Source organism: Pectobacterium atrosepticum (genome assembly GCA_019056595.1).
Taxonomy (GTDB): domain Bacteria; phylum Pseudomonadota; class Gammaproteobacteria; order Enterobacterales; family Enterobacteriaceae; genus Pectobacterium; species Pectobacterium atrosepticum.
In genome coordinates, this window is sequence record CP036163.1 from 3,863,992 (window position 1) to 4,094,677 (window position 230,686).

A 230,686-nucleotide genomic window follows, 5' to 3' on the forward strand; every position below is an offset into this window, starting at 1 on the left:
TACGGTCGAGGATGCCATACAGGACAGCTTTGACGAGCTGGATGAAAACCCCTGGATTGCGCAGTTCTTTTGTCAGGATGAGAACAATGTCGATACCTATATCGACCGCCTGCGGAACTATGTTAAGCCACATGCCCAGGGTACACCGTTTTCGGAAGCCTGGCTGAAAGAGACTGAGCGACACTTACGGGGGATTGCCCGTTCTGAAGGGCTGTTTACTGACACCAAAATTACAGGCCAGCCTTGGCGTGGTCAGCAGCGTCGTACGCGCATGGTGGTATACCGCTGGATTGGTAAAAACAACAGAGACCCGATGCCGCCGATCGCTATGCTCAATCAGGTCTGTGAACGTGTGACCAGCGCATTGTCGGGTGCTGGTGTAATGTGTGAGCGACAGAATGGCCATCAGGTGCATGGCTGGTTGCTGCGTCATTTTAATCCCTCACCGGAATGGGTGGATAAAGACACGTTATATCGTCAGGCAGCCTATTTTGACCGACGCGATACACCTGATGGCACCATGCCGGTACTCAATGATTTTACGGAAACGCTATGGTTCAATCCGCCACGTTCGGACGTGGAGAACGGCGTATGGTGGTTTGATAATCAGGCGCATTGTGCGTTGCCGGTCGAGAAATTACGGCGTCCGCCAAAACCCGGAGCGATTACAGGGGAAATGCTCCGGGGAGAAAAGATCAATGCGTTAATGGATCTCTTTCCGGAAGGTACCACCCTGTGTATGACTATAGTGGTACAGCCGCAAGATAAACTGGAAGCTGATTTTACCCGGCTATCGAAGAACGCAGTAGGCGAGAACACCGAGTCTGGACGTGTTCGCCAGGATGTTAAAACCGTCAAAGAGTACCTGGGAAATCGGCACAAGTTGTACCGTGCCGGACTGACATTTTTGTTGCGTGCCGATGATGTGGAAACGCTCAATCATAAACGGGTTGAACTGACGACGGTGTTGCTAGGTGCTGGCTTGCAGCCAGTGCGGCCGGAGTATGACGTTGCACCACTGAACACCTATTTGCGGGCATTACCTATGTGTTTTAACCCAGAGACGGATAAGAAACACTGGTATACCCGGCTAACGTGGGTACAGCATCTGGCTGGGTTATTGCCTGTAACGGGCCGAGAAACCGGTACGGGTAATCCCGGGATCAGCTTTTTCAATCGCGGGGGCGACGTATTTTCATTCGATCCGTTGAATAAAGGCGATCGCAGCCAAAATGCACATAAGCTGATATTTGGACCGACCGGTGCCGGGAAGTCGGCAACGATGTGCGCGATGTTATCGCAGGTGATGGCTATCCACAGACCCCGACTGTTTATTGCTGAAGCCGGCAACTCATTTGGGCTGTTGGCCGATTACTTTGAAAGTCTGGGGCTGACGGTGAATCAGGTCAGTATCAAACCGGATAGTGGATTGAGTCTTCCGTTGTTTGGTGATGCTTATCAGTTATTGAACAGTGATGTTCCTCTGGCCATTGATGCAGATGCACTGCCTGAGTTGGATGCGGACAGCGAAGAGCCAGGCGATGAGAAGGAGGGTAATAAAGAAAAACAAAAACGAGATATTTTGGGGGAAATGGAGATTTCAGCCCGCATGATGATTACTGGCGGGGATACGAAAGAAGAAGCTGAGCTGAAGCGCGCCGATAGGGCGATGATCCGTGAAGCCTTAATTATGGCGGCTAAAGCTGCCTATGCGGCTTCAGAACAAATGCTACCTTCTCATTTGCAATGTGCATTACTCAATATTTCCATGGATACCGAACGTAATGAACAGCGTCGGACTAAAGCCGCAGAGATGGCCGAATCGTTAAGCATGTTCACACAAGAGGGGAGTTTTGAAGCGGAACTGTTTAACCGTGAGGGGCAGCTCTGGCCAGAGGCTGATGTGACGCTGATTGACCTGGGCTATTTTGCGCGTGAAGGGTATGAAGCGCAGATGGCGCTGACGATGGTGTCACTGACTAACACCGTTAACAATATTGCTGAACGCGATCAATACAAGAAGCGAGACATCGTGTTTGCCATCGATGAGGCGCACATTGCAACAGTGAATCCGCTGCTGGCCCCCTATATGACCAAGATCGTCAAAATGTGGCGAAAGCTGGGTGCCTGGCTCTGGCTGGCAACGCAGAACCTGGAGGACTTCCCTGACGCTGCCGGCAAAATGCTTAACATGGCTGAATGGTGGCTCTGTTTGGTTATGCCGAAGAAAGAGGTCGATGATATCAGCCGCTTCAAATCCCTGACCGATGAACAGAAATCGGTGTTGATGTCGGCCAGCAAGCTGGATAAATGCTACACCGAGGGCGTTGTATTATCGAAGAACGTGCAGGCATTGTTTCGTGCCGTTCCCCCCAGTTTGTATTTGGCGCTCGGTATGACAGAAAAAGAAGAAAAAGTGGAACGACGTCGTTTGATGAATGAATTCCATTGTTCGGAGCTGGAAGCGGCAATGCGGGTCGCCACAGCATTAGATAACGCCCGTGGTTTGGTTGAGCAGGAGAAAGTTGCAGTATGATGACATTGAAATACCCTACGCCGACTATCCAAACGGAGAGTGGCCATTTTCCCATGCTTTTTAGTCTTAAACCGCAAGGCGAGGCGGGGATTTCCCTGAAAAACGATAGCGAACTGCAACAACTACGTGATGCTATTCGCCAACGTTTACCCACGCAGTGCAATGTAACGTGCCATCCTCATAGGGTTGGCACCCGAAGTGCGGTAGCGCTGCATTTTGATGGTGGGCATGGTATCGGTCCCTGCGTTGATATCCTGATCTCTGTTGCCGGCACAACGAGTTGGCCAGAGATTGATGATTACGATCATCCCCGTTGGTACATTTCTGTTCCGGATGCTGTTGATGTAGTTTATTTGGTTCTGTATCTGAAAGAGATAGCTGCAGGCAGTATCGACGCTATCAGCGCTGATGTTTTACGTTCGTATGATGAGTCAAATCAATAGCAAAATTACATAGTGGATTGACAAAGATTAGGGGCAACACCGCAGAGGTTAATAACAAGCAAACTAGGGTGCCAGCAATGTGCTGGCACTATAGATTTCAGTTACGTTTTGCTTTGTTCATTCATTGCGAGTAAGAAAAATGCGACAACAAAGCTGGTGTAATACCAAATTGTTTTTAGTGGAACAATCGATTCAAGCGTCCCGTTAGAAAAAACACCAACAAAACCAAAAGTCAGAAATGCTAGCACTGCCAATGGTATTACAGAATTGTGTATATACACCTGAGCATATATTAATCCCAGATATAGAATCATACTGAAGAATGAGGCGGCTAAAATTTTACCAAAAAAAATAAAGAAAAACTTTATGTACTTTAATTTATCCGAGTCTTCAAGGGAAATGCTCAATACATAGACATCAAGATCCAGTGAAAAGTTTGTTTGATAAATATAACAAGCACATATTAATGGTAATACGATTATTTTACATAAATCTTTTAGGTTATTAATATCAGATATTTTTGGTAATACGTCCATTTTCCCCTCTAGTTAGCCTGCAAATAGGCATAATGACAATTTTATTTTCTTTTTCCCAAAAAGAGTTTATCGCTGTTTATCTGACCATGCTACTGCATGCTGATGGTTGTTGATCAACCCACAGACAAGGAGTATGGCTATGTGCAGCAAAATAGCCGTTTTTCTTTTTTTACTCTCACCTGCGCCATTACTGGCCAATCCCGTTGTTTATACCGACCAGCAACATCCTCCTACCAATCTTACCCCCGAGACTCAGATAGTCTGGCTGGATGCTCCGGAACGGTTGCAGCGTTCCGTGTTTGGCGAGTTTCCCGCATCGATGGAACAAGCGACAGTACAAGCTCAGGTTGTTATGCGCTCCCCGAAGTGGCAACAGCATGAGAATGACCTGCAAACGGCCTATCGTGGTGTGGTGCATGCATGGGAAATTGGCGTGCGCAAATATCCTGCTGTTGTTTTTGACGATCGCGACGTGGTGTACGGTACTGCTGATGTTGCCATGGCTATCGCATATAAAATGCAAGAAGGGGGTAGCCATGAGTAAATGGCGAACCCGACTCCGTCCACTTGCTGTTGGCATTATGCTTACGACGGCATGTGAGCCTGCCGCTATTGCTGCCGTTAATACCGCGCAGATTGTTGCCAGCGCTATTTCGCCTGGATGTATCAGTTGGCGTGTCAGTGGCATTTGTTACTGGCTGTTCTGCACGAATTTCGGTTGCACCATACGAACGTCCGTCAAGGTGTCCCACTTTATTCCCGATGCGGTCGTGTCCACATATATGGCTCCAGGAGGTAACCCCTGGTCAGAAATGTCTCCAGTAAGCCAAGGTGCGGGAGGGTTGGAAAGTACGATTACCAGTGGATTAACTGGAGTTACTGCCGGTGGTGGTAACGCAGCAGACATTAAGGATCCTGGACGAAGAAAATCCAACATCAAATTTAAGTATGCGGATGCGATAGGTCACCCAGCCTCGACACTTATCGGTGGACAAATTCCCGGTTATTCCTGCGACAGTGTCGCCACACCGCTCATGCCGTATTTTCTGAGCACGCTAGATTCTCTCGCCTGGCGAACGGGAATTCCTGAATCACTGTATCCAGAGGCACTCATTCCCGGCCAGCGTGAAGTCGGTAGCATGGCATCAGGAAATATGTGGGGGAATGTTTATCCCCGCTCTGGATTTATCCAGCATACCGATGACGATAAAGCGTCAGCCGTAGTCGCCCAGCGCGTGGCGGACATTATTACGCGTTCTGGCCAACTGCACGTCTATCAGCCCCTGACAGGCTCCCGCCGTGATGGGTACTGGCCCCCCGAACCTGTCGTGGAAAACACCAACAATCACAAGTGGCAGCGTTTGTCTCCACAGCTAACGTCCTCATGCGCCGTATTCCCTGATGGTGACCACATGTCAGCTGAAAATGGCAATGCAGCCTATGCCCTTTGGCAGCCCTACAGTTGCTGCCAACGTCGTGGTCAGCGGTTGTTATCTGCCACTAATTTTTAAGGAATAACGATGAACATGAAATTTTTCGTGTTGGCTATTGGTCTGCAATGGGTTACGCCGTGCGTTCTGGCCGATCAGTTCAACGTCAATTTACCCCAGGCGAACAGCGGAGCGCTGGGGTATGGGGCTGATGTCAGTGGTGCTGTGTCAGATAAACTCTTTTATACGCTCGGTGGCGGTTCTGTGATTTCGCAGCCGGCAACGCGTATCAGTATGCAGAAGCTGGGTGTTGATCTCGGTTGGAGTTCTGATTTGCAGTGTGGCAATTTTGACCTGAAAACGACGGTCGGCAATCAGTTGAATGGCGTGACATCCGGATACAAAAACCTGATGGGGGAAGTCATTCAGGGGGCGACCGGTGCGGTCTCCAGTTTACCTGGTGCCATTATTCAACGAGCGAGCCCGGGACTCTATGACATGCTGACTAACGGTGTTCTCCAGGCAAATGTCGCATTTGATAAGGCCATGTTTAACTGCCAAAACATGACTAAACGGATGATGGATTTTTCGGATTCCAGCAAATGGACGCAATCCGCACAGGCAGATGAATACAAGCAACTGGTTAATAGCGGAAAAGCGGACGCCATTCAAACGGATAACGACTCCCAAAAACTGACTGGCAATAACGGCCAAAATTGGATTGGTGGTCAGCGACGTGGCGGTAAAGGGCAGCCAGCTATTCGCCCAACACACGATTTGGCCGCAGCCGGTTATAACATGATGAATAGCCAGCCGGCGTTGAGTACATCTTCCGTCAGTACCAGCAATTGCACTGGCTCAGTCTGTCAGAAATTCCCTAACTCGGAGGAAGCCGCAAAAGCTGTCGTCCAGGTGCTTGGCGATCGCTCGATGCGGACGTGTAAGGTTGCCACTGACTGCACCAGTGGGGATGAAGGCCAACAACCCGGAACTACTCAGGCGGGAACCGGGTTTGCCCCCATGTTGGAAGAGGCAACGAAAGCCAATCTTGAACAACTGGTGAAAATGGTTAATGGGGCAGAGAAACCTACCGCGGCGAACCTGGGCAAATTGAAAGCTGGGAGCCTGACTATCACCAGTGGTGTTATCCGGGCATTACAACGTGATCCAGATAACGCTGCATTGACTGGTCGGTTGGCCAGCGAACTGGCGATGGCGGATACGGTCGAGACGGCCTTACTGATGCGACGCATGCTGATGACCGGAATGTCTGAGCCAAATGCTGCCGCTCAGGAGGCTGCGGTTGATGAGGGAACTCGTCGTATTGAATCGCTCGATCGGGAAATTAATGCGCTAAAGAATGAGATGGAACTCAAACGCGAGCTGGCACGTAACTCGGTACTGACCATCATTGAGCGGGAAAATAGCCGCGTAGAAACCAATCCGCAGAAGCAAATCCAGGACAACACGGATATGCGCGTCAATCAGATGACTACCCCTGTTCAGGGTAAATAATTATGCCTGAATCTAAAAAGATACAGTCTCAGCCTGTTTTTAAACGGCTACGACAGGCAACCAGAGTGTTGCTACTCCTGTTGCCACTTGGCGTTGGATCTATGCTTATTGCGTTTCTGATAGCGAATATCGGTGTGTCATATCCAGATGAATTCTTAGCCCTTCGTAGTTGGATGCAGCGAACGAGCATTGGCTGGTTGGTCTGGCGGTTGATGCTGTATAGCGTACTGGGATGGGGGTTCTGGAAAATCTGGCATGCCCCTAGATGTAAGCCGGAATATAAAGCCCCGCTGAGACGGATGGCCATCGTGAGTGTGATGTTTTTACTGGCGTGTGAATACGCTATGTATATCGACACAGGAATGACGCGATGACCACAAACAGCTATTTCGAGTATTTTCTGACGCTACTGGGTTGGGTCATTAATAATGGCCTGTGGAACATCCTGATTGGTACCGGACTATTTGCTGCACCTTTGGCCTTTAAAATAGTTGGTATTTGGATGAAGGTCCGAGAAGAAGGAGAGGACGAAGGAAACAAAGGAATGCTATCGCTACCCCGCATCGAAAACGCACTGTACGGTGGGTTCTTTGTGATGTTGGCCTGCTGCGTTCCGTTGATTAATTTGAGCCTGAGTACCATGCAGTACGATACGTCTCGAGCGAAAACGTGTGGAACCTGGACACCATTGTCTCCGGATGAAAGTGGGTATTCGAGCGTAGTGTCCAGCCTTAATGATCAGACTGCTGCGGTACCCTTTTGGTGGGCCGTTGTACACCGCCTGTCAAAAGGGGTAACACAGGCTGCCGTCGCGACCATTCCTTGTCGCCCGGATTTGCGCCAGGTTCGTTTTGAGGTGCAGAGAACCAATATCAGCAATCCGGCGTTGGCTGAAGAGCTTCAGGACTTTACCAACGACTGTTATGCGCTCGCGTTATATACGTGGAAACAGCAAGATCAGGGAGCCACAACGGATAAGGATGTGCTGAAGGACATTGAATGGTTAGGCAGTTCAACGTTTCGTTCCCGTTATTATGGTGAACTGAACTCAAAAATGCCGCGGTCAAATTTTCCCTGGAGCGATGCCAGGGACAGTGGGCGGCCGAATACGGGGCGGGGGGGGTATCCTACATGTAATGAATGGTGGTCCACAGCGGATACCGGTTTGCAGGATAGGGTAGTCAATCAAGCTGACCCAGGCATGTGGCTGCGTCTTTCTGCCGCACTGAAAATGATGGGGAAAAGCACGGCTGACTACAAAGAAGCAGTGATCAGGCGACTGGTGAGTCCTCAGAGCCTAAATATCTCTCAGGGAGGGCAGGTTTATGCGGGCTACGGAGGTAATGCGGACTTCACCACGATGAATACCGTCAATCGGTTTGGTGCTATTGCCGGCGGCGCGTTGGGAAGCCTGGGAGCATTTCCGGCATTTGATGCGATGCGCCAGGCGCTACCAATGGTTCAGGCTATTTTATTGATGGCTATCTACGTCATGTTGCCGCTGATCCTTGCGTTTGGTGTCTATGAATTCAAGGTCGTGATTACCCTAACGTTCGTGATATTCGCGCTGAATTTCCTGACGTTCTGGTGGGAACTGGCTCGGTGGCTCGACAGTTGGCTACTTGAAGCACTGTACAGCTCGGATACCCACAGCAGATTTAATCTGGCAGGGTTTCAAAACACCTCTGACGACCTGGTCATGACTTTTGTGATGGGAACAATGTTCATTGTTCTGCCGGCAGTATGGGTAGGATCATTATCGTGGGCAGGGCGGGATATCGGGGCTGCGTTATCCAACGCAATAGGTAGTGGAGTAAAAGATGCTAGAGTTTCAGCAAGTAGTGCTGGTGATGCTGCTAGTGGGGCAATAAAACAAGCGGCTACAAATAGGTTATCAAAATAAGTATTGCAGATTAAATAGCCTTAACAGGCTATTTAATCATCGCTGTCTCTGTAGTATTTGTTTGGATTCTCTTTATAGCTACCGCATTCGTGCGAGTCGTAAGAGTCATAGCTGCCTGATTGATAATTGGTGACGTAAACTGGTGTTCCGTCTCCTAACCCTTTTTTAGGGCTAATCAAGAAAACAGCCCAAAGTAAAAGGAACATACCACCAAGAATAAATCCACCAAACAGAATAGCGGCAATGGATAAGGTTAAAAATGCAGTAACAGGAATATGACCAAGCCACTTCGGCATATTATGACGACCAGCGGCAGCTACACACGTTGCATCCCACTGTTTCAGTCTGTTCTTTGTGCTTTTCCAGATACCTGCCGCCTTGATTCCACGCTGATAGGCTTGGTTCTTTGCTGTGCTTTGCATCTGAATATCCTTCTCAATGGAACATCTCATGGTTACATTTTAGTCTAGTAAAGGGCGCAAATCCATCAAATTAAAAGGGATTACACACCGTTTCGCTAGAGAAATCTGCCGCTACAAGACCGAATTTAAATGAATCTATTTTTCATATGCCCAATATGTTCGCCAGTGTGATTTCGACATCAGCCATGACCTGAGGTGACACCGTATCAATATATTTCGCGCTTCTTGCCTGAAAATCAAGAGAGTTCAGTTGGTGGCAAAGAATCACTCCAGTCACTTTGCCTTTCTCTGTATCACCACCGCCGATATAAACGACGATGTTTTTTTCGCGCAAGGACCCTGCGCCTGATGTTATCGCGGCACAGGCTGTAACGCCGGTTTCTTTGTTCACGGTATCAACCGATATTACGAGGAAGTAATGCGGCCCAGCAATCTCTCTACCAGCAATTGGATCTGGATTGACTAACCAAATTTCACCTCTTTTTGGCATCCGAGCCATCAAAAAATCTCCTGTCCTGCAGGCTTCAGTTGCTGAAATGGCTGTGTTGCTTCCCTTAAGATCCTGATATCCCGAGTACTTAAATCAGACACCAGTTCTTCAGGAGACATCCTGCGTTTGCGTGGCTTTACTGTCTGCGGCATGATTTTCAGTGCACCATTATCCTGGACAAGAACTACGTCTTCGCCTTCTTTCCAGTTCATCGCGAGGGCGATTTCTTTAGGAATAGTTACGATGATGGCCCTGCCCTGCTTACGCAGACGGGCGCTTTTGCCTATCGATTTTTCAACTGTAATATTCATTACACTCTCCATTGGTGCAACCGTGATAACACCAATATAGCGCAGAAAATGCTCTACCGAAAGCCCGAATAGAGAGTCAGGTGGATATCTTACATCTGTAGAAGATGGGCATGTAGGTTACATATCACACTGATAATCCGGTGTGGCATCAGGCAGAATCAGCAGGCTACCTCTATCTATCGTGCTAAATTAAGTTTTGCGATCGAATGAATGGTCAGTAAGATCCATGTGTTATGTACAACCATCACTAAAACACACCGGATTATCAGTATGGCAAATGAGCGAGTAACGGAAGGGTTGGTACGAGATACGTTAAGGGGGCTTGGTTACTATGGAGCAGACAACGGGATCAGCATTGAAGAGCAAAAGTCTGAAATATCCAGAGTTAAAACTTTGTTATCTAAAGCAAGTAAAAATGCAAAAGGGAACGCAGGATACCCTGAATTTATTATTTCTAACCTGAAAGATACGGCATTTCTCATTGTCTTCGAGTGTAAACATGATGTGAGAAAGCACGAAAGCCAGACTGGAAATAAACCTGTTGAATTCGCTGTAGATGGTGTCTTGCACTATGCCAAACATCTGGCAAAGGACTACACCGTTGTTGCTGTCGCCGTCAGTGGTGAAACAGCCAGCTCGATGAAAATCTCCAGCTTCTTGGTTCCTGCAGGAACGACAGAAACGAAAATTCTTACCAATGAATCAGGTGCTCCAGTGATGGAGCTGCTTCCGTTTGATGATTATTACCGATTGGCTTCTTTTGACCCCGATGTTGCGAAAAAACGCCATGCTGATCTGCTTGCCTTCTCCCGTGAGCTTCATGAACTCATATGGGCTAAAGCTAAAGTTTCCGAAGAAGATAAGCCTTTGTTGGTCAGTGGAACGTTAATCGCACTAATGAATGTCACGTTCATGAAGACATTTGACAGCCTGCCTGCAGGGGAGTTGCAAGATGCCTGGTTGGGGGCGATTAAAAAAGAACTGGATAAGGCAGAGATCCCCCAGGCGAAAAAAGACACGATGTTGCAGCCGTACACCTCTATAGCAGTACACCCCAATCTGGGTCGTCCTGACAGTAGAACGGCAAAAGAGCATCCTGGAGGCGTGTTTAAAGAGATTATTCGGAGAATTTGTGAAAATGTCTGGCCGTATATCAACATTTATCATGATTTTGATGTTGTTGGCCAGTTTTATGGCGAGTTCTTAAAGTACACCGCTGGTGATAAAAAAGCACTCGGTATCGTACTGACACCTGGGCATATCTCAGAATTGTTCTCTTTGCTGGCAAATGTCGGGCCTGAGTCGCGGGTCCTGGATATATGTGCCGGCACGGGCGGTTTTCTGATTTCAGCCATGCAACACATGCTTAAAAAGGCGGTGACAGAAGCGCAACGCCAGGATATTCGTCGTAATAGACTGATAGGAATAGAAAACAGTCCAAAAATGTTTGCTCTGGCTGCTTCCAATATGATCCTCCGTGGTGATGGCAAAGCCAACCTGCACCAGGCCAGTTGTTTTGATGATGCGATAATTCGCTCAGTAAAAGGCATGAAGCCTAATGTTGGAATGCTAAACCCACCTTATGCGCAATCGAAAAGTGATGCGGAACTCCATGAGCTGTATTTTGTGAAGCAGATGCTGAATTGCCTTCAGCCTGGCTCTATCGGTATTGCTATTGTTCCAATGTCTTGTGCCATTTCTCCTAATCCGGTAAGAGAAGAATTACTGAAACATCATACCCTCGATGCCGTAATGTCGATGCCGCCAGAATTGTTTAATTCAGTGGGAGTTGTTACTTGCATTATGGTGTGGATTGCAGGCCAGCCTCATGAATATTCAGATCGGAAAACCTGGTTTGGCTATTGGCGAGATGATGGCTTTGTTAAAACCAAACATAAAGGGCGAATTGATATTAATCATCGTTGGCCTGATATTCGTGACCGTTGGGTTGCAATGTATCGTAATCGTGAAATACACCCTGGCGAAAGTGCAACATATAAAGTGTCATCAACTGATGAATGGTGTGCTGAAGCTTATATCGAAACAGATTATACCCTTTTGACTAAAGAAATATTTGAGCAAGATATTAAAAGATTTTTGCTTTTTAATTTAATGCTTGATGTGCAAGGTAGTCCTGAGATTGGTCGGGGAGACGATGATGAAGCTTGATGAATTATTTCATGTCCGTAACGGTATTGTTAGCTCTGGGCTAAATATACAGTCAGGGCCTTTCTTTGGATCAATACCCTATTTGCGCCCTGCCAATACCCAGCAACGCACAATCTCCGGATGGATATCAAAATCGGATGTTGAAGGAAAAAATATTTATCCTGAGGGGAGTTTGTTTGTTTCAACTAATGGTGAGGGGAGTCATACATATTCTTATGTATCTTCATTCGAGTTTGCATGTAATAGTGATGTTTCAATACTTATACCTAAAATAGATATGGGTCTTAGAGATAAAATATTCTATGCACGATGCATAACAATGAATCGCTACCTGTTTTCATATGGAAGGAAGCCTAAAGGAAAACGGTTGAAAGAAATTGAAATTCCTAATGCAGTACCAGATTGGGTGAAAGATATAAATACGAATGAAACCTTAAGTGTTTTAGATGATTTTAAAAATAACACTGAGTTTCCCTTTAATGAAAAGTCAGAGAGAAAATTGGATTTTGTTCCTGTTAATAGTTTATTTGATGTGCGTTATGGACATTCTCTTGAGTTAAATAGACTTGATTTATTGAGTCGACGTGATGGTGGTATTCCATTTGTATCGAGGAAGATGGGGGGGAATGGTATATCCTCTTACGTGGCACCAATTGACTCTATACCGCCTGCACCTGCAGGAGAATTAACATGCGCTTTAAGTGGTAATGGTGTGTTATCTACCTTTTATCAGGAAACCCCATTTTATACGGGTTTTCATGTGGCTTGTCTTCGGCCGCTATTTGAAATGTCTCGCGAGGAGTTATTATATTATTGTTCATGTATATGGCAAAATCGCAATAAATTTAGTTATGGACGGCAGGCTAACCGAACACTTAAAGATCTATTAGTGCCATCACGGGACTCAGTTCCTCACTGGGTTTACGGGGCATTATCTCGGATAACTGAACAGGTTATAAGTAGTTCAGCTCGTTAAATTGTATTAAGAGCATTATTAATATGTTATCCACATATCCACGGACAAATAAGCCAGTGAGTCAGCGCCCACCAAAGGCGCTGGCGAACGGGAGCGGTCGGCGAGTGTCGAGCCGACTTTGTCGGTGGATATGTGGGTAACTATTTGACGATCCCGAATTGCGTTGTTAATATCGATTTCGCTGTACCATCGTCCACTCGGACGATCACCAATGATCTTTCAGTCTGTGAGGATCGCCTTCGGGTGACTGAATCACTTTTCCAGAGCCTGTAAGGAAAAGGGCGTGATTAAGAAGCGCGGTAAATCTGCCATCCTTTGAGAGCAGATGTCACCAGGTAGTTTAAACGCCGCTACGAGCGTGGTGATGAAGGTTCCGCTTATACACTCAAATACTGGCTCGTCTTATCGAGAGCAGATCGATAGCTTCAGCAACAATTTGATGTTGTTCGGAGTTTTCTGTTTTACGCACAATTCAAGATACGAATACGTCTAGAGCGACGTCCGACCTTTGCACGCACGTATAAGGCCATTTGGTACATTTGGCCGCTTACGGGAGTCGCAATGAAAGGCCGAAGCTGCGCGGCGTCACTTGTGTATGAGCAACGCGAATACCAAGTGACGCGCGCAGCGCGTATACGGTCAGAGCTTACGCACTGCCCGATAGACGATTCTTCTACCATCTGACCAACACGTAGTAACGGTTTTAATACGTATAAAGACGTTTTACTAGCCGTTTAATGGTCGTTCATTTAACAAACAGTCCGAATGTATGAAAGACATCATCATGAAGACATTTCTATTAGATAGAGGAGGTAATCAGCACGACATCGATGGCGACGTCAGCAACAACTGGCGTGTGGAGGTAGACTGACGAAAGTCAGCCCGGCGTAAGCCGCGAATGGGTAACACCCAGGGTGCCTTGCAACAATTCAACATTTCGCCCCCGATGCACAGATGTCTGCTGAGACGCAGGATGCGCAAAATTAAACCGTGTCGTCGGGGATGAAGTGCCTATTTTAGCTCTCTTTCAAAAGGGAGTCGGTGAGTTATGTATTCCGTTCACACGGACGGAATACATAACTCACTTCATTGGATCTGGAGGACTCATATGGCTAAGTTAAATAAGAATCTTGTGACGTTAGCGCGGGACGGTAGTGGCAGTTTTAAAACACTCAATGACCGTATGAAAATAGCCGATCGTTTTGCGGAAAGGTTAAAACGCTTGAATGTGCAGATTAGGGATGCAAAGAATATTAAGCCTCGTCATATTGAAATGTATATCAGAAGCCGTCAGGAAGAGAAAATTTCAATCAGGACATTGCAAAATGAAATGTCAGCAATACGATCCATTTTGCGTGCAGCGGGTAAGACCATTATGGCCAAACCAGAGCATGAGAGTTTGAGTAATAGAGCGTTAGGAATCTTTGGTGCAAGTCGTGACGGTTCAAAGGTTGCTATTCCAGACAGTATATATCAAAGCATTTTAGAAAAAGTAAGTGCGGCCGATAAAGGCGCAGGTGCAGCAATGGAATTATCCCGTCTTCTTGGTTTACGGACTGAGGAAACCATTCAGTCAGTTAAATCCCTTAAAACATGGCAGAAGGCGTTGCAAAATGGTGATGAGAAAGTTCGCATTGTTTTTGGTACTAAAGGAGGGCGGCCAAGAGATACCACCATTATTGAAAGGGACAGGTTAATCAGTGCAGTGAATAATGCAATACATGTTGCGAGCGAAAATAACGGTCGATTGATTAATCGTCCTGCTTTGCATTTAGCAATTGAACAGTATCGTAATATCGTTAGGGATGCAGGGCTTGTCGGAAAATATGCACCTCATAGCCTTAGGTATGCCTATACCCAAGATGCAACAAAGCTACATCTTAAAAATGGATTTAGTAAAGAAGAGGCTGACGCATTAGTCTCTATGGATTTAGGTCACGGTGATGGGCGAGGCCGTTATGTTGCTCGTGTTTATAATAAAGTTGATCCCTCGCAGTGATAAAGGATCAAGATGGTTGTTTGACCATTTCATTGTAAATCGCTGAAGCAACCAATCTTCCTTGTTCTGTTAACGCATATGACAATTTCAATCCTTCATCTCTGTATTGTTCAAAAAAACCATTTTTATGTAGAGTATGGCAGGACGTTCTTAAGTGATTTGAGTATAATGATGTACTGCGGCTTTTATTTATCATTGAGAATAGCGCAGTCACGGTTACAAAATGTTGATGACCTTTTTTTTGTTCAATTGCATACAGTAGAAATAAGACATCACGTTGGTTTTTTGAAATACGCATACTACCTCCCTCTTGTTCGTATCGGATACGATTAAATATTCTTCTTGCAAACGGTTCAATGTTTTATTCGTATCTGATACGAATAATTTAATGATGCAGAGATAGCTGAGAATATATTGAATTTAATTCCATCTTTGAGTATGTTGAAAAGGCTAACTTGTCGTCTCTGACGACCACCAATGATCTTTCAGTCTGTGAGGATCGCCTTCGGGTGACTGAATCACTTTTCCAAAGCCTGCAAGGAAAAGGGCGTGATTAAGAAGCGCGGTAAATCTGCCATCCTTTGAGAGCAGATGTCACCAGGTAGTTTGAACGCCGCTACGAGCGTGGTGATGAAGGTTCCGCTTAACTACCAATCAATCCCTCCGGGAAGCTACTTCCCGATGGCAGGGATGTGGTTTTCCAAATATTTTATTTTGGAGCAACCACTATGAACTCTTCTACTGCATATCGTGACGGATACTGGGCAGGTCAATTGTTGCTTTCACTGAAGAAAAAAGTGAAGACACGGCAGCATGTTTACAAGACCTACAGCTCCCTTCAGCTTTTACTCATCTGGACTAGTGTTGTCGCCGTTTGCTGCTTTTTGTATCTGAGCCGACTTGGTGGTTTCCAACATAAGCCTCAGCAAGATGAACCGATGGGTACCATCGTCGAACCTGTTACGGTTTCGACAGAACAGGTGTATCCGAAAGACTCTTTCTAAAACTTTAAGCAGGCAACCCAACGGGAAAATATCTTCCCGCCTGGGTGAGATGTTCTCCCGTTTCTATCAGGAGAACATCATGCAAATGGTCTTACGTCGTACGATTAATTTCACTGAACGTCTGTCTGTGTTGCTGAAGAAAAACACTCAGCAGTGCAATGACGGATTTATCGGCGAATGGATACCGAATCGCTCCGGGCATATGAACTTCCGGGCGCGAGTTTCTCGAAGTAATTCCGGATGGAGTTATCAGGTAGAAAGTCGTACCGGTTGGTTAGGCTCAAAATCTTACCGATTTGACGCTCATACTTGTCCCGATAATTCGTTTCCACAACGTCGCCAGGCAATCAAGGCTGCACAATTGTTAGCAAAACAGTTAGCAACGCTGCGTTATCGCTTCCAGTGACGTAACTCATACCCACACGGGGATTTATCCCCATGTGGAGATAAATCCCTTTTCGTTTTGAACCGAAAAAAGGATTTATCGATGCATGATTTCAATACGAAACCTTTCGTCTCGCGCTTGGCTAGTCTTCGGAGGGACGACGAATTTCTACAGCGTTCCACAACAGACCTCATCAGGATTGTCTCTGACATTGAATCTGTACTGATGGAAGCGACTGCGCTCATGCGTCTTGGTATCGATACGATTGACTGGGATGATTTGGCGCTGATGACACTTAACCAAAAAAAGATAGCGTGGGTTGCACGGCAGGTCGGTGAAATTATTGGCCTGAATCTGTTGCCTCCGGTGTTTATCGAAAAATACCTCACAGAGGTTCTCAATCCCAGTCTTTCTGTTGATGCCATTTTCTGGCAGCGCTATTTCAATAAGGGGCTGAAAGATGCAGCGAAAGTGCATGAGAGCCCGAACGCCAGTATCTGGCTGATTGATTACTACCTTTACGCGCTCAGTTTAGATATTGAACGCAACTGGTATGACGGCCGGACGTTCTACTGACTGGCCGCCATATCGTTACTCAAACTATGCGGGATTTATCCCGTTGGGGATAAATCCTTTTTCAAATTGAAGAGAGGATTTATCCGTTATGAATACTTTACTTAATCGTCTTGCTCGTAATCGTCATTCTGTCGTTGACCTGCTGTGTGTGATTTCTGACATAGAGGGAAAATTGATGGAGATTGATGCATTCGAGACACTTCGAATCAACTGCTCACCTGATGATGATGGTTTTACAGACAATGATTATCAGATTTTCGAAATCGCGCACTGTCTTGGCGAAACCTTTGGACTGAATTTTATCCCTGAGAATTACAGTCATTATTTTAATGATGTGATCTTATTAGGGAAAAAAATTGGTCAGGGATTTTGGGACAAACCCTTTCAGAATGGTGTTCTGGAAGGTAAGCATTCCTGCCGGGAATTCTCTTCTTGCCCGGAGGAATGCGGCGATTTTGATAGCTACATTAAGTGGCTCAGTCGAGTCCATTGAAATTGAATGCAACTGATGCATTTAAGGTTTGATGCATTGATAGCCTGTTTTACGTCAATTATCGACCTACGATAATTTTATCTTTCCCCCAGTGGCAATGCTTTCCGCCACCAGGGGGAAAGCATTCGCCCGTAAAAGGTCTTTTATGAGCGAATTAACCCCCCCCTCACGCGAGCGTTTATACCGAGCGTGAAGCACGAGTCATCAATATGGCATTGGCGCTTCTTGAACGTAAGGTCAGAAAACGGGAAGCCATGACGTCTCCTGAGGACGTTAAAGCGTACTTGCGTTTCAAGCTGGAGCATATTGAACGAGAAGTTTTTGTCGCGATGTTCCTGAATAATCAAAATCGATTAATTGCCTGTGAATTCCTTTTCGCCGGAACAATTAACAGTGTTGAGGTTCATCCACATGAGGTTGTCCGACGTGCCGTTCTATTGAATGCGGCTGCGGTCATTTTTGCCCATAACCATCCGTCGGGGAATGCTGAACCCAGCAATGCCGATCGACAAATCACCGAGAAACTGACTAACGCACTCTCTCTGATTGAAGTGCGGGTACTGGATCACATCATTGTTGGCCACGGCGAAATCGTATCATTTGCCGAACGTGGCTGGTTATAACCACATAAACACTTTCGTTTAATCAGATGTTACCCCATGGGGAGAGTCTTCTCCCGCTACGGGATGACTCTCCCTTTTTTCATTACTAAAAAGGAGAGTTCATGTCTCACATTGATATCACTCAAGAGGCTCTCGTTCCGAGCGCTTCGTTTACACCAGAGCAGGAAGACGCGTTGTGTCAGTTGATACGTCGGGAATGTTTTCGGCGCGATCGCAATGCACTACTGAAACTGCTCGGTTATCTCACGCTGCTGAAAGTCGCCGGTTCCCTGGTGCTTCTAGCGCTGGTCCTGCTACTTCGCGGGTTAATCCATTGAAAGGATCGGTTATGCCAATGATTTTACACATACTAATTGTTCTGTTTACAGGGCTGTGGTTCATCGTGCGCTGGACGAGCAAATTGTCTGCGCGAGCGCTTGTCTGGCTTTATCAGACCTGGCGTCAGCGTTCGGAGCCGATGGAGTCGTCCGCTCATCGAATAATTTATACCGGGAAATGGCTGCTTGCTGACGATCACCAGTGTTGTGGCCGAGCCATCGTACTGCAACACCGGCACCGCTATAAGCCTGGTGTCGAACTGCTGTATTTCGGCGAGGAGACAGCTCAACCGTTTTACGGTGAACGGTACATGGATAGCGAAGACGACGCGGTTGATTCCGCATTGGCCATGCACCAGAAGCTGTTACGGAATGTGCGTCAACGTCCAAAATCTGAGCGAATACCCGCTATCGTGACGATTTCGTCAGCGGCTCAGAATGATGAAGCCGCATGATGGATAGACTGCAATCCTCTCCGGCCGTTGCGATTGATGACAGCGCCTGGACAAGACTCGTTGCGTTTACGCCCGAGCCTGCGTGCGAGACAGAGCGATTGTATCGTCTGATTCGTCATGCATTGAAAGCATTGGCTTCAAGTACACGTTCAGAAGTAACGACAGGTATTTTTTGTTTACCCAGTGACGGGGATAGAACGACACCCTTATGGCAGCAGTTTCATTTGCGCCATGAGAATGATGTTATTCATATCAGCCTGACAAACTAACACAGCATCTTATTAACCCTGACGGGGACACCCGCAGGGGTGGACTCGTCTTTTTTTCGGAGTCCATACCATGAGTTTACTGACCACTAATGAACACCACGAGTCGGCCCAGGCGACACAGGGAGCAATGAAGTCGCTGACGCGAGAGCCAGGTGTCATTGAGCGCACGCGCAGTCATTTTTATAGCTGGTTACAGGCTGAGTTTGACCGTCATTACAACACGATACGTGACGGCGGTTATCGCCGATTTCTTGAGGATCAACATCCGACGGAGCTGGAGCGTTTTGATGCAGCCTGTGAAGCGCTGCGGCGTGAAGAGTTCGGCCGTTTTGCAGAGCTTCAGACGTTGGGGCTATTTTTGCATACGCAAGTCGCAGATAAAGAGGCGCTGTTTCGCCGCCGGCGTAACCAGTTCCTGATGGCCATGTCAGCAACGGGGATAATTACATCCTCTGTCATCTGGGCCTATCTTCATCACGAGCAGTTTGTGCAGTTGTGCCATCAGGCGGTTATTGCGGGTCACGCGATCCTGCAACTGTTCACCACTGTACTCTGATTTTTGATTTTCCCTGAGGGAGCCATCCCTCAGGGGATGGTCCCGATTTTTTGATGGAGACCACATGAAAACTTTCACATTGAAGGATGCCGGTGACATCTGCCGGCTGTTAACAGAACGTTTGATGCAAAGCGTTAAGGCTGGGACGACGCCATGGCGACAAAGCCTCATTCGTCACGGCATACCGGTACATGCATTAAGCGGACAGTTATTCACTGGTATTAACGTTTTATTGCTCTGGCAATCAGCGTTACAAAACGGTTTGATATCAAACCGTTGGCTGACCGGCGATGATCTGCGTTCTCTGGGCGGCAGGATAACGCCTGGACAGCGTCCGACAACTATCGTCAGGTACAAGCCGTCACTTTCGCTGTTTCGGGTTATCAATATCGAACAGTGTGACGGGTTACCAACGGAGCTGCGAGCAGGGTGGCCATGGCCTCCGACACCTGTCCCAGGTATGGAGCGGATAGAGAAATGGCAACGCGCATCTCAGGTCCCAGTACTGTATCGAGGACAACGTCCGGCGGTTTATCTCTCTGAAAGTGACCGTATCGAATTATCTGATAGCGATCAGGGTAATCTGGATAGCCTAACGGCGTTGCTCGTCAGTGCTACTGGACATCCAACTCGACTGGGGCGCCGTTGTTTTACGCGGAGTGATGTTCCAGAACTGGATGAATACCTGCAAGAGAATCTTGTTGCTGATGTGGGGCGTGCATTTCTTGCCGCACTGGCAGGGATACCTCTTGCTGGTACGCCGATGTGGAATGGTGAGTTGGGTTCAGACCCGTGGATACTGTTTAAATCTGCTTCTGAGGCAGGCAAGGCGGTTGACTGGCTGGAAAAACAGCGGTTGGGCACATTGCCGTTCGATGACGTTCAGCATTGGCAAAGACTGGCAGCACATCTGTTAACCACTCACTATGGCCAGCAGTTGGATGACACGACGTTAGTGTGTGACAGCGTGGTGAATCAGCACTTGCGCTACAACATTTCACCGAGTAATGCGGTAAATGCGCTGGCACGGATTTATGACTGGCCTCGGTGTGATATGCCGACGGCATTGTTCACGCCAGAGTTGAATAGTGTTGCTGATGCATTGGCGCGTTTCTCACTGAATCCCGGAAGTCTGGCTGTTCATCGTGTCGGCAGCGACATCGATGATAGCGGCGTAGTTCTGGAGGCTCCGGAGCTTGGCACGTTGTTGCTACCGCCACCGTCTGCTGAATCGGTCGATGAGGTTGCAGCTAACGATGAGGAAGAAGGAGGTGACCCGGATGATCCGGGAAATCTCGCCGCGCTCCCCTGGGTCAGAAACCAGGGACGTCCCAATCCACATCGGGCAACGTTTATCCGCCAGTTTCAGGAAATTGCACCGTATGAGAACCGTTGGACGGTCTTCAGCGATTTTATTCACATGTCGGCAGCGGCGTTACATAACCGGTGCCATTTTGTGCAGGAAATCGAAGATGATTACATGCGGCGAATAAAACGTTACAAGAAAGCCGATCAGAACCGTTTCCCTTTACTGTTCAACACGCTAGTTGAGGGAATGGAATTCAGTGCTTCGGATTTTCTTGGTTCTGTATTCATGGAACTCGAGCTTGGCGATCAGCGCCGGGGGCAGTATTTCACGCCGTATTCCGTTGGCTACATGATGGCGAAAATGCAACTGGCTGATGGTCTGCCTGCACTAACCAGTGGGGAACGGGATTTCATTACTGTTTCAGACCCCGCGTGCGGAGCTGGCGGCCTGGTTGTTGCGATGGCACAAGCCATGCTGGAAGCAGGCCTTAATCCACAGAAACAGATGATGGCCGTTTGTGTCGATATCGATCCCGTTGCGGCAATGATGGCGTATGTGCAACTGGCGTTATGTGGCATCCCTGCCATGGTGATTGTCGGGAACAGCCTGAGCATGACGTTCAGTCAGACCTGGCGTACGCCTTTCTGGATGATGTTTGGCTGGGAACGTAAATGGACCCGTGAACAAGAGCGAAAAGCTCAACAGAAAGTAGCCTGACATAACAATTTAACCCTAACCGGGCGTTTCTCCCGGAAGGGGAAGCGCCCTTACTTTATTTGTAAGGAGCATCATGCTGACAGAGCAGTTTATTCAACAGACATACCTGAAACACATGAACCTCTTCCTGCATCAGGATGAGTGGCAGGCGGATATCAGTAACGATCTGCAGGACTACATGAATACGGATATCGTGTTTCATAGCCAGCGATTGTTACCTGTTATGCAGTTTATGCTCGATCAGATCCCCGGCAATCGGCAGCTACGGGCTCGTTGTCAACTGAGTGAGCGAATCTTGACACTGTGGATTTTGGGGCTGGATGCGTTGGCCACAGCCAGTGGCAATACACGATTGTTGCCGAGGTCCTCTCCGGAGAGCAGCGGCAGGGTTGACTGTTTATTACCAGGCGATCCGTCGGCATTACTGGATTTGTCGGATGCCGACTTTATCCAACTGACGGCACAAGGCGAGCGGCATACTGATGATGTCATCCCTCGTACCCAACTGGCGCAAACGATGCAGCACTGGTCACGGTTTGAATCCTGGTTGAGTCGCGCGTTGGCGCAGACGGGAGAGCACTGTGTAGCGCAGTTGGCTGCATTGCAGCGGCATTGTGACGTTGATGAACGGGTTGTCCGGCGTTTTGACACGGATTTTGGGTTTATCACTGTGAACCTGGGGCCGGTTAATCCAGAGAGCGTGAGTGCGACAGACCCGGTTGAGTTCGTCAAACGGGTTTGCCGCCGCGAGATATACCCTGTTGCGCTGGAGAGCCGGATTCACTATCACAATGGTGCCATCATCGGTCGTTTTTCCGTTCAGAAAGATGTCGCGAACGTGAATCAGCTGACCGCGGCAGACTACGGTGACGTTGTGCGGCAGGCGATAGTCTGGCTGCGTGACGAACGACGACGTCTGAAGCTCGATAACTATTCACCGACGCCAGCATTGCGTCTGGTTGCCTGACTGATTACTTAACTTTTTACCCGGCAGGGGAACGCCCTGTCGGGCCTCCTGCCATCACTATTTTGACAGGAGTACATAATGTGCATTATTCATGAATACATTCAGCAGGCGTATCAGCGGACATTAGGTTACGCACCAGATTATGACGAAATATGCTGGCAGTTGGATGATGACGCCGGCATGACTTACGTTAATACGCAAACGTTGTTTGAAAACGAGCAGCTGACGGCCGTGATGGAAACCATGTTGGATCGTCTTGATACCGATGACGTTAAGCGTGAGCGAAGTCGGAAAGTATTAAGGCTATGGATAAACGCAACCAACTGGCTGGCTAATGGTAACGAGATAGAACATGGGTATTTGTATCTTCCCCGGGTTCACCCGCAAATCAGCGGTCGTACCGACCAGCTGCTGCGTGCTGACATCATGCAGCTCTACGAACTGGATGAAGCTGCGTTTCGTGAAGCGTCCGGCCAGAGTGACAATTCGCCAGAGGCGTTCGTTACCCTTGCGCAGTTCCGGCAGAGTGAACGTTATTGGTTCCGCTTCATGGATCACCTAGAACGGTCATTACGGGATGTTTCTCATCAATGTGCAGAAACGCTGACGCAGTTTGTCAGTAATTGCACGTTCGAAGAGCGTCAAATACGCTGCTGGCGTGGTAGTGCCGGTGAAATACGCCTGTATATGTCTCAACAGTCTATTGATGACGTGGATATCATGGAGTTTGAGGATGATTTTTTGACCCAGCATGTCGATGCGATAGCTGCAGGAATTTATATACCAGTGACCTTCCGCGTCGATATTCATTATCGCAATGGTGCTGTAATGAAGAGTTTTACGGGGGATACGGAGGTCAATGATCCTGAACGCCCGAATACATCGGATTATTATGAGGTTATGGTCGATGCAATTGGGTGGATTAGGGAGGAGTCAGAACACGTTGTATCGTTGGTGAACACTACCAGTCTGTCTATATCATCGTTAAATAAACTGGCGGCTTAACAACAGAAGGCTCTCCTCTCGGGGAGCCTTCTGTTTATATTTTTGTAACTGATGCAATTATATTATTGCTTTTTATTAAAGTTTCCCAGAGTATATTTTCACTATTTATCGCCCATACTATTTCAAATAGACAATCGCTTCATTATCTTAAGTGAAAATTTCAGTATAAGTGCGTATTCTGCGCAAATTATTTACTGTTTCCCGTGGTCTGTGGGAAGTCGCTCTGTTTCTTGAGTCTGTCGGTGGTGATTTTGTCATGCACTCAGCCATCGACAACCACAACTAGTCGATAACGTTTAGCTGTTCGCAGGCCAGCAGTCTGTTCTGCTGGAATTTCTCAAAAAAACCTATATTGCACTGCTCTTGAAACCGACGATCGGCAGAGCTTGATTAACATATTCCAGTGCCGTTGAGCGCATTCAACTGTCAGCCTGTCCTGGACACAAAGAAAATTGCGTTCATTACGGCACGATTATTAACACGTTTACGTTGCTTACCCAGCGAGGGATGATTTTTTTGTTCCATGATAAGAACCGCGATTTTTTCCCAGAGCTACCAATTACTGCCCGCAATATCCCCCTCCTCAGAAATAATCATTATTTATTAATGATTATTTCTTTTGGGATAGGTTATTAGTCATTCAATGACTGTTTGCAGTCGTGAGTTTCTCTTCATGAGAAACGCTTGAGCCGAGTTTCGGAGCGGTTGCATTGATCAGTACCGCTGCATTGCCGAATATACCTCCGTTTAATAACTCTTGGTGCGCATAAGGTATTTCATCAAAATGAAAGACTTTGTTCATGGTTGGGATGATCTTTCTTTGATTAACAAGATTAAGAAACTCATTACATTCACGGATATTGGCATAGTGAGAACCTTGTATTCTTTTCTGATGCATCCATAAATGGCGCACGTCAAAGTCACAATTATAACCAGAGGTCCCCCCCACTGTGACTACCATACCTGAGTGATCGCAGATTTGTAGTGATGTAGGGAAAGTATCTTGTCCTGAGTGCTCAATGACCAGTTTGGGCAGTTCTTTTTTTCCTAAGGCCTTAAAGAAGTCGCGTCTGAAATTGGCGAATGCTCTGGACCATGACGTGTGTTCATCGGAAGTCACATCGGGAAGTCGGCCGAAATGTGAGTATTTTTTCCTGACGATATATCCTACGGCCCCCAGTTTGCGAACATATTCTCCTTTCTCTTCACTTGACACAACCGCGACGGGGAGCCCGCCGAGGGCTTTCACAATTTGTACCGATAATGAACCCAATCCTCCAGCTGCTCCCCATATGAGAACGGCATCGCCTGGTTTGACGTTATTTGGTGCCCAATGAGTGAGTTGTTTGTAGGCTGTGGGTCCATTGAGCATCAGGGTCGCGCTCTCTTCCCAGGTCAGAAAGTCAGGTTTGGGAAAGCATTGATAGTCTTCAACGATTGTAAATTCTGCAAATGATCCGTAATTCCTTTCATAACCATAGATTTCCTGACTGCGGGTAAACATCGGATCGTTCGAAAGGCGTGATTCAAGCGAGGTAGCGTCATATACCGAGCAGGAAACCACCACGGCATCACCGATGCTGACGTTACTAACATTATGACCAACAGAATAAACAATACCTGCCGCTTCTGAACCACCAATATGAAACGGCTCAGCATCTTTATTTCTTTTACGGCGCGCTGAGATAACATCGACAGGTTTTCCTAATGCGGCCCAGACATTATTATAATTCAGTCCTGCCGCCATCACTTTAATAAGAACCTGATTAGGTAATAATTTCGGAATGCTGACAGTTTCCTGTTGAATTGCAGTAATAGGATCGCCATAACGCTCTGGGCGAATCAGATAAGCTTTCATCTCTTTAGGAACAGAATAATTTGTCGTCATGTTGAACTCCTTGTCGAAACGAATAAATCTATCAATCTGTTTTATATCAGATCGTGTTGGTGGCATTGCTCATCCGTGGAACGCCATGACTGGCGTTCCAATAACACGTATAAATGAAAATAGTTCTGCTACGCTTTAATTAGTGATTTTCATTGTGTTGCCTCAGTGGTTTTACTCTTTAGTACAATGCCGGTTCCTGTTGCGCAAATACCACCTCTTGCGCTGATTAGCGTGGCAGAAATAAAAGCGACATTATTGTTTTTATTATCAACGCGCGCCTCGACTCGACATGGTTTTTTACGTATCACACGTAAAATTTTGACAGAAAGTTCAACCACACCTGCGGGCTCACGACCCAGAGCGTTAAATCCACATAGGCCTATTGCTGACTCCAGAGCTGTGCTGATCACTGCACCGTTAATACCGAGAGATGTGAGTACACCAAAGCCTCCCTGATGGCAGGGGTTGTCGTCATTTATTTCCATAACAATGGCATCGTCATTTATTTCAATAATGTTAAACCCCAAGGCTTTAAATAAAGCCGAGTTATTGAAAAGAGAAGCCAGGTCATTTTCAGTCATAACTATTCTCCTGCATCAAGATTCTCGCGACAGCTGATTTTTTTTCATCACGCCAATATATTGATTATTCATTTTTAATATATTCAGTTTTTCGATTTTTTCTTGCGGAATCGCTCCTCTTTCTGATCGGTTTTTTTTCTGTTTCACCAAGTAAATCAGATAAGTTTTTTGCCGTATGAGCGACATATTCTGTCAGCAGTTCAAAATGGCTCCCCGGCGTGATGATGCTTTTCACCAAATTTGGCCATTCATTCGCCCAACGTTCCGGTTGAGCGGACGCTGGATAATCTTTGGCCTGAAGCAGCAGCGTTGGTGTTTTCAAGTGAGAGGGTGTCCACTGCCGGCCGAATAATTCGAGATACCAGGCCATCGCCATGACTGAGGTGTCCTCATCCGACCAGAATTCGCCTTTGGCTGCAAACCATGTGCGCAGTACATCGCCCATTGTGGCTTCATTCATGGCTGATGGCGGAAAGCTGTCGATTAATACCACAGCTTTAGGTTGTCGGCCGCGAGCCTCCAACTGGTGAGCTGCGGCATGTGCGACGAGCCCGCCAGTTGAGAAGCCTACCAGCGTAAAATCGCGCCCCGATGTGCCTCTCTCTATTGCCGTTGCCAGCGCCGCCGCCGCCGCGTAGTCTGTGCCAGGCAAGGGCTCGCCATGATATCCCGGCAACGGCACGGTCAGTATGCTGTACCGATCGCTCAAGGCTGAACTTAAGCGCTGATAGGTTAAATTTGCTGCGGCGGGAATGAATGAGTTGAGGCAAACCAGCAGCGGTTTCTCCTGATCGTTACGTAGCCACACTGTCTCTGGCGCGTGCTGTTCGTGCTGTCGGTGCGAGAAATGTTCGCGTAGGCGCGCCGCGCCGGCCAGTACGCTAAGTCCTTCCTGCGTCATGTTTTGTTGCACAGCTTGCCGTAGCAGGTGGTAGAACCTGTCGGCGTCTTTTTTTATATCAATGTGTGCCTCTGCTGCGGTAGCGTGCTTTTCCCCTGTCAGAATATTCAGTAAGAATTGCGCCAGCGCTTGCGGCGTCGAATGGTCAAAAATTGCCGTGGCGGGAATGCGGACACCAAATGTTTGTGATAATCGGCTTCCCATTTCCACCGAGGTAAGAGAGTCGAATCCCAGTGTAATGAATTCCACATCGCTTCTTATGGACTCCGGATCGGGATGACTCAATACTTCACCCGCGTATTGAATGATCACGTTAAGCAGATAAGGCAACCGCTCTTTTTCCGGCATGTTTGCGATCTGTGGCGATGCACTGACGCTGTTTCTTGCTGCTGTGCGAACAGGGAGTACCTCCGCCAATAGCGGGGTGTCGCCTTGCTCGCGTAGCGCTTCCAGATTTAAACGCGCAGGTATCAGCAGCGGCGGATGGTTCACTACTTGTGCACCGACAACGGTATCCAGGTAGGCCAGGCCTTGTGGGCGAGAAAGCGGGATTTGGCCTGTTGCGATAATATGTTGTATATCGTCGTCACCAAGTTGCTCCCCCATTTCCGAGCGTTCGGCCCACATACCCCAGGCCATTGCGGTCGCAGGAAGACCCTGATGTCGCCGATGGTACGCTAGTGCATCCAAAAAGGCGTTGGCGGCGGCGTAATTTCCCTGTCCTTTTTGCGCAAGAATGCTGACCGCGGAAGAATAGAGAATGAATGCTGCAAGATCGTGATGCTGCGTGAGCTGATGCAGATTCCAGGCGGAAACGGCTTTAGACTGTAAAACGTTATCTATCTGCTCTGCACTCATTGTTTTCAGCGTCGCCGTATCCACACTTCCTGCTGTGTGAATGACGGCGGTGAGCGGATGTGCCGTCGGTATGGTATCAAGCAGTGAGGCCACTGCTGCCACGTTGGCGATATCACAGGCGACAATCGTCGCCTGTGCGCCAAGCTCGGCGAGGTCTTTTAATAACGCATTGGCGCCTGGCGCGTCCTTACCGCGTCTGCTGGCAAGAAGCACGTGACGAACACCGTGATGCTCCACCAGATGTTTCGCGATAACTTTGCCCAGTGCGCCCGTACCGCCGGTGATGAGTACGGTGCCGTCAGGGTTAAGGTTACGGCTCGGGTTTTCCGGCTGGTCGGCGTGGTTGTAATCGGTAAGGTCGCCATTGCCGGCGGCTTTTACCAGTCGCGGGGTGAGTATTTTACCCTCGCGTAACGCCAGTTGAGGCTCATGGGACAGCGTGTTAATCGCGGTATGAATAGAAGACAATGCTGTGTTTTCTACCTCATTGATATCAAGCAGGTAGAACCGTCCCGGATATTCAAGCTGTGCGGTGCGCACTAATCCCCACAGTGGGGACTGGGCGAGATTCGGGACATTCTCTCCATCATTGGTAGCTATTGCGCCTTGCGTCACGATAAGAAGGGGGACATCTGCGGTACGTGGCTCGTCGATCCACGTTTGCAGCGCATTGAGTACGCAGTGTGTCGGGTTATGATCGATAAACTCAGGGGTATCGTCACCATCCGGCGCGATGAAGACGGCGATCTCATCTGGCTGCGGTGAGAACGTCGCCAGCGCTTGATGCATGTCGTCATACGTGCAGGAAGCATAGTGCTCCTTGATGAGTCTAGATAAACGCTCCCGTAACCTGTTTTGCGGAACAATCCAGTGAATTTTCGGCTTCGTGGTGGATGAGTCTGGCGCAATCTCACGCCATGCCAGACGGTAAAACGGCGGACGTGACGGGGCAAGGCGCGGTGAGTTTGACGATTTCAGCACTATGGAGTCGATGATTGCGGCTGCTCGACCGGTATCATCCGCGAGTCGTAACGCATATTCGCTGTAGCCTGATGTCGATGGCTCAGTGGTTTTTCGCACCAGATGGCCTCGCAGACGCTGTGCACCCCTGATGTATTGCCGTATCCCGCTAAGGGAGAAAAGTAAACGGGGCTGAATGTTTTCTTCGCCTGGTTTCAGTTGCTCCAGTAATGCTGCTTGCATTCCCGCGTCTAGCAGGGTCGGGTGCAGAATGAAATCCTCTCCCAGTTCCGCATGACTCTCTGGCGACGTGGCTTCGATATACAGCCCGTCTTCGTGCTCCCACACATTAATGAGCCTTTGAAACGCGTTACCTAGAATCACACCCTGAGCAGCGAGGTGTTCATAAATCGGGGTAAAATCAACGGGTTTGGCGTCGGCGGGCGGCCAGTTGTCATTATGGAAATCCGGCCACTCCGGTGATAACTTTTCGTCTGGTACAAGACGGCAAGTGGCATAGCGTTTCCAGGGTGCCATCTGATACTCACGCGGTTCTGGATCGCCAGGCTGATGAAAATAGGCTTCCACCGTTCTACCGCCATCCGCTTCTGGCGGGCTGACATGGAGTTGGATGGACGTGGGAATACACTCATTCAGAGGCAAAATCGCGTGCAGGAAGAGATCGTCAAGACGCTGGCAGCCAACCTGCTCCCCGATAGAAAGTATCATCTCTGCGGTCATCGTCCCCGCGCCTGCGGGGATGTCGGCGACCCGGTGCTCCAGTATCCAAGGCTGTCTGGCTGCGTCTAATTGTCCGGTAAAAATCCAGCTTTGCTGCGCGGCGTTGTCTATGCCGGCGTGTAAAAAAGGATGTTTAACTGCAAAAAAGCCACCGTCTAACGTTGGTCGCACTGGTGGCGCTTGCAACCAATAGCGACGGTGCTGGAAGGGATAGGTAGGCAGCGGTACGATCGGTGTCTGAACGAGCAGTTTCCTCCAGTCCAGCGGTTGCCCTTGTGTGTACAGTCTGGCCAGAGCGGCAAAGAAGGGGCGCAATTCATCCCGTCCTTTACGCAAGGGAGCAATCCACGCTGCGCTGGGAACGCCGCTGGATTCGCCGACTATACTTGCCCGACCCAAAGCCGTCAGTACGCCGTCAGGGCCGACTTCCAACGCGACAACGATATTGTGTGCCTCAAGCCATTGGATAGCAGCATCGAATCGCACCGCACTGCGGGCCTGATTTGCCCAATATTCAACGGAACAGGCTTGTTCATTGGTCAGCTGTTGACCGGTCACTGTTGAAACAATTGGAATAGCGGGAGCCTGCAACGATAGCGTTGACAGAGTACGGCGTAAGGTATCAACGATGCCGTCAATATGGGGCGAGTGAAAGGCGTGGCTGGTTCTTAAGCGATGCGTACGGTAACCGCGCGCGTGCCACTGTTCAGCAAGACTCAGCACTTTGTCGGTGTCGCCGGATATCACTACAGAAGACGGCGAATTAATCGCGGCGATCGCAATGCATTCTTTATATTTTTGCAACGACGGCAAAATCTCCGCCTCACTGGCTTCAATAGCAACCATCGCGCCATCGGCAGTGATGGACTCCATCAGTCGTCCACGCGTTGCAACGAATGTCGCGGCATCGGCCAGATTGAATACGCCGGCGATATGGGCGGCGGCGATCTCGCCAATGGAGTGACCGATCAGTACATCGGGCTGCACGCCGAGATGCATGACAGTTCGGCACAGAGCGACTTCGAACGCGAATAACGCCGCCTGGGTAAAATCAGTACGATCCAGCAGTAGGGCGTCGGCACTGTCCTGTTCGGCGAATATGACGGTTTTAAGTGGTTGCGACAGCAGCGGATCGAGATGCTGGCAGATGTCGTCGAACGTGTGAGCGAAAACCGGAGATTGATGGTATAGCCCTTGTCCCATCGTCGGCCACTGTGCACCTTGCCCCGTAAAAAGGAAGGCGACGTTGCCTGACGGAGAACGGACGCCTTGAATGATGCCGGGAGCGTAGCGATTGGCGGCCAGTGCCTCCAGGGCGATGAGCGCATTGTTACTGTCTTCTGCGGTAATCACGGCACGATAGTTAAAATGGGTGCGGGTGGTGGCTAGCGAAAAGGCGATGTCGGGCATCGAGCTGGCATTCTGAGTCAACCATGTGTGCAACTGTTTGGCCTGAGCACACAGCCCGTCTGGTGAGGCCGCAGCCAACGGTAGCGCGATGCCAGGCACGGGGAAAGTCCTTGCCGGTGCGGCTTCTTGCACCGGAGGTGAAATTGACGGAGCCTCTTCGAGAATAAGGTGAGCGTTGGTGCCAGAAAAGCCAAATGATGATACCGCCGCGCGTTTGGGACGCCCGGTATCAGGCCAGTTACGTGCCGTGTTGAGTAATTTAATGTTGCCGCGTGACCAGTCTATTTTGCCGGACGGCGTCTCGGCATGTAGCGTTTTGGGCAAGCGCCCGTGCCTGAGAGCCATCACCATCTTGATGACGCTGGCGACGCCAGCGGCAAGTTGGGTATGGCCGATATTGGATTTTAGTGAGCCAAGCCATAGCGGTTGATCGTCAGACCGATGTTTGCCATAGGTGTTGAGCAGTGCATGTGCTTCAATGGGGTCGCCAAGCGTGGTGCCGGTGCCGTGCGCTTCTACGACATCAATATCGGAAAAGGTCAGCTCCGCATTATTCAGCGCCTGACGGATGACCTGTTCCTGCGCAGGGCCGTTTGGCGCAGTCAGCCCGTTGCTGGCACCATCCTGATTAATTGCGCTCCCTCTAATCACGGCGAGTACGCTGTGACCAGCTCGTAATGCGTCGGAGAGTTTCTCCAGCAAAATAAGCCCAACGCCTTCAGAAAACCCCGTTCCGTCGGCATGGTCAGAAAAGGCTTTACATCTTCCGTCTGCGGCAAGACCGCTTTGACGGGTGAACTCGGCAAAGACCTCTGGAGAGGCCATAATCGTTGCTCCGCCTGCGATAGCAAGCGAACACTCGCCGCTCTTCAGTGAGCGAATGGCTTGATGGATCGCAGTGAGAGACGCAGAGCAGGCTGTATCTACCGTGATAGCCGGACCGTTAAGTCCCAATGCGTAAGCGATGCGCCCGGAACTGATGCTGCTCAGGCTGCCTTGTAAGCGATAACCGTCGGCGGCGGGGTTGCGCCGCTCGATATCGCTGAGATAGCCGTTGTGCGTGGATCCAATAAAGACGCCGGTCTGACTGTTTTTTAGCGTGGCGGGAACGATACCAGCACGCTCCAGAATTTCCCAACTCACCTCCAGCAGTAAGCGTTGCTGAGGATCCATCGCCAATGCCTCACGATCGGATATCTTAAAGAAGCCAGCGTCGAAGCCTGCTGCATCCTCCAGAAACCCGCCTTTCCAGGCCTTGGCGACGGCGCTGAGTGCCGGGTTTTGTTCAAAGAGCGTCTTCACGTTCCATCCCCGATCTGCAGGGAAGGGGCCGATAGCGTCCTCGTCAGTGGACAACTGTTGCCAAAGCTGTTCGGGAGAATGAATGCCTCCGGGTAAACGACAGCCCATTGAAATAATGGCGATAGGTTCATGCGCCGCCTGCGTCAAATCCTGATTACGCTGTTTCAACTGTTCGTTCAGCAACAAGCTGTGGCGTAACGCTTCGACCAGACGCGGATCGGTGGTTCCGTCGCCCGCGGCGGTATTTTTCGCGGCGTGACTATCTTTTGGATGCGTCATAGCATTTTCTCCTTGTCAGACAGGGCCATCGACACCAGCTCTTCCAGACTTGCGGACTCAATATCGGTAACCTGAGGCTTTTTCGACGCGTCCTCCACGGGGGCGATGCCGTTTGCTATCTGAAGTAATTTATCCAGCAAGCCGGCATCGCGTAGGCTGGCAAGCGGAATGCCGGCAATACGCTCGAGTAAGTGCGATTCATCCTCTTCCGTCATCACTGCGTTGATCGTCGCATCCTGCCCCACGAACAGTTCCGCATCGAGATATTCCGCTAGCGCGACAGGGGTCGGGTAGTCATACGTCAGGGTTGCCGGTAGACGCAGGCCGGAAACTGCCGCCAGACGGTTGCGTAACTCCAGCGCCATGAGCGAGTCGATACCGCTCTCTTTAAATGGCTGTTCGGGCGCAAGAAGCGAACCGTTATCAAGGCCAAGTATGCTCGCGATGTTATCGGTGATGGCGGCCTGTAACTGTTTTAGTCGAGCACTGGGTTCCAGCGTGGATAGCGATTTTCGTAGGTCGGGCATCTTTTCTCCGTCTGATGACGACCTACGCATGATTACGGGACCCGCCAACCGTTCAAATAACGGATGAAGGCGCCCTGACTGTGCATTTTTACGCAACATCTGCGGGTTCAACGGCGCTGCGGTATACACCGCGTAAGGTAATGCCAGCGATGCGTCGATCATCGCATTCCCATGTTCTGGTGTGATAGGCGCCAGACCCGTTCGCGCGATCCGCGCGTTGTCGGTATCGCTGAGCCGGCTCGATAGCCCAGTGACCGGCTGCCACCAGCCCCAGGCAAGGGACGTGGCACTCAAACCCTGCTGGCGGCGATTATGTGCCAGTGCGTCCAGCGCGTTGTTCGCAGCAGAGTAGTTGCCTTGCCCCGGACTACCTAGCGTTCCCGCGCTGGATGAGTAGAGAACGAAAGCCGCGAGATCATGTGTGCGGGTTTTATGGTGCAAATGCCAAACTGCGTCGATTTTGGGTGAAAATACTGTATCGAGGCTTTCCGCTGTCAGGTTGGCGATGGTGGCGTCGGCCAGTACGCCAGCGGTATGGAACACGCCGGTTAGCGGATGTGTGGCTGGAATCGCTGCGAGTAGTTTATCCAACGCCTGAGGGTCGGTGGTATCGCAGGCGACGATCTTAACTGTAGCCCCTGCGCTTTCCAGTTCTGCTTGCAATTGTGCCGCGCCATCGGCGCGTGAGCCGCGACGGCTGGCCAATACCAAGTTTTTGCTCTGATGTGACGTCACCAGATGCCGTGCGAGCAGCCCGGCCAGCGTCCCCGTTCCCCCGGTAATTAACACCGTACCGTCGGGATTGAGTTTCTGGGGAAACGTCAACACCACTTTGCCGGTATGACGGCCTTGTTGCATCAACCGGAATGCGGATATCGCTTCTCTGATATCAAAGGCGGTAATCGGCAAGGGGGCTAGTGACCCCGCGCGCATTAACGATAACAGCGTGGTAATCATCTCCGTGGTCAGTTCAGGATCCTTGTCCGGTCGATCAAGGTAGTGATAAATCAGATCCGTAGGGAAATCCTCGCGAATATCGGTTTTACCCAGTTCGACAAAGCGTCCCCCTGAAGCCATTAGCGACATAGAGGCATCGATAAATTCTCCGGTAAGCGAGTTGAGCACCACATCAATCCCTTTATCACTCAGTAACGGACGGAATTGTCCGGTGAACTTAAGTTCGCGTGAACTGGCGATGTGATCGTCGGCGATACCGAGCTGGCGCAGGACCGGCCATTTATCTGGATGTGCGGTGGCAAACACTTCCGCCCCCAGGTGGTGCGCCAATTGAATAGCGGCTTGGCCGACACCCCCTGCCGCCGCGTGAATCAGCACGCGTTCGCCCTGGCGCAGCGCAGCGAGTTGCGTCAACGCGTAGTAGGCGGTAAGAAAGGCGATTGGGATACCAGCGGCTTGCGCGAAAGTCCAGTCATCAGGAAGACGAAAAGTTGTCGCCCGGTTGGCGATTACCGTTGGTCCAAAAGCGCCTTCAGTCAGGACTATCACCCTATCGCCAATGTTAAAGTCTTTAACATCCGTCCCGACTTCGGTGATGACGCCGGCGGCCTCTGTCCCGAATTCATGCTGCGGCGCGATTAATCCTAGCGCACACACGACATCATAAAAATTAATGCCCGCGGCTCGCACGCTGAGCCGAATCTGTTCCTTACCTAGCGGTGCGCCGGCTTCAGGAGCAGGTTTCAGCACGAGATTGTCGAGATTTCCGGCGTCCGAAATATCCAGACGCCACAGAGCGCTATCGGACGGTGGGGTTAGCAGTCCGGTTTTCACTGTTCTGGTCAGATGCGGAATGAGCAGTTGCCCCTGACGCAGTGCCAATTGTGGACGATCGCTAGCCAGCGCTGTGCTGAGTAATGCGGTATCAATGAGAGGACGATCGGTATCAAGCAGAACGATGCGGCCTGGGTTCTCGTTCTGTGCTGAGTGGAGTAATGCCCATGCGCTGCTCTGTGCGACATCTAGCCGTTCATGTGAACCGTGTTCTGTCGCATGGTGTGTGATCACCAGCAGCGTGGTGTTGGCCATGCTTTCATCGGCCAGCCAGGGTTGCAGATGGTTGATAACCTGTTCGCACAGCGCACGAGTGGAGAGAGGCACATCGTCAGTCTGCGCCGGATTGTTACTTGGCAACGGCCAAACGAGTACCGTTGGTGCAGTGGATGACGCCAGTGCCGCGTTTAATGCCGACAATGAATCATAGCGGTCGGCGATGTTTAGCGGACTGGCGTCGGCTGGTTCGGTATCAAGTAACGCCCAACTGGCGGTTGAAGGAACGTCTTTTGCTTTAGATGCGCTGGGCAGAGGGCTCCAGGTCGTGCGCAGAAGGTCATACTCCGGCTGGATGCGTAACTGATTGCGCAGATTATCCCGTGTGGTTTCCCGTAAGCTGAGCGTTTCAATGGCAACTACCGTTTCGCCCGTCTCATCAGTAGCAATCAGGCTGATATTCTCTGGCGTTTTCAAATGCAAACGTGCGCGTAACTGGCGTGGTTGTTTGTCAGCTATCGTCACACCGCTCAACGCGAACGGGAGTCGCAGCGTTGTCGCATCCTCGTTTTCGCTATCGGGTAGCGCGATGGTATGCAGTACGGTATCGAGCAGCGCAGGGTGCAGAAGATGTCCGCTCGTCGAAAGCTCTTCAGGTAAGCTTGCTTCAGCATACAGGCTATCGCCATTGCTCCAGGCTGCGCTAAGCCCTTTGAAGGCTGCTCCATATTCATATCCAGCAGCGGAGAGCCGTTGATGAAGTTGGGCGAGATCCAGCGGTTCACTGCCGACCGGCGGCCAGTCCGCGTTGTCGAATGGACGTTGTTCCTGTCTTGAGGCGTCGCGCTGTAATAACGCGTTGGCGTACAGTGTCCACTCTGGGGGGTCGATCTCCTCGTCGCTATGGCGCCGGGCGTGGATAGTAACGGTACGTTGCCCTCGGTCGTCAGGCCGTCCGACTCTGAGTTGCAGATCCAACTCCCCTTGTTCAGGCAGCACCAGAGGCGTTTGTATAACTAATTCCTCGATTGTTGGGTAGTCCGTCAGTAACGCGGCATAGCGAACCATATCCAGATAAGCTGTTCCAGGAACTAGAGCAACACCGGTGGCCGCGTGATCGGCGAGCCAGGGCTGGCTGGCTAGCCCGATACGTCCTGTTAGTAGCACTCCTTCGTCGTCTGGAAGGTCGATGATTGCGCTGAGTAATGCATGCTCCGTTGGTCTTTGTCCGACAGTGGCGACATTGCTGACGGCGGGGGGCGTCAGCCAGTAATGACGATGCTCGAAAGGATAGGTTGGGATGTCCACGAGGCTAGCGGTAGGATGAAGCGCACGCCAGTTGAGGTTATGCCCGTTGACGTACAACTGTGCCATTGCCTGCGTCAGGCACTCAACGGCGGGTTTGTTGCGCTGCATCGAACCGACGATCGTTGCCGTGCTGTCTGTCGTTTCTTCGAGCGCCGGCAGCAGCACGGCGTGCGGGCTGCACTCCAGAAAGGTTACTTTACCCGTTTTGCTCAATGCCGATATCGTGTCGAAAAAACGTACCGGGCAGCATAGGTTGTCACACCAGTATTTGGCGTTGAGGGTTGTGCCATCAAGAGGCGTATCGGGCGTGTGGCCGTCCACGGTGCTGTAAAAAGGAATGCGCGTGGCGCTAGGTTTTAAACCGGAAAATAGCTCCATCAGAATAGGGCGTAACGTATCGAGCTGCGGAGAATGGCCTGCGACATCCACCGCAATGCGTTTGGCGCGGATTCGCTCTTTTTTACAGCGACGGAGCAGCGCCTCGATTGATTTGGCATCGCCTGAAACCACGGTTGATGACGGGCTGTTGAAAACCGCGAGGGTAATTTCCCCATCATCTGGAGTGAGGAGGGCGCGAGTCTGTTCTTCGGAAAGGCCAAGTGTAGCCATGGCGCCGTGTCCTGACTGGCTGAGCATAAGTCTTGAGCGTAACGCCACGATCCTGATCGCATCTTGTAGCGACAAGGCACCTGCGATATAGGCGGCAGCGATTTCGCCCTGAGAGTGCCCCACGACGGCGTGCGGCGCAAATCCGAAAGATTGCCAGAGGCGAGCCAGTGCGGTCATCACCGCGAAAAGCGCTGGCTGCACGACGTCAACGCGGTCCAAAGGCGGAGTGTCTGGGCTGCCACGCAGCACGTCAATCAGTGACCAATCGACATACGCGCGCAGCGCGTCATCAACCTCGTCGATAGCCTGCCGGTAAACGGAAAAAGCGTTATACAGCTCCATTCCCATTTCAGGCCACTGCGACCCTTGGCCTGGGAAGATGAATAACAGTTTTCCTGATTCGCCGACGGTTGAGGCACCGACAGTTAGCGTCGGGTGATCCTGCCCATTTTCAAGCGATTGTAGCCCTTTTAACAGCGCTTCTTTTGATTGGCCTCTGACGGCGGCGCGGAAGGGGAATTGACTACGTGAGATACCGAGTGAGTACCCCACATTAATGGGATCAATGGCTTGTTGGTTAGTCAGATACTCCCGTAGTTGCGCAGCTTTTTTACGCAGCGCAGTATCGGTTTTTGCGGCAATTGGCCAGAGCATCTCCTGTGGCACAGTGACAGCCTCGGTCTGCATGTGGCCATTCGACATCGATACTGGAGGTTGTTCCACGATAAGGTGACTATTGGTGCCAGAGACGCCGAATGAAGAGATTGCCGCACGATAGGGCCGATCGCCGACCTGCGGCCAAGGGCGCGAAGCTGAGAGTAGCTGTATCGCGCCGCTTGACCAGTCGACTTCGTGAGAAGGTTCGGTAATGTGCAGACTGCGCGGCAACATATTGTGGCGGAAAGCCATCAGCATCTTGATCAGCCCGGCAGCACCGGCGGCAGCTTGCGTGTGTCCGATGTTGGATTTGATTGACCCCAGAAGCAACGGCTGTTCGGCTGAGCGATGCCGGCCATAGGTTGCCATCAGCGCATTCGCTTCGATTGGATCGCCAAGACGAGTACCGGTGCCGTGCGCTTCTACCACATCGACATCCTGAGGCGTCAGACCTGCGTTGGCCAGCGCGTGGCGAATCACCTGTTGTTGTGCGGAGCCATTGGGCGCGGTCAGTCCGTTAGAGGCGCCATCCTGATTGACTGCGCTGCCGCGGATGACGCCCAGAACCGTATGCCCGTTGGCCTGTGCCTGAGACAGCGGCTCGAGTAATAGCATGCCGATACCTTCCGAGAGCCCTACGCCGTCCGCTGACGCAGAAAAGGCTTTGCAACGCCCATCGGGCGCGAGCACGCGCTGTTGAGAGAAATCGATAAGTACGCCGGGTGTTGGCATAATCGTGATACCGCCCGCTAATGCAAGTTTACAGTCATTGCTGCGTAGCGCTTCACAGGCTGTATGGATAGCCACTAACGAGGAGGAGCAGGCGGTGTCAATTGTGACCGCGGGTCCATGCAGGCCAAGGCTATAAGCTACCCTGCCGGAGGCGACGCAAGTGGCGGTTCCCATATAACCGTAGCCTGAAACGTCTTCTGAGGCATGCTGAATCTGGGACCCATACTCTGTCGCCATGATGCCAGCGTATATTCCTGTATTGGAACCATATAAGCTCGACGGCTCGATGCCTGCTCGTTCAATGGCTTCCCACGAGACTTCAAGCAGAAGTCGTTGTTGAGGTTCCAGTGTCAGGGCTTCACGTGGTGAGATGCCGAAAAATCCGGCGTCAAACTGCGGTGCGTCATATAAAAATCCGCTGGTGCGGGTGGATATTTTACCTAGTCGGCCCGGTTCCGGATCATACAGCTTGGTGATATCCCATCCACGATCCGACGGGTAATCACCGATTGCGTCTCGCTCATTAACGAGTAAATCCCATAGTGCTTCTGGACTGTTCACGCTGCCGGGATAACGGCACGCCATACCGATGATGGCAATAGGTTCATCGTGGCTATGTGTCTCCAGTGTCTCCTGTTCGTCATCGGGTGATGAGAGTCCAAGCGCTTGTCTCAGGTATTCGCTTAATGCACGTGGTGTTGGGTGGTCGTAAACTAGTGTGGAGGGGAGTTCTATCCCTGTGGCGACTGAGAGTCCACGTGAGAACTCGACAACAGTCAATGAGGTAAATCCAATATCACGAAACGCCTGCATGTCCGATGAAAAGGTTTCGCCCAGTAGCGCTCTGATTTCTCGTGATACGAGTCCTAGCAGAATGTCGTATTGTTCCGATGGGCTACGATCTTGCAGCGCTAGCCCATCGATATCGTCGTCTAGCGCTGTATTAAATGAATTAGCGGAAAGCGAAGAGGGTTCATCGGCCATGGCAGCTGTTTCGTTGGCGTATGTTAGCGCAGTGCGATAGTGCTCCGCTTGCTCAGGAAGAAGTTGATTGAATACGCTTGCCCAATCAACCGATGCGCCGTTGATAAACGCGTGAGTCAACGATTGAAGGAAACTCTCCCGATCGCTTTTCCGGCGATCGAGCGTGGAGATGGCTGCACCTTTAACGCCAGCTTCGCGCAGATGTTCTTCTATGATGGAGGTCAGAACGGGGTGTGGGCTGACTTCAATAAAAAGACGATGCCCGTCGTTGATCAATGCTCGGATGCTGTTTTCGAACAAAACAGGCTCCCGCAGGATACGATACCAGTAGTCCGGCTGAAAATCTTCGGCACTGTAGCGCGCACCGGAGACGGAAGAATAATATGCCGCATGTGCTGAAGATAGAATATTGCGCGGCGCGTGAGCTATCACCTCGGCTTTCAGTATGTCCACCTGAGGGGAGTGCCCTGCAACCTCACCTCCGGGCACTTTCCAGGCCCAAAATCCCGCTTTAGTTAATTTGTTGAGTAGGGCGTCGGTGTCTGCTGTGCCGCCACTTAATGTAACGCTTTTATTGCTGTTGATAGCGGCAATAGCAAGCCTACCATCCCACTCTTTGAGTAACGGCGTAACATCTTCAACGGAGGCTGCGACCGATACCATCGCACCTTGTCCTTCAATGTTTGAGAGTTCTTTTCCCCACAGTGTCACCAAGTTGGTGGCGTCCTCTTGGCTTAAATAGCCAGAGGAATAGGCTGCCGACGCTTCGCCTACAGAATGCCCGACCACGGCTGCTTCACGGATGCCAAAAGCTCTCCATGCATCCGCGAGCGCGGAGGATATCGTGAACTGTATTGGTTGGATTTGTTTCAGACCTGAGAAAGGCTCACCCGCCGCCAGAGAATCTGCTGGGTTCCAGTTCAGGCTGTCCTGAAATATCGCGCCGTTTTTACCCGCGCTTTGACGATATGCGGGCAGTGCGTTGAGTAATTCTGAAGTCATTCCTGGCCACAGTGGTCCCTGCCCTGAAAAAACTAGCACCGGTTTTTCCCCCGCCGCCGCATTCCCTGTTAAAACGTTGCGCGCTGCGCGGCCCTGCGCGAGTGACGTCAGCCCTTTGATCAACCCGGCTTTATCTGCCGCGAAGATGGCGCTACGAATTTCCGCATGCGGAACGGCGAATTGATGCAGACAAAACGTCGCTAATTCAGTGTCTGATAGGAGTTCGATCTTGGTTCGCCAATGTTCGGCTACGCTGGCGAGCGCCGATTCTGATTCGCCAGAGAGTATAAGTGGCAGGTTTAAGGCATCCATACGTGAACTCCTGTTATTTGGTAGCGACGTTTTGACGAGCGGTTTTTCTCCACCCTATGTCTGAAGATGAATACAGCGTGATAATCTTCGGCTGCTCACTGCGAAGCAGAATTTTTCCGAGCTGGCGTCGAATCTCCCCTTCGCTCAGTGAGCTGTCTTGACAATAGACATCCAGTGTGAATTCCACGCCGCTGGTCTCGGCGGCGTTATGTACCCAGGCTTCCGCATGAGAAACTCCCGTAATGGTTTCGGCTATTTCACTGACCGATTTCAAACACACCTTTTCGCCGCGGCTCATGACATAGGTTGGGTTGCGCTGTTTAAAGAAAAGATAGCCGTCCTCATCAATGGTGAAACGATCGCCGGTATGGATGATGCGACGCTCCCCATTACGTGGCGTATCAATACCTTCATCCAGATTGCGGATTCGTCGAATCATGCCGGTATAGGTTTCAACGATGAGTTCGCCATCCTTGTCGTCAGGGTTGTCCTTGCGCAGGTAAACGTTAACTTCAGGGAAAGGCTTACCGACGGACGCATATTTATCGGGCGATGCGTGATGTGCCGCCAGTGTTGCAACACGCGGTCCAGCCTGAGTCAAACCATAGGTGAGATACAGTTCGATTCCGGGATTCCGGGATAGAATCGCTTCAACTGAACTGGCGGAGAGAGCGTCTCCGCCGATGGTCAGACGTCGTAGCGGAGCAGGAAGCTGTTCGGAACCGGATTGCAGCCAGGCATTAATCATTGTCGGCGTAATGGATGACTGGGTGATTTGATAGGTTTCAATCGTTCGCTCGTAGTTGCCTGGTGTGAAGGGGGGGCCGGCAATAATAGCCGTATTCCCTAGCGCAAAAGAGGAGAGTAGTTGTGCTACGAAAGCATAGGAGTAGTACATCGGTAGATTGATCAATATCCGATCTTCCGCGCGCTGTTCAACGGCTTGCGCATGATTACGTGCATTACGAAATAAATCGTTGATATGAAATAAGCAGCCGCTGAAGATACCGGACGTTCCTGATGTGAGAAGAATGACCTCGCCCGGCTGATAGCTGTGCTCACTGGATATCTCTACGCGAATCAACTGACCTGATTGCGGCAGAGGCTGCGCAGGTTGCGCTTGCACCAGCCCAGAGGGAAGGTGTAATGCGATCAGGTTCCTGGCACCAATTACCTGTGCGATACGATAAATACGAGACGCTGGCGCAGAGGACGGCAGCAGAACGGGAACCGCGCCAATGGTCAACAGCGCAAAAATGATTACGGCGAATTGCACACTATTCGGGATTGCCACCATTACGGGATTGCCGGGTTCAATCCCTTGTTCACGAAGATGTTTTACCAGATCGACGAAAATCAACGATGGCGCATCATGTGGATTGGCATCGACCTGAATGAGCCCATCCAGAAAGTGCTGGGCGGAGCTGGGCGTGATTGTGGGTTGGGACGTCATTGATGTTCCCCTCCGCTCTGAGTGACGACAATACTGCGAATGTGGTGGCCTGATTCGTCGACACGATGATCGGTAATAATGACGTGAGTTGCCGAACCCTCATCCAGCCAGAGTTGCGCTAATGCTGTGGCATAGGGCTGCATGTTGTCCGGTGGCATACTCCATACGATGCTCGGACCACTAAATCGTAGAAATTGCGATGGAAGTCCGATGATCATCCCAGGACAGGCACCGGAAAAACGCAGTGGTGAAAGGTGTCCTGAGGAAAGTGTTTGTGAAATGTCGTGTATGGTCTTGAGAGTACATTGGTCGCTAATGGCGATATGCCCTACAGAAGAGCAGGTCGATGTGATGACATCTCGGTGCTCGTTGATAGCCTGCTCAACGGCTTCAAGAACAAGCCATGACAAAGGGTCTGCATAAAGTGAGGCTTTTTGTGCGGGTTTGTACGTATATAAATCAGGCGTACTTGCCATCCCATGACCCACGATGTTGAGTGCTTTCAGGGTTAATGTTTCGACGTTTGTCATCGTGCTGCGCTCCCTGCACTTTGGAAAACCAGACAGGTGTTAAATCCACCAAATCCAAGCGTTATGCTCAGCCCAGCTGTTGCCGTGCAGGGCATGTTTTTTTGATTGGCGATAGGTAAATCGGAGGGGGTAATGGGATCGTACAATCCATGAATTGGAGGAAGCCTTTGTGTTTTTAATGCCTGCAGCACTGCAATAGCTTCAATGGCTCCCGTTGCGCCAAGTGTATGCCCAAATGCTCCTTTTGTTGCGAATAACGTCGGCGGGTGTGGTAAGGGGGAAAAAAACGCTGAATAAGCTTTTGCCTCTACACTGTCGTTAACCTGTGTTCCTGTACCATGAGCGTTTATAATGGAAATATCTTCCGGTTTTAAGCCTGCGCTATTTAGCGCTCGTTCTACGGTAAGTATCACATTTTGCCCTGATAAATCGGGCGAAACTGCACTGGCGGCGTCGTTTGCGGAGCCTGCTCCTGCGAGGATTCCATAAGGTTTAGCACCGCGACGTCTAGCATGCCTTTCGGATTCTAGTATCAGAAATGCAGCGCCTTCACCGAGTACAGTACCATTGTGACTGATATCGAACGCACGTAAACCATCGGTAGACATTGTGCCTAGCCGTGAATGGCTGAGCCGTTTCCCCAGAGTCAGTACATCGGCTCCCCCGCATACACATATTTCAGTAAGGCCCGCCTTGATAAAGCTCAGCCCCGTTAAAATTGCATCGGAGCCAGCTGAACAGGCTGTACTTACCGTGATAGGGGACTTAACACAGCCGACTGCTTTGACTGCTTGTGTTGACCATTCTGATAACGAGAAAGTATCGGGTGAGTCTAAATGATGGCCATAGCTGGTTCCTAAAACTGCGAGAATATCTGGGTCATCCGCAGGAATAGAAGCATCCTCAAGCGCTTTGCGTAAGGTTTTTACCGTTAATACATGTTGACGTCTTGCCCCTTCCCATTCTAAAGGGATATCTGGTATGGGGGCCGCAAGGTTACTGCGTAGCGATAATGTGGATTCTAGGTCGGTTATACCGGAGATACCCTCTAGCAGGTATTGCCAGACCGTAGGTATTTCATCTCCTAGTGCTGTAGACCAGGCCATACCTGTAACCCAAACAGGAGAGTGATGATTTACCATAATTGTTCTCCTAGTGTGGATATATTTTCGCGCACTAGCGAGCCTTTTAGCATTCCGACCGTTTGACCTGCGACTTCTGCTTTACAGGAAAACGTCAGGAATTTATCTCGCAAGCTTTCGCAGTTGAGGTTAAAAATAATTTGATCTCCGGGTACAACCACTCGTGTAAAACGAGATTTTATTGAGCCGACTAGTGTTATTTCATCGTCAGCTAACGGTGATGTTGAAAGCTGAAATAAAATAATTGCCGATTGTGATATGGCTTGCACCATATGGCTCGCCGGAAAAATAGCTCGTTCGGGAAAATGGCCTGCGATGGCATCTGTCTGACCCGAAACAGCCATAAGTGTTTTAATATATTTTTCTGGCTCGTAATCAAGAACACGATCAAGATATACCATTGGATGCCGGTGTCTTAGCCATCCTTTAAGCTCCGTAAACCCCATTACTCGTGGTTGACGATTATCTTTGTCTTGGGATGGAATACTCATTGGTTTTCTCCCTGCTTATTTGATTCTAGGATTAATTCTGAAGTCAATTTTGTGAGCGTTTGAATTGAGTCGAAATATTGAGGAGTAAAGTATTCATCTTCAATTTTGATGTTAAAGGCATACTCACACTGGGCTCGTAGTTCACTGAACCCTAAGGAATCTAGACCAAGGCCATCACGCATATTGATATCTGTCTCAATTTCTGAACGAGGGATGCCAATAAATAGATCGTCGATTAGAATTCCGATAATGGTGTTTTCTATGTTTTTCAAGGTAATGATTCCTTTAGGTTAATAAGTGTTTTTAATGCATTAGATGTCATTCGTGTTATCTATTCATGGTTTGCGAATAGATTTCATGAATTCTTTGGTGTTTACTGTTTTATTCTAACGTCAAAAATTATTTCCGCCTGACTCTTTAATGAATGGTATTCATTTGATAGTTTCCTACGGCTGATTTTTCCCGTGGTGTTGACAGGTATTTCTTGAATGAAAATGTATTCGGATGGATGTTTGTAATGAGCAAGGTTATTGGATAAGTAGGATGCTATTGTTTCTGCATTAAGTGAGTGGTTTTTTTGGGGTTGAATTAATGCAATAATACGTTCGCCAGCGAAGTTATCTGGGACGCTAAACACTACTGAGGCGGCGATGTCTTCGTGTTGAATAAGAGTATGCTCAATTTCTATTGGGTATACTGGATAGCCCTCTATTTTTATTTGGTCTTTTTCTCTCCCGAGAAAAATTAAGTTTCTATTCTTTTCCTGTCGAACAAGGTCACCGGTAGCGAGCCATCGATCAGAGGGAAATAGCTCAATGTCATGCCCATTCCAAATTCCTATGGTTTTCGCCGGAGAGCGAATAAAAAGTTCCCCATTACTTGATTGAGTATTCTTTATTTTAATTTCTACGCCAGGTAGGGGCCAACCAATAGATGGTTCGTTGATAGCATAGATATCGTGATGATATATTACTGGCCCCCCTAGTTCTGTTTGACCATAAGAGCTTTGAAGATGAGAACCAAAACACTCAAAAAATTTCTGGCTTAATTCTGTTGCGCAGGAATCACCGCCAGCGACACAAACTGTTTCACTAAGATCGAGTGAGTTGTTGTTATTCTCTTCTTTTTTTATGATTTTATGAAAGTTTGAAGGTGTTCCTGCAATCCATGCTGGCTTTATTTCTTTTAATGTTTCTGTAATGTTTTCTATGTCGACTTCTGAAAGTAATAGTACTGAATAGCCTTTGTGAAGAGCTGCAAAAGTAATAAGTATACTCCATGGGCTAATGAGATCGACTAAGCTAAGAATAGCTGGCTTATCACCATCTGATTTGTGGAGTTTGGGATTTATTGTTGCTTTTGTTAAATTTATAGCATCAGTTAGTGTTTTTTGTGAATAAACAATTCCTTTGGGGTGTCCTGTCGTTCCTGATGTGTAAAATATAGATGCGATTTCGTCTGTGTAAGTATTATCTTCTGAATCATCATAAGATTGTGAGATGATTTCTTCCCAATTATGTGTATTATTTTCTTTATCTTTTATTTTTAGATCTATAACCCATATTTTTTCTATCGTTGTGCATGATTCAACTTCTTGTTTTGTTTCATAAAATCTTTTTTTGTCACCAATGTATGCACAGGATGAGCTATGTTGAATTAAATCTTTCACTTCTTTAGCAGACAGTTTTAGGCTGAGAGGGACAAAGATAGCTCCAATTTTTAGGCAGGCATAATATGTAGCTATAAGTTCAAAGCAGTTTCCCATGTGGATAGAAATTCGGTCTCCTTTTTTTATATTTGCATTCTTCAATCCTGTGGCTATTCGCTGGATTAAAAGAAGTAAATTATAAAAAGATATATTGTGATTCATTGATTTTACTGCTGTCTCCTTTGAATGCAAAAGAGCATGCTTTCTAAATGATGAAAAGGCATTCATAGTTGCTCCCATTTTTCCATCTAAAACTTAATAAAAGTAAGCTAAGTAACTAGGCTTCGAGGTTTGTAGATTAATATTTACTTTTGGTTATATATGATGTTTTTCAGTTTAAAAATGGGAAAATAGTTATTGTTACTATTCTTTTTTTTCATGATTTATTTTATGTGATTTTGAGATTATTCTCATGGTTAATGATTTTGAAGTAAGAGATAGCTAGTGTGCGTTTATTGGGATTTTTTCGCATCATGGAGATGAATAAATGGACTGGACTAATATTCCCCCTCTTTACGCATTAAAGGCTTTTGAATCAGCAGCCAAGCATCAATCTTTCACTTTGGCTGCGAGTGAGTTATTTATTTCACAAAGTGCAATTAGTAAACATATCAATACCATAGAGATTTTTTTTGGCAGGAAGCTTTTCTATCGTAAAGGGCCAAAGGTTTTTTTAACTAAAGAAGGTGAGTCTTTTGCTGGTGATCTTCGCCATGCATTCGAAATACTAAGTAAAGCATGTGAAAATATTCACCGTGCTGGAATTGTATTAACTATAAGCAGTCCATACACGTTTTCTATACGCCAGTTCATTCCTGTTTTAAGAAAATATAAAAATCAAGATGGCTTCCCAATAGTCACTGTCGAAACTATAAATGATGACTATTCCCACTCTATTGTCAATTTAAAAAATCATGATGCAACAGTAAAATATGGAGATGGCAAGTTTTCTGATGAATGGAATTGTACTTTGCTTTCACCTGAGTGTTTAATTGTAGTGGTGTCTCCAAAATTGTTACATCTCTTTGAAAAAGATAATAGAATTCTAATTGATCTCGTTTATGTTAAATCAAGAGAATTAGATTGGTTTTCTTGGTGTGAAGAGTCACGTTTGAAAGAACGGTTTCAAGTTATTAATAAGTATGAGTTTGAGTCGATGGATTCAGCTATTAATGCAGTGATAAAAGGATTGGGGGTAGCGGTTGTTGATATTGGAATGGTTTGTGATGAATTAATGGATGGCGTTTTGTTAACACCATTTAAATTTTCTTTTTATTCTGGGAGAGGATATTATTTTTTGAGGGGCGGTGATGATGATAATTACTTGTCCTCCTTGCTAGAGTGTGTGAGATTGGATTTATCTGGTAGGGGTTTAGCAGAGTTGTGTTTTAATGATAAATGCGATATGGGTAATTGTAGATTGGCAGCGACGAAAAAAATTACTAAGTAGCTTCGCATTATAGCGCTACACTTTCCGGGAGTGGCACTGCACCCATCAGCGCTGCTCTCACACGATGAGAAGTGAAAAACTAATGTGATAAATTATTCATTAATCTATGGCGGTTATTTTATTGAAATGGGTTTTTAACGAATTTTAATTATATTAAATTTGAGTGTTTTTTATAATGTTTTTTTAGTTTTTAGTTTGGTTTTTTCTTAAAAGTGACGTGATTGAGGTAAGTGCTATTTACTATGGACAACGTGGTTATCTGATCAAAGTTAAAAAATAATTTGTTGTTTGTTATGTTTTTTTGAATGCGGTCAGCAGTGAAATTTTTGAGCTCTGAAAATTTCCAAAATGAAGAATTGGTTTTTAATGGCGATAGATCTCCCTTTCTTGCACTGTACGGACATGAATTTTCACCATGGGGTACAGACATGGCTTACTCGGATACGCCAGAGCAATCCGCAGTTATCAACTGGAAAGGGCGACATCTGGTCGTTAATGCTTTTGCTGGCACTGGTAAAACGACAACGCTGGTTCGCTACGCGCAGGCCAATCCTGACCGAAGGATGCTCTACCTTGCGTATAATCGTGCAGTTCGTGATGATGCGGAGCGCAAGTTTCCATTCAATGTTGAGTGTAAGACCTCTCATCAACTGGCCTGGATGAAATTTGGTAAGCATCTAAAGCCAAGATTAACGCCTAATTTGCGTATTACTGATGTTGCACGTAAGTTGAATACCCGCCACTGGCCGCTGGTCAGAATGGCGTTGGCTGCGCTGAACCATTTCCTGTGCAGTGCTTCCCCGGCACTCAGTTATGAGCATCTTCCGGATGAGAACAATCGCGAAGGATTGGATGCTGGAAATATATTGGGCGCGGCTCAGTTCCTGTGGAATGAAATGAGTCGCATCGATTCGACGTTTCCTGTAACGCATGATACCTATCTGAAATTATTCCAGTTGTCAGTGCCCGATTTATCAAAACGTTGGGACACGATCCTGTTTGATGAAGCTCAAGATGCCAATCCTGTCATCAGTTCGCTGGTACTTACTCAAAATTGTAATGTCGTCCTGGTTGGCGATCGCCATCAGCAGATTTACCGTTTTCGTGGGGCCGATAACGCGCTGAATGCGCCAGTACTGGAAGGCGCTGACCGTTTGTGGCTGACGCAGAGCTTTCGATTTGGTTCGGCTGTTGCCGAAATGGCGAATGTTTTGCTGGCACGCCAGGAAGAAACACACCCAGTGATTGGCAATGGCGGTGATGACGATGTAATTGATCGACTGCCTGCAGACGTTTCGCGTTACACGATCCTCAGCCGTACGGTTGCCGGTGTCATCGGTGCAGCTCTCTATGAGAGCATGAAAGAGAAAATAGTGTACTGGGTCGGTGGGATTGAAGGCTATAAAACGGAAGAGCTGGAAGACTTGTACTGGTTTTCAGTCGATATGCCTGAACGGATGCGTACACCACGTCTTAGTCGTGAATACCGGGATTTTGAAGAGTATAAATCTATGACCAAGGCAACCGGCGATGTTGAAATGAACCAGGCTATCGGCTTGCTGGATAAATATTTCCCGCTCCCGCAAAAACTACAGGTCTTGCGTAGTCAGGCGACGACGAATGAAAAAGATGCCGATGTCGTGGTATCGACCGCGCATCGCAGCAAGGGACTGGAATGGGACACGGTGATGCTAAACGACGACTTCTCGGATATTACCGACCCGTTGTTATCTGAAGCAGCCAGGACGGATGAAACTAACTTGCTGTATGTGGCCACAACCCGGGCTCGGAAACTTTTGGTTCGAAATGAATTATTGAAGCTGCTTTGTGAACAGGAAGAGTCTGACGATATTGCAGAGGATCAATTTACTGACTCGAACTTAATCTGATACGGGTGTTACTTGTGAACCAACCAGATTTGACAGTCAACTCAGTGCCAGAAGCGGAAGTTAGTAGAGAGCCCAACATGTTACTGATATGATCATAAAATAGATAAAAGAGGTAACGCATGGGTACTGACACAATAATTACGCTGTTTAGATACAAGCGCTGGATAGATATTGAAACTCTACAAGCGATTAAAAGAATTGATGCGTCTGCTAATGCAGAAAAACGCCATCTGACGCTCAGATTGATGAACCACATACATGTGGTTGATATGATATTCAGAGCTAACATTACCGGTCAGAAGCATTCCTACACTGCACTGAACACGCCAGAAACCCCCTCTGCTGACGAGCTTCTAATAACGATGACTGAATGTACAGACTGGTATATTCAACATGTCAATTCTATGCCCCCCGTTGGCCTTGCTGAAACAATTAAATTCCAATTTGTCGATGGTGGATCTGGTGAGATGAAGGCAATCGATATGCTCAATCATGTGCTGTTTCACGGAACATATCATCGCGGCGCTGTAGGTTGGCTACTTTCAGAAAGTAGTGTAACTCCACCCAAGGACGTACTGACCGTTTTTCTAAGAGATCATAACCACAAGTAAACGAGTGACAGGGTCATGTAAATTTAAAATCCCACTGGCGCCTTAAGCAAAAACTTGAGTGAATAAATGAATGTCAAGGAAGGTCAGTTTCTCGCTCTTAGCAGACTATGTCTCTACAAGACGCTGCTATATCGAGCAACGGTTAACCCCTAGATCAGTTTTCAACCGTTGGGGTGGATCAGTTTTTCACCGTTCGTAACACCAAATAATTTTTAAAATGCAAAAAGAGTTTCCTCTTGCCTCGGGTCTATGAGCCGCTCAAGACTGTGCCGCTTACTGGCCGGAGGCAATCATGTTCAACCGAATAAAAAATTTTATTGTTGGGACGGATAATGTTCCCCGAAGTGAAGCCATTTCGCCTGAACCAGCCTGCCCACTTGGATATTATCTCCCCCTTTCTGTTGATGCGTTGATTTCGCTTCCAAAGCGGCAGACTTTTCTCCAGCAGCTCAACGATAATCATGCGTTGCCGGCGGCATTCTATCGGCAGTGTTACCTGACGCCGCTGTTTTCATTACTCAGCCGTGTTCAGAACCTACCTGCCTCGAACGAGGGAAACTGGGCATATGCTGGCGCATTTGGTGATTTGACCGTGCAGTTCACTGCCTATGCCGTCAGGTTGGCCAAGGGGAGAACGTTACCGCCAGGGATCCCGCCAGAAGAACAAGCCGCTCAGGGGTTACTCTGGAATGCAGTCGTGTTCTGGTCGGCCTTGTTTTATCACTTGCCCTTGCTTTGTGAGTGGGAAGGAGAGCTGGATGGTGGGGAATGCTGGATGCCGGGCTTTACTATTCCGGGGAAGCCATTTCGCTTTCGACCTTGTATAGATAAATTGCCCCCATCCTATGCGCAAGGGCGGGTATCACTGCTGGCCGGTCAGTTATTGCCATTATCGGTATTACCCTGGTTATCGACTATTCCTGATGCATTCGATTGCCTGGCCCAGCGTATGCAGGGGAGACCCGCAACGATCGCACTGATTGATGAGTTGTTATTGTCGGCTGCAGAGAAATGTGGCGCGCCATCGTTAACGGGTATGTTGCTACCGGCGCAGCTGGCGGCGGAAAGCGTTGAGGCTGTGATTTTGCCACCGGAACCTTTAGTTGCTTCAGCGCTAACATCAGCGCTGCCTGATAGCAATTCATCAGTAGCTGCTAACGGTAACATATCATCTCCGAGTCCAGACCCTGAGCTCGTGCTACAAAAACACGAGCCATTACTCCAGCCTGAGCTTGTTTCGGTGCTGGATTCAGCAGTACCAACTGGCTCGGTCTCAATTGTTGAAAAACAGTCAGTCACTGAGTTGGTCCCGGAATCTACTCAAAATGATACTCAAGCGCTTCTGAACCTTTTTTCCGGTATGGCAGAAGCACTTGTGCCTGACGTTGAAACGGCACTCGATATAGATATCCCTGTTCCAGATGAAATAAACAACCACAAGGAGAGTGAAAAGACGCCGTTGAATGAACTGAAAGCACCCGCTATTTTTTCTCCAGAAAATAGCGATAACATTCGAGAGGCGAATAATAAAGGCGCGGTATTTCTGGAGTGGTTATCAGCAGGTTTAATTGAAGGGAAAATAACGATAAATGAAGAGGGCGCTCGTGCTCACATTGTTGCCGGGTTCGTCTTCTTGTGTGTTCCTGAAATATTTTATCAGTTTCAGAAGGAGGCTGGAAATAAGGGGAAGCGCAACGCATTACAGTCATCTTTTGAGCGACTGGGGGTTCATCGTGTTGCTGATGGCAAGCGTTTCCTGCAGGCCAGAATATACAGCACCCCATCCGGTACGGGGACGTATCAAAACATTAACGGTTATCTGGTTAAAGCGTCATCACTTTACCGGGGAAATCGTATTCCTGACGAGAGCGCATTGTTGATCTTGCCTTGACGTATGGCAATCTGATTAGCGGGCTAATGTTTAGTCTGCACACAGCAAAGATGCATTTTGTGCTTTTTATTAGAAAGGAATTTATATGTCAGATAAGTCAATGACCTGGGACGAAATCGTTGATGAGTATTTTTTCTCACATAATTTACGTGAGGCGACAGAAATCAGCTATCGGAAAGTCGTGAGCGGGTTTAGTCGATTTATGGGAGAGACCGTTTCCCCTGCCCAAATAACACACCGGGATGTGTTGAAATGGCGTCGAAATCTATTAAAAGAACGTAATCTATCTACGCATACGTGGAATAACAAAGTGGCCCATATGCGGGCAATATTTAATTTTTCGATAGAGCGAAATTTAATCGATCAGGACAAAAATCCCTTTAACGATGCAGTTGTTCAAAAAGAGCGAAAAAAGAAGAAGACGTTAACACGTGAACAACTGACAGCCATTTATCTCCTCATGCAGCGAATAGAAACTGAAGAGCCTCATGCTATCTGGGGGCTGAGATGCGCACTTTATCCTGCCTGGTACTGGCTTACTGTACTCGATGCCCTTCGCTACACAGGAATGCGACAGAATCAATTGCTGCATATTCGTCTGCAGGATATCAATCTGGATGAAGGATACATTGAGCTACGTCTGGAGGGGAGTAAAACGCATCGTGAATGGCGTGTTCCTGCTGTTCGCCAGTTACGTGCAAGGCTCGCATCGCTAATAGCGCGAGCAAAGCTGGCTGGTGCTGAGCCCTCTGATATCTTGTTCGATGTTACCCGTTTTATGAAGTCTCGTCGGCATAAAGACGAATATCAGTACGATGAAGCGAGAGCACAGCAAGCCATCCGATCTTTTTTCAACCGATTGTCGCGGGATTGTGGATTTCTGGTATCAGCCCATCGCTTTCGGCATACGTTGGCAACGGAATTGATGAAAGCGCCGGAGCGTAATCTGCTGCTGGTTAAGGATTTGCTAGGGCATCGAAATGTGAGCACAACGATGGAATATGTCGAACTGAACATGGAAATCGTGGGACGGACACTGGAAAAAGAGCTGGCGTTACATACGGATATTTATGCGCAACCCGTTTTACATGACTTGACAGTAATGTAATTCACTGTAACCATACACGGGAACGAGAAAAGGGAATCTGCGCTAACAGATTCCCTATCTTGAGGATTTCAGTTCCTATTTACAGTGCAGCTATCTCTCCACTGGAAACGATTTTATGACCGAACCCTGTATTAACCGCCCGTTAAGCTTCTCATTCTTAACCAGCGTGCTTTGATGCAAGTGGTGCCCGGACTCGGAATCGAACCAAGGACACGAGGATTTTCAATCCTCTGCTCTACCGACTGAGCTATCCGGGCAACGGGGCGCATTAAACCGTATTGACCGCGTGGCGTCAACGGGTTTCTGTCACAAAGCGGAGAGCCTGCGCTATTTTCAGGCAATTATATTATTTGCTAGCCGATTCCTGGCGATCCTTTCAGCACGCTTATACCCGTCATACTTCAAGTTACATGTGCGTTGGCTGCGTTTAGTCACCCGAATCACTTACCTTAGTAAGCTCATCGGGACTCCTTTCCTTGCCGCGTTATTCGGCCTTATGGCCTCACCCCTATGGGGTCAGCGCAAGCGCTGTTCAAAACGAATACGTTTTGTCCTGAAACTCGAATTATTTAGGGTATAGCGCGGTAATGCTTCTTCCCGTATACGTGCTGCATGTTTCGTTGCACTTTTTACCACGTTGAACGCGGGCTGCATTGTTGAATTTGATGAAGAATAATGCCACTATTGCGCGGTTTTTAACGTCTCGTTCACCTGAACGCCCCTTTAAGCGTAGTTAGCGTATAGCTAAAAGAGGATCGCCGATATGTCAGATTCATTGCTCATGGTGCAGAACACTCGCGCCAGCTCGTTGATGACGTCACTGCGTGTCTCTTCTTGTCACCGCTGCGCGGTTTACTTTTCTTCCCGTCGATTATCCTCTTTCACCATGCGGTGAGGCGTTCGTTCGCTCGCTGTTAGGCATGAGTAAAAATAGAGTGCGGCTCTGCTTTTACTGATGTCTATCGGATGGTGCTGGCTCCAGTTTTTCCATTCTTAGCCTACAGTTTACCTGTAGGGATCATACGCTTGTCGTTATTGATTGGCATTGTGATTGGTCGGGATTGTTATCCCTGAACGGTGTCTTCTAGGCACGTACATTTACCCTTAACCGTTTGGGTTTGGTTACATGAAACAGTTAAAAATTGCGGCGAATGCAGCGGTTGCCACCCGTTTAATCACAACGCGCGAGATTGTCGCGTTGAGTCAGACTGACTTCACTGATGTGGCGGCGGTCGTGGTTTCTATTGAGGAAGCCCGTAGCGGTATTCTGTCGATATTGCAGCACACCGGTTTTAGTATTCCGGCGTTTGTCGAAGAGCCTGATGAAGATAAAGAGTCAGATGTTCTGCCTGCGGGCAGCGAATGGCTGATTCTTGATGATGAAGGTGAGCACGCGAGCGTGCTGGAACGTGCGGCTAAAGCCTATCAAGATGCGTTGCTGCCGCCGTTTTTCGATACGCTGACCAAGTACGTCAAAATGAAGAACACGACGTTTGCCTGCCCAGGGCATCAGGGCGGTCAGTTCTTCCGTAAGCATCCGGCAGGGCGTCAGTTTTTTGAGTTTTACGGTGAGAACGTTTTTCGTTCGGACATCTGTAACGCCGACGTCAAACTGGGCGATTTGCTGATCCATGAAGGGGCGGCGAAGAAGGCACAGAAGCACGCTGCGCGGGTGTTTAACGCCGATAAGACCTATTTCGTGTTAAACGGCACGTCCTCTGCGAACAAAGTCGTGACAAACGCGCTGTTAGCGCGTGGCGATCTGGTGCTGTTTGACCGTAACAACCATAAATCCAACCATCACGGTGCGCTGGTTCAGGCGGGGGCGACGCCTGTCTATCTGGAAACCGTGCGCAATCCGTTTGGCTTTATTGGCGGCGTTGATGCGCACTGCTTTGACGAAACCTATCTGCGCAAGCTGATTGCGGAAGTCGCGCCGGAACGTGCTAACGAGCCACGCCCGTTCCGTCTAGCTGTCATCCAGCTTGGCACCTATGACGGCACCATTTATAACGCCCGTCAGGTTGTCGATAGCATCGGGCACCTGTGTGACTACATTTTGTTTGACTCGGCCTGGGTCGGCTACGAGCAGTTCATTCCGATGATGGAGCAGTGCTCGCCGCTGTTGCTGGATCTGAATGAGAACGATCCGGGCATCTTTGTCACCCAGTCGGTGCATAAGCAGCAGGCGGGCTTCTCCCAGACCTCTCAGATCCACAAAAAAGATACGCATATCAAAGGGCAGCGTCGTTTTTGCAACCATAAGCAGCTGAATAACGCCTTTATGCTGCATGCGTCGACGAGCCCGTTTTACCCGCTGTTCGCCGCGTTGGATGTTAATGCCAAAATGCACGAAGGAGCCAGCGGGCGTCGTATGTGGATGGACTGCGTGAAGCTGGGCATTGAGGCTCGTAAGCAACTGCTGACGCGCTGTTCGCTCATCAAACCGTTCGTCCCCGTTACGGTGGGCGGTGCGCTCTGGGAGGATCACGATACGGAGACGATCGCGCAGGACGTGCGTTTCTTTAACTTTGAGCCGGGCGAGAAATGGCATGCGTTCGAAGGGTACGCAGAGGATCAGTATTTTATCGATCCTTGCAAATTACTGCTGACTACGCCGGGTATTGATGCGATTAGTGGTGATTACACCGAATTTGGTATTCCGGCGACGATCCTTGCTAACTATCTGCGCGAGCACGGCATCATCCCTGAAAAATGCGACATGAACTCGATCCTGTTCCTGTTAACGCCAGCGGAAGACACGGCAAAAATGCAGGAGCTGGTTAATGCGCTGGTTCATTTTGAAACGCTGATCGCTCGTGATGCGCCGCTGAGCGAAGTGCTGCCTAGCCTGTATCAGAAATACAAAGAGCGCTACCGTGGTTACCGTCTGCGTCGGCTGTGTCAGGAAATGCATGATTTTTATGCCCAGCATAATGTGAAAGATCTGCAAAAAGCGATGTTCCGCAAAACCGAATTCCCGTCAGTGGCGATGTTGCCGCAGGATGCCAATAGGGAATTTGTGCGCGGGAATATCGAGCTGGTTCCCATCGTTGAAGCTGAAGGACGTATCGCGGCGGAAGGTGCATTGCCATACCCGCCGGGCGTGCTGTGTGTGGTACCGGGGGAAGCCTGGGGCGGAGCGGTACAGCGCTATTTTCTGGCGTTGGAAGATGGGATTAACCTGCTGCCCGGTTTTTCACCGGAATTGCAGGGGGTTTACAGCGTTGCGGAAGAAGATGGCCGCAAACGGCTGTACGGCTACGTGGTAGAAAAGTAACGATATCTCTCTTCAACTCAGAAACTCAGGCTCGGAAACGAACCTGAGTTTTTCTTTCTTAATATGGGCCAATATCCGTGTGCGTTGGCCCTTGAAAATGGATGGCGTTGATATGACAACTGCGCGGCTGGGTAAGGACAAAGCGCATCGTTTCCCATATCGAGCGGGCATTCAGCAAATGCTCGCCCATTTTCTCCCCGCTAGCGGGATAGTCATCAAAGCCGGTAACCTCAAAATCTGGCGGGTAAAATCCCGTCACGCGAATGTTTTCCTGCGCGACATGATGTGCAAGATTCTGGCTAAAACCGCTCAAGCCGTGCTTGGCGGCGAAGAACGCGGGGTGGGCGATAGAGTCGTGGAACTGCGGGACGCCGCAGACGGAAATCATAGCTAGAATATCGGCACTTTGTGAACGGCGTAAGCTCGGCAATAGCGTTTTGGTGAGCAGGATAGAGCCAGTCAGGCCGGAGTTGATGGTGCTGACGATATCCGTATCGGTATCTTCTTCGCCCAATGCGCCTTCTAGCCATTGTGCGGCGCTTAGCACGAGAATATCGACGGGCGTGCTGTCTTCCAGCAACTGTACGGAAAAATCTCTGACTGAATCAGGATTGGCAATATCGCACTGATAGGCGCGAGCCGTGCCGCCCTCCCGCTGAATGATGCCCACGCTGGCCTGCGCATCGGCCTGTTTGCGAGCGCAAAGATCGACCTTCACCCTTCGCGAGCCAGCCAGACTGATACCGCTTGTCCAAAGTCGCGGCCACCACCAGTGACAATCGCGCGTTTACCTTTCAGCATCATGTGTTCCCTCAACACCTATTTTCTGTTCCTGCGCATCCGACAATGTGGCGGGATGCCGCATCAATACGTTCGTTAGGTTTTCGGCGAATCAGCCTGCGCGGCGTCTTCTTCCGCCTGCCGTAGAATGGCTTTGGCGACCCACTGCGTGACATCCTGAATGCCGTCTTCCTCCAGATTCCAGATATCTTTCAGCACCAGAAAAACTTCGGAACCATAAATGAGTGATAAGGCATAAATCACTCGCTGTTGCGCGTCTGGCGAGATTTTTCCTTCCAGCGGTTCGGTGGCAATCTTGAGCAGGCGTTTACGATTGCCGCGTGTCAGCGTATCGGTATGAAGACGATTAGAACGGCGGTCGGCCCATTGCTGGAGTGAAAGATGCAGGGCGGCACGCAGCGCACCTTCATGTTCCAGCATCCTTGGGTAAGCAAAACGCAGCAGTTCGGCAACGCGTTCTCTGGCGTCCGGTTGTGTCGGATGCCACGCGAGGATCGGGCCAAGGCTTTCGCCAACAACGGCTGAAACTAACGCACTTTGCGTTGGAAAATAGCGGTAGGCCGTCGCACGTGAAAGCTGAGCCGCAGCGGCAATATCGGTAATGGAAGGAAATATGCCTTGATCGAACATATTCATGGCGGTATCAATCAATAAACGACGAGTTTTCGCCCGCGTTGATGTCAGTTTTTCATCCTGTTCAATCACATAGACCTCATTGAATTTTTCTGGCCGGAAGCTATCAGGCAGTACGGCGTTATAGCCTGAACTATAGCAAATTGAGTGATTCTTGTGCCACGTCAAGCTTTCTTACTGGTAGTGTGTTGCCATACATAACATTTTGAGACTTTTGTCTCATTTGGGTATTTAATGATTTGTCTTTCTGATACTCAAGTCTCAATATGGCGACAAATTAATCTTATCTGTTTTTGGCTTCTTATAATTATCATTTATATCAATCTGTTAATTGTTTCGCTAACGGTGGGAGGGATACCAAGTGGGAAGTGAAGTTGGCAGCGTTTATATTGCGAGTACAGCGGATACTAAAGGGAAAGAGCAGATTTATGTCCGCGATCTTATTGCCGCAACGGGCTTGAAAACGGTCATGGTCGATCTTTCAACGCACTCACGAATGTCGGATATAACAGATATCAGCGCAGAAACGGTGGCATCTTACCACCCACAGGGCGCATCGGCGGTATTTTGCCACGACAGAGGACAGGCAATTAGCGCTATGGCCGTTGCATTCGAGCATTTCATGCTGTCGCGCGATGATATTGCCGGGGTGCTTGGTCTTGGCGGTTCCGGCGGTACGGCGCTGATCACTCCCGCCATGCAGGCTCTACCGATTGGTATGCCCAAGCTGATGGTCTCGACGATGGCCTCCGGCGACATTTCCGGCTACATCGGTGCCAGCGATATCTGCATGATGTATTCCGTTACCGATGTGGCGGGTCTGAATCGTATTTCCCGTCAGGTTCTCGGCAACGCCGCCCACCAGATCGCCGGAGCCGTGAAGTTTCATATTCAGGAACATCATGAAGATAAGCCCGCGATTGGCCTGACGATGTTCGGTGTCACGACGCCCTGTATTCAGGAAGCCAGTAAATTGCTGGAAGCGGAGTTTGACTGTCTGGTCTTTCACGCGACGGGCAGCGGCGGCAAAGCGATGGAAAAGCTGGTGGACAGCCATTTGCTCACCGGTGTGCTCGATCTCACCACGACTGAAGTGTGCGATTTACTGTTTGATGGCGTACTGGCCTGTGGGCCGGAACGGTTTGATGCAATAGCCAAAACTCAGGTGCCTTACGTGGTGTCCTGTGGTGCGCTGGACATGGTGAATTTTGGTGCTCCCGCCAGCGTGCCGGAGAAATACGCGCATCGTCTGTTCTACAACCACAACGCACAGGTCACCCTGATGCGTACCACGATAGATGAAAATATCGCGATGGCGCGCTGGATTGGAGAGAAGCTTAACCGCTGTGAAGGCGAGGTGCGCTTCCTGATTCCGGAAGGTGGCTTCTCCGTACTGGATGCGCCGGATCAAGCATTCTGGCACCCAGAAGCGCGTGACGCGTTTATCAGGACACTGGAGAGCGTCGTCCAGCAAACGGCAAGACGACAGATTATTCGTCTGCCTTTCCATATTAACGATCCTTTATTTGCCCACGCGGCTGTCGATGCGTTCTGGGCGTTATTGAAGTAAAAAGGGAGAAAGCATGATGTCAGGCATAAACCGTCAGGAACTGCTGGCAAAATTCCGCGCAATGATCGCACGCCGTGAACCGATTATCGGTGGTGGTGCCGGAACGGGGCTTTCCGCAAAATGTGAAGAAGCGGGCGGCATCGACCTGATCGTGATCTACAACTCCGGGCGCTATCGCATGGCGGGGAGGGGGTCGCTGGCTGGCCTGTTGGCTTACGGCAACGCGAATGAGATCGTCGTGGATATGGCGAAAGAAGTGCTTCCTGTTGTGAAGCACACGCCAGTGTTGGCGGGAGTAAACGGTACCGATCCTTTCTGTCAGTTTGATAAGTTTCTGGATGACCTGAAAGCGTTGGGCTTCTCTGGCGTACAGAATTTCCCAACCGTCGGCCTGATTGACGGTAATTTCCGTGCCAATCTGGAAGAAACTGGTATGGGATATGCGCTGGAAGTAGACATGATTCGTCTGGCGCACGAAAAAGACATGCTGACCACGCCTTATGTGTTCAACGCAGAAGATGCGGTCGCGATGACGAAAGCGGGCGCGGATATTATTGTGCCGCACATGGGGTTAACGACTGGCGGTAACATTGGGGCAGAAACCGCGCTTAATCTGGCGGATTGTGTTCCATTGATTAACCACTGGGCGGATGCGGCGAAGGCCGTGCGTAAGGATGTGATTGTACTGTGTCACGGCGGACCGATTTCAACGCCGCAGGATGCACAGTTCATTATGGATCACTGCCCGCAGTGCGATGGTTTTTACGGTGCCAGCTCCATGGAGCGGTTGCCGACAGAAATAGCGTTAACGGCTACTACACAGCAATTCAAAAAAATTAAGCGTTAATAGATTTTTTTGGCTCTATACCCGCCGATGTCCTAACGCAGGAAGAAAGGCGAGTAAATTTCGTGCCAATATCAGGGAAGGCGGCCAGCTTATGCTGGCCGTATTTTTTTGTGCATTAAGAAGAGGTACTAAATAGCGTTTTAGGTCGCATCGGTAAGAAAGTCATTGTTATAAATACTGTTTTTCACAGTGCAGAAACTTCGGAGAAATAGGTATGACATGGCGTATCACAATAGGATTACTGATGAATTTACTACTCAGCTTTGCTGTTATGGCGGATGCCGGTATTGGGTTTCAACAAATAACGCTGGCCGATGAGGCCAATAGTCGGTCGTTGGACGTCGCCGTATTTTATCCGACGTCGTCGTCACAACAGACGGCGATAATGGGTGAAAATGTTGTTTTTCCCGGTATCGCAGTGAGCAAAAGCGCTGTGCCTGAATCCGGTGAACATCCTTTGGTTGTGGTTTCACATGGTTACGGCGGGAATTGGCTAAATCAACTTTGGCTGGCGCAGGCGCTGGTTAAACAAGGTTATATCGTCGCCGCCCCCAATCATCCGGGAACGACTACCAAAGATATGCGAACGGAGAATGCTCAGGCGTTGTGGCAACGGCCTAATGACATCAGCCGAGTCATTACAGCATTACTTGCCACGCCAGAAAAGACAGGGCGAGTTGACGAGAAGCGGATTGCTGCTCTGGGTCACTCGCTAGGGGGATGGACGGTGCTTGAGCTTGCTGGTGGGCGTTTCAGCACGGATCAATTTGAGCGCGACTGTCTGACGCATGTCGGGCTAGCGTCCTGCAAAGCCTATGAAAAAATGCAGATCGCAAAAAGTGCCTCATCGCGTGCGCAGCTTGATAAGTCATTAGCTGATCCGCGGATCAGCGCAGTGGTATCGCTGGATATGGGACTGGCGCGAGGGTTTACCGCAGAGAGTCTGGCAGCAATAAACATTCCTGTATTGATCTTCGCGGCAGGGTATCCGAGTGAGGAACTGCCTGCCGACTTGGAATCTCACGATTTGGCGCGGAAGCTGTCACCTGCGCATTCAGCCTATAAGGAAATTGCTGACGCAACGCACTTTAGCTTTATGCAGCTTTGTAAGCCGGGTGCCGTTGAGATTATCAACGCTGAGAACCCAGGAGACGGCATGATTTGTCTCGACGGTGGTGAACGTTCGCGTGAGCAGATTCATCAGGAAGTGGAAAAGGATATCAGCGATTTTCTTCAGGCGGCGTGGCGGAAGCCGTAGCCTGTTCCCGAAGTGGGTACTGACTACGCCAGACGCTGGGGCTCATGCCCGTTAGCCGCAAAAACTCGCGGTTGAAGTTTGATTTAGTCTGAAACCCGCTCTCCAGCATGATATCCGTGATGCGTGCATCTGTTTGGCTGAGGAGGCGCTTAGCCTCCTCGATTCGATATTCGTTGATCACCTGCGAGAAATTACGGCCGTGAACGCGGTTGATGGTTTCGGACAGGCGTCTGAGTGGGATTCCCATGCGTCTGCTCAGGCGCTGAAGCGTCATGCTCGGATCGGTATACAACGCATGAGTACGAATGAAATCATCTAACGTTTTTGCTAGTTGGTGTTCATCATCGGTTGCGGGTGGCGCTTCCGGCTTTTGGTCATGTGTAACGATAAGCTCAGTCTGCGAGCGTGCAGAATGCGTGACGATAAGCATGGCCAGGATCGCCAACATGACAATGTGGAATACGGTAATGATGGTTGCCGCGTGGCTACCGTTGTTGAAGGCGATATCCAGTGCAATCACTAGATCGATAGCGCCGGAGATAAGGACATACGATCCTGCGATAAACGGTGCGCTCTTCCACATGGAGGAGGACGTTCGAGGATGGCGAGCGGTGTATACCAGCGAGACGCCATAACCGAAGTAAACACTCACCAGCGTGATATCGATGAGCGGAATAGTCGTTCTACTTTGGATTACGCCTGCACCAAGGGTGAATAAAGGCGGTAACAGATGAAGGAAGGTCGCTTGCTGTCTGCGGGGTAAGGCATCTGGCGCGTTCTTGCTGTAGGGGAAAAGGCAAAGCCATAGCAGCGACGGAATTGACGCGGCAATCGCGGGCTGGATGAACGCAGGGAAAGCCATATTGCTGCCCCAGCGCAACGCCACCAATGTCAGGGCAATACAGCTCACCCCGATGAATATCGCCTCTACTTTGCTATTACGTCTTTTTGTTTTGTTGTTATGAATATTTATATTGCTTTTCATATGCAGAAACTGGATACGAAAAAACAAAATAACCAGCAGAAGTGCAGTGATGAACGGTAAGGGAATCGTAGTCATGTCATTCGTCTGGTGAAGCCGCGCTGCCGGAGTAAAACCGGTAGCGCGGCGTTCTGTGGAACCCATGAATTAGCGGCGATAATTTTTCTGCGCCGTGTTCACTTTGTTCAGGTAGCGACGTGATTCACCAGAAGGGTGTTTCGTCGTCAGCGTTTGGTAGACATCGCCCGGCGACATGTTGTTAATAATGCCTACGGCGCGATCCCGATCGCTGGAGAAGACACGCAACACGCTGCCTGCGCCACCGTTATACGCGGTGATGACGGCGTAGCGTTTCGACGTCGGGTTTTCAATACCGGCTAGATAGCTGTTCTTCAGAATCGACAGATAGGCTGTACCCGCGTCGATATTTTGTTCTGGATCGAACAGATAGCTGCGGCTTGGCTGCCCCCATTTCCCTTTCATCTTGAAGACATCACGCCCTGCGCTGTGCTGCACTACCTGCATCAGACCCAACGCATCGGAACGGCTGACGGCGTAAGGGTTGAAGCTGGATTCTGTCTGCATAATTGCCAAAATCAGCGACTCTTCAATACCGTAACGTTCAGAGGCTTTGCGCACCAGCGGCAGGTATTTGTGTGCACGTTTGTCCAGATGGTTAGGGACGAGCTGGATCGTGACCGACCAGATAACATGCAGGCCGGAAGTACGTTTTTGCAGACGGTTTTGGAGCAGGTAATCCGCGAAGCTGGCGGCACGCCCTTCCCAGCGGATCGCTTGTCCGGTGTTATCCAGCACCTGTCCATACAGCAGCGGTTCGCGGCTGATTTGAATATCGTTAGCGTCGGAATACAGGTCGGTGTTACTCGCGTCATCACCCATCAACAGGGTAGTGATAATCGCCTGACGCAGGCTGGCGACGGAGTTGGTCGCCGAAAGGGTTTCGATAGTGATCGAACCGGCATCAAAGTTGATGTGGCTACGCGTCTGATATTGATCGGTGTATTTGACGTAGTCTTTCGGACCAGCGATCAGAACCTCATTAATCCCCCAGATATTTTCGATGTTGTTGGCAAATTGCCCCATCAAAATATCGAAGGCGTTGGTATCTTTGAGAAACTCTTCGTTGTCGGTATTCCCTTTGTTTCCCGAACAGGAAACCAGCAGTGGTGCAATCACCAGCAGAGCTAACATTTTCTTCATATAACAAGCCGTGTCGGAATAGGGACGTAAGCGGGCCCGAAAGCCCGCAATCTCAATGGCTCGGAGGCGTATAGCCTTCGATGTGAACGTCCTTCCCTTCAAACAGGAACTTGATCATTTCCTGTTCCAGCAGCTTACGGTCGTCAACGTTCATCATGCTGAGTTTTTTCTCGTTGATCAGCATAGTTTGCTTGGTTTGCCACTGCGCCCAGGCTTCTTTAGAAATTTCGTTATAGATGCGCTTGCCCAGATCGCCGGGGTAGAGCTGGAAATCCTGCCCTTCAGCGTCGCGTTGTAAAACGGTACAAAAAATCGTTCTGCTCATGCTTCTTCCTCATCAATTGCGCAGGCATTCAAAAGTGTTGACTGTGGGTGAGCCAGTTCCCTCAGCAGGCGTTCTACCGGGGTGGCCAGTCCGACAGATGGCGGCTGCGCTAAGTTATACCAGAGACCTGCACCGTCATCCATGCAGGACCTGTTTTGTGAGCGATCGGTCTGCGATACGTTCAACCAGAGTGGAACGATATCCAGATGAAAATGGCTAAATGTGTGGCGGAACGCGACAAGCTGCTGCAATCCATCAGGATTCAGACCACGTTGCTGCATCCAGAGTTCCAATTCCTGACGTTCGCTGAACTGTGGGAAGCAAAATAACCCGCCCCACAGACCCACGGGAGGGCGCTGTTGTAGCCAGACCTGAGAACCTTGTTGCATCAGCAGGAACCAGCCGGTTTTCTCCGGCAGCGTTTGCTTCGGCTTCTTACCGGGGTATTGTGCCCAACTGTGGTTAGCGTAGGCGACGCAGCCCGTGCTTAGCGGACACAGCTCGCACTTGGGGCGGCTGCGGGTGCAAACCATCGCGCCGAGATCCATCATCGCCTGATTAAACTGGCTGACGCCTTCGGCGGGTGTCACATCCTCACTCCGTGCCCACAGCTTCTTTTCGACCTCTTTCTTGCCCGGCCAGCCGTCAACGGCGTAGCAGCGTGCCAGCACGCGCTTCACGTTGCCATCGAGAATCGGGTAATGCTGGCCGAGAGAGAGCGACAAAACTGCGCCTGCGGTGGAACGCCCGATGCCCGGTAACGCGGCGACTTCATCAAAGGTAGTGGGGAATTTGCCGCCATGACGTGAAACGATGGCCTGTGCCGCTTTGTGTAGATTGCGCGCACGGGCGTAGTAGCCCAGCCCAGTCCACAAGTGGAGGACTTCATCCAGCGGTGCTGCCGCCAGTGTGTTGACGTTGGGAAAGCGTTCCATAAAGCGTTGGAAATAGGGGATAACCGTGGTGACCTGCGTTTGTTGCAACATCACTTCGGATAGCCATACTTTATAGGGGGTTTTCTCAAGCTGCCACGGCAGGGTTTTGCGGCCATAGCGTTGATACCAGTCCAGCACCTGATGGGCGAACTGTTGCGCTTGCATCATAAAATGGAGTCACTATCCGACAGGTAAAAAGTTTGATAGCGATTCCAGCACAGAGTGAATGTGCTGTAAACCGGAACTTTCCGAGGCTGTGGGCTTGCTAAACCACGGTATCCTTGCATAATGCGCGTTTCGTTAACGAAATCGGACACCAAGTAAGCACTCTTTATGATTAACAACGTCATTTCACCGGAATTTGATGAAAACGGGCGCCCGATGCGCCGTATTCGCAGTTTTGTCCGCCGTCAGGGGCGTTTGACCAATGGGCAACAACTGGCGCTGGATAACTACTGGCCGGTGATGGGCGTGGAATATCAGACCGAGCCGGTGGATTTTAACGCGCTATTTGGGCGCGAGGCACCCGTGGTGCTGGAAATTGGTTTTGGGATGGGCGCATCGTTGGTAACGATGGCGGCACAGCATCCCGAGCAGAATTTCCTCGGTATCGAAGTTCATCTGCCGGGGGTGGGGGCATGTCTCGCTTCCGCACAAGATGTGGAAATCAGTAATCTGCGCGTGATGTGTCACGATGCGCTCGAAGTATTGGTGAAAATGATCCCCGATAGTTCACTGTCCATGGTTCAACTCTTCTTTCCCGACCCGTGGCATAAAGTCCGGCATAATAAACGCCGTATCGTGCAGGTGCCGTTCGTTGAGTTAGTGCAGAGTAAGTTGAAAGTTGGCGGTGTGTTCCATATGGCAACCGATTGGGAACCTTATGCGCGACACATGCTCAAAGTGATGACGTATGTCGCTGGATACCGTAATCTTTCCGATAATAATGAGTACGTTGTGCGGCCGGAGTCCCGTCCGCTGACGAAATTTGAAGCACGCGGCCAGCGTTTGGGGCATGGCGTGTGGGATCTGATGTTTGAGAGGATAAAATAAAATGGCACAAGCTCGTAGCCGTCGTTTGCGTAAAAAACTTCACATTGATGAGTTTCAGGAATTAGGTTTTTCGGTCAGCTTCCGCTTTCCAGAAGGCACTAACGTGGAAGATATCGATCAACTGATGGATAAATTCGTCGACGACGTCATTGAACCACAAGGGCTGGCATTTGAAGGCAGTGGTTATTTGCTCTGGGAAGGTTTGGTCTGTCTGCAAAAAATTGGCCACTGCACCGAAGATCATCGCCAACTGGTTAGCCGCTGGTTGGAAGAGCAGAAACTGACGGACGTGAAAGTCAGCAATCTGTTCGATATCTGGTGGGATCTGCCAGAAAACCTGCTGTAATCCTTGGTTTTATCAAGGAATGCCTGAGCTGATTCTGGCTCAGGCGTTATCCGCTTCATCAAAGGGCACATTGCCGCTTTCTCGCCACTGCCGTTGTTTTCTTCAGGAGAAAATATGTCGCGTAAAATGACCTTGGGTTTGTTGATGTTGCTGTCCTGGCAAGCGCAGGCGGCTTACCAGTGCAACGTGAATCCGCAGGACGACATTATTATCAGTCCGCAGCACGTACAGGTCGTGGGTGCCAGCGGCAATTTACAGCTTTCTCCGCAGGGCGATATTGTCCGTAATGGTACGCCATTGACCCTTAACGCCGAACAGCGCCAAAAATCCAAAGCCTATCAGGCTGATATACGCCAGCAACTGCCGTGGATCGACCAGGGTGCGCAGCAGCATCTTGAAAAAGCGCGAGTCGCACTGGATAAAGTGATCGTGCAGGAGCTTGGCAGCGACAGCAATGTGCGCAATCGCCTGACTACGCTGGATAAACAGCTCAAACAGCAGATGAACCGTATTATCGAACACCGCAGTGATGGCCTGACGTTCCACCATCAGGCGATTAAGCAGGTTGAGCAAGATGGCAAGCAGATCGTGCAGCAAAGCATGGGCGGCGTCTTGCAGGACAGCCTGAACGAGATGGGCGTAAAACAGATGTCCAGCGGCGGCAACCCGCTGCAGGCGATGATGGGCAACCTCGGCGGTTTGCAGAAGGCGATTCAGGCCGAGTGGAATAATCAGGAACTGGAGTTCCAACGCTTCGGCAATGACGTATGCGGTCGCGTCACGTCATTGGAAGACCAGCGCAAGAACCTGTTGCAGTCGCTGAAGTAGATTGAAGTAGCTTAATGAAACGGGCTGATGCCCGTTTTTTGATCGTCCCCTTCCCAATTTTCCGCATTTTTCTTTTCGGCATAACGTTTCATCACCCGCATCTGGATGCCTCATGACATTCATCCATAGAGTATTCATCGATTGTTACTTTCAGGCGTTATGACTATTTGTTTTGATACCGTAGAGTGACCATCACATTTGTGTTTAAAGGGACGTTGCTCATGCTATCGGTGTGGAAAAACAATGTGTTGAAAAAAAAGGAAATGCGTATCACGGGGAAATCGCGTCAGGCTGGCGTAAAATATGGCCGTGATAGCGTTTGCTACCGTGTGCTCACGATGTGGTTATTGCTTGGTTTTCCGATAACGCTGTGGGCCGCAGAGGATTTTCGCACGGCGGAGTATGAACGTAATGGTGCCGCACTGGATTCGATCAACGCGGCAGAAGCTTACGGTCTCGGCTTTTCGGGGAAGGGCGTTGGTGTTGCGGTCATTGATGCTAACGGCGAACTGGGCGGCGATGAATTTACCGGGCGGGTAGATTCGGGCGCGGGGTGGATCTCATCACCGTGGGATGGTGCGTTTCATGGCTACGCGGTTGCGGGTGTCATTGGCGCGGCGAAGAACGATAACGGCATCCATGGCATCGCCTATCAGGCGAACCTGTTGCCGTTAGGAACCACATTTTCATCGCAGACATTGGTGAATGCCCAGCTTAACGTGCTCGACCGTCCAGATATTAAGATCGTCAATAATAGCTGGGGATACAGAATATTTAACGATACGGTGCAGACATTTAGCGTCGATCGTCAGATTGAATTACTGGACGGCATCATCAACAACAACATGGTGATTGGTGCGGAGATGGCAAGGCAAGGGCAGTTAACAGTTTTTGCTGCGGGGAACGAAGGACATCTAACACCGTCGATTATCTCTGGGTTGCCAACGCTACTCGATGCCTATGGCATTGAGAATACGATAGCCAATAACTGGCTCAATGTTGTGGCTTACGATCCTTCTCAACGTCCTTCCAGCGCGGCGTTTATTGCATCATTCAGTAACTTGGGGCTTGGATCGTCGGCTTATACGCTGCTTGCGCCGGGCGTGAATATTGTGTCTACCACGGACGCCAATAATACTGACACATTCAGCGGCACGTCATTTGCGACACCCTACGTTTCGGGTGTCGCTGCGCTGGCTGCTGAAGCCTTTCCGTATCTGAACGGTAAGCAGTTAGCGGATATTCTGCTATCCACTGCCACGCCGCTCTCTGGCGAGAATACCCCGCGAGCGGTGTTGCTCATTCGTAAGAATTACGACGATCGCCAGAACTATCTCAATAGCGAGCTCGATGTTTACGCGACGGGCAATGCCGTTACGTTCAACGATGAGGAAATGACCGCCTTTCTTGCTCGGGTCAGGGAAGATGCTTTCTTCGACAATCTCACGGATGAACAGATCCGCAGCGCGATCCGCGCCCGCGCCAACGCGCAAAATATCAATGTGCTCACGACGGATGATTACCAATCGCTATTTGGTCAGGGGATCGTTAACGCCTATAAAGCGGTGCAGGGACCGGGTGTATTAAACGCGCAGCGGCTAAGTAATAGCGATCTCAGTAGTGGAATATTCAACGGTAACTACGCGATCTACGGGGTTGATACACAAGGGTATTCCAGTACCTGGAGCAATGATATCGCACAGGTGAAAAATACGACCAGTGGAAGCTCCCTGTATCAACTGGATGTCGGCTTACGCAAGCAGGGCGCAGGGGCGCTCTATCTGACGGGGAGTAATACCTATCTCGGGCCGACGATTGTAGAAGGCGGCAGTATCGTGGTGGGTAAGGTTGCGCAGGGGAGTGGCAGTCTGGCGGGGGATGTCTGGGTGCAATCTTCAGCCACGCTGGGCGGACATGGCAAAATTGCAGGCACTGTCACGCTTGAGAACGGTTCAACGCTTTCACCCGGTGCATCCGTTGGCACATTAACGGTCGGTAATGTGGTTTTTCATTCAGGCAGCATTTATCACTATGAGATTGATGCGCAGGGTAATGCTGATGGTCTGAATGTCACTCAGGATGCGGCGCTGGCGGGAACCGTGGTACTGAATGCCTCTTCGCAATCGCTGGGCGATCGTTTTACCCTATTGAATGTCGGCGGTACCCTGAGTGGCAACTTTGATGGATTGATTTCTAACTCAACCCAGCCTTTCCTGCAGGATACGCTGAGCTATGGCAACAAACAGGCTTATCTGGATGTGGTGCGTAATAATCGGGCCTTTAATGATGTTGCTATAAGCCGTAATCAGCGAGCCGTCGCGCAGACGATCGAGAGCCAAAGAGGTGGGGCGGTTTTCTCTGCTATTGCTAATAGCCGAAGTGAGGATACCGCGCGAGCGGCGTTCGATAACCTCGGCGGTGAGATCTATGCCGCCTCGCGCGCCGCATTGCTCCAGCGTAGCCGCTATGTGCGAGACGAGATCAACGGCGCACTGCACGATGAAAATGCACAATCGCTGTGGCTGAGTACGTGGGCTAACAATGGTCAATTCGATGAAACTGCCGAATCCTCACGCGTAAATCACAACGGCTATGGCTTCTTAATCGGTAACGGCAGCCCAATTGGCGAAAGCAGTACGCTTGGTGTTGTCGTCGGCGCAGAGAAAAGCAAGATCAAAACCGATGCGCGTGCCGCCAGTACCGATGTGACCGCCTATCACGCAGGCAGTTATTGGGGAACGACCTATAGCGGAATAGCATGGCGATCCGGTCTGGTCTACAGCTATCTGGATATGGACACTGAACGCGATATTCAGGTGCCTGGGCTCATCAGCCGCACTCAGGCGGATTATCATGCGCACCTTGTTCAGGGATTCGCGGAGGGAAGCCATCGATTCGCGTTTAATGACAGCCTGAGCGTTGAACCTTATGGCAATCTCTCGTATGCCTGGCTCGATCTTGCGGGTGGGCAGGAACACGGAAGCGCTGCTGCACTGCGCTGGGAACGTCAGGGTAGTGGTGCGGGATATTCAATGCTGGGTTTACGCAGTGAGGCGCGCTGGTCTTCTCATTCGCCTGTCAGGCTCTATGCCGATGCCGGCTATCAGCGACGTTTGACGCCGGAGCGTACCCAAACGCGACTGAGTTTTACGCAGGGTGGCGAGGCTTATACGATTCGTTCTGCGACTGACGATCGCGATGCGCTGCTATTACGGACGGGCATCATATTGGCGATGAAGCCGAATGCGACGCTGGTGTTGGGTTACCAAGGCGTAGTGAGCGATAAAATGAGTGAAAACAGCGCCAAAATGCAGTTTGGACTCACATTTTGACGTAAGTCGGTAATCCCACACGGCGGATGAAAGGCCGTGTGGGATTATGTATTACGGTGCTGGGAACGTGAAACGGCGGTGGATGGCTTCCAGTTCATCAAGAATCTCGCCGTCCAGCATCAGGTTCTGGCTGTCGAGGTTGATTTGCAACTGCTCCAATGTGGTTGCACCCAGCAGCGTGCTGGCGACGAACGGCTGCTGACGTACAAACGCTAATGCCATCTGTGCCGGATTCAGACCGTGCTTTTGTGCCAGCGCGACATACTCGGCAACGGCTGCCTGAGCCTGCGGGCCAGTATAGCGGGTGAAGCGGCTAAATAGCGTGTTGCGGGCATCAGCGGGTTTCGCGCCATTGAGGTATTTACCCGTCAGCGTACCGAACGCCAGTGATGAATAGGCGAGCAGTTCCACGCCTTCATGTTGGCTGATTTCCGCTAAGCCGACTTCAAAACTGCGGTTCAGCAGGCTGTAGGGGTTTTGAATCGAGACGATATGTGGCAGATCGTGTTTTTCCGCCAGATGCAGATAGCGCATCACGCCCCACGGGGTTTCGTTAGAGACGCCGACGTAGCGAATTTTACCGGCACGCACCTGTTCATTCAGTGCTTCTAACGTTTCTAGCAGCGTCACTACCGATTTGTCGTCGGTATATTGCGGTTTGTCATCAGTATATTGATAGTTCAGCTTGCCAAAGCAGTTGGTCTGGCGCTGTGGCCAATGCAACTGATAGAGATCGATATAGTCAGTGTTCAGGCGTTGCAGGCTGGCATCCAGTGCTGCGCGGATGTTTTTCCTGTCCAGTGCCTGTTGAGGGCGGATGCTGTGATCGCTTCCGCGCACAGGGCCGGAGACTTTACTCGCCACAATCAATTTTTCGCGTCCGCCACGGGATTTCAGCCAGGAACCTATATAGCTTTCGGTTAACCCCTGTGTTTCTGGGCGAGGAGGAACGGCGTACATTTCTGCTGTGTCAATCAGGTTAACACCTGCGGCAATGGCGTGATCTAACTGGGCATGGGCGTCTGCTTCGCTGTTTTGTTCGCCAAAGGTCATCGTACCAAGACCCAGCACGCTCACTTCTAAAGAACTATGGGGAATACGGTGATATTGCATTGCCAGCTTCCTTATGTCTGAAAATAGCAGGCGTATTTCCCGTCATCTCCGCATGATTTGCTGCGATTCCAATGAGTTTGGGAAGACACACCTGAATTCGACTATAACGAAGCCGTGACGAGTGGGGAAGTCTCTTCTGTTACCCCTCTGCAGGATTTTGCCGAGGAGTGTCGCCCGATGAGAGAAATATCGGGCTAAAGTTGAGGTTAGCGCTGCACGATCTGAGAGACTTGGTCGCTGTTGATTTGTTTCTGATTACCTTGCTCATCGGTATAGCTAAGTAACCCAGTATCTTTATCTAACATGGGCTTCCCCTGTGTCAGGAGCATTTGCCCCTCTTTTGTCGCCATCACATAGTTACTGGAACAGCCCACAAGGGTGAATAATAACGCCAGTGTTACCGCCATTTTCATCATATTAACCTGTTAATAAATGCAAAATCTAAAGTGAGTCTAGCAAATGGTCGCGGGGGATAACGTAGGAATAATGGAAAAAATGCGTATAGAGGGAATTAATTTTGTGTAATCAGGCGGCAGGTTGCCGCCTGATGATGACGTCTTTATCGCGAAAGCGCGTTATGCCGCGATCAGTGCGCTGTTTTATCTTTCTTACTGCGTAACAGGTTCAGTGCCTCGACGGACATCGAGAAGAACATGGCGAAGTAGATATAGCCTTTCGGTACGTGAACGTCGAAGCTTTCCAAAATCAGAGTGAACCCGACAAGGATCAGGAATGACAAGGCCAGCATTTTGACGGACGGATGGCGTTCGACAAACTCGCCGATAGGGCGTGCGGAGAACATCATCACGAGAACGGCGATAATCACAGCGGCCATCATAATAAACAAATGGTCAGACAGGCCGACTGCGGTAATCACCGAATCCAGGCTGAAGATAATATCTAACATCATGATCTGCACGATCGCGCCGAAGAAAGAGTACGTCTTGGAGGTATGATCTTCTGAACCGCCTTCGACAGTTTCATGAATTTCCATGCTGGACTTCCAGATAAGGAAGAGCCCTCCGAAGAACAGAATCAGATCGCGAGTGGAAATTTCATTGCCTACCACGGTAAACAGCGGGTCGGTCAGACGCATTACCCAGGCGATAGACGCGAGCAGCCCCAAACGCATGAACATCGCACCCATCAGACCGATGCGGCGAGCTTTGTTTTGTTGGGCTTTAGGTAGTTTGGCGACAACCAGAGACAGGAAAATAATGTTATCGATCCCAAGAACGATTTCCAGAATAGTCAGCGTTCCCAATGCTAACCATGCGTTCGGATCAACAATCCAATCAAACATTGTATCAATACACCTTAAACGAAACGTAAACGACATTATACTCTGCCAGTTCGGTGCGTAGGCAAGCGAAAGTGTCGCTCCCCTTCATCTTTCGTTTTACGACCGTATACTGGCGCCCCTTTTTGCTCCAGGTCGGCGTCAGACTTTTCTCTGGTAGCATTCTATTGCCGCAAAACTGCGACGTATCAGACCAGTGTATGATGAAGCACTGTACGGATGAAGTAGGGTGCTAATAGAACATAGCGCTAATGAAACATGATGATAATGACATTCAGTTGCTGAGCTGCATAAAGTGGCGGGCCAGTAGCGGAGCGGTAAAGGTTTTTTTCAGGTAGAACCCTCGTGGTAAGGTCAAAATAGGTTGACCAAACTCGCCAATGGCCTCTGTTAATGCTCGACTGTTTGCCGCTTTGGGGCGTAATTGCAGTACTTCGCCATGACGGGCGGTGATGCTTTCTACTCGGCCAAGCACAATCAGGTCCATCAACTCTTCCCAGTCACAGCGTAGCTGTTCCTCTTCTTCGTCATTGGGGCTCCAGATCAGCGGCGTGCCAATACGGCGTTCTCCCAGCGGAATGTGACGCGAACCTTCCACCGGAATCCACAGTACCCGTGCGAGCTTGTGCCGTACGTGGCTGCTTTCCCACGTTACACCACTGTTGCCTGTTAACGGTGCGACGCAGACGAAGGTGGTTTCAAGCGGTTTACCCTGTTCATCAATAGGGATGGTTTTTAGCTCGACACCAATTTCAGGGAAATCCTGCTCGGGTTTGCTGCCTGCGCTCGCACCTAGAAAACGTTCCAGCAAGATGCCAATCCAGCCTTTATCGCGTTTCAGGTTAGCGGGAAGAGGCAGGAGAGCGATGTCCGCTAATTCCGCAAGATTATAGCCTGCGAGGGACTGTGCTCGTTGCAGCAAGGCTTGTTCATTTTGCGGTGCGATCGTGTGGATCGAGGGTGAATTCATAGGGTATCGCCTGATATTTTTCCGCTCAAAAAAAATACAGTAAATGGAAAATACAAATACATAGCCTGCAAGGTTGTGGAGAGAAACAATAATAGCATGATTCGTAGCGTTTTTTTTCAGTGTGACGGCGATCACTGAACGCAGTTTTGCAAACTGTGCACGTATAGCCACCGACAATGAACAGGATCTTACACTAGGTTATCCACAGATTTCTTGGATAACCCACATAAACATGAATTACTGGTTCCATTTACAGCCTTGACTCCCAGCCTTTTTGCTGTGTTTGCCTATTTATTGCCTGAGTTTGAGACATTACCTGTGGATAAAATCGGCATAGTGCGATCTTTCGCCAATCTTGCATTGTATGCCATTTGAACAAAAAATAAGGGTTAGCTATTTCAATTAAAATGGTTTGTAACATCATGAATAAAGATAACTATTTTTTAATTGTTGGTGTTTTTTTTTCTTTGTGAAAAATGAGTTTTACTCACTTCTTCATGGGTTCTGCACAAAGATGTCCACAGAAAAAGTGAATAAACTGCGAGTTCTGGTCTTCACATGTTTATAACTTTGATCTTATCTGTGGGTTATCTTACTTTTATTAGTGTCACATGCTTTCTAAGCAGTGGTTTACCGCCTGACGGGAGTGTGAAACAATCGGGCTATCTTTGCATTGATGTTTATTGAGGTAGTCCGGTGATCGATGATGATGGCTACCGCCCAAACGTTGGTATTGTAATTTGTAATCGGCAGGGGCAGGTGATGTGGGCCCGGCGCTATGGTCAGCACTCATGGCAATTTCCGCAGGGGGGAATTAACCCCGGTGAAAGTCCCGAGCAAGCGATGTACCGCGAACTGTTTGAAGAAGTCGGGTTAAGAAAAAAGGATGTGCGTGTGTTGGCATCTACCCGTAACTGGTTACGCTATAAATTACCAAAGCGTTTGGTGCGTTGGGATACAAAACCGGTCTGTATCGGCCAAAAGCAGAAATGGTTTTTGCTACAGTTGATGTGTAATGAGTCGGATATCAATATGCAGAGCAGCGGCACGCCGGAATTTGATGGCTGGCGCTGGGTGAGTTACTGGTATCCGGTACGTCAGGTCGTCTCTTTTAAGCGAGATGTTTATCGTCGCGTGATGAAGGAATTTATCAGCCCGGTGATCCTGCTTCAGGAGAGTGTTGCGGCTCGGGTGGCGACGCCACCCAGTCCTCGGCGAAAAAGAGGGTAATTCAGACACATTATGCTCACGCGCTTGCGAGAAATTGTCGAAAATGTTGCGGCAACGGCCCGCCTTAGTGATGCGCTGGACATTCTGGTCAATGAGACCTGTCAGGCTATGGACACGGAAGTCTGTTCCATTTATCTGGCCGATCACGATCGTCAATGCTATTACCTGATGGCGACGCGCGGGTTGAAAAAGCCGCGCGGGCGCACGGTTACGCTGGCGTTTGGGCAAGGCATTGTCGGGCTGGTTGGGCAACGTGCTGAGCCCATCAATCTGGCCGACGCTCGTACGCACCCCAGCTTCAAATATATCCCCGCGGTCAAAGAGCAACATTTTCGTTCTTTTCTCGGTGTTCCCATTATTTACCGTCGCCACCTGCTGGGTGTGCTGGTGGTTCAACAGCGTGAACATCGTCAGTTTGATAAAAACGAAGAGTCGTTCATGGTGACGCTGGCTACGCAGATGGCCGCTATTCTTTCCCTTTCGCAGATAAAAACGCTCTTTGGCCAATACCGCCAGACGCGCGTTAAAGCGCTAGTCGCAGCACCCGGTGTGGCGATTGCCCCTGGCTGGCAGGATTGTACCCAACCTTCTCTGGAACAGGTTTTCCCCGCATCCAGTTTGGATAGTGAGCGCGAGCGTTCCCGTTTAACGCAGGCGTTAGAAGAGGCGACGGCGGAATTCCGTCGCTTCAGCAAGCGGTTTAGCGCCAGCGCGCAGAAAGAAAGCGCGGCGATTTTCGATTTGTATTCGCACTTGCTGAATGATGCGCGCCTCAAACGTGAACTGTTTCAGGAAGTAGATGCGGGCAACGCCGCCGAGTGGGCTGTAAAGCTGGTTATCGAGCGTTTTGCGGCGCAGTTCACCAATTTGCAGGACACCTATTTACGCGAGCGCGCAGGCGATCTGCGTGCGTTAGGGCAACGCCTGCTCTTTCATCTCGACGATAACGCGCAAATCATGGGGCAATGGCCTGAACGCTTTATTCTCGTTGCGGATGAATTAACGGCTACGCTGCTCGCGGAACTGCCGCCGGAGCGGTTGGCGGGCGTCGTTGTCTATGACGGTGCTGCCAATTCACATGCGGCGATTCTGGTTCGTGCCATGGGCATTCCTACGCTGGTTGGCGCGGACATTCAGCCTGAGCTGCTGCATCAGCGACAGTTGATCATTGACGGCTATCGCGGTGAGTTGCTGGTCGATCCTGAACCGGTGCTGGTGCAGGAATACCAGCGTCTGCTGACGGAAGAAAACGAGCTAACTCGTCTGGCCGAAGGCGAGATGGAGCAGCCTGCCGTGCTGAAAAGCGGTGAGCGCATTCAGGTCATGTTGAATGCGGGATTAAGCGCCGATCATGAAAAACGCTTTATCAATCAGGTTGATGGTGTTGGACTGTACCGCACGGAAATCCCTTTTATGTTGCAAAGCGGGTTTCCGTCCGAAGATGAGCAGATGGCACAATACCAAAGCATGTTGGATCTTTATCCTACGCGCCCCGTGATGCTGCGTACGCTGGATATTGGTGCGGACAAGCCGCTGCCTTATCTGCCTATCAGCGAGGAGAATCCTTGCCTTGGCTGGCGTGGCATTCGTATTACCCTCGATCAGCCTGAAATTTTTCTGATTCAGGTGCGCGCCATGCTGCGTGCTAACGCGCATATCGGTAATCTCAATATTCTGTTGCCAATGATCAGCAGCCTGGATGAAATCAGTGAAGCGCGTCGCCTGATCGATCAGGCCGCAGGCGAGGTAGAAGAATTACTGGGCTTCCCGCAGCCCAAGCCGCGGATTGGGATCATGATCGAAGTGCCATCGATGCTGTTTCTGCTCCCTCAACTGGCTTCCCGCATCGATTTTGTTTCGGTTGGCACCAACGATCTGACGCAGTATCTGCTGGCGGTAGATCGTAACAACGCTCACGTAGCATCGCTTTATGACAGCCTTCATCCTTCGATGTTACAAGCGCTGAATATGATTGCTGTCGAGTGTGAACGACATAACATTCCGCTTTCCGTGTGCGGTGAAATGGCCGGGGAAGCGCTTGGCGCACTGCTGTTGACCGGACTGGGTTATCGCTCTCTCAGCATGAACGGGCGCAGCGTTGCGCGAATTAAATATTTGCTGCGCCAAATTACGCTGGCTGAGTCGCAGGCATTGGTGAAGCAATTACTGAGCGCACAGAGTGCGACGGAAGTTCGACAGTGGGCGGCGATTTTCATGGAAGAGCATGGACTGGGCGGCTTGATTCGCGGCGGGCGCTAATGCGTAACGCAGCCAACGCACAGGCAACTTGAAGCATAACGAGTATAAATGTTTTACAGAACTTTTCCCCACAGCGAGCAATGAGCACGGGCGCGTATGCTATGATTCGCCACCGCGGTTTGCAGGAATGGATTCATTCTCCTGCCTTTTGCCTATCAATGACGATCCCGAAAGCAGGGATAACACAATAAAATATGTGGTGAATGATGACGACAAGCTATCTGGCGTTTCCTCAGTTTGATCCAGTGATTTTCTCAATTGGCCCGTTGGCGCTGCACTGGTATGGGCTGATGTATCTGGTGGGTTTTGTATTTGCCATGTGGTTGGCGGTGCGTCGGGCGAATAAACCGGGTAGCGGTTGGACCAAGGATGAAGTCGAAAACCTGCTGTATATGGGGTTCCTTGGGGTCTTCGTCGGCGGGCGTCTGGGCTATGTCCTGTTTTATGCCTTCCCGTCATTTCTTGAAAATCCGCTCTATCTTTTCAAAGTCTGGGATGGCGGTATGTCGTTCCACGGCGGTTTAATGGGCGTTATCTGCGTCATGCTGTGGTTTGCTCATCGAACCAAACGCCATTTCTTCCAGGTCGCTGATTTTATTGCGCCTCTGATTCCTTTCGGGCTCGGTGCAGGCCGCTTGGGCAACTTTATCAACGGCGAACTGTGGGGACGTGTCACGACAGATACCCCGTGGGCCATGCTGTTTCCTGGCTCGCGCAGCGAAGATATGATGCTGGCTGTCAGCAATCCGCAATGGCAGACGATTTTCAATCAGTTCGGTATGCTGCCGCGTCATCCTTCCCAGCTGTATCAAATGATGCTGGAAGGTGTGGCTCTGTTTATCATTCTGAACCTCTTTATTCGTAAGTCTCGGCCGATGGGCAGTGTGTCGGGACTTTTCCTTATCTGCTACGGTATGTTCAGGATTATTACCGAATTCTTCCGCCAGCCGGATGCGCAGTTAGGGCTGTTCGGTGGCCTGTTCAGCATGGGACAAATCCTGTCGTTGCCAATGGTGCTCGCCGGTATTCTGATGATGGTCTGGGCCTATCGCCGCCAGCCTGCACAGCAATAATCCGCCGTCCTTCTTTAATATTTGTGGTGAGGTAGTATGAAACAGTATCTGGATCTGATGAAAAAAGTGCTTGAAGAAGGCACGCCGAAGGCCGACCGTACCGGTACGGGCACGCGTTCCATTTTCGGCCATCAGATGCGTTTCAACTTGCAGGACGGGTTTCCGCTGGTTACCACCAAAAAATGCCACCTGCGTTCGATTATCCATGAACTACTTTGGTTTCTGAACGGCGATACCAATGTTGCTTATCTGAATGAAAACAAAGTCAGTATTTGGGACGAATGGGCAGATGAGAACGGTGATTTGGGGCCAGTTTACGGTAAACAGTGGCGTTCGTGGGGAGCCGCAGACGGTCGTCAGATCGACCAGTTGAAGAATGTCCTGACCCAGTTGAGACAGGATCCAGATTCTCGCCGTATTATCGTGTCCGCCTGGAACGTGGGCGAGTTGGACAAAATGGCGCTGGCACCGTGCCACGCGTTTTTCCAGTTCTACGTGGCAGATGGCAAACTCTCTTGCCAGCTTTATCAGCGCTCGTGCGATATCTTCCTCGGCCTGCCGTTCAACATCGCCAGCTATGCGCTTCTGGTGCATATGGTGGCGCAGCAGTGCGATCTGGACGTCGGTGATTTCGTCTGGACAGGTGGTGACACGCATCTGTACAACAACCATATGGAACAGACGCACTTACAGTTGAGCCGTGAACCGCGCGCATTGCCTAAGCTGGTGATTAAACGCCGCCCAGATACGCTGTTCGACTATCGTTTCGAAGATTTTGAAATCGAGGGATACGATCCGCATCCTGCCATCAAAGCACCGGTGGCAATCTAAAGCCTTTCATCGTTTCTCTGGGCCGCGTAATGCGGCCCTTTTTGTTTCCTCGCTTTCCCACCTCCCCGCACGTTTTTCCTGTTGTTACATCGTTGCAGTAAAACATTGCGAACCGCCGCGTATAGCGCTGTTAACACGCTGTTTTTGCGGATAAGACTCACTATCCTGACGCCATGAAAACAGGGAATCGACAACTCCGAGGATTTACCTTGCTTGAATTATTGGTGGTGCTGACGATTGTGGCACTGATGGCGGGCGGCGGCCTGCATGGCTGGATTCAGTATCAGCAGGCCATCCGTCTGGAACAGAGCGTGCAGCAACTGCTCGACTTTTTGAGTCGGGTTCAGGCCAATGCCTACTGGCATAACGAAACCCGCACAGCGAAGCTGATACCACAGGGGGCGCTGTGGTGTGTGGTTTCTGGTCAGAATGAAAAGCAGGCAGAGGCGGTATGCCGTGAGAACGATGCGGGACAGTTCGTTCGCCGCACACAGGATGTCGTGTTGGTAAAGTCCACAAGCAATGTTTTCACGTTCTTTGGCTTGCGCAACGCCGCACAGGCTGGGCACATCTCGTTATCGAACGCTGCGGGGCAACTGCGTCTGGTTATCTCGGTGAGGGGACGCATTCGTCTGTGCAGCGAGTCGCAAGCTGTTTTGGCGATTCCCTTATGTTGAAACAGAAAGTGTTGAAACAGATCGTGTTGAGACAGAGAGTGTGGAGGCTGAACGTATTGAGACAAGCAGGGTTAGGGTGTGAACAACGCGGCTTCACACTGCCGGAAATCCTGCTGGCGTTGAGTTTAGGTAGCCTGATTATGCTGTCGGCAGCGCAGTTGTACCCTCTGTTGCGCAGCCAAAGTCAGGACAGCGCACAGCTTTTCCGACTGGAACAGCTATTCAGTCAGGTAGCGATGGGAATTGAGAAAGATATCCGTCGGGCGGGGTTTTGTGCGGGAACGTGTCAGGGAAAGGCGATCAGCATGGGGAAGTATCCGGGAGAAGTGGAAAACAGCTGCCTGAATGTCTCTTACGATCTGAACCGGAATGGCGTGTGGGATGGTGGAGAACAGCAGGATGCCGAGTCTTTTGGCTATCGCCTGCGCGGCAGGTCGTTGGAAATTCAGAGTGGGGCGCATAACTGTCAGGGTGACCGGTGGGAGAAGCTGTTCGATCCGCAGGAGGTGGTGCTCACGGTGTTCCGACTACAGCGCCTGTCTGCGCAAAATGAGGTGGCGTTGTATGAACTGCAACTGGCTGGTTATTGGGCCAAACGTCCTGCCGTTCGGCAGCATACCACTCGCATTATTCTCGGTCGCAACCAATGAGGACAGGAAAGCAAGGAGGGAGTGGAACGCTGGCTATGGTGCTGCTTATCGCTATTATCGGCCTGCTGCTAATGTCTGGTTTGCAACGCCAGCTTGATGCCGCCATTCAGATGGGAAACGATGAACGATACTATCTGCGAGCCTTCAATCAGGCATTGTCCTCACTGAACTGGGGAAGCGGGCAGCGCTGGGGCACGATAACGGAAAACTGGCAGTGCCAGCAGCTGTCGACGGAACAGCTAGCGGTATGTTTGCGTGCAGCCTCGGATGGGGATCAAGGAATACTACGCGGCGAAGGGACGCTCCCCGCTTCTGTGCGAGCGTTGAGGCTGTATCAGCGAGTGTCATTTTCGGCACTGTCGGCGGGCCAGATTGCTATTCAACCATTAGGTAATGGCTGGCTAGACTTTTGCCCAGATAAAGATGTCGCACGCTGTGATGCAACGGAGTGGCGCAGTGAATAACAGATTCGTAAGTCGTCAATCTGGTTTCAGCTTACCGGAGACGCTGGTGGCGGCGTTGCTGTTTGCCGTATCGCTGATGGGGCTACTGCAATATCACCAGATCTTACAACAGTCATTTCAGCACCAGTGGCAACAGCGTCAGGCTTGGCGGTTTGCTATGCAACAGCTTGAGGCCTATGAAGCGGGTGTGTCGTATCATTCGTTCAATCTTGATGATGCAACGTCTCCGTCGGGTAAAAACTGGCAGTTTAGCCTGTTAGAACAGCAACAAAGCGGAGAATGCCGTCAGGTAACGGCAAGAGTCATGACGCCACGTCGCTATCAGGCTACACTGAACCGTTGGTTTTGCCTGCCATCACCACCAGTAAGTGATTGGGGTGAGTAAAAGAAGCCAACGCACATGCAGCTTGAAGTATGACGGGTATATGAATGATCAATCGTAAGCAGCGGTAGCAGGAGCCAGAATGTTTAGAATCTATCACTCCAATCAGTTGGATATCTTGAAAAGACTGATGGTTGAGCTGATAAAGCGTCAGCCGCTTGTGGATCCTTTCCAGCAGGAAGTGATTTTGGTACAAAGCCCGGGGATGGCGCAGTGGTTGCAAATTGAACTGGCTACGGACTTTGGCATTGCTGCCAATATTCAATTCCCGCTGCCCGGCGTTTTTTTGTGGAATATGTGTCGCCATGTGCTGCCGGATATTCCAAAAGAAAGCGCCTTCAGCAAGGATGCGATGACGTGGAAACTCATGCATTTGCTACCCGATTTGTTGGCACAGCCTGACTTTTCAGCACTTAACCACTATTTGCAGGATGATGATAACCAGCGCAAGTTGCACCAACTTGCCGGACGCGTGGCGGATCTTTTCGATCAATACCTGATTTATCGCCCTGATTGGATTAAAGCATGGCAAGAGGGGAAACTGGTTGACGATCTCGGTGGTAACCAACTGTGGCAATCGGCGCTGTGGCGCGCGCTGGTGGATTACACGCGTGAACTGGCGCAGCCCGAATGGCACCATGCGATTCTATACCAACGTTTTATTCATGCATTAGAACAGGCAAAAACATGTCCTAAAGGTCTGCCGCCACGCGTTTTTATCTGCGGTATCTCCGCGTTACCTCCGATCTACTTACAGGCGTTGAACGCACTGGCACAGCACATTGATGTGCATCTGTTATTTACCAATCCCTGCCGCCATTACTGGAGTGACATTCAGGATTATAAATTTCTGGCGAAGCTAAAAGCCCGCAACCGCCGTTTACATCGCTTTGGACGCGAGCAGACTGATGAGACTCGCCCGCTATTTCGCGATCTTTCACAGGCAGAAACGCTGTTCAATGACGACGGTAAACAGTCGATTAATAACCCGCTGCTCGCATCGTGGGGCAAGCTGGGGCGCGATAACCTGTATCTGCTGGCCGAATTGGATAACGTTCAGGAAATCGATGCCTTTGTTGAGTCGGATGGCGAAAACTTACTGCAAACTTTGCAGCGCGACATCCTTGAGTTGGAAGATCATGCGATCGTAGCGGTAAGCCACGAGACACAGAACACAAGCGCTCAGAAACGCCGTCTGGAACCCGATGACCGTTCGATTGATTTCCATGCCTGCCATAGTCCGCAGCGTGAGGTTGAAGTGCTTCACGATCGGCTGTTGGCCATGATGGCAGACGATCCTGAGCTGATGCCGCGCGATGTGATCGTGATGATGGCGGACATCGACAGCTATACCCCGTTTATTCAGGCCGTGTTTGGCAACGCTCCGGACAACCGCTATCTGCCTTTTGCCATCTCCGATCAGCGTGCGCGACATGCGCATCCTGCGTTGCAGGCGGTGATCAGTCTGTTAGATTTGCCCACCAGTCGTTTTACGGCGGAGCAGGTTTTAGCGTTGCTTGAAGTCCCTGCGTTGGCTGCCCGTTTCGGTATTCAGGAAGAAGGGCTACGGCGTTTGCGCCTGTGGGTGGTGGAATCGGGCGTGCGCTGGGGATTGGATGACGACAACGTACGCGATCTGATGCTTCCGCCAACGGGGCAGCATACGTGGCGTTTCGGCCTGACGAGGATGCTGCTGGGCTATGCGATGGATAGCCAGGTTGGCGACTGGCAGGGCGTGCTGCCTTATGATGAATCCAGCGGGCTGATTGCGGAGTTGGCTGGTCAACTGGCCGAGCTGCTGATGCAGATTCATCAATGGCGCCAGCGCCTGTCTCAGCCACGTTTGCTGGTCGATTGGTTACCGCTATGCCGAGAACTGATCGAAACCTTCTTTGATGCGGATAGCGAGACCGAAGCGGCGCTGGCGCTAGTTGAAAAACAGTGGCAGCACGTGATTGGCATGGGCACGATGGCGCATTATCCGCAACAGGTGCCGATCTCTCGGTTACGTGATGAACTGTCACGGCGTCTCGATCAAGAGCGACTCAGCCAGCGTTTTCTGGCCGGTGCTATCAACTTTTGTACGCTGATGCCTATGCGTTCCATCCCCTTCAAGGTCGTGTGTTTACTGGGCATGAACGATGGCGTTTACCCTCGGACGCTGCCACCGCTTGGGTTCGATCTGATGGGGCGGAAAATCAAGCGCGGTGACCGTAGCCGACGTGACGATGACCGCTATCTGTTTCTTGAAGCGCTCCTGTCGGCACAGCATAAACTTTATATCAGCTATATAGGGCGCTCGATCCAGGATAATACGCGCCGCTATCCTTCCGTATTGGTCAGCGAACTGACGGAATATATCGCGCAGAGCTATGTCCTGCCGGGCGATGAAGCGCTGGATATCGATAGCAGCGCGGAACGCGTTGTAAAGCACCTCTGCCGTGAGCATAGCCGTATGCCTTTTGATGCGCATAACTTCTTGCCTACACCGCAGCCGTTAAGTTTTGCGGCAGAGTGGCTGGCGGCGGCGAATCGAAAAGGGGAAGCCCAGCCTGATTTTGATCGTGAAGCGCTGTCCGAAAGATCAAGTGATAGCGATGTCAGTTTGGACGATCTGAAGCGTTTTTATCGCCACCCTGTGCGAGCCTTTTTTCAACTGCGGCTTGGTGTGAGTTTTATGCTGCACAGTGACGAACTATTGGATGAAGAGCCCTTTGTCGTCGATAGCCTGAATCGCTATCAATTGAATAGCGAGCTGCTTAATACTTTGATTAATGAAGGCGATACGGAAAAACTGTACCGTCGCGCCAGAGCCGCGGGCGAATTGCCCTACGGCGCGTTTGGCGAAATTTACTGGCAGGAACAGCAGCAGGATATGGCGCAGCTAGCCGCGCGTGTGCGTGATGAACTAACACCGTCGCTGTCGGTGAGCCGGGAAGTTGATATCCTCCTTGACGGTGTGCGCGTTAGCGGCTGGCTGAATCAGGTTCAGCCGGATGGTTTGCTGCGCTGGCGTGCCGGTACGCTTTCCATGAAGGATGGCATTACGCTGTGGCTGGAACATCTGGCCTATTGTGCAACGGGTGGACAGGGAGAAAGTCGGCTGTATGGGCGGGAAGACACCGCATGGCGCTTTGCCGCACTGTCGGAAGCGCAGGCCAGAGAACATCTGAGCGTCATGTTGGATGGATATCGTCAGGGAATGAGTAAGCCGCTGTTACTGCTCAATAAAGCAGGGAGTGCATGGTTGGCTGAATGTTATGATCGTGAAAGTGATAGCCTGCGGTCAGATGAAGAGGCGCAGAATAAGGCGCGTGCCCGCTTGCTGCAAGCCTGGCAGGGCAACATGGGAATGCGAGGGGAAGGTGAAGATTATTACCTGCAACGCATTATTCGTGAGTTGGATGAAAAACGAATGAATGAGGTGATTGAAGCGGCGCAAATCTGGCTACTGCCACCGTTCCGCTCTAATCTGGCTTGATGAATGTGTTTTGAATAATGTCTGTATCGATTTCGAGGTGCGAAAAGATAACGCACTGCAACGTGAAAAGTGATGGATATGAGGTTGGAGAATTGCATGCGTAAACAGTGGGTCTGGATTACCGGGTGGTTTCTTTTATTCACATTCTGGCTTCCGGCGAGTTGGGCTGAAACGGGTTGGCAACCGCTGGCTCAGACGATTCGAAAAAGCGAAAAAGATCCGCGACAATATCAGGCGATTAAACTGGATAACGGAATGACGGTTCTGTTGGTTTCCGATCCACAGGCACCCAAGTCGCTGGCATCACTGGCGCTGCCTATTGGCTCGCTGGACGATCCCAATAATCAACTCGGGTTAGCGCACTACCTCGAACACATGGTGTTGATGGGCTCGAAACGTTACCCAGAACCAGAGGCGCTTTCCGAGTTTTTGAAAAAGCATGGCGGTAGCCACAATGCCAGTACGGCGTCTTACCGCACGGCATTTTATCTGGAAGTGGAAAACGATGCGCTGCGGCCTGCCGTGGATCGGATGGCCGATGCTATCGCGGAGCCGCTGCTCGATCCGGTAAACGCCGATCGCGAGCGTAATGCGGTCAATGCGGAATTGACGATGGCGCGTTCACGTGACGGTCACCGCATGGCACAGGTAGGGGCGGAAACATTGAATCCTGCGCACCCAAGCGCACGTTTTTCAGGCGGTAATCTTGAAACCCTGAGCGATAAACCCGGCAGCAAACTGCATGATGAGCTGGTGAAGTTCTACCAGCAATACTACTCAGCCAACCTGATGAAAGGGGTGATTTATAGCAATCAACCTCTGCCTGAACTGGCGAAACTGGCTGTCGACACATTCGGGCGTATTGCCAATCACAACGCTAGCATCCCTGCGGTTACGGTTCCCGTAACGACGGAGAAGCAGCGTGGCGTAATGATTCACTATGTTCCTGCCCAGCCGAGAAAACAGCTGCGTATTGAGTTTCGCGTCAGCGATATTAGCCAGGAATTCCGTAGTAAGACGGATACCTATATCAGCTATCTGCTCGGCAATCGCAGCCAGAATACGCTCTCCGACTGGCTGCAAAAGGAAGGGTTGGTTGAGTCTATTGGTGCCGGTTCTTCACCGATAATCGACCGCAACGGCGGGATGTTCGCTATTTCAGCCTCGCTGACCGACAAAGGCTTGGCGCAACGCGACGAAGTGATTGCAGCCATATTCCGTTACCTGCAACAAATCCGTACCGAAGGGATTCAACAGCGTTATTTTGATGAGATCGCACATGTTATGGATCTGGATTTCCGCTATCCGTCCATCAGCCGGGATATGGATTACATCGAGTGGCTGGTTGATACCATGCTGCGCGTGCCGGTCGAGCACACGCTGGATGCGCAGTATGTGGCGGATCGCTACGATCCGAAGGCTATCGCCGCACGACTGGATGAGATGACGCCGCAGAATGCGCGTGTTTGGGTCATCAGCCCGAATGAGCCTCATAATAAGGTCGCCTATTTTGTCGATGCGCCGTACGAGATGGATAAAATCCCGTCTGCGACCTTTGCAAAATGGAAAACGCTGGGTCAGAAAATGTCGTTGTCGTTGCCAACGATCAACCCTTACATCCCGGATGATTTCTCTCTGATCAACACGGATAAGGCGATGACTAAACCGACGCTCCTGCTGAATCAGCCGGGGTTGCGCGTGCTGTACATGCCAAGCCACTACTTCGCCGATGAGCCAAAAGCAGAGATCACACTGTTTCTCCGTAATCAGGAAGCACGCAGTACCGCCCGTAATCAGGTGCTGTTTGCGTTAAACGATTATCTGGCCGGTCTGGCGTTGGATGAACTGAGCTATCAGGCGTCGATTGGTGGCATCAGTTTCTCTACCCGCAGCAATGATGGCCTGGTGATTAGTGCAGATGGCTATACCCAACATTTGCCACGGTTGCTACTGACGTTGGCGGATGGCTATGCCTCCTTTACCTCGACGGAAGCACAGTTGGAGCAGGCTAAATCCTGGTACTTGCAGCAGTTGGATGCAGTCGAGAAATCAAAAGCCTTTGAACAGGCGCTACAGCCGATTCAGGCGGTATCGCAACTGCCTTACTTCGAGCGTGGAGAACGTCGTAAGCTGTTGAAAGATATCCGTTTACAGGATGTGGTTAACTACCGCAACGATCTGCTGCAAAAAGCCACGCCGGAAATGCTGGTCGTCGGCAATCTGGCACCAGAGCGGGTAACCGAACTGGCGAACACGCTGAAAGCGCATCTGAAGGCTAACGGCGAAAATCTGTCGCGCAGTGATGATGTTAAAGTCAGTAAGCCGCAGCTTGCCAACCTACAGCGCCCAGGCAGCAGCACAGATTCTGCGTTAGCGGCGGTGTATGTGCCGACTGGCTACTCGGAAACACAAAGCATGGCCTATGGCTCGGTGCTGGGGCAGATCGTTCAACCTTGGTTCTATAGCCAACTGAGAACGGAAGAGCAGTTGGGCTATGCGGTGTTTGCCTTCCCGACGACCGTTGGCCGACAGATGGGAATCGGCTTCCTATTGCAAAGCAATAGCAAACAACCCGCTTATTTGTATCAGCGCTATGAAGACTTTTTCCTGAAAGCGCAAAAGCGACTGCGTGAGATGAGTGAAGACGAGTTTGCGCAGTATAAGCAAGGCGTGATGAATGAACTGAGCCAGCGTCCGCAAACATTGGGCGAAGAGGCCAGCCGACTGCGTAGCGATTTGGATCGGGAAAATTTTGCTTTTGATTCGCGCGAGAAATTGCTCGAACAAATCAAGCCGCTGACCGTGAAGCAACTGGCAGATTTCTTCCAGCAGGCGCTGAAGCCTGAAGGTCTGGCGGTGCTGTCGCAGGTTTCCGGTAGCCATCATGGTAAAGCTGACTATGCTGCACCGAAAGGGTGGCATACCTACGCGGATGCGTCTTCATTGCAGAAAACGTTGCCGCGTGAGAAAGCTCCCACGATGATCCCTGCACCAGCAGCACAGCCAGCGGCATCGGAAGCTGTCGGTAAGGTTTCAGCAGAATGAAAAATGCCGCGCCGCAATCATTAGACGTCATGACGTTGCCGCTCTTAGGAGAGCGGCTGATTGAGGCGTCGGCTGGAACGGGGAAAACCTATACGCTGGCTGCGCTCTATCTACGTCTGCTGTTGGGGCTGGGTAAGCAAGCCGCGTATCCACGGCCGTTACTGGTCGAAGAAATTCTGGTTGTGACCTTTACGGAGGCCGCGACCGAAGAGCTACGCGAACGCATTCGTGCCAGAATTCACGCGTTGCGCATTGCCTGCCTGCGTAAAAACGCGCAGGTTCAATCGGCGCAGGAACCTAAGGATAGCTCGCTAGCACAGCTGCTGGCGGAGATTGCGGATCATCGAGAGGCCGCCGATGTATTATTGGCAGCCGAACGGCAAATGGACGAAGCGGCGATCTACACGATCCACGGTTTCTGCCAACGTATGCTCAGTACCAATGCGTTTGAATCCGGCGTGCTTTTTGAACAGGTGCTGATAGAAGATGAGCAGCCGTTACGCCGTCAGGCCTGCGCTGATTTCTGGCGTCGCTATTGTTATCCGCTGCCGGTAGACGTTGCGCGTATTGTCGGTCTGGAGTGGAAAGGGCCGGAGAATTTGCTGGCCGATCTGGCGCCTTATCTGCACGGTGAAGCGCCTGCGTTTCGCTTGCCGCCAGAAGAGGACGAAACGTTGCTGAGTCGACATGAGAAAATCGTGGCGACGATCGACGCTTACAAACAACGCTGGCTGGCGTCAGCACCGGAGTTGGAAGCACTGATCAGTGCTTCTGGTGTCGATAAACGCAGCTATAGCAGTAAGCATCTTCCCAACTGGCTACAGAAAGTCACGTTGTGGGCTGAGCAACCGACGCTGGATTATCAACTGCCGAAAGATCTAGTGAGGTTTGCCCAGCAAACGTTAATTGAGAAGACGAAGAAAGGTGAACCGCCCGTTCATGTCATCTTTGAGGTAACAGAGCGGCTGCTGGAAACGCCGCTATCGCTGCGTGATTTGGTTATTGTACGTGCGCTGTCGGCAATTAGGGATTCTGTGCGTGAAGAAAAACGGCAGCGTGCGGAACTGGGGTTTGACGATCTGCTGAGCCGTTTGGATGATGCATTGCAACAGCCGAGTGGCGAACAGCTTGCCAATGCCATTCGTGAGCGTTATCCGGTGGCGATGATCGATGAGTTTCAGGATACCGACCCCCAACAATATCGTATTTTCCGCACGCTTTATGTCGGGCAGCCGCAATGTGGCCTATTATTGATCGGTGACCCTAAGCAGGCCATTTATGCGTTTCGCGGTGCGGATATTTTTACCTATATGCACGCGCGTGGAGAAGTGGCTGCACATTATACGCTGGGCACGAACTGGCGTTCGTCGCACCAGATGGTGCGCGGTGTTAATCGCCTTTTTGAACGTCTCGAACATTCTTTTATTTTTCACAATATCCCTTTTCTGCCGGTCAAGCCTGCGGAATCTAAGCGCGGTTTGGTATTTGACGTTGCCGGACAGCCTCAGCCTGCGTTGCAATTCTGGCTAACGGGTGAAGAACCTATTGGCGTAGGGGATTATCAGCAGCAGATGGCGCGCCAGTGTGCGGCGCAGATTCGTGACTGGCTAGCCGCCAGTCAGCGCAATGAGGCCTGGCTGGTAACCGATGATTCCCGGCGTTTGGTCAAAGCCTCTGACATGAGCGTGCTGGTGCGTAGCCGACGTGAAGCCTCGCTGATTCGTGATGCGCTGAGCCGTTTGTCCATTCCCTCGGTGTACCTGTCCAATCGCGATAGCGTGTTCACTACGCCTGAAGCCAGCGATATCTTGTGGTTGTTGCAGGCGGTGTTGGCACCCGAGCAGGAGCGCACGTTACGTAGCGCCATGGCGACGGCTCTAATGGGGCTGGATGCCGAACAAGTTGATGCCTTAGGGCAAAGCGAAACCGCGTGGGATGCGCTGGTGGACGAGTTTGCTGGCTACCGTGCGCTGTGGCGTCAACGGGGTGTACTGCCAATGCTGCGTGCGCTGATGAGCCACCATCAATTGGCGGAGAACCTGCTCGCGAGTGCTGAGGGGGAACGCCGCATTACCGATATTTTGCATATCGGTGAGTTGTTGCAGGATGCCTCGGCAACGCTCGACAGCGAACACGCACTGGTGCGCTGGCTATCGCAACAGATTGTCCAGCCTAATCCGCAGGCAGAAAACCAACAGCTGCGTCTGGAAAGCGACCGCCATCTGGTGCAGATCGTGACGATCCATAAATCGAAAGGGCTGGAGTATCCTCTGGTGTGGCTACCTTTCATCAGCAATTTCCGCGTGCAGGATCAGGGGATTTATCACGATCGCGATAGCTATCAGGCCGTGTTGGATCTGCAAAATAATGAAGAAAGTCAGACGCTGGCGGAAGAAGAGCGGCTGGCGGAAGATTTGCGTTTGCTGTATGTCGCACTCACCCGTTCTATCTACCACTGTAGCGTTGGCGTTGCGCCCGTTCAGCGGTCGCGTAAGAAAGATGGCAGCAGTGATATGCACCATAGTGCGCTGGGCTATTTGCTCCAGCGGGGTCAAGAGGCGGATGTCGCTACGTTGGTCAGCGAGCTTGAGGGAATGGTGGGCGACGGTGTCGCATTGACACGACTACAGGCGACGGAAGCGCAGCGCTGGCAACCGGAACAACCAGAATTACCAGAGCTGCGGGCTCGCCATATTGAGCGCCAACTGCGTGACGGCTGGCGAGTAACCAGTTATTCGGGGCTTCAGCAACATGGTGCTGCAAACGCACAGGATCTGGTGCCGCGTCTGGATATTGAAGCGATAGGTGAACGTCAGGAAGCGGGTGAAACCCAATTGACGCCGCATACGTTCCCGCGTGGTGCGAGTCCGGGGACGTTTTTGCATAGCCTGTTTGAAACGCTGGATTTTACCCAACCCGTTGATGATGACTGGCTGGCCGAACAGTTGCAGCTTCAGGGGTTTGAAGCGCACTGGCATCCGGTGTTGAAGGCATGGATGGATACGCTTTTGAATACGCCGCTTAACGAGCAAGGGATTACGCTATCGGCGCTGGATAATTCGGATAAGCAGGCTGAACTACAGTTCTATATACCGATTAAGGCACCGATACAGGCGGCGCAGCTTGATCGGTTGGCAAAGCACTACGACCCGCTCTCCGCACAGTGTCCGGCGCTCTCTTTTCAGCAGGTTAAAGGCATGCTGAAAGGGTTTATCGATCTGGTCTTTCGCTGGGAAGGACGTTACTACCTGCTGGACTACAAATCCAATTGGCTTGGCCCTGAGGCCAGTGCTTACACTCAGACTGCCATGGCGCAGTCGATGGCCGAGCACCGCTATGACTTGCAATATCAGCTTTACACGTTGGCTCTGCATCGCTATCTGCGTCATCGCATTGCGGATTATGACTATGAGCGCCATTTTGGCGGGGTGTTTTATCTGTTTTTACGCGGTGTTGAGGAATCCCACCCCGGTAATGGCATCTTTGCTTTTCGCCCTCCTGCTGAATTTGTTTTCGGGCTTGATGCATTGTTCGAAGGTGATGTGTTCAACGGTGATGTGTTTAAGGGAAGGGCACCTGATGATGCTGACACAGGAGTTTCATCATGATTGCCTTGCTTGAAATAGCGCAAGCGCGGCGGTTGCTGCGCCCGCTGGATATCCAGTTTGCCAGAATGTTGGCAGATGACACGCAGCCTGAACTGTTGCTGGCCGCCGCCTGCCTGAGTGCACATTCGGGCGCGGGGCACGTGTGTCTACCGTTGGAAAACTTGCAGGCGCAGACGCTATTTGACGGTCGTGAACCTGAACTGGCGCAACAGCTGATCACAGAATCTGGGATCAACACGGTTGCCGTATGGCAGCAACGTTTGCTGGCGTCCGATGCCGTTAGCGACGGCAGCAAACCGACGCCTCTGGTGCTGCAAGGCGAAAAACTTTATTTACAGCGTAGCTGGCAGAGTGAAGGGCGCGTAGCGCAGTTTATCGCTAGCGAGCGTGATTCTATGTCGATCGATGAACCTGCGATTCGGGCGGTACTGGATCGGCTGTTTCCTGATACCGGCGAAGAAATTGATTGGCAGAAAGTGGCCGCCGCTGTTGCGTTGACGCGCCGTATTGCGGTTATTTCCGGTGGACCGGGGACGGGGAAAACGACGACGGTTGCCAAGCTGCTGGCGGCGCTGATTGAGCTGAACACGGGAGAGGCGTTACGTATTCAATTAGCTGCGCCTACCGGAAAGGCAGCCGCGCGGCTAACGGAATCGCTGGGGTTGGCATTGCACCGTCTGGCGGTGGATCAACGACAGCGAGAGGCGTTTCCGCAGGAAGCGACAACGCTGCATCGCCTTTTAGGTGCGGTAACGGATAGCCAGCGCCTGCGTCACCATCAGGGAAATCCACTTCATCTGGATGTGCTGATTGTGGATGAGGCTTCGATGGTTGATTTGCCGATGATGGCGAATGTGATCGCCGCACTTCCGGCACAGGCCAGAATTATCTTTCTGGGCGATCGCGATCAGCTGGCGTCCGTCGAGGCGGGGGCGGTGTTAGGTGACATCTGTCGTTTTGCTGAGGCTGGCTATAGCCGTGCGCGGGCGCAGCAGTTGCAGCGGTTAACGGGCTGCGCACTGGATGAGAGCGGCCCCGAAGGGCAGACAACGGTCAGTGACAGTATTTGCCTGTTACGACGGAGCTATCGCTTCGATCCACATTCCGGTATTGGACAACTGGCGCTGGCGGTGAACGGCGGCGATGATGCCCGCGTGCGTGCGGTGCTGAACGGCGAGTTTGCTGATATCACCTGTAGCCCGTTAGCCGAGGCTGAAGAGTATCAGGCGATGCTGGCACAGTGCGTCGAAGGGTATCGTGATTATCTCGATCTTATTGCAGCGGGAGCGACACCAGATGCTGTGCTGCATGCTTTCCAGCGTTATCGCCAACTGTGTGCGTTGCGCGAAGGGCCGTTTGGCGTAGCGGGACTCAATCAGCGCATCGAGCAGGCTTTGCATCAGTCTGGGCTGATTCAGCGCAGTCGCAACCCGCTTAACCGCTGGTATCCCGGCCGACCGGTGATGATTGGACGTAATGATGCCGCGTTGGGTCTGTTCAATGGCGATATCGGTATCGCCATGACGGGAGAAGGTGGAGAGCTGCGTGTGTTTTTCCCTTTGCCGAATGGCGAAACCAAAGATGTTACGCCAAGCCGTCTGCCGCCGCATGAAACGGCCTATGCGATGACGGTGCATAAATCGCAGGGATCGGAGTTCGAGCATACTGCGCTGGTGCTGCCGAACCACTATTTACCCGTGCTGACGCGGGAGTTGGTGTATACCGCTATCACGCGTGCGCGCCAGCGTTTGTCACTCTATACCGATGTCCGAATTCTCTGTCGGGCGGTGAAAACGCCAACGCAGCGCTATAGCGGGTTGGAAGAGAGAATTAGCGCGTTCATTAATGGAACGCGGTAGCCTAAATAATTCGGTTTGAAAGGCAAGGCGTTAGCATTTTGAACAACGCATATGCAGCGTGAAGTATGTGACGGTGATAACGTCAGGCGGACTCGCGCTCAATGAGTGAAAAGCCGATATCCATGACGGGTGAGGGCACGTTCTTCCCCTCAATCTTTTCCGCTAACATTGCCGCGGCATCGGTGCCGATCTTCCAGCGATCGATCCTGACTGTGGTAATGCTTGGCGTGTTGTGTGCCGCGAAATCAAGATCGCCAAATCCCATGACTGCCAGTTTCTTCGGCACCGCTAATCCTCTGGCGGCGGCTTCGATAATCACACCCTGCGCCAGCGTATCGGAACTGCAAATGATGGCATCAAAAGCCTCGCTATCGGCGAGAAGTTCGCTCAGTCCTTGCCGCCCTAACGCAAGCGTCGCGGGCCAGGGGGCGATAGCTTCACGCACATAGTTTCCCGACTGTTTTTGTATGGCGTCGTAAATGCCTTTCTTACGCAGTCCGGCGCGCGCGTCTTCTGTCCAGACAAGGCCGAAGCGCGAATGTCCCTTACCGATCAAATACTGCCCGATGGCATTCCCGATGCTTTCATGGGAAAAACCGACCAGCATATCGAGTGGTGTCGGAGTCAAATCCCAGATTTCAACGACGGGGATTGCGGCGTTGAGGAGGAGTCGCTTGAGCTCGGGCGTGTGGTGAATACCAGTGAGGACGATGCCGTCCGGGCGGCGCGAAAGCAGAGTGGCGACAATCTCCGCCTCGGATTCATTGGTATAGCCAGAGACGCATAACAGCATGTGATAACCGCGCGCGGCCAGCTCATCGCTGATCGCCTGAACGGTATCAACAAACATGCTGTTATTGATTTGCGGCACGACAACGGCAATCAGCTTGCTGCGTCTGGAAGCCAGTCCGCCCGCTAACATATTGGGGATGTAGCCCGTGGCACGGACGGCTTCTATCACCTTGTTCACGGTTTCCGCACGAACAATTTTCGGGTTGTTCAGGGCGCGGCTGACGGTCATGGGAGAAATGCCTGCGGCGCGAGCCACATCTTCAAGCGTGGGCGCTCGAGGCGGAGTGCTGCTGGCGTTCTTATCGCGTTTCAATCACAGGTTCCCTTTTGAGCTGCGCGCACATTCACATGTTGTGGGATTATCGTTGATGGTACATCGGTTTTCCAGTCACCCGTGTTTTTAGCAAACTGCCGAATTTTCTCGTTTTTTCGCGTTGGCAATTGAACTTCCCGCTTCGTATTTTCGTTTTATCCTCTTACTTTTTGTGGTGATTGCGCAATCATTATTTGGTTGTTTGAGATATGTAATGGCATTTTAATGATTGATTTGTGATCTATATTGCATGTTTTTTCTTCATTTATCGCTATCTTCCTTTTGGTTAATAAATGTTAGCGCAATCATTTTATGAGGTGATACATGACCATCAGTGCAAATTCAGCGGCGGTTAGCTATGCAAAAGTCACGAACGTCAGAACGGCTGCCGAGTCAGGCGATCGAATCGAATGGGTAAAACTCTCTCTGGCATTTTTGCCGCTGGCAACGCCGGTTAGCGATGCGAAAGTGCTGACAGGCAGGCAAAAGCCGCTGACTGAAGTGGCAATTATTTTTGCGGAAATTCGTAGTCGTGATGGATTTGAAGGGGTGGGATTCAGCTACTCCAAGCGGGCGGGTGGGCAAGGCATCTACGCTCACGCGAAAGAGATTGCGGATAACCTGCTAGGCGAAGATCCGAACGATATCGATAAGATCTATACCAAACTGCTGTGGGCTGGGGCATCGGTTGGCCGCAGCGGAATGGCGGTGCAGGCTATTTCTCCGCTCGACATTGCACTGTGGGACATGAAAGCTAAGCGTGCAGGTTTGCCTTTGTCGAAGCTGTTGGGTTCACATCGTGATTCCGTACAGTGCTACAACACTTCTGGCGGTTTCCTGCATACGCCGTTGGATCAGGTATTAAAAAATGTCGTGATCTCCCGCGAAAGTGGTATCGGTGGGATAAAACTGAAAGTTGGTCAGCCGAATACGGCGGAGGATATCCGTCGTCTCACGGCGGTACGCGAAGCGTTAGGAGACGACTTCCCGCTGATGGTGGATGCTAATCAGCAGTGGGATCGCGAAACGGCGATTCGGATGGGCAGAAAGATGGAAGCCTTTAATCTGGTCTGGATTGAAGAGCCGCTGGATGCCTACGATGTAGAAGGTCATGCGGCGCTGACGGCAGCGCTGGATACGCCGATTGCCACGGGTGAGATGTTGACCAGTTTCCGCGAGCACGAACAGCTGATTCTTGGTAATGCCAGTGATTTTGTTCAGCCTGATGCACCGCGTGTGGGTGGGATTTCTCCTTTCCTGAAAATCATGGATCTGGCGGCAAAACATGGGCGTAAGCTGGCGCCACACTTTGCGATGGAAGTGCATTTGCACCTGGCTGCGGCCTATCCGATTGAACCCTGGCTGGAACATTTCGAATGGCTGAACCCGCTCTTCAACGAGCAGCTAGAGTTGCGTGATGGACGCATGTGGGTGTCCGATCGCCTAGGATTAGGATTTACGCTGAGTGAACAGGCAAGGAAGTGGACGACGCTGAGCTGTGAGTTTGGCAAGCAGCCCTAAACCGATGAAATCATCGTGGCCGATTTTACTATCGGCCACGAGAAGCTTTATTGAATGGAATAATTCAGAGGTCCAGCACCAGAATCTTCGAGCGACGCTGGTAGTTGTACAGCGCCTGTTTTTTCTTCGGCAGCATTTCCACTTCGGCGGGTAAAAAGCCGCGCTCCTGAAACCAGTGGATGCTGTGTGTGGTCAGCACGAACAGCTTTTGTAGACCCTGCTGGCGCGCCTGAGCGGCAACGCGCATTAACAGCATATCGCCACGTGATGAACTGCGGTAATCCGGGTGAACCGCGACGCAGGCCATTTCACCGATGCTTTCTTCCGGGAACGGATAAAGCGCGGCACAGGCGATGGTCAGGTTATCACGTACCACGACGGTGAATTTGTCGATCTCCATTTCCAGCTGTTCACGCGAGCGTCTAACCAGAATGCCTTGTTCTTCCAGCGGACGGATCAATTCCAGAATACCGCCGATGTCATTGATGGTCGCACGGCGAACCTGCTCGGCGCTTTCCATCACGATCTGCGTACCGATTCCGTCGCGTGAGAACAGTTCCTGCAATAGCGCGCCGTCGTCCTGATAGCTGATCAGGTGGCTACGGCGCACGCCGCTACGACAGGCTTTGACTGCACCGCGCAGGAATCTGACCGTACCAGAGTGGTAATCGCCAGCTTGTTCCAGTACATCAATACGCTGCTGCGCATCGTCAGGGAACAGCTCGGAGATGATGCGGCCTTCTTCGTTGGTCACACCCTGTGACGAGCAGAAGCCGATCATCTTCTCTGCTTTCAGCTTAATGGCGAGCTGGGTTGCAACCTCTTCTGAGGTTAAATTGAAACTTTCACCGGTGACTGAAACAGCAACTGGGCCGAGCAGCACAATCGCGCCGCTATTCAACTGGCGGTGAACCGCTTCTTCATCAATACGACGAATACGGCCACTGTGGCAGTAGTCCACACCGTCATCAACGCCAAGCGGCTGCGCGATAATAAAATTACCGCTGACGACATTAATGTGGGCACCTTGTAGCGGCGTGTTGTTCAGGCTCATCGACAGCCGAGCGGTGATGTCCAGTTGCAGCATACCCGCAGCCTGTTTGACCAGCTCCAGCGTGGCGCTGTCGGTGATACGGGTATTTTTATGATAGTGGGGCTCGTAGTGGTGCGTTGTCAGGTTGGCATCAATCTGGGGGCGGGCACCATAAACGACGACCAGCTTGATCCCCAGACTGTGTAACAGCCCAATATCATTTACGATGCTAGAGAAGTTTGCATGTTCAATGGCCTCGCCACCTAACATGATGACAAACGTTTTGCCACGGTGGGCATTGATATAGGGAACTGAATGGCGGAAGCCCTGAACCAGCTCTGTACTACGTTCCTTCACTGTGAGCCCTCTTTGCATTTTTATTCGTAATTTCTGTATTTTTATTCTTTATAGCGTAAAACGCAAGAGGAAGTATTAACCAGAAAAGTGAGGTTAATACTTCAAATTTATGATATCCGCCAGTTATAAGGCCTGTATATGATTTTTGCATGACAGGGCGGAGCAGATTCGTTAAAGTTTTTGACAATTCTTACCTTTATTCATTTTTTGATGGCATATCCAGTGTATTGGCAACACGACAATGCAGGATAGCGCACAGCAATTAGATCGGAGCGGCATGTCTCATTCGAATCATCATCTGACTCGACGGCGTCTATTACAAAGCGCAGCAGCAACCTGGCTATTAAGCGTTAGTGGTGTGGGTTTGGCTGCGACGACACAGGTCATCGCCGTACGCGTCTGGCCGTCTTCGGCCTATACCCGCGTCACGCTGGAATCCAATCATTCGCTGAAATATAAACAGTTTAGCCTCAGTAATCCTGAACGCATCGTGGTGGATATCGAAAATGTTCATCTGAACAGCGTACTAAAGGAAATAGCCAGCCAGTTTCAGCAGGATAACGATCCGCTGATTAAAGAAGCGCGCATCGGACAGTTTGATAAAAGCACGGTGCGTTTGGTGCTGGAGCTTAAGCAGCAGGCGACGGCTAAAGTCTTTACGCTGGGTCCGGTGGCCGAATTCAAGCATCGACTGGTGCTGGATTTGTACCCTGCGGCAGGGCGCTACGACAACGAAGACGATCCGCTACTGGCGCTGCTGGAGGACTACAACAAAGGCGAATTGGAGCGCACGCTGCCAGCGGAAGCACCGAAAGCGGGGAAAGCAGGGCGGGATCGCCCGCTGATTATTATGCTCGATCCCGGCCACGGTGGTGAAGATCCCGGCGCGATCGGCAAGAATAAAACGCGTGAAAAAGACATCGTGTTGCAAATCGCCCGCCGCCTGCGCAAGCTGATCGATAATGAATCCAACATGAAAGCGTATATGACGCGCAATGAAGATGTATTCATTCCGCTACGTGTACGGGTGGCGAAAGCGCGCAAACAGCGTGCCGATTTGTTCATTTCGATTCATGCGGATGCCTTTACTAATCGATCTGCCAGAGGATCGTCGGTTTTTGCACTCTCGAAGAAAGGGGCAACCAGCACCGCTGCCAAATTTTTGGCTGAGACCCAGAACGAATCGGATTTGATCGGTGGGGTGAGCATGAGCGGCGATCGCTATTTGGATCACACCATGTTCGATCTGGTGCAGACCGCGACGATTGGCGACAGCTTGACGTTTGGTAAAGAGATCCTGACCCGGCTGGGTAAGGTGAATCGTCTGCACAAAAACAGCGTCGATCAGGCCGGATTTGCGGTATTGAAAGCCCCCGATATTCCTTCTGTTCTGGTTGAGACGGCATTTATCAGTAATCTGGAAGAAGAGCGCAAGCTGCGCACCAGTCATTTCCAGCAGCAGATTGCCGAATCTATTTTCGCGGGGATTAAAGCCTATTTTGCCAGTCAGGCGGAGCGGTAGTTTGTGTTGTTGGTATCGCTGATGTCGTCAATATTAGGTATGGCCGCGTCTTGTCGGCGCGGTTTAAAGGAAATATGTCGTAGACGAGCGTAGAAGTAGGGCATGTGTAGAAAACATGTGGCGCAGAAAACAAAAAAGCACCCGTTAAGGTGCTTTTTGCTTAAGTCTTAGTTGGTTGCGGGGGCCGGATTTGAACCGACGACCTTCGGGTTATGAGCCCGACGAGCTACCAGGCTGCTCCACCCCGCGTCCGTAATGACTAATCTTCACTGCTTTTGATGGACGACTCACATCAATTGGTTGCGGGGGCCGGATTTGAACCGACGACCTTCGGGTTATGAGCCCGACGAGCTACCAGGCTGCTCCACCCCGCGTCCGTACTGACTTATCTTTACTGCTTTTGATGAACAACTTACATCAATTGGTTGCGGGGGCCGGATTTGAACCGACGACCTTCGGGTTATGAGCCCGACGAGCTACCAGGCTGCTCCACCCCGCGTCCGTGGATGCGCACTATACTCTCCGCGAACATTGATGCAACCTATTTCTGTAAAAAACGCTGTATTTGGCTGTTAGGTGATTGATTTACCGCCGGATGGATTGTTTTGTGAACGTAATGGAGCGATTTACAGAAAATGGCTTCTTGCTATGCCGCGTGGCGAGCCGTTTTTCCTTGCCTCATTGATTTATGCGCTATCCCATTCCTTTCTCGATAGGCGTTTGTTATCGTTCGACGGTAAATTTTTGATGTAAAAAGCGAGCGCAAAAGATGAAGGGACGGTGGGGAAAATATGTGCTGACCGCAGTGGTCATTGCCATTCTGGCGGGGTGCCAATCCAGGCCAACCGATCGCGGGCAGCAATATAAAGATGGTCACCTCAACCAGCCTTTGGAATTGGTGAATGAGCCTAATGCCAAAGGAAAGCCGGTCAATGCGCGGGATTTCATCACCCAAGTTTCGGAGATTCGGTCGGCATCACCGAATCTCTATACGCGTAATAACACAGTTTTTCAGGCGATCGAAAACTGGATGATGTCAGGGGCTGATACCCGCGAACTGAGCAAATTTGGTCTGAACGCCTGGCAGATGGAAGGTGTCGATAACTTTGGTAACGTGCAGTTCACGGGTTACTACACGCCAGTATTGCAGGCACGGCATACCCGTCAGGGGGAATTTCGTCATCCTTTATATGCCATGCCGTCAAAGGGTAAAAATAACCGCCGTCTACCGGATCGTGCCGGAATTTATTCAGGTGCGCTGGATGAGCGACTGGTTCTCGCTTGGACCAACTCGCTGGTTGATAACTTCATGATGGAAGTGCAGGGCAGCGCCTATATTGATTTTGGCGATGGACGCCCGTTAACGTTCTTCGGCTACGCTGGCAAAAATGGCCATGCCTACCGCAGTATTGGTAAGGTGCTGATCGATCGTGGTGAAGTGGCGCGTGAAGATATGTCCATGCAGGCGATTCGCAAGTGGGTGGATCAGCACACCGAATATGAAGTGCGTGAACTGTTTGAGCAGAACCCTTCTTTTGTCTTCTTTAAGCCGATGATGTCTGCGCCAGTGAAAGGAGCAAGCGCCGTGCCGCTGGTGGCGAAAGCTTCCGTCGCTTCTGACCGCTCGCTGATTCCGGCAGGTACTGCCCTGTTAATGGAAGTGCCGCTGTTGGATAACGTTGGCAAATTCACTGGCAAGTATGAGATGCGCCTGATGATTGCGCTTGATGTCGGTGGGGCGATTAAAGGCCAACACTTCGATATGTACCAGGGTATTGGGCCGGACGCGGGGCACTCGGCGGGTTTCTATAACCACTATGGTCGGGTCTGGGTATTGAAGAACGGGCAAAGCAGTACGGCGAATGGCTCAGGCTCGCTGTTAGTCAGTAATCCGCAGTAGCCATCCCTTTCGTTTGAAATCTCAGAAGTGGCACCTTATTTCCGCCACTTCTGAGAGTAAATCCTCGCGTTCTACACGCTAATCCCCAGAAGAGAATCAGCTTTTAAAGCCGTATTTGCTGCTCAGCCCTAATTCGTTAACGATGCGAACGCCGGAATCTAAGGCTTCACCCTGTAATCCTCTCAGTGGACGGCGCAGACTGCCCGCCGGTAAACCCACCGCTTTCATCAATGATTTCACCGCCACCGGATTGATTGCCGAATAGGTGTAATGCAGCAGCGGTAGCAAATGCTGATAGGCTTGACGGAAGCGTTCTGCATCCTCGCCGTTTTTCCACGGGCGAGAAATTTCTGCCAGTTCTGCCGGCGCGATATTGCCCGTCATGTTGGCTGTTCCATGGCCTCCTAGCGACATCGTTGGCACCACTAAGCCTAGATTGGGCGAGTCGCAGCACATCACCGAAACATCAGGATTTCCTGCCAGAACTTGTGCGACCTGACCCACGCGAGTCGTAGATTCTTTATGAATAACGTAGTTCGGGTGTTTGAAAATACGCAGCAGCGACGTCCAGTGCAGGTCTGTTTTCACGCGTGGTGGATTGTTATAAATCCCTAACGGTAAATCGGTCGCGTCTGCAATTTCCAGAAAGTAGCTTTCGATATCGCTCTCGCTGGCGCAGATATAAGCCGGTGCGGCGATAATGGCACCGTCTGCGCCGTTGTCATGCGCATAGCGAACATAGTCAATGGTGGTATCGGTATTGTTACCGGTGCAGCCGTAGAACAGCTTCATTTTACTGGTGCTGTATTGTGCGGTACGGCGGATGATCGCTTTTCTCTCATCTGGGGACAGCATGGAAACTTCCCCGGTTGATCCCATAATCAAAACGGCAGCCGTGCCGTTGTCTTCCTGGAATTTTAATAGCGCCTCAAATGCGCCGAAATCCACGCTACCATCGTCATTAAACGGTGTGATGAGGGCAACAAATGACCCTTCAATTTTTTCTCTGCTCATGTTTTTTTCCTGTTGGCGTATATGTATTACGGATAAATAAAGTTCGGAACTACTGCTCGCGATAAGTGTGGATTTAAGAGGCCTCAGTCAGCGATGCGGCGATAAAGCCTGCCTCGACAAAACGTAATAGATGCGATAGCACGCGATCGTCATCGCGGTTGTCACACAGCCCTTTGGAAAGCAGTGCCAGACGACCAGAACGCGGATCGGCGTCGGTTAATACGTGCATGGCAGCACCACGAGCAAATTCATAGCGCCAGATCACCTCTGCACGAGACAACTGCGGCAACGCATGAGTAAAGGCATCGATAAAACGGTGGGCGACCTGATCGAACTGAGCCGAAAGCAGGGCGGTGACTTCCAGACCCGGCGTCGCGCGCAGATGCTGTAACAGGCGAACAACAATGCGTCCACCGTCGGGCGTGCGGGCCGTTTTAACCAGCGGGCGCAATAGTGCATCCAGCAGCGCGGCAACGGGCAACTCATCACCCAGATGGGCTTTTTCCACCTCATCCAGCAGACGCGTTCTTTCGTCATTTAACGGGCCAAGAACATGGTCCAGCACGGCACGCAGCAATCCTTCTTTCGAGCCAAAGTAATAATTCACTGACGCCACGTTCACGTTGGTGGCTTCGGTGATTTCACGAATCGTCGTGAGTTCACTTCCTTTACTGGCGAAGATCGTGATGGCTTCACGTAGGATGCGCTGTTTAATGTCTGCCTCTTTTTCTTTGCTTTGCGCTTTGGTTTTCAATAACTCCACCATGATTCATCCTTTTTGCTCTTGCGCGACGCCGGATGTACTGACGCCATGCGTTGTTATGTTTAGGTCGTGAGAGAATGGGCTGTCGTTTTCGCTATCCCCTGCTATTGACAACCCCAGCTCCGGATAAACCAGTTCTTGATAAACCAAGGTCGCCCAATAGCGGATACCTAATGGGATCAGCGCATCATTAAAGTCGTAGCGCGGGGTGTGCAGGTGATGCACGTTGGCCGCACTTTTATCGCTGTTTCCCAGCATCATGAATGCACCGGGACGCTGCTCCAGCATGTAGGCAAAATCTTCTGCGCCCAGCAGCGGCGTCATGGCAGTTTCAACCTGTTCGAGCCCGACTACCTGCGCGGCGGCGTTAACGGCGAGCTGTGTGGCGTGTGTATCATTAACCAGTGCGGGATATTGCCGTTCATAGTGCACGTCTGCTGTCGCACCAAAGCCTTGTGCGGTGCTGTGTGCCAGTTCTCGCAGACGTGTTTCCAGCAGGTGGCGAACGCTCGGCGAGTAGCTCCGTCCGGTTCCTTTAAGGATGACGCTGTCAGGGATAACGTTCGGGGCATGGATATCGCCGCCCTGTATATGTCCAATGCTGAGCACCGCGGCGTCCATCGCGGGGACGTTGCGACTGACGATCGTTTGCAGGCCCAGCATAAATTGCGCGGCAGGCAGCGTTGGATCGATAGAAAGGTGGACGCCTGAACCGCCGTGCCCACCCGTGCCGTGAAACGTGACCTGCCAGGTGTCGCTGGCCGCCAGCATCGGGCCGCTGCGAATAGCAAACTTACCGACCTCGATACCGGGCTTGTTGTGAAGGCCAAACAGTCGATTGCAGGGGAATGTGGTCAGCAGGCCGTCATTGAGCATGGCAAGCCCGCCGCCTAATCCTTCCTCTGCCGGTTGGAAAATAAAGTGCACGCTGCCAGCGAAATCGGGGTGCAGAGACAAATAGCGTGCGGCACCCAATAGCATAGTGGTGTGCCCATCATGTCCACAGGCGTGCATTTTCCCAGCGTGTACCGAGGCATAGGGCAGATCGGTTTTTTCACTGATATACAGCGCATCCATATCTGCCCGCAGGCCGATGCTGTCTTCACTGGGATAGCGGCCGCGTAAGGTCGCGACCACGCCTGTTCCACCGATCCCCGTAGTGACAGAAAGCCCCCATGCTGTCAGCTTTTCCGCTACCAGCTGTGCGGTAGCAAACTCTTCGAAGCCGATTTCTGGGTGCTGATGAATATGCTGACGAATCGCAATCAGTTCAGGTAAAAAATCCTGAATGACCGATTCCATAACCGTTTGGTCAATAACGGTCGATGTGCTCACTTTGTGTTCACCGTTCTTATCCATGTGCCTGCCTAATCATCTGCTGTGGAGACACCGGCGCTTCGCGCTGCCCGCCGCCGGGGACGGCATCGATCAGTTTGCGGGTATACGGATGCTGCGGCTGATGCCAGATGCTGTGGTGATCGCCACTTTCCACGCAGCGTCCGTTTTGCATGACCATGACCCGGTCGGCGATATAACGCACCACCGCGAGATCGTGGGAAATAAACAGCAGCGATAGGCCCATTTCGTTTTTTAACTCCACCAGCAGATTAAGAATTTGCGCCTGAATAGAGACATCGAGCGCGGATACGGGCTCGTCGCAAATCACCAGTGAAGGACGTACTACCAGCGCACGAGCAATGCCGATACGCTGGCGCTGTCCGCCTGAAAATTCATGGGGATAGCGATTCAGGCTACTTTGCGGCAGACCAACACGCTCGATGATATTTTTGATCGCCTGCTGTCTCTGCGAACGATCGCCAAGGCTGTGCACAATCAGCGGCGTTTCAAGAATGTGCTGAATGCTGTGGCGTGGATTCAGCGAGGCATAGGGATCCTGAAAGATCATCTGTACCCGCTGACGTAACGCTTTCAGCCGAGATTCTTTTAGCGTGGTGATGTCTTGCCCATCAAAAACGATCTGCCCGTGTGAAGGCGGTAACAGACGCAGAATAGTTTTGGACAAGGTCGATTTACCACAGCCGGATTCGCCCACCAGACCCAGCGTTTCTCCGGGTAAAATCGTCAGTGACACATCGTCAACCGCTAGCACCTTGCCCTGCGGTGTTGAATAGCAGGTCTGAATGTTTTGCAGTGAGAGCAGCGGCTGCTGGTCGGTATCGATGGCTCGGTGAATCAAGCTAGGCGGCGTCAGCAGCGTAAAACTTGAGTCGTCGTCCGTCGTCGCGTGGTGGATTTCTGCCAGCCGATGGGTACGGTAATGTCTGTCCTGATCCATATGCAGCGATGTCGCCAACAGCCCGCGCGTGTAGTTGTGTTTGGGGAAAACGTTATGCTTGGGTGACTGAAACAGGTCAGCCGCCTGTGCTTCTTCTACTTTTTGCCCGGCATACATCACCGCCACGCGGTCGGCCCATTGCGCAACTAGCCCGAGATCGTGGGTAATCAGCAGCAGGCTCATTGAGAATTCGCGTCGCAGATTATCCAGCAGCGCCAGAATTTGTGCCTGAATGGTGACGTCTAGCGCGGTGGTCGGCTCATCGGCAATTAGCAAGCGCGGACGGCACGCCACTGCCATGGCGATCATGACGCGCTGACGCTGGCCGCCAGACAGGTTATGTGGATAGTCATCCACCCGACGCGCCGGTTCAGGGATCTTGACCAGATCCAGCAGCTCGATAGCGCGAGTCCGTGCCTGTGCAGGCGTTAGCGCTTCATGCAGCCGCAGCGTTTCACTAATCTGCTGCCCGATAGAGAGCACTGGATTGAGTGAGGTCATCGGTTCCTGAAAAATCATCGACAGCGCATTGCCGCGTAGTTGGCGCATCTTGCGATCCGGCAGGGTAAGCAGATCGTGTCCGTCAAACAGAATTCGGCCGCTGATTTTTCCCGGCTCGGCGACCAGTCTCATCAGGGATAGCGCCGTTGCGGATTTACCGCAGCCGGATTCACCGACCAGCGCCAGCGTTTCTCCGGCATTAATCGTCAGGTTGAGCCCTCGAACCGCTTGATGGCCGGGAAAATCGACGCGTAAATCTTGAATATCGACCAGCGGCTTCATGCGCTTCTCCCCCGTAAGCGTGGATTCAGGGCATCGTTCAACGCGTCGCCAACCAGATTCAGTGACAGCACGGTTAAGACCAGCGCAGTGCCGGGTAGGGCGGTAAGAAACCAGGCGGTACGCAGCGATTCGCGGCCTGCGCCGATCATGCTGCCCCAGCTCACGCGGTTCGGATCGCCAAAGCCTAAGAAAGATAAGGCGGACTCAATCAAAATGGCCGAGGCAACCATGACCGATGTGGTGACGATGATCGACGGCAGTGCGTTTGGCAGCATTTCCTGAAAGATGATTCGCAGGCTGGAGAATCCCTGACTGCGTGCGGCTAATACAAAATCGCTTTCACGCAGCGAGCGAAACTCGGCCCGCACCAGACGTGCAATCGTTGGCCAGGAGGCAATACCGATGGCCAGAGAAATCAGCGTAACCGAAGGGGAACCGATGGCGACCAGTACCACGACCAGCAAAAAGGTCGGGAAGGTCTGGAACAGTTCGGTTATGTGGACCAGCAGGTCATCAATCCGACCGCCAAAATAGCCCGCCAGCGCACCGACGACGGTGCCAATTAACAGGCTGACCATCACGGCTGAGAAGCCAATTTGCAAGGAAACCTGTGAACCGTGGACGATGCCAGCAGCGACATCCCGGCCCATCGAATCGGTTCCCAATGGGAAATCAGGGTTTTCGCCCGGCCACAAGAAAGGCTGAGCGACCATATCCAGCGGATCGCCGGGATACAGTAACGGCGCAAGCACCGCCATCAGAAATACCGTAATCAGCAACAGCAGGCCGGCCATCCCTGCGGGATTACGGGTAAATGCACGTACCTCCGGCGACAGGCGAAAAGGCGTTTTTAACGGGCGAGTCGCCGCTGAGCTAATAACGCCATCTGCTGCAGCTTTCTTCGGCGCGAGGTTTTCAGGAGAAAGGTTATTCATATCAGCGAGCCTTAATTCGGGGATCGAGCCAGGATTGCAGTAAGTCCACTAGCACGTTAGCCAAAATGACTAAGAAAGCGGAAAGCAGCAGGACACCCAGCAAGACGTTGAAGTCGCGTGCCATCACCGCCTCCAGCGCCAGACGGCCCAGTCCCGGCCAGCTAAAGACCGTCTCGACCACGGCCGCGCCGCCCAGCAGATTGCCGAAGTGCATACCTGCAACGGTAGTGATAGGCAGCAGCGCACAGCGCAGAATGTGCCTGACGGTGACCCGCAGCGGCGACAACCCTTTGGCATGTGCGGTGCGCACGAAATCTTGCTGAGCGATTTCCAGCATGGCCGCTCGGGTCAGGCGGGCATAAATGGCAATAAAAAAGCTGCTCAGCGCCAGTACCGGGAGAATGGCATGCTGCAACATATCCTTGAAATACGCCCAGCCGGTCAGGTTCGCGCCGATGGTGATGTTGCCACCGCTTGGCAGCCAATCAAGATGAACGGAAAACAGGATCAGCGTCATCAGGCCGATCCAAAATCCCGGAGTGGAATAGAGCAACAGGGCGATCAGAGAAAGCAGACGATCGGGCCATTTACCCGCCCATACCGCCATTATCGCCCCCAGTGTGATACCGATAACGATGGCGAATACCTGCGACAGCAGCATCAGGAACAGTGTGCCCGGCAACCGCGACAGGATCAGGTCCATCACCGGTGCGTTGTAGCGGGGAGAGAAGCCGAGGCTGAACTGTGCCAAATTGCCTAAATAAACCGAGAGCTGTTGCAGTATGGGCTGATCGAGACCGAATTGGGCGCGCAGGTGTGCCATGGTCGCTTCGGTTGCATTGCCTGATTCGCCAGCCAGCACATCAACGGCGTCTCCCGGCACCAACTGCAACAGGAAAAACACCAGAATGATAATGCCAATCGCCGTTGGCAGCGCATGAAGCAGAGTACGCCACAGTACGCGCCCGATTCGTTCTACTTTATTCATCACATACCTTCATGAGAGTTCCCCTGCCCGCGCAGGGGAATGCTGTATTACGATTACTGATCCACCCACACGTCGGCGAGGCTGCCGTTGACGCCCTGAATATCCGTGACGACGTTATGCACGCGCTTGTTGTAAATCGTCTGGCGCTTGATCTGGAGCAGGTTCAAATCAGGAATATCCGTGGCGATGATGCGTTGGAACTGTTTGTACAATTCCACGCGTTTTTCAGAATCGGTTTCCACCGAGGCCTGCTCAAGCAGACGGTCTACTTCTGGGTTGCTGTAATGTGAGCCGTTGCCGAAAGGCACGCCCGGTTGATAGGTTTTTGACCAGTACAGGCGCTGCACGCCTACCGCGGGATCGAACAGGTTTGAAATAGAGCCGTTGTTGAAATCAAAGTCGCGGTCGGTATAAACGCGCTTAACGAAGGTGGCGAAATCCTGAGAGCGAATGGTGACGTCAATACCGACTTTAGCCAGCGACGATTTGAGATATTCCGCTACGCGTTTGAAGCTGTCGCCATAGGGCATGAAGTCATGTACCAGCTTGAAGCGGATACCGTTTGCCTGACGCGGGAAGCCCGCTTCGTCCAACAGTTTGTTCGCTTTGGCAATATCGAAGCCATAAGGTGACGGCGTCGTATCATGGAACTGCGCCAACTCCGGCGTAATCGGCGTTGGTGAGCTTACCGCATAGCCGTACCACACCACGTTTTTCAACACATCAATATTGATGCTGTGCGCAATAGCCTGACGAACCTTCAGGTTCTTCAGATAAGGGTTATCCAGATTGAACTCGATGCGGGTTTGCGTCGGGCTGTAACCATAGCCAGCGGTTTCAATGCCTAGCTTGGGGTTTTTCTTGATGCGTTCAATTTCACTCAGCGGAACGGGAGAATCGCTTCCCAGATCCAATGCGCCGGTTTCAAGCGCAATCGTCCGAGTGGCGGCATCGGGGATGATCTTCACTACCAGTTTATCGACATACGGCTTAGGGCTGTCCCAGTAGTTCGGGTTACGTTCATAAAGGATATGGCTGCCACGCACCCATTCCTTGAACACAAACGGGCCAGTACCAATCGGTGCGGTATTGTGAGGGTTAGACAGAATGTTTGTGCCTTCATATAAGTGTTTTGGCACGATAGGCGCTTCGTTGGCGGAGAACGCGCTCAGCAGGTAAGGTGCGGGTTTTGACAGTTCAAGAATCGCGGTATACGGATCGGGTGTTTTCACTTCGGTGACGTTGGCAAAGGTGCCTTGACCGCGTGAATTGTATTTTTTGACAGTCAGAATGGAAAACGCGACGTCCGCAGAGGTGAAGTTTTGCCCGTCATGCCATTTCACACCTTTACGCAGGTGGAACGTATATTGTTTACCGTCCGGGCTAACCGACCAACTGGTCGCAAGTTGCGGGGTTGGCTTCATATCGAAATCGTAATTCAACAGGCCTTCAATCACCTTGGCGTTGATCTTCATCACCGCGCCGCTGGTGCTAACCAGGCTGGTTAAAACCGGTGGCTCAGGCTCGGCCAGAAAATTCAGCGTGCCGCCGCGTTTGGGCGTCAACGTTTCCGCCTGTGCGGCAAGCCCGAAGAGCGAAGACGTCAGAATCAGCGCTGACAAGAAGAAATTTTTTTTCATATTTCCCATCCGTATGCAGAGGGCAGAGGTGTGCTCCCCGCTTTATTTTTTAATGGCGTGTTTTGAATGATGTGTTTGGGGTGACAACGCACCTTTCTCTGAAGAAGAGAAACTAGGTCAACATCGGGGCAGTAATGAAATAACGTCATTACTGTTGCTGTGTGGCGTAATGGTTTTCATGCTGCGTTCCTGGTTTGAATAACGAACAAAGAATAAAACTGCCTGAATTTTAAAGTGGGTCACTTAAGCCTCATTTTAGGAAAAACACGGGGATGAGGTTCCCGCAGGGATACCTCGCCCCGTAGTCACTCCGTGTATCTCGGTTCTTAAACGATCGGCATTATCCTGAACCACCTCTTTATTTTCTGGTTAAACCCTAGCCTAACGCGTGTTTTAAACGAACGTTTTAATATGGATAAGTAATGTCATATTACGCATAAGCTATTCACTCTTCTTGCTGTTGGGGGCGTGGATAATTCAGGTTATTATCCACCCTGCTAATTACTTATCCTGAGGTTGTCATGGCGATTAAACGTTATCCACATCTTGCGCACTGGGGCGCGTTTACCGCTGTGGTTGAAGACGGCAGACTGATTCGATGCGAGCCGTTTGCTGACGATCCAGCACCGTCCGCCATGCTCGATTCCATCGTACCGCTGGTGTATTCCGACCGGCGTATCCGTCGGCCTTCGGTGCGTCGTTCCTGGCTTCAGAAACGCGAAAACAGCGACAGAACGCTGCGCGGCCGGGAGGACTTTGTTGAGGTGGATTGGGACGTCGCACTCGATCTGGTTGCGCAGGAAAATCGCCGTATTCGCGATCGCTACGGTGCGGACGGCATGTTTGCGGGGTCCTACGGTTGGTCATCTGCCGGGCGCTATCACCATGCGCGTTCTCAGGTTCGACGCTTCTATTTTTCCGGCGGTGGCGCGGTCGATCAGCAGGGCAATTACAGCTGGGGCGCGGCGCAGTTCTTCCTGCCGTACGTGATCGGCACCTTCCACCCGCTGACGGGCAAAGTAACCGAATGGCGCAGCGTCGCCGAGCACTGTGATATTTTCCTCGCGTTTGGCGGTCTGGCGCTGAAAAACGCACAGGTGGCGTCCGGCGGGGCCGGGCACCACACGCTTAAGCCCGCGCTGGAAGCGCTGGTGGCGAAAGGGATTCCGGTGATTAACATCAGCCCGATGCGCGATGATTGCCCTGAATTTGTGAATGCCGAGTGGATTCCAATTCGCCCGAATACCGATGTCGCCTTGATGCTGGCACTGGGCTATGAAATTCAGCGCCTGGGGGCTGACGATAAGGATTTCCTGCAACGCTACTGCGTTGGCTACGAGCAACTGAGTGATTATTTGCACGGTCGCGGCGACGGCGTGGTGAAAACCCCCGAATGGGCCAGCGACATCACAGGCATTCCCGCCGAGCGCATCCGGCGTCTGGCGCAGCAGTTGATCGGCGTACGCAGCTTCATTACCTGTTCTTACTCCGTGCAGCGTGCCCATCGTGGCGAACAGCCTTATTGGATGATGATTGCGCTGTCCTCCATGCTGGGACAGGTAGGGTTACCAGGCGGCGGATTTTCCTTCGGCCACGGTTCTATGAATAGCGTCGGCAACGAGCGTATTTCAACGCCTGCGCCAGCTTCTCCATCAACCCCGAACGCGGGGAAGGCGATTCCCGTGGCGCGCATCGCCGATATGCTCTTGCATCCCGGCACGCCTTATACCTTTCAGGGCGAAACCCATACTTATCCCGATATTCATCTGATTCACTGGGCGGGCGGCAACCCGTTCCATCATCATCAGCAGTTGAACCGTCTGGTGGACGGCTGGCGCAAACCGGATACGGTGATTGTGCAGGATATCGTCTGGACGCCAGCAGCGCAGATGGCGGACATTGTACTGCCTGTCACCACCACGCTGGAGCGTAATGATATCGGCGGGTCGTCTCGCGATCGCTTTATCTTTGCCATGCATCAGGCGATTGCGCCGCAGCATCAGGCGCGTAATGACGTGGATATTTTCAGCGAATTGGCAGAGCGTCTGGGTTATGGCGACGTGTTCACGCAAAATCGCAGCGAGCAGCAGTGGCTGGAACATCTTTATGAGGAATGTCGTTCAAGGCAGCGAGATGCCGCTGATCGCTGGCCGTCATTTGAGGAGTTCTGGCAGCAGGGACATGTAGAAATCCCGATGGATGAAAAGCCATTTGTGTTCTTTGAGGATTTCCGCCGCGATCCGCAGCAGCATGCGCTCAGTACGCCAAGCGGTAAAATTGAACTGTTTAGCTCTGCCATCGCCAGCTATGGCTATGCGGATTTTGCGCCGCATCCTGAATGGCAGCCTCCCGTTGAATGGCTGGGTGCCAAAAGCACGGAAGAGTGGCCGCTGCACTTTATTTCTATTCAGCCGTCCGACCGTTTGCACAGCCAACTGGCCGCTACACCGCAGGTTGCCGCGAATAAGACCGCAGGAAAAGAGACGCTGTACATGCACCCGCAGGACGCCGCTGCGCGGGATATCGTCGATCGCTCACAGGTGGAAGTCAGAAACGCGCGTGGCCGTATTCTGGCGGGCGTACAGATTACCGACGGCGTCACGCCGGGCGTGGTGATTATGTCCACCGGGGCCTGGTTTGAGCCCGGCTTCGGCCAGAAAACGTGGCATCCGGTTGAACAATCAGGAAATGCGAATGTACTGACGCTGGATATCGGCACGTCGCCGCTGACGCAGGGACCGAACGCCATGAGCTGTCTGGTGGATGTCGTGCGGGTTTAGCGCTATCCTGAGCCGCTTTTTCTCGCGGTTTTATTTTCCTGTGATTTTGTTTTCGTAAGGTTGGTTGAATGAGTACGCAATTATCCGAAGCCTATTTGCAACGCTTCGGCGGCACCGCGCGGTTATATGGTCAACAGGCGCTGGCGCTGTTTTCTCAGGCTCACGTTTGCGTGATTGGCATTGGTGGCGTTGGCTCCTGGGCGGCTGAGGCGCTGGCACGTACCGGCATCGGCGCGATCACGCTGATCGATATGGATGATGTGTGTGTTAGTAACACCAACCGGCAGATTCACGCGCTGCGTCAGCACACCGGACAGTCTAAGACGGAAGTGATGGCCGAACGTATTCTGGCGATCAACCCGGAATGTCGCGTCACCTGTGTGGATGATTTCATTAGCGCGGAAAACGTGGCTGAGCTGCTCGACCAGAACTTCAGCTATGTGATTGACGCTATCGACAGCGTGCGCCCGAAGGCGGCGCTGCTCTCCTACTGCCGCCGCTATAAGATCCCGGTGGTGACAACCGGCGGTGCGGGCGGGCAGATCGATCCGACCCGCATTGAAGTCGTCGATCTGGCGAAAACGATTCAGGATCCGTTAGCCGCCAAGCTGCGTGAGCGGTTAAAGCACGATTTTAACGTGGTGAAGAACAGCAAAGGAAAGCTGGGCATCGACTGCGTGTTTTCCAGCGAACCGCTGGTTTATCCGCAACCTGACGGTTCCGTCTGTGCGTCGCGCAGTACGGCTGATGGGGTGATGCGTATGGATTGTGCGTCAGGCTTTGGCGCCGCGACAATGGTTACCGCAACCTTTGGGTTTGTTGCGGTATCTCATGCGCTGAAGAAGATGATAGCGAAAAGGGAAAGGGCGTCTGCGTTGCAGAAATAAATAACCTGAGTGGTTCTATTTTAGTGAAGCCTCTTGTTCGGCAATTTCCTTGATTCTGGCGGCCAGCGCCGCCAGCCCGCTTGAACGTGAAGCGCTGAGTTGAGCGCGTAGCCCCAGACTATCGAATAGCGCCAGCGGATCGTGCTGCAATAGCGCTTCTGGCGTTTTTCCCTCAACGGCGGTTAACAATACCGCCAGTAATCCCCGCACAATGCGCCCGTCGCTGTCGCCGTAAAAATGCAGCCTGCCGTCTTCCTGACGTTGATAACCCAGCCAGACGCGATTTTCACAGCCGGATAATGAAATTTCCTCGGTTTTCAGCACCTCGGGCAGCGTTGGCAGCGCTTTTGCCAGCAAAATGAGCTGCCGATAGCGATCTTCCCACGCGCGGCAGGCATCGAATCGCGCCAGCAGGTCAGCGACGGTAGTGTGGTGGCCAAAAGGGTGCGTGGTGTCAGTTGTCTGGGTCATGGTTTAGTCGATCAATAATTCAAGGGCGCTGCCCACTGCGGCGATCAGTGCAGCAACATCCTGTTGGTTGTTATAGGGGGCAAACGAGGCACGGAGCGTGCCGCTGACGCCGAGCGCGTCCATTAATGGCTGCGCACAGTGATGCCCAGCACGCAGTGCGATGCCGCTTTCAGCTAACAGCGTAACCAGATCGCTGTGGTGTACATCGGCAATATCAAAGGACAGCACGCTGGACTGCGGGCTACGGAAGCTGCGGAAGCCGGGGAACTGCGCTAAATACGTTTCGGCAAGCTGCGCTAACTGCTGGCTGTGCTGCTCTGCGGCGTGCCAATCCAGCGTGGTCAGCCAGTCTAGTGCCGCAGACAGGCCAAGCACGCCAGCAATGTGGGGGGTTCCCGCTTCAAAACGCTGTGGAATCGCCTGCGGTGTGAAGCCGTCAAAAGAAACCTGTGTCATCATCTTCCCGCCGCCTTGCCACGGCATCATGCTTTCCAGTAAGGCGGTTTTGCCGTACAGCACGCCGATCCCAGTCGGAGCATAAAGCTTGTGTCCGGAAAACGCGTAGAAATCGATATCCAGCGCCTGTACATCGGGCGGGCAGTGAACGATGCCCTGCGCGCCGTCAACCATTACTACCGCACCATAGCGGTGAGCCAGTGTAATCGCCCGCGCCAGATCGGGCTGGCCGCCTGTCACGTTTGACATCTGTCCCAGCGCCAGCAGGCGGGTTTTTGGCGTGATCAACGTGGCTAACTGTTCGATATCCGGTAACAAGTCCGCGCCTATCGGCAACTTCACGATCTTAGCGCCAGTTTGCTGCGCCACCATCAGCCACGGAATAAGGTTCGCGTGATGCTCCGCTTCGCTAACGACGATCTCGTCGCCCGGTTGAAGGCGAGGGCGTGCATAGCTCTGCGCGACCAGATTGATCGCTTCCGTCGTGCCTCTGGTCCAGACAATGGAACGCGGATCGTCGGCGTGGAGCAAAGCGGCGACTTGCTCACGAGCGCCTTCAAAACGCTGGGTTAACACCTGCGCGCCGCGATGCTGGCTGCGATGCACCGTACCCCCCTCGCTGCCATAGAACGCCTGCACCGCATCAATGACGGACTGTGGTTTTAGCGCAGTCGCGGCGCTATCAAGATAGACAGTCGAATGCTGGAGAGCGGGGAACTGTTGGCGAAAGGTGGCAGGGTTAAACGGTGTCATGAGCATCCTCTTTTGGAGGGCAGATCCTGTCCCATTTTGTCGAGAGAGACAAGTTTAGGACTATGCCTAATGCGATTTTATGGAAAAAAAATCAACTATTGCTACGCTTTAAAGTGTTAATTTTCAGGATTTCCTGATGAATAAGGTTAACTAGAAGACATTTAAATTCATTGAGGGTTAACTATGAAGAATAAAATTTCTATTTTTGCCGCTATCGTGATGGCGTTTTCTCTGGCAGCCTGTTCCAGTAATTACGTCATGCATACCAATGACGGGCGTACCATCGTCGCAGAGGGGAAACCGAAGGTTGATGATGAGACGGGTATGATCAGCTATACCGATGCCTACGGTCAGCAGCAGCAAATTAACCGTGATAATGTGAAAGAAATGGCGAAAGGGAAATAGTGCCGTTTGCCCATCATCACACGTTGCCTGTTAAGTTGTGCCAGATGCTAGATAAGCGTGCCATGGCATTCAGGTGTGAAACGTAAGCAAAAAAAAGCACCGCAATTTGCGGTGCTACACAAAAAATCACTTTGGACAGACAGGGTAAATGTACAGGAAGTGAATAGGGTAGACTCGCTACCACATCTGCAAAAGGCAGACAAACAAATAGCAAACACAACATCACAACCACAAGCCAAAAGCACCTCAGGTCACCCCTCCGCACTTTTCGTTCCGGCCCAGGAAGTTGCGCTAATATAGGTATTTGCTGGTACATCCTCAACGGACAAATTATAATGTCTCGGATTACAAAAACTAATATATGTACCCGTCATCTTTTCGTTGTAGAGAGGTTGCCCGCTGTCGATGGCTTTGAACGCGCAGACAGCGGACCGACTGGGGCGATTTCCCATTGTCGTCTTTCTGCACCTTAAGCGTTATTGGGTACGAATGTGCCTGATAAATCGCTGATTTAGCGTAAACCAAAAGATTTCATTCATGTCAAAACGTCTCCCTCCGCTCAACGCATTGCGCGTTTTTGATGCGGCGGCTCGCCATTTAAGTTTTACCAGAGCGGCAGAAGAGTTGTTTGTCACGCAGGCTGCTGTCAGCCACCAGATTAAATCGCTGGAAGATTTTCTGGGGCTAAAATTATTCCGTCGTCGTAATCGTTCCCTGTTACTGACCGAAGAGGGGCAGAGTTACTATCTTGATATCAAAGAGATCTTCTCATCGCTGAATGACGCAACGCGTAAGCTGCAATCCCGCAGCGCGAAAGGTGCGTTAACGGTGAGCCTGCTACCCAGCTTTGCTATCCATTGGCTGGTGCCACGCCTTTCGAGCTTTAACTCCGACTATCCAGGGATTGATGTTCGTATTCAGGCAGTGGATCGTGACGAAGATCGTCTGGCTGATGATGTGGATGTCGCTATTTTCTACGGTCGGGGAAACTGGCCGGGATTGCGGGTAGAGAAACTGTACGCCGAGTATCTTTTGCCCGTTTGCTCGCCGGTGTTGCTGACGGGGAATCATCCGTTGAAGACGCCGGACGATTTGGTCGCGCACACGCTGCTGCACGATGCGTCGCGTCGTGACTGGTTGTCCTATACCCGCCAGCTTGGTGTGCAGATTAACGTGCAGCAGGGGCCGATTTTCAGCCACAGCGCGATGGTGTTGCAGGCGGCGATTCACGGGCAGGGTGTGGCGCTGGCGAATAATGTGATGGCGCAGACTGAACTCGAAGCGGGGCGGCTCGTGTGTCCGTTTAACGATGTGCTGGTCAGCCGGAACGCTTTTTATCTGGTATGTCATGACAGTCAGGCAGAACTGGGTAAAATAGCCGCCTTCCGCCATTGGATTCTGGCGCGGGCGGCCAATGAGCAGGAAAAGTTTCGCTTCCGCTATGACAGCGGTACGCGCTGAAATTGCATCGTTGATTGTCGAAGATTGGTTGACCGAATCGCTCACGTAGGTAACTACGATGATAGATAACTACGCTTAAGGTAATAACGATGAATAGTCGTTTCATGTTGGTATTTGCTGCTATCAGCGGCTTTACTTTTGTCGCGCTAGGCGCGTTTGGTTCTCACGCTCTCAGCAAAACGCTGGGTGCAACGGAACTGGGCTGGTTGAAAACCGGCCTTGAGTATCAAGCATTTCACACGCTAGCGATTCTGGCGCTGGCAGTTGCGATGCAACAGCGAACCAATCTGTGGTTTTACTGGAGCAGCGTTTTTCTGGCGTTGGGAACGGTACTCTTCAGCGGAAGTTTGTACTGTCTGGCGCTTTCTCACCTGAAGCTGTGGGTTTATGTGACGCCGATTGGCGGAGCCTGTTTTCTGGTGGGATGGATATTAATGTTGATTGGCGCACTGCGTCTGAAGAGAAAGGCTGAACGCCATGAATAAAGTCATTTTGTATTGCCGCCCTGGGTTTGAGAAAGAGTGTGCGGCGGAAATAACGGAAAAAGCCACGCAGCACAATGCGTTCGGTTTCGCGCGGGTAAAAGAAAACAGTGGCTACGTCGTGTTTGAATGCTACCAGCATGAAGATGCCGAACGTCTGGTGAAAACGCTGCCGTTCCATGAGCTGATTTTTGTCCGCCAGATGTTCGTCAGCGGTGACCTGTTGCGAGATCTACCGCCGGAAGATCGTATCACGCCGATCGTGGGTATGTTGACCGGTGCGATTGAACGCGCGGGGGATCTGCGTGTTGAAGTCCCTGACACCAACGAAAGCAAAGAACTGATGAAGTTCTGCCGCAAATTTACCGTGCCGCTGCGCGCCGCGCTGCGCGAACACAAAATTCTGCTGGGTCATGAAAAAGCGGATCGACCAGTGTTGCATGTGTTGTTTATTGCGCCTGGTTGCTGCTATGTCGGTTACTCCTATAGCAATAACAACTCACCGTTTTATATGGGTATCCCACGCCTCAAGTTTCCTTCTGATGCGCCAAGCCGTTCGACGCTAAAACTTGAAGAAGCGTTTCACGTTTTCGTTCCTGCGGATGAATGGGATGAACGTCTGGGCAGTGGTATGTACGCGGTGGATTTGGGCGCTTGCCCCGGCGGCTGGACTTATCAGTTGGTCAAACGCAGCATGATGGTTTATGCAGTAGACAACGGGCCAATGGCGCCCAGCCTGATGGATACCGGGCAGGTGATGCATCATCAGGCCGATGGTTTCCGCTTTGAACCACCGCGCAATAATGTGTATTGGCTAGTGTGCGACATGGTAGAAAAACCCGCTAAAGTCACAAGCCTGATGAGTGATTGGCTGATTAAAGGCTGGTGTCGTGAAACGATATTCAACCTCAAGCTGCCTATGAAGAAGCGCTACGAAGAAGTGTCACAGAATCTGGCGTTGCTGCGTGAACGCCTGAGCGAAAATGGTATTCATGCCGAAGTGCATGCCAAGCATTTGTACCATGACCGTGAAGAAGTCACTGTGCATGTGCGTCGTTTCTGGAGCGCAGTGCCTGGCCGTCGCGACGAGCGATAGTATTGTGCTGATGCGTATCCGGAGCCATTCAGGTACGCATCCGTATTGATCCTGCCGCTAGTAGGACTGCGGTTGAGTGCTACTCTGCACGGGTAGCCTCAACTGTTGCAGATTGCCATTAAGCGTTAAGTCGGTACGCAGCGTGGCAACTTGACGGCTGATCAGTGCCATTTCTTTATGCTGTTCCAACTTCTTGCGCCACTTCTCCGGTACGGCATCCAATTGCTGGTACAACGCTTCCAGATTTCCTGCCTGTTGCAAGAGCTGTGCGGCACTTTTGGGGCCGATACCCGCGACGCCTGGAATCTTGCTGCTGCTAATGCCTGCCAGCCCCCAGTAGTCCGTCAACTGCTGCGGTGAAACACTAAATTCCTGTTCGATAAACGGCAGATCCAACCAGCGCTTCTGAAAGTAATCTCTGATCTGAATGTGTGGTGCCAATAACTGGCAGTACCCTTTATCGGTCGATATAATCGTTGCCTGATGGCCCGCTGATGACAGCTTGGTCGCCAGCGTAGCTGCCAGATCGTCGGCTTCATTACCGGGGCTATGCCAGCTTTCTACGCCAACGGCGGCAAACGCTGTTTTAATCTGCGGGAGTTCCTGCTTCAGATTATCCGGCATCGGCGTGCGTCCCGCCTTGTAGTCCGGCAAGAGTTGGTGACGCCAGCTGGTATCGCGATCTTCATCATCAAAGACGGCCACCGCGTGCGTAGGCTGGCTGTTTTGTATGAGTTGATGCAGCGCATGTTGGCATGCCGTGATACAGGGTGAACCCTGTACCGCGTGAATACGACGTATTAGATTGAGCGCGTCGACAATCAGCAAATGGACGGGCATCGCATCATTCCTGTCGTGCTATCCGTGAGTAAAGGGGGAAGCTGGCTTCCCCACGTAGGTGTTGGTTGAGCGAGCGGTTATGAGCAGATTTCGTAGCACGGAATATAGGCGCTACCGGGCAGCTTCATACGCTGTTGTGCGACAAAGCCCTGTAACAGCGTATCCATGCTTTTCATCATCTGAGGGTCGCCATGAATTTTGTACGGCCCACGTTGCTCTATCGCCTGAATACCGACTTCCTTCACATTACCGGCCACAATGCCGGAAAATGCCCGGCGCAGCGCGGCAGCAAGCTCTTCAGCTGGCTGATTCGGATGCAGGTTAAGATCGGCCATATTTTCGTGGCTCGGCTCGAAGGGCAGTTGCAGATCGGGTGCGATGCGCAGTGACCAGTTAAAGCTATAGGCATCGCCCGTGTGGCGTCGACTCTCTTTCACCAGTGGCATCGCTTTCTTCATCTGACGGGCAACTTCCGCAGCGTCATCAATGATGATCGAGTAGTAGCGACGCGCCTGACGGCCCAGCGTGCCAACTATGAATTCGTCCAGCACGTGGAAATAGTCTGCGCTTTCTTCCGGTCCGGTCAGGATAATCGGCAACACCTGTTCGCTGTTTTCTGGATTCATCATGATGCCCAGCAGATAAAGGAACTCTTCCGCCGTTCCGACCCCCCCAGGGAAAATAATGATGCCATGCCCGATACGGACAAAGGCTTCCAGACGCTTTTCGATATCCGGCATAATGATCAGTTCATTGACCAGCGGGTTCGGCGGCTCTGCGGCAATGATGGACGGTTCGGTCATGCCGATGAAGCGCCCTTCTTTGTAGCGCTGCTGCGCGTGGCCGACGGCGGCACCTTTCATTGGTGCTTCCATCGCGCCCGGACCACAGCCCGTGCAGATATTCAGTTCACGCAGGCCAAGCTGGCTGCCGACCTTGCGGGCATACAGGTATTCGATTTCATTAATCGAGTGACCACCCCAGCAGACCACCATGTTCGGCTCTTCTCCGACGTGGAGCGCCTTGGCATTACGCAGGATAGAAAACACCAGATTGGTGATATGCGCGGAATTTTCCAGATTCAGGTTCTGATAGCGACCTGCGCTGGCGATTTGGCCGTTGACGAACAAAATGTCGCGCAATACGGCGAACAGGTTAGCTTGCAAGGCTCGAATGATGTTGCCATCAACGAAGGCGTCTTCCGGCGGGTTCACTAGTTCTAGTTTGACGCCACGTTCGCGGCGTAGCACGTTGATATCAAAGTCTTCATAACGAGACAGTAGCTCTTTGCTGTTATCTGTCTGGCTACCGGAATTCAGTACGGCGAGGGAACAGTTGCGAAACAAACGGTAGAGGTCGCTGCTGGCTGTACTTTTCAGCATGTCGACTTCCAACTGCGATAACAAATCCATCGATCCCAATGGGCTGATATGTGTAATCAATTTTGCTCCTTGAAACGCAATATAATTCGCGATGCCATGCTGGCTGCCGAGAGAACGATCCATTGCTACACGCTCGACGTTTCAGCAACATGGCACGAATGTCATTCATTTAAGCCGCTACGCGAACAAGTTAAATACCGCGAACCTAAATGAAACCTACTTGAGCACCGTTCAGACGTTATGGATCTTTTGTTGTCTGGTATACCACCTTAACGCGCTGCCATCATTTTTTCCAATGCTGGCGGCAGTCTATCTCCTAACTTGCGTGACGCCACGCATCTTTGCGTGCAAGCACGCGGCCTATCGGTCGGTTACTGGCGTGGCAGACGGCCATTTGGTGCGTTAAACGGGGTGTTACTGCGCCACGGGTTGATGTCCAGCCCGCCGCGTCGCGTGTAACGCGCATAAACGCTGAGTTTTTCCGGCTGGTAGTAGTGCATGAGATCGTTAAAAATTCGCTCCACACACTGTTCGTGAAATTCGTTATGATGACGAAACGAGACAATGTAGCGCAGCAGCGCTTCACGGTTAATGCGCTTACCGCGATAGTGAATTTGTACGGAGCCCCAGTCAGGCTGATGGGTGATCAAACAGTTGGATTTCAGCAGGTGGCTGACCAGCGTTTCTTCAACGACCGGCGCATCCTGTTCATTTGTCGCCAGATAGTCGGCGTTGAAGTTGTAATTATCGATCTGAATGTCTTGATCGTCGATGCACTCGCCTGTGAATCCGGCTAGCGGTTGACCTTCAAGCTCGCTGAGTTTGAAAAGTGTGACGCTGACGTCTCCCTGTGCGCAGTGCGCCAGATCGTTGGCTAAAGTTGCGCGTACGCTTTCCCAACTGTCGAATGTCGTCTGATTAAAGCTGTTCAGATACAGCTTAAAACTTTTTGATTCAATCAGATTCAGGCTTTCTGCGTTAAGGTGCATTTCACCAACAGCCACCTGAGGCACACCGCGGTTGTTCAGCCAGGAAAGCTCGTAGAGCGTCCAGATATCTGCGCCATGAAAAGGCAGGCTGTCAGGATAAATACCGAGTGGATCGCGATTCAGGCTACGTGGCACGGGCTGTAGAAGTGCGGCATCATAGCGGTCGTGATAGGGAGTGGGTTTGCCCAGTGTTAGCCTGCTTAGGGCCTGATGCTTGTCATAAACGGACATGCTGTTACCTTGATGTGATAAGCGTGATGGCTAATAGTTTAACCTGACTAAAAGAGTGATGAGAAAAATTATGGAGCATGAGGTTGTTTCTGCACTGGCGGCGTTTACCCAGCGCTATGTTGCCTGTTGGCAGCAGGAGAAGGGTCATTTACCTGCCAGTGAAGCACTTTACGGCATACCTTCCCCGTGTATTGTCGAAAATCATGAGGATACGGTTTACTGGTCGCCACAGCCTTTTGCCCCTTCAGTTGCATTGGATGGCGTGGAGCGTGCGCTGGAAATCAGCTTGCACCCTGATGTTCACGCTTTCTACACCGCGCAATATGCCGGGGATATGGCGGCGCAATTTGATTCACTATCTTGCCAACTGTTGCAGGTGTGGAGTGAAGAGGACTTCACTCGAATGCAGGAAAATCTGATTGGCCATTTATTAACGCAGAAACGCCTTAAACTCACACCGACGCTGTTTTTAGCGACGACCGATTCTGAGATGACCATGGTGTCGTTGTGTAATGTTTCTGGGGAGATCGTCCTGGAAGCGTTCGGAACGAAGAAACGTCAGCACTTAGCGCCGACGCTGGCGGCGTTTCTTTCTGGCCTTAACCCGTTAGCGGTCTAATGGTTAATCGAATTTCACTTTCGGCTTTGTGAGAGATCTCTTACATTTGCTGTAAGAAATGTCTTATCTTTAATGTTGAAAATAGGTTTCATTTTTATTTTTTCATTATTAATTAATGGATTACAATCGGAATTCACAGTGCTGCTTAAGGGCGCTTGAGAAACATTGCCACTTACCCCTTGCCGAAAGCTGACAATTAATACATCTTATTACTTAAATTAGTAACCGGTTACAGTGTATGTAACGGTGACTGTCGGTAACAAAATAACGTTACTGCACTCGGGCTGTTTTCAGGAAGAGACATTGTTTTAGGAAGAAACAGCCGCTTCAGGAAGAAGCGCGGTTTTCAGGAAGAAACACGATTTCAGGATGAAATCAGGGACACCTCCAGGAAGGAGACCGAGAGCCGATTAGGAATGTCGGTGGGGCAGGAGCCTAAAGGGATTGAATCACGGAAGATACAGGATGGAAACGTCAGGACGAAAGTGGGACGCCAGCAAGGATTGTGGGTCAGGATGACCAAAAAGGAAAAGTTTTCACGGATGAGCAGGGATGCAAATGTGTAGCGGGATAGCTATAAAACGAACCGGGGGTGCTGAGCAATCAGTACCCCCAACTTTTTGCCTGTATGACAAGTTTCTCCCTCCCCGAAAGCATTGACGTAGCGTCGCGTTACGAAGAAAAAACACTCAATATGTTATACCTGAGCTGTCGCTGAGTTTTGGCGTTGAACCTGCGTTCATAGTTTGCAATTAGTCTGAAATTTTACTAAATTAGCTTTTGGTAACTTATCGGACTATTTAGCAAAGGAAAACGCAGTGATGAAATTGAATGTAAAAATGCTGTCAGTCACACTTGGCCTGTTCACCAGCCACGCTTTTGCACATACCGTCTATGAAAATGCACGGATTTATACCGTTAATGATCAACAGCCAACGGCGTCAGTTCTGGTCGTGGAACAGGGAAAAATTATCTACGTCGGCGGAAACGATGGTGCGAAGCAATTTAAAGCAACGGCTGCCGAGTTATTTGATTTAGAAGGAAAAACTGTACTACCGGGTTTTATTGAAAGTCACGCTCACCCCGCAACAGTAGCGGTGATGCAGGCGGGTGATTTTGTGTATGTTGACGGTGCGGCAAGCCTGACGCAGATTCTGAACCAATTAAAAGATTATTTAGCCGCGCACCCAAAAGCTAACTATTTATTGGCTCAAGGTTTTAACGTTGCCTCGCTTGGCTTGCCACAAGGCGCGTTGCCGACTGCTGCTGATTTAGATACCGTCTCCACGAGTATTCCGATCGTGGTTTATGACAGCGGAATGCACGCGGGATGGGCGAATAGCGCAGCGTTGAAAATCGCCCACGTCGATGCGAATACGCCCGACCCTATCTCAGGTAAACACTATTTTGAGCGTGATAACAAAGGCAACCCTACAGGCTTCATGCATGAAAGCGCGATGCACAATGTTGTCGACGCGCAGCAATTTAACACGGTAGAAAACGTCGCCGAGCAACTTAAACCGATTTTAAATACCTACCACTCGCTAGGTTTTACCGCGATTACGGATGTCGGTGATACTTTTAGCACGACAACTGCTGCTATTGCCCGCTTAAACGATCAGGGGAAATTGAAAGTATATTATCAGCGCGGCTATTTTTATGATGCGGCCAAATCGACGGAACAAAATATTGCCAGCCTTAAGGCCCTGCGTGAAAAATATAACCGGGGAAATTTGTCGATGAATCTGTATAAATTATTTATGGATGGCACGATTGAAATGGACTCAGGAGCGATGTTTAAGCCCTATCCCAATGGCAACATCGTTGAGCCATTTTTAAGCCAGAAGCAGATTAACGACAATGTTGCAGCAGCGTTGAAAGCTGGCTTCTCTGTGCATGTACACGCGATAGGTGATAAAGCGCAGCAGTCGATTTTAGACGCATTTGAGGCTAGCAAAAATATTAACCCGCACTTGGCTCGCGTGATTGCCCACAACCAAGTGTTTGAGCCGCAGGGTGTGCAGAAATTTGCCGCAATGAAGGACAATTTATTCCTGCAAACGACGCCAAACTGGACGGTGCTCAATGAAAAAGATGAAACCAAAACCAAAATTGGTAGCGATGCCTACAATCATCAATATCTGCTCGGGCAAGTTGTACGCGAGGGCGTCGCGGTAACCTTCGGTTCTGATTATCCCGCTAATACCTTTGATGCGGTAAACCCGTTCAGCCAAATGTATCATGCCATCAAGCGCGGTCAGCCAAATGCTGGCTATCTTCCTCCAACGGATGCGGCAATGACGCTTGATCAAAGCTTGCGGGCTTACACGATTAATGGCGCGAAGCAGCTTGGCATCAGTGATATAACCGGCAGTCTTGAGAAAGGGAAAAACGCCGACTTTATTATTGTAGATACCGATATTGGCAGCGTAGATCTGGAAAAATTGAAAAATACCAACGTGTTGGCAACCTATTTCAAAGGGGAAAAAGTGTACTAACGTACGTCATGTCCACTATAATTCGGCCGCGCGGAAAGGCAGCAACCGAATATATACCCCGGAAGCTGGCAGGTGTCAGTGACTGGGGAAGTGGTAACTCTGCCGAGTAGACCCCAATAGAGCGAAGCCTATGGATGGGCCTGGAATCATATCAGCGCATCTGTCATCCGAAATAGGTCGGATAGATAACGCGGTGATTGGATTTCATTGCCCTGGCGATTTTGAGCAATTAGCCCATTTGTAGGATATTTCATATGCATCGATTAGATGAATTAGGCAGACAACTCAATCACCTTGATAACTTGTTTCAACAATGGATGAAGAAGTTAGGCTTTAATCAAAACGCCTTTGCGGTTCTGCATTCTTTGGCGGTATCCCCAGACGGAAAATGCACGCAAAAATATATTTGTGAGCGATGGAGCCTGCCTAAACAAACCGTGTTTAGCATCTGCAAGCAATTCAAAGAACAAGGGCTGATTGATATTACTGAAAGCGAGCATGACAAGCGGGAAAAGATTCTGACGTTAACTGAGTTGGGGAAACAACGAACTCAGCCGATTTTGACACAATCGAAGATATTAAGTGAACGCGCTTTCGGGGCTTTGGGTCAGGAACAAACGCAGCAACTTTTCTCCAATTTAGAGGGATTTTGCAGGGTGTTTGAGCAAGAGATGGATAATGTTCCCGGGAGTAGTGAGTAGACGGACTGTCTTCTTACTGGCGATTGGGTCAGGCTGATATCAATGCTATGCTTTGCCGCCATTACTGTTGGCTTCAAGGGCGAGAAACAGCATGAGTAGAGAGAATTTGGTTCGTCAGTCATTATTCGATATTGAGCGCGCATTGAGGGAAAGCCCTTTCTGGCAGGTTGTTCCGCCGGAAGATGGGGCATTTAACAGCACTGAGCCCTTCTGCCTTGATACCATGCGGCCTGAAGAATGGTTGCAGTGGGTTTTTTTACCGCGCATGCATGCGGTATTGGATAGTGATTTATCGTTACCCGCCGAGCTGGCTTTACTCCCCTATTTTGAAGAAGCGCTGGAAGGTACGCCAGAACAGACGGCGGCAGTTTTGTTGCGCCTCGGGCTGCTTGATGAGCTGTTTCGCTCAGATGTACAGGATGGCGCACTGCACGATGCTTGAGATTATTTATCAGGATGAGCATCTGGTTGCCGTCAATAAACCCAGTGGCTGGTTAGTGCACCGTAGTTGGCTCGATCGCAAAGAAAAGATCGTAGTGATGCAAACTGTGCGCGATCAGATTGGCCAGCACGTCTATACCGTTCATCGCCTCGACAGGCCGACGTCTGGCGTATTGCTGCTCGCGCTGTCTAGCGAAGTGGCGCGTGCGCTATCTCAGCAGTTTGAATCGCACCAGATGCAGAAAATGTACCATGCTGTTGTACGGGGCTATGTACTGGATGACGGCGTGATTGACTATGCGCTCACCGAAGAGCTGGACAAGATTGCCGATAAATTTGCCAATCCTGATAAAGCGCCGCAGCCTGCTGTCACGCATTACCGTTCTTTAGCGCAGGCTGAGATGCCAGTTGCCATCGGACGTTACCCAACGGCACGCTACAGTTTGATGGAACTGAAGCCGCAGACCGGGCGTAAACACCAACTACGCCGCCATATGTCACATCTCCACCATCCGATTATTGGCGATACCGCGCACGGTGACCTGCGACATAATCGTGGTATGGAGACGCATTTCTCCTGCGGCAGGCTCATGTTGCATGCCAGCGAGTTACAGCTGAATCATCCCGTGAGCGGACAGCCACTGACGTTGCAGGCACGCTGGGATTCACCGTGGCAGGGTGTGGTGAGGCAGTTTGGCTGGCAAGGGATTCTCCCTGAGTTTGAAGGGGTTGAGTTTCCTGCTGAGTCAGGTCAGGATAGCGGTCATCTCGTCGAGTAATATCGGCGTATTGCCGTCGTATTAAGTACATTGAATTAAAAAGGGAGTCAGAAGCATGGCGCAGATTGGTATTTTTGTTGGTACGGTCTACGGGAATGCATTGCTGGTGGCTGAAGAAGCCGAAAATATTCTCAAGGATCGTGGCCACGAGGTTAAGGTCTTTGAGGATGCGACGCTGGAATCCTGGCTGGATTATCGTGAGCATGCGATTTTAGTCGTAACGTCGACGACGGGACAAGGCCAACTGCCTGATTCTATTGTTCCGCTTTATGCGGGACTGCGTGAAAAAGGTGGCTATCAGCCCACGCTGCGCTATGGCGTCATTGCGCTGGGCGACAGTAGCTATCCGAATTTCTGCGCGGGCGGTCATCTTTTCGATGCCTTATTGCAGGAAATAGGTGCTACGCGTCTGGGTAACGTTTTGGATATTGATGCTGTCGAAAATCCTGAACCTGAAGTCATTTCATGCCCGTGGGTTGAAGAATGGGCAGATTTGGTTGACGCACAGTGATGTCGTGCTGAGATAAGAAACGGGAGCTAACATGGCTCCCGTTTTTGTTGCTTCCCATCATCACTCGGTGTTTTAGCGACGATTACCTTTGGATGTGAACGTATTTAGCGATTCTTGGTCAACTTCTCTAAATCCGCTTCGATTTCGGTAATTTTGTGAGAAACGACGCTTTCCAGATGACGCAGATCGTCGAGGATTTTGCGTTTCAGATCGACTTCAACCTGTTCCTGTTGGCAAATCTTGTCTAGCTCATCAATCACATAACGCAGATTTGGGCTGATCTCGTTGATCTCTTTATAGCCCTGCCCGCTGTTGTCTGCCACGATGGTCTTGCGCTGGCGTGGGTACTTGAATTTCACGCTTTTAGCAAAAAACTCGCCCTTATCCTTACGAAAATAGATCTTCAGGATGTCGTTGTTCGCTTCCTGACGCAGGCTATAGCGATCGATATCATCGGGATTGGTAATGCCCAAGCTTTTTAGATTGTCATACATAGCGTCACCTTCTCTGTAAAAAAAAACGGCGGGTGTTTAACCCGCCGTTCCTAGTTTAGTCGATGGAGCGTAATAACTCATTGATGCCCACTTTTCCGCGGGTTTTCGCATCCACTTTCTTCACAATGATGGCACAGTACATGCTGTGGCTACCATCTTTGGACGGCAGGTTGCCGGAAACCACGACGGAGCCCGCAGGAACGCGGCCATAGTGAATTTCACCGGTTTCACGATCGTAAATGCGGGTGCTTTGGCTGATGAACACGCCCATGGAGATGACGGAACCTTCCTCAACGACAACGCCTTCTACCACTTCAGAACGTGCACCGATGAAGCAGTTATCTTCGATGATGGTTGGGTTAGCCTGCAACGGTTCCAGAACGCCGCCGATGCCCACGCCACCGGACAGGTGAACATTTTTACCGATTTGGGCGCAGGAGCCGACGGTTACCCACGTATCGACCATGGTGCCTTCATCGACATAAGCACCGATGTTGACGTAAGACGGCATCAGCACGGTATTACGTGCGATATAGGCACCGCGACGTACGCTGGCTGGCGGTGCAACGCGCACGCCTTCACGCTGGAAACGTGCTTCATCATAGTCAGCGAATTTCATTGGCACTTTGTCGAAAAAGCGTGTTTCTCCGCCTTCGATAAGTTGGTTGTCGTTAATACGGAAAGAGAGCAGCACGGCTTTCTTCAGCCACTGATGGGTAACCCACTGGCCGTCGATTTTCTCTGCAACGCGCAGGGCGCCGCTATCCAGCAGGTTAATTGCTTGATTAACGGCTTCACGCGTGACGGTGTCTGCGTTTGCCGGAGTGATATCTGCGCGGCGCTCGAAAGCCGTCTCAATGATGTTCTGTAATTGTTGGTGCATCCTGATTTCTCTTTCCTGATTGTAAAAATTAACTCAATGGTACTTTATCGTTTGGGTTAAGGGCTTCTGTCAACCGTTCTTGCAATTTAAGACGCAATTCCGGCTTCAATGCCCGCCTGTCGCTGTCGGCAAGGATGAAAAGATCTTCCACCCGCTCGCCGATCGTGGAAATGCGTGCGCCGTGCAGCGACAGGTTGAGATCGGAAAAAATCTCACCAATACGTGCCAGCAGCCCCGGTTGGTCGAGTGCGCTGAGCTCCATGTAGCTGCGTCTGTCCGTGTGCGTCGGCAGGAAGTTGACTTCGGTTGGCACGCTGAAATGACGCAGCTTGGGCGATGTCCGTCGTACGCGCGGATGCTGGTAATGTCGTTGCGTCAGCGCCTGCTCCAGCGCATGCCGTATCATTTCATGCCGATCCTGTGCCAGCGGGCTGCCGTCCGGTTCTAGTACAATAAACGTATCCATCGCCATGCCGTCGCGGCTGGTAAAAATCTGTGCATCGTGCACGCTAAGGTTGCGCCTATCCAGCTCGCCAGCGACTGCCGCGAAAAGATAAGGCCTGTCAGGGCTCCAGATAAAGATCTCTGTGCCGCCACGGCTGGCCTGATGGCTGATTAGCACCAGCGGTTTATTGGTATCATGCTCCAGCAGATGGCGCGCGTGCCAGGCAATCTGGTTTGGAGAATGGCGCAGGAAGTAATCGGCTCGACAGCGGCTCCAGATATGGTGCAACGCTTCTTCGTCAATGTTATCCATACGCAGTAGCGCCAGCGCCTGCAAGCGGTGATGCCGGACACGTTCGCGTAAATCCGGCGTATTTTGCATGCCGCGTCGCAGCTGCTTTTCGGTAGCGAAATAGAGTTCACGCAACAAGCTCTGTTTCCAGCTGTTCCACAGCGTCTCATTGGTGGCGCAGATATCCGCAACCGTCAGGCTGACCAGATAGCGTAAGCGGGTTTCGCTCTGAACTTCCGTAGCAAATTGCTGAATGACAGTGGGATCCTGAATGTCGCGACGCTGTGCGGTGACGGACATCAACAAGTGGCAGCGCACCAGCCAGGAAACCAGCTGAGCTTCGCGCGAGTTCAGCCCGTGCAGCGCGGCAAACTCCAGTACATCCAGCGCACCCAGTTCCGAGTGATCGCCCCCACGGCCTTTGGCGATATCGTGGAACAGCGCGGCCAGCAGCAACAATTCGGGCTGGGGCAGGCGAGGGTAGAGCTCTACGCATAGCGGATGCTGTGGTCGCGTATCTTCGTCGGCGAAGCTTTCCAGCTTGAGCAGAACGCGGATCGTGTGTTCATCCACCGTATAGGCGTGAAACAGATCGAACTGCATCTGACCGACGATATTCCCCCACAGCGGCATATACGCCCACAGCACGCTGTGGCGGTGCATTGGCAACAGCGCACGGCTTACCGCATACGGATGGCGCAGAATATTCATGAATAGCTGGCGCGCTTCTGGGATGGTGCAAAGCGGGCTAGCGAGATGACGACGCGCATGGCGCAACTGGCGTAATGTGGTGGAATAAATGCCGCTGATGTCACGGTTACGCACCATCAGGTAGAACATGCGCATGATGGCTTCCGGCTTTTTGATAAACAGATTTTCATCGCGCAGGTCTACCAGATTGCCGCGTAGCTGGAATTCATCGTCAATCGGGCGGGGTTTTTCGCTCGCATCCAGCGCCAGAATTGCTTCATCAAAGAGCTGCAACAGCATCTGGTTCAACTCGCTGACGCGACGCGTCATGCGGTAGAAATCCTTCATCATGCGCTCTACTGGCGTGTTGCCTTCGCCCTGATATTGCAACAGCTGCGCGACGTTGAGCTGCCTGTCGAACAGCAAACGGTTGTCGTAACGTGGCAGGATCAGGTGTAGGGCGAAGCGGATGCGCCACAAAAAGCTTTGGCATTCGTTAAGCTCTTTACGTTCAGCCTCTGTCAGAAAGCCGAAGCCCACCATCTCGTTGAGCGAGGTCGCACCGAAGTGGCGTCTAGCGACCCACAGCAGCGTGTGAATGTCGCGTAACCCACCCGGACTGCTCTTGATGTCGGGCTCCAGATTATAGCTAGTGCTGTGATAGCGTTGATGACGTTCTTGCTGTTCGGTGATTTTTGCCGGAAAAAACGTGGGTGACGGCCAAAACTCATCACTGAATACGTGTTTTTGCAGCGTGAGAAACAGAGCAACGTCGCCGCATATCATGCGGGATTCAATCAGATTGGTCGCGACGGAAATGTCTGCACGCCCTTCCTGCAAGCACTCTTCCAGCGTCCTGACGCTATGGCCGACTTCCAGCTTTAAATCCCACAGCAGGGTAATGAATTGGCCGACACGCTGGGAATGTTCATCACTTAGCTCTGTCTGGCTTAACACCAGTACATCGATATCGGAAAGCGGGTGCAGTTCACCGCGGCCATATCCGCCAACGGCGACCAGTGCGGTTTGAGCAATATTTTCAAAGCCGTGACAGTACCACAGCCGCTGCAACAGGCGATCGATGAATAAGGTTCTGGCATCAATCAGCTTTTCCGCGCTGACACCGGAACGGAATTCTGAACCGAGCCAAAGCTGAAATAATTCCAATTGCTGTTTCAACGCCTGGCAATTCAACATGTCATCAGCGTAGGTCAGCGGCGAAACGGGGGGCTGTGCTGCTGCAATAGTGTCTATAGGGCTGTCTGGTGAGGACGCGTCAGGTGGCGTATTGTCTGGCGAAAAGCGTTTATCTGTCATAGCGCAGCCCATAAAAAAACGCAGAGCGCGTTTTTCAACGTCGCTTGCGACGACACGAAGGGGGGCGTGCTTTCTACACGCCATAAAAAGCCGGCATCTGCCGGCTTAGTGTTTACTGTTCATGCGTGATGATGTTGGGGATGGTGTCATCCTTTCGCAACGTCATTATTTCGCAGCCGTTTTCGGTTACCACAATAGTATGCTCGTACTGTGCCGACAAGCTGCGATCTTTGGTTTTTACCGTCCAGCCGTCTTTCATCGTACGGATACGGAAATCACCTGCGTTGAGCATAGGCTCGATCGTAAATGCCATGCCCGCCTGCAACACAACGCCGCCGTCATCTGCATCGTAGTGCAGAACCTGTGGCTCTTCGTGGAAGCCCTTGCCGATACCGTGGCCACAATACTCACGCACTACGGAGAAATTGTTACCTTCCGCAAACTGCTGGATCGCTTTGCCCAATGTGCGCAGGCGAATACCCGGCTTAACCATTTTCAGTGCCAGATAGAGGCTTTCCTGCGTGATGCGGCAGAGACGCTCGCCCAGAATGGTCGGCTTGCCAGCGATAAACATTTTTGACGTATCGCCGTGGAAGCCGTCTTTGATCACGGTGACGTCGATGTTGACGATATCGCCGTCTTTCAAAATCCGCTCTTCGCTAGGGATGCCGTGGCACACCACTTCGTTGATGGAGATGCAGACGGATTTCGGGAAGCCGTGGTAGCCCAGTGAGGCAGAAATGGCCTGCTGTTTGTTGGTAATGTGATCGTGACAGATTCTGTCCAATTCGCCGGTACTTACACCTGGCACTACATAAGGTTCGATGATTTCCAGAACTTCGGCAGCTAGACGACCCGCTACGCGCATTTTTTCGATGTCTTCAGAGGTTTTAATTGAAATTGCCATTGATGATTGTCCGCAGGTGCCTGTTAAGCACGAAAATTAAGAGCGATAACTAATAACTTATGTTACCAGCCCAGCCGCTGGCTTGCCAAATTATCATTCGGATTAGTAGATTGGCGAATAACAAATGTTGGTGTCGCAGGCGGATTTATGGTATAAAGCGCGCCGATGATCCGGCTGGATATTGGTTATACGGTATCTAACCACATCGACTAAACTCACTTTGTGTAAATAACACACACATGTCGGCACGTTCGCCGGGGTGCTCCTGAGGTGTTTCACCGGATGGGGTCGGCGTAATGGGACATGTGGAGGCATAACCCCATACTTAATTAATAGAGGTAATCATGGCAACTGTTTCCATGCGCGATATGCTCAAGGCTGGCGTACACTTTGGTCACCAGACCCGTTACTGGAACCCGAAAATGAAGCCATTCATCTTCGGTGCGCGTAACAAAGTTCACATCATCAACCTTGAAAACACAGTACCGATGTTCAACGATGCTTTGGCTGAGCTGGGCAAAATTGCTTCTCGCAAAGGCAAAATTCTGTTCGTTGGTACCAAGCGCGCAGCAAGCGAAGCGGTAAAAGATTCTGCTAACAACTGCGATCAGTTCTTCGTGAACCATCGTTGGTTGGGCGGTATGCTGACTAACTGGAAAACCGTTCGTCAGTCCATCAAGCGTTTGAAAGATCTGGAAATCCAATCTCAAGACGGCACGTTCGACAAGCTGACCAAAAAAGAGGCGCTGATGCGCACTCGTGAACTGGACAAGCTTGAGAAAAGCCTGGGTGGTATCAAAGATATGGGTGGCCTGCCAGACGCGCTGTTTGTTATCGATGCCGATCACGAGCACATCGCAATCAAAGAAGCTAACAACCTAGGTATTCCGGTATTCGCTGTGGTTGATACCAACTCTGATCCCGATGGTGTTGACTTCATCATCCCTGGTAACGATGACGCAATCCGTGCAATTAACCTGTACCTGGGTGCTGTTGCTACTGCTGTCCGCGAAGGCCGTTCTCAAGATCTGGCTGTGCAGGCAGAAGAAGGCTTAGTAGAAGCTGAATAATAAGTCTGGCTCGTTGAGCCCTTATTAACCAGGTAGCACTAGTTTGGTTAGGGGCCTTTTTATGGCCCCTTTTTCACTTTTAAAGCTGTTTGGTCGTGACGACCGAGCAGAACAAATCTTCTGAGGATTTTAGAATGGCTGAAATTACCGCATCCCTGGTAAAAGAGCTGCGTGAGCGTACCGCGGCAGGCATGATGGAATGTAAGAAAGCGCTGGTTGAAGCTAATGGCGACATCGAGCTTGCAATCGAAAACATGCGTAAATCCGGTGCGATCAAAGCAGCTAAGAAAGCAGGTAACGTTGCTGCTGACGGCGTAATCAAGACTAAGATCGACGGTAACTACGCTGTGATTCTGGAAGTTAACTGCCAGACTGACTTCGTTGCTAAAGATGGTGGTTTCCAGGCGTTTGCTGACAAAGTGCTAGATGCTGCGGTTGCAGGCAAAATCACTGATGTTGACGTGTTGAAAGCACAGTTCGAAGAAGAGCGTGTTGCACTGGTTGCTAAAATCGGTGAGAACATCAACATCCGTCGCGTTTCCGCTCTGGAAGGCGAAGTTCTGGGTAACTACCAACACGGTGCGCGCATCGGTGTTCTGGTTGCTGCTAAAGGCGCTGATGAAGAGCTGGTTAAACACCTGGCTATGCATGTTGCTGCAAGCAAGCCTGAGTTCGTTAAACCAGAAGATGTATCTGCTGAAGTGGTAGCGAAAGAGTACCAGGTTCAGCTGGAAATCGCGATGCAGTCTGGCAAGCCGAAAGAAATCGCAGAGAAAATGGTTGAAGGCCGTATGAAGAAATTCACCGGCGAAGTTTCTCTGACTGGTCAGCCTTTCGTTATGGATCCAGCCAAGTCTGTTGGTCAACTGCTGAAAGAGCACAATGCTGACGTGACTAACTTCATCCGTTTCGAAGTGGGTGAAGGCATTGAGAAAGTTGAGACTGACTTTGCTGCTGAAGTTGCAGCAATGAGTAAGCAGTCTTAATAGTAAAAAAAGAGCCGCCAGTTGGCGGTTCCTTTTTATCCAGCCCCACGAGTTTTAGTTCGCTTGGCTTCCTGCATTCAGGCAGGAGCTGGGTGGAACAGTTTTGATTTTTACAGTATTGATTTATACAACCCCCCCAATACCACGACAGCCTGTAGGATAAGAACACCATGGCAACCAATGCAAAACCCGTCTATCAACGAATCCTGCTGAAACTCAGTGGCGAAGCTTTACAGGGAACTGAAGGTTTTGGTATCGATGCGAGTATTCTGGATCGCATGGCTCAGGAAGTGAAAGAACTGGTTGAGTTAGGCATTCAGGTCGGTGTGGTTATCGGCGGTGGTAACCTGTTTCGTGGCGCGGGTCTGGCTAAAGCGGGCATGAACCGCGTTGTGGGCGACCACATGGGAATGCTGGCGACCGTCATGAATGGTCTGGCAATGCGTGATGCGTTGCACCGTGCCTATGTGAACGCTCGCCTGATGTCTGCGATTCCCCTGAATGGCGTCTGTGACAACTACAGCTGGGCGGAAGCGATCAGCCTGCTGCGTAATAATCGCGTGGTGATTTTCTCCGCCGGAACAGGCAACCCTTTCTTTACCACGGATTCTGCGGCTTGCCTTCGCGGCATTGAGATTGAGGCGGATGTCGTATTGAAGGCGACAAAAGTCGATGGCGTCTATTCTGCCGATCCGGTACAAGATCCTTCAGCGACGATGTATGAAACGCTAACCTATCAAGATGTGTTAGAACGTGAACTGAAAGTGATGGATCTTGCTGCGTTCACGCTGGCACGCGACCATAATTTGCCGATCCGCGTTTTCAACATGAACAAACCCGGCGCACTGCGTCGTGTTGTTATGGGTGAGAAAGAAGGGACGTTGATTAGTCAGTAACTCAAATTATGGGGTAATATATTGTCAGTATTGCTCCATACGCCAGCCGAGCGCTGGTATTAATTATTCACTGGGTCATGCACTGACATGGCCTGCCAGGCAACCAGTTTTCAAGGGTTCACAACGTGACTAATGAAATCAGAAAAGATGCTGAAACGCGCATGGACAAATGTGTTGAAGCGTTTAAAAACCAGATTAACAGAATCCGTACCGGCCGTGCATCGCCAAGTATTCTTGATGGCATTCATGTTGAATACTATGGCAGCGCAACGCCGTTGCGCCAACTCGCTAACGTTGTGGTAGAAGATTCCCGCACGCTGGCAATTTCGGTATTCGATCGTTCACTGAGCCCAGCGGTCGAGAAAGCGATCATGGCCTCTGACCTCGGCCTGAACCCGTCTTCTGCTGGCACCGTAATCCGTGTTCCGTTGCCACCTCTGACGGAAGAACGTCGTAAAGATCTGATCAAAGTCGTCCGTGGCGAAGCAGAGCAGGGGCGTATCTCTGTACGCAACGTGCGCCGTGATGCTAACGACAAGTTTAAAGCACTGTTGAAAGACAAAGCGATCAGTGAAGATGAAGAACGTCGTGCTCAGGACGACGTGCAGAAATTGACTGACAACTTCATCAAGAAAGTGGACGTCGCACTAGCAGAAAAAGAAGCGGAGCTGATGGAGTTCTAATCAGCTTGTTAGATAGTGCGTCGCAGGATGTTTTTTCCGGCGGCGCTTTATTTTTTATATAATATGCGTTATGCAATGAATGGGTGAAGGCTAGCCCCTCTGGGCAGTAAACAAATTTTTGCTATGCATACGCCTGCGACGATCGTGACGGTGATCAATCGCAGAGATATATCATGGTAATCGTCTCAGACTCGTGTACCTTCCTGTCATCAAATCCGGTTATTCAGAGCATTTTTAATGAAGCAACTGACAATTCTTGGTTCCACTGGCTCTATTGGCGTCAGTTCTCTGGCTGTAATTAAAGCCAACCCAGATAAATTTACCGTACGCGCGCTATCCGCTGGGTACAACGTCAAGCTTATGTTGGAACAGTGCCTGACTTTCCAACCCACTTATGCCTCAATGGCTGATGAAGCCTCTGCAACTGCTCTGCGCCAGCAGTTGGCAGAATACGGTTGCAAAACAGAGGTTCTGGCGGGAGTTCAGGCCGCATGTGAGCTCGCTGCACTGGACGGCGTCGATCAGGTCATGGCTGCGATTGTGGGGGCGGCTGGGCTATTACCGACGCTGGCGGCAATCCATGCTGGAAAACAGGTTTTGTTGGCGAATAAAGAATCACTCGTCACCTGCGGACGTCTCTTTATGGATGCCGTCGAGCAAAGCGATGCGCAGCTTTTACCGATTGATAGCGAACATAATGCAATTTTTCAGAGTTTACCTGAGCAAATTCAGCGCCAATTAGGCTACGCTTCACTGTCGAAACATGGAGTCGAACGTATTATTTTGACTGGCTCCGGTGGACCGTTTCGTGAAACGCCGGTATCAGCGTTGGCAGACATGACGCCTGATCAGGCGTGTGCGCACCCGAACTGGTCAATGGGGCGCAAGATTTCGGTTGATTCTGCCACTATGATGAATAAGGGGCTGGAGTATATCGAAGCGCGTTGGTTGTTTAATGCCTCTGCCGAACAGATGGAAGTCATTATTCATCCGCAGTCAGTGATTCACTCGATGGTGCGCTACCGTGATGGCAGCGTCTTGGCGCAGTTGGGTTCGCCCGACATGCGTACGCCGATTGCTCATGCAATGGCTTATCCCGAACGTGTGGCATCGGGCGCAAAAGCATTAGATTTTTGCCAAATTGGCGCGCTGACATTTTTAGCACCAGACTATGCGCGCTATCCTTGTTTGCAGTTGGCGATTGATGCCTGCAATCACGGTCAGTCGGCTACCACGACATTGAACGCCGCAAATGAAATTGCGGTGGCAGCATTTTTGCAGTCGCAGATACGTTTTACGGATATCGCGGCGGTAAATCAACATGTTATTGAACAACTTACATTGCCAGAACCCACCAGCGTTGATGATGTTTTGTTCATCGATAGCTGGGCCAGACAGGTCGCAGCACAGACCCTGACACATTACGTGCGATAGCCGGATAGACCCATGGCACAATTTGTTCATGTGCGGTGGAGGTGGTATAGTCTGCGCCACTCAATGGTTGATTATGCGAAAGTTGTTTAATCGACCATGCAGCTAAGCCGTGATCGTTCACGGCTTTTTTTGCGCTAATGGGGTCTGATGTTACGGAAGGACTGTTGTATTTCTTGCTTGAGGAAATAAGTACGCGTTATGCCGTCCGATAATCAAAAGAATACTAACGATCTGCCACTCGCCGGGCCGCGGCATGTTGCCATTATCATGGATGGCAATGGTCGCTGGGCGAAAAGCCGGGGGAAGATGCGGATTTTTGGCCATCAGGCTGGTGTAAAGGCTGTGCGACGTTCAGTCAGTTTCGCAGTGAACCACGGATTGGATGCTCTGACACTTTACGCATTTAGCAGTGAAAACTGGAACCGTCCGGCGCAGGAAGTTTCCGCACTCATGGAGCTGTTTGTTCGAGCACTGGACAGCGAAGTGAAAAGCCTGCACAAGCACAATGTTCGCTTGCGGGTGATTGGCGATATCGGCCGCTTCAGTCCGCGTTTACAAGAGAGAATCCGTCGTTCAGAAGTGCTGACAGAAAAGAATCAGGGGCTCACACTGAATATTGCCGCGAATTATGGCGGCCGTTGGGATATTATTCAGGGAGTACGGCAACTTGCAGAGCAGGTGCAGGAAGGTATTCTGCGCCCTGATAGCATTAATGAAGCGTCATTGTGTCAGTATATCTGTCTGAATGATCTGGCTCCGGTTGATTTGGTGATCAGAACCGGTGGAGAACACCGCATCAGTAATTTTCTTCTGTGGCAAATTGCTTATGCTGAACTTTACTTTACTGATGTCCTCTGGCCTGATTTCGATGAACAAGTCTTTGAAGGTGCGCTGAATGCTTTTGCACAACGCGAGCGCCGCTTCGGGGGAACAACACCTATCGATGCTGATGCATCCTAGGGGGAACTTTTGCTGAAGTATCGCCTGATTACTGCTTTTATCTTGATTCCGATTGTTATTGCGGCACTGTTCTTGCTGCCTCCTTTGGGATTCACGCTTGTTACGCTGGCTGTGTGTATGCTGGCGGCATGGGAATGGGGTCAATTGGCGGGCTTTGCCTCTTATGGTCAACGCCTGTGGCTCGCAATTCTATGTGGTTTTTTGCTGGCGCTGATGTTGTTATCACTCCCAGCTTACCATTACTCCGTGCATATTCCGCAAATCAGTATTGCGCTCTGGTCATCACTGGTGTGGTGGGGTATTGCGCTGTTTTTGGTTCTGTTCTACCCAGCTTCCGCCTCATTTTGGCGTCATTCACGCGCATTGCGGCTCGTGTTCGGCATCATGACGATCGTGCCGTTTTTCTGGGGCATGGTTGCGCTTCGTCATTACAATTACGCGATTAATCCATTCGCTGGTGCCTGGTGGCTGCTGTACGTCATGCTGCTGGTCTGGGGAGCGGACAGCGGTGCCTACATGTTCGGCAAACTGTTTGGTAAGCGTAAACTTGCGCCAAAAGTCTCGCCGGGCAAAACCTGGGAAGGCTTTCTCGGTGGTCTGGCAACCTCAGCGCTAATTTCTTTGCTGTTTAGCCTCTATGCGCCATTAACGGTGGCGGCATCAACGTTGCTGATTTGTTCTATCGCTGCTGCGCTGGCTTCGGTACTGGGTGATTTGACAGAAAGCATGTTCAAACGTGAGGCAGGCATCAAAGACAGTAGCCATTTGATTCCGGGGCATGGTGGCGTGCTCGATCGTATCGATAGCCTGACGGCTGCGGTTCCTGTGTTCTCTTGCCTGATGCTGCTGCTGTTTAAAGTGGCTTAGAATAAAGCGGTAGAGCTATTTATGTTGAGTTTTCTCTGGAATCTTGCCGCGTTTATCATCGCACTAGGTGTGTTGGTCACCGTCCATGAGTTTGGGCATTTCTGGGTGGCGCGCCGCTGTGGTGTGAAGGTTGAGCGCTTTTCTGTTGGTTTCGGTCGCGCACTATGGCGTCGTCGCGATCGTACCGGTACGGAATTTGTGATTGCGTTGATCCCGCTTGGCGGCTACGTGAAGATGCTGGATGAGCGTGTCGACACCGTGGCACCAGAATTCCGCCACCAATCCTTTAACAGTAAAACGGTCTGGCAGCGCGCGGCTATCGTCAGCGCTGGTCCAATTGCCAATTTCCTGTTTGCTATTGTGGCGTACTGGCTGGTGTTTATTCTCGGCGTGCCGGGCGTGCGTCCGATAGTGGGCGAAATACTGCCCAACTCCATCGCGGCACAAGCGGAAATGTCGGCGGGAATGGAACTAAAGTCAGTTGATGGTATCGAAACGCCTGATTGGGATACCGCGCGTCTGGCGCTGATCGGTAAAATCGGCGATAGCGATGTTGTGATCGGAAGCGCACCTTTAGGCTCCGACCGTGTCGTCCAGAAAACGCTGGATTTACGCGAGTGGCAGTTTGAGCCTGATAAGCAAGATCCGGCTTCCTCGCTCGGGATTATCCCGCGCGGTCCGCAAATTGAGCCCGTGTTGCATCAGGTGCAGGCAGGCTCTGCGGCGGAAAAAGCAGGTTTGCAAGTCGGGGATAGGATCGTTAAAGTCGACGGGCAGGCGCTAGCGCAATGGCGTGATTTTGTCATCGCTGTGCGTGATAACCCCGGACAATCTATTGCTCTGGAGGTAGAGCGACACGGTGCAGCGGTACCGTTGACGTTAACGCCAGACAGTAAATCTGTAGGAAGTGGCAGAATTGAAGGTTTGGCAGGTGTTATGCCAAGCGTGACGCCGCTGCCTGAAGAATACAGGACGGTGCGCCAGTATGGGCCGTTCAGTGCTGCCTATCAGGCAACAGATAAAACCTGGCAACTGATGAAATTGACCGTCAGTATGTTAGGGAAACTGGTTATGGGTGATGTTAAGCTGAATAACCTGAGTGGTCCCATTTCGATTGCTCAGGGTGCTGGAATGTCAGCAGATTATGGATTGATTTATTACCTGATGTTTTTGGCCTTAATCAGCGTCAATTTGGGGATCATCAATCTGTTCCCGCTGCCGGTATTGGATGGTGGACACCTGCTCTTTCTTGCAGTTGAAAAACTGAAGGGCAGGCCGGTTTCTGAGCGTGTGCAGGACGTTAGTTATCGCATTGGTACAGTGTTGCTGATGTTGTTAATGGGACTCGCACTTTTCAATGATTTCTCTCGTCTCTAGGCGCGGGATTAGGTTAGGAAAAACGCATAACAACGATGGCGATCAAAAAGTTGCTCATAGCGTCGCTGCTGTTTAGCAGCGCAACCGTATACGGTGCAGACGGGTTCGTAGTGAAGGACATTCATTTCGAGGGCCTGCAAAGGGTTGCCGTCGGGGCGGCACTACTCAGTATGCCAGTCCGCGTTGGTGATACCATCGGTGACGATGATATCGGTAACACCATCCGTGCCTTGTTTGCGACCGGAAATTTTGAAGATGTTCGCGTCCTGCGCGATGGCGAAACGCTGATTGTGCAGGTCAAAGAACGTCCGACAATCGCCAGCGTCACGTTTTCCGGCAATAAGTCAGTCAAAGACGACATGCTGAAAGAAAACCTGGAAGCCTCGGGCGTGCGCGTTGGTGAAGCGTTAGACCGTACGGCGCTCACCAGCATCGAAAAAGGACTGGAAGATTTCTACTACAGCGTCGGTAAGTACAGTGCGTCGGTTAAAGCCGTTGTCACGCCATTGCCGCGTAACCGCGTAGACCTGAAACTGGTCTTCACGGAAGGCGTTTCCGCCAAGATCCAGCAGATTAATATTGTCGGTAACAAAGCGTTCAGTTCCGACGAATTGATCTCCCGTTTCCAACTGCGTGATGAAGTGCCGTGGTGGAACGTGGTTGGTGACCGTAAATACCAGAAACAAAAACTGTCTGGCGATCTGGAAACCCTACGGAGTTTCTATCTGGATCGCGGCTATGCGCGCTTCAACATCGATTCTACTCAGGTGAGCCTGACGCCAGATAAAAAAGGCATCTATATCACCATCAATATGACGGAAGGCGAGCAGTACAAGCTGTCCGGCGTCGCGGTGAAAGGTAATCTGGCTGGCCACTCTGCGGAAATTGAAGGGCTGACGAAAGTCGAACCCGGTGAACTCTACAATGGGACGAAAGTCACCCGGATGGAAGAGGACATCAAGAAGCTGCTGGGTCGTTATGGCTATGCCTATCCGCGTGTGGTAACACAGCCGGAAATTAATGACGCAGACAAGACGGTGAGATTAAACATCAACGTTGATGCGGGTAACCGCTTCTATGTGCGTCATGTTCGCTTTGACGGCAACGATACGTCTAAAGATACTGTTCTGCGCCGTGAAATGCGCCAGATGGAAGGTGCCTGGTTAGGCAACGATCTGGTTGAGCAAGGCAAAGAGCGTCTAAACCGACTGGGATACTTTGAAAGCGTTGAGGTAGAAACACAGCGTGTTCCCGGTGTCGCCGATCAGGTTGATGTGACGTATAAAGTCAAAGAGCGTAATACAGGTACATTCAACTTTGGTGTCGGTTTCGGTACGGAAAGCGGCGTGAGTTTCCAAGCTGGGGTTCAGCAGGACAACTGGTTGGGAACGGGTAACTCCGTTGGGATCAGCGGGACTAAAAACGACTACCAGACGTATGTCGAGCTGTCACTGACCGACCCATACTTCACCGTTGATGGCGTTAGCCTCGGTGGTCGCGTCTTCTATAACAAATTTGAAGCATCTGACGCCGACCTATCCGACTACACCAACGTGAGCTATGGCGTTGGCAGCACCTTGGGCTTCCCGATTAACGAGAATAACTCACTGCGTGTCGGTCTGGATTATGTGCATAACGACCTGTCGGATATGAGACCGCAGGTGTCGATGTGGCGTTATCTGGACTCTGTCGGGGTTAATCCTTCCGTCGTAGGTGAGAATGTTAAATCCAGTGCAGATTTCAAAGCGAACGATTTCTTCCTGAATACCGGATGGTCATATAACAACCTGGATCGCGGTTACTTCCCGACGAAAGGGACACGTGCGTCCGCGAATGCCAAGATCGCGGTGCCAGGTTCGGACAATGAATACTACAAACTGACGTTTGATTCAGCGAGCTACTATCCGTTGACCGAGAGTGGTAAATGGGTGGTGATGGGCCGTACCCGTGCAGGCTTTGCGGATGGTATCGGAAGTAAAGAAGTGCCGTTCTACGACAACTTCTATGCTGGTGGTTCCAGTACGGTGCGTGGCTTCCAATCGAATACGATTGGTCCTAAAGCGGCCTATTATAAGTGCCCAGCGAACCTTGTTGGCTCTGGCTTTAACTCTTACTCAGGTTGCCCGATTGATTCAACCAATATGGATGATGCCGTTGGCGGTAACGCGATGGCGGTGCTGAGTGCGGAACTTATCGTGCCGACGCCGTTTATCAGTGATAAATACGCCAACTCCGTACGAACTTCCTTCTTTGTGGATGGCGGTACGGTATGGGATACCAACTGGGAAAATACGGCTGAAACACTGAAAGCAGGTGTACCGGATTACGGCAAGGCAACCAACTTCCGCGTTTCCAGTGGTATCGCGTTGCAATGGATGTCTCCGCTTGGGCCATTGGTCTTCTCCTATGCCCAGCCGGTTAAAAAGTACGATGGAGACAAGTCGGAACAATTCCAGTTTAACATTGGCAAAACCTGGTAGTGTGACGTCCGTAGGTCGTATGCAGGGAATGTCGCATCGCTGCTCATTGGCATGAATGCTGGAAATACAGCTGGCACCATGACGCGATGCCCATCATTAAAGTGTTAAGACACAAATTAGGTTAGGTTGAGGAGTTTATAGTGAAAAAGTGGTTATGTGCCGCAGGCCTCGGTTTAGTATTGGCTGCTTCAGCCAGCGTTCAGGCTGCTGACAAGATTGCCGTTGTTAACGTTTCCAGCATCTTCCAACAGTTGCCGCAGCGTGAAAGCGTTGGCAAACAGCTGGAAAATGAGTTCAAAGGTCGTGCTTCTGAGCTGCAATCGATGGAAAACGATTTGCAGGGCAAGATGCAGAAGTTGCAGCGTGATGGCTCTACCATGAAAGCGAGCGATCGCAGCAAAATGGAAAAAGACGTCATGGCGCAGCGCGAGCAGTTCTCTACTAAAGCGCAGGCTTTTGAGCAGGACAACCGTCGTCGTCAGACTGAAGAACGCAACAAAATCCTGAGTCGTATTCAGGACGCCGTGAAAGCCGTTGCAACTAAAGAAGGTTATGATGTTGTGATTGACGCTAACGCTGTTGCGTATGTCGCCAATGCCAAAGACATTACTGCCGATGTGCTGAAACAGGTTAAATAATACATGTATTCGATTCGACTGGACGCGTTAGCTCAACAGTTGGATGCACAATTACACGGTGATGGCGATATCGTCATCACCGGTGTTGCTTCTATGCATTCGGCAAAAACTGGGCAAATTACGTTTCTTTCCGACAGTCGTTACCGTGAGCAACTGGCCGAGACGCAAGCGTCTGCGGTCGTGCTGACGGAAGCGGATTTACCTTACTGTCAGGTTGCTGCGCTGGTAGTGAAAAATCCCTACCTTACCTATGCTCACATGGCACAACTGCTGGATACGACACCGCAACCAGCAACCGATATTGCCCCGAGTGCGGTCATCGCTTCAGATGCGACGCTGGGTCAGCAGGTGTCCATTGGCGCAAATGCCGTTATCGAATCTGGCGCACAGTTGGGTGATGGTGTTGTTATTGGCCCTGGCTGTTTTGTTGGCAAAAATGCCCGCATTGGTGCCGGCACCCGTTTGTGGGCAAATGTAACGATTTATCACCGCGTTGAGCTTGGTGAGCATTGCCTGATCCAGTCTGGAACGGTTATTGGTTCTGATGGTTTTGGCTATGCCAACGATCGCGGCAACTGGGTGAAGATTCCGCAGTTGGGAACGGTCAGAATTGGCGATCAGGTTGAGATTGGCGCGAGCACGACTATCGATCGTGGTGCGTTGGATGATACGGTCATTGGCAATGGTGTTATCATTGATAACCAATGTCAGATTGCGCACAACGTCGTGATTGGCGACAATACCGCGGTCGCGGGTGGCGTCATTATGGCGGGGAGCTTGAAAATTGGTCGTTATTGCATGATCGGCGGTGCCAGCGTGATTAACGGGCACATGGAGATCTGCGATAAAGTGACGGTAACGGGAATGGGTATGGTCATGCGACCAATCACTGAACCTGGGGTATACTCTTCGGGCATTCCTTTGCAACCCAATAAAGTGTGGCGCAAAACTGCAGCGCTGGTGATGAATATTGATGAGATAAGCAAACGGTTAAAAGCCGTTGAACGAAAAGTCGATAACGTTTAATCACTCGCGTTTTATTTGCGGCCTGCCTGAAGACACCTAATTTAGGGTCTGCGCAGGCCGTGTTGTTGATGGCATCAGTTTTTTATGGACAGGAAGAGTATTTTGACTACTGACACTCATACTCTGAATATTGAAGAGATTTTAGAATTATTACCGCACCGTTTCCCGTTTTTACTGGTTGATCGGGTACTGGATTTTGAAAAAGGGAAGTTTCTGCGGGCGGTGAAAAACGTCTCTTTCAACGAACCCTTCTTCCAGGGGCATTTCCCGGGTAAACCCATTTTTCCCGGTGTGTTGATTCTGGAAGCCATGGCTCAGGCTACGGGTATCCTGGCGTTTAAAAGCGTCGGTAAACTGGAGCCGGGTGAGCTGTACTATTTCGCCGCTGTGGACGAAGCGCGCTTTAAGCGCCCCGTGCAGCCAGGCGATCAAATGATCCTTGAAGTTGAATTCATTAAAGAGCGTCGTGGCGTTGCGCGCTTTAAAGGTGTTGCCAAAGTTGATGGCGAAGTGGCCTGTGAAGCGTCAATGATGTGTGCTCGTCGTCGGGAGTCCTGATAACGTGATTGATCAAACCGCCTTTATTCATCCTAGTTCGATTGTTGAAGACGGTGCCATTATTGGCGCTGGTGTTCATATTGGCCCTTTCTGCTATATCGGTTCTCAGGTTGAGATCGGTGCAGGTACGGTGCTGAAATCGCATGTCGTCGTCAATGGCGTCACTAAAATTGGTCGCGACAACGAAATCTATCAGTTCACGTCAATTGGTGAAGTGAATCAGGATCTCAAATATGCTGGGGAACCGACCCGCGTTGAGATTGGCGATCGTAACCGCATCCGTGAAAGCGTCACGATTCATCGTGGCACGTCGCAGGGCGGCGGGTTGACTAAAGTCGGTAGCGATAACCTGTTGATGATCAACACGCATATTGCACACGACTGCGTAGTGGGCAATCGCTGTATTCTGGCGAATAACGCTACGTTGGGCGGCCACGTTTCCGTCGATGATTTTGCGATTATCGGTGGGATGACGGCTGTGCACCAGTTCTGCATTATCGGTGCTCACGTGATGGTCGGTGGGTGTTCTGGTGTGGCGCAAGACGTTCCTCCGTATGTTGTCGCGCAGGGTAATCATGCCACGCCGTTTGGCCTGAACATCGAAGGCCTGAAGCGTCGCGGATTCGAAAAAGAAACGCTGCATGCGATCCGTAACGCGTACAAGCTGCTCTACCGTAGCGGTAAAACGCTGGATGAGGTGAAACCGGAAATCGAAGCGCTGGCGGCTGAACATCCGGCAGTGCAGGCATTTACCGATTTCTTTGCCCGTTCTACTCGCGGCATTATTCGTTAATCCATGTCATCACGTCCTTTGACTATTGGGCTGGTCGCCGGGGAAACTTCCGGCGACATCCTTGGCGCAGGTTTGATCCGGGCGCTAAAAGAAAAGGTGCCCGGTGCGCGGTTTGTCGGTGTTGCTGGACCGCGTATGCAGGCCGAAGGCTGTGAAGCCTGGTACGAAATGGAAGAGTTGGCTGTTATGGGCATTGTTGAAGTGCTCGGACGCCTTCCTCGCCTGCTGAAAATTCGGCGGGATTTAACCCAGCGTTTCAGCGAGCTTCAGCCTGATGTTTTCGTGGGCATTGATGCCCCTGATTTCAATATCACGCTGGAGGGCAACCTCAAACAGCACGGTATCAATACCATTCACTATGTCAGCCCGTCCGTGTGGGCCTGGCGTCAAAAACGTGTTTTCAAAATAGGTAAAGCGACCAATTTGGTGCTTGCTTTCTTGCCTTTTGAAAAAGCGTTTTACGATCGTTTCAATGTCCCTTGTCGCTTTATCGGTCATACGATGGCTGATGCGATGCCGCTGCATCCTGATAAAATGACCGCCCGTGCGACGCTGGGTATTGCGCCCGATGCGCATTGTCTGGCACTACTGCCGGGCAGTCGTGGTGCAGAAGTTGAAATGCTTAGCGCGGATTTTCTCAATACGGCTGTGCTACTGCGTCAGCATTTTCCCGATCTGGAAATCGTTGTTCCTCTGGTGAACAGTAAGCGTCGCGAACAGTTCGAACGGATAAAAAGTAGCGTGGCACCCGATCTGCGTGTGCATCTGCTGGATGGGCAGGCGCGTGAAGCCATGATTGCCAGTGATGCGGCGCTATTGGCATCCGGTACGGCAGCGTTGGAGTGCATGCTGGCTAAATGCCCGATGGTTGTGGGTTATCGTATGAAGCCTTTTACCTTCTGGCTGGCGCAGCGCTTGGTCAAAACGCCGTGGGTGTCGCTGCCGAATTTGCTAGCTGGGCGTGAGCTGGTGACTGAATTGCTACAGACTGACTGTACCCCAGATAAGCTCGCCGCGGCGCTGCTGCCGCTGTTTGCCGATACAGATAAAATGGCTGAGTTACGCACGACATTTGTGGATTTGCATCAGCAAATTCGCTGTAACGCCGATGAGCAAGCGGCTCAGGCGGTACTGGAATTAGTTACTCCTCGTTAATAAAAACATGTTAATAAAACTATGAGCGAAATATTTATTTACCCGCAGGCGACCTGCATCGCTGGCGTTGATGAGGTGGGCCGTGGCCCTTTGGTTGGTGCGGTCGTGACGGCTGCGGTGATTCTTGACCCGACTAGGCCAATTGTCGGGTTGGCGGATTCCAAACAGCTGAGTGAAAAACGTCGGCTGTCGCTCTATGATGAAATCAAAGAGAAGGCGCTGGCGTGGAGCCTTGGCCGTGCGGAACCGGAAGAGATTGACCAACTGAATATTCTGCATGCTACCATGTTAGCTATGCAACGTGCGGTGGCTGCATTGGCTATTGTGCCGGATTTTGTTCTGATTGACGGCAACCGTTGTCCTGCACTACCGATGCCCGCGCAGGCGGTTGTTAAAGGGGATAGCCGCGTGGCAGAAATCAGCGCGGCCTCAATTATGGCGAAAGTGACTCGCGATCGTGAGATGGTCGAGTTGGATCAACGCTTCCCAGATTATGGTTTTGCCCAACACAAAGGCTATCCAACGGCTTTTCATCTGGAGAAGCTGGCTGCACTGGGTGCTACTGAGTTTCACCGTCGGAGCTTCGCGCCAGTTAAGCGTGTGTTAGGCCTGGCGTAAAACATCATCATTAACTCTCCGTGTTGTGATATCACTATTGCAACGCTGACTAATCGATAAATTCTGGGATCTGGAGATGGCCGAACCACGTTTTGTTCACCTGCGTGTTCACAGTGACTATTCCATGATCGATGGGCTGGCCAAAGTCGGTCCGCTGGTAAAAAAAACGGCGGCACTCGGTATGCCAGCGCTGGCGATTACCGATTTTACCAACCTGTGTGGGCTGGTTAAATTCTATGGCGGCGCGCATGGCGCAGGGGTCAAACCTATCATCGGTGCAGACTTCTATGTCGAAAGCGATGAATTAGGGGATGAGCTCGCGCATCTTACTGTGTTGGCCATGGATAATGAAGGCTACCAGAATCTCACGCTGCTGATTTCCCATGCTTATCAACGGGGTTATGGCGCTGCTGGGCCGACGATTGACCGTGATTGGCTCATTGAACATCAGGAAGGACTGATTCTCCTTTCTGGCGGTCGCCGGGGTGATGTTGGCCGATTTTTGCTGCGTGGTAATCAGGCGCAGGCCGAACAGTGTCTGGCATTCTATCAGGAGCACTTTCCTCAGCGTTACTACCTGGAATTGACCCGCACGTCCCGCCCCGATGAAGAAAGCTATATACACGCGGCCGTGGAGTTGGCAACCAAGTACGGGTTGCCCGTTGTGGCAACCAATGAAGTGTGCTTCATCAGCACTGATGATTTTGACGCTCACGAAATCCGCGTTGCCATTCACGATGGCTACACGCTTGACGATCCCAAACGCCCACGTCATTACAGCCCGCAGCAGTACATGCGCTCGGAAGAGGAAATGTGCGAGCTGTTTGCCGATATCCCAGAAGCGCTGGCGAACAGCGTCGAAATTGCCAAGCGCTGTAACGTAACGATCCGGTTGGGCGAATATTTTCTGCCGCAGTTCCCGACGGGTGAGATGAGCACCGCAGATTTTCTGGTTCAGTGCTCGAAAAAAGGACTGGAGGATCGTCTTGAATCCCTGTTCCCAGATCCAGAAGTGCGCGTCGCGCGTCGGCCAGAATATGATGAGCGTCTGGACATTGAACTGGGCGTCATCAACCAGATGGGGTTCCCCGGCTACTTCCTGATCGTCATGGAGTTTATTCAGTGGTCGAAGGATAACGATGTGCCTGTTGGCCCTGGGCGTGGTTCCGGTGCGGGCTCATTGGTAGCCTACTCGCTGAAAATCACCGATCTGGATCCGCTGGAGTTCGACCTGTTGTTCGAACGCTTCCTCAACCCTGAACGCGTCTCAATGCCTGACTTCGATGTCGATTTCTGTATGGAAAAACGCGACATGGTTATCGACCACGTTGCGGAGATGTACGGGCGTGACGCGGTATCACAGATTATCACCTTCGGTACGATGGCGGCAAAAGCGGTTATTCGTGACGTAGGGCGTGTGCTCGGGCACCCTTATGGGTTTGTCGATCGTATTTCAAAACTGGTGCCGCCCGATCCGGGCATGACGCTGGAAAAGGCGTTTGCGGCCGAACCGCAGTTGCCAGAAATTTATGAAGCCGATGAGGAAGTTAAGGCCCTCATCGATATGGCGCGCAAGCTCGAAGGCGTTACGCGTAACGCCGGGAAACATGCGGGTGGGGTGGTGATATCCCCCACCAAGATTACCGATTTCGCGCCACTGTATTGCGATTCGGAAGGGAACCACCCGGTTACCCAGTTTGATAAGAACGACGTGGAATACGCCGGGCTGGTGAAGTTCGACTTCCTTGGCCTGCGTACGTTGACGATTATCGACTGGGCTCTGGAGATGATCAACGCCCGTCGCGCGAAGCTAGGACAGGAACCGATTGATATCGCGACGATTCCGCTCGGCGATAAGAAAAGTTTCGACATGCTGCAACGTTCGGAAACCACCGCGGTATTCCAGCTTGAATCGCGTGGCATGAAAGATCTAATCAAGCGCCTGAAGCCCGACTGCTTTGAAGATATGATCGCTCTGGTGGCGTTGTTCCGCCCTGGTCCGCTGCAATCCGGCATGGTGGATAACTTCATCGACCGTAAGCATGGTCGTGAAGCAATTTCGTATCCTGATATTGAATGGCAGCACGAATCACTCAAGCCAGTGCTGGAGCCGACCTACGGTATTATCCTGTATCAGGAACAGGTCATGCAGATCGCTCAGGTTCTGGCGGGTTATACGCTGGGTGGTGCGGACATGCTGCGCCGTGCTATGGGGAAAAAGAACCCCGTTGAAATGGCGAAGCAGCGTGGTGGCTTTGAAGATGGTGCCAAATCTCGCGGCGTGAACGGCGAACTGGCGGTTAAGATTTTCGACCTGGTGGAAAAATTCGCTGGTTACGGCTTTAATAAATCTCACTCCGCTGCCTATGCACTGGTGTCTTACCAAACGCTGTGGTTGAAAGCGCACTATCCGGCTGAATTCATGGCGGCGGTGATGACGGCCGATATGGACAACACGGATAAAGTGGTGGGGCTGGTTGATGAATGCTGGAGGATGGGGTTAAAAATCCTGCCTCCAGACATCAATAGCGGCCTGTATCACTTTCACGTTAACGATGATGGAGAGATTGTTTACGGCATCGGTGCGATTAAAGGTGTCGGTGAAGGCCCGATTGAGGCGATTATCGAGGCGCGTAATCAGGGCGGCTATTTTAGAGAATTGTTTGACCTCTGCGCACGTACTGACATCAAAAAGCTGAACCGACGCGTGCTGGAAAAGCTGATTATGTCTGGGGCGTTTGACCGCCTGGGGCCGCATCGCGCCGCGCTGATGAACTCATTGGCTGATGCGCTGAAGGCCGCCGATCAGCATGCTAAAGCGGAAGCCATTGGTCAGGTGGATATGTTTGGCGTGTTGGCCGATGCGCCTGAGCAGGTTGAGCAATCCTACAGCACCGTGCCACCGTGGCCGGAGCAGGTCGTGTTGGATGGTGAACGGGAGACGCTGGGGCTGTACCTGACCGGCCACCCGATCACGCAATATATTAAGGAAATTGAACGCTATGCCGCTGGCGTACGTTTGAAAGATATGCACCCGACGGATCGGGGTAAAATGACCACTGCCGTTGGGCTGGTGTTGGCGGCTCGCGTCATGATCACCAAACGGGGCAACCGTATTGGTATCTGTACATTGGACGATCGTTCCGGTCGGCTTGAGATCATGCTGTTTACCGATGCATTGGAAAAATATCAGCATTTACTTGAGAAAGACCGTATCCTTATCGCCAGTGGACAGGTCAGCTTTGATGACTTCAGCGGCGGGCTTAAAATGACCGTCCGAGAGTTAATGGATATCAGTGAAGCGCGGGAAAAATACGCGCGCGGGCTTGCTATCTCGCTGACTGACAGGCAAATTGATGACCAGCTATTAAACCGTCTCCGTCAATCGTTGGAACCCCATCGATCGGGGACGATCCCAGTGCATCTCTATTACCAGCGTGAAGATGCGCGTGCCCGACTACGTTTCGGCGCAGCATGGCGTGTAACGCCTGCCGATGCGCTATTGAACGAGCTGCGTACATTAGTGGGTAATGAGCAGGTGGAACTGGAATTTGACTAATATAGGAATACTATGAGTCTGAATTTTCTTGATTTTGAGCAGCCGATTGCAGAGTTGGAAGCGAAAATTGACTCGCTGACCGCAGTCAGCCGTCAAGACGAAAAATTGGATATTAATCTGGACGAAGAAGTCCAGCGCCTGCGTGAGAAGAGCGTTGAATTGACGCGCAAAATCTTCGCCGATTTGGGTGCCTGGCAGGTTGCGCAATTAGCGCGCCATCCGCAACGTCCTTATACGCTTGATTATATTAAGCACATTTTTACCGATTTTGATGAGTTGGCTGGCGATCGCGCCTATGCCGATGACAAGGCCATTGTCGGCGGGATTGCCCGTTTGGATGGACGTCCGGTGATGATCATTGGTCATCAGAAAGGTCGTGAAACCAAAGAAAAGATTCGCCGTAATTTCGGCATGCCTGCTCCAGAAGGGTATCGCAAAGCGCTGCGCCTGATGGAAATGGCCGATCGTTTCAGGATGCCGATCATCACCTTTATCGATACGCCGGGTGCTTATCCGGGCGTAGGCGCAGAAGAACGCGGCCAGTCTGAAGCTATCGCGCGTAACCTGCGTGAAATGTCGACGCTGCGTGTGCCAATCATCTGTACCGTTATTGGTGAAGGTGGTTCCGGTGGGGCGTTGGCTATCGGCGTGGGCGACAAGGTTAACATGTTGCAGTACAGCACCTACTCGGTCATTTCACCGGAAGGCTGTGCGTCTATCCTGTGGAAGAGCGCGGACAAGGCGCCGTTGGCGGCTGAAGCTATGGGCATCATCGCGCCGCGTCTGAAAGAGCTGAAACTGATCGATACCGTGATTCCTGAACCGCTGGGTTCCGCGCACCGTAACGTTCCGGTAATGGCTGCGTCGCTGAAAGCGCAACTGTTGGCCGATCTACTCGATCTCGAAGGCCTGAGCGAAGAAGCGCTGCTGAACCGCCGCTATCAGCGCTTGATGAACTATGGTTATTGCTAATTCACAGTGGTTACTGCTGATGACGTGATTGTCTGATTGATTGCAGTATTATCAATCAGGCTATTCTGGCGTTACTTTGAAAATCCGTTGTCAGTAATGACAGCGGATTTTTTGCTATGAGGGTTGGAATAATGCTGAAATTGCTCGATGTACACCACATTGCAGTGATTGCCTCTGACTATGAACGCAGCAAGGCATTTTATTGTGACGTGTTGGGATTTACGTTGAACAATGAGGTCTATCGTGCGGCGCGGCAGTCATGGAAAGGGGACCTCTCGCTGAATGGGCGTTATACCATTGAGCTATTTTCTTTCCCTCATCCACCTGCGCGTGTCAGTCGGCCGGAGGCTTGCGGTTTACGCCATCTGGCTTTTGCTGTGGCTGATGTAGAGCAGGCGATTGCTTCACTGGCGCAGGCTAGCGTCATTTGTGAACCCGTAAGGATCGATCCTGAAACGCAGCAACGCTTCACGTTTTTCTCCGATCCTGATGGCCTGCCCTTAGAACTGTATGAGATCTGATACTGTGGACCGCACCGAACCTGACGATGAGTTACTCCAGACGATCGTGACGCAAACGGCCGGATGCGGGTCGATCTTGTTGGCCTATAGCGGTGGCTTGGACTCTAGCGTGCTATTGCATCTGTTGGTGACCGTGCGTCAGCGTTCTGGGCAGACTATTCGTGCGGCTTACATCCATCACGGCTTAAATCCGCTGGCGGATAGCTGGGCTGAACATTGTCGCCAGCAGTGTGAACGCTGGCAGGTGCCGTTTTCCTCGCTGGCAGTGACGGTTGAGGCGCAGAACGGCGGTATTGAAGCTGCAGCCAGAACCGCACGCTATCAGGCGTTGCAAGTGCACCTGAAAGAGGGCGAGACCCTGCTGACTGCGCAGCACCTTGATGACCAGAGCGAAACCTTTTTACTGGCGCTTAAACGCGGCAGCGGGCCTGCCGGATTGTCTGCGATGGCGGCTAACAGCTTCCTTGGCCATCATCGTTTAGTGCGTCCGCTATTAGGTTTTTCTCGTCTCCAACTGGAAGCTTACGCACAGCGGCACCAGCTTCGCTGGATTGAAGACGACAGCAATCAAGATGAACGCTTTGACCGCAATTTTTTACGCCGCCAGATCTTACCGCGATTGACTCAGCGTTGGCCGCATTTCCCCTCTGCCGTGGCGCGTAGCGCCGAGCTTTGTGCCGAACAGGAACAATTGCTCGATGAGTTACTGGAGGAATCATTGCGGACGCTACGCCAGCCGGATGGTGCGTTGAGCATTGACGGTCTGGTGCCGCTAAGCCCGGTGCGGCGTTTTGCGCTACTGCGGCGCTGGCTGGCACAGCAAGGGGCGACGATGCCCGCGCGCGATCAGTTGCAACGACTCTGGGATGAGGTTGCGGCGAGTCGACGGGATGCGGAACCTATATTGCAACTGAATCAGATGCAGATTCGCCGTTTTCGTCAGCATCTCTATCTACTGCCGCTGATGCCATCGCTCAAAGACCGCGTTCTGCCGTGGCAACCGACGTCATGCCCGTTATCTCTCCCTGACAACTTAGGTACGCTGTTGCTTGCTGATAGTGGGGTCGCGGTTCGCGCGCCGAAAAACGGTGAAACGGTAAGTATTCGCTTTTCGACCAGCGGAACCGTACATATTGTTGGCAGAGCACACGGGCGGCAAATCAAGAAACTCTGGCAGGAGCTGGGCGTTCCACCCTGGTGGCGCGACCGTACGCCGCTGCTTTTCTACAACGAGCAACTGATTGCGGCCGTGGGACGGTTCGTTACGCGAGAAGGGCAGGTGAGAGAACATCAGCCCTTATGGCACATCGTTTGGGAAAGAAACTAACGTTGGTAATAAAAACGGACAACCTGAGTTGTCCGTTTTGGAAGCATTTATTCAGCGTTTGCCGCTAAATGAAAGGAGAAGTCCATCAGGATTCGCTGACGACGACCTTCCCTATTTCGGGATGACTGAAACTGACGATGTGATCGAGGCGCAGTTCGCGCGTTGTACCGGAGGCTTCAATCACCAGATATTCGATCTGCTTACGTGAGATCATGTCACTGGCTTTTCCGGTCACAACTTCACCATTGCGTAGTTCCAGCGTCAGCGTCAGATTCTGCTGACAGGTGGCTTCCAGGCTGTCGTAATCATCACAGTTGATGGGTTGATATTCATTACTCATTGACATAATCACTCACCAATAAGTTAGCGGCGGCAAAAGCTGCCTGTTCCCTGACGGAGGATGGCAACGCCTCATTTGCGGCAATGCTATCCAGGGTTTTCAAAACACAACCCAGCGAATCGGGTATATAGCCCAGAGCGCCACCGGCGATCTCTGCGTATAAGCGACGTACTAATTCACAGTATTCTTGCACTATATTCTCCCTTGAAAGCTTAGCTCGGTAGATATTCATGCATCATCACTCGCTGTGGTGCGCGATGTTGTAAGCCTACGAAGATAAACTCTATTTATCAAACCGACTATAGCATAGGGATTAACAGGATATCAGTAGTCCTTAGAGGCCTAATCTATCGGTTACGTGGCAGATATCACCTTTACTGTGAGGATGGCGCTAACTCAAGTAAACTAGGGGGAATAAAGACGAGGTCACTGATGGCATTAAAAGCAACGGTTTACAAAGCAGCAATCAATATTGCCGATATGGATCGGAATTTTTTTCACGACGCGAATCTGACGATAGCGCAGCATCCGTCTGAAACTGAGCAGCGTATGATGCTGCGACTTTTAGCGTGGATTTGCCATGCTGATGAAAACCTGCGCTTTACCAAAGGGCTTAGCGCAGATGACGAGCCGGAAATCTGGCGACGTAATGATACGATGGAGCTGGAACTGTGGATTGAGCTAGGCCTGCCGGATGAAAAGCGGCTGAAGAAAGCCTGCAACCAGTCCCGTGCAGTTGTGCTGTACGCCTACAACGAGCGTGCGGCACAGGTTTGGTGGAGTGCCATATCGGGTAAAGTCTCCGGGTACAAGAATCTGACTATCCGCTTTTTAGATGATAATCAACTAGCTCAACTTGCCGGACTGGTTCAGCGCACCATGTCATTGCAGGCAACCATTCAGGAAGGCACGATCTGGTTGTCTGACGATAAGAATAGTCTTGAAATAGCATTTTCTGAGTGGAAAATTCCTCAGACTCAGGGATGATAACGAGTTGGGGTACGTTCCAGCGCATGGGTAAGAACGGGAAAACAGGACAGAGGGACAGAAAAATAATGATGAAAAAACTGGCTATCGGTGTGCTGTTGATAGCAGGGATTTCTGGGTTGATCGGGTGCCATACCCGCTCACAAGTTCAGGAAGAGCCCCTTAAACCAATGGCGCAAAGTTATCGTGGCGTTTTACCCTGTGCGGACTGCGGAGGGATTGATACGTCACTGTTTTTGGAAAAAGACGGGACATTTATTCTGCGTGAACAGTATCAAACGACGCGAGAAGGTAACAACACGTTCGCTTCCTATGGGCAATGGAGACGCACCGCGGATAAGCTGGTGTTGACGGACAGCGCGGGCGAAAAACGTTACTTCCGCCCAGTTGATGGCACCCTTGAAATGTTGGATCAACAAGGTTTGCCCATCAATTCATCTCTTCCTCGTCAGTTGACGGCAACCGAGCAGCCGCTGCCAAACACGCCGATGGTAATGAAGGGAATATACCGCTATATGGCGGACGTCGCGACCTTCTCTGACTGCGCGACAGGAAAAACCTTTGTGATGGATGACAGCGCGGAGTTGGAAAGACAATATTTTCGCGTGAGAGATCAAGCTGCTGAACCAGTATTACTTGTTCTAACTGCGCATTTTGCCATCATTCCGTCGATGGAAGAAGGGCAGATGGTGAAGGCCGTTGTCCCTAACGGCAGCGATAAAGCACGTATGAAGGCGCGAGCAAACTGCGATACACAGATAGACTGATTCAATGTTTAAAAGAAAAAGGCACTGATTTTCAGTGCCTTTTTGCTATTTATTAGCCCGCGCTGACTCGCGTTAGAGCATTTTCTTTAGCTGATACAACCAATCCAGCGCCTGACGTGGCGTAAGCGCATCAGGATCGATGGCTTCCAGCGCTTCAATCGCCGGTGACGGTTCATCAGTGTTCAGCAGCGCTAGCTGCGCGCCATCGATATGGCTGGATGATGCATTATTCGACAACGTTTCCAGCTCTTTCAGTTTCTGGCGTGCGCGTTTAATCACTTCTTTTGGTACTCCTGCCAATGCGGCAACGGCAAGCCCGTAACTTTTGCTGGCTGCGCCATCCTGCACGCTGTGCATAAAGGCGATGGTATCGCCGTGCTCGCGTGCATCTAAATGGACATTCACCACCCCTTCCATTTTTTCCGGCAGGGTGGTCAGCTCAAAGTAGTGCGTTGCAAACAGTGTCATCGCTTTGATGCGGTTTGCCAGACTTTCGGCGCAGGCCCATGCTAGCGACAAACCGTCATAGGTTGAGGTGCCGCGGCCGATTTCGTCCATTAGCACCAGACTGTTTTCCGTGGCGTTGTGCAGGATGTTCGCCGTTTCGGTCATTTCTACCATGAAGGTGGATCGACCAGATGCCAGATCGTCTGCTGCACCCACGCGGGTGAAAATACGATCGACCGGACCAATGACCGCCTGATCCGCTGGCACAAAGCAGCCGATATGCGCCATCAGCACAATCAGCGCTGCCTGACGCATATAGGTACTTTTACCGCCCATGTTGGGGCCGGTAATGATCAGCATACGACGCTGTGGTGACAGTGACAGAGGGTTCGAGATAAACGGCTCACGAAGTACCTGTTCGACGACCGGGTGACGACCACCTGCGATTTTGATGCCGGGTTTGTCACTCAGCGTCGGACAGACGTAATTCAGCGTATCGGCGCGTTCCGCCAGATTCGTCAGGACATCCAACTCGGCCAGTGCTGCCGCACTTTGCTGGAGTTCCGCTAAATGAGGTAACAGTAGGTCGAAAAGCTCATCGTAGAGTGCTTTTTCCAGCGCCAGCGCTTTGCCCTTCGAGGTCAGAACCTTGTCTTCGTATTCTTTCAGCTCGGGAATGATATAGCGCTCGGCATTTTTCAGCGTCTGGCGGCGTACATAGTGGATCGGCACCAGATGGCTCTGGCCTCGACTCACCTGAATGTAATAGCCGTGCACACCATTGAACCCGACTTTCAGCGTATCAAGCCCCAGTTTTTCACGTTCACGAATTTCCAGACGGTCCAGATAATCGCTGGCACCGTCAGCCAGTGCTCGCCACTCATCCAGTTCCGTATGGTAACCCGGCGCGATAACGCCGCCGTCGCGTACAAGGACTGGCGGTGCTTCGACAACGGCGCGTTCCAGCAAATCGCGTAGTTCATCAAATTGCCCAATAAGGCTGACCAAACGGCGAACGGAATCAGTATCCAGCGGCGCAAGCTGTTCGCGGATATCGGGAAACTGCTGGAAAGCATGGCGCATTCGAGCCAGATCGCGCGGACGTGCCGTGCGCAACGCGAGGCGCGCCAGAATACGCTCCAGATCGCCGACCTGCCGCAGGTAGGGCTGCAGATCCGGTGTGATTTCCTGCAATGCGCTGATAGCCTGCTGACGCTGCTTAAGCGCATCAATATCGCGGCTAGGCATGTGAATCCAGCGCTTCAGCATCCGGCTGCCCATCGCTGTTACGGTGCAGTCCAGTACGGCAGCCAGCGTATTTTCTACGCCGCCTGACAGGTTTTGCGTCAGTTCAAGGTTACGGCGAGTTGCCGCATCCATGATGATGCCATCCTGTTGGCGCTCCATTGTAATGCCACGAATATGCGGCAGCGAGGTGCGCTGTGTGTCTTTCGCGTATTGCAGCAAACATCCGGCGGCTCGCAGCGCGAGCTTTGCCTGTTCTACGCCAAAACCGGTCAGATCGCGGGTACCAAATTGCAGGTTAAGCTGCTGGCGTGCGGTATCGGGTTCAAATTCCCACATCGGACGACGACGGAGCCCATGACGATTGTCGATCAACTCCATGGACTCAAAGGATTCTGGGTAGAGTAACTCTGCTGGATTGGTGCGCTGTAATTCGGCCGCCATGGTTTCCCGATCGGCGGGTTCACTTACGCGAAAGCGTCCAGAGCTGATGTCTAGTGTGGCGTAACCGAATCCCCGACCGTCCTGCCAGATTGCTGCCAGCAGGTTATCCTGCTTTTCCTGCAATAGCGCTTCGTCGCTGATGGTTCCTGGCGTGACGATACGCACGACTTTACGTTCCACTGGCCCTTTGCTGGTGGCGGGATCGCCGATCTGTTCACAGATCGCGACGGATTCGCCCATTTGCACCAGTCTGGCAAGGTAGTTTTCAACGGCATGGTGAGGAACGCCCGCCATCGGGATCGGTTCCCCTGCGGAAGCGCCGCGTTTCGTCAGCGAAATATCCAGCAGTTGAGAAGCCCGCTTGGCATCGTCAAAGAACAGCTCGTAAAAATCGCCCATACGGTAAAACAGCAGGATTTCCGGATGTTCAGCCTTTAACCTAAAATACTGCTGCATCATCGGAGTGTGGGCAGTGAAATCCTTGTCGGTAGAATCTTTCATATTGATTTTACTCAGTCTTAACGCTTTGGTTCATTCAGATGATGGCGTAGGGTCGATGTTAAATCTTGCCAATGGCTCGTCACCTGAGCATTGAAATGGAATGCCAGAAGTATACTGACTGGCAGATGAAAAACATCACCTGCGAGTGCGCTATCTTAACATTGATGGCAGTGATTTGGCGTCAGACGACGTTACCAGACTGAGACAGGGATGCGTATGCGATTTTTCCTCTATTGCTCAGGCGCGCGATGCGGCTCGCAAGTTTGCCCCGAATCCTTAAGTCAATGAAGTGAAGATCGAATGCGGTCTGAGGCTATCACTATTGTTAAGCTGATAATAGGTGGGATTTTTGCCCAACGTCGCGATCATTCATAAGGTAAGATTGACACAGAAAAGTAAGGTATCAGCCTCGATAACGGGTTCAAAGCGCTTGCTCGTCAGGAATTGAGAAAGCAGGGGATTGAGCCGAAGGGGCGAAAGTTAGCTGATTAGCAGAACAGATAAGCAAGGGAATGGATGATGGTTCTCAATGTTCTTTAACGTCAAGGATGCGAGATATGGACAATTACCTAAATAGAAATAGTGTTAATAATCAATATTTTTTGGCTATGGCTCAGGCAGCCTCGTTTGATCTAATAAAGACAGCCAGAATTGTTTCCGCTCGTCATATTAACGATCTCTTTCTTAAAGCAAAATTTGAAGACGAAATTCGACGTTTTTCTAATGGAAATCTGGACATCGTTAGAAATGCCAGTAGCTCATCGGAATGTCAGGTTGCTATTAATAATATCAAGGAAGAATGTGCCAATATTGAAAAACAAGGAACAATGCTTTCTCTTGAAAAAGCCAAGGTATTTATTACCATCAGCATGGAGAAAAGAGATAAGGAATTTGGTTATACAATAAATGCAATCGGTGTAATTGTTGGTGGTGCCCAGTTTGTTTCTGGAGTTGGAATCGCTTATGCCGCGACTGGTTATTTAGGTCGATTTATTGGGGCACATATCGCTCTAAATGGAGCAAGTTCACTTAGTGAGAGTATTTTTCATCTTATTGGGCGTGAGGATTCAGTAGGATTTATGAAGTCTGGCTATGTACGTACAGCAGAATTTTTGGGGTTTGATAAAAGATCAGGCTTGTTGGCTTATCATTCAGTCGATCTTGTCACTTCATTCTATGGTATCGTCAAATTAACGCTGAAACCTGATGCCTGGAGGCTTTTTCGATATATTCCCAGCGATTATTATAGAAAAATAAATACGATGAGCAGAGCATCGCTGATGTTGAAGATGATCGGGGCTGGAAATAAGATACGAATAATGTCTGATATATATAAAGATGACTCTCTTTAAGATAATAGGCTGGATCAGCCCATCTTACCCTTTCTCTTTAGGTAGGAATATGACTTATATGCCAATTTCATTGGCCCTATGTGATAAACTAAAAAAAGAGAAAGCATCATGACAAAAAAGTAAACAAAGAATTCAATTAAATCAGCTCGTGTGTTAAAAATAAAATTAATGGTAAATGCAGCTATTATAACAACAAACAAAAAGCACCCGTTATAAAACCGTGTTCGTAATGTATGAATCAATCTCTGTAGCGTCTCTTCACTATCCTCACCACGAGAGATTATCTTTCTCATGAAGTTAATATCATTCTGTGTGAAACCATTCGCTAAGAGTTCCTTTTCTGTCTCTTGGTCATTCATGGTTTTTTCTCCTGGTTTTTATTATATTTTATAGGGTGTAGCAATATTTGAACACTATCACCCATCAATTATGTATTAGTAAGTCGAATCAGTCCATAAGAGGAAAGAACTGGTTCTTGCTACCACATGCTCCCATTCGATTGATGCAAATTTAAACGAAATGCTTTCCTGTGGCTGGGTTTCATTATGTGTTAATGAGTTAGGATAGAAAAACTGAATGTCATTGATAATGGCGTCTCTTAGCACCATTTTAAAATAGAGTTCGTTGCCACCGGATTGGGACGTTCTGTAAAACAGAAATTCACAGGTTAGTTTTTCGTTATCACCTAATGCCTGTGCCAGAAGAGGCGTTGCCTTATCTATCGGTTTTCTGATTTCCACAGGGTTGAGGGAAACATTATCCTGCCGAGTTATTCTATTCATTAACTCATAAACAAAAATCTCATCTTCATGGGAAGTCTGATATTTATTGCCAATCGAGTCTGCACTTGAACAGCCCGCAGAGATAAGACCTTGCGTTACGCCAGTGAGTTTTAGATAGATCAAATTTGCCATTATTTATTCCTTAATATTATCCATAATCCTGCCCCATAAATCCTTTTTCCTTATGGGAGGGTAATTTCTGCATTTTTTGGTAAATGAGTCAATAGCCGTTACCGCGCATTGCGCGAGGCGGTTCGCACGTTTCTTGCAGCATCATAGGTAGAAACTAGACTGATTATTCTGTCACTCATTCGGAAGAAAGGAATCTGGATATGGCATTTGATGATTTACGCGGTTTTTTAAACGCACTTGATGAAAATGGCCAACTGTTGCATATCGATGAGGAAGTTCAGGCTGAGCCAGATTTGGCCGCTGCGGCCAATGCAACGGGACGTATTGGGGAAGGGGCACCCGCGCTATCTTTTACGAATATTAAAGGATTTGTTGATGCACATGTCGTTATGAATACGATAGGTTCATGGCCGAATCATGCCATCTCTATGGGATTACCGGGAAATACACCGGTAAAACAGCAAATTGATGAGTTCATTCGCCGATGGGATAACTTCCCAGTTGCGCCGGAACGACGCGAGAACCCGCCGTGGGCAGAAAATGCATTGGAGGGGGATGGCATCAATCTTTTCGCTCTCCTGCCATTGTTCCGTTTAAACGACGGTGATGGCGGTTTCTACCTGGATAAGGCCTGCGTTGTTTCACGCGATCCCGACGATCCCGAGCATTTCGGTAAGCAAAATGTCGGTATTTACCGGATGGAAGTCAAGGGCAAACGTAAGCTGGGCCTGCAACCGGTGCCGATGCACGATATTGCCATGCATCTCCGGAAGGCAGAAGAGCGCGGCGAGGATTTGCCCATTGCTATTACCCTCGGTAACGATCCCATTATTACGCTAATGGGGGCAACGCCGCTGAAATATGATCAATCGGAATATGAAATGGCGGGTGCGCTGCGTGAAAGTCCGTACCCTATATCTACTGCACCGCTCACCGGTTTTGATGTTCCCTGGGGCTCCGAAGTTATTCTGGAAGGCGTGATTGAAAGCCGTAAGCGCGAAATTGAAGGGCCGTTTGGTGAATTCACTGGGCATTATTCTGGTGGCCGTAGTATGCCCGTGGTGAGAATTGATAAAGTGTCCTATCGCTCTAAACTGATTTTTGAATCTCTGTACCTTGGTATGCCTTGGACCGAGGTCGATTATCTGATTGGCCCCGCAACCTGCGTGCCGCTCTATCAGCAATTAAAAGCGGAGTTCCCAGAGGTTCAGGCAGTTAACGCGATGTATACCCACGGATTGCTGGCGATTATCTCCACCAAAAAACGATATGGAGGGTTTGCTCGTGCAGTAGGGTTGCGTGCCATGACTACACCACACGGACTGGGATATGTGAAAATGGTTATCATGGTTGATGAGGATGTTGATCCCTTTAACCTTCCCCAGGTCATGTGGGCACTGTCTGCCAAAGTGAACCCGGCTGGCGATCTGGTTCAACTGCCGAATATGCCTGTGCTGGCGTTGGATCCGAGCTCAAGCCCAGCAGGTATCACCGACAAACTGATCATTGATGCTACAACGCCCGTCGCGCCGGATATCCGTGGTCACTACAGCCAATCCGTGAAGGATTTGCCTGAAGCCAAAGTCTGGGTTGAAAAACTGTCTGCCATGCTGGCGAATCGATAACTAAGGAGTGATAAATGGTGTGTCCACGTTGTGCCGATGAGCAGATCGAAGTGATGGCGACATCGCCAGTGAAAGGCGTCTGGACGGTATATCAGTGCCAGTGCTGTTTGTATACCTGGCGTGATACCGAACCGCTGCGCCGTATTAGCCGCGAGCATTACCCTGAAGCTTTTCGTATTACGCAGAAAGATATAGCGGCGGCGCTTGAGTTTCCCGCTATTCCGCCCTTGTTGACGAAATAGGTGGTGTTGAATTAATCATCTCAATCGTGGTTATTTTTGAACGCGATGCGCCGTGTTTCAGGGTACCTCGCGTTTATTCTTTATTCTGCGCTTGCTTCAATATCCTGGACTTTTCGCCAGCTAGTCAGATTTTTCAGCCGCTGTGAATAGCGTTGAATATTGGGGAAACGTTCAGCAGGAACGAGTCGTTCCACGACGGTATTAATAACGAAACCCAGCATAATATCCGCGCCGGTTAAGGTATCACCCACAATAAATTCTCTCGAAGCCAGCGTGTCGTCTAAAAATGAAAAGACTTTATCGAATTCGTTGTCAGCGTAACCCTCAAGGAAATTCAGTGTGGTTCCGGTATTCTTTTCAAATTCGCCAAAAATCTTCAATAAAACCGGCAGCATCGCGGAGCTTTCTGCAAAGTGTATCCATTGAAGATAATCAATATATTCGGCTGCGTTTGCATCTGGCGCTAAGTGTCTCGCATGGCGATTGATCAGGTATTCAACGATCGCACCAGATTCTGCGATGACTTTTCCATCCTCTTCAATCAACGGTGATTTACCTAAAGGATGTATCGCTTTCAGTGATGCGGGTGCCAGATGCGTTTTTTCATCTCGCTGATATCTGACAAGCTCATAAGGTATCCCGGCTTCTTCAAGCAACCAGAGGATACGAACAGACCGTGAATCATTAAGATGGTGTAATTTTAATCCCATATTACGTTTCCTTAAATTCTGATGGTTTGAGCTAATCGTCATGATGTTGCCCCACGACGTGTATTGATTCCATGTAGTACACGTAGAGTAGCGATTCCGTTGGCTTTCGGCTAACAAGGTTATTTTCGTAGAGGCATAAATATTTTTATGAGGTTGCTGCGTTCATCTTGATGGATAAGAACATGATCCGCGCTCACTTCACCACACACATTGGTTGACCTGATACCGGCTCTGCATGGATCTCCGCATCGATGCTGAACACTCGTTGCAGTAATTCCGGTTTCATCACTTCGTGCGGTGAACCCTGCGCTATCACGCGCCCATCCGCCAACATCACCAGATGATCGCAGTAGCGGCTGGCCTGATTCAGATCGTGCAGGACGGTTACCACCGTTTTTCCAGCCTGGTTCAGTTCGCGCAGTAGCTTCATCAGTTCCACTTGATGATTGATATCGAGGTAAGTCGTCGGTTCGTCGAGCAGTACAACGGGGGTATCCTGCGCCAGCAGCATTGCCAGAAACGCCCGCTGCCGCTGTCCGCCGGACAAATCGGTTAGCCGTTTGTCGGCCAGCTCGACGATGTGCGTTTTCTCCATCGCGAACTGCACGCGCTGGATATCGTCTTGTGATAACCGCCCCCACAGCGATAGCCAGGGGCTGCGTCCGTAGGCCACCATATCACGTACGGTAATCCCTTCCGGCGTCAAATGCTGCTGTGGTAACAGCGCCAGATGACGTGAAAGCTGGCGAGCAGAGAACGCAGATAGCGGCTTGCCATTGAGCTGAATAGCACCGGATTCTGGAGTGAGCAGCTTGGCGAAGCACTTCAGTAGCGTTGACTTTCCACAGCCGTTGGGGCCGAGCAGGGCGGTAATTTTTCCCGCAGGCAGCGACAGCGACAGGCCGTCAAGAATACGTTTATCGCCATAACCTGCCGTCAGGTTTTGTGTGGTGAGTTCCATTTATCGCATTCTCACGAGAAGCCAAAAAAACCAAGGCGCACCGATAATCGCGGTTAGCACCCCGGCGGGTAATTCCATTGGTGGGTTCAGCGTACGCGCCAGCAGATCGGCAAGTAGCAGTACCAACGCACCAGCAACGGCTGAAGCAGGAAGAAGCCAGTGGTGTCGTCCTCCCACCAGATAGCGGATCAGATGCGGCACGACAAGGCTGATAAACCCGATGGGCCCGCAGACGGCCACGCTAGTCGCGGCGAGCGCTACTGCCAGCGTCAATCCCCAGAACTGAATACGCCCAATATTGACACCCAGCGTACTGGCACGGTCGTCGCCTAGTGCCAATAAATCCAGATCGCGGCAAAAGCGCAGGCTGATCGGAATCAGTACGCAGAGGACGGGTAGCGCGACCATGACGAATGACCAGTCGCGTCCCCATAGGCTCCCTGTTAGCCACAGCAGCGCGTTGTTGACATCCTGCGGGCGGGAGAGGATCAGATAATCGGTGAGGCTTGCCCAGGTAGCAGACAGCGCAACGCCGATGAGCGCCAGCCGCATGGGTGATGATGTTCCCGCGATAAGTCGCAGAAGTAGCAGCCCGGCGATGCCGCCGATGAACGCTAGGACCGGCAACCAGATCACCGGCAGTGAAGGCACCAGCATTAGCGCGCTGACAGTTGCCAGGCTTGCCGCGTGATTTACGCCGAGAATATCCGGCGAGGCTAGCGGGTTACGTACGATCCCCTGAACCAACACGCCGGAAATTGCCAGCGCTGCACCGACGAACAGCGCCAGTAGCACGCGGGGCAAGCGATACTGCGTCAGTACGTAATGATGTTCGTTGGCGTTGTACCAACCGCTCATCAACGCCGACCACGGTAGCGGAATTGCTCCCATGCGCAGCGCCAGAACGCTAGTGGCGAGTAACAGCAGCGTAATCGAGATAAATACAGTGACGGGGCGCATTATCCTCGTTTCCTTGCCAGCCAGACAAAACAGGGGGCACCGATCAGTGCCAGTACCGCGCCGGCAGGCAGTTCGCCCGGCCAGGCGAGCGCACGGGCAAGCAGATCGGCCAGTAGCATAAATGCCGCGCCCATCAGCATACTCATGGGCAGCATTTTTCGCTGGTCGTACCCGATCCAGAAACGTGCCAGATGCGGTATTAACAGACCGATAAACGCCACCGGACCGGCTACGCTCACGCAGGCACCGACTAATACCAGCACTGCCAGATTCAAGACAAGGCGTAGGCGACCCAAGTTGACGCCCAGCGTATGGGCGCTTACGTCACCAATATTCAGTAAATTAAGCTGGTTTGCCATTAGCAGGACAACGGGGATGACGATGATGACAAAGGGGAAGAGTTGCCAGAATTCCACCCAGCGTGCGTGCGATACGCCACCCGCCAGCCAGTAAAAAATGCCATAGGCGTGATCTTCCGCCAGCAGCAGCGTGATGCGGGTTAAGGCCATGCACAGGGCAGAAAGCGCGACACCTGCCAGAATCAGGCGATTACGATCGAGCGTTTGTCGCCAGCCGCCGCCCGCTGCCATCACCATCAGCCAACACAGGCCACCGCCGCAGGCGGCAACAAAGGCGATGGGATAGCCGGAAAGCGAAGATGTGAACGCGCTGGTCAGTGCCATCGCTAGCGCCGCACCGCTGTTGATGCCGAGCAGAGAAGGAGAAGCCAGAGGATTATGGGTCAGGGTTTGAAGCAGAGCGCCGGACAGCGCCAGGCTGGCGCCGATCAGTACAGCAACCAGACTACGAGGCAGGCGCAGGTTGAGCACCAGCGCCTCCGGTAGCGAAGACGGCGATCCCGTAATCAGCGCTTTGAGGGCACTCAGTGCAGGAATGGGGATCGCGGAATAACAGAATAGGCTGAGCCAGAACACGCCCAGCAGCACTGTTATCGGTAATCCCCAACGCCAGAACGGATGGGAATTTTGCCTCATTGCTCGCTGCTGATGCTAACGGGCTGATGTTTAAAAATCTTCACCGTATCGCTGCCGACGCGTTCCGCTGCAAAGATGCCGCGCATCCGCGCCCAGGCGTTACTGTCGACGGCGGCAATCTGCTGTTTTTGCTGTGCTTCCAGCATGTTCCAGAGCGTATCCTGCTGCCAGCGTTTCACAATACTTTCTTCGCGATAGTGCGTCACAATCAGCCACTGTGGATTAATCGCCAGCAGCTGTTCCAAATTGATGGAGGCCATCGGGGCATTATTGATGGGTTTCGGCACGCTCAGACCCAGAGCAGCCAACACGCTGCCGGTGTAGGCCTCGCTGGAATACAGGTTAAACTGCTGTTCGCGCGAGGTGCCGAAAGCGACGCTCGTGCCTTTGGGAAGCTGGTCTGCGTAGGCTTTCATGGTCGCGCGATGCTTAGCAAGACGAGCCTGCATCGCACTGTCTTTCCCTAATACCTTGCCGATGATTTCCGCCGAATGCAGGTTTTCATCATAGGTTTCGTTGCGTGATTTCAGCAGCAGTACCGGAGCGATAGCCTTCAGTGCCGTATAAATACCGCTGTGGCGACTGCTGTCGGCGATAATCAAATCAGGCTTCAGCGCGCTGATGGCTTCGAGGCTCGGCTGCGCACGCGTTCCCACTGAGTGCCACGGTTTTAGGTGTTCACGGACTTCTGCCAGGATCCGGTCTGGATCGTTGTCATCGGCGATGCCGACTGGGCTGACGTCTATCGCGGCCAGTGCATCGGCAAAAGAGAGTTCCAGCACCACAATGCGCTGAGGCGGCGTGTCGAGCGTAAAGGAACCCTGTTCATCCTGCACCGTTACTGCATTGGCGCGACCCAGTCCGAACAGACAAAGCATTGTAATCAGTGCAACGCGAAGTAGAGCAAACATAGCGTAACTCCTAATAGTCGTGATCATTCAATAGTCAGGCCGGGCATCTGCCCGGCGAGAGATAGCGTGACAGTCAGAATTTCAGCGAGCCCTGCATATAGAAGGTGCGGGGTTGGCCAGCATAAATCCCTTTGTTGTTGTCATCGCTGTTCGAACGCGTGTAGTAATCGTGGTCGAACAGGTTTTTCACACCAAAGGCCAGATTGAGGTCAGAGAACTGCGGGCCGAAGTCGTAGGCGGCACGAGCGCCCCACAGCATAAAGCCAGGGATACGTCCGGCGCTGCCATCGGCGCTTTCGGCAACGGTGTTGGTATTATTGGCAAACTGGCTGGACTGGAACTCACTGTTCAGGTTGAACGTCCAGTTGCCCGGTTGGTAATCGACGCCGAATCCACCCCGGTGTTTTGAAGAGAAGGGCACTTGATTGCCGTAGGTATCGCCTGCTTCGAGAATTTCAGCATTCACATAGGCGTAGCGCGCATAAACTGATACCGCTTCTAAACGGGGTGACAGGTCGGCGAGGTGATAGCGAGCCTGTGTTTCTAGCCCCGAATGGCGGGTTTTCCCTCGGGTGGTGACGGTATCGTTGGTCTGGTTGGAGTCATACTGGTTATTAAAGTTGACCAGAAAGACGCCCATTTCTGCCGTTAGCGCACCATCGTCGTAGCGGGTGCCGGCTTCCCAGGTACGCGCTTTTTCTGGCTCCACTTTGCCGCTTTTAGCAGCCTTGCCAATTCGGCTGTACTGTACGGTGCCGAATGATCCTTCGGTGTTTGCATAAAGATTCCAACTGTCGTTGACGTGATAGAGGACGTTCAAGGCAGGCAGCGGTGCGTTGTAGCTGACCGCTTCACCTGTGCTTTTCAGCGTATTGTCCTGATGGGATTTGATGTGCTCGAAGCGCATACCCGGCGTAATTGTCCAGTTGCCAATATCAACGCGATCGTCGATGTACCAGGCGTGCGCTTCTGTCCCCGCGCGGGTTTCGCGGTCGATGGGACTATTGGTACTCGGCAGCGTCTTGCTGGCGGTACTGGTGAAATAACGCACTTCGTGGGTGGATTCGCTGACATAGCGATAACCTACGCCCACTTCATGAGCGGAGGAACCGAGAGTAAAACTCTGGCTGTAGCGGGGTTCAATGCCGCGCACCCAATATTCGCGTGGAGACAGGGTAAGGATCGCGTTTTGTTCCAGATAGCCGCTGCGCAGCGTGCGCGTGTAGAAGCTCTGAATGTTGAATTTATGCTGCTGATCTGGCTGGTATTGATAGCCAAAACTGGCAAGCTGACGACGTCCCCAGAAGCGATCGTACGAACGTGTTGACTGCCAGCGGTCAGCATTATAATCGGCACGCGATAGCCCGCCCGGCATATCGGCGCTGCCATCATAATATTGCAGAAGGCTGTTAAAGGTGTGCACTTCGTTTGGCGCGTAGCGGCTTTTCAGCATGACGTCGTCAATACGCGTCGCGCTATGTTCGCGCCAGTCGCTGCCGCGCGTGCCGGAGTAAAGCAATGCCGAACCAAAACCGTTATCGACCGTGCCGCCAACCAACAGGTTGTGAGTTTCTTTCGGATTGTGCTGTGAAGACGTCGGGCTATGTTGGCCTTCTACGCCAGCGCTAATGCCAAACGCTTTCGGGATCGCGCGGGTGACAAAGTTTACGACGCCACCGACACTCTGTGGCCCGTAACGTACTGCGCCGCCGCCGCGTACTACGTCAACAGCATCCATATTGCCAAGAGAAATGGGGGCGAGGGAAAGCTGCGGCTGACCGTAGGGAGCAAAAGGTACCGGAATGCCGTCCATCAGAACGGTGGAGCGACTGGCCAGACGCGGACTCAGACCGCGGATACCAAAGTTCATGGCCAGATCGTGGCTACCCGTACCGTTATTTTCCGGCGCATAAACACCCGGTATACGGTTTAAGACGTCGCGCATGGTGGTGGCACCGGTCTTGGCGAAGTCCTCACGACGGATCACATCACGCGCGCCAGCATGTTCGAAAACGTCATTCTCACGTGCTTCACCCAGCCAGTCGCCGACGACTGTCAGCGTCTCTTCGGCTAACACAGGGATCGGTTCCAGCGTCCAGGCGTTATCGCCCAGCGCTTTCACTTGCAAACCGCTACCCGCAAGCAGGGCTTTCAGGCCACCCTCTACGGTGTAATCACCGTGCAGGCCGCTACTGCGCTTTCCCTGTGTCAGGCTGGCATCCACCGACAGCGTAATTCCGCTGCGCACAGCATAGTGGTTAAGTGCCTTGTCTAAATCGTCAGCAGCAATATCGTAGCGTGCGGTGGCGGGCGCAGTGGCTGCGTAGGCCATCCCTGTCGTGATATCGACTGTCGACAGCAGGCTGAGCTGTATCGCTATAGCTAAAGGTGTTGCTTTACGAATGGCGCGTAAGGGCGTCATAACCTCTCCATCATCATTTTTTTGTATTCATATCCGTCATACTTCAAGTTGCATGTGCGTTGGCTACGTTCAGTCACCCGAATCACTTACTTGTGTAAGCTCATCGGGATTCCTTCTCTTGCCGCCTGCCTGAAACTCGAATTATTTAGGCTATATACCTAAGTCGAACGAGAGGGAGAAAAAGGACAATCAAGAATGATAATTTTTTTCGTTATCGTTTAGTTTGCGGGAGGATATTGACCCAGTAGCGCGTAATATACTGAATTTTAACGGGTAGTGTTTTCTCAATGACCTGTAATACCGTATCGGTATTCTTCAGCGGGAAGGTGCCGCTTAAGCGTAGCGTAGCGACCTCTGGGCTACAGCGCAGTACGCCGTGACGGTAACGCGAGAGGGTCGCCATCACGTCTCCGAGCGGTTTATTACTGAAGCTGAGGATACCCTGCGTCCAGTTGCTGTCTTCTTCCTCTGCGGATTGGGTTTCACCCAGTTCCCGCACGCTGAAGCGCAGGCTTTCGCCCTGACGCACGATGCGCTCTTGTGTCGGATCGTCTGCCAGTACGACTTTCACCGCGTGCTGTTGCACGCTCAGCAAAGTGCTACCTTCTTCCTGACGTACCGTAAACTCGGTGCCCAGCGCGGTCAGTTGCCCCTGCCGTGTCTGCACATAGAAAGGGCGGTTGTTGGCATCCTGCCCGGTGGTCATCGCGATTTCACCATACCAGAGATGAATGCGCCGCTGCTGTGGATCGAAACGGACATCGACGGCGCTGTTGGTGTTAAGCGAGAGCAATGTCCCGTCTTCCAGACGCTGCTGGTGAATCGCGCCTTTAGCCGTGGTGTAGTCTGCTCGCAGGCCCGTTCCGGTATCGGAACGCCAAAGTTGCCAACTGCCGCCCACGCCTAACAGCAGCAGCATGCCTTTCATCACGCGGCGACGGGTTAGCTGGGTATCCTGAAGCGCGCGGTGTGCGACGTTACCCGGCACGACATTCATCTGACTGCGCAGGCTTTCTACCTGTAACCAGGCCCATTGGTGGTCCCGATTTTGTTCATACCAGCGCTGCCATTTCTCGGTTTGCTGTGGGCTCACACGTTCGTCGCTGAGCACCGCATACCAATGCGAGGCAGAGCGCAGCGCCTGACGTTGAGACTCTGTCAGCGGAAGACTCACAGTCCGTGCTCCAGACGAAATAGCAGGCAATGCTCTGTGGCTTTGGCAACGTACTTTTTGACTGAACTGATGGAGACATTCAGCCGCGTGGCGATCTCAGCGTAGGCCATGCCGTCAAGCTGAGAAAGCAGAAACGCCTGTCGCGCTTTGTGGTTCAGACCATCGAGCATGAGATCGACCTGCTGGAGCGTCTCAAGCTGCTGTTGCTGGATCTCTGGGGAGGGCGCAAGCGCTTCCGGCAACTGCGCCAGCCTATCCAGATAGGCTTTTTCCAGCGCATTGCGGCGAAACAGATCGACCATCACGCGTTTGGCAACGGTACACAGGAAAGATTTGGGGTCGCGGATTGTGGTTAGCGACTCGCCGTTCATCACACGCAGGAAGGTGTCCTGAGCAATGTCATCGGCATCAAAAGAAGATTGGAGCTTGCCTGTCAGCCAGTGCTTCAGCCAGCCGTGATGCGAACCATAGAGTGATTCAAACGTCAGTTCGGCAGAAGTGGTAGCGTGGTCAGACATCATGGTCAGAAGCAGAAAAGTGTATCGGCGGTCAATAATAGAGCGCTATGTTAATATGATAATGGTTCTCATTACAATATAATCACGGTAGGATATTGCTCCAAAAAAAGTGATAGAAAGTAACTGGCTGTTTTTAAAGCAAATAAAGATATTGTCTTCATGTTGTCGAGGCTCGCTGAGCCAGACAGTTATCGAAACGCTAAAATCATAATTATTTAGTATATCCATAGATTGTCGGGAGAGGTTGTGTGCTATGTTGGCTCTCTCGTGATGATGATACGTCGCCCTTCCTATGAGAAAGAACCTGTTAGCTTATTTTCAAACGCTCTATTTTAAGAAAGGTTTTTTCTTACTATCCTCCAGCCTATTTTTTATTCTGGCCTCGCTTTTTGCGTTGGCGCTGGTTATTCATTCGATTTTCACGCTCAAACAGTTTGAAGGGGATGTAGAGACTTTTTCTAATCTCACGCTTGAACATGCTGGCGAAATAATGGGGCAGGCGACCTCCGCGCTGGATAGATTAGAAGAATATAGCCTGCCTTATTGTGACAATCCGCACCTGAATGTGCTCCGCAGGGTGGCTTACGACAACGATTATATTCAGGACGTGGTCTATATCGACGGGAATCGGCCTCGCTGTTCTTCGATGCTGAACGAAATTAATACGATGTTTCTTTCCGAACCCGATTTTGTCTATAAAAACGCCTATGGGGTTTGGTATAACGTTGAAAGCCCGCTGAATAGTAATAAGAGAATGATTTATGTTGGCGCAACGCGTCATCTTGTTGTGTTAAATCCGCGTTCATTTCTGGATGTTCCCTCCTATAGCCATAATATCCAGTGTGCATTGCTGGAGAGAAAAAAACAGGATGGGCAGGTTATCTTGTCGGACTCGATCAGTGACGGTGTTTTTCCCCGCTTGGTAACGGGAGAAAATCGAACCGATAGGTTTTATATTGATAATAAATATTATGTTCTGAAACCGCTATCAAACAGTAATCTTGCTCTGGTGGTGAGTGCAGATAAACCCGTGAGTACCGCACGCTATCTGACAATTTTTTTCTCTGCTTTGCCTCTTTTCCTTCTCCTTTCCCTGCTGCTTTCCACGCTGATATCCCGACGAACACTGACTCTCCAGAGCCCGCTTTATGTTCTTAATCAGGCACTGAAGCAAAAAGAGTTTGAATTGCATTATCAGCCGATTATTGAACTGAATACCGCTCAGATTGTGGGATGTGAAGCGCTGATTCGTTGGCGTCATTCGGACGGGCGCTTAATTATGCCGGATTCCTTTATTCCCATGATTCGTCAGATTGGGTTGATGAAAGAATTGACGTTATACGTTATTGATGAGGCACTACAAACGGCCAACGTACTGAAGAAAATTTACCCTGAGATGTTTGTCTCCATCAATCTTGAGGCGGCGGAATTCGAGGATATTTCCATTTTCAATTATCTCGTGGAGCACATTGCCGCACACGATCTTGAAGGGACGAATATTAGTGTCGAATTAACGGAATCATCAATGATCGAACCACAGAAAGCCGGACTTATGGTGGAACTGTATCAACAAAAAGGCATCGACGTTGCCATTGATGATTTTGGTACCGGATATTCTGGGCTATCATATCTTGAGCGAGTCAAAGCCAATACGCTTAAAATCGATAAGTCTTTTGTCTGGAATATTAATAATCATTCCCCCACCGACATTGTGCTGTCCCATATTGTCAGCATGGCCCATTGCCTTAACCAACAAATTGTTGCCGAAGGCGTCGAGACCCCCATTCAGGAGGCCTACCTGAAAAGCCTTGGCGTAGCTTATGCACAAGGCTGGTTGTATTCCAAAGCGCTCACGCAAGAAGCCTTAATTGCGTTTCTGGCAGCAAGACGGGAAACCAGGTCAGGTGGGCAGTAAAGTCGCGATAAACGCTGCTTCACTATCAAAAATGTGCATAAAAGGGTAAAATATCGAAAATATGGTAGTTACCTAATGATATTTATTGCTTTTTTATTGTGTATTTTTCAGGAGTTTATCATGCAACAGTTACCTCATTGTCCAAAATGCAGTTCTGAATACACCTGGCAAGAGGGCGAAATGCTCAACTGCCCTGAATGCGGAAATGAGTGGTCGGCGGCAGGTGATGCGGCGGCGCAGGATGATGCTTTAGTGGTAAAAGATGCCAACGGCAATCTGCTGGCGGATGGCGATACGGTAACGGTCATTAAAGACCTGAAAGTCAAAGGCAGCTCGACCCCGCTGAAAATCGGCACCCGCGTGAAAGGGATTCGTCTGGTGGAAGGCGATCACAACATTGATTGCAAAATCGACGGTTTTGGCCCGATGAAGCTGAAATCCGAGTTTGTGAAGAAAAACTGATTCGGGTGTGATGGTGCGCGCGGGTCTTCCATTTGGTTGGCGCGCGGCACTTTTTCACCTCTGGCTGGTTTTTTCACATCAGACAATCCTTTACCATAGCTGATATTGATTTCTTACCTGGCTATACGGATATCTGATGCGTCATTTGGTTCGTTTTCTCCCTCTGCTCGTTTTGCTCTCTGCCTGTAGCAGTCAGCCAGCTCCTCCTCCCACAGAAGCGCCTTCGGGGAATCCTTTCAACGGTGGTTTCCTGCTTGAACCTGCACACAATGTCCATCCGTTGGGCGGTGATTTTGCGACTAACGCCGCCACTGCGCGATTTGTCGATAAAATGGTGCAGGAACATGGCTTTAATCGTCAGCAATTGCATGATGTGCTGGTACAGGCGAAAAGTCTGGATTGGGTGATCCGTCTGATGGATAAACAGGCTCCGACATCACGGCCACCTTCAGGGCCGAACGGTGCCTGGAACCGTTACCGCAATCAGTTTATTACGCCTGACAACGTGCAGAACGGCGTGGCGTTCTGGAATCAATATCAGGATGCGCTACAGCGTGCCCAGAATATTTACGGCGTTCCTCCTGAGATCATCGTCGGCATTATTGGCGTTGAAACCCGCTGGGGCAGAGTGATGGGGAAAACGCGCATCATTGATGCATTGGCAACGCTGGCGTTTGATTACCCACGACGTGCCGATTACTTTGCGGGCGAGCTGGAAACCTTCCTGCTGATGGCACGTAAAGAAGGCAACGATCCACTCAGCCTGCGTGGTTCTTACGCGGGTGCGATGGGCTACGGGCAGTTTATGCCTTCATCCTTCAAGAATTACGCCGTGGATTTCGACGGCAACGGACACACCAACCTATGGGATCCGGTGGACGCGATTGGCAGCGTAGCCAATTATTTCAAAGCGCACGGCTGGGTGAAGGGCGCGCCTGTTGCGGTGCCGGCAAACGGTCAAGCGCCGCTACTTCCGAACGGTTTTAATACCCGTTACTCGCTCACTGAACTTCAGGCCGCAGGGCTAACGCCACAGCATTCGCTGGCGGGATACAGTGAAGCCAGCCTACTGCGGCTGGATATCGGAACGGGATATCAATACTGGTACGGACTGCCGAACTTCTACACCATCACGCGCTACAACCACAGCACGCACTATGCGATGGCCGTATGGCAACTCGGTGAAGCCGTAGGCCGCGCGCGTTAAGATATTTTGTGGGTGCTGCTTATGCCGTATCCGTCTTCTCTTTCGCAAGGGAAGATCCTTATACACAATGTAAGGACGCCATCGGGTCTGGCCGTTATCCGGCGTAAGAAATTATGCTGAGGAGATAGTAGGCTTAGGATGAGCCGCATGGACGCGGCGAAAGCTTGCGCCACGTCGGACAAAAATGTCAGAGACGTTTTTGAACAGCACTTGTGCTGGCCCGTAGGGCGAGCCCCATTTATGGGGCGAGTAAACGTGTCGCAAGCGGTCCGTTAAGCCTGATACCGACGATGGCATCGCGCAGCGACATAATTTAGCCGGAAGCCAGGGTTCGCAGGGCGGCGGCGACTGAGCGCCCTGCGTCGGGCGCGTGCTACGAGGTAGCATGAAATAACAGCATTATGGCGCACGAAACGGTCTCTGAGCCTGCATAAATATGTGACTCCAAGACTCTCAATCCTCCCTTTGCCTCCAATTTTCCTTGAATCAGCCTCAATACAATCCGCATAGACACCCGCCGCCACCTTATTGGAATATTCGTTCGTGGGGTCTTTTGTAAATCAACCTGTTGCAAACCGAGGCAATCAATGACGATGATGGTGGTGTTCCTGCTGGCTGGCATGGTGAAAGGTGTGATTGGCCTGGGATTACCGACAATCGCCATGGGGCTGTTAACGCTGGTCATGCCAGCAGCCAGCGCAGCAGGGTTGCTGATTATTCCTTCGCTGGTGACCAACATCTGGCAGCTCGTCTGCGGCCCGGCCTTTCTTAGCCTGATTAAGCGGTTTTGGACGCTATTTGCCGGAATCATTATTGGGACGTTATGGAATGGGCTGCCCGCGCTCACCTCATCGTCGTCATGGACGAGCGCAGCGCTCGGCGGCATTTTGGTGGTTTACGGCCTCTGGGGCATCGTGGCGACCACCTTGCCGCAGCCGGGACGCCATGAAATCTGGCTCTCGCCGCTGGTGGGCTACATCACTGGTGCAATCACAGCGGCAACGGGAGTCTTTGTGATTCCTGCCGTGCCTTACCTGCAATGTCTGCGACTCAATAAAAACGATCTGGTACAGGCGTTGGGGTTGGCGTTTACCGTCTCCACGCTGGGGCTGGCGTTACAGCTCATGCGGGGGAGCGGGCTAGAGGGCATCGATCTCTGGCAGTCGTTGCTGGCACTGATTCCCGCGCTACTCGGCATGATGATAGGGCAACGTTTGCGCCACGCGATTAGTGAACTGCTTTTCCGGCGCTGCTTCTTTATCGGACTGATTGCACTGGGTGGATACATGGTGGCACGCGGGCTGCTCTAATCCGCATACGCTTCGGTAATAAACGCCACGAAATCCTGAACGTAGCCGGGCAGAGCGGAGAACTGACGGGCGCAGATAACCAGATTGCGCGTCGCCCAATCGTCTGACAGCGGGATGGTGTGAACCTCTAGCCGTTCCATCATCCGCTGTGCCGCATGTCGCGGAAGAATACCAATGCCGATACCGCTGTGAATCACCTGCATGACGGCATCGAAACTGGCTAGGCGCACGCGATAATTCAGGCGTTTTCCTAGCTTTCTGGCATGTTCATCAATGTGTTCCTGCAACGCAGCACCTTCACTAAGCCCGACAAATTCGGCGTCGGCGATGGCGGAAAAGGCAAGCGGCGTTGTGCCAGACCAGATGCTGGTACGAGGAACCACAACCACCAGTTCATCCTGACGGAACGGGCGAGTCTCCAGTCCGTCTAGCGTCACGGAATCGGCCACAATGCCGAGGTCGGCGGTTTGATTGCGGATCGCATCAACGATATCGCGGCTGAGCTTTTCATTCACCGCTACGGATATCTGCGGACAAACCACCAAATAGCGGCCAAGTAGGGCGGGTAAATATTCATTCAGCGCTGCCGAGTTACACAACAGGGGAATGTGGCCGCGTAGCCCTTTGCCGTATTGGTGTAATTCGCTGCGCATATGTTCTACCTGACGCAGGATAATATGGGCATGGTGCGCGAGTGAAAAACCTGCGTCGGTAAGCGAGACGCCTGCTTTTGATCGCAACAGCAGCGGTACGCCCAGTTCCTCTTCCATTCCCCGTATTCGTTCGCTGGCGGCCTGCACGGTCAGGCTGGATGCCGCTGCACCACCGGTAATGCTGCCTGCTTTCTGAATATTGAGAAACAGCCGAAGATCGGTTAAATCGAATCGCATAGGGGAATCTGTCTCGGGTGAGCCGATACCCACTATTATGGTCGCGAGTCAGGGCGACGGCAATCGCCCAGCCTGTGACTTATTGAAACTCCACCCTATTTCTTCCTTTCTCTTTGGCTTTATAGAGCGCCACGTCTGCTGCACCGTATAGCGCATCAAAACTGGTCTTCTGCGGTGCCCAACTGACGCCGAAGCTGGCAGTAACGCGCTGCTGTGGCAGCACGCTGAGTGGCATCCTGTTGAGATCCTGATGGAGTTGGCTGGCGAGGGCGACGGCCTGCATGAGCGTATGTCCTTCCAGCAGGATCGTGAACTCTTCACCGCCGACGCGACCAATGCTGCTCGTGGTATTCAGGACGTGCTGTACACGTGATACCAGATCGCAGATCACGGCGTCGCCGGTAGGGTGACCATAGGTGTCATTCACCTGTTTGAAGTGATCGATATCCAACACGATGAGCGCTGCCTGATTGCGTTCCAGCGCGTGGTTTATGCGTTCAATAATCGCGCCACGGTTATACACGCTGGTCAACGGATCGTGGCTGGCTTTGTACTCTAACTCGACCGCCAACTGATTGAGCTGCGCATTCAGACGATTGAGCTCTTTCTCTGCCCGATCGCTGCGTGAAATCAGGCGATGCGACTCTCGTACCAATCGCTGGTAGTGATCGGTTAATGCCATTAGCGTATCGCGATAGACTTCTGCTGGCCTTTCCTGCTGGTTAGCAATGTTGCGCGCGGCGAGCAGAATGTCATATTCCGGTGTAAACAATTCAATTGTGCTCATGGTTATCACTCAAAATCGTGCTGTGAAAGGTCAGGGCAGGGAAATCGATGTGGAGTTCTTCACCAAATTCTTCTGCAATGTCGTCGTCTTTGTCGTAATACCAATACAGCGCAATAGAGAGCGCCTGTTCAGCCGCTTGGTTAAGCAGGTTGAATAAACTGAACAGCATCTTGGTGCTGGAGCTGTTGAAGTAAATCAGGGAGACGTGTATTTCGATGCTCGGGAGTGCCTCATCCGGTGGCATCGTTTCTGCGCAGGTCGTCAATGCATGCAGATATGCCTGAATCTCGGTGAGCAGCGGGCGATAAAACGCCGCCGCATTCTCAGGATAAGATTCGCCGGAAAGATAAAGACGGTGTGTGTCAAAGTGGAAATCAACTGCCGGGGTACAGGATGTCCCCGAAATATGGAGGTTGCTTATGGTCGTTATATTTTTCATGTCAAATGATTGCCTTCAGATAAAACGTAGATAGCCCCGTTGATGCGTCGGCCCGAAACGTAAACTGGAGTGGCTCACTGGCATCACGCGCTACGGTTAACAGCCCCATATCCGCGCCTTTACTTGATGACGGGGTTTCATCACGCAGAGAGACTTTGTAGGCGAGTCGGATTTCATCAAGCGTCATACCGCGCAGCGGTTCAAGACGTCCCCGCAGCTTCTCGACATCGTCAGGGCGTACCGGATTAGCGCACAACAGGAAGTATTTCCCATTTTCGTAACCCAGACACACGGAGCCATGACGAACCTCGATGGGGCTCTCAAGAGCGGTTAACTGTGTGGCGGAATAGCGGGTGATGTTCTGTACCATTTCCACGAATGTGGAGAACAGCCGGCGACGGATACCAGCGGGAAGCTGCTTTTTCTCCAGCTGTAGCCGCATGGTTTCAGCCAGTGAACTGATGATGTTTTGTGAAAAATAGCCCACGTAATACAGCGTGATGTCATGCTGATGAGAGGGCGAAAAGAACTCGGTGTATTTGATGTTTGGCATCATTCTGCCTACCTGATTAAACAAAAGTCGAACAATGTCGGAAGCCCCAAAATGTTAAATCGTCTCGTCGGGTCTGATCGCCCTGGTAGATCTTGTGTGCTGACAGGAGTTGGTTAGCCAGCTCACGCATAGGTTGGTTTTTATAGTGCTGTAGGTGCTCCTGTAGTCGACGTTTACCAAACATAATCCTGCGTTCTCCGCCAATTTGATCCGTCAATCCATCCGTGGTGATGAAAAACATATCGTTGTCATGAAGCGGCAATTCGTAGCTCGACCACTGGTAGTCATAAGGCGTTTCGGTATAGCCGATACCCATACGATCGCACTGGAGTGGTGTCATCTGTCCGGTGTGGCGTTGCAGCATGAAGGCTGGCATCCGTGCACCGGAAAACGTCAGCGTGTTTCGCGTCATATCGCAGAACACCAGCATCGCATCGCAGCCGTCATTAGAGGTAGAAAGCTGCCGTGATTCGCCGCGTTGCCCCAGCGTATCTTTGATGTGGCGGTTGATCGCTTGCAATAACTGCGCTGGCAACATTGGGCCGTGCTGTGTGAGTGCCTGTTCCAGTGCGGAAGAAAAAATCAGCGTCATGAATGCGCCGGGTACGCCGTGCCCGGTACAGTCCGCGACGGCGGCCAGCCAGCCGTTTTGATAGGTTTTAAAGGCATAACAATCGCCGCCGACGCAGTCCCGTGGCTCCCAGGCTAAGCACCAGTCAGCGAGCGAGCGGGACATCGCCTGCGTCGATGTCGTCAGCATCGCGGCCTGAATCACGCTGGCATATTCGATGCTTTGCATAATCTGTTGATGTTGACGCAGGTGCATATCCGATACGGCCTTGATCAGATCGATACCGAGTCCGATACCGATATAGCGTCCGTTCTCGGTGATCATAAAGCCGTCCGTCAGCGATTTATCACCGGTAATGACCGTTTGATCGGCGACGTCGTTCAATGAGGCCAGCGCATCAACGATCAGCGGGTTTTTATCCATAAACGCGATGCAGCTCTTTTTGTCATACAGTTCGCGATAAAAAGGCCGGGACATCTGCGAGAGGAAAATATGGCGGTTGATTAAGCCGAAAGGGCGTCCATCCTCAACGACAGGCAGGCTGACCCATTCTTTATTTTTACTAAACAACTGCAATACGGTGGCATTGTCGGTGTTGGGAGAAACATCCGGCAAAGGAATACAAAGATCTCGCGCCACCGGAGTACCCCGGAGGAGTGGTCGGGCGCGAGGAACGGACATGGAGATCATGGTTAATCTTTGGGCGGATTTATCTTTAAGTAAAAATACCTGCCCTTGATGACCAAATGATGACAATTCCCGTCATACTTCAAGCCGTAGGTGCGTTGGCAATACTCGGCTCATCTCTGAGCCTCGCCCTGAAGGGCCGCTGCAAGCGGCGTTCAAATCGACCAAGCCGATTTGTCCTTACTCACCCCAGTCACTTACTTGTGTAAGCTCCTGGGGATTAATGAACCTCATATATGAGGTTCCCCCTTCGGACTACGCTAGCGCTGTTCAAATCGGTTTAAAACCGATTTGTCGTGCGATTGCCGCCTGCCTACAACTCGAATTATCTAGGGAAGGCACCCGTTTTTGGTAAGGTTATTGTGCGTCTAGTACGTTGGCCATGATCTGATTTTGCCAGTCGAAATAGGGGTTAAAGGTCAGGCGCACATGGGTTTTACCGTTTTCTCTATACCCCCAATCGGAATACCACAGCGCGCTGCGATCCGCGCAGGCCGTCAGGTCGTTATTGGTTTGTCCGTTGGCGCAAATAATGATGGAGCCTGCTTTGCCGTATTCCTTGTTTTCTGGTGAAAACAAGAGCGACATATGCGATAGCTGGCTGATACGCCATTCAGGTAGCGAGCCGGTACGTACCAAAACGCGCGAGGAATGCACACCAGCAGGGCGGTCGCCATACCAGATCAGGCGGCTGCGCGGGTTGGTAAACTGCGTATCGAACGCGTTGACAATATAGGTCGTATCGACGACCGAATCATGCTCGGCCAGTACGATTAACACCGGTTTGTCATAAGGCTTTTTGGCCAACAGTGAACGAACACCGCTGCTGGAATAATAATATTGGGCGAAACCATTGGTAGGCACTCGCATATAGCGGGTCGCTAACTGCTCAGGATAACCGGGGCGCGGTGACATTAGCCAATCGGTAAACACGGACAGCAGTGGCGTCATGAAATCGTATTTTTCGTTGGATTTAATGGCGGGTGAAAATAGCACCAATCCTTTGATTTCAGGATGTTGTGAGGCGTACTCCAGAACCAGATTGCCGCCGGTCGAAAAGCCGCCCAAATAGACCTCATCGACCTCTTTACTGAGGATGGCAGCCTGCTCGGCGACCACTTTGCGCCAGTCATCAACGGTGACGTGCAACAGATCGGAGGGCCGAGTGCCGTGACCCGGCAGTAAAACGGTTCTGACCAGAAAGCCTTGTTTGACCAATTCCGGTGTGACGTCAATGAACGAACCGGGTGAGTCTCCCAGCCCGTGCACCAGCAAAATCGCTTTATGCGGTTGACCCGCGGGGCGTGTTTCACTCGGCGTGTTCCAACGTAATTCCAGCTGTTTATCCGTGGTTTGGAAGGTACGATGCTGTGCTACCCAGCGTGTGGTGTCTTGCTGGTAACGCTCGAATGATGTTTGCCCTAATGGCGTGATGTCGCGCGGATTGCTATTGCATCCGACGATGAAAAGCATGCCGATGATAGCGAACAAACCTGTCGTCACTCGTTTCCAGACTGTCCACGAAACGAACCGGGATACGTCTATTGTCATTTATGCTCCTTGCCTGCTGGCAACATCAACCTGCTCGCTAACGGGATATGGCGTTTCGACAACACTATATCTGAAATTATTTGGCAAGCATGGCGCTCAACGTGCTAGCGCGGTGGGGCTTCATGTTATACTTCAGACAAATTGGGCGTTTTTTCTGTCTTTTGGTCAGGCCAATATTACGATGGCCGATGTTGAATAAAGGGATGGCGGTATGCGTTTATATCAGCAGATTGGTGACAATCTTCGCGTGGAAATTCTGAAGGGAAACTATCAGATTGGTGACCGCTTGCCTCCCGAACGTGATATTGCTGAAACCTACAACGTCAGCCGCAGCGTGGTGCGTGAAGCCTTAATCATGCTGGAGTTGGAAAAGCTGATTGAGGTGCGCAAAGGTTCCGGTGTCTATGTCATGCAACTCCCGACCGCACAGGGAAAAGATAGCGTGGTGGATAGCGATTATGGCCCTTTCGAGCTGATGCAGGCGCGTCAGCTGCTGGAAGGTGAAGTCGCAGCGTTTGCCGCAATGCAGGCGACCAAGAGTGACATTGTGAAGATGCGACAAGCCATTGAACAAGAAAGGGCGTCGCTTGAGAACGGCAGCGTGGATGAAAGTGCCGATGAACAATTCCATTGCCTGCTGGCGCAGTCTACCCAAAACAGCGTCTTAGCCAATATGGTGTATGAGGTTTGGCAGGCGCGTAAGCGCAGTCCAATGTGGCAGGGGATTCACTCCCATACCAATGATTTCAGCTATCAGCGCCAGTGGCTGGACGATCATGAACAGATCCTGCGTGCCGTATCTCGTCGTGATGTGAACATGGCGCGTCAGGCGATGTGGCAGCATTTGGAGAATGTAAAAATTAAACTGTTGGAAATCTCGAACGTAGACGACCCAGCGTTCGATGGTTACCTGTTCGAGTCTGTTCCCTCACGTCTGGAATCCTGATTCCCCCTGTATATCCCTTCCCGTGTGAATTTTCTCTCCGGCATCGAATCGGTGTACGGAGGGGGAAGATATCAGACCAAATATTCACTTCATGACTCTTTTTCCATTTCTATAGTCTTTTTATGCATGCTGTTAGTCCAAATAACAGATTTTTTGTGTAATTGGTCAATCAATTTGTGAGTTTCGTTTGACAGCCGATTTCGGTGAGGTAGGCTTTTGCTATCTGGACGAAAACCACTATTTTTGGCAAAAAAAGGGTAACTCGGTATGGAACAAACTTGGCGTTGGTACGGCCCGAACGATCCTGTCTCACTGGATGATGTGCGGCAAGCCGGAGCGACCGGCGTGGTGACGGCGTTACACCACATTCCCAATGGTGAAATTTGGTCGGTTGAGGAGATTGAAAAGCGCAAAGCTGAATTGAAGGCGAAAGGGCTGGTATGGTCGGTAGTAGAAAGCGTACCGGTTCATGAAGAGATCAAAACTCAGACGGGGAATTATCAGCAGCATATTGCCAACTATCAGCAATCGCTGCGTAATTTGGCGCAGTGCGGCATTGATACGGTGTGCTATAACTTCATGCCCGTGCTGGACTGGACGCGAACCGATCTGGAATATGCGCTGCCGGATGGCTCAAAAGCACTGCGTTTCGATCATATTGCCTTTGCGGCTTTTGAACTGCATATCCTGCAACGCAACGGTGCCGAAAAAGATTACACGGCGGATGAGCAGGCACAGGCTGCCGACTACTACCGTATGATGAGCGAAGATGATATTGCGCGTCTGACGGGCAATATTATCGCGGGTTTGCCGGGGTCCGAAGAGGGCTATACGCTGGAGCAATTCCGTGGCCGTCTCGCGGAGTATGATGGCATCGATCATGCCAAACTGCGTGAGCATCTTGCGCATTTCCTCCGCGAAATTGTGCCAGTGGCTGAAGCTGCGGGTCTCCGACTGGCTATTCACCCCGATGATCCACCGCGTTCGATTCTTGGGCTACCGCGCGTGATGTCAACGATTGACGACATGCGCTGGTTAAAGCAGACGGTCGATAGCCTTCATAACGGCTTTACCTTCTGTACGGGCTCTTACGGTGTGCGGGTAGATAACGATCTGGTTAACATGCTGGAAACGTTTGCCGATCGCGTGCATTTCACCCATCTGCGTGCCACCTGTCGTGAAGAGAATCCTAACTCGTTCCACGAAGGGGCGCATTTGCAGGGGGATGTGGACATGGTGGCGATCATCAATGCCATTCTGGCGGAAGAGCTGCGTCGTCAAAAGGCGGGTGATCGTCGTCCGATCCCTATGCGTCCAGATCATGGGCATCAGATGCTGGACGATCTGAAAAAGAAAACCAATCCCGGCTACTCGGCAATTGGGCGGTTGAAAGGGCTGGCGGAACTGCGTGGTGTTGAGCTGGCGCTGAAGTGCACGCGGTTTACTGAATTGCAGCAAGGATAATGAAATGAAACAGACCGTGCTTTGTAGCACGGTCTGTTGAAGTGTGATGCGTCACAGGACCCCAGAGGGGTTTATACCCGTCATACTTCAAGCTGCTTGTGCGTTGGCTTCCCTTGCTCACCCCAGTCACTTACCTGAGTAAGCTCCTGGGGATTCACGCGATTGCCGCCTTCACGCAACTCGAATTATTTAGGGTATAGATATGAATTTTAATAGCTGAATTACAGGGCTTTCACGTTTGAACGGCTGACTTTGCAGTTCTTGGTATCCCACTGCTCGTCATGTTTTGTTGGTGTGCCTTTGCCTTTTTCTACACCAGTAAACTCTTCACAGATTTTAGGTTTACCTGCTTTGTAGTTTTTAATACGCAAATCACGGATTTCAGCGACATCACCAAAGTTACGGTTTACGCCAGCGATGCTGTCGATGGTGCCGTTAACGGTTGCGCTGATGATGGTGAGGTTACGTGGGCCACCGTTGTTGGTGCAGTCACCACAAGAGCGCCACAGTTTGCCGTGTTGACCCGTCAGGGTGAAGTTGCCCTGTACGATAGTGTGACTGTTCTTGGAGTTCTGTTGCAGCACTTTGTCCGGCTTGCCGCCAGGGCCATTGGTGGTGTTATGTGCGACACCGCCGACGATGGTCATGGTTTTACCCAGGTTGGTTGCTGCATCTTCACAAACGTCTTCCCAGATCACGTTTTCAATACGGCAGTTGCCTGATTTACAGTGGATACCGTCAGAACCGCCTTTTTCAGAGATACGCAGGTTCTTGATGGTGGCATTTTCCAGCGTGATAACAGGAGGCTGATCGTCACCGTCGCCTTTACAACTCAGACCCAGAGTAATACCGCCGCAGTCGACGGTTTTATCTTTGATAACCGCCCCAGCTTTACATTCTGGACTAGCTGCTTTCAGCGGCGCTGCACGTAATGGCGCTGGCGCTGTTGATGCTGCATTAGATTTCAGGACGCTATTATTGCCGCTAACCGTATCCACCCAATACCAATATTCCGATTTCGGATTAGCGGTTAAATCCGCAAAGGTTCTGTCGGTGGAATTGAGTTCTGCGATTTTTTCGCTGCCAGATTGATTATTACTAGTGCTGCGATACACATCCTGGCGAACTACATTGCCTGCATCGGTAGACCAGCTTAAATAGGTAGCATTATCTTTTTTCAGCAGCATCAACATAGTGTCATCAGCTTGAGCCTGAAAAGAAAAAGCAGCAGTACATAAAAATATCGGTGTTAAATACTTAAACATGTGTTTTTCCTTGTAAATTAAACGGATATTTTTTCTCTTTATTTAGGGAATAAAGAGGGAGTCCTAGCGCATCGAGGGGGATTATATAATAGAGAATATGAAATGAATAATAATTCGGCAGAATTGTTGAGAATAATCAGATTATTTAATTTAGTCTGTTATTATTTTATATTTAATTTTATATATTGTTTATTATATTCTATTTAATTATTTTTTGATGAATTAATAAATATTCGGAAGGTTCTTATTAAAGAATAAGGAAAATGAATATCCTGAAGAGAGAAAAAGCTTACCACTCGCCAACAGCTGCACGTGACGGGATTCGGTTTGTTTCCACGTTCTGTTGATACTTCATTTAATTTTCTGGTGATAATTTAATCACGCGTAAACCGTATGTCTTTTCCAAGAAACACATACCCTAAATAATTCGAGTTTCAGGCAGGCGGCAAGAGAATGACAAATTCGTCTGGAACGAATTTGACCAGCCAACGGCTGGCCTTCGGTGAGAGACAGAATGTCTCTCATTTAATCCCGATGAGCTTACAGAAGTAAGTGATTCGGGTGAGTGACAAATCTGCCAAAGGCAGATTTGAACGCTGCTTGCAGCGGCCCCAGCGGGGCGAGACACACGCAAGTGTGCCGAGTATCGAAGTCAACGTACATGCAACTTGAAGTATGACGGGTATAGGCAAGGTTTTATGTAAATGGACTTTTATTAATCTACATATGTATGTCCGACAATTTTTAGTTTCTATAAAAGTGTTTTATTTTTCTTATTAAGCCAAAAGGAAGCGTAATTCCTTTTTTAGTGACAACAAAATTGCGGATATCTATAAGGTGAGGTTTGACATGGAATATCAATCAGGCAAGCGCGTTTTATCATTATCATTGGGCCTTATCGGCCTGTTTAGCGCATCGGCATGGGCCTCTGATTCACGAACAGTGAGCGAACCGAAAGTACCGTCTTCTTGTACGGTGCTTAAAGCAGACAGCAGCACGGCCACCAGTGCCATTCAAAAAGCACTGAATAATTGCGGGCAGGGAAAAGCGGTAAGATTGAGCGCAGGAAGCTCTTCCGTCTTTCTCAGCGGTCCGCTCTCCCTACCTTCAGGCGCCAGCTTATTAATTGACAAAGGGGTGACTCTGCGGGCTATAAATAACGCCAAGTCTTTTGAGAACTCGCCTTCATCCTGTGGTGTGGTTGATAAAAACGGTAAGGGTTGTGATGCTTTTATTACCGCAGTGAGTACAACGAATAGCGGAATCTATGGGCCGGGCACGATTGATGGGCAAGGGGGCGTGAAGCTTCAGGATAAAAAGGTGAGCTGGTGGGAACTGGCCGCTGATGCCAAAGTGAAAAAGCTAAAACAGAATACCCCTCGGCTGATTCAGATTAATAAGAGCAAGAATTTTACGCTGTATAACGTCTCTCTCATTAATTCCCCGAACTTCCACGTCGTATTCAGCGATGGCGATGGCTTCACTGCATGGAAAACCACGATTAAAACGCCGTCCACCGCCAGAAATACCGACGGTATCGATCCGATGTCGTCAAAAAATATCACTATTGCCTATAGTAATATTTCAACGGGTGACGATAACGTCGCGATCAAAGCGTACAAAGGCCGGGCAGAAACGCGCAATATCTCCATTCTTCATAATGACTTTGGTACCGGACATGGCATGTCGATCGGTAGTGAAACCATGGGCGTTTATAACGTCACGGTCGATGATTTGAAGATGAACGGTACGACCAACGGTTTACGCATTAAAAGCGACAAATCGGCTGCCGGGGTGGTCAATGGTGTTCGGTATAGCAATGTCGTCATGAAGAATGTGGCGAAACCGATCGTGATTGATACGGTATATGAGAAAAAAGAAGGGAGTAATGTCCCGGACTGGAGTGATATCACGTTTAAGGATGTGACGTCGGAAACCAAGGGCGTCGTGGTGCTGAACGGTGAGAATGCGAAAAAGCCGATAGAAGTGACGATGAAAAATGTCAAATTGACCAGCGACAGCACATGGCAGATCAAGAACGTCAACGTTAAGAAGTAGTTCCATTACTCGTTGTTTTGTCATGACAACGTCTAGACTGTTGACAAATATTCTTGCAGAACTAGAACGGTGGTAATGGGATAGAAGAGTAAAGCGTCCGCGCCAGGGATGGCGCGGCTCGAGCTTACAGGGAGGTACTTGCAGCGTCTTTACGATCTACCCATTATCACCGCTCGACTCACTTTGTCAGCAATCGCAGCACCGTTATTTATAAAATGACAGCGTGCATTGAGTGTGCTGACTTAACGCTCACGCAGCGCTTCATTAACCTTATTCAGCGGCTTAATCAGATAATCCAGCACGCTTTTCTGGCCCGTTCTTATCTCTACGCTGGCCACCATGCCGGGCACGATAGGGAATTTTTCCCCGGCTTTGTTGGTTAGTTCTGCCAGCGTGGTACGCACATAGACCCGATAATAAAACTGATCGCGCCTGACTTCGTCCTGAAGGGTATCAGGCGACACGCTTTCGACTTCGCCCGTTAAATTACCGTAGATGGAGGAATCATAGGCGGTGATTTTTACCGTGGCGGGCAAACCCGGTCGGATATAAGCAATATCGCGCGGGTTGATGCGTGTTTCGATCAGCAACTGATCTTCCAGCGGTACGATCTCCATCAATTTACCGCCCGGTTGCAGCACCCCGCCAACGGTCGTTACCTGAATGTCTTTCACAATCCCGCGCACTGGTGATGTGATGGTGGCGCGCTTGAGCTGGTCTGCTTTCCCGCTGACGACTTCCCTTTGTGCTTCCAGATCGGCGTTGTTTTTGACCTGCTCTTCACGCGCTCGCACGGCGTATTGATTGCGAGCTTCATCTATTTTTCCTCGTATTTCAGTAATCTGGCGGCGTAATCGAATCACCTCGACGGCGCTGGCGGCACCGCGCTGCACCAGCGGCTCCGTCATGCGCAGTTCCTGCTCGACCAGCCGCATCGACTGTTGCAGGTTGGCGACCGTTTCGTCGCGATTACGCAAGCGTGATTCATAAAGCTGACGTTCACGCGTGGCCAATGCAGGCTCCTTCATGGTTTCCGCGCTGAATTTCAGCGGTTCGCCGCTGAGCTCGGCGTGCAGGCGTTCGGCGGATGCCCGCAGCGTCTGCACGCGAGAGAAAGCTTCGCCGTAGACGGACTGGAAGCGGTTGATGTCCAGTTGCGCCAGTACCTGCCCTTTCTCAACGACATTGCCCTGTTGTACGTACAACTGGCCGATGATTCCGCCATCCAGGCTTTCAATCACCTGTGCGCGGGTCGAGGGCGTCACCTTGCCAGTTCCGACCGACACCTCATCCAGCACGGCAAATTTGGCCCAGATAAAAAAGACGATCAGCCCCAACAGGCTGAGCCAGATAATGACGGAGACGTGTCGACCTTGGCGTTTCAGGTCATCATGGATCGTGATGCTACTCATTGTGTTTCCCCTTACGCCACGCTCTGTGCGCTATCTGCCGGTTTACTGACGGCCTTCAAAATCTGGTCACGCGGGCCATCTGCCACGATGCGTCCACCGTCCATGACGATCACGCGGTCAACCAGCTTGAGCAGCGCTGGGCGGTGCGTCACCAGAACCAGCGTACGGCCCGAGAGCCAACTGCTTAATTGATGAATAACGTGGCCTTCCAACTGCTCGTCCATCGAGGCGGTAGGCTCATCGAGCAGCACAATCTGAGGATTACGTAACAGCATCCGGCTAAGCAGGATCATCTGCCGCTGCCCGCCGGATAAACCACGCCCGCCTTCATGAATGATGCGATCCAGACTGGCGGCATCCTGTTGAATCAGGCTGAGTGCGCCGCTAATGCGCAGTGCCTGTAGCAATTCCTGTTCGGTGGCATGCGGATTGCCGAGCATCAGGTTTTGCCGCAGGCTGCCGAAGAACAACCGTGATTCCTGTGATAGAAAACCCAACTGGCGGCGGACATCTGCCGGGTCGATCTGGTTGATGTCGACACCATCAATGATGACCTTGCCGCGCGTCGCGGTCGCCTGATTGGCGAGCAGCTTGAGCAGGGTGGATTTACCCGCGCCGACCTTACCTAGCAGCGCCACTTTTTCCCCCGGTTTAATGTCCAGCTTCACGATCTGTAAAGCCGTATCGCCCTGCTCGGGATCGTAGCTGTATTGGACGTTGTGGAGCTGGAAGTGACCCTGAAGGATCGGGCAGTGCGCTATTTTTCCCTCTTCCGGCCGATCCAGCGGCTTTTGCAGCAGATCGTCCAGCCCGGTCATGGCGGTTTTGGCATGCTGCCAGCGGGAAAAGACCATTGTGAGCTGCATGAGCGGGGCGATAGTGCGAGAAGAAAGCAGGCTACAGGCTACGAGTGTACCGGTGGTGATATCGCCTGCTAGCACCAGATAACTACCGAACACCAGCATACCAGCATAAGTTAACTGCTGGACAGTCGACGCCCAGCCGCTGAGCCGAGCACCCCAGACGCGCTGCTTCATCCCGATAGAGGCACTGACTTCGTGTGTCTGCTCCCACTGGCGTTGGAAGTAGGGTTCAGCCTGCAAGGCTTTGATATCTTCGATTCCTTCAATGGACTCGACCAGCACCGCATTACGCAACGCACTTTCGCGCATCCCTTCTTTGGCGAGCTTCGCCATCGGCCATTGCAGCATCAGACCGGGGATTACAATCAGCGGAATCGCCAGCATGGGAATAAATACCAGCGGCCCGCCGATCATCGCCATGATGCCGAGAAACAGAAAGACAAACGGCATGTCGGCTGCCGCACCGACGGTCGTTGAGGTCAGCAGTTCGCGAACCTGATCGATTTCCCGCAGTTGTGAAATAAATGATCCGGTGGACTTGGGACGAGCTTCATTTTTTATCGCCAGCGCCCGGGCGAATAGCATCCCTGACACGTTCAGATCGATGCTCTTGCCCATCAAGTCGGAGACGACGGTACGCGACAAACGGATAGCGTATTCCAGTGCGGCGGCCAGCAGCACGCCGAAAAATAGCACCCACAGCGTCGGGATCGACTGCGCCGGGATCACACGGTCATATACCTGCATGGAGAACAGGATCCCCGCCAGCGCGAGAACGTTACCCACGATAGACGCCAGCGATATTTCTCCGATCTGTCGTTTTGCGCCGCGAAAATGTTGCCAGAACCAGTGCTTGCGGTACGGTTTGACGAAATCATCGATGCGGGTATCGCGGCCACGCTCGGCGATGCCGACCAGCACGATAATACCCTGACTGTGTTTGATGAGTTCTGTCAGTTCCGCTTCACGCTGAAGATCGCCGCCGTCATCCAGCCAGTAGGTTGCGATCCCCTCATCATTCACTGATTCGATGACGATGACGCCGCCGTCGTCTGTTTCTGCCAGCACGGGGAGAATTTTGTTACGCCAGCGGATCTTCTCCGTGTGCCGCAGGCTGATGGTCAGCCCCATCAGGTGGCTGATCTGTTCTAACTGGCGGGCGATGGGGAGCTGTTCATACCAGCTCATCTGCTGGCGTACCGACTGGGCATCGACCACTTGACCGTAGTGGGCGGCAGCACGCGCCATCGCGGCAATCCAGATCTCAGTTTTGGTGACTTGTGTCATGTACATTCCTGCATGTTCTTATCCGGCAGGCAAGCCGGCTTACAGCGACGGGAGCGTCTCGCCACTGGCTTGATAACGTTCAATACCCAGCATATCCAGCAGATTATCGACGGCCGCGGCATAGTTCACTGCCGCCTCCCAGCCGTCGTATAACGCACCGATGCGTGAGGTTTCGGCCTGCAACACGTCTTGTTCGACGCTGAGCAGGTCGTTCAGGCTGCGTTTGCTGAGCTTGTATTCATCCTGATAAACGTTGCGCGTATAGGTCGCGCTGGTGATTTGCTGCTGGCTGGCTTTTTCACGCTGCTGCGCACCGATGAGGTCGGCATAGGCCGTTGCCGCTTTCTGGTTCATATCCAGCTTCGCTGCTTCGACCTCAGCCTGTGCGGCTTCACGCGTGCCTGATGCAGCATCAACGCGTGCGCTGACGGCTCCACCCTGATAAAGCGGGGCTTCTACGACCAGTTGTAGCTGGTCATCCCAATAATTACGCCTGTCGGTTTCATAGCGGGTACGCCCCGCCTGTACGGCAACGGTAGGCCAGTGTTGGGCTTCCGCCTGACGAATACGGTGGCGCGAGGCTTCCTGCTTGGACTGCGCGCTCAACACCGAATTACTCTGTTGGTAAGGGAGCGCCTTGAGCGTAATTTTTTGTTGCAGCAGCACCCGTGGCAGGTCGGGTAGGGCGGTGGGGAGGACGCCAGTCAGCACGCTGAGCTGTGCCAGCGAGGAACGTTCCAGCGCTCGATATTGTTCCAGTGTCGCCTTCATGCCTGCGATGCGGGTTTCCGCTTGCAGGATGTCAGATTGCGTGCTGAGACCCGCCTCGGAACGGAGTGTTGCGATGTCTTTTACCTGACTGAGTGACGTGATGTTGCGTTCAGCTACCTGACTCAGTTCCTGGTAGCGTTTGACTTTCAGGTAAGTGAGCAAGGTTTGCTGGCCGACGGTGGTCATGATGCCATAGAGCTGATAGCGGTAGGCATCCGACAGGCTGTGCTGCTCATCAATGCTGCCGCCCGTCTTACCGAAATCGTACAGGAGCTGTTTCAGCGTGATGCCTGCGGTGGAGTTGTTGCTCATCGTGCCGCCACTATCACTTTGATCTGACCGGCCGACGTTACCGCTCAGGCCGATTTGCGGAAACCAGGCACTTTGCGCCACGCGGAGATCGGCGTCGCCGACGCGAATTTGTGCTGAAGCCTGCGCAATTTGCGGGTTACGTGCGAACGCGCGGAGAATCGCCTGTTTGAGGTCCAGACTATCGACCTGTTGTTCTGTTGGCGCGGTAGACCAGTCAAACGCCACGGCCTGTGCGAACGACTGTGGGCTATAGAAGAAGGGAAGGCTGGTGCAGGCCAGCCCAAGCGCCAGCGCATAACGTGGCGTGTGATGGCGTAATGTGCGGGTCAAAAAAGCGTGATTACGCGGAAAAAACATGTCCCTGATAAAAAATCTGAGAAAAAATGGTTTGTGCATCAATTGCCCCTGTTTTCATCACTCTTTGTTTTAGTTCCTTTACACATATTTATGCCGCTACTTAGGCAGTTTCTACTGTCTCTTGGGCATATCTCTATGCCGCTACTGAGGCAATTTCGTGCGCGATAATGGCGTTATTTTCATGCTATCTCGTAGCACGCGCCCGACTCGGGACGGCTCAAACGCCGCTCGCCCCGAGACCCCTGGCTTTTGGCGGAAATTATGCCGCTACGCGGTGCCATCGGTGTTCATGAGTACGTTTCGAGCCGCCAGTGACGCGATTACTCGCCCCATTAATGGGACTCGCCCTTCGGGTCAGCACAAGTGCTGTTCAAAAACGTCGTGACGTTTTTGTCTGACGCGGCACTGACTTTCACGGCATCCATGCCGCTCACTCGGTACTCATGCCCACCGATGCATAATTTTTACGCCGAATAGCAGTAAAACCTCACCATAAACTTATAAGAGACAGTCTCCTCGTCAGAGGCTGTGGGGTTAAACCCACGGTTACACCATATTGACGAGCAGCCCTTGCTGCACCAGTACATCTCCCAGGCTGTTGGCGCTATCCAGCGATGAATGGTGGTAGACATCAAAGTGTTGGCCATCAACATCGCGCTGTCCTACCGTGCTCCAGGCTCCTTCGCCTGGAATCAGGTTCACCTTGCTACCTTCGCCCCCGACGATCAGCAGGTCATCTTCTGGTCGGTCGGTGACATTCAGGGCGCGATCGAGATCCAGCGTGATGCTGTTGGTGCCGTTTTGGCCTAAATCGAAGATCTCCACGTTGTCGATTTTCAGCCCCAAGACGGTGAGATCCAGATTGAGCTCGGTGCCATCCAGAACCAGCGTATCAATGCCGTCGCCCCCATCGATCTGGGTAAAGTCGAAGGTTGAGAGCGTAATGAGGTCATCACCTTCGCTGCCTTCGATATCGGTACCCGTTTGCACGCTGCCGTCGGCCAGACTGATGACGACACCGCCGATGGCATACACGCTGTCATCCACTTCGGTGCTAGCGCTATTGTCGATGGTCGTTGTCTCACTGAGCGCGGCGGCTGCCATTTTCGAGCTGACATGAAGGGTTTGCACATCGGTGCTTTCCCCGCTATCGGTCTGTTCACTGGACAGCGAGGCCACCTGAGCAAGGCTGTGATCGTCGACATCCAGCGCCATCATGCTCATCAGCGGTAATCCGAGCACGATGCCTGATGTCAATCCGGCGGAAACCCCAGTGAAATTACCCGCTTGATCGGTGACGGACGCTTCAACCGCCGTACCCAGCAGCGCTGTCAAAATTGCACCCACATTGAAGATGCTGATGCCTAGCAGGGAACTGGTGAAATGCGCGCTCCACTTGCCATCGGCACCGACGGTGCCCTGTAGCGTTTGGCCGAGCAGGGTGACATTGACCTTGGCACCTTGCTGCACATAGCGTGATACCCCACTGACTGTGACACCGTTTGCCAATAGGCCAACCGTGTTACCAATCAGCGACCCAACCGCATCAATACCCAACTGCGGCAATTGGTGCGTTTTCACGATGACATTGCTGCTGGTATTGTTGATGTTGCCGTAGCGGTCGGTAACGCTGACACCCACGGATAAGTTGCCATCGGTGATATTCAACAGGTTGGCGCTCGGTACGCTGATACTCCAGGTGCCGTTGCTGGCGACGGCGGCGCTGAGCGTGAGCCCGCCGACTGTCAGTGTGACGCTACCGCCTGCCGCATTGGTCGTGGTTCCGCTGATGATCTGGTTCACGCCAGCTTCGGCCAGATTCAGGTAACCGTCTCCGCCAAACAGGGAACCAAGGTTGACCGTTGGCAGCGCGTGAACACCTACGCCGATCGACGCGCCTACGCTGGTCGTTTTCCCTGCCGCGTTGGTCAACGAGGCGTTGAGAGACAGTGTACCGTCCGTCAGACTATTGAGATCGAGCGAAGGTAGGCTGACGGACCAGGTGCCGTTGTTTTGCACCACAGCAGAATACGTCTTGATACCTAGTGAGATCTGGATAGTGGAACCTATCGCATTGGTGCTGGTGCCGCTGATAATCTGACCCGCAGCCGCTTCGACCGCATTCAGCAAACCATCACCGCCAAAGAGTGGGTTGATGGTCAGCGTAGGCTGGCCGTTAATCGCCACGCTAAGCGCGCTGGTTCTTTCGCCCACGTTACCCGCTGCATCCACCAGACGGACGCCGACGTTAGTGGCACCATCGGTGAGGGCTTTTAGGTCGAGGTTAGGAACCGGCAGGCTCCAACTGCCGTTTGCGCCAACTGTCGTGGTGTAGGTTTTGCTTCCCAATGTGACGTTGAGGGCGGTACCGGCAGCCACATTGGTCGTCGTCCCGCTGATAGTTTGTGCGCTCAGTAGGCTGGTGAGATCCAGTACGCCGCTGTTGAACAACGAGTTAAGGGTGATGGTTGGCGGTAATATGGCGATGTTAAGGCCAGTGCTGATGCCATTGCTGTTGCCTGCCGGATCGGTCACCGTCGCACTGACGGTGAGGTTGCCGTTGGCCAGACCGGACAATTGTAGCGGCGTTACGCTAGTGCTCCAGGTGCCGTCATTACCCACGGTAGCGTTTAACGTCAGGGTGCCGATGCGTATCACCACCGACGATCCTGCTATCGCGTTGGTGGTGGTGCCACCGATCGTCTGTGTCAGCGCCGCCTCTGCGGCGTTAAGGAAGCCATCGCCGCCAAACAGCGAGCCAAGACTAATCGTCGGCAAGTTTTTGGCAATGATGTTGATGGTGTTATTGACCGTACCAGTGTTGCCGGAGGTATTGGTGACGGATACGCCAAGCGTCGCGCTGCCATCAGCCAGTGCGCTAAGATCCGACGGTTGCAGTGTCAGGCTGAACACGCCACCCGCCCCGACGGTAGATAAGAACGTTTTGCTGCCAAGGGTAACGGTAACCTGCGATCCCACGCTTGCATTGGTTACCACGCCACCGATAGTTTGTGCTACCACGGCTTCTGCTGCATTGAGGAAGCCATCGCCGCCAAACACAGGGTTCAACGTAATCACCGGCTGTGTGAAATCGAACTTGATACCCGCGCCACCGTTGGCACTATTGCCTACGGTATCTGTTGCGGTTGCAGTCACGGTGAAATCACCATTGCCTAACCCTTGCAGGATACCCAATACGCTAGGGGTGACTGCTACACTCCATTTGCCATCTGCACCGACGACGGCTGTCGCTATTTGTGAACCTGAGATGTTGAGCGTAATGGTTCTGCCAATCAGACCCGTGGCGGTGCCGCTGAGGGATTGGTTGACCAGCAGATCGGCCAGATTGAGCACGCTATCACCAAAGACCGGGTTGAGCGTAATGCTCGGCAGGTTCCTGATGACCGTTGGAACGTTGACGATCTGGCTGGTGGTGTTACCCGCATGGTCGGTGACCGCAACGCCCAGTGCTAAGGTACCATCCTGCAAGGCTTGCAAAGCAAGGGCAGGAACGGACAGGCTCCAGGCACCGCCAGCGCCGACGGCAATACCGGCATAAATAGTGTTACCCAGCGTCACCGTGACACTCGCGCCCGCAGCGATATTCACATTGCTGACCACGCCGCTGATAATCTGGCTGGTGGTGACATCAGCCGCATTCAGTGCGCCATCGGTGAAGGCAACGATGGAGTTAATCACGGGTAGTGATTTCAGCACGTCAATGTCGATCAACTGATTTTTCACGTTACCGTGGGAATCAACAATATCCACGTTAACCTGCAACAGCCCGTTATTTAACCCATTGAATAATGTCGAAGGAAGCGAAACGCTCCAGGCACCGTTGGCGCCCACTGTGGCCTCCACCGTCGTACCCAGCACGGTGACCTGTACTTTCGCACCCAGCGTGTCCCCCGTTGCGTTACCACTGATGACCTGCGTCACCAGCGATTCGGCCAGATTGAGGATGCCATCATTACCGAAGATATCGTTAATACCGGCGCCAAGCGTTTGGTTCAGCGCGACGTCCAGCGTAGCATCAACGTGTGTCGTGTTGCCGGATGTATCGGTCAGCGTTACACCGATGACCTGCGCGCCGTCGATCAGACTTTGCAAATCGACAGACAACACGGGGATCGTCCAGGTTCCATTTGGGCCAACGGTGGTTGTGCCGGTTAACGGCCCCGCGGTGAGCGTCACGGTGGCACCTATTTCGCCCGTCCCAGTAATGGTTCCGCCTGCCAGCGCCTCTGCCAGCGTCAGGATATTGTCATCGAACAGCGCGACGCTGAGTAGCGGGATGGCGGTATCGACGGTAACAGCCTGCGTATCAGTGGTGGTATTTCCTGCTTTATCGGTGAGTGTCGCGGTGATGGTGTGGCCACCGTCGGCCAACTGCGCCAGATCGGAGGCGGGGACATTCACGCTCCAGGTTCCTGTTACGGAAACCTGTGCGCTGTAGGTTTTCCCATTCAGACTAATCGAGACGATTTGCCCTACTTCTGTGACCGAGGCCGTACCCGTAATCGCCTGCTCTGTCGTCATTTCCGAGGCGTTGAGCACGTTATCTGAAGCAAAAGAGACGATATCCAATGTAGGAGCAATGGTGTCCACGGTGACGATCGTGGTTGTGGTCGCGTCCAGCGATGTGGCTGTTACGTTAATAGGCCCCTGACCGGCAAAGGTCGGCAGCGCTGAGATGGTGATGCTCCAGTTGCCATTCACATCGGTAATGGGCACAAACATTGCCGATCCGACCTGGAGACTCACGGGGCTCATGGATGACGTAGGACCGACTGAACGCCCGGAAATGGTGATGTTGCCGTTGATCTCGACGGCGTTGATGATGTTGTCGATCGAAATCGGGTCAATGGTCATCACCGTCTGCGGTGGCGTCAGGTTGACGTTAAAGTTAACGCTGGTCGGTGTTGTTGGGTTTCCGGCCCGGTCTTCCGCGCTGACGGAAAGGGCGTGCTGTGTATTGGACAGCGCGATGAGCGCCGAAGACGGGATGTTAACGCTCCAGATACCGCCGGTGAGCACTTTCGTCGTGTAGTCATTGCCATTCAGCCTGACGGTGACATTTTGCCCGACCTCCAAACCAGTTGATGTCCCGCTGACAGCCTGCGTGGCGTGGCTTTCGACATAGTTAAGGCCGTCCAGACCGGCGAAGGCGGTAATCGCGACGGTTGGCGCGGCTTGTACGGCCAGGATTGCCTGAGAATGTAACGTGCCGCTGTTACCTACGCTGTCTGTCGCCGTAATGCTGATGTTTTGGGTTCCGTCAGCAAGCAGGGCAAGTTGAACTGGCGTCAAGGTTGCCGTCCAGATTCCTCCACTAATTTGCGTGGCGAGCGTCTGGTTGCCCAGCATGACGGTCATACTCACGGCGTCACCCGCGTTACCGCTTAATGTCCTGCCCGCTAACGTTGCGGCTTCGACAATATTCAGATAACCATCGTCAAACGGTGTATTGAGCGTGATCGCTGGTGGAGTGAAGTCACTGACAAACGATATTGGCGTCGAACCGACGTTGCCAGCGGCATCAACAGCCGTCACTGTGATGGTATGCGGGCCGTCAACCAGTGAGTTCAAGGCATTAGCAGGCAGCGTGACAGACCAGTTGCCCGCACTATCTACTGTCGCGGTGTAGCGAATACCGTTGAGGTCAATCTCCAGTTTTACACCTTGCCCGCTACCGCTAATCTGCGTACGGCCAGAGAAGGTGAGTGCTGACGCGGCTTCAGCGCTACTCAGGATGTTATCTATGCCAAACGGCTGCACGTCGACCATCGGGGCGGGCAGCGTCAACGCTGCGCTGATATCGCGCGGGACGCTGGAATTGGTATTGCCTACCCGATCGGTGACCGTGACAGCAATGCTGTAATTACCTTCGGTGAAGATGGCTAAATCAGCAGGGGACAGGTTTCTGGACCAACTGCCGAGTCCGTCAGCGGTGGCGGTAAAAGTGGTTTCTGCCAGCGTGATTTTATTGATCACGGTAACGGTTACATTCTGACCCACGCCAGTAATGCCGGTTTTACCCGTTAAACTCTGGATAGCCAGAATTTCGGTGGTGTTAAGAATACCGTCGCCAAAAGGCAGATCCAGCGTTGCCGCAGGCAGCGTCGTCGTCAGAATATCCGCCGTGCCTGATGCGGAGCTGGTATTGCCTACGGCATCGGTGACGGTGACCGTGAAGGTTGCTGTGCCATCCGGCATGTTGATCAACGTGGTACTGTTTACCGACAGCGTCCAACTGCCATCGGCATTCACTGTAGCCGGGAAGTTGGTGCCGTTAATACTGACCAACACGGTTTGTCCCACGTTGCTGGATAATCCCGTTTGCCCGGATAGTGTGCCGCCCGGTAGTGCATCAGCCAGGCTCAGTTTGCCATCGCCGAAAGGTGTGTCCAGCGTCGCGACAGGCACGCCTACAATCACGCTGGTGAACGTTCCGCTTCCTGTTCCCGTATTGCCTGCGTGATCAGTCACGGTCACGTTGATGGTGTGTGTGCCATCGCCGAGGGCAGACAAATCGGCCGCTGGCAGCGTCACACTCCACTGACCATTTGCTGCCACAGTAGCGTTGTAGGTGGTGGTTATCGTGCCGTTGGTGATTGATACTGAAACGCTTTGGCCTGGATCGAGCAGCCCTGTCGTGCCTGTCAGCAGTTGATCGACTGTGCTTTCCGCTTGATTTAACGCACCGTCGATAAACGGTGTGGCGATACTGATGGTGAAATTGGTATTAATGACGATATCCAACGCGCCGCTTGCGCTACCCGTATTGCCTGCGCTGTCGGTGACCGTCGCGCTGACCTGCACGTTGCCATCTGCCAGTATGCTAAGCGCATTGGCGGGGATGGTGGCACTCCATAATCCTCCCGCCAGCGTCAGGCCCGTCACGGTGTAAGTCCCTATCGTGACCTGAATCACTGCTCCGACGGGCAGGTTGGTGTAACTACCGCCGATGGTTGTTGCCGTCGCCAGTTCCGAGGTAGTGAGGACATTGTTGTCATAGAGTGCATTCAGCGTCAGCGTCGGCAGCGACTGCGTTTTCAACGTGATATCAATGCTGGTTGCACTGGCATTGCCAGCGCCATCGGTCACGCTGGCCGCCAGTGTTTTCACTCCATCACCCAACGCCAACAGGTCGGTCGCTGCAATGGCGATTTGCCAGATACCGTTGCTGTCGGCAACGGCGCTGTAGACGGCCACACCCACTTTGATGGTGACCTGAAGACCCGCTTCGGCCCTGCCGCTCAGCGGTAATCCTGCCAGCGCGTCCGCCAGACCGATATCGCTGGTATCGACCAGCATGTCGATGGACAGCAGCGGTGGAACGGTATCGACCGTAAAAGGATGGGTTGTTGTGGTTGGGTTCTGTGCGATGTCACTTACCGTCGCGGACACATTCTGGCTGCCCTGCTGCAGGTTTTGAACATCGCTGGCGGGAACGGTGGTGCTCCAACTGCCATCCGCGCCAACGGTAGCCAGATACGTTTTGCTATTTAACGTCACCGTGACGCGTTGTCCGGTCTGAACATTCGTCGTTGAGCCAGAGATGAGCAGGTCGGATTGGCTATTCTGCGCGCTGATAATGTCGTTGCCTGACAGTGTCGCAATGGTGATGCCCGGCAGGTTGGCGGCATCGGTGATGACGGTAATTGCGTGCGTAGTTGATCCGGGGTTACCGCTCACGTCGGTCACGCTGGCACTCACGATTTCTCTGCCGTCAGGCACGTTGCCAACATCTGTTGCTGGAACCTGAACGCTCCAACTGCCATCTGCACCGACTGTGGCAAAGTAGGTCTGATTATTGAGGACAATGGTGACCTGCTGGCCCTGTTCCACATTCTGGCTACTGCCGTTGATTGTCAATGGCAGGCCCGATTCGGCCAGATTGAGATAATCATCGTTAGACAGTGTGGCTATCGTCAGGGTCGGTGCTCTAGCAGGATCGGTATCCAGCGTAATCGAATGGCTGACGGTGCCGGTATTGCCTGCGGCATCCGTCAGTGTAACGGTCAGATTCTGATTACCGTCAGCGATAGCCACCAAATCGGCCGTTGGCAGAGTGACGCTCCAGTTTCCGTCGCTGCCGACGGTGGCGGTGTAGGGTTTGGCATTCAGCGTAACGGTGACTGTGCGACCCGCTTCGCTGAGCGATGCGGTTCCGCTGACGATCTGATCGACTGCCAATTCCATGCCGTTGAGGATGTTGTCCTGAGCGATGGCGGAGACGGTGAGCGTAGGCGGTGTCGTATCCACGCTGATATTCTGCGTCACAATGGTTTCGTTGCCTGCGATATCTCGGACAACAATCTCCAGTACGCTAATGTTGTCCGATGGCAGGTTTTGCAGCACATCTTTAGGGATCGTGACCGTCCAGTGCCCGTTGGCATCCACCGTCCCAGCAACGTAATACCCACCGATCGTCAGGCTGACGGTTTGGCCTCTACCGCTAATCCCGGTTTCCCCACTGATAACCTGATCTTGTGCCGCTTCTGCTCCGTTTAATACGCCGTCGGTGAAAGGCGGCGTCAGCGTGATGGAAGGAAGGGTATTGATGTGTACATCCAGTGTGTGGTCGACAGTGACGGTTTCTCCGCTGATCCCTTGTACGCTGGCAGTAATGGTGTTGCTGCCATCGGTCAGAGCAAGCAGGTCGGCGCTAGGGATGTCAACAGACCATGTGCCGTCTGCTCCCGTTGTTGCCGTATAGGTTTTTACTACCCCTGCGACGGTGAGGCTGACGGTAACCGTTTGGCCTGCGGCAACGTTGGCCGTAGTGCCATCAATCGTTAGCGGCTGTCCTGCTTCCACGGCATTCAGGCGATTATCAAATGAGATGATACTGATGTTGACCGCTTCGGCGTTGGTATCCACCGTGATGGTTTGTGGCGGCAGCGTGGTGGTGTTGCCTGCTTTATCCGTCAGTGACGCCACCAGACTGTAGGAGCCGTTAGTCAGCGCCTGGATATCGCCGGAGGGAATGAAAACACTCCATGCGCCGTCGCTCTCTACGGTGGTGGTGTAGGTAATGCCATTGAACGTCACTGTCACGGTCTGGCCGACATCCGATAGTGAAGCCGTACCGGAAATAAACTGTGAGGATTGCAGCTCGTCTGCGGTGATCAGATTATTTCCGGTAAACGGTGACAGTGACAGCTCGGGTGGCGTGGTATCGACAATGATGGTGCGGTTGACCACGGTGATATTGCCAGCACTATCGCTAACCGTGAACGACAACGCATGCTCGCCTTCGCTCAGCACGCGGAGGTCTGCGGCAGGAACGGTTAATGTCCAGTTACCCGCAGCATTAATCGTCGTGGTGTACGTTTTTCCATTGAATGTAATCGTGACATTCTGGCCCACTTCACCCGTTCCGTTGAGAACCTGACCGTTTGCCAGTTCTCCCACGGTGAGGTAGTTATCTCCCGTAAATTTATCGACGGTTAAATGCGGAGGCAGGGTATCAATGGTGAGGTCGAGGGTTTTCTCGTGGATGATGCCGTTCGCGCCCGGCACGCTGACTTTTAATGAATAAATGCCGTCTTCCAGTCCGGTAAACGCATCTGCTGGCAGCGAAAATTGCCAACTGCCGTCGGCGGCAGTAGTGGTGGTGTAAACCACGCCGTTCAACGTGATGGTGACGGTTTGCCCCGCGCTGACGCCGGTGGTTTTCCCGCTGAGGATATGAGGTTGGCCGATTTCCGTACGGTTCAGCCCATTATTTCCAGCGAAGGCATCAATGGTTAAGGGTTCAGGCTGTGGTGGTTGTGGTGGTTGTGGTGGTGGCGTGGTTGTGGTGTCATTGCTCGATGATGCCACGGCGACGGCAACCCCAGCGACAGCGGCTCCGCCGAGCGCGACAGCACCTAGAATGCTGCCCAACGTGGCGGTTGTTAACGTGCTGGTGGTACTGCCAATCAGTAATGACGTCAAGTCACCCAGCGTGGCGTATTCTGGCGTAATGGCAACGGCTTCTGCCGTGAGCGCCGCTCCTTCTCCGGCAGCCGCGCCGGAGAACTGTGCATGGATAAGCCGGGTGCCATCATCAAAAACCAACTCGCTGTGATAGCCTGCTGAGTCTAGGGTGAAGAAGCTTTCATAGCGGATGGTTGTGCCGTCGTTCATGTGCAAGATAAGATCGTTGCCGACGCGCTCATAGCGAGACACGATATCTGGTGTGCCATTGATTCGAACGGTGCTGCTTTCCAGTAGTTCTACGTTCCTCGTACCCTGTGGAACATTTTCTATGAACTGGCCATTATGGCGCGACAGGATATTCACATTTCCCGCAATAATATTCATATCTGACATGAAATAGCCTCTTACTTATCTGCAACCATTGTCTGGATACATCCCCCGACAGAACGATGCGGCAACGGGAGTGTATAGGTATATGCGCAACCAAAAATGGAGCACAAAAACAGGCCTGGTTTAGATAACAGTAAAGTATGGCTAAATTGAATGCTGTGTAGACCCCTTTCCATGGGGAATATCGGCGGCATGAGATTTGTCCGATTCTTGATATTTATAGGTGTGGCTTAACTAAAAATCCAACTTTTTTGAAATGTTTTGAAAATAAAAAAATATGACAATATTCCTACATATTAAATGGCTTCGCGGCGCGATTCTTTTTTAAGACTATTAACACGCTAATTATAATGTTTAATTACCATCACTTAGCGTTTTCGATAGCATGTCGATATGTTTTTTTGCACACATTGAAGCGACGAAGGAGAGATTGGCTTGCCGTAAATAGAGGTCTTTATTTGCCTTGATTGTATCAATTTGTGTTTATTTTATTTGGCGTGGGTGTGAAGTGCTAGAGGATCATGTTGCCAGAAAAATAATAACAGCTTGTGATAATTCATTCTTTTTTCTAATGGGTTGCGTTGACGGCGCAGAGCGTGTTTTACGGGAATAGTGAGTGTGGTACAAAACTGGATATGAGAATTATTCTTGATATCACCGTCATCGCCATTACACTGCGGGCGATTGTTTTCATCATAGAGACCAGGTTGTTATGGAGTTGCTCCGCATTGTTTACCAACAATACCGTTGGCCGTTTCTCGCTGTTATTATTTTAAGTTTACTCAGTGCTGCGTTGGGCATTGGGCTGATTGCCTTTATCAACCTGCAATTGATTGAAACGGTCAATCAGTCGTTGAGCGTCTTGCCGCAGTTTCTGGGCTTACTGCTGCTTCTGATGGGGGTGACACTGGTATCTCAACTGGCGTTGACCACGCTCGGGCACCATTTCGTTTATCGCCTGCGCGGGCAATTTATCAAGCGAATTCTGGATACAAACATTGCCCGTATTGAGCAGATTGGGAGTGCGCAACTGCTCGCCAGCCTGTCCAGCGATATCCGCAACATCACCATCGCGTTTGTGCGTCTACCTGAGCTGATTCAGGGCATCGTGCTTACCCTCGGTTCGGCGGCTTATCTGGCGTGGCTCTCTCCCAAAATGCTAGTCGTAACGTCCATCTGGATTGTGGTGACTCTCTGGGTCGGGTTTATGCTGGTTTCCCGTGTGTATCGCCATCTTACCCAGGTTCGGGAAGCGGAAGATCGCCTCCAGAAAGATTACGAAACCGTGATTAACGGGCGTAAGGAGCTGGCGCTCAATCGGGAACGCGCGCAGAAACTGTATGAAGAGGTTTATCAGGCCAATGCGCGGGATTACCGACAGAATGTGATTCGTGCCGACACCTTCCATCTCAGTGCGGTGAACTGGTCGAACATTATGATGCTGGGCGCGATTGGCGCGGTTTTTTTCATGGCAAACAATCTCGGCTGGGCGGATACCAATGTCGCGGCGACGTACTCACTTACGCTGCTTTTTTTACGGACGCCGATGCTTCAGGCCGTTGGTGCGCTACCAACACTGCTGAGCGCACAAGTCGCATTTAATAAGTTGAAACGTTTCGATTTGGTGGATTATCAGGAACCTTTCTCCTCTGTAATCGCCCCTGTCGACTGGCACACGCTGGAACTGCGTGATGTGGTGTTTCGCTATGACGATTCCAGATTTGAAATTGGGCCAATCAATCTGGTGATAAAGCGTGGCGAGCTGGTGTTTCTCATTGGCGGGAACGGGAGCGGAAAATCGACGTTAGCGATGCTGCTGACAGGGCTTTATACCCCGGTGTCGGGCACGTTGCTGCTGGATAACCACCCGATTACGTCGGAAACGCGAGGGGATTACCAAAAGCTATTTTCTGCCATTTTTACCGACTTCCACCTGTTCGGACAGATGATGGGGCCGCAGGGAGCGGATCCCGATACGGCGTTGGTTGATGGGTGGCTGGATCGCTTGAATATGCGACATAAGTTGACGCTGGAAAATCATAGGGTGATGAATTTACAGCTCTCACAGGGGCAGCGTAAGCGTGTGGCGCTACTATTAGCCGTCGCCGAACAGCGCGATATCCTGCTGTTAGATGAATGGGCAGCCGATCAGGATCCGCAATTCCGCCGCGTGTTCTATCTTGAGTTGTTACCGCAGTTGCGTGCATTAGGGAAAACGATTGTGGCGATCAGCCATGACGATCACTACTTTGAACATGCCGATCGCCTACTTGAAATGCATCAGGGTACGCTGTCAGAACTGACGGGCGCAGCGCGTGAACAGGCTTCTCAGGACGCTGTGGCGCAGATTAGTCGTTAGCGCAAACCAGAGCGGCTGAATGTTGCGTTGTGAGTCACGACACACCGTTAACGTGAAGTCTTACAGGCATATATTAATTCGTTGAATTCTGGGGCATTATAAGCGCCAATGTTGGCAGGCTGCCAACAGAGTTGAGGTTTTTGACTTACAGATCAGGCACCTGACGTATCTGGTCTGCCACTTAACTCAATAAGTTGGTATATGTTATGAAAAGGATGTTTAACGCATTATTCGTTGTTGTTTTTGTTTGTTTTTCGTCTCTGGCAAATGCGGCAGAAAATCTACCTAACATTGTCATTCTGGCAACAGGCGGTACGATTGCCGGTTCGGCAGCAGCCAATACGCAAACCACTGGGTATAAAGCGGGTGCGCTGGGCGTAGAGACGCTGATTCAAGCGGTGCCTGAGCTGAAAACGCTTGCCAATATCAAAGGTGAGCAGGTTGCCAGCATCGGCAGTGAAAATATGACCAGCGATGTGTTGTTAACGCTGAGCAAGCGCGTGAACGAGCTGCTGGCACGCAGCGATGTTGATGGCGTGGTCATTACGCACGGTACGGATACGCTCGACGAATCTCCTTATTTTCTGAACCTGACGGTGAAAAGCGACAAGCCAGTAGTCTTTGTTGCTGCGATGCGTCCGGCAACGGCAATCAGTGCCGACGGCCCGATGAACCTGTACGGTGCAGTAAAAGTGGCAGCGGATAAAAACTCCCGCGGTCGCGGTGTACTGGTCGTGCTGAACGACCGCATTGGTTCTGCCCGTTTCATCAGCAAAACCAACGCCTCTACGTTGGATACCTTTAAAGCGCCAGAAGAAGGTTATCTGGGCGTGATTATCGGTGACAAAATATACTACCAGACCCGTCTGGATAAAGTTCACACCACGCGTTCCGTGTTTGATGTGACCAACGTTGATAAGCTGCCAGCCGTCGACATTATTTATGGTTATCAGGACGATCCAGAATATATGTATGACGCCTCTATCAAACACGGCGTAAAAGGCATCGTGTATGCGGGCATGGGTGCAGGCAGCGTATCCAAGCGCGGCGACGCTGGCATCCGTAAAGCGGAAAGCAAAGGCATTGTTGTCGTACGTTCCAGCCGTACCGGCAGCGGTATCGTCCCACCGGATGCAGGCCAACCCGGTCTGGTTGCCGATTCTCTGAGTCCAGCAAAATCACGTATTTTACTGATGCTGGCGCTGACGAAAACGACGAACCCAGCTGTGATTCAGGATTACTTCCACGCTTATTAATCGCTTGTGCGGTTTTTAGTGTGCTAGCCCCGCCGTTAAACGCGGGGCTTTTTATACCCGTCATACTTCAAGCTGCATGTGCGTTGGCGTCGCTACTCGGGCCACTTATGTGGACCTCGCCCCGTTGAGGCCGCTGCAAGCAGCGTTCGAATCTGCCTCTGGCAGACTTGTCAGTCACCCGAATCACTTACTTGAGTAAGCTCATCGGGATGCCCTCGCTCGCCGCGTTACAAGGCTTATGAATAAGCCTTGCCCTATCGGGCCAACGCATTGCGTTGTTCAAAACGCTAGCGTTTTGTCCTGCAACTCGAATTATTTAGGGTATATTTCCTGTCATCCCATTTTTACTTTTAGTTATTCAACTTTTCATTCCCACTGAGAAGTCACTTCCCTCTCTGTCGATTTTATCGGTATGATTCAGCCCACGACAAAGCAGGTAATCACCCCTATTTATCTTTGATATCCGAAATAGTTCGAGTTGCGGTACCGCCAACGCGTGTGCAGATTGAACTATGGCGGAACGGGTGAGTAAAAAATAAGGATTCGTCATTACATGACACACCCCATTTTTATGGTTGGTGCCAGAGGCTGTGGGAAGACCACCGTTGGGCATCAGCTGGCGCAGGCGTTGGGATATGACTTTGTCGATACCGACCTTTTTATGCAGCAGACGACCAATATGACGGTCGCTGATGTGGTCGCGCAGGAAGGATGGCATGGTTTTCGCCAGCGTGAAAGTCTGGCGCTTCAGCAGGTGGCGTCTAACCGCTGCATCGTCGCGACAGGCGGCGGAATGGTGCTAGCGGAAGCCAATCGACGTTTTATGCATGATAAAGGCATCGTTATTTATCTCCACGCGGATGCAGAGCTGCTGGCTCAGCGGCTGGAAGAAAATCCGCAGGATAACCAGCGGCCTACACTGACCGGACGCCCCATCGCAGAGGAAATGGCTGACGTACTGGCCGCGCGTGAAGCGCTTTATCGCGGTGCTGCACATCACGTTATTGATGCGTCGCAGACACCGGACGCCATTGTGGTAAGTGTGTTAAAGGCGCTGCGTTTGTCGGCAGCGTAGGGTGGTAAACGGGACACTGGCAAAATAATCATCAGTCAGTGCTACTGAGCACTAACTTTCAATGAATAGATCGTGACAGTGGCTCAACTCTCCTTTTAAGATGAATTTCCTGAATTTTTCGACAATAGGTGCCGCGCTATGCTGAATGTGAACGAGTATTTTGCAGGGAAGGTCAAATCAATCGGTTTTGAAGGCGACAGCATTGGTCGCGCCAGTGTCGGTGTTATGGATGCAGGTGAATACACGTTTGGAACCGGACAGCCGGAAGAAATGACCGTGATCACCGGGGCATTGAAAGTACTGTTGCCCGGCGCACCGGATTGGCAGGTTTTCACACCGGGAGAAACGTTTTTTGTTCCGGGAAAAAGCGAGTTCAATTTACAGGTAGTCGAGCCGACCTCTTATTTGTGTAAATACCTGTAATCTTTCCTATCCTTATCAATAAAATGAAAGTGGCTTTCCGTTATGAATGGAAAGCCACTTTTTGTTGCCTCGCTATTTTTTAGATTCGACATACGCTTTTCGTTTTCTTCTCGTAACTCTAATCATTAATTCCATATATGAATTTTTTTGTTTAATTGAGTTTATTAATTAATAATACGAAAGAATAGTGGGTTTATTAAGAATTATCCCTAAGTTGTTAAAATTTAATAAATAATAAACCTCATCAATAATTTTTTATTATGGGAGATAATAAGTGATTTATTCTTTCCTGTGGCTTTGTCGTGGTTTTTTACTTCAGTTTTGTAGCGGATTGTTCATTACCCCCCTTTTTTTATGTAATAGCTTGGTTGAACGTATTAATTTTCAAAGCAACTTTTAAGATAAATGGCAGCGGTGAAATGTGATCGCACTCAAGTTTTATTTTACTGTGCCGTTATGGATAGTATAACTATTCTATGCAAAGAGTATTTTATGCTGAAAACGACCCGTTCCCGCATTCTTGCGGCCTGTTCGACCATTGTTGTACTTTCGCTTGTTATTAATACCTTTCTTAATTACACCATAGCCAATAACGCAAATAAGGACTCGATCCAGAATACGCTAGATGCGGTAGCGACTAGCCATAGCATAGCGGTTAGCGACTGGGTTGCCTCTAAAACGCTGATGATCTCTGCACTGCATGACCGCGCCATACAGGATGAAGATCCTATTCCGCTGTTCAAACAGATTGTGGCATCTGGTGGGTTCCTGAACGTATACATGGGCTACGCCAATGGCACTGCCAAGTTTGCCGATCCAGGCGGTATTCCTGCCGATTACAACCCTACCATCAGGCCTTGGTATCAGCAGGCAGTGAAAGAAGGTAAGCCGCTAGCCACTGCGCCGTACGTTGATATGGTAACGAATACGCTGGTCGTTTCTTTTGTCGCCCCCGTGCTGGAAGGAAGTACGGTTAAAGGTGTAGTCGGCAGCGACGTGACGATGAAAAGCGTGATCGAAAACGTCAAGGCTATCAATCCTAGCCCGGGGAGTTTCGGTGTGTTGATTGACCGTAACGGTACGATCATTGCGCACCCGGATGAAAAACTGACGCTGAAAAATATCACCGATATCGCCCCCGCGATTAATCTGAACGAGATTCTTTCAGCAGATAACGCCCACGATGTGGATTTTTCCGGATCGACAAAGCTGGTATTAGCAAAGCCGATTGCTGGCACGAGCTGGTATATGCTGGTGGCGTTGGATAAAGCCGAAGCCACCGCTGGCATGCGTTCTCTGCTCTCCACATCGGTCATCACACTGGTCATTATCGCGCTGTTGGGAACGCTGGTTATCGGCTTCATCATCACGTCAACGCTCAAGCGCCTGCTGCAAATCCGCGACGCAATGGATGATATCAGCAACGGCAACAACGATCTGACGCAGCGCCTGCCGGATGAAGGGCATGATGAAGTGGCGCAAATTGCCCGCTCGTTTAATATTTTTATCGATAAGATTAGTCAGGTAATGATGCAGATTCGAGATATCAGTGCGTCGCTTCAGGTTGCGGCGGATGAAATCTCGGCGGGGAACAATGATCTTTCTGCACGTACTGAATCTGCGGCGTCGAGCATTCAGCAAACAGCGGCTTCGCTGGAAGAAATCTCTGCGGCGGTGACGCAGTCGGCAGGATCTGCGCAACAGGTTAACGCTAAAGCGCTGCTGCTGTCGAAAGATGCGGGTACAGGTGGAAAAGTGGTGTCTGATGTGATTGTCACGATGGAAGAGATAGTGGTCGCGTCTGGCAAAATCGGCGACATTATCGGTGTGATCGATGGCATTGCGTTCCAGACTAACATTCTGGCGCTTAACGCCGCCGTAGAGGCCGCGCGAGCGGGTGAACAGGGGCGTGGTTTCGCCGTTGTCGCCGGTGAAGTTCGCAGCCTGGCACAGCGCAGCGCGCAGGCCGCAAAAGAAATTAAAGAGCTGATTGAAGCGACGGTCTCCAGCGTAACGTCTGGCTCAGTTCAGGTTCGTCAGGCCAGCGACACGATGAATGAAATTGTCAGCGGCGTATCTACGGTGAGCTCGGTGATGTCTGAAATTACGCATGCAGCGGATGAGCAAATGCGTGGCATTAACGAGATCAACAAAGCCGTCGCGCAGTTGGATTCGATGGTGCAACAAAACGCCGCGCTGGTGCAGGAATCTGCCGCCGCCTCGGGTGCGTTGCAATCACAGGCTGAAGAACTGAATTCCGTTGTCGGGGCATTCCGTGTCTAACGGATTCAGTCGCTGAAGATGTATTGCCCGCCAGAACGATGGCGGGCAATAATCAAGAGAATTAACGTTGGGCTTCGCCGCCCAACGCTTCAATCAGATTCGCAATCAATGCAGCCAGCTCGCTGGTCATCAAAATGAAATCGGCATCAAACCGCTGAGCAAAATCTTCCCGATCGATATCGTCATTCTGTTCCCGCAGCGTATCTGAGAACTTCAATCGTTTTACCGAGCCGTCATCAGACAAGATCAGTTGAATGCGTTCCTGCCAGTCCAGCGCCAGCTTGGTGACCAGCTTGCCCGCTTCAATATGCACGGCAATTTCATCGCAGACCAAATCCTGTTTTTTACAGCGGATAACGCCACCGTCTTCCAGAATAGCTTTCAGCTCTGCTTCATCTTGTAGCGCGAAACCAGCCGCTGGCTCACCGGAACGCACCCACTCGGTCAGCGTCAGCTCGATGGGGTTTTCCATTGTCAGCGGTACAACAGGCAGAGAGCCCAGCGTTTTTCGCAGTAGCGCCAGCGTATCTTCCGCTTTTTTGGCACTGGCGGCATCGACCATAATCAGGCCGTTAACCGTATCGATCCACAGCCAGACTTGACTTAAACGGCTGAATGCTCGAGGCAACAGGCTGTGCAGCACTTCGTCTTTCAGCGAATCTTTTTCGGTTTTTTTCAGCTTACGGTGCTGTTCTGCTTCCAGACGTTCAATTTTGGCCTGAAGGGTTTGTTTGATGACTGGAGACGGCAGAATTTTTTCTTCTTTGCGAACGCAGATAACGATTTGCCCATTAACGACGTGCGTTAATGCATCGCTGTGCGATCCCATCGGCGATACCCAACCCGTTTTCATCATATCCTGACTGCCGCACGGGGTGAATGCGAAGGCGCTGAGCCGTTTTTCCATTTCATCCGTAGACAAAACGTTATCTTTGGACAGCACGCTATCCTGGCTTAGGCGGTAAATCATTAAGTTTTTAAACCACAACATGGTGTTATCCCTGACTGGGCGCGCAGGTTTGCACGCGGGTTTGTAATGTTGCGCGCATGATAACGAATTCGAGACCGCAATGTGGAATAAAATACTGTGATTCAGAGGAATACCTATCACGCTTTGGAGTGCAGAAGATTGGTTTCTCTGGTTATACCCGTCATACTTCAAGCTGCATGTGCGTTGGCCTCTCTCAGTCACCCGAATCACTTACTCAAGTAAGCTCATCGGGATTCCTTCACTTGCCGCCTGCCTGCAACTCGAATTATTTAGGGTATATATCTATATAAGAAAGTTTTCAGGTCGGTGGCAAACTTACGCGGGCCTATTTACCACACGTGGGGAGACATCATGAGAATCGGTATCGATCTGGGCGGGACGAAAACAGAAGTTATTGCGCTGGATGACGAGGGACAGGCACGTTTTCGGCAACGTATGCCGACGCCAAGAAATGACTATCCGGAAACCCTGCGGACTATTGCCACACTGGTGGGAATGGCTGAAAAAGCGATCGGCTGTCATGGTAGCGTCGGCGTGGGCATTCCGGGTACGTTGTCGCCATTTACCGGCAAAGTAAAAAACGCCAACTCCACCTGGCTCAACGGTCAGGCGCTGGATCGCGATCTTGCCACGCTGCTAAATCGACCCGTGCGGGTCGCCAATGACGCGAACTGTTTCGCGGTTTCAGAGGCGGTAGACGGTGCGGGAGCTGGGAAGCAGACGGTTTTTGCGGTGATCATCGGCACTGGCTGCGGATCGGGGATTGCGCTGAACGGGCAGGCTCATGTCGGTGGCAACGGTATTGCTGGTGAATGGGGGCATAACCCGCTGCCCTGGATGGATGAAGATGAGCTGCGCTATCGGCAGACGGTTCCCTGCTACTGTGGCAAGTCCGGCTGCATTGAATCCTTTATTTCCGGTACGGGATTTGCGCTGGATTACGAGCGCCTGAGCGGCCAGCCGCACAAGGGCGAGGCAATCATCGCCTTAGCTGAGCAGGGTGATGCCATCGCAGAGCTGGCATTGCAGCGCTATGAACATCGTTTGGCAAAATCGCTGGCGCATGTGATTAACCTGCTCGATCCTGACGTGGTAGTTCTGGGAGGTGGAATGAGCAATGTTTCTCGCCTTTATCAGACCGTGCCGGAAAAGATTAAACAGTGGATTTTCGGTGGCGAGTGCGAAACGCCCGTGCGTCAGGCCATACATGGCGACTCCAGCGGGGTACGCGGAGCCGCCTGGCTATGGCCAAAGACGGAGTAATGGCTAAACGGCGTACTGCGGTGCCAGTCTGCTGACGCCTAGTCCGTTAACTTTCTGCACTTTGATCTGTACGGGAATACGCTCCTTCATGGCTTCGACATGGCTGATGACGCCGATGGTTTTGCCCGAAGCGTTCAGGTTATCGAGTGCATCCAGTGCGATATCCAGTGTTTCGGCATCCAGCGTACCGAAGCCTTCATCCAGAAACAGAGAGTCGATGCTGGCTTTATGGCTGACTAGATCGGATAGCGCCAGCGCCAGCGCCAGACTCACCAAAAAGCTCTCGCCGCCGGATAGCGTTTTTGTATCGCGCTCGGCATCTGCCTGCCAGGTATCCATCACGAGAAGTTCCAGCTCGCCACCGGGTTTACGTTTTAGCTGGTAACGATCGTGCAGGCGTGAAAGCTGGAGATTGGCGAGGTAGATCAGATGATCCAACGTTAGCCCCTGAGCAAACTTGCGGAATTTATCCCCTTTACTTGAACCGATCAGGGAGTTTAACGTCTCCCAGTCATCATACATTTGCTGGCTTTGGGCGATCTCGTTAAGCAAGACCTGTTGATTCTGGCGCTGTTGCCGATCGTCAGATAACTGACGTTGGAATTCACCCTGTTGCCGCAGGTTGGTTTTCAGCACCTCATTCAGTTCTGATTGCTGCTGTTGTATTGCTTCCTGCGTTGCTTCTTCTTGTAGGGATGCAGGCCGTTTTTGTTGCTGTTCAAGTAATGCCTGTTCAGCCTGCTGGTGAAACGCTGCTGCCTGCTGCAAGCTCTGATACAGTTTCTCCTTCAATGCCTGCAAGGTCTGTCGTTCCTGTTCATCAAGCAGCGCATTCAGGAAGGTGGTTTCATCAGTAAAAGCACTTTGCCGTAAAGCCTGAGTGAATCGTTCAGTCGCACTATCGCGTTGATGCGTACTTTGTTCATATTGCTGCTGCGTGCGGGTCAGCTCTCCGGTCAGGCGGCTCAACGTTGTTTCAGCGTGCTGACGTGCTGACAGAGCTAACCGGAGCGCATCGTCATACTGCTGGCTGCTCCGTTGCAGGTGTTCACGAACGTCCGCTGTTTTCCTGTCGCCGAAAAGCTCAAGCCGCGCTTGCTGGTTCGTTTTGAGTGCGCCGTTGTGCTGTTCTAACTGCTGTTGCTGTACCTGTAGTAGCTGCTTTGCCTCGGTCACACTGTGATTCAGATGCTGGAGATCGCTTTCCAGCGTGGCTAATCGAGGCGTTAAGCGAGACAGCTCTTGCTCTTTGGTTTTCCAGTCTTGCCATTCGCTCTCGCGCTGAACCAACCAACCATCCTGTGCGTGATCTTCCGGTAGAAGAAGGCCCGCATTTGCCAGCGTCTGCGTGATTTCCTCAGTGTACTGCTCTAGCTGCCGCTGCACGTTTTGTAATGACTGGACGATTTCTTCCTGCGTGACGCGTAGCGAGGTCTGTTGCTGGGCATTCAGCGCGATTTTCTGGTCGAGTTCCCGGAGCAATGTCTCATTAGCTGTCAGTGAATCCTTACTTTCCTGCCACCGCTTTTGCTGCTGTTCGCGTGTGCCAATCTGCTGGCGAATATCCTGTTCTTCGGTCTCGCGCTGTGCAACCCAAGCGGCAACCGCGTCCTGCTGTTCCAATGTATAGTTAACTTGTAAGCGCTCACTGACATCTTGCCACTGTTGCAACAGCGTTTGATGTTCGCCATCGTTCTGAGCGATGTCCTGTTGCAGTGTTTCCCGCTGCTGCTCTAGCGAGGCCAGCCGTGCCGTCGTATTCGCCAGTGCCGTTGCTAATTGGCTTACTTCCTGTTGTAGCGCCGTCAGGCGACGTTGAGTTTCGGATGGTTGCAGCGCCTGATAGCGTTCAATCGCCGGATGCTCGGTCGAACCGCACAACGGGCAAGGATCGCCAGCCTGTAGCCGTTGCCGTTCAGCTTCCAGCTTAACGATCCGTTCTTCCTGCCGATACACCGTTTCCAGATCGGTCAGATGCTGGCTGCGTTGCTCATGCTCAGACTGTTGTTGTTTCTTTAAGGCTTCAGACAGGCTGATATGCCCTTGTATCTCATCTTGTCTGATGAGGTACTGCTGTTTACGGGCGTAAAGACGCTGGAACTGGTCGCTGATTGTCGCGAGCTGTTGGCGTGCGGTTCGCTGATCGATGAGTTGATTAAACCGCTGGTGCAAGGCGGAAAGTGGCTGCTGTGCTTCTTGATTTTTCAGTGCTTCATCGTGATGAGTGAACAACTCGCGTGCTGCATCAACGACCGTTTGCTGTTCACGCTGCTGTGCCGTCAGCGTCTCGGCCTCTTGCTGTAGCGTCGCCGACTGTTCGGTGTGCTGTGCCTGTTTTGGGCTTAGCTTTTGTTGCTCGTCATGAAACTGGCGCAATTGCCGAAACTGTGTGCGCCACAGAGGAAGCTGTTCTCCCCATTGTTGATGATGCGCGTGTTGCTGGCGATAAGATTGAATCTGTTCAAGCTGTTGTTTGGCTTGCTGTTGTTCTGCCGCTATCTGCGTTTGTTTACTTTCGTCAGCGTGTAGGCGACGCTGCGTTTTTTCCAGCTCGTCCTGCTGCTGGTTTTTTTGCTGCTCCAACGTGGCAATACGATGGTCAAGCGGCACAACCTGTTCATTGATCAACAGCTCTTGTTTCTGACGTTCCAGTTTATGCTTAGTAACGTCCTGTTCTGCCTTTTCTTCCTGCTGGCGTAACGTTGTCAAAGACAACTGTTCTGCGCTTTGTTTCTCAGTCAGTTGTTCAATCTGCTGGGCGAGCGTAAGAGACTCCTGCCGATAGCGCTCTCGTTCCTGATGTAGCGGTCTCAGTTTTTCTGCCGGTTCGCTGTTGGCTAACTTGTCGAGCTGCGGCTTGGCCTGCTGAATGGCTGATTCGGCGCTCGCGTGTTGTGCCTGCGTGTTGGTGAGCTGCGTTTGCCGCTGCGTCAATTGCTCAAACCAGCGTAGCGTAGTCAGTGCTTGCTCACGCTCGGCGTTGCCCTGTTGCTCTTGCTGGAGCAGCTCGGCAAGCTGTGTTTCTACCTGCTGACGCTGCTCATCGGTCAACAGCTGAATACCCGATGCGCGCGCCTGTAGCGTGTTCAATGCTACGTTTGCCTGTTTGTGTTTTTCATAGACGCGTTCGGAAATCAGTCCGTAAATATCCGTACCAGTCAGCTCTTCCAGCAGTTCCGCTCTGTCGTCGGCTTTCGCGTTGAGAAACGCAGCAAACTGCCCCTGCGACAGCATCATGGATCGCGTGAAGCGGCCGAAATCCAGCCCAGTGAGCTGCGTGGTCATCTCTTTCTTGTCATTGAGCTTTTCGCTCAGGATTTTGCCGCCTTCAATGAGCGCAAGTTCGGCCTTAGGTGCCTGTAAGTTACCGTCTGGGGCGTTTCTAGCCCGACGCTGGCTCCAGAAAGCGCGATATCCGACGCCTTTAACTTCAAACTCGACCTCGGCGAGGCACTCTGCGGTGTTACGGGTCATCAGGTCATTATTACCAGCAGAAAGCTGACCCAACCGTGGTGTCTCGTGATAAAGCGCCAGACAGATGGCATCCAGCAGCGTAGTTTTTCCCGCGCCTGTTGGGCCGGTAATCGCAAACAAGCCGTTGCTGGAAAATGGCTCCTGCGTGAAGTCGATCTTCCATTCGCCTTTCAGCGCGTTGAGATTCTTTAAGCGCAGACTGAGGATTTTCATTTGGCAGACTCGCTATTTTCTAATTCATCAATAACCTGATTAAACAGCGTGCGCACTCGCTGTTGGCGACCGTCTTCCATTTCTGTCTCCGTTGCCAGACGACGTTCAAAAACATCATGCACGCTCAATTCGTTTAGCGTTTCTTTGTCCTGTCGGGTCATCGCCTGCAAACGCTGTTCGCGCGTGCGGCGCAGCAGAAGTACCTCAACGGGCAGGTTCTCGGTCATCGCCTGAACGCGCTTTTGCATGTCGCTCAGATAATCCTGCGTGCTGAGTTCAATATCCAGCCACACGGGTTTATCGCCCTGATAGTTCTGGAAGGTGGACAGCTGTTGTTCAATATCACTCAGACAGCCTTTAATCAGCTGCATCGGCTGGGTCATGGGAATGGGCAGTAGGTCTATTTTCGGTGGCGCATCGGGTATAAAGCTGACCAGACAAACGGATTTCTCGCTGCCGAGTTCATCAAAACTCAGCGGAATGGGGGAGCCGCTGTAGCGAATGTGTTCACTTTGGGTCACGCGCTGTGCGCGGTGAATATGCCCGAGGGCGATATAATCCGCAGGGGGAAAAGCCTGAGCAGGGAAAGCGTCGAGCGTACCAATATAGATATCGCGCACGGATTCCGAGGCGGTTGCACCAATCGTCGTCAGATGACCGGTTGCAATAATCGGTAGCGGTAGGCCAAGCTCATCGCGCTTTTGGCAAGCCAACTGGTAACACTGCTGGTAGTGCACGGTAATGGCTTCCTGTAGCGCGTGCTGTTTTTCATCACCGGATTGTCCGGCTTTGCTGGTTAGCACATCACGCGGACGTAAAAAAGGAATCGCGCAGAGCAGGGCACCGGGCTGCTGCTGACGGTTTTCCAGCAGGAGCACCTGTTGTGCCGGATCGTCGCTGGCGCAGGCAATCACGCGTGTGTTCAGGCAGGCCAGCAAGCCACGGGACTCATTCAACATCGCGACAGAATCGTGGTTGCCGCCGAGAATGACGAGCTGACAGCCCGTGCGTTGTAGTTCTACCACGAAGCTATAATACATTTCTCGCGCATAGCTGGGAGGTGAACCGTTATCAAAAATATCGCCTGCGACTATAATGGCATCGACGTGGTGGTGTTCTACCTGAGCGATAAGCCAGTGCAGAAAAGCCTGATGTTCAGCAGCGCGACTTTTGGTATAAAAATATTGCCCTAAATGCCAATCGGCGGTGTGGATAATGCGCATCGTGTTCTCTCGGTATTCATGCCGCGTGGCGTTGGATGATGTTGTCATTATTCATTATGTGAAATGGTGTGTCGTCGCCATGGTGTTCTGTCATCGTAATGCCATGATTATATATAGCAGGGATGACGGCTGTCGCGGTGGAATCAAGAGTTTGGAAAGCGGCTCGAAAAATCAGATGTACGCGCTGTAACATCATGCGACGGCGGGCAGTGTGTTTTTCATAAATCTGTCATAAAACTGACGCATAATGCCTTTCGCCTGCTAACAGCGACGATGATTAACGACAGGATTAACAATGGCAAAACGCATATTAGTCGTGGAAGATGAAGCACCAATTCGTGAAATGGTCTGCTTTGTACTGGAACAAAATGGTTATCAACCCGTTGAAGCCGAAGATTATGACAGTGCGGTAACGCAACTGTCGGAGCCGTTCCCAGAACTGGTGTTATTGGACTGGATGCTGCCAGGAGGTTCGGGCCTGCAATTCATCAAGCATATGAAGCGCGAAGCACTTACGCGTGATATTCCGGTGATGATGCTGACAGCGCGTGGCGAAGAAGAAGACCGCGTACGCGGGCTTGAAGTGGGGGCGGATGATTACATTACCAAACCGTTTTCACCCAAAGAGCTGGTGGCGCGTATCAAAGCCGTTATGCGCCGTATTTCACCGATGGCGGTGGAAGAAGTGATTGAAATGCGCGGCCTAAGCCTTGACCCTTCCTCTCATCGCGTGACGACCGAAGAGCACGCGTTGGATATGGGGCCGACGGAATTTAAACTGCTGCATTTCTTTATGACGCATCCTGAACGTGTTTATAGCCGGGAACAGTTGCTGAATCACGTGTGGGGCACTAACGTTTATGTTGAAGATCGTACTGTCGACGTCCATATTCGTCGCCTGCGTAAAGCGCTGGAAACCAGCGGACATGACAAAATGGTGCAAACCGTTCGGGGAACGGGCTACCGTTTTTCAACGCGTTACTGAGGTGGTCGTAACCGGAGAAACACTAACGTGCTAGAACGTTTATCCTGGAAAAGGCTGGCATTGGAGCTAGCTTTTTTTTGTTTGCCCGCTTTACTGCTGGGGCTGATTTTTGGCTATCTGCCCTGGTTTCTGCTGGTCGCCGTTCTAGGCCTGCTCTGCTGGAATTTTTATAACCAGCTCAAACTCTCTTATTGGCTGTGGGTTGACCGCAGTATGACGCCGCCGCCCGGCCGCTGGAGCTGGGAGCCTCTGTTCTACGGGCTCTATCAGATGCAGTTGCGTAACCGACGCCGACGCCGGGAACTGGCGCTCCTGATCAAACGGTTTCGCAGCGGTGCCGAATCCTTGCCGGATGCCGTGGTGATCACCACCGAAGAAGGAACGATCTTCTGGTGTAATCATCTGGCGCAACACCTGCTCAATTTCCGCTGGCCGGAGGATAACGGTCAGAATATCCTCAATTTATTGCGCTATCCTGAATTCACTAATTATATGAAAGGACAGGATTTCAGCCGTCCTCTCACGCTGCAATTGAATAATTCCCACCATGTTGAATTCCGTGTGATGCCCTATTCCGAAGGGCAGCTACTGATGGTGGTGCGTGATATTACGCAAATGCACCAGCTTGAAGGTGCCAGACGTAACTTTTTTGCCAATGTAAGCCATGAGCTGAGAACCCCGCTGACGGTGTTGCAGGGCTATCTGGAAATGATGCAGGAAGACACGCTGGATGCGGCGTTACGCGGAAAAGCGTTGAGTACTATGCAGGAACAGACCCGACGCATGGACGGGCTGGTCAAACAGCTGCTGACCTTGTCCCGCATTGAGGCCGCGACAGCGATCGATCTGAATGAAAAAGTCGATATTCCACTGATGCTGCGCGTATTGCAGCGTGAAGCGCAGACCCTGAGCCAGGGGCGTCATGAGATCGTCTTTCGTGTGAATGAAAACCTCCGCGTGTTTGGTAATGAAGAACAGTTGCGCAGTGCGGTATCCAATCTGGTGTATAACGCGGTCAACCATACGCCAGAGGGAACGCGTATCGAAGTCTGTTGGCAGAAGATCCCTCAGGGGGCGCAATTTCAGGTCAGCGATAACGGGCCGGGTATTGCAGCCGAGCATTTGCCGCGTCTGACTGAACGTTTTTATCGGGTGGATAAAGCGCGTTCGCGACAGACGGGCGGCAGTGGGCTGGGGCTGGCGATTGTTAAGCATGCGCTCAGCCATCATGATTCCCGTCTGGAGATCATGAGTGAGGATGGTCTGGGATCACGTTTTGTCTTTACGTTGCCGAATCGGTTGATTGTCCCTGCCTCTCTGGCTGAAAATACGGCTAAACCTTCAGCCTGACGGAAAACGCTATCCATGAAATCCGCCACACGTATCGCAGTCGCTTTTTTACTGCTGCTCAGTACGCTTTGCTCCGCGCAGCCTCGTCAGATGTTGGCGGGTAACCTCTCAAGCGCGGGGTCGGATACGCTGGCTAACCTGATGGCTTTTTGGGCGGCGGATTTCAGCCAGCATTACCCTAATGTAAATTTACAGATTCAGGCCGCCGGGTCGTCCTCCGCGCCAACGTCTCTGGCATCAGGGGCCGCGCAGCTTGGGCCGATGAGTAGGGCGATGAAGGCCAGTGAAATTGAGGCGTTCGTCCAGCACTACGGTTATCCGCCGCTGGCGGTGCCGGTGGCAATGGATGCGCTGGTTGTGTTGGTTAATCAGGATAACCCCCTGTCGGGGCTGAATTTGTCACAGCTGGACGCTATCTTTTCGATTACGCAGCGCTGCGGTAACCACCAGCCGATAAAACAGTGGGGCGACCTTGGGCTGCGTGGCAGTTGGGAAAAACGCTCGCTACTGCGCTATGGGCGAAATTCTGCGTCGGGAACCTATGGGTTCTTTAAGCAAAAAGCGCTATGCCGCGGCGATTTTCTTCCTCAAGTCAATGAGCTGCCTGGTTCGGCGTCCGTTGTGCAGGCGGTTGCTGCGTCAAGCGATGCGATCGGTTATGCCAGCGTGGGCTTTCGTTCCAGCGGTGTAAAAATGCTGCCATTAGCCGCACAAGGCACCGACTACATTTATCCCTCGACTGAAAATATTCGCAGTGGCTTGTATCCCTATACCCGCTATCTCTACATCTATGTAAACAAAGCACCCGGACAACCGTTGGAAGCACTGACGGCGGCATTTTTGGCGCGCGTGCTGTCCGAAACGGGACAATCGCTGGTGAATCAGGATGGCTATTTGCCGCTACCGGAAGAAATACGTCGTCAGGCGCGCCAACAGATTGGCCTGTCGGAATAACACCCCTTCCCATTATGAATTTACGATGTTTTCACGCTACATGAATTTTATTCACGTGATGTGAAAATTCTTCCATTGCTCTGAGATTCTCCACGTGACACGATAGTTTTAAATTTAGACGTCCAGATGGCTAAATAAGATTAAATGTAACTATCCCTCTGGGCAAATATTTCATATTGAAACTATCTGCCAGTACGCTTCTTTCCTGAAGGTGAGTGCTGGCAACATGTCAGGAGCGACAGATGGCGAACACCTTATCCCCTTTCCGTGCCGATATCGTCGGCAGTTTCTTGCGTCCGGCTGCAATTAAGCAGGCACGTCTTCAGCACCAAGCGGGCGAGATTGATGATGTCGCGCTGCGGAATATTGAAGATCGTGAGATTCTGCGGGTGGTAGAAAAGCAGCGTGAAGCTGGCTTGCAGGTTGTGACGGACGGTGAGTTGCGCCGTTCTTGGTGGCACTTCGACTTCTTTGCCGATTTGCACGGCGTAGAGCGCTATGAAGCCGATCACGGTATTCAATTCAACGGTATTCAGACCAAATCCCATGCGATTCGTGTCGTGGATAAAGTGAGTTTTAACCCTCAACATCCGATGCTCGATCATTTCCGCTACCTGAACAGCATTTCTGGCGATGCAGTCGCTAAAATGACGATTCCTAGTCCCAGCGTGATGCATTTCCGCGGCGGCCGAAAAGCGATTGATGCGACGGTTTATCCCGATTTGGCTGATTACTTCGACGATCTGGCGCAAACCTGGCGTGATGCGATTCACGCATTTTATGATGCTGGCTGCCGCTTCCTACAACTGGATGACACCGTATGGGCCTACCTGTGCTCTGACGATCAAAAACGCCAGATCCGTGAACGGGGTGAAGATCCGGAACAGTTGGCACGTACCTATGCCGATGTCCTGAATAAAGCACTGGCTGATAAACCTGCCGATCTGGTTATCGGTTTACACGTTTGTCGTGGTAATTTCCGTTCGACCTGGATTTCTGAAGGCGGGTATGAGCCTGTTGCAGAAATTCTATTTGGTGAATTGAATGTCGATGCATTCTTCCTGGAATACGATACTGAGCGAGCGGGCGGATTTGAGCCACTGCGTTTTGTGAAGCCGGGTCACCAGCAGGTTGTGTTGGGGCTGATCACTACGAAGAACGGCGAGCTGGAAGAGGCTGAGGTCGTGCAAGCGCGTATCGCGGAAGCGGCAAAGTATGTCGATATCAGCCAGATTTGCCTGAGTCCGCAGTGTGGCTTTGCTTCAACGGAAGAGGGCAACAGCCTGACGGAAGATCAGCAGTGGAATAAGCTGAAGCTTGTTGTGGATATCGCCAATCGCGTGTGGTGATACCGATGAGGTAACCTTATCCCATAATGGATACACAGAGGCTGGATCATACGATCCGGCCTTTTTTGTGGCCGTTATCCTGCTTTCCATCGGCGATGTTTTTGTGAAATATGTTTTTTTTATGATCGGACGACGCATTTTATGCCGTTTTTTGTCAGTTTTATTGCAATGGAATATCGATAAATGCGCAAATCATGTGTTATGCAATTCAGTATAAACCAATTTATATTCTTATTTTTTAGTATAAATAGGCTAGATACTCTGGTTTTTTGATCTCCACTTGTCTTTTTACGCTACAAACGGTTTACTTAGCACCCAATATGGCTGTGCAAAAAATAACTCCTCTATGCTCACCATCTTTCGCGTCGTCAGAGTGTTATCTCCATGCTTCGGGTATCTGCTTGTGCATGGCTTCTGGCGGTGATAAACGACACGATTTTCTTTTTATCGATTTGATACAGGCAACACGACATCACTATGAGCCATCGTTTAACTTCCAGAGATATTGTGGCATTAGGTTTTATGACCTTTGCTTTATTCGTGGGGGCAGGAAATATTATTTTCCCGCCTATGGTGGGATTGCAGGCAGGAGAGCACGTTTGGACTGCGGCAATCGGCTTCCTGTTGACAGCGGTTGGCCTACCTGTGCTGACCGTCATCGCCCTCGCTCGGGTTGGCGGTGGTGTCGATGCGCTAAGCTCACCGATTGGTAAAAAGGCCGGAGTAGTGTTGGCGACCGTGTGCTATCTGGCTGTTGGACCGCTGTTCGCGACGCCGCGCACGGCAACCGTCTCGTTTGAAGTCGGTCTGGCTCCTTTGGTCGGCAACGGGGCGGCTCCACTTCTGATTTACAGCCTGATCTATTTTGCTATCGTCATCGGGATTTCTCTATATCCGGGAAAACTGCTGGATACGGTTGGTCATGTGCTGGCGCCGTTGAAGATCATCGCTTTGGCGGTATTGGGTATTGCCGCAGTGCTGTGGCCTGCGGGCACGCCGATTCCTGCAACAGAAGCGTATGAGCATCTGCCGTTCTCCAATGGCTTCGTTAACGGCTATCTGACGATGGATACGCTGGGCGCGATGGTCTTTGGTATCGTGATCGTTAATGCTGCACGTTCACGTGGGGTGACAAGTTCAGTGCTGCTGACGCGTTACACCGTATGGGCTGGGTTAATTGCAGGCATCGGCCTGACGCTGGTCTATTTGAGCTTGTTCCAGCTTGGTTCTGTCAGTGGAGAACTGGCGCCGCAGGCACTGAACGGGGCAGAGATTCTCCATGCTTATGTGCAACACTCGTTCGGTAACATGGGAAGCAGCTTCCTGGCGTTGTTAATTTTTATCGCGTGTCTGGTGACGGCGGTGGGGTTAACCTGTGCGTGTGCTGAATTCTTTGCACAATATCTGCCGCTGTCCTATCGCACGCTGGTATTTGTACTGGGAATGTTCTCAATGGTGGTGTCCAACCTTGGCTTGAGCCACCTGATTCAACTTTCTATTCCGGTACTGACGGCGATTTATCCACCGTGTATCATTCTGGTTTTACTCAGTTTTACGCTACGTTGGTGGAATAGCGCTTCACGTATTGTGGCCCCCGTCATGCTAGTCAGTCTGTTATTTGGCATGATTGATGGTATAAAATCGTCGGCTTTCAAATCGCTGTTACCAGAGTGGAGCCTCAATCTGCCGCTGAGTGAGCAAGGGTTGGCTTGGCTGCCACCGTCACTGCTGATTTTACTGGTAGCAGTGATTTATGACAGACTGTGTGGTCGTCAGGAAGTTACGGTACATCAATAATATCGTTCACACCTGATAGCGCTGGGATGGTAGGGATATCCTACTGTTCCAGCACAGCGTTGGGTTTCTGCACCACAGGTATTTGCCTGTGGTTTTTCTTTTTGTAATGTTTTTCTTTATAAGACAGGGTTGCTTATCAATGGAACAACCATCCTCCAAGCTCAAGCGTGGGTTAAGCACGCGGCACATCCGCTTTATCGCCCTTGGTTCAGCGATCGGAACGGGTCTGTTTTATGGTTCCGCTAGCGCGATCCAAATGGCTGGCCCCAGTGTGTTACTGGCTTATCTGATCGGTGGGATTGTTGCGTATATCATCATGCGCGCACTGGGCGAAATGTCGGTGCATAACCCGCAATCCAGCTCGTTTTCCCGCTATGCTCAGGATTATCTCGGGCCGTTGGCGGGGTATGTCACTGGCTGGACCTACTGCTTTGAAATGCTGATTGTCGCCATTGCCGATGTGACCGCGTTTGGCATCTACATGGGTGTCTGGTTCCCTGCTGTGCCGCACTGGGTGTGGGTCTTGAGCGTGGTGCTCATCATTGGTGCCATCAACCTGATGAATGTGAAAGCTTTTGGTGAACTGGAGTTTTGGCTCTCTTTCTTCAAAGTGGCCACCATTATCATCATGATCGCTGCCGGGATCGGCATCATTGTCTGGGGAATTGGTAACGGTGGCGAACCCACTGGCATCCATAATCTATGGAGCAATGGTGGGTTCTTCAGTAACGGTGTGATGGGAACGATTCTATCGCTGCAACTGGTGATGTTTGCGTATGGCGGCGTGGAGATCATCGGGATCACCGCCGGTGAAGCCAAAGACCCGCATAAATCCATTCCTCGTGCGATTAACTCCGTACCGTGGCGTATTCTGGTGTTCTATGTCGGTACGCTATTCGTCATTATGTCGATTTATCCGTGGAATCAGGTAGGCACCAACGGGAGCCCGTTCGTACTGACGTTCCAGCATATGGGTATTACAGCGGCGGCAGGCATTCTGAACTTTGTTGTGATTACCGCTTCGCTGTCGGCAATTAACAGTGATGTCTTCGGCGTCGGCCGTATGCTGCACGGGATGGCGGAACAAGGGCATGCACCGAAGGTGTTTAGCCGTGTTTCCAAACGTGGTATCCCGTGGGTAACGGTGGTCGTGATGATGATGGCGCTGCTGGTGGCGGTGTACCTGAACTATATTATGCCCGGTAAAGTTTTTCTGGTTATTGCCTCACTGGCCACCTTTGCAACGGTGTGGGTGTGGATCATGATTCTGTTTTCCCAGATTGCCTTCCGCCGCCGTCTGAGTGCTGATGAAGTGAAGGCGTTGGCGTTCCCGCTACGTGGTGGTATCGCGACCTCGGTGTTCGGTATCGTCTTCCTGTTCTTCATCATCGGTTTGATTGGCTACTTCCCGGATACCCGCATATCACTGTATGTCGGCATCATCTGGATACTGGTGCTTTTAGTGGGCTATGTCTGGAAGAAGAAGCATCAGAACGCGGTGGCTGCACAGAATTAAGCTAGCTGTTTGCTATTAGACGAAGCGCTCAGAACAGAGCGCTTTTTTTTTAGCCGATTCTAGGCTTTCGGAGCCGTCATTTACTGCGCCATTATCCGCATATCGTGGCCGGTCGGAGCTTGGTGAATGCGGAGATCGAACTCCGGTAAGATCGCAAAGATATGGTCGAAAATGTCAGATTGTATGCTTTCGTAATCAACCCAGGCGGTGGTGTTGGTAAACGCGTAAATTTCCAGTGGGACCCCTTCTGACGTCGGTTCAAGTTGTCGCACCATCAGCGTCATCCCTTTATGAATCCCTGGATGGGTGCGCAGGTAAACCTGAAGGTAGGCGCGGAACGTACCCAAATTCGTCAGACGACGGCCGTTCAGCGGTGATGTCAGGTCAGAATCGGATTGCGAATTGTGCTGCTCTAACTCGCTCTTCTTGTTCTGAATATAAGCTGACAGTAGCTTGCTGCGCAGCAATCGCGACTGTTCGTCTTCCGTCATGAAATGCACACTGGTGGTGTCGATATTGATGCTGCGCTTGATGCGCCGTCCTCCTGATTCCGACATCGAACGCCAGTTCTTGAAAGAGTCGGACACCAGCGAGTAGGTCGGAATGGTGGTGACAGTATTGTCCCAGTTTTTCACTTTTACCGTCGTCAGCCCGATGTCGATGACGGCACCGTCAGCGCCGTATTTCGGCATTTCGAGCCAGTCTCCCAGCGTCAGCATATCGTTGGCGGAAAGCTGGATCCCAGCGACTAGCCCCATGATCGGATCTTTGAACACCAACATCAGCACAGCGGCCATTGCACCTAAACCACTAATCAGAATCAGCGGTGATTTCCCGATGAGCAATGACACCACCATGATGCTAATGACGATAGTGGCGATCAGTTTCAGGCTCTGGAAGATACCGCGCAGCGGCAACTGTGCCGCGACTTTGGTCCGGGCGGAGACATTGAGCAGCACATCGAGTAGCGAGAAGAGAGACAGCAGCGCAAAAATCATAATCCACACTTGGGAGCAGATGATGAGCGCTTCACGGGTTTCACTTTGCGCGGGAAGCCACACAAAGACTTGAATATTGAGGATCACCCCTTGTAGCAAGAAGGCCAGCCGATTAAACAAGTTGTGTTGCGTCAGAGCCTGCTTCCACCCGTGGCCTTCTGTCTTTCCTGGTTTATTGAGTGAGCGCAGAACCATTCTTTTCAGCACAACCTGATGCAGAATCAGGTGAATGACGGCAGAAATGAGCAATATCAGTCCAAGAACAATCAGTAATGCAATGATGCCAGCGTGTTGTATATCTGCTTCTCTCAACCACAGCTCGAGGTTTTGTTGCATGCGTTCTCCTTTTATTCTATCAATCTGTCGTGCATTAACACGATGTGATGTTAAGGCTAAGGATTTAGCGCCCCTAGTCAACCTTTTGTATTCTCTGGGATCGCGTAGGGAAGGTGAGTCGTGAGGAAAATGATTAGGGGAAAATCGCGGGCAAAGAAAAAGCCAGTCGCATAGCAACTGGCTTGATTATCACATTACCCCTGTGGGCAAGGATGGGGATTACAGCTTGTCTGCGTTTTCAGACAGGTATTTCGCTACACCATCTGGTGACGCGCCCATACCGGATTTCCCTTTTTCCCACTGTGCCGGACACACTTCGCCGTGCTCTTCGTGGAATTGCAGTGCGTCAACGGTACGCAGCATTTCATCGATGTTACGACCCAGCGGCAGATCGTTCACTACCTGGTGGCGAACTACGCCGTTTTTGTCGATCAGGAAAGAACCACGCAGTGCAACACCCGCTTCTGGATGCTCAATGCCGTAGGCCTTCTGAATTTCACGCTTAATGTCAGCAACCATCGCGTACTGCACTTCGCCGATGCCGCCTTTGTCCACAGGGGTTTTACGCCATGCGTTGTGAACAAACTCGGAGTCGAAGGAAACACCAACCACTTCTACACCGCGCTTTTTGAACTCGGCATAGCGGTGGTCGAAAGCAATCAGTTCTGATGGACAAACGAAGGTGAAGTCCATCGGCCAGAAGAAGATCACGGCAGCTTTACCGTTGATGTGCTTCTTCAGGTTGAAGTTTTCGACGATTTCGCCACTGCCTAAAACGGCAGCTGCGGTGAAGTCTGGGGCTTGACGAGTTACCAGGACCATAATTACTCCTGTAGATAGCGGTTAATGATCGGAGAATGTAAAAAACAGCGATCAGTATAGGGATTCTGCCTGAGTGAATACAGGCAAAGAGACCAATCAATGAGATAGCTTTTGTCTATTGAACTCATCGCTATTTCCTTTCAAGAAATCATATTAACCTTTTTAATCGAAAGGACAATATCCCTGTCATACTTCAAGCTGCTTGTGCGTTGGCAATACTCGGCTCATCTCTGAGCCTCGCCCTGAAGGGCCGCCGCAACTCACAGCTGTTGCGTTTTGGCTAACTGCATCATGCGTGGATAAAATTGCCAGAAGAGTATTTCAAATTGGTGATAGTGCTGCTCAATATCCTGAAAAGAGCCGGACAGTGCGGCTAGTTTAGGACGGCGCACCGACATTCTGTGCAGCACATCGGCGATAAACGGCAGTTCCGCATAACGTGTCATCCAACGTTCCGGCCACAAATAGAGATTCAGGTTCTGAAAGCGTTCAGGGGTTTGCGCCAGATTGGGCTCGATTTGTGATTGCGCACCATCGATAAAGGTCTGCAAAGGCGTGTCCGGCACCAACTGTAACCAGTGACGTGCAAGATAGTGATCCCATAGAACATCTAATGTAATGGGGGAGACGCGGCGGAACTCATCACTGAAATACTGACGCGCCTGTTTGACTTCCGGCAGGCTGTCGGTCAGCGAGTCAACGCGGCGATGCAGGCGGATACCCGCGACGATCTCGTCAGCGTAGCTGCCTTGTGGGTTGCCGCGAACAAAGTCCGCCATCAGGTTACCTAACAGGGAGCTGTCGGCCAGCGTGGCCAGATGGAGGTGGGCAAGAAAATTCATGGCAACAGTATATACCCTTCATCTTTCGAGTTACAGGCTCGTTGGCTGCCATTAAATACTCGGCCCGTCGTGGGCCTCGCCCTGAAGGGCCGCTGCAAGCAGCGTTCAAATCTGCTCCCGACAGATTTGTCACCTCAGTCACTTACTGATGTAAGCTCCTAGGGACTCCCTCAGTTGCCGCCTTCCTGTATCTCGAAATCTATTGGGTATCATGCATTCCACGACTCAGGTGCTTATTCCTTGCAGCCATGCGCTTGCGGCTCTAGACTAGGCCGCCCATTTTTAATGTACTAACAGCTAAGTGGAATGCTATGCGTGTTGCCGATTTTTCGTTTGAACTTCCTGAATCATTGATTGCCCATTATCCACAGGCGGAACGCAGTGGTTGCCGCCTGTTGTCGCTGGATGGGCCGACGGGGGATCTGACGCACGGCGTGTTTACTGATTTGCTGGAGAAGCTGAATCCGGGCGATTTGCTGGTATTCAACAATACACGCGTGATTCCGGCACGTCTGTTTGGTCGCAAAGTCAGTGGCGGCAAGCTGGAAGTGCTGGTGGAACGTGTGCTGGATGATCATCGGATTCTCGCCCACGTTCGGGCGTCAAAAGCGCCAAAACCGGGCACAGAACTGCTGCTGGGCGATGATGAAAGTGTCAAAGCCACGATGGTGGCGCGCCATGACGCGCTATTTGAGCTGCATTTCGATGACTCCCGTGATGTTCTGTCGATTCTGAATGACATCGGCCATATGCCGCTGCCGCCTTATATCGACAGGCCTGACGAAGACGCGGATCGTGAGCTTTATCAGACGGTATATAGCCAACGTCCGGGTGCCGTAGCCGCACCGACGGCGGGCTTACATTTTGATGAGCCAATGTTAGCGGCATTGCGCGCAAAAGGCATCGAAATGGCGTTCGTTACGCTGCACGTGGGTGCAGGTACTTTCCAGCCTGTACGCGTCGATACGATTGAAGATCACATCATGCACGCCGAATATGCCGAAGTGCCGCAGGACGTCGTCGATGCCGTACTGGCGTGCAAGGCGCGGGGCAATCGTGTGATCGCGGTTGGCACCACGTCTGTACGTTCACTGGAAAGTGCTGCGCAGGCCAGTCAGGATGCGCCGATCGCCCCGTTCTTCGGCGATACCAAAATTTTTATCTATCCGGGCTATCACTACCGCATTATTGATGCGCTGGTGACCAATTTCCATTTGCCCGAATCGACGTTAATTATGCTGGTGTCGGCCTTTGCCGGTTACCAGAACACGATGTCTGCCTACCGTGAAGCGGTGGCAGAGCAGTATCGTTTTTTCAGCTACGGTGATGCGATGTTTATTACGCATAGCCCGATGGCCGAACAAGAGAAAGTGGGATAAATCCTGCTTTCTACATAATAGTGATGCCACAGATCACGTTCTGTCAGGCATTAATACATCATTACCATCAGACTGTTTTTCTGATGCTGGAGGCTAAGTGAAGTACGAATTACAAACAACGGACGGCCGTGCGCGACGTGGCAGATTGATTTTTGAACGTGGCGTGGTGGAAACCCCGGCATTTATGCCCGTGGGGACTTACGGCACGGTGAAGGGTATGACGCCAGAAGAAGTGAAAGAGACTGGCGCACAGATTCTGCTCGGCAATACGTTCCATCTGTGGCTACGCCCCGGTCAGGAAATCATGAAGCTGCACGGCGATCTGCACGATTTCATGAACTGGCACGGCCCGATTCTGACGGACTCTGGTGGTTTTCAGGTGTTCAGTCTCGGCGATATTCGCAAGATTACCGAGCAAGGTGTGCATTTCCGTAACCCGATCAACGGAGACTCGATTTTCCTTAGCCCAGAAAAATCGATGGAGATTCAGAACGATCTCGGTTCCGATATCGTAATGATCTTTGATGAGTGTACGCCGTATCCTGCCGATTGGGATTACGCCAAGCGCTCCATGGAGATGTCACTGCGCTGGGCGAAACGCAGCCGCCAGCGTTTTGACGAGCTAGAGAATAAAAATGCGCTGTTCGGTATTATTCAAGGTAGTGTTTACGAAGATTTACGTGATGTATCCGTAAAAGGTCTGGTAGACATTGGCTTTGATGGGTACGCTGTGGGCGGTTTGGCGGTGGGTGAACCGAAAGAAGACATGCACCGTATTCTGGAACACGTTTGCCCGCAGATTCCAGAAGATAAGCCGCGCTATTTGATGGGCGTAGGCAAGCCGGAAGATCTGGTGGAAGGTGTACGCCGCGGTGTGGATATGTTTGACTGCGTGATGCCAACGCGTAACGCACGTAACGGGCATCTCTTCGTGACTGATGGCGTCGTGAAAATCCGTAATGCGAAGCATAAAGATGACGTCAGTTCGCTGGATGAACACTGTGATTGCTACACGTGTCGCAATTATAGCCGCGCCTACTTGCATCATCTTGACCGTTGCAACGAAATACTCGGAGCACGACTCAATACCATTCATAACTTGCGTTATTATCAGCGTTTAATGGCGGGTTTACGTCAGGCCATTGAAGAGGGTAAATTAGAGCTCTTTGTGGTGGAT

The 230,686-nt window shown here is 51.4% G+C and carries 180 protein-coding genes, 4 tRNA genes and 2 pseudogenes (2 of these 186 running past the window's edge); 108 read left to right on the top strand and 78 right to left on the bottom strand.

Features of this window, described 5'->3' with window-relative positions; translation table 11 throughout:
• A protein-coding gene (locus DCX48_18315; protein QXE16292.1) for a conjugative transfer ATPase crosses the window boundary here: on the top strand, window positions 1-2,536 show its 3' portion. It extends 326 nt beyond the left edge of the window; the window shows 2,536 of its 2,862 coding nt (coding positions 327-2,862); its start codon lies beyond the left edge, outside the window; the stop codon is at window positions 2,534-2,536.
• Entirely contained in the window at window positions 2,533-2,979 is a 447-nt protein-coding gene (locus DCX48_18320; protein QXE16293.1) for an acetyltransferase, read from the top strand. The genes DCX48_18315 and DCX48_18320 overlap by 4 nt, the downstream gene beginning before the upstream one ends.
• Window positions 2,980-3,080: 101 nt before the next feature.
• Here the strand turns inward: DCX48_18320 and DCX48_18325 are convergent, their stop codons facing one another.
• Complete coding sequence (locus DCX48_18325; GenBank protein ID QXE16294.1) at window positions 3,081-3,515, bottom strand: hypothetical protein; 435 nt, start codon at window positions 3,513-3,515, stop codon at window positions 3,081-3,083.
• A gap of 139 nt (window positions 3,516-3,654) precedes the next feature.
• Here DCX48_18325 and DCX48_18330 point away from each other — a divergent pair, with 139 nt between their 5' ends.
• From DCX48_18330 to DCX48_18350, 5 genes are all read left to right on the top strand, one after another.
• The gene (locus DCX48_18330; protein ID QXE16295.1) at window positions 3,655-4,059 is read left to right on the top strand and encodes a TIGR03757 family integrating conjugative element protein; all 405 of its coding nucleotides are present in this window, start codon (window positions 3,655-3,657) and stop codon (window positions 4,057-4,059) included.
• On the top strand, window positions 4,052-5,026 hold the full coding sequence (locus tag DCX48_18335; GenBank protein QXE16296.1) for a TIGR03756 family integrating conjugative element protein: 975 nt from the start codon (window positions 4,052-4,054) through the stop codon (window positions 5,024-5,026). The genes DCX48_18330 and DCX48_18335 overlap by 8 nt, the downstream gene beginning before the upstream one ends.
• A 9-nt stretch (window positions 5,027-5,035) precedes the next feature.
• Window positions 5,036-6,460: an integrating conjugative element protein gene (locus DCX48_18340; GenBank protein ID QXE16297.1), complete on the top strand. Its 1,425-nt coding sequence runs from the start codon at window positions 5,036-5,038 to the stop codon at window positions 6,458-6,460.
• 65 nt (window positions 6,461-6,525) lie between these two features.
• Window positions 6,526-6,834, top strand: a complete 309-nt coding sequence (locus DCX48_18345; GenBank protein QXE17300.1) for a hypothetical protein — start codon at window positions 6,526-6,528, stop codon at window positions 6,832-6,834.
• Complete coding sequence (locus DCX48_18350; GenBank protein ID QXE16298.1) at window positions 6,831-8,363, top strand: conjugal transfer protein TraG; 1,533 nt, start codon at window positions 6,831-6,833, stop codon at window positions 8,361-8,363. The genes DCX48_18345 and DCX48_18350 overlap by 4 nt, the downstream gene beginning before the upstream one ends.
• Before the next feature lie 32 nt (window positions 8,364-8,395).
• On the opposite strand, the gene DCX48_18355 is transcribed toward DCX48_18350, so the two are convergent.
• The 3 genes from DCX48_18355 to DCX48_18365 form a co-directional block, all read right to left on the bottom strand.
• A complete protein-coding gene (locus DCX48_18355) occupies window positions 8,396-8,785 on the bottom strand; it encodes a hypothetical protein (GenBank protein ID QXE16299.1) in 390 nt (129 codons plus the stop codon).
• A 142-nt stretch (window positions 8,786-8,927) separates the two neighbouring features.
• Complete coding sequence (locus DCX48_18360) at window positions 8,928-9,284, bottom strand: type II toxin-antitoxin system PemK/MazF family toxin (protein ID QXE16300.1); 357 nt, start codon at window positions 9,282-9,284, stop codon at window positions 8,928-8,930.
• Window positions 9,284-9,598: an AbrB/MazE/SpoVT family DNA-binding domain-containing protein gene (locus DCX48_18365; protein ID QXE16301.1), complete on the bottom strand. Its 315-nt coding sequence runs from the start codon at window positions 9,596-9,598 to the stop codon at window positions 9,284-9,286. Before DCX48_18365 ends, DCX48_18360 begins: the two co-directional genes overlap by 1 nt.
• Window positions 9,599-9,856: 258 nt before the next feature.
• On the opposite strand from DCX48_18365, the gene DCX48_18370 reads away from it, so the two are divergent.
• The 3 genes from DCX48_18370 (at window position 9,857) to DCX48_18380 (ending at window position 14,730) form a co-directional block, all read left to right on the top strand.
• Window positions 9,857-11,755 (top strand): SAM-dependent DNA methyltransferase, encoded by a 1,899-nt coding sequence (locus DCX48_18370; GenBank protein ID QXE16302.1) that lies wholly within the window; start codon window positions 9,857-9,859, stop codon window positions 11,753-11,755.
• Entirely contained in the window at window positions 11,745-12,731 is a 987-nt protein-coding gene (locus DCX48_18375; GenBank protein ID QXE17301.1) for a restriction endonuclease, read from the top strand. Before DCX48_18370 ends, DCX48_18375 begins: the two co-directional genes overlap by 11 nt.
• Before the next feature lie 1,108 nt (window positions 12,732-13,839).
• A complete protein-coding gene (locus DCX48_18380; protein QXE16303.1) occupies window positions 13,840-14,730 on the top strand; it encodes a DNA-binding protein in 891 nt (296 codons plus the stop codon).
• A gap of 7 nt (window positions 14,731-14,737) precedes the next feature.
• On the opposite strand, the gene DCX48_18385 is transcribed toward DCX48_18380, so the two are convergent.
• The gene (locus DCX48_18385; protein ID QXE16304.1) at window positions 14,738-15,028 is read right to left on the bottom strand and encodes a chromosome segregation protein ParM; all 291 of its coding nucleotides are present in this window, start codon (window positions 15,026-15,028) and stop codon (window positions 14,738-14,740) included.
• 430 nt (window positions 15,029-15,458) lie between these two features.
• On the opposite strand from DCX48_18385, the gene DCX48_18390 reads away from it, so the two are divergent.
• The 12 genes from DCX48_18390 (at window position 15,459) to DCX48_18445 (ending at window position 23,406) form a co-directional block, all read left to right on the top strand.
• Window positions 15,459-15,734, top strand: a complete 276-nt coding sequence (locus tag DCX48_18390; protein QXE16305.1) for a hypothetical protein — start codon at window positions 15,459-15,461, stop codon at window positions 15,732-15,734.
• 79 nt (window positions 15,735-15,813) lie between these two features.
• Complete coding sequence (locus DCX48_18395; protein ID QXE16306.1) at window positions 15,814-16,140, top strand: hypothetical protein; 327 nt, start codon at window positions 15,814-15,816, stop codon at window positions 16,138-16,140.
• An 81-nt stretch (window positions 16,141-16,221) separates the two neighbouring features.
• Window positions 16,222-16,695, top strand: coding sequence for a hypothetical protein (locus DCX48_18400; protein ID QXE16307.1), 474 nt, complete (start codon window positions 16,222-16,224; stop codon window positions 16,693-16,695).
• An 88-nt stretch (window positions 16,696-16,783) separates the two neighbouring features.
• Window positions 16,784-17,188: a hypothetical protein gene (locus DCX48_18405; protein QXE16308.1), complete on the top strand. Its 405-nt coding sequence runs from the start codon at window positions 16,784-16,786 to the stop codon at window positions 17,186-17,188.
• A gap of 209 nt (window positions 17,189-17,397) precedes the next feature.
• Entirely contained in the window at window positions 17,398-17,811 is a 414-nt protein-coding gene (radC, locus tag DCX48_18410; GenBank protein QXE16309.1) for a DNA repair protein RadC, read from the top strand.
• A 101-nt stretch (window positions 17,812-17,912) separates the two neighbouring features.
• Window positions 17,913-18,128, top strand: coding sequence for a hypothetical protein (locus tag DCX48_18415; protein QXE16310.1), 216 nt, complete (start codon window positions 17,913-17,915; stop codon window positions 18,126-18,128).
• Window positions 18,129-18,139: 11 nt separating this feature from the next.
• Complete coding sequence (locus DCX48_18420) at window positions 18,140-18,583, top strand: hypothetical protein (GenBank protein ID QXE16311.1); 444 nt, start codon at window positions 18,140-18,142, stop codon at window positions 18,581-18,583.
• Window positions 18,580-18,852 carry a hypothetical protein gene (locus tag DCX48_18425; protein QXE16312.1) on the top strand — a complete coding sequence of 91 codons (273 nt, stop codon included), beginning with the start codon at window positions 18,580-18,582 and terminating at the stop codon, window positions 18,850-18,852. The genes DCX48_18420 and DCX48_18425 overlap by 4 nt, the downstream gene beginning before the upstream one ends.
• A gap of 70 nt (window positions 18,853-18,922) precedes the next feature.
• Window positions 18,923-19,408, top strand: a complete 486-nt coding sequence (locus DCX48_18430) for a hypothetical protein (protein ID QXE16313.1) — start codon at window positions 18,923-18,925, stop codon at window positions 19,406-19,408.
• A 64-nt stretch (window positions 19,409-19,472) separates the two neighbouring features.
• Window positions 19,473-21,434: a DUF1738 domain-containing protein gene (locus tag DCX48_18435; protein QXE16314.1), complete on the top strand. Its 1,962-nt coding sequence runs from the start codon at window positions 19,473-19,475 to the stop codon at window positions 21,432-21,434.
• 73 nt (window positions 21,435-21,507) lie between these two features.
• Window positions 21,508-22,401, top strand: coding sequence for a hypothetical protein (locus DCX48_18440; GenBank protein ID QXE16315.1), 894 nt, complete (start codon window positions 21,508-21,510; stop codon window positions 22,399-22,401).
• A 78-nt stretch (window positions 22,402-22,479) separates the two neighbouring features.
• Window positions 22,480-23,406, top strand: a complete 927-nt coding sequence (locus tag DCX48_18445; protein ID QXE16316.1) for a hypothetical protein — start codon at window positions 22,480-22,482, stop codon at window positions 23,404-23,406.
• 426 nt (window positions 23,407-23,832) lie between these two features.
• Here DCX48_18445 and DCX48_18450 read toward each other — a convergent pair whose 3' ends face one another.
• The 11 genes from DCX48_18450 to DCX48_18500 all read right to left on the bottom strand — a co-directional run bounded on the left by DCX48_18450 (window position 23,833) and on the right by DCX48_18500 (window position 46,016).
• A complete protein-coding gene (locus DCX48_18450) occupies window positions 23,833-23,931 on the bottom strand; it encodes a hypothetical protein (protein QXE16317.1) in 99 nt (32 codons plus the stop codon).
• Between the two features lie 115 nt (window positions 23,932-24,046).
• Complete coding sequence (ccrA, locus tag DCX48_18455) at window positions 24,047-25,294, bottom strand: crotonyl-CoA carboxylase/reductase (GenBank protein ID QXE16318.1); 1,248 nt, start codon at window positions 25,292-25,294, stop codon at window positions 24,047-24,049.
• 149 nt (window positions 25,295-25,443) lie between these two features.
• Window positions 25,444-25,875: a PaaI family thioesterase gene (locus DCX48_18460; GenBank protein QXE16319.1), complete on the bottom strand. Its 432-nt coding sequence runs from the start codon at window positions 25,873-25,875 to the stop codon at window positions 25,444-25,446.
• Between the two features lie 64 nt (window positions 25,876-25,939).
• Window positions 25,940-32,326 (bottom strand): type I polyketide synthase, encoded by a 6,387-nt coding sequence (locus tag DCX48_18465; GenBank protein QXE16320.1) that lies wholly within the window; start codon window positions 32,324-32,326, stop codon window positions 25,940-25,942.
• Window positions 32,323-40,464: a type I polyketide synthase gene (locus tag DCX48_18470; GenBank protein ID QXE16321.1), complete on the bottom strand. Its 8,142-nt coding sequence runs from the start codon at window positions 40,462-40,464 to the stop codon at window positions 32,323-32,325. The genes DCX48_18465 and DCX48_18470 overlap by 4 nt, the downstream gene beginning before the upstream one ends.
• 13 nt (window positions 40,465-40,477) lie before the next feature.
• Complete coding sequence (locus tag DCX48_18475; protein ID QXE16322.1) at window positions 40,478-41,917, bottom strand: long-chain fatty acid--CoA ligase; 1,440 nt, start codon at window positions 41,915-41,917, stop codon at window positions 40,478-40,480.
• Window positions 41,914-42,447 (bottom strand): coronafacic acid synthetase, encoded by a 534-nt coding sequence (locus DCX48_18480; GenBank protein ID QXE16323.1) that lies wholly within the window; start codon window positions 42,445-42,447, stop codon window positions 41,914-41,916. The genes DCX48_18475 and DCX48_18480 overlap by 4 nt, the downstream gene beginning before the upstream one ends.
• Complete coding sequence (locus DCX48_18485; GenBank protein QXE16324.1) at window positions 42,444-43,589, bottom strand: beta-ketoacyl-[acyl-carrier-protein] synthase family protein; 1,146 nt, start codon at window positions 43,587-43,589, stop codon at window positions 42,444-42,446. Before DCX48_18485 ends, DCX48_18480 begins: the two co-directional genes overlap by 4 nt.
• Window positions 43,583-44,080, bottom strand: a complete 498-nt coding sequence (locus DCX48_18490) for a beta-hydroxyacyl-ACP dehydratase (protein ID QXE16325.1) — start codon at window positions 44,078-44,080, stop codon at window positions 43,583-43,585. Before DCX48_18490 ends, DCX48_18485 begins: the two co-directional genes overlap by 7 nt.
• Entirely contained in the window at window positions 44,077-44,352 is a 276-nt protein-coding gene (locus tag DCX48_18495; protein ID QXE16326.1) for an acyl carrier protein, read from the bottom strand. Before DCX48_18495 ends, DCX48_18490 begins: the two co-directional genes overlap by 4 nt.
• 101 nt (window positions 44,353-44,453) lie before the next feature.
• Window positions 44,454-46,016 carry a long-chain fatty acid--CoA ligase gene (locus tag DCX48_18500; protein QXE16327.1) on the bottom strand — a complete coding sequence of 521 codons (1,563 nt, stop codon included), beginning with the start codon at window positions 46,014-46,016 and terminating at the stop codon, window positions 44,454-44,456.
• Window positions 46,017-46,275: 259 nt separating this feature from the next.
• Here DCX48_18500 and DCX48_18505 point away from each other — a divergent pair, with 259 nt between their 5' ends.
• The 5 genes from DCX48_18505 (at window position 46,276) to DCX48_18525 (ending at window position 52,737) form a co-directional block, all read left to right on the top strand.
• A complete protein-coding gene (locus tag DCX48_18505) occupies window positions 46,276-47,238 on the top strand; it encodes a LysR family transcriptional regulator (GenBank protein ID QXE16328.1) in 963 nt (320 codons plus the stop codon).
• A gap of 428 nt (window positions 47,239-47,666) precedes the next feature.
• The gene (locus DCX48_18510; GenBank protein QXE17302.1) at window positions 47,667-49,127 is read left to right on the top strand and encodes an ATP-dependent helicase; all 1,461 of its coding nucleotides are present in this window, start codon (window positions 47,667-47,669) and stop codon (window positions 49,125-49,127) included.
• 119 nt (window positions 49,128-49,246) lie between these two features.
• Window positions 49,247-49,738, top strand: a complete 492-nt coding sequence (locus DCX48_18515; GenBank protein ID QXE16329.1) for a diguanylate cyclase — start codon at window positions 49,247-49,249, stop codon at window positions 49,736-49,738.
• A gap of 292 nt (window positions 49,739-50,030) precedes the next feature.
• The gene (locus tag DCX48_18520) at window positions 50,031-51,629 is read left to right on the top strand and encodes a hypothetical protein (GenBank protein QXE16330.1); all 1,599 of its coding nucleotides are present in this window, start codon (window positions 50,031-50,033) and stop codon (window positions 51,627-51,629) included.
• An 85-nt stretch (window positions 51,630-51,714) separates the two neighbouring features.
• Window positions 51,715-52,737, top strand: a complete 1,023-nt coding sequence (locus DCX48_18525; GenBank protein ID QXE16331.1) for a site-specific integrase — start codon at window positions 51,715-51,717, stop codon at window positions 52,735-52,737.
• A 181-nt stretch (window positions 52,738-52,918) separates the two neighbouring features.
• Here the strand turns inward: DCX48_18525 and DCX48_18530 are convergent.
• Window positions 52,919-52,994 (bottom strand) — tRNA-Phe (locus DCX48_18530).
• 869 nt (window positions 52,995-53,863) lie between these two features.
• Here DCX48_18530 and DCX48_18535 point away from each other — a divergent pair.
• Window positions 53,864-56,017, top strand: coding sequence for an ornithine decarboxylase (locus DCX48_18535; GenBank protein ID QXE16332.1), 2,154 nt, complete (start codon window positions 53,864-53,866; stop codon window positions 56,015-56,017).
• Between the two features lie 58 nt (window positions 56,018-56,075).
• On the opposite strand, the pseudogene DCX48_18540 reads toward DCX48_18535, so the two are convergent.
• Window positions 56,076-56,818: pseudogene (locus DCX48_18540) on the bottom strand (SDR family oxidoreductase).
• A gap of 75 nt (window positions 56,819-56,893) precedes the next feature.
• Window positions 56,894-57,523, bottom strand: coding sequence for a TetR/AcrR family transcriptional regulator (locus DCX48_18545; protein QXE17303.1), 630 nt, complete (start codon window positions 57,521-57,523; stop codon window positions 56,894-56,896).
• Window positions 57,524-57,812: 289 nt separating this feature from the next.
• On the opposite strand from DCX48_18545, the gene DCX48_18550 reads away from it, so the two are divergent.
• From DCX48_18550 to DCX48_18560, 3 genes are all read left to right on the top strand, one after another.
• Window positions 57,813-59,021 carry a UPF0261 family protein gene (locus DCX48_18550; protein ID QXE16333.1) on the top strand — a complete coding sequence of 403 codons (1,209 nt, stop codon included), beginning with the start codon at window positions 57,813-57,815 and terminating at the stop codon, window positions 59,019-59,021.
• A 13-nt stretch (window positions 59,022-59,034) separates the two neighbouring features.
• Complete coding sequence (locus DCX48_18555) at window positions 59,035-59,868, top strand: phosphoenolpyruvate hydrolase family protein (GenBank protein ID QXE16334.1); 834 nt, start codon at window positions 59,035-59,037, stop codon at window positions 59,866-59,868.
• A 214-nt stretch (window positions 59,869-60,082) separates the two neighbouring features.
• A complete protein-coding gene (locus tag DCX48_18560) occupies window positions 60,083-61,126 on the top strand; it encodes an alpha/beta fold hydrolase (GenBank protein ID QXE16335.1) in 1,044 nt (347 codons plus the stop codon).
• Here DCX48_18560 and DCX48_18565 read toward each other — a convergent pair.
• The 4 genes from DCX48_18565 to DCX48_18580 form a co-directional block, all read right to left on the bottom strand.
• A complete protein-coding gene (locus DCX48_18565) occupies window positions 61,089-62,186 on the bottom strand; it encodes an AraC family transcriptional regulator (protein QXE16336.1) in 1,098 nt (365 codons plus the stop codon). The genes DCX48_18560 and DCX48_18565 overlap by 38 nt on opposite strands.
• Before the next feature lie 69 nt (window positions 62,187-62,255).
• Window positions 62,256-63,329 carry a membrane-bound lytic murein transglycosylase MltC gene (gene mltC, locus DCX48_18570; GenBank protein QXE16337.1) on the bottom strand — a complete coding sequence of 358 codons (1,074 nt, stop codon included), beginning with the start codon at window positions 63,327-63,329 and terminating at the stop codon, window positions 62,256-62,258.
• Window positions 63,330-63,381: 52 nt separating this feature from the next.
• Window positions 63,382-63,654, bottom strand: coding sequence for an oxidative damage protection protein (locus tag DCX48_18575; GenBank protein QXE16338.1), 273 nt, complete (start codon window positions 63,652-63,654; stop codon window positions 63,382-63,384).
• The gene (locus tag DCX48_18580; protein QXE16339.1) at window positions 63,651-64,757 is read right to left on the bottom strand and encodes an adenine DNA glycosylase; all 1,107 of its coding nucleotides are present in this window, start codon (window positions 64,755-64,757) and stop codon (window positions 63,651-63,653) included. Before DCX48_18580 ends, DCX48_18575 begins: the two co-directional genes overlap by 4 nt.
• Before the next feature lie 165 nt (window positions 64,758-64,922).
• Between DCX48_18580 and trmB the strand changes: the two genes are divergently transcribed.
• The 4 genes from trmB to DCX48_18600 all read left to right on the top strand — a co-directional run bounded on the left by trmB (window position 64,923) and on the right by DCX48_18600 (window position 70,148).
• The gene (trmB, locus tag DCX48_18585) at window positions 64,923-65,642 is read left to right on the top strand and encodes a tRNA (guanosine(46)-N7)-methyltransferase TrmB (protein QXE16340.1); all 720 of its coding nucleotides are present in this window, start codon (window positions 64,923-64,925) and stop codon (window positions 65,640-65,642) included.
• Window position 65,643: 1 nt separating this feature from the next.
• Complete coding sequence (locus DCX48_18590) at window positions 65,644-65,988, top strand: DUF469 domain-containing protein (protein ID QXE16341.1); 345 nt, start codon at window positions 65,644-65,646, stop codon at window positions 65,986-65,988.
• A 114-nt stretch (window positions 65,989-66,102) separates the two neighbouring features.
• A complete protein-coding gene (locus DCX48_18595; GenBank protein ID QXE16342.1) occupies window positions 66,103-66,816 on the top strand; it encodes a DUF2884 family protein in 714 nt (237 codons plus the stop codon).
• A 221-nt stretch (window positions 66,817-67,037) separates the two neighbouring features.
• Complete coding sequence (locus DCX48_18600) at window positions 67,038-70,148, top strand: autotransporter domain-containing protein (GenBank protein ID QXE16343.1); 3,111 nt, start codon at window positions 67,038-67,040, stop codon at window positions 70,146-70,148.
• A gap of 51 nt (window positions 70,149-70,199) precedes the next feature.
• On the opposite strand, the gene DCX48_18605 is transcribed toward DCX48_18600, so the two are convergent.
• Entirely contained in the window at window positions 70,200-71,261 is a 1,062-nt protein-coding gene (locus DCX48_18605; protein QXE16344.1) for an NADP(H)-dependent aldo-keto reductase, read from the bottom strand.
• A 13-nt stretch (window positions 71,262-71,274) separates the two neighbouring features.
• Between DCX48_18605 and DCX48_18610 the strand changes: the two are divergent.
• A pseudogene (locus DCX48_18610) lies at window positions 71,275-71,545 on the top strand (hypothetical protein).
• Here DCX48_18610 and DCX48_18615 read toward each other — a convergent pair.
• The 3 genes from DCX48_18615 to mutH form a co-directional block, all read right to left on the bottom strand.
• The gene (locus tag DCX48_18615; GenBank protein QXE17304.1) at window positions 71,468-71,674 is read right to left on the bottom strand and encodes a YgdI/YgdR family lipoprotein; all 207 of its coding nucleotides are present in this window, start codon (window positions 71,672-71,674) and stop codon (window positions 71,468-71,470) included. The pseudogene DCX48_18610 and the gene DCX48_18615 sit on opposite strands and share 78 nt — an antisense overlap.
• A gap of 173 nt (window positions 71,675-71,847) precedes the next feature.
• Window positions 71,848-72,564, bottom strand: a complete 717-nt coding sequence (locus DCX48_18620) for a TerC family protein (GenBank protein ID QXE16345.1) — start codon at window positions 72,562-72,564, stop codon at window positions 71,848-71,850.
• 271 nt (window positions 72,565-72,835) lie between these two features.
• Window positions 72,836-73,531 (bottom strand): DNA mismatch repair endonuclease MutH, encoded by a 696-nt coding sequence (gene mutH, locus DCX48_18625; protein ID QXE16346.1) that lies wholly within the window; start codon window positions 73,529-73,531, stop codon window positions 72,836-72,838.
• A gap of 696 nt (window positions 73,532-74,227) precedes the next feature.
• Between mutH and DCX48_18630 the strand changes: the two genes are divergently transcribed.
• The 12 genes from DCX48_18630 (at window position 74,228) to DCX48_18685 (ending at window position 93,090) form a co-directional block, all read left to right on the top strand.
• Complete coding sequence (locus tag DCX48_18630) at window positions 74,228-74,761, top strand: RNA pyrophosphohydrolase (protein ID QXE16347.1); 534 nt, start codon at window positions 74,228-74,230, stop codon at window positions 74,759-74,761.
• Between the two features lie 12 nt (window positions 74,762-74,773).
• Window positions 74,774-77,020 (top strand): phosphoenolpyruvate--protein phosphotransferase, encoded by a 2,247-nt coding sequence (ptsP, locus tag DCX48_18635; protein ID QXE16348.1) that lies wholly within the window; start codon window positions 74,774-74,776, stop codon window positions 77,018-77,020.
• Between the two features lie 206 nt (window positions 77,021-77,226).
• Window positions 77,227-78,093 carry a prolipoprotein diacylglyceryl transferase gene (locus DCX48_18640; protein ID QXE17305.1) on the top strand — a complete coding sequence of 289 codons (867 nt, stop codon included), beginning with the start codon at window positions 77,227-77,229 and terminating at the stop codon, window positions 78,091-78,093.
• Window positions 78,094-78,129: 36 nt separating this feature from the next.
• A complete protein-coding gene (locus DCX48_18645) occupies window positions 78,130-78,924 on the top strand; it encodes a thymidylate synthase (GenBank protein QXE16349.1) in 795 nt (264 codons plus the stop codon).
• A 173-nt stretch (window positions 78,925-79,097) separates the two neighbouring features.
• On the top strand, window positions 79,098-79,601 hold the full coding sequence (locus tag DCX48_18650; protein ID QXE16350.1) for a prepilin peptidase-dependent protein: 504 nt from the start codon (window positions 79,098-79,100) through the stop codon (window positions 79,599-79,601).
• Window positions 79,602-79,639: 38 nt separating this feature from the next.
• Window positions 79,640-80,251: a prepilin peptidase-dependent protein gene (locus DCX48_18655; GenBank protein QXE17306.1), complete on the top strand. Its 612-nt coding sequence runs from the start codon at window positions 79,640-79,642 to the stop codon at window positions 80,249-80,251.
• Window positions 80,252-80,286: 35 nt separating this feature from the next.
• Window positions 80,287-80,715: a DUF2509 family protein gene (locus DCX48_18660; GenBank protein ID QXE16351.1), complete on the top strand. Its 429-nt coding sequence runs from the start codon at window positions 80,287-80,289 to the stop codon at window positions 80,713-80,715.
• Window positions 80,690-81,100, top strand: coding sequence for a prepilin-type N-terminal cleavage/methylation domain-containing protein (locus tag DCX48_18665; protein ID QXE17307.1), 411 nt, complete (start codon window positions 80,690-80,692; stop codon window positions 81,098-81,100). Before DCX48_18660 ends, DCX48_18665 begins: the two co-directional genes overlap by 26 nt.
• A 79-nt stretch (window positions 81,101-81,179) precedes the next feature.
• Window positions 81,180-84,578 (top strand): exodeoxyribonuclease V subunit gamma, encoded by a 3,399-nt coding sequence (locus DCX48_18670; GenBank protein QXE16352.1) that lies wholly within the window; start codon window positions 81,180-81,182, stop codon window positions 84,576-84,578.
• A 96-nt stretch (window positions 84,579-84,674) separates the two neighbouring features.
• On the top strand, window positions 84,675-87,623 hold the full coding sequence (locus DCX48_18675) for a pitrilysin (GenBank protein ID QXE16353.1): 2,949 nt from the start codon (window positions 84,675-84,677) through the stop codon (window positions 87,621-87,623).
• Window positions 87,620-91,231 (top strand): exodeoxyribonuclease V subunit beta, encoded by a 3,612-nt coding sequence (locus tag DCX48_18680; protein ID QXE16354.1) that lies wholly within the window; start codon window positions 87,620-87,622, stop codon window positions 91,229-91,231. The genes DCX48_18675 and DCX48_18680 overlap by 4 nt, the downstream gene beginning before the upstream one ends.
• Window positions 91,228-93,090, top strand: a complete 1,863-nt coding sequence (locus DCX48_18685; GenBank protein ID QXE16355.1) for an exodeoxyribonuclease V subunit alpha — start codon at window positions 91,228-91,230, stop codon at window positions 93,088-93,090. Before DCX48_18680 ends, DCX48_18685 begins: the two co-directional genes overlap by 4 nt.
• A gap of 82 nt (window positions 93,091-93,172) precedes the next feature.
• Here the strand turns inward: DCX48_18685 and DCX48_18690 are convergent, their stop codons facing one another.
• Complete coding sequence (locus DCX48_18690; protein QXE16356.1) at window positions 93,173-94,195, bottom strand: LacI family DNA-binding transcriptional regulator; 1,023 nt, start codon at window positions 94,193-94,195, stop codon at window positions 93,173-93,175.
• 324 nt (window positions 94,196-94,519) lie between these two features.
• Between DCX48_18690 and DCX48_18695 the strand changes: the two genes are divergently transcribed.
• Window positions 94,520-95,716, top strand: a complete 1,197-nt coding sequence (locus tag DCX48_18695) for an L-talarate/galactarate dehydratase (protein ID QXE16357.1) — start codon at window positions 94,520-94,522, stop codon at window positions 95,714-95,716.
• Between the two features lie 64 nt (window positions 95,717-95,780).
• On the opposite strand, the gene DCX48_18700 is transcribed toward DCX48_18695, so the two are convergent.
• Window positions 95,781-97,106, bottom strand: coding sequence for an amino-acid N-acetyltransferase (locus DCX48_18700; GenBank protein QXE16358.1), 1,326 nt, complete (start codon window positions 97,104-97,106; stop codon window positions 95,781-95,783).
• Between the two features lie 277 nt (window positions 97,107-97,383).
• On the opposite strand from DCX48_18700, the gene DCX48_18705 reads away from it, so the two are divergent.
• The gene (locus DCX48_18705; GenBank protein QXE16359.1) at window positions 97,384-98,628 is read left to right on the top strand and encodes an N-acetylmuramoyl-L-alanine amidase; all 1,245 of its coding nucleotides are present in this window, start codon (window positions 97,384-97,386) and stop codon (window positions 98,626-98,628) included.
• 172 nt (window positions 98,629-98,800) lie between these two features.
• Here the strand turns inward: DCX48_18705 and DCX48_18710 are convergent.
• The 3 genes from DCX48_18710 to DCX48_18720 all read right to left on the bottom strand — a co-directional run bounded on the left by DCX48_18710 (window position 98,801) and on the right by DCX48_18720 (window position 99,127).
• Window positions 98,801-98,877 (bottom strand) — tRNA-Met (locus tag DCX48_18710).
• 48 nt (window positions 98,878-98,925) lie between these two features.
• Window positions 98,926-99,002 (bottom strand) — tRNA-Met (locus DCX48_18715).
• 48 nt (window positions 99,003-99,050) lie between these two features.
• A tRNA-Met gene (locus DCX48_18720) sits at window positions 99,051-99,127 on the bottom strand.
• A gap of 270 nt (window positions 99,128-99,397) precedes the next feature.
• Here DCX48_18720 and mltA point away from each other — a divergent pair.
• On the top strand, window positions 99,398-100,528 hold the full coding sequence (mltA, locus tag DCX48_18725) for a murein transglycosylase A (GenBank protein QXE16360.1): 1,131 nt from the start codon (window positions 99,398-99,400) through the stop codon (window positions 100,526-100,528).
• A gap of 96 nt (window positions 100,529-100,624) precedes the next feature.
• On the opposite strand, the gene DCX48_18730 is transcribed toward mltA, so the two are convergent.
• From DCX48_18730 to DCX48_18760, 7 genes are all read right to left on the bottom strand, one after another.
• On the bottom strand, window positions 100,625-101,542 hold the full coding sequence (locus DCX48_18730) for a 4-hydroxy-tetrahydrodipicolinate synthase (GenBank protein ID QXE16361.1): 918 nt from the start codon (window positions 101,540-101,542) through the stop codon (window positions 100,625-100,627).
• Between the two features lie 73 nt (window positions 101,543-101,615).
• Window positions 101,616-102,308 (bottom strand): TetR/AcrR family transcriptional regulator, encoded by a 693-nt coding sequence (locus DCX48_18735; GenBank protein ID QXE16362.1) that lies wholly within the window; start codon window positions 102,306-102,308, stop codon window positions 101,616-101,618.
• A 3-nt stretch (window positions 102,309-102,311) separates the two neighbouring features.
• Complete coding sequence (locus DCX48_18740) at window positions 102,312-103,664, bottom strand: amidohydrolase (protein ID QXE16363.1); 1,353 nt, start codon at window positions 103,662-103,664, stop codon at window positions 102,312-102,314.
• Window positions 103,657-105,384, bottom strand: coding sequence for an ABC transporter ATP-binding protein (locus DCX48_18745; protein ID QXE16364.1), 1,728 nt, complete (start codon window positions 105,382-105,384; stop codon window positions 103,657-103,659). The genes DCX48_18740 and DCX48_18745 overlap by 8 nt, the downstream gene beginning before the upstream one ends.
• Window positions 105,381-106,319, bottom strand: a complete 939-nt coding sequence (locus DCX48_18750) for an ABC transporter permease (GenBank protein ID QXE16365.1) — start codon at window positions 106,317-106,319, stop codon at window positions 105,381-105,383. Before DCX48_18750 ends, DCX48_18745 begins: the two co-directional genes overlap by 4 nt.
• A gap of 1 nt (window position 106,320) precedes the next feature.
• On the bottom strand, window positions 106,321-107,307 hold the full coding sequence (locus DCX48_18755) for an ABC transporter permease (GenBank protein QXE16366.1): 987 nt from the start codon (window positions 107,305-107,307) through the stop codon (window positions 106,321-106,323).
• A 53-nt stretch (window positions 107,308-107,360) separates the two neighbouring features.
• Window positions 107,361-108,947: an ABC transporter substrate-binding protein gene (locus DCX48_18760; protein QXE16367.1), complete on the bottom strand. Its 1,587-nt coding sequence runs from the start codon at window positions 108,945-108,947 to the stop codon at window positions 107,361-107,363.
• Between the two features lie 521 nt (window positions 108,948-109,468).
• On the opposite strand from DCX48_18760, the gene DCX48_18765 reads away from it, so the two are divergent.
• Window positions 109,469-111,727, top strand: coding sequence for an Asp-tRNA(Asn)/Glu-tRNA(Gln) amidotransferase GatCAB subunit C (locus tag DCX48_18765; protein QXE16368.1), 2,259 nt, complete (start codon window positions 109,469-109,471; stop codon window positions 111,725-111,727).
• A 68-nt stretch (window positions 111,728-111,795) separates the two neighbouring features.
• Entirely contained in the window at window positions 111,796-112,614 is an 819-nt protein-coding gene (tcdA, locus tag DCX48_18770) for a tRNA cyclic N6-threonylcarbamoyladenosine(37) synthase TcdA (GenBank protein QXE16369.1), read from the top strand.
• A gap of 15 nt (window positions 112,615-112,629) precedes the next feature.
• Here tcdA and csdE read toward each other — a convergent pair whose 3' ends face one another.
• The gene (csdE, locus tag DCX48_18775) at window positions 112,630-113,085 is read right to left on the bottom strand and encodes a cysteine desulfurase sulfur acceptor subunit CsdE (GenBank protein ID QXE16370.1); all 456 of its coding nucleotides are present in this window, start codon (window positions 113,083-113,085) and stop codon (window positions 112,630-112,632) included.
• 3 nt (window positions 113,086-113,088) lie between these two features.
• Window positions 113,089-114,294: a cysteine desulfurase CsdA gene (gene csdA, locus DCX48_18780; protein QXE16371.1), complete on the bottom strand. Its 1,206-nt coding sequence runs from the start codon at window positions 114,292-114,294 to the stop codon at window positions 113,089-113,091.
• A 183-nt stretch (window positions 114,295-114,477) separates the two neighbouring features.
• Here csdA and DCX48_18785 point away from each other — a divergent pair, with 183 nt between their 5' ends.
• The 4 genes from DCX48_18785 (at window position 114,478) to rlmM (ending at window position 117,738) form a co-directional block, all read left to right on the top strand.
• Window positions 114,478-114,699, top strand: coding sequence for a YgdI/YgdR family lipoprotein (locus tag DCX48_18785; protein ID QXE16372.1), 222 nt, complete (start codon window positions 114,478-114,480; stop codon window positions 114,697-114,699).
• A 537-nt stretch (window positions 114,700-115,236) separates the two neighbouring features.
• Window positions 115,237-116,160: a transcriptional regulator GcvA gene (gene gcvA / locus DCX48_18790; protein ID QXE16373.1), complete on the top strand. Its 924-nt coding sequence runs from the start codon at window positions 115,237-115,239 to the stop codon at window positions 116,158-116,160.
• Between the two features lie 89 nt (window positions 116,161-116,249).
• A complete protein-coding gene (locus DCX48_18795; GenBank protein ID QXE16374.1) occupies window positions 116,250-116,645 on the top strand; it encodes a DUF423 domain-containing protein in 396 nt (131 codons plus the stop codon).
• Window positions 116,638-117,738, top strand: coding sequence for a 23S rRNA (cytidine(2498)-2'-O)-methyltransferase RlmM (rlmM, locus tag DCX48_18800; GenBank protein ID QXE16375.1), 1,101 nt, complete (start codon window positions 116,638-116,640; stop codon window positions 117,736-117,738). The genes DCX48_18795 and rlmM overlap by 8 nt, the downstream gene beginning before the upstream one ends.
• A 57-nt stretch (window positions 117,739-117,795) precedes the next feature.
• Here rlmM and xni read toward each other — a convergent pair whose 3' ends face one another.
• From xni to queF, 3 genes are all read right to left on the bottom strand, one after another.
• Window positions 117,796-118,578, bottom strand: a complete 783-nt coding sequence (gene xni / locus DCX48_18805) for a flap endonuclease Xni (protein QXE16376.1) — start codon at window positions 118,576-118,578, stop codon at window positions 117,796-117,798.
• A gap of 77 nt (window positions 118,579-118,655) precedes the next feature.
• On the bottom strand, window positions 118,656-120,020 hold the full coding sequence (locus DCX48_18810) for an LOG family protein (protein ID QXE16377.1): 1,365 nt from the start codon (window positions 120,018-120,020) through the stop codon (window positions 118,656-118,658).
• Window positions 120,021-120,331: 311 nt separating this feature from the next.
• Window positions 120,332-121,180 carry an NADPH-dependent 7-cyano-7-deazaguanine reductase QueF gene (gene queF, locus DCX48_18815; protein ID QXE16378.1) on the bottom strand — a complete coding sequence of 283 codons (849 nt, stop codon included), beginning with the start codon at window positions 121,178-121,180 and terminating at the stop codon, window positions 120,332-120,334.
• 70 nt (window positions 121,181-121,250) lie between these two features.
• Between queF and DCX48_18820 the strand changes: the two genes are divergently transcribed.
• From DCX48_18820 to DCX48_18845, 6 genes are all read left to right on the top strand, one after another.
• Window positions 121,251-121,799 carry a SecY-interacting protein gene (locus DCX48_18820; protein ID QXE16379.1) on the top strand — a complete coding sequence of 183 codons (549 nt, stop codon included), beginning with the start codon at window positions 121,251-121,253 and terminating at the stop codon, window positions 121,797-121,799.
• An 821-nt stretch (window positions 121,800-122,620) separates the two neighbouring features.
• On the top strand, window positions 122,621-124,297 hold the full coding sequence (locus DCX48_18825) for an amidohydrolase (protein QXE17308.1): 1,677 nt from the start codon (window positions 122,621-122,623) through the stop codon (window positions 124,295-124,297).
• A 254-nt stretch (window positions 124,298-124,551) separates the two neighbouring features.
• Window positions 124,552-124,998 carry a MarR family transcriptional regulator gene (locus tag DCX48_18830; protein ID QXE16380.1) on the top strand — a complete coding sequence of 149 codons (447 nt, stop codon included), beginning with the start codon at window positions 124,552-124,554 and terminating at the stop codon, window positions 124,996-124,998.
• A gap of 91 nt (window positions 124,999-125,089) precedes the next feature.
• A complete protein-coding gene (locus DCX48_18835; GenBank protein QXE16381.1) occupies window positions 125,090-125,440 on the top strand; it encodes a YqcC family protein in 351 nt (116 codons plus the stop codon).
• Window positions 125,433-126,218 (top strand): tRNA pseudouridine(65) synthase TruC, encoded by a 786-nt coding sequence (gene truC, locus DCX48_18840; GenBank protein QXE16382.1) that lies wholly within the window; start codon window positions 125,433-125,435, stop codon window positions 126,216-126,218. The genes DCX48_18835 and truC overlap by 8 nt, the downstream gene beginning before the upstream one ends.
• Window positions 126,219-126,273: 55 nt before the next feature.
• Window positions 126,274-126,729 (top strand): flavodoxin, encoded by a 456-nt coding sequence (locus DCX48_18845; GenBank protein ID QXE16383.1) that lies wholly within the window; start codon window positions 126,274-126,276, stop codon window positions 126,727-126,729.
• 104 nt (window positions 126,730-126,833) lie between these two features.
• Here the strand turns inward: DCX48_18845 and DCX48_18850 are convergent, their stop codons facing one another.
• The 4 genes from DCX48_18850 to map all read right to left on the bottom strand — a co-directional run bounded on the left by DCX48_18850 (window position 126,834) and on the right by map (window position 131,756).
• Window positions 126,834-127,223, bottom strand: coding sequence for a DUF3461 family protein (locus tag DCX48_18850; GenBank protein ID QXE16384.1), 390 nt, complete (start codon window positions 127,221-127,223; stop codon window positions 126,834-126,836).
• Window positions 127,224-127,278: 55 nt separating this feature from the next.
• Window positions 127,279-128,106 (bottom strand): 2,3,4,5-tetrahydropyridine-2,6-dicarboxylate N-succinyltransferase, encoded by an 828-nt coding sequence (gene dapD / locus DCX48_18855; protein QXE16385.1) that lies wholly within the window; start codon window positions 128,104-128,106, stop codon window positions 127,279-127,281.
• Between the two features lie 28 nt (window positions 128,107-128,134).
• Entirely contained in the window at window positions 128,135-130,849 is a 2,715-nt protein-coding gene (gene glnD / locus DCX48_18860) for a bifunctional uridylyltransferase/uridylyl-removing protein GlnD (protein QXE16386.1), read from the bottom strand.
• Window positions 130,850-130,961: 112 nt separating this feature from the next.
• A complete protein-coding gene (gene map / locus DCX48_18865; GenBank protein ID QXE16387.1) occupies window positions 130,962-131,756 on the bottom strand; it encodes a type I methionyl aminopeptidase in 795 nt (264 codons plus the stop codon).
• A 344-nt stretch (window positions 131,757-132,100) separates the two neighbouring features.
• Here map and rpsB point away from each other — a divergent pair, with 344 nt between their 5' ends.
• The 19 genes from rpsB to tilS all read left to right on the top strand — a co-directional run bounded on the left by rpsB (window position 132,101) and on the right by tilS (window position 153,676).
• Entirely contained in the window at window positions 132,101-132,826 is a 726-nt protein-coding gene (gene rpsB, locus DCX48_18870) for a 30S ribosomal protein S2 (protein ID QXE16388.1), read from the top strand.
• A gap of 134 nt (window positions 132,827-132,960) precedes the next feature.
• Window positions 132,961-133,812 carry an elongation factor Ts gene (locus DCX48_18875; GenBank protein QXE16389.1) on the top strand — a complete coding sequence of 284 codons (852 nt, stop codon included), beginning with the start codon at window positions 132,961-132,963 and terminating at the stop codon, window positions 133,810-133,812.
• A gap of 170 nt (window positions 133,813-133,982) precedes the next feature.
• On the top strand, window positions 133,983-134,708 hold the full coding sequence (locus DCX48_18880; GenBank protein ID QXE16390.1) for a UMP kinase: 726 nt from the start codon (window positions 133,983-133,985) through the stop codon (window positions 134,706-134,708).
• A 125-nt stretch (window positions 134,709-134,833) separates the two neighbouring features.
• On the top strand, window positions 134,834-135,391 hold the full coding sequence (locus tag DCX48_18885) for a ribosome recycling factor (GenBank protein ID QXE16391.1): 558 nt from the start codon (window positions 134,834-134,836) through the stop codon (window positions 135,389-135,391).
• Window positions 135,392-135,628: 237 nt separating this feature from the next.
• A complete protein-coding gene (locus DCX48_18890) occupies window positions 135,629-136,825 on the top strand; it encodes a 1-deoxy-D-xylulose-5-phosphate reductoisomerase (GenBank protein ID QXE16392.1) in 1,197 nt (398 codons plus the stop codon).
• 198 nt (window positions 136,826-137,023) lie between these two features.
• Window positions 137,024-137,785: a (2E,6E)-farnesyl-diphosphate-specific ditrans,polycis-undecaprenyl-diphosphate synthase gene (locus DCX48_18895; protein ID QXE16393.1), complete on the top strand. Its 762-nt coding sequence runs from the start codon at window positions 137,024-137,026 to the stop codon at window positions 137,783-137,785.
• Between the two features lie 9 nt (window positions 137,786-137,794).
• Window positions 137,795-138,652: a phosphatidate cytidylyltransferase gene (gene cdsA / locus DCX48_18900; protein ID QXE16394.1), complete on the top strand. Its 858-nt coding sequence runs from the start codon at window positions 137,795-137,797 to the stop codon at window positions 138,650-138,652.
• A gap of 21 nt (window positions 138,653-138,673) precedes the next feature.
• Window positions 138,674-140,029: a sigma E protease regulator RseP gene (rseP, locus tag DCX48_18905; protein QXE16395.1), complete on the top strand. Its 1,356-nt coding sequence runs from the start codon at window positions 138,674-138,676 to the stop codon at window positions 140,027-140,029.
• Between the two features lie 35 nt (window positions 140,030-140,064).
• Window positions 140,065-142,509, top strand: coding sequence for an outer membrane protein assembly factor BamA (bamA, locus tag DCX48_18910; protein QXE16396.1), 2,445 nt, complete (start codon window positions 140,065-140,067; stop codon window positions 142,507-142,509).
• Between the two features lie 140 nt (window positions 142,510-142,649).
• Entirely contained in the window at window positions 142,650-143,147 is a 498-nt protein-coding gene (locus DCX48_18915; protein ID QXE16397.1) for a molecular chaperone Skp, read from the top strand.
• Window positions 143,148-143,150: 3 nt separating this feature from the next.
• Complete coding sequence (gene lpxD / locus DCX48_18920; GenBank protein ID QXE16398.1) at window positions 143,151-144,173, top strand: UDP-3-O-(3-hydroxymyristoyl)glucosamine N-acyltransferase; 1,023 nt, start codon at window positions 143,151-143,153, stop codon at window positions 144,171-144,173.
• A gap of 102 nt (window positions 144,174-144,275) precedes the next feature.
• Window positions 144,276-144,731 carry a 3-hydroxyacyl-ACP dehydratase FabZ gene (gene fabZ / locus DCX48_18925; GenBank protein QXE16399.1) on the top strand — a complete coding sequence of 152 codons (456 nt, stop codon included), beginning with the start codon at window positions 144,276-144,278 and terminating at the stop codon, window positions 144,729-144,731.
• A 4-nt stretch (window positions 144,732-144,735) separates the two neighbouring features.
• Window positions 144,736-145,524 carry an acyl-ACP--UDP-N-acetylglucosamine O-acyltransferase gene (locus DCX48_18930; GenBank protein QXE16400.1) on the top strand — a complete coding sequence of 263 codons (789 nt, stop codon included), beginning with the start codon at window positions 144,736-144,738 and terminating at the stop codon, window positions 145,522-145,524.
• Window positions 145,525-145,527: 3 nt separating this feature from the next.
• Window positions 145,528-146,679 carry a lipid-A-disaccharide synthase gene (gene lpxB, locus DCX48_18935; protein ID QXE16401.1) on the top strand — a complete coding sequence of 384 codons (1,152 nt, stop codon included), beginning with the start codon at window positions 145,528-145,530 and terminating at the stop codon, window positions 146,677-146,679.
• A 21-nt stretch (window positions 146,680-146,700) separates the two neighbouring features.
• A complete protein-coding gene (locus tag DCX48_18940; GenBank protein QXE16402.1) occupies window positions 146,701-147,297 on the top strand; it encodes a ribonuclease HII in 597 nt (198 codons plus the stop codon).
• 76 nt (window positions 147,298-147,373) lie between these two features.
• On the top strand, window positions 147,374-150,856 hold the full coding sequence (locus DCX48_18945; GenBank protein QXE16403.1) for a DNA polymerase III subunit alpha: 3,483 nt from the start codon (window positions 147,374-147,376) through the stop codon (window positions 150,854-150,856).
• A 12-nt stretch (window positions 150,857-150,868) separates the two neighbouring features.
• Window positions 150,869-151,828 (top strand): acetyl-CoA carboxylase carboxyl transferase subunit alpha, encoded by a 960-nt coding sequence (gene accA / locus DCX48_18950; GenBank protein ID QXE16404.1) that lies wholly within the window; start codon window positions 150,869-150,871, stop codon window positions 151,826-151,828.
• Between the two features lie 131 nt (window positions 151,829-151,959).
• Complete coding sequence (locus tag DCX48_18955; protein QXE16405.1) at window positions 151,960-152,349, top strand: VOC family protein; 390 nt, start codon at window positions 151,960-151,962, stop codon at window positions 152,347-152,349.
• Window positions 152,339-153,676 carry a tRNA lysidine(34) synthetase TilS gene (gene tilS / locus DCX48_18960; GenBank protein QXE16406.1) on the top strand — a complete coding sequence of 446 codons (1,338 nt, stop codon included), beginning with the start codon at window positions 152,339-152,341 and terminating at the stop codon, window positions 153,674-153,676. Before DCX48_18955 ends, tilS begins: the two co-directional genes overlap by 11 nt.
• Before the next feature lie 85 nt (window positions 153,677-153,761).
• Here the strand turns inward: tilS and rof are convergent, their stop codons facing one another.
• Together rof and DCX48_18970 are read right to left on the bottom strand one after the other, a co-directional pair.
• Complete coding sequence (gene rof, locus DCX48_18965; GenBank protein ID QXE16407.1) at window positions 153,762-154,022, bottom strand: Rho-binding antiterminator; 261 nt, start codon at window positions 154,020-154,022, stop codon at window positions 153,762-153,764.
• The gene (locus DCX48_18970) at window positions 154,009-154,209 is read right to left on the bottom strand and encodes a YaeP family protein (protein ID QXE17309.1); all 201 of its coding nucleotides are present in this window, start codon (window positions 154,207-154,209) and stop codon (window positions 154,009-154,011) included. The genes rof and DCX48_18970 overlap by 14 nt, the downstream gene beginning before the upstream one ends.
• Before the next feature lie 239 nt (window positions 154,210-154,448).
• On the opposite strand from DCX48_18970, the gene DCX48_18975 reads away from it, so the two are divergent.
• Together DCX48_18975 and nlpE are read left to right on the top strand one after the other, a co-directional pair.
• Complete coding sequence (locus DCX48_18975; GenBank protein QXE16408.1) at window positions 154,449-155,003, top strand: YaeQ family protein; 555 nt, start codon at window positions 154,449-154,451, stop codon at window positions 155,001-155,003.
• Between the two features lie 68 nt (window positions 155,004-155,071).
• Entirely contained in the window at window positions 155,072-155,770 is a 699-nt protein-coding gene (gene nlpE / locus DCX48_18980; GenBank protein ID QXE16409.1) for an envelope stress response activation lipoprotein NlpE, read from the top strand.
• A gap of 72 nt (window positions 155,771-155,842) precedes the next feature.
• Here the strand turns inward: nlpE and mutS are convergent, their stop codons facing one another.
• Window positions 155,843-158,365 carry a DNA mismatch repair protein MutS gene (gene mutS / locus DCX48_18985; GenBank protein ID QXE17310.1) on the bottom strand — a complete coding sequence of 841 codons (2,523 nt, stop codon included), beginning with the start codon at window positions 158,363-158,365 and terminating at the stop codon, window positions 155,843-155,845.
• A gap of 599 nt (window positions 158,366-158,964) precedes the next feature.
• Here mutS and DCX48_18990 point away from each other — a divergent pair.
• Window positions 158,965-159,759 (top strand): DUF4225 domain-containing protein, encoded by a 795-nt coding sequence (locus DCX48_18990; GenBank protein ID QXE16410.1) that lies wholly within the window; start codon window positions 158,965-158,967, stop codon window positions 159,757-159,759.
• 14 nt (window positions 159,760-159,773) lie between these two features.
• Here the strand turns inward: DCX48_18990 and DCX48_18995 are convergent, their stop codons facing one another.
• Together DCX48_18995 and DCX48_19000 are read right to left on the bottom strand one after the other, a co-directional pair.
• Window positions 159,774-160,118 carry a hypothetical protein gene (locus DCX48_18995; GenBank protein ID QXE16411.1) on the bottom strand — a complete coding sequence of 115 codons (345 nt, stop codon included), beginning with the start codon at window positions 160,116-160,118 and terminating at the stop codon, window positions 159,774-159,776.
• Window positions 160,119-160,193: 75 nt separating this feature from the next.
• Window positions 160,194-160,673 carry an Hcp family type VI secretion system effector gene (locus DCX48_19000; GenBank protein QXE16412.1) on the bottom strand — a complete coding sequence of 160 codons (480 nt, stop codon included), beginning with the start codon at window positions 160,671-160,673 and terminating at the stop codon, window positions 160,194-160,196.
• 200 nt (window positions 160,674-160,873) lie between these two features.
• Here DCX48_19000 and DCX48_19005 point away from each other — a divergent pair, with 200 nt between their 5' ends.
• Together DCX48_19005 and DCX48_19010 are read left to right on the top strand one after the other, a co-directional pair.
• Window positions 160,874-162,298 carry a UbiD family decarboxylase gene (locus DCX48_19005; GenBank protein ID QXE16413.1) on the top strand — a complete coding sequence of 475 codons (1,425 nt, stop codon included), beginning with the start codon at window positions 160,874-160,876 and terminating at the stop codon, window positions 162,296-162,298.
• Between the two features lie 14 nt (window positions 162,299-162,312).
• Complete coding sequence (locus DCX48_19010; GenBank protein ID QXE16414.1) at window positions 162,313-162,540, top strand: hypothetical protein; 228 nt, start codon at window positions 162,313-162,315, stop codon at window positions 162,538-162,540.
• An 80-nt stretch (window positions 162,541-162,620) separates the two neighbouring features.
• Here DCX48_19010 and DCX48_19015 read toward each other — a convergent pair whose 3' ends face one another.
• The 8 genes from DCX48_19015 to DCX48_19050 all read right to left on the bottom strand — a co-directional run bounded on the left by DCX48_19015 (window position 162,621) and on the right by DCX48_19050 (window position 171,191).
• Entirely contained in the window at window positions 162,621-163,250 is a 630-nt protein-coding gene (locus DCX48_19015; protein QXE16415.1) for a glutathione S-transferase, read from the bottom strand.
• Window positions 163,251-163,443: 193 nt separating this feature from the next.
• On the bottom strand, window positions 163,444-164,211 hold the full coding sequence (locus DCX48_19020; GenBank protein QXE16416.1) for a Fe(3+) dicitrate ABC transporter ATP-binding protein FecE: 768 nt from the start codon (window positions 164,209-164,211) through the stop codon (window positions 163,444-163,446).
• Window positions 164,212-165,171, bottom strand: coding sequence for a Fe(3+) dicitrate ABC transporter permease subunit FecD (fecD, locus tag DCX48_19025; GenBank protein QXE16417.1), 960 nt, complete (start codon window positions 165,169-165,171; stop codon window positions 164,212-164,214).
• On the bottom strand, window positions 165,171-166,166 hold the full coding sequence (gene fecC / locus DCX48_19030; GenBank protein ID QXE16418.1) for an iron-dicitrate ABC transporter permease FecC: 996 nt from the start codon (window positions 166,164-166,166) through the stop codon (window positions 165,171-165,173). The genes fecD and fecC overlap by 1 nt, the downstream gene beginning before the upstream one ends.
• Window positions 166,163-167,077, bottom strand: coding sequence for a Fe(3+)-dicitrate ABC transporter substrate-binding protein FecB (locus DCX48_19035; protein ID QXE16419.1), 915 nt, complete (start codon window positions 167,075-167,077; stop codon window positions 166,163-166,165). The genes fecC and DCX48_19035 overlap by 4 nt, the downstream gene beginning before the upstream one ends.
• Window positions 167,078-167,150: 73 nt before the next feature.
• Window positions 167,151-169,499, bottom strand: coding sequence for a TonB-dependent receptor family protein (locus DCX48_19040; GenBank protein QXE16420.1), 2,349 nt, complete (start codon window positions 169,497-169,499; stop codon window positions 167,151-167,153).
• Window positions 169,500-169,710: 211 nt separating this feature from the next.
• Window positions 169,711-170,673: a fec operon regulator FecR gene (gene fecR / locus DCX48_19045; GenBank protein ID QXE16421.1), complete on the bottom strand. Its 963-nt coding sequence runs from the start codon at window positions 170,671-170,673 to the stop codon at window positions 169,711-169,713.
• Entirely contained in the window at window positions 170,670-171,191 is a 522-nt protein-coding gene (locus tag DCX48_19050) for a sigma-70 family RNA polymerase sigma factor (protein QXE17311.1), read from the bottom strand. The genes fecR and DCX48_19050 overlap by 4 nt, the downstream gene beginning before the upstream one ends.
• 292 nt (window positions 171,192-171,483) lie before the next feature.
• Between DCX48_19050 and DCX48_19055 the strand changes: the two genes are divergently transcribed.
• The 4 genes from DCX48_19055 (at window position 171,484) to DCX48_19070 (ending at window position 176,085) form a co-directional block, all read left to right on the top strand.
• A complete protein-coding gene (locus DCX48_19055) occupies window positions 171,484-173,106 on the top strand; it encodes an EAL domain-containing protein (protein QXE16422.1) in 1,623 nt (540 codons plus the stop codon).
• Between the two features lie 120 nt (window positions 173,107-173,226).
• Complete coding sequence (locus tag DCX48_19060; GenBank protein QXE16423.1) at window positions 173,227-173,568, top strand: alkylphosphonate utilization protein; 342 nt, start codon at window positions 173,227-173,229, stop codon at window positions 173,566-173,568.
• A gap of 136 nt (window positions 173,569-173,704) precedes the next feature.
• Entirely contained in the window at window positions 173,705-174,775 is a 1,071-nt protein-coding gene (gene mltB / locus DCX48_19065) for a murein transglycosylase B (protein QXE16424.1), read from the top strand.
• Between the two features lie 593 nt (window positions 174,776-175,368).
• Window positions 175,369-176,085, top strand: coding sequence for a sulfite exporter TauE/SafE family protein (locus DCX48_19070; protein QXE17312.1), 717 nt, complete (start codon window positions 175,369-175,371; stop codon window positions 176,083-176,085).
• Here the strand turns inward: DCX48_19070 and DCX48_19075 are convergent.
• The 6 genes from DCX48_19075 to DCX48_19100 form a co-directional block, all read right to left on the bottom strand.
• A complete protein-coding gene (locus DCX48_19075; GenBank protein QXE16425.1) occupies window positions 176,082-176,975 on the bottom strand; it encodes a LysR family transcriptional regulator in 894 nt (297 codons plus the stop codon). The two genes, DCX48_19070 and DCX48_19075, sit on opposite strands and share 4 nt — an antisense overlap.
• 79 nt (window positions 176,976-177,054) lie before the next feature.
• On the bottom strand, window positions 177,055-177,762 hold the full coding sequence (locus tag DCX48_19080) for a GGDEF domain-containing protein (GenBank protein QXE16426.1): 708 nt from the start codon (window positions 177,760-177,762) through the stop codon (window positions 177,055-177,057).
• Window positions 177,749-178,201: a DUF1987 domain-containing protein gene (locus DCX48_19085; protein QXE16427.1), complete on the bottom strand. Its 453-nt coding sequence runs from the start codon at window positions 178,199-178,201 to the stop codon at window positions 177,749-177,751. The genes DCX48_19080 and DCX48_19085 overlap by 14 nt, the downstream gene beginning before the upstream one ends.
• 1 nt (window position 178,202) lies before the next feature.
• On the bottom strand, window positions 178,203-178,757 hold the full coding sequence (locus DCX48_19090; protein ID QXE16428.1) for a hypothetical protein: 555 nt from the start codon (window positions 178,755-178,757) through the stop codon (window positions 178,203-178,205).
• A 13-nt stretch (window positions 178,758-178,770) separates the two neighbouring features.
• Complete coding sequence (locus DCX48_19095) at window positions 178,771-180,015, bottom strand: CBS domain-containing protein (GenBank protein ID QXE16429.1); 1,245 nt, start codon at window positions 180,013-180,015, stop codon at window positions 178,771-178,773.
• Between the two features lie 354 nt (window positions 180,016-180,369).
• Complete coding sequence (locus DCX48_19100; protein ID QXE16430.1) at window positions 180,370-181,563, bottom strand: alpha/beta fold hydrolase; 1,194 nt, start codon at window positions 181,561-181,563, stop codon at window positions 180,370-180,372.
• 211 nt (window positions 181,564-181,774) lie between these two features.
• On the opposite strand from DCX48_19100, the gene DCX48_19105 reads away from it, so the two are divergent.
• Complete coding sequence (locus DCX48_19105; protein ID QXE16431.1) at window positions 181,775-182,509, top strand: FCD domain-containing protein; 735 nt, start codon at window positions 181,775-181,777, stop codon at window positions 182,507-182,509.
• A 267-nt stretch (window positions 182,510-182,776) separates the two neighbouring features.
• Window positions 182,777-183,973: a mannonate dehydratase gene (gene uxuA / locus DCX48_19110; GenBank protein QXE16432.1), complete on the top strand. Its 1,197-nt coding sequence runs from the start codon at window positions 182,777-182,779 to the stop codon at window positions 183,971-183,973.
• A gap of 221 nt (window positions 183,974-184,194) precedes the next feature.
• Here the strand turns inward: uxuA and DCX48_19115 are convergent, their stop codons facing one another.
• Complete coding sequence (locus DCX48_19115) at window positions 184,195-185,238, bottom strand: pectate lyase (protein ID QXE16433.1); 1,044 nt, start codon at window positions 185,236-185,238, stop codon at window positions 184,195-184,197.
• An 849-nt stretch (window positions 185,239-186,087) separates the two neighbouring features.
• Between DCX48_19115 and DCX48_19120 the strand changes: the two genes are divergently transcribed.
• The gene (locus tag DCX48_19120; GenBank protein QXE16434.1) at window positions 186,088-187,296 is read left to right on the top strand and encodes an endopolygalacturonase; all 1,209 of its coding nucleotides are present in this window, start codon (window positions 186,088-186,090) and stop codon (window positions 187,294-187,296) included.
• A gap of 242 nt (window positions 187,297-187,538) precedes the next feature.
• Here the strand turns inward: DCX48_19120 and DCX48_19125 are convergent, their stop codons facing one another.
• From DCX48_19125 to DCX48_19140, 4 genes are all read right to left on the bottom strand, one after another.
• The gene (locus DCX48_19125) at window positions 187,539-188,708 is read right to left on the bottom strand and encodes an HlyD family type I secretion periplasmic adaptor subunit (GenBank protein ID QXE16435.1); all 1,170 of its coding nucleotides are present in this window, start codon (window positions 188,706-188,708) and stop codon (window positions 187,539-187,541) included.
• An 11-nt stretch (window positions 188,709-188,719) separates the two neighbouring features.
• Window positions 188,720-190,858, bottom strand: a complete 2,139-nt coding sequence (locus DCX48_19130) for a type I secretion system permease/ATPase (protein ID QXE16436.1) — start codon at window positions 190,856-190,858, stop codon at window positions 188,720-188,722.
• 39 nt (window positions 190,859-190,897) lie between these two features.
• Window positions 190,898-192,337: a type I secretion system outer membrane protein gene (locus DCX48_19135; GenBank protein ID QXE16437.1), complete on the bottom strand. Its 1,440-nt coding sequence runs from the start codon at window positions 192,335-192,337 to the stop codon at window positions 190,898-190,900.
• A 507-nt stretch (window positions 192,338-192,844) separates the two neighbouring features.
• Window positions 192,845-202,624 (bottom strand): Ig-like domain-containing protein, encoded by a 9,780-nt coding sequence (locus DCX48_19140; GenBank protein QXE16438.1) that lies wholly within the window; start codon window positions 202,622-202,624, stop codon window positions 192,845-192,847.
• A gap of 709 nt (window positions 202,625-203,333) precedes the next feature.
• Here DCX48_19140 and DCX48_19145 point away from each other — a divergent pair.
• From DCX48_19145 to DCX48_19165, 5 genes are all read left to right on the top strand, one after another.
• Entirely contained in the window at window positions 203,334-204,980 is a 1,647-nt protein-coding gene (locus DCX48_19145; GenBank protein ID QXE16439.1) for a multidrug ABC transporter permease/ATP-binding protein, read from the top strand.
• A 215-nt stretch (window positions 204,981-205,195) separates the two neighbouring features.
• Window positions 205,196-206,236 (top strand): type II asparaginase, encoded by a 1,041-nt coding sequence (locus DCX48_19150; protein ID QXE17313.1) that lies wholly within the window; start codon window positions 205,196-205,198, stop codon window positions 206,234-206,236.
• A 553-nt stretch (window positions 206,237-206,789) separates the two neighbouring features.
• Window positions 206,790-207,311, top strand: a complete 522-nt coding sequence (aroL, locus tag DCX48_19155; GenBank protein QXE16440.1) for a shikimate kinase AroL — start codon at window positions 206,790-206,792, stop codon at window positions 207,309-207,311.
• Between the two features lie 138 nt (window positions 207,312-207,449).
• Window positions 207,450-207,734 carry a pyrimidine/purine nucleoside phosphorylase gene (gene ppnP / locus DCX48_19160; protein ID QXE16441.1) on the top strand — a complete coding sequence of 95 codons (285 nt, stop codon included), beginning with the start codon at window positions 207,450-207,452 and terminating at the stop codon, window positions 207,732-207,734.
• 492 nt (window positions 207,735-208,226) lie between these two features.
• Window positions 208,227-210,017 carry a methyl-accepting chemotaxis protein gene (locus DCX48_19165; GenBank protein ID QXE16442.1) on the top strand — a complete coding sequence of 597 codons (1,791 nt, stop codon included), beginning with the start codon at window positions 208,227-208,229 and terminating at the stop codon, window positions 210,015-210,017.
• Between the two features lie 61 nt (window positions 210,018-210,078).
• Here the strand turns inward: DCX48_19165 and rdgC are convergent, their stop codons facing one another.
• Window positions 210,079-211,008, bottom strand: coding sequence for a recombination-associated protein RdgC (gene rdgC / locus DCX48_19170; GenBank protein ID QXE16443.1), 930 nt, complete (start codon window positions 211,006-211,008; stop codon window positions 210,079-210,081).
• A gap of 351 nt (window positions 211,009-211,359) precedes the next feature.
• Between rdgC and DCX48_19175 the strand changes: the two genes are divergently transcribed.
• Window positions 211,360-212,271, top strand: coding sequence for a fructokinase (locus tag DCX48_19175; GenBank protein ID QXE16444.1), 912 nt, complete (start codon window positions 211,360-211,362; stop codon window positions 212,269-212,271).
• 3 nt (window positions 212,272-212,274) lie between these two features.
• Here DCX48_19175 and DCX48_19180 read toward each other — a convergent pair whose 3' ends face one another.
• Complete coding sequence (locus DCX48_19180; protein ID QXE16445.1) at window positions 212,275-215,958, bottom strand: exonuclease subunit SbcC; 3,684 nt, start codon at window positions 215,956-215,958, stop codon at window positions 212,275-212,277.
• The gene (gene sbcD / locus DCX48_19185; protein ID QXE17314.1) at window positions 215,955-217,181 is read right to left on the bottom strand and encodes an exonuclease subunit SbcD; all 1,227 of its coding nucleotides are present in this window, start codon (window positions 217,179-217,181) and stop codon (window positions 215,955-215,957) included. The genes DCX48_19180 and sbcD overlap by 4 nt, the downstream gene beginning before the upstream one ends.
• 295 nt (window positions 217,182-217,476) lie before the next feature.
• Between sbcD and phoB the strand changes: the two genes are divergently transcribed.
• From phoB to proY, 6 genes are all read left to right on the top strand, one after another.
• Window positions 217,477-218,166, top strand: a complete 690-nt coding sequence (gene phoB / locus DCX48_19190) for a phosphate response regulator transcription factor PhoB (protein QXE16446.1) — start codon at window positions 217,477-217,479, stop codon at window positions 218,164-218,166.
• Between the two features lie 27 nt (window positions 218,167-218,193).
• On the top strand, window positions 218,194-219,516 hold the full coding sequence (gene phoR, locus DCX48_19195) for a phosphate regulon sensor histidine kinase PhoR (GenBank protein ID QXE16447.1): 1,323 nt from the start codon (window positions 218,194-218,196) through the stop codon (window positions 219,514-219,516).
• A 15-nt stretch (window positions 219,517-219,531) separates the two neighbouring features.
• A complete protein-coding gene (locus DCX48_19200) occupies window positions 219,532-220,470 on the top strand; it encodes a phosphate ABC transporter substrate-binding protein (protein ID QXE16448.1) in 939 nt (312 codons plus the stop codon).
• A gap of 242 nt (window positions 220,471-220,712) precedes the next feature.
• Complete coding sequence (locus DCX48_19205; GenBank protein ID QXE16449.1) at window positions 220,713-221,819, top strand: 5-methyltetrahydropteroyltriglutamate--homocysteine S-methyltransferase; 1,107 nt, start codon at window positions 220,713-220,715, stop codon at window positions 221,817-221,819.
• Between the two features lie 477 nt (window positions 221,820-222,296).
• Window positions 222,297-223,616, top strand: coding sequence for a branched-chain amino acid transport system II carrier protein (gene brnQ, locus DCX48_19210; GenBank protein QXE16450.1), 1,320 nt, complete (start codon window positions 222,297-222,299; stop codon window positions 223,614-223,616).
• 139 nt (window positions 223,617-223,755) lie between these two features.
• A complete protein-coding gene (gene proY, locus DCX48_19215) occupies window positions 223,756-225,132 on the top strand; it encodes a proline-specific permease ProY (GenBank protein ID QXE16451.1) in 1,377 nt (458 codons plus the stop codon).
• Window positions 225,133-225,212: 80 nt separating this feature from the next.
• Here the strand turns inward: proY and DCX48_19220 are convergent, their stop codons facing one another.
• From DCX48_19220 to DCX48_19230, 3 genes are all read right to left on the bottom strand, one after another.
• Complete coding sequence (locus DCX48_19220) at window positions 225,213-226,466, bottom strand: mechanosensitive ion channel (GenBank protein QXE16452.1); 1,254 nt, start codon at window positions 226,464-226,466, stop codon at window positions 225,213-225,215.
• Window positions 226,467-226,685: 219 nt separating this feature from the next.
• Entirely contained in the window at window positions 226,686-227,288 is a 603-nt protein-coding gene (locus tag DCX48_19225) for a peroxiredoxin C (protein ID QXE16453.1), read from the bottom strand.
• Between the two features lie 260 nt (window positions 227,289-227,548).
• Window positions 227,549-228,130, bottom strand: a complete 582-nt coding sequence (locus DCX48_19230) for an ACP phosphodiesterase (GenBank protein ID QXE16454.1) — start codon at window positions 228,128-228,130, stop codon at window positions 227,549-227,551.
• 311 nt (window positions 228,131-228,441) lie between these two features.
• On the opposite strand from DCX48_19230, the gene queA reads away from it, so the two are divergent.
• On the top strand, window positions 228,442-229,509 hold the full coding sequence (gene queA / locus DCX48_19235) for a tRNA preQ1(34) S-adenosylmethionine ribosyltransferase-isomerase QueA (GenBank protein ID QXE16455.1): 1,068 nt from the start codon (window positions 228,442-228,444) through the stop codon (window positions 229,507-229,509).
• Between the two features lie 97 nt (window positions 229,510-229,606).
• Window positions 229,607-230,686: the 5' portion of a tRNA guanosine(34) transglycosylase Tgt gene (locus DCX48_19240; protein ID QXE16456.1), read on the top strand. It continues 66 nt past the right edge of the window; the window shows 1,080 of its 1,146 coding nt (coding positions 1-1,080); it begins with the start codon at window positions 229,607-229,609; its stop codon lies beyond the right edge, outside the window.

What these genes read in the sequence shown, in the direction of transcription:
- DCX48_18620 (QXE16345.1), bottom strand. Translation starts at nt 72,564, where the DNA reads ATGTTTGATTGGATTGTTGATCCGAACGCATGGTTAGCATTGGGAACG.
- DCX48_18645 (QXE16349.1), top strand. Translation starts at nt 78,130, where the DNA reads ATGAAACAGTATCTGGATCTGATGAAAAAAGTGCTTGAAGAAGGCACG.
- DCX48_18460 (QXE16319.1), bottom strand. Translation starts at nt 25,875, where the DNA reads ATGACTGAAAATGACCTGGCTTCTCTTTTCAATAACTCGGCTTTATTT.
- DCX48_18500 (QXE16327.1), bottom strand. Translation starts at nt 46,016, where the DNA reads ATGAATGCCTTTTCATCATTTAGAAAGCATGCTCTTTTGCATTCAAAG.
- DCX48_19070 (QXE17312.1), top strand. Translation starts at nt 175,369, where the DNA reads ATGATGGTGGTGTTCCTGCTGGCTGGCATGGTGAAAGGTGTGATTGGC.
- DCX48_18580 (QXE16339.1), bottom strand. Translation starts at nt 64,757, where the DNA reads ATGATGCAAGCGCAACAGTTCGCCCATCAGGTGCTGGACTGGTATCAA.
- DCX48_18850 (QXE16384.1), bottom strand. Translation starts at nt 127,223, where the DNA reads ATGTATGACAATCTAAAAAGCTTGGGCATTACCAATCCCGATGATATC.
- DCX48_19085 (QXE16427.1), bottom strand. Translation starts at nt 178,201, where the DNA reads ATGAAAAATATAACGACCATAAGCAACCTCCATATTTCGGGGACATCC.
- tcdA (QXE16369.1), top strand. Translation starts at nt 111,796, where the DNA reads ATGAGTACGCAATTATCCGAAGCCTATTTGCAACGCTTCGGCGGCACC.
- xni (QXE16376.1), bottom strand. Translation starts at nt 118,578, where the DNA reads ATGCCCGTCCATTTGCTGATTGTCGACGCGCTCAATCTAATACGTCGT.
- DCX48_19075 (QXE16425.1), bottom strand. Translation starts at nt 176,975, where the DNA reads ATGCGATTCGATTTAACCGATCTTCGGCTGTTTCTCAATATTCAGAAA.
- DCX48_18835 (QXE16381.1), top strand. Translation starts at nt 125,090, where the DNA reads ATGAGTAGAGAGAATTTGGTTCGTCAGTCATTATTCGATATTGAGCGC.
- DCX48_18685 (QXE16355.1), top strand. Translation starts at nt 91,228, where the DNA reads ATGATTGCCTTGCTTGAAATAGCGCAAGCGCGGCGGTTGCTGCGCCCG.
- DCX48_18895 (QXE16393.1), top strand. Translation starts at nt 137,024, where the DNA reads ATGCCGTCCGATAATCAAAAGAATACTAACGATCTGCCACTCGCCGGG.
- DCX48_19180 (QXE16445.1), bottom strand. Translation starts at nt 215,958, where the DNA reads ATGAAAATCCTCAGTCTGCGCTTAAAGAATCTCAACGCGCTGAAAGGC.
- DCX48_18465 (QXE16320.1), bottom strand. Translation starts at nt 32,326, where the DNA reads ATGACGCATCCAAAAGATAGTCACGCCGCGAAAAATACCGCCGCGGGC.
- DCX48_18975 (QXE16408.1), top strand. Translation starts at nt 154,449, where the DNA reads ATGGCATTAAAAGCAACGGTTTACAAAGCAGCAATCAATATTGCCGAT.
- DCX48_18555 (QXE16334.1), top strand. Translation starts at nt 59,035, where the DNA reads ATGATGTCAGGCATAAACCGTCAGGAACTGCTGGCAAAATTCCGCGCA.
- DCX48_19000 (QXE16412.1), bottom strand. Translation starts at nt 160,673, where the DNA reads ATGGCAAATTTGATCTATCTAAAACTCACTGGCGTAACGCAAGGTCTT.
- DCX48_18450 (QXE16317.1), bottom strand. Translation starts at nt 23,931, where the DNA reads ATGGAACAAAAAAATCATCCCTCGCTGGGTAAGCAACGTAAACGTGTT.
- DCX48_18590 (QXE16341.1), top strand. Translation starts at nt 65,644, where the DNA reads ATGGCACAAGCTCGTAGCCGTCGTTTGCGTAAAAAACTTCACATTGAT.
- DCX48_19090 (QXE16428.1), bottom strand. Translation starts at nt 178,757, where the DNA reads ATGATGCCAAACATCAAATACACCGAGTTCTTTTCGCCCTCTCATCAG.
- DCX48_19035 (QXE16419.1), bottom strand. Translation starts at nt 167,077, where the DNA reads ATGTTTGCTCTACTTCGCGTTGCACTGATTACAATGCTTTGTCTGTTC.
- DCX48_18830 (QXE16380.1), top strand. Translation starts at nt 124,552, where the DNA reads ATGCATCGATTAGATGAATTAGGCAGACAACTCAATCACCTTGATAAC.
- rlmM (QXE16375.1), top strand. Translation starts at nt 116,638, where the DNA reads ATGAATAAAGTCATTTTGTATTGCCGCCCTGGGTTTGAGAAAGAGTGT.
- DCX48_18510 (QXE17302.1), top strand. Translation starts at nt 47,667, where the DNA reads ATGGCTTACTCGGATACGCCAGAGCAATCCGCAGTTATCAACTGGAAA.
- rof (QXE16407.1), bottom strand. Translation starts at nt 154,022, where the DNA reads ATGTCAATGAGTAATGAATATCAACCCATCAACTGTGATGATTACGAC.
- DCX48_18705 (QXE16359.1), top strand. Translation starts at nt 97,384, where the DNA reads ATGTCTCATTCGAATCATCATCTGACTCGACGGCGTCTATTACAAAGC.
- DCX48_19220 (QXE16452.1), bottom strand. Translation starts at nt 226,466, where the DNA reads ATGCAACAAAACCTCGAGCTGTGGTTGAGAGAAGCAGATATACAACAC.
- DCX48_18795 (QXE16374.1), top strand. Translation starts at nt 116,250, where the DNA reads ATGAATAGTCGTTTCATGTTGGTATTTGCTGCTATCAGCGGCTTTACT.
- DCX48_18990 (QXE16410.1), top strand. Translation starts at nt 158,965, where the DNA reads ATGGACAATTACCTAAATAGAAATAGTGTTAATAATCAATATTTTTTG.
- DCX48_19145 (QXE16439.1), top strand. Translation starts at nt 203,334, where the DNA reads ATGGAGTTGCTCCGCATTGTTTACCAACAATACCGTTGGCCGTTTCTC.
- DCX48_18995 (QXE16411.1), bottom strand. Translation starts at nt 160,118, where the DNA reads ATGAATGACCAAGAGACAGAAAAGGAACTCTTAGCGAATGGTTTCACA.
- ccrA (QXE16318.1), bottom strand. Translation starts at nt 25,294, where the DNA reads ATGACGACAAATTATTCTGTTCCTAAAGAGATGAAAGCTTATCTGATT.
- DCX48_18485 (QXE16324.1), bottom strand. Translation starts at nt 43,589, where the DNA reads ATGGTAAATCATCACTCTCCTGTTTGGGTTACAGGTATGGCCTGGTCT.
- DCX48_18385 (QXE16304.1), bottom strand. Translation starts at nt 15,028, where the DNA reads ATGCGTATTTCAAAAAACCAACGTGATGTCTTATTTCTACTGTATGCA.
- map (QXE16387.1), bottom strand. Translation starts at nt 131,756, where the DNA reads ATGGCAATTTCAATTAAAACCTCTGAAGACATCGAAAAAATGCGCGTA.
- DCX48_18505 (QXE16328.1), top strand. Translation starts at nt 46,276, where the DNA reads ATGGACTGGACTAATATTCCCCCTCTTTACGCATTAAAGGCTTTTGAA.
- DCX48_19165 (QXE16442.1), top strand. Translation starts at nt 208,227, where the DNA reads ATGCTGAAAACGACCCGTTCCCGCATTCTTGCGGCCTGTTCGACCATT.
- mutS (QXE17310.1), bottom strand. Translation starts at nt 158,365, where the DNA reads ATGATGCAGCAGTATTTTAGGTTAAAGGCTGAACATCCGGAAATCCTG.
- tilS (QXE16406.1), top strand. Translation starts at nt 152,339, where the DNA reads ATGAGATCTGATACTGTGGACCGCACCGAACCTGACGATGAGTTACTC.
- mltA (QXE16360.1), top strand. Translation starts at nt 99,398, where the DNA reads ATGAAGGGACGGTGGGGAAAATATGTGCTGACCGCAGTGGTCATTGCC.
- DCX48_18665 (QXE17307.1), top strand. Translation starts at nt 80,690, where the DNA reads ATGCAACGGAGTGGCGCAGTGAATAACAGATTCGTAAGTCGTCAATCT.
- DCX48_18730 (QXE16361.1), bottom strand. Translation starts at nt 101,542, where the DNA reads ATGAGCAGAGAAAAAATTGAAGGGTCATTTGTTGCCCTCATCACACCG.
- DCX48_19095 (QXE16429.1), bottom strand. Translation starts at nt 180,015, where the DNA reads ATGATCTCCATGTCCGTTCCTCGCGCCCGACCACTCCTCCGGGGTACT.
- DCX48_18680 (QXE16354.1), top strand. Translation starts at nt 87,620, where the DNA reads ATGAAAAATGCCGCGCCGCAATCATTAGACGTCATGACGTTGCCGCTC.
- DCX48_18525 (QXE16331.1), top strand. Translation starts at nt 51,715, where the DNA reads ATGTCAGATAAGTCAATGACCTGGGACGAAATCGTTGATGAGTATTTT.
- DCX48_18390 (QXE16305.1), top strand. Translation starts at nt 15,459, where the DNA reads ATGAACTCTTCTACTGCATATCGTGACGGATACTGGGCAGGTCAATTG.
- DCX48_18670 (QXE16352.1), top strand. Translation starts at nt 81,180, where the DNA reads ATGTTTAGAATCTATCACTCCAATCAGTTGGATATCTTGAAAAGACTG.
- mltC (QXE16337.1), bottom strand. Translation starts at nt 63,329, where the DNA reads ATGAAGAAAATGTTAGCTCTGCTGGTGATTGCACCACTGCTGGTTTCC.
- DCX48_19060 (QXE16423.1), top strand. Translation starts at nt 173,227, where the DNA reads ATGCAACAGTTACCTCATTGTCCAAAATGCAGTTCTGAATACACCTGG.
- DCX48_18600 (QXE16343.1), top strand. Translation starts at nt 67,038, where the DNA reads ATGCTATCGGTGTGGAAAAACAATGTGTTGAAAAAAAAGGAAATGCGT.
- DCX48_19200 (QXE16448.1), top strand. Translation starts at nt 219,532, where the DNA reads ATGAAATCCGCCACACGTATCGCAGTCGCTTTTTTACTGCTGCTCAGT.
- DCX48_18740 (QXE16363.1), bottom strand. Translation starts at nt 103,664, where the DNA reads ATGGATAAGAACGGTGAACACAAAGTGAGCACATCGACCGTTATTGAC.
- DCX48_18520 (QXE16330.1), top strand. Translation starts at nt 50,031, where the DNA reads ATGTTCAACCGAATAAAAAATTTTATTGTTGGGACGGATAATGTTCCC.
- DCX48_18360 (QXE16300.1), bottom strand. Translation starts at nt 9,284, where the DNA reads ATGGCTCGGATGCCAAAAAGAGGTGAAATTTGGTTAGTCAATCCAGAT.
- DCX48_18325 (QXE16294.1), bottom strand. Translation starts at nt 3,515, where the DNA reads ATGGACGTATTACCAAAAATATCTGATATTAATAACCTAAAAGATTTA.
- DCX48_18375 (QXE17301.1), top strand. Translation starts at nt 11,745, where the DNA reads ATGAAGCTTGATGAATTATTTCATGTCCGTAACGGTATTGTTAGCTCT.
- DCX48_18395 (QXE16306.1), top strand. Translation starts at nt 15,814, where the DNA reads ATGCAAATGGTCTTACGTCGTACGATTAATTTCACTGAACGTCTGTCT.
- radC (QXE16309.1), top strand. Translation starts at nt 17,398, where the DNA reads ATGGCATTGGCGCTTCTTGAACGTAAGGTCAGAAAACGGGAAGCCATG.
- DCX48_18560 (QXE16335.1), top strand. Translation starts at nt 60,083, where the DNA reads ATGACATGGCGTATCACAATAGGATTACTGATGAATTTACTACTCAGC.
- queF (QXE16378.1), bottom strand. Translation starts at nt 121,180, where the DNA reads ATGTCCGTTTATGACAAGCATCAGGCCCTAAGCAGGCTAACACTGGGC.
- DCX48_19150 (QXE17313.1), top strand. Translation starts at nt 205,196, where the DNA reads ATGTTTAACGCATTATTCGTTGTTGTTTTTGTTTGTTTTTCGTCTCTG.
- gcvA (QXE16373.1), top strand. Translation starts at nt 115,237, where the DNA reads ATGTCAAAACGTCTCCCTCCGCTCAACGCATTGCGCGTTTTTGATGCG.
- DCX48_18890 (QXE16392.1), top strand. Translation starts at nt 135,629, where the DNA reads ATGAAGCAACTGACAATTCTTGGTTCCACTGGCTCTATTGGCGTCAGT.
- DCX48_19135 (QXE16437.1), bottom strand. Translation starts at nt 192,337, where the DNA reads ATGCACAAACCATTTTTTCTCAGATTTTTTATCAGGGACATGTTTTTT.
- DCX48_18420 (QXE16311.1), top strand. Translation starts at nt 18,140, where the DNA reads ATGCCAATGATTTTACACATACTAATTGTTCTGTTTACAGGGCTGTGG.
- DCX48_18565 (QXE16336.1), bottom strand. Translation starts at nt 62,186, where the DNA reads ATGACTACGATTCCCTTACCGTTCATCACTGCACTTCTGCTGGTTATT.
- mltB (QXE16424.1), top strand. Translation starts at nt 173,705, where the DNA reads ATGCGTCATTTGGTTCGTTTTCTCCCTCTGCTCGTTTTGCTCTCTGCC.
- csdE (QXE16370.1), bottom strand. Translation starts at nt 113,085, where the DNA reads ATGACCCAGACAACTGACACCACGCACCCTTTTGGCCACCACACTACC.
- DCX48_18415 (QXE16310.1), top strand. Translation starts at nt 17,913, where the DNA reads ATGTCTCACATTGATATCACTCAAGAGGCTCTCGTTCCGAGCGCTTCG.
- DCX48_18615 (QXE17304.1), bottom strand. Translation starts at nt 71,674, where the DNA reads ATGAAAATGGCGGTAACACTGGCGTTATTATTCACCCTTGTGGGCTGT.
- queA (QXE16455.1), top strand. Translation starts at nt 228,442, where the DNA reads ATGCGTGTTGCCGATTTTTCGTTTGAACTTCCTGAATCATTGATTGCC.
- DCX48_18845 (QXE16383.1), top strand. Translation starts at nt 126,274, where the DNA reads ATGGCGCAGATTGGTATTTTTGTTGGTACGGTCTACGGGAATGCATTG.
- DCX48_19100 (QXE16430.1), bottom strand. Translation starts at nt 181,563, where the DNA reads ATGACAATAGACGTATCCCGGTTCGTTTCGTGGACAGTCTGGAAACGA.
- brnQ (QXE16450.1), top strand. Translation starts at nt 222,297, where the DNA reads ATGAGCCATCGTTTAACTTCCAGAGATATTGTGGCATTAGGTTTTATG.
- DCX48_18945 (QXE16403.1), top strand. Translation starts at nt 147,374, where the DNA reads ATGGCCGAACCACGTTTTGTTCACCTGCGTGTTCACAGTGACTATTCC.
- DCX48_19010 (QXE16414.1), top strand. Translation starts at nt 162,313, where the DNA reads ATGGTGTGTCCACGTTGTGCCGATGAGCAGATCGAAGTGATGGCGACA.
- uxuA (QXE16432.1), top strand. Translation starts at nt 182,777, where the DNA reads ATGGAACAAACTTGGCGTTGGTACGGCCCGAACGATCCTGTCTCACTG.
- DCX48_18535 (QXE16332.1), top strand. Translation starts at nt 53,864, where the DNA reads ATGAAACAGTTAAAAATTGCGGCGAATGCAGCGGTTGCCACCCGTTTA.
- ppnP (QXE16441.1), top strand. Translation starts at nt 207,450, where the DNA reads ATGCTGAATGTGAACGAGTATTTTGCAGGGAAGGTCAAATCAATCGGT.
- DCX48_18820 (QXE16379.1), top strand. Translation starts at nt 121,251, where the DNA reads ATGGAGCATGAGGTTGTTTCTGCACTGGCGGCGTTTACCCAGCGCTAT.
- DCX48_18650 (QXE16350.1), top strand. Translation starts at nt 79,098, where the DNA reads ATGAAAACAGGGAATCGACAACTCCGAGGATTTACCTTGCTTGAATTA.
- DCX48_18750 (QXE16365.1), bottom strand. Translation starts at nt 106,319, where the DNA reads ATGAATAACCTTTCTCCTGAAAACCTCGCGCCGAAGAAAGCTGCAGCA.
- DCX48_18445 (QXE16316.1), top strand. Translation starts at nt 22,480, where the DNA reads ATGTGCATTATTCATGAATACATTCAGCAGGCGTATCAGCGGACATTA.
- DCX48_18760 (QXE16367.1), bottom strand. Translation starts at nt 108,947, where the DNA reads ATGAAAAAAAATTTCTTCTTGTCAGCGCTGATTCTGACGTCTTCGCTC.
- phoB (QXE16446.1), top strand. Translation starts at nt 217,477, where the DNA reads ATGGCAAAACGCATATTAGTCGTGGAAGATGAAGCACCAATTCGTGAA.
- rpsB (QXE16388.1), top strand. Translation starts at nt 132,101, where the DNA reads ATGGCAACTGTTTCCATGCGCGATATGCTCAAGGCTGGCGTACACTTT.
- DCX48_18640 (QXE17305.1), top strand. Translation starts at nt 77,227, where the DNA reads ATGACGACAAGCTATCTGGCGTTTCCTCAGTTTGATCCAGTGATTTTC.
- DCX48_18745 (QXE16364.1), bottom strand. Translation starts at nt 105,384, where the DNA reads ATGAAGCCGCTGGTCGATATTCAAGATTTACGCGTCGATTTTCCCGGC.
- DCX48_18365 (QXE16301.1), bottom strand. Translation starts at nt 9,598, where the DNA reads ATGGAGAGTGTAATGAATATTACAGTTGAAAAATCGATAGGCAAAAGC.
- DCX48_19055 (QXE16422.1), top strand. Translation starts at nt 171,484, where the DNA reads ATGAGAAAGAACCTGTTAGCTTATTTTCAAACGCTCTATTTTAAGAAA.
- csdA (QXE16371.1), bottom strand. Translation starts at nt 114,294, where the DNA reads ATGACACCGTTTAACCCTGCCACCTTTCGCCAACAGTTCCCCGCTCTC.
- DCX48_18605 (QXE16344.1), bottom strand. Translation starts at nt 71,261, where the DNA reads ATGCAATATCACCGTATTCCCCATAGTTCTTTAGAAGTGAGCGTGCTG.
- DCX48_18405 (QXE16308.1), top strand. Translation starts at nt 16,784, where the DNA reads ATGAATACTTTACTTAATCGTCTTGCTCGTAATCGTCATTCTGTCGTT.
- DCX48_18430 (QXE16313.1), top strand. Translation starts at nt 18,923, where the DNA reads ATGAGTTTACTGACCACTAATGAACACCACGAGTCGGCCCAGGCGACA.
- DCX48_18825 (QXE17308.1), top strand. Translation starts at nt 122,621, where the DNA reads ATGAAATTGAATGTAAAAATGCTGTCAGTCACACTTGGCCTGTTCACC.
- DCX48_18380 (QXE16303.1), top strand. Translation starts at nt 13,840, where the DNA reads ATGGCTAAGTTAAATAAGAATCTTGTGACGTTAGCGCGGGACGGTAGT.
- accA (QXE16404.1), top strand. Translation starts at nt 150,869, where the DNA reads ATGAGTCTGAATTTTCTTGATTTTGAGCAGCCGATTGCAGAGTTGGAA.
- DCX48_19230 (QXE16454.1), bottom strand. Translation starts at nt 228,130, where the DNA reads ATGAATTTTCTTGCCCACCTCCATCTGGCCACGCTGGCCGACAGCTCC.
- bamA (QXE16396.1), top strand. Translation starts at nt 140,065, where the DNA reads ATGGCGATCAAAAAGTTGCTCATAGCGTCGCTGCTGTTTAGCAGCGCA.
- DCX48_18320 (QXE16293.1), top strand. Translation starts at nt 2,533, where the DNA reads ATGATGACATTGAAATACCCTACGCCGACTATCCAAACGGAGAGTGGC.
- DCX48_19050 (QXE17311.1), bottom strand. Translation starts at nt 171,191, where the DNA reads ATGTCTGACCACGCTACCACTTCTGCCGAACTGACGTTTGAATCACTC.
- DCX48_18755 (QXE16366.1), bottom strand. Translation starts at nt 107,307, where the DNA reads ATGAATAAAGTAGAACGAATCGGGCGCGTACTGTGGCGTACTCTGCTT.
- DCX48_19005 (QXE16413.1), top strand. Translation starts at nt 160,874, where the DNA reads ATGGCATTTGATGATTTACGCGGTTTTTTAAACGCACTTGATGAAAAT.
- DCX48_19040 (QXE16420.1), bottom strand. Translation starts at nt 169,499, where the DNA reads ATGACGCCCTTACGCGCCATTCGTAAAGCAACACCTTTAGCTATAGCG.
- DCX48_19175 (QXE16444.1), top strand. Translation starts at nt 211,360, where the DNA reads ATGAGAATCGGTATCGATCTGGGCGGGACGAAAACAGAAGTTATTGCG.
- DCX48_18595 (QXE16342.1), top strand. Translation starts at nt 66,103, where the DNA reads ATGTCGCGTAAAATGACCTTGGGTTTGTTGATGTTGCTGTCCTGGCAA.
- DCX48_18425 (QXE16312.1), top strand. Translation starts at nt 18,580, where the DNA reads ATGATGGATAGACTGCAATCCTCTCCGGCCGTTGCGATTGATGACAGC.
- DCX48_19115 (QXE16433.1), bottom strand. Translation starts at nt 185,238, where the DNA reads ATGTTTAAGTATTTAACACCGATATTTTTATGTACTGCTGCTTTTTCT.
- DCX48_19225 (QXE16453.1), bottom strand. Translation starts at nt 227,288, where the DNA reads ATGGTCCTGGTAACTCGTCAAGCCCCAGACTTCACCGCAGCTGCCGTT.
- lpxD (QXE16398.1), top strand. Translation starts at nt 143,151, where the DNA reads ATGTATTCGATTCGACTGGACGCGTTAGCTCAACAGTTGGATGCACAA.
- DCX48_18480 (QXE16323.1), bottom strand. Translation starts at nt 42,447, where the DNA reads ATGACAAACGTCGAAACATTAACCCTGAAAGCACTCAACATCGTGGGT.
- DCX48_18440 (QXE16315.1), top strand. Translation starts at nt 21,508, where the DNA reads ATGCTGACAGAGCAGTTTATTCAACAGACATACCTGAAACACATGAAC.
- fecC (QXE16418.1), bottom strand. Translation starts at nt 166,166, where the DNA reads ATGAGGCAAAATTCCCATCCGTTCTGGCGTTGGGGATTACCGATAACA.
- ptsP (QXE16348.1), top strand. Translation starts at nt 74,774, where the DNA reads ATGCTCACGCGCTTGCGAGAAATTGTCGAAAATGTTGCGGCAACGGCC.
- truC (QXE16382.1), top strand. Translation starts at nt 125,433, where the DNA reads ATGCTTGAGATTATTTATCAGGATGAGCATCTGGTTGCCGTCAATAAA.
- rdgC (QXE16443.1), bottom strand. Translation starts at nt 211,008, where the DNA reads ATGTTGTGGTTTAAAAACTTAATGATTTACCGCCTAAGCCAGGATAGC.
- DCX48_18675 (QXE16353.1), top strand. Translation starts at nt 84,675, where the DNA reads ATGCGTAAACAGTGGGTCTGGATTACCGGGTGGTTTCTTTTATTCACA.
- DCX48_18660 (QXE16351.1), top strand. Translation starts at nt 80,287, where the DNA reads ATGGTGCTGCTTATCGCTATTATCGGCCTGCTGCTAATGTCTGGTTTG.
- DCX48_18370 (QXE16302.1), top strand. Translation starts at nt 9,857, where the DNA reads ATGGCAAATGAGCGAGTAACGGAAGGGTTGGTACGAGATACGTTAAGG.
- DCX48_18575 (QXE16338.1), bottom strand. Translation starts at nt 63,654, where the DNA reads ATGAGCAGAACGATTTTTTGTACCGTTTTACAACGCGACGCTGAAGGG.
- trmB (QXE16340.1), top strand. Translation starts at nt 64,923, where the DNA reads ATGATTAACAACGTCATTTCACCGGAATTTGATGAAAACGGGCGCCCG.
- DCX48_19140 (QXE16438.1), bottom strand. Translation starts at nt 202,624, where the DNA reads ATGTCAGATATGAATATTATTGCGGGAAATGTGAATATCCTGTCGCGC.
- fecD (QXE16417.1), bottom strand. Translation starts at nt 165,171, where the DNA reads ATGCGCCCCGTCACTGTATTTATCTCGATTACGCTGCTGTTACTCGCC.
- DCX48_18350 (QXE16298.1), top strand. Translation starts at nt 6,831, where the DNA reads ATGACCACAAACAGCTATTTCGAGTATTTTCTGACGCTACTGGGTTGG.
- DCX48_18400 (QXE16307.1), top strand. Translation starts at nt 16,222, where the DNA reads ATGCATGATTTCAATACGAAACCTTTCGTCTCGCGCTTGGCTAGTCTT.
- dapD (QXE16385.1), bottom strand. Translation starts at nt 128,106, where the DNA reads ATGCACCAACAATTACAGAACATCATTGAGACGGCTTTCGAGCGCCGC.
- rseP (QXE16395.1), top strand. Translation starts at nt 138,674, where the DNA reads ATGTTGAGTTTTCTCTGGAATCTTGCCGCGTTTATCATCGCACTAGGT.
- DCX48_18335 (QXE16296.1), top strand. Translation starts at nt 4,052, where the DNA reads ATGAGTAAATGGCGAACCCGACTCCGTCCACTTGCTGTTGGCATTATG.
- DCX48_18470 (QXE16321.1), bottom strand. Translation starts at nt 40,464, where the DNA reads ATGGATGCCTTAAACCTGCCACTTATACTCTCTGGCGAATCAGAATCG.
- DCX48_18955 (QXE16405.1), top strand. Translation starts at nt 151,960, where the DNA reads ATGCTGAAATTGCTCGATGTACACCACATTGCAGTGATTGCCTCTGAC.
- proY (QXE16451.1), top strand. Translation starts at nt 223,756, where the DNA reads ATGGAACAACCATCCTCCAAGCTCAAGCGTGGGTTAAGCACGCGGCAC.
- DCX48_19080 (QXE16426.1), bottom strand. Translation starts at nt 177,762, where the DNA reads ATGAGCACAATTGAATTGTTTACACCGGAATATGACATTCTGCTCGCC.
- sbcD (QXE17314.1), bottom strand. Translation starts at nt 217,181, where the DNA reads ATGCGCATTATCCACACCGCCGATTGGCATTTAGGGCAATATTTTTAT.
- DCX48_18695 (QXE16357.1), top strand. Translation starts at nt 94,520, where the DNA reads ATGACCATCAGTGCAAATTCAGCGGCGGTTAGCTATGCAAAAGTCACG.
- DCX48_19105 (QXE16431.1), top strand. Translation starts at nt 181,775, where the DNA reads ATGCGTTTATATCAGCAGATTGGTGACAATCTTCGCGTGGAAATTCTG.
- DCX48_19120 (QXE16434.1), top strand. Translation starts at nt 186,088, where the DNA reads ATGGAATATCAATCAGGCAAGCGCGTTTTATCATTATCATTGGGCCTT.
- DCX48_18475 (QXE16322.1), bottom strand. Translation starts at nt 41,917, where the DNA reads ATGACGTCCCAACCCACAATCACGCCCAGCTCCGCCCAGCACTTTCTG.
- DCX48_19130 (QXE16436.1), bottom strand. Translation starts at nt 190,858, where the DNA reads ATGACACAAGTCACCAAAACTGAGATCTGGATTGCCGCGATGGCGCGT.
- glnD (QXE16386.1), bottom strand. Translation starts at nt 130,849, where the DNA reads ATGACAGATAAACGCTTTTCGCCAGACAATACGCCACCTGACGCGTCC.
- DCX48_18490 (QXE16325.1), bottom strand. Translation starts at nt 44,080, where the DNA reads ATGAGTATTCCATCCCAAGACAAAGATAATCGTCAACCACGAGTAATG.
- nlpE (QXE16409.1), top strand. Translation starts at nt 155,072, where the DNA reads ATGATGAAAAAACTGGCTATCGGTGTGCTGTTGATAGCAGGGATTTCT.
- DCX48_19125 (QXE16435.1), bottom strand. Translation starts at nt 188,708, where the DNA reads ATGAGTAGCATCACGATCCATGATGACCTGAAACGCCAAGGTCGACAC.
- DCX48_18785 (QXE16372.1), top strand. Translation starts at nt 114,478, where the DNA reads ATGAAGAATAAAATTTCTATTTTTGCCGCTATCGTGATGGCGTTTTCT.
- DCX48_18330 (QXE16295.1), top strand. Translation starts at nt 3,655, where the DNA reads ATGTGCAGCAAAATAGCCGTTTTTCTTTTTTTACTCTCACCTGCGCCA.
- DCX48_18355 (QXE16299.1), bottom strand. Translation starts at nt 8,785, where the DNA reads ATGCAAAGCACAGCAAAGAACCAAGCCTATCAGCGTGGAATCAAGGCG.
- DCX48_19015 (QXE16415.1), bottom strand. Translation starts at nt 163,250, where the DNA reads ATGGGATTAAAATTACACCATCTTAATGATTCACGGTCTGTTCGTATC.
- mutH (QXE16346.1), bottom strand. Translation starts at nt 73,531, where the DNA reads ATGAATTCACCCTCGATCCACACGATCGCACCGCAAAATGAACAAGCC.
- DCX48_18880 (QXE16390.1), top strand. Translation starts at nt 133,983, where the DNA reads ATGGCAACCAATGCAAAACCCGTCTATCAACGAATCCTGCTGAAACTC.
- DCX48_18940 (QXE16402.1), top strand. Translation starts at nt 146,701, where the DNA reads ATGAGCGAAATATTTATTTACCCGCAGGCGACCTGCATCGCTGGCGTT.
- DCX48_18765 (QXE16368.1), top strand. Translation starts at nt 109,469, where the DNA reads ATGGCGATTAAACGTTATCCACATCTTGCGCACTGGGGCGCGTTTACC.
- DCX48_18875 (QXE16389.1), top strand. Translation starts at nt 132,961, where the DNA reads ATGGCTGAAATTACCGCATCCCTGGTAAAAGAGCTGCGTGAGCGTACC.
- DCX48_18735 (QXE16362.1), bottom strand. Translation starts at nt 102,308, where the DNA reads ATGGTGGAGTTATTGAAAACCAAAGCGCAAAGCAAAGAAAAAGAGGCA.
- DCX48_18435 (QXE16314.1), top strand. Translation starts at nt 19,473, where the DNA reads ATGAAAACTTTCACATTGAAGGATGCCGGTGACATCTGCCGGCTGTTA.
- aroL (QXE16440.1), top strand. Translation starts at nt 206,790, where the DNA reads ATGACACACCCCATTTTTATGGTTGGTGCCAGAGGCTGTGGGAAGACC.
- DCX48_18340 (QXE16297.1), top strand. Translation starts at nt 5,036, where the DNA reads ATGAACATGAAATTTTTCGTGTTGGCTATTGGTCTGCAATGGGTTACG.
- DCX48_18515 (QXE16329.1), top strand. Translation starts at nt 49,247, where the DNA reads ATGGGTACTGACACAATAATTACGCTGTTTAGATACAAGCGCTGGATA.
- DCX48_19205 (QXE16449.1), top strand. Translation starts at nt 220,713, where the DNA reads ATGGCGAACACCTTATCCCCTTTCCGTGCCGATATCGTCGGCAGTTTC.
- DCX48_19020 (QXE16416.1), bottom strand. Translation starts at nt 164,211, where the DNA reads ATGGAACTCACCACACAAAACCTGACGGCAGGTTATGGCGATAAACGT.
- lpxB (QXE16401.1), top strand. Translation starts at nt 145,528, where the DNA reads ATGTCATCACGTCCTTTGACTATTGGGCTGGTCGCCGGGGAAACTTCC.